This is a genomic window from Pseudomonas sp. A0308 (assembly GCF_044218815.1).
Classification (GTDB): Bacteria; Pseudomonadota; Gammaproteobacteria; order Pseudomonadales; family Pseudomonadaceae; genus Aquipseudomonas; species Aquipseudomonas iridis.
Genome location: NZ_CP162581.1, coordinates 5312492 through 5542494 on the forward strand (window position 1 = coordinate 5312492; position 230003 = coordinate 5542494).

Sequence of the window (230003 nt, forward strand, 5' to 3'; positions counted from 1 at the left end):
AAGTATCGAGGCCAGAGACGCGTATCCGGGAACTTCAATGCCTGAGATTAGGGTGCGGACTACGATAACTCCACCGTAAATAAAGGAGCAGAGCGCTACTATAAAACCTATGTAAGTCCAGATTTTAAGCGGTACAATGGAAAATGAAGTTATTCCTTCCAGCGCTAAATTCCAAAGTTTCCAGCCAGAAAACTTTGTATTTCCTAGTGTTCTTTCTGGCCTTGTATAGTCAACGCTAGTAGTGCGGAAGCCGGCCCAAGCAAAGAGGCCTTTCATAAAGCGACGATGTTCAGGAAGAGACTTCAGGACGTCTATAACTTTTCGGTCCATCAGCCTAAAGTCGCCGACGTTGTTTGGTATCTTTACGTCTGACAGTTTATTAATAACAGAATAGAAAGCACCTGCAGTCGTTCGCTTCAAAAAGCCGTCACTAGAGCGATCTACTCGCTTGGCAAGTACCACATCATAGCCTTCTTCCCATTTCTCCAACAATTGGCTGATCACTTGGGGGGGGTCTTGGAGGTCCGCGTCCAGAGGGATGATTGCGTTACCTTTTGCCTGTTCAATGCCTGCAGACAAAGCAGCTTCCTTGCCGAAGTTTCGTGATAAATCGACAATTACTAACTCGAATTTCTCCGGGACGCTGCGGTTTAATTTTTCGAGTGTTGAGTCACTGCTGCCATCGTTAATAGCAACGATTTCCCAGCGGTAGTAATTTGTGTCGATGTGACGAGAGATCTCGGCTAGTGTGGTCTCGATATTTTCTTCCTCGTTATAAAAAGGAATTACTATAGAGATTAGTTTTCTATTCTGCATATTGCTATTATGTCTCCTGTTGGCACTATGTGTTGATTTTTTATGGTGCGCTAAGGCGCAGTTTGCAGCTGAAATAATTGCTTACTTGAGGTAGGTTGTTTGTGACCCAGTCTTCGCGGTTGTTTAACAATCTGATATCGCTGGTATTGGGGAAGGTATGAATTGTAAGTCCATCCTTACATTCGTTAGAGTTTTGTTTTTCTATAATAAAATCTGTACGTAATGACACTTTTCTTGAGTAATCTAGGTATTCGAAGAAAACTTGCCCTGCTAATCCTACACTTACAATTCCAAGGAGGATGGTTGCTGTCTGAGCTATTCGTTCAGGTGATGATTGCAGTATTTTGTACGTAAGTCTGACGATCACTATTATCAATATGGCCCAAGTGAGAGTAAAAGCTCGCGGTTCAATATAGGGGGCCTTTATTACAGAGGCAATGCATAAGGCAGCGGGCAAAGATAGCAAATAGAATGCAGTGGGAAGGCGCCATGGTTTGATCTTTAAGAAAAGACTGATGAGCAAAACCGAGACTAAGGTGACTAGCAGGGGAGTTGAAACTGTTGCAAATGTATTAAGCACAGTCAATGCTTTTTGGAGCAGATAACCAATAGAGTCTTCCGGAATGTTTAATGCGTGAATGTAATATGCGGTCCGAGCATGGGTGGATGGGGCGTTCATCAGAAGCGCCCAGCCGACAAAATAGGTCAGTGCAATCAGTCCCAATTGTATTCGAAACTCAGACTTTTCCTTGAAACGGAAGATTATGGTCAGTGCCATATAGGGAAGGAGTGCTGGAGGCACATTTTCGAATGATAGCCCACAAAGTAGTCCCAGCAGCGCAAGTACGGCAGTGCTAGGCCATTTGCTCAGCATTGAACGACAAGCTCGTGACGAATAAAATGGCAATAGAAGCAGTAGAGTCGCGACCAGTGGCTGGAGATAACCGGCTGCGGTGGTCCGCCAGAAAAAAATCTCTAATCGCGGCCATATCAGAAAAAATGATGCAACTATCAACAGGCTCGAAAGCATCAGAGAGTTACGGCTCCACTTTCCCTGAGGAGTAGCGTACAGAGCCAATAAAAAGGTAAATAAGGTCATGGAAATCAGATTGGCAATAGAAAACCAAACTCTTGGCATCGCCAACCAGAAAATTGCAAGCTGCTCACCCAGTCGGGCATTCCAGTTCGTAGATTGATGTATGGATCTTTCGACCGCCCAACTTGCGCGCTCGAGAAAGCTGGTATCAATAAACGGTTTGGTCAGTGCGTAGTCCTCTCCATTCATTGGTGACACGGCGAAAATTAACACGCTGAGCAACATTAGCAAAGGCAGGAAAAAAAATGTCCACAACTCCATGTTTATCGCTATGTTTGGCTTAGTACTGCCTTGGTCCTCGTCTATGCCAGATTCTTTCATGCCAGTTCCTTTGAATCGAGTAAAAATTAATGCCATTGTCTAGTTCAACTCACGAAGCCGTATCTGGCATTCACCTTGTTAAATTGGGGGGGTACACCTAAAAATCAGCCTGAACCCCCTACCTAGCAGGCATTTTAACACTGAAATGCTGTCTTAATCCGAGGGTTCTCTCTCTGTGGTATCCGCGCTCCAGTGGCGTTTTGTTCGTCATGGTCTGACGGAGCTACCTAGCTGACCCGATCATAAGGCAATGTCTCCACTAGAATAAGCGGGACGCAATCTCCCTAGCTATCAGATTCATGCAACATCGATCGCCTTATTCCTAATCCTTTCAGGCCAAAGTCGACCGGGAATACCTGCAATCTGGCGTATCGGTGGCTATCCGGAGCCATGCGCCACGGCATCAACGCCAACCTGGTTCGTATATGGGTATCTGCCTAACATGATCGTCAGATGTCTATTCTGCCTGCTTTCGTTCCGATGAAGCTGGAATGTCCCGTTCCTAGCCTGGTCGGCAACAGTCAAGTCGGCAATCAGATCCGCCCGTGGACACTTGGCCGTTCTGTCGGGTTGTAGGCCGGATCGCTGTGTCGTGGTGGATGGCTGCGGCGATCATAAGCTTGAACCCGTCGGCGCGATTCAGTGGGAATGCTCCGTATATCTATCTAGAGGGCGTTGTGGCTCAACTGCCGACGCAGCAAGCCAGTTAGATTGTGGGGTTTCTACCGGATCAGGTCGGCACCAGTTTAACTCCGCAAGGCGTGCTCGCCGGACGCTAACAGTGAGGTTAGATAGTTGCTGTCTTCTCAGTGGGCAAACCATTTAGCAACGCAAGCCCTGTCCGTCAGACGATTATGGAGTTACGAAGCCGTGAGCGGGTAGATCAAAACGAAGCTAACTGGCCCGGGGCAGAAGAATCTCAACTCGATTGATACGGTAGGGTGCGCTCGATATTGCGCTAGATTGCGACCGATCGAATTGCCCCTGCTCTGATAGCATCAAAATCGATCAGCCCTTTACACCGCATTATGGTTAATATTCCCGCGACGGTTAACGCAAGAATGCACGCGGCCTGTGGCTTAACTGCCAGATAGATCGCATTGTTTCGAAAGAGCTCTATTTTGATCCGAGGATATTGCAATGGAAGGCTGCTTAGTGCTATGCATCGAGCAAGCGATTCGCTAGGATTGCGGGTTTTACCTAAGCTGACCGCCCCGTGCGCATCCTGGGATACACTGTTATTAATGATCGGATTCAAGAGCAGGTGAGAACGAATTTCCGTCCAAAGCTGCTGAAAAATCCTGCTTCGACTTTTTCTAATATTCCGTAAGGTCGCCAATGAACCTAAAGAAATTCTTGATTACTGGCGGCAGTGGTTTCGTTGGCTCAGCTGTGATCAACCGTTTGGCGCTGGAATCAGGATGCAGCGTGGTTGCTCCTGTTAGAAATATGTCCATAAAATTTGCGGCAGGAGTTCATACGATCCACTTGGCCAATCTCGATTCGGTATCTGACTGGAGCGATTCGCTGAAGGGCGTTGATGTGGTCATCCATGCTGCTGCTCGCGTTCATGTTATGACCGAGGTTTCCGCTGATCCTTTGACTGCGTTCCGCGAGATCAATGTTGAAGGTACTTTGAATCTAGCCCGTCAGGCAGCCGCTGCAGGTGTTCGACGATTCATTTTCATCAGTTCTGTAAAGGTGAACGGTGAGGGACTTCCGCACGACCAAGCTTATTCTGCAGATGATGCACCAGCACCAGTTGATCCTTACGCAATCTCGAAGCTGGAGGCGGAGCGGGCGTTGCAGTCACTGGCAGTTGTAACTGGTCTGGAAATAGTCATCATTCGCCCGGTGCTGGTATACGGACCTGGCGTCAAGGCCAACTTCCTTACCATGATGCACTGGCTGCGTCGCGGCATCCCGCTTCCGTTTGGTGCCGTACATAACAGTCGCAGCCTTGTAGCTATCGAAAATTTGGTCGACCTTATCGTTACTTGTGCCGATCACCCTGCCGCAGCAAATCAAATATTCCTAGCCAGTGATGGTGAGGACGTTTCGACGACGCAGTTACTGCGTAAATTGGCAAATACGCTTGGCAAACCGGTTCTATTACTACCAATACCTGTCTGTTTCATGCGTGGCGCAGCAGCATTGTTGGGGCAACAGGCACTGTCGCAGCGTCTTTTTGGATCTTTGCGGGTCGACATAAGCAAAAATCGGCAACTATTAGGTTGGGTCCCTCCAGTCACTCTTGATAAAGCCTTAAGCCAGACGGCGCAGCATTTTCTGGATTATCAAAAATCATGAATTATGGATGGTTTATCCCTTTTATTGCTTTGGTCTCTTTTGCTGTGACCTGGGGTTTGCGCCATTACGCGATATCTCGCAGGCTTATGGACATCCCCAACGCGCGCAGTTCTCATTCTGTGCCTACTCCCCGTGGTGGGGGGGTAGCCATTGTTTTGGCCTTCACTCTGGCGCTTGGGGCGTTACTGTACTTCGGTTTGATTTCATCTTCGGTTTTTCTTGCAATCACGGGTGCAGGAGCGGTAATCGCAGTCATTGGGTTTATGGACGACCATGGCCATATTGATGCGCGCTGGCGTCTTTTGGGGCATTTTGTTGCTGCAACTTGGTTGCTGGTTTGGTTGGGGGGGCTGGCTCCCGTCCATTTTTTTGGCGGACGATACGATCTTGGTTGGTTAGGTCATGTGCTGGCTGCATTTTATCTGGTGTGGTTGCTCAACCTTTACAACTTTATGGATGGTATCGACGGTATCGCCAGCATCGAAGCGATTTGTGTTTGTCTGGGGGCGTGTCTGCTGTATTGGGTCAGTGGGGCTGCGGATTTGATCTGGGCTCCGTTGTCGCTTGCGGTGGCGGTGGTTGGTTTCCTATTCTGGAATTTTCCCCCCGCCAGAATCTTCATGGGGGATGCCGGGAGCGGTTTTCTGGGGATTGTCCTTGGAGGGTTTTCGCTGCAGGCTGCTTGGATGTCCGCGGATATACTTTGGGCTTGGTTGATCTTGCTAGGTGTCTTCATTGTCGACGCCACCTTCACTCTTTTTCGCCGTTTGCTCAGGGGCGACAAGGTCTATGAAGCGCACCGAAGTCATGCCTATCAATATGCCTCTCGTCGGTTTTCCAGCCATTTAAAGGTTACAAGCGTAGTGGCATTGATCAATTTGCTTTGGTTGTTGCCTATCGCCTTGAGCGTTGTTGAATTCGGTCTTGATTCAAGTCTGGGTTTGATTTTGGCCTATGCTCCATTGGTTATTCTAGCTATCAAGTTCCATGCAGGTGAGCTCGAAGCACCCTCGGAGTAAAAACTGAGTAACTATTCAGTTATTTAGATTCCAGAGTGGATGAGAAGTGCTTGTAGGTGCCACTATGGCGATAAGGCAGTTAAGGGAGAAAACTGAGGTGTTTGAAGAGTTTATGGACAACGTCAGAGCACGCCTTGTTGCGCTCCCCAGGCGCCGCAAGCGACTGATTCAGGTGACCACAGACATCATTCTAGTCTGGGTGGCCCTGTGGTTGGCATTCATCGTCCGTTTGGGCGTCGATGACATGTATAACCCGTTCAGGGTGCATTTCTGGCTATTCGTGAGCGCTCCGCTTGTTGCTATCCCGCTATTCATCCGTTTCGGCATGTACCGTGCTGTCATGCGTTACTTCGGCAATGATGCACTTATTGCCATCATCAAAGCAGTCAGCCTTTCTTCTCTGATTCTCGCGGTCGTCGTCTACTGGTACAGCAACCATGAAGCCGTCGTGCCTCGTTCCATCATTTTCAATTATTGGTGGCTCAGCCTCGTCATCATTGGCGGTCTTCGACTGTGTATGCGCCAGTATTTCATGGGCGACTGGTTCAACGCAGCCCAACACGTGCCATTTACAAATCGCGATGACGGTCTTACCAAAGTCGCGATTTACGGTGCAGGCGTAGCGGGTAATCAACTGGTTGCTGCGTTACGCATGGGGCGCGTCATGCGTCCGGTAGCGTTTATCGACGATGACGCAAGCATCGCGGACCGGTCAATTTCAGGTTTGCAGGTGTACAAACCCAAGCACATTCAACAAATGATTGATGTGACTGGCGCGCAGGAGATCCTTTTGGCGCTTCCATCATCCACTCGCGCCAGACGACGGGAAATCCTCAACCTGTTGGAAGGTTTTCCACTGCATGTACGAAGTGTTCCGAACTTCACCGATCTGGCTAGCGGTCGCGTCAAGGTGGAAGACATTCAGGAAGTCGACATCGCTGATTTGCTTGGTCGGGATTCAGTGCCGCCGCAGAGTGACTTGCTGGAGCGCTGCATCAAGGGGAAGACGGTCATGGTGACTGGCGCGGGCGGATCCATTGGGTCAGAGCTTTGTCGGCAAATATTCTCCCTCGAGCCTAAAACACTGATTTTGTTCGAGCATAGCGAATTTAACCTTTACAGCATCTTGTCAGAACTTGAGCAGAGAGCGGTTCGCGAGTCATTATCGATCAGGCTGTTACCGATTTTGGGTTCTATCCGGCATCAACACAAGCTGCTGGATGTCATGGAAACCTGGGACGTGGAGACGGTTTACCACGCGGCTGCCTACAAGCATGTGCCCATGGTTGAGCACAACATTGCCGAAGGTGTTCTGAACAATGTGATTGGTACCCTCAATACCGCTCAAGCGGCATTACAGTGCGGCGTGGCTAACTTTGTGTTGATCTCCACTGACAAAGCCGTCCGTCCGACCAATGTCATGGGAAGCACGAAGCGCTTGGCGGAATTGACACTTCAGGCTTTAAGCCGTGAGATCGCTCCTGTTTTGTTCGGTGATAAGGCTAACGTTTCCAGAGTCAATAAAACCCGATTCACAATGGTCCGTTTCGGCAATGTGTTGGGCTCCTCTGGTTCGGTGATCCCGCTATTTCACAGCCAGATTAAAACCGGCGGACCGCTGACAGTCACCCACCCGAAAATCACTCGCTACTTCATGACCATCCCAGAAGCCGCGCAGTTGGTAATTCAGGCCGGCTCGATGGGGCAGGGCGGTGATGTATTCGTTCTCGATATGGGCGAGCCAGTAAGGATTGTCGAGTTGGCGGAAAAGATGATTCATCTGTCCGGCTTGAGCATTCGCTCCGACCGCAACCCGCAAGGCGATATTTCCATCGAGTTCACTGGCTTGCGACCGGGAGAAAAGCTCTATGAGGAGTTGCTGATAGGCGATAACGTGGCAGCTACATCGCACCCGATGATCATGACAGCCAATGAAGATCACCTCCCTTGGGAGGCATTGAAGGTCAAGCTAAACGAGTTGCTCATCGCTGTAGAAAACGATGACTACACCCGCGTCCGCCAACTCCTCCGAGAAACCGTCTCCGGCTACACCCCCGACGGCGAAATCGTCGACTGGATCTATCAACAGCGCCGTCTCGAGCCCTGATTGTTTCACATCCTGTAACGCACGCATTTTTGACTTGAGCCCGTCATGACCTACATTTGAAGAGCAGCTTCGGAAAGCTGCTTTCTCAAATGATGATGGAGCGTCACTAATGCGTACTGGTTATTTCTATTCCCTGATGTTTGCTCTGCTCACTAGCGCCTCTATTGCGGTGGTTGCGGCGCCTGTCTCCCCGCCTGTGCCGCCAGAAGCGTCGATCGTGATCGACGCTGCGGCGTCTTCGAAAAGTGCAAAAATCAATCTCAACGAGGCCGACTCGGCAACGCTGCAAAAGGAACTGTCGGGTGTAGGCGAGGCCAAAGCCAAAGCAATTGTTGCATATCGTGAAACAAACGGGCCGTTCGCATCCGTGGACGAGTTGCTGGAAGTCAAGGGTATCGGCAAGGCGATCCTGGATCGCAATCGCGACAAGCTGGAAGTGAACTAAGCTGATTGTTCAACGCCAAGGGGCCGGTCATTGACCGGCCTTTTTGTTTTTCTGGTAAGGCGTTTGACTGAGGAAACCAAGAGCACGCCCGTCGGATAGCCAAAAATTACGGCTATAATATTGTGTTGAGATTATGCCTATAATAATTTCCACGCGCTCTGTATCAACCCGATCTAGAGGGCTATCTCTCAAGCATTCCAGGAGTCCTGTCATGAATTCTGTTGCGTCCCAAGGTACCGCTCTCGTCACTGGCGCATCCTCTGGTATCGGAGCGATTTACGCAGAGCGGTTGGCATCGCGCGGTTTTGACTTGTTGTTAGTGGCCCGCGACCAAGAGCGTCTGGACAGTGCCGCAAGCAAGCTGCGTGACGCCCATGGTGTTCAGGTCGAAGTGCTTAAGGCGGACCTGACGCAAAAGGATGACGTGCTCAAACTCGAGCAGCGTCTGCGCAGTGATTCGAGCATCAGCCTGCTGGTCAACAACGCCGGCGTTGCGGCTGACGGTCTGTTGGCCAATGCAGATTTAGAGAATCTTGAGCGGCTGATCCAGCTCAACGTCACCACCGTCACCCGTCTGGCATCGGCCGCTGCAGCGAGTTTTGCCAAGGCGGGTCGCGGCACGATCATCAACATTGCCTCGGTCGTGGCGCTGTTTCCAGAGCGTTTCAACGCCACTTACAGCGCCAGCAAAGCCTATGTGCTGAGCCTTACCCAATCGCTGAACGCTGAACTCGACGGCACCGGTGTAAAAGTCCAGGCGGTGCTGCCCGGCGTTACCCGCACTGAAATCTGGGAGCGTTCCGGAATCGATGCCAGCGGCATCCCGGCCGAAATGGTCATGGAGGCTGGCGAGATGGTCGATGCCGCGCTGGCAGGTCTGGATCAGGGCGAGCTCATTACCATCCCGTCCCTTCCGGATGCGGGTGAGTGGCAAGCCTTTGTGGCTGCGCGGCTGGTGATGGCGCCTAACCTGTCCCGCAGTTCGGCTGCCAGCCGTTACAAGTAAGATTTTCTGAATCAGTTGGAGGTACATGCGGTATGGATCAGCGTCGAATAGTCGTCACGGGCATGGGCCTGGTTTCACCCTTGGGCAGCGGTGTTGAGGTTGTTTGGCAACGTTTGCTGCAGGGGCGTTCCGGGTTGCGCAATTTGCCTGAAGCAGTGGTCGCTGACTTGCCCACGAGTGTTGGCGGCCGAGTGCCGACTCTGGAAGAAGACGCCGAGGCCGGTTTTGACCCGGATCGCGCCACCGCGCCGAAAGAACAGAAGAAGATGGACCGCTTCATCATGTTTGCCATGGAGGCCGCGCGGCAGGCGCTAGAGCAGGCTGATTGGCATCCGGAAAATGCCTCTGATCAGGAGCGCACCGCGACAATCATCGGTTCCGGTGTCGGTGGGTTTGGTGCGATTGCTGATGCCGTGCGTACGACTGATAGTCGTGGCCCGCGTCGTTTGTCGCCGTTCACCATTCCGTCGTTTCTGGTCAATCTGGCAGCCGGGCACGTATCGATTCAGCACCACCTCAAAGGACCGTTGGGGGCGCCAGTGACTGCTTGCGCTGCCGGCGTTCAGGCGATTGGTGATGCGGCACGATTGATTCGATCCGGTGAAGCCGATATCGCCGTGTGCGGCGGGGCGGAAGCGTCGATCGATCGAGTCAGCCTTGCCGGTTTCGCGGCTGCGCGGGCGCTGTCCAGTGGTTACAACGACACTCCACAGCGAGCCTCACGTCCATTCGACAGTGGACGTGATGGTTTTGTCATGGGCGAGGGCGCCGGCCTGTTGGTGATCGAGTCTCTTGAACATGCCTTGGCCCGTGGCGCGCAGCCCCTGGCGGAACTGGTCGGTTACGGCACCACGGCCGATGCCTATCACCTGACCGCTGGGCCGGAAGACGGCAGTGGTGCACGGCGGGCAATGGAGCTGGCTCTGGCTCAGGGCGGTATCACGCCGGATCAGGTCCAGCATCTGAATGCTCACGCGACGTCCACGCCGGTTGGCGACCTTGGCGAGTTGGCGGCGATCAAGGCGTTGTTTGGTGCAGAGAACAAAATCGCCGTGACCTCGACCAAATCCGCCACCGGCCACTTGCTGGGTGCTGCGGGTGGACTTGAGGCGATCTTTACGTTGTTGGCAATTCGCGACCAAGTGGTGCCGCCGACGCTCAACTTTGAAAATCCGGATCCTGCCAGCGAAGGCGTGGACATCGTCCATGGCCAGGCCCGGCCGATGCCGATCGAATATGCGTTATCCAACGGGTTCGGCTTTGGCGGGGTGAATGCCAGCGTGTTGTTCAAGCGTTGGCAGGCCTAGTCTTTGGATTGTTTGAGGTGCTCGCGGGTGACATCGAGGATGCGTTGAGCGAACTCGGTATCCGAGACACTGCGTGACAGCAGTAAAGCGCCAACCAGGGTCGACATGATGACGATGGCCCGGTCGGCGCCATTGTCACCTTCGAGGGTGTCTTCGATCTGATTCAGTCGTGCGTTGAGCACGGCGTCACTGGTTGGACTGGGTTGTCCACGCAACCCCAGTTCCGCAGAGATGGTAAGGAGGGGGCAACCTTCATGTGGCGATGTCTGATGCCATTCGGACAGGTAAGTGTCGATAAACACTTGCAGCGGATGTTCTTGGGCAAAAATTTCAGCGCATAACCCATCAACCTGGTCGCCTGCCTCTTGCAGTGCCTTTTCGACCAACTCGTCCTTCGATCTGAAGTGCGAGTAAAAACCGCCGTGGGTCAGCCCCAGCGCTTTCATCAACGGCTGAAGGCCGGTCGCACCGATTCCATCCTTGCGGAATCGCGCCGAGGCTTCCTTGATTATTCGTTGATGTGTTTGGGCTTTATGGTCCTGCGAGTAACGCATCTGGATCTCTCCGCAACAATACCCGCATATTAACCATGGAAAATTAAATGGTGACTGTACTTCTACTTCTAAAAAACACGCAGAAGGGCAGATACGGATCTGAAAAACAAACCCCGCCAGTTAGGCGGGGTTTTTTCTTTAGCGGTCTTGGGCTTCTTTCGCGTCCGCCTCGGCATTGCGTGCGGCGACGCGTTTGCGTTCTTCGTCGGTCAGTTCGACCTTGTTGGCGGTGTCTCGCAACATCATCAACCCGCCCACGATCGAGCCGATTGCAACGACAAGAATCAACCAGGCATACCAAGGCATAACGGCTCTCCTTAAAGGCAGATCGGTGGGCGAGGATTTCGCCGTTAACCGCTGCATACAACTTTTGAGCGAAGTTAACTCGCAGTGGTTCCATTCTAGGCCCGTTATGCCCGGTGCACCCGATCAATCCCTCAATGACCCGTGAGCATCGCGTCGGCCGGTGCGTTGGCACGCAGTTGGCCAGTCAGCATGAAATAACCAAACCCCACCGCCATGAAACCGAGGAATATCAGCCCGATCAGTGTGTTGAACCACGCCATCGCCACCAGACACACCACCGCCAGTACCAATGCAATCATTGGGATCAGCGGATAGCACGGCGCACGGAAGGTGCGCTCAAGGTTAGGCTCGGATTTACGCAGTTTGAACAGGCTGAGCATGCTCATGATGTACATCACGATCGCGCCGAACACCGCCATGGTGATCATCGCGGCAGTGAGGGTCATGCCGCCGAGGTTGATCAGGCCATCGCTATAAATAGCCGCGATGCCGATGATGCCGCCGGCGATGATCGCCCGGTGCGGCGTCTGGAAGCGCGAGAGTTTCGCCAGCGATGCGGGCAGATAGCCGGCGCGGGCGAGGGCGAAGAACTGGCGCGAGTAGCCAAGAATGATCCCGTGAAAGCTCGCCACCAGACCGAACAGGCCGATCCATACCAGCATGTGCAGCCAGCCGGAATTATCGCCGACCACGGTTTTCATCGCTTGCGGCAGTGGGTCGTTGATGTTGGCCAAGGTGCGCCAGTCGCCGACGCCGCCGGCAAAAAACATCACGCCCATTGCCAGCAGCACCAGAGTCAGGATGCCGCTGATGTAAGCCTTGGGGATCGTGCGTTTCGGGTCCTTGGCTTCTTCGGCGGCCATGGCTGCGCCTTCGATGGCGAGGAAGAACCAGATGGCGAACGGAATCGCGGCGAACATCCCGGCAATCGCTGGCGCACCGAAAACGTCCGAACCGGCCCAGCCATTGAGCGCGAAGTTACTGAAGCTGAAGGCCGGAGCGACGACGCCCATGAACACCAGCAGTTCGGCGACGGCGAGCACGCAGACGATCAACTCGAAGGTCGCCGCCAGTTTCACCCCAAGGATGTTCAATCCCATAAAGACGATGTACGCACCGACTGCCGCGTGTTTCGGATCAAGCGCCGGAAATTGCACATTCAGATAGGCACCGATGGCCAGCGCAATCGCCGGTGGAGCGAAGACGAACTCGATCAGCGTCGCCAGCCCGGCGATCAATCCGCCTTTTTCACCAAACGCTCGACGGCTGTAGGCAAACGGCCCGCCAGCGTGAGGAATTGCGGTGGTGAGTTCGGTGAAGCTGAAGATAAAGCAGGTGTACATGGTCGCGACCATGAACGAGGTCACCAGAAAACCTAGCGTCCCGGCCACGCCCCAGCCGTAACTCCAGCCAAAGTATTCCCCGGAAATCACCAGCCCCACGGCGATACCCCACAAGTGCAGCGTGCCCAGCGTGGGTTTGAGTTGTGTGTTCATGCGTTTGCTCCCTGAACGGTTGGAAAGCTCGGGGAAGGGCGTTTGCAGTGGGCGTGCCATTTTGTATTGGCGGGTCGTAAAGAGCTGAAAGCTGTCGTATCGGGGATGTTCGGCGGTGGATGTTGGCATTTTTGTGCGCCAGTCGGGTGCGATGGAGTCTGTAATGCCGCCATCGCGGGCAAGCCCGCTCCCACAGGGTTTTGTGTAGACCGCAGAATCTGCTTTCACCGCGAAACCTGTGGGAGCCGGGCTTGCCCGCGATGAGGCCGGCCCAGCCAGCGCAAAACCTGGCTGTAACGAACGCATAAACCCACTCTTTACGCTTTCTTTATGCCCCGCGCGCACCCTCGCTCTCGTTCCTTTACAGCCTCCTTCCCGACAATCACTCCACACGCGGCAATACGCCGTAACACGGAGATCTTCCATGAGCGTTCTGGACGGGGTGTCACTGCTATTGGCAGTGGGGCTGTTCATTTATCTGTTGGTTGCGCTGTTGCGCGCGGATCGGAACTAGGAGCGGCTATGCACAGTTATGACTATTGGCTGATCCTCGCGTTCTTCGCGTTGGTCTTGCTGCCGGCGCCGTTCCTCGGGCGCTTCTACTACAAAGTGATGGAAGGCCAGCGTACCTGGTTGACGCCGATTCTCGGTCCGGTCGAGCGCGGCTGTTTTCGCGTGGCCGGGGTCAATCCGCAGGATGAACAGAGCTGGCAGAAGTACACGCTGGCGCTGCTGGCCTTCAACCTTGCCGGTTTCCTGCTGCTGTTCACGATTCTGCTGTTCCAGGATCACCTGCCGCTGAACCCGCAGAACCTGCCGGGCCAGGAATGGACTCAGGCGTTCAACACCGCGGTCAGTTTCATGACCAACACCAACTGGCAGTCCTACAGTGGTGAAGCGACCCTCAGCTACCTGAGCCAGATGGTCGGCCTCACCGTGCAGAACTTCGTCAGCGCCGCCACCGGCCTCGCCGTGTTGGTCGCTTTGTGCCGTGGCATCGGCCGCAAGTCGAGCAAGACACTGGGCAACTTCTGGGTCGACATGACCCGCGCCACCCTCTACGGCTTGCTGCCGCTGTGCCTGCTGCTGGCGCTGTATCTGGTCTGGCAGGGCGTGCCGCAAACCTTCGCGCAGTATGTGAATGCGGTGACCCTGCAGGGCGTTGATCAAGTGATCCCGCTCGGCCCGGCGGCGAGCCAGATTGCGATCAAGCAACTGGGCACCAACGGTGGTGGCTTCTTCGGCGTCAACTCGGCGCATCCGTTCGAGAACCCGACCGCGTGGAGCAACCTGTTCGAAGTTGCCTCGATCATCCTGATCCCGGCGGCGCTGGTGTTCACTTTCGGCCATTACGTGAAGGACCTGCGTCAGAGCCGCGCGATCATTGCCTGCATGTTGGCGCTGTTCCTGATCGGCGGCGCGACTTCGCTGTGGGCTGAGTACCAGCCGAATCCGACCCTGAACAACGCTGCCGTCGAACAGACCGCACCGCTGGAAGGCAAGGAGGCGCGCTTCGGCACCACCGCCACTGTGCTGTGGTCGGTGACCACCACGGCGGCGTCGAACGGCTCGGTCAACGGCATGCACGACAGCCTCAATCCACTGAGCGGCATGGTTGCGCTGGTCAACATGATGGTCGGCGAAGTGATCTTCGGCGGCGTCGGTGCTGGGCTTTACGGCATGTTGCTCAACGTGTTGATCGCGGTGTTCCTCGCCGGTCTGATGATTGGCCGTACGCCGGAATACCTGGGTAAAAAACTCCAGGCGCGAGAAGTGCAATTGCTCGTGGTCACGCTGTTGGTGATGCCGGTCGGCGTGCTGGTACTCGGCGCGATCGCCGCCACCCTGCCAGGCCCTGCGGCCACCATCAGCAACCCCGGCCCGCACGGTTTCAGCCAGTTGCTCTACGCCTACACCTCGGCCAGTGCGAACAACGGTTCGGCGTTTGGCGGCTTGAGCGCGAACACGCCGTTCCACAACCTGATGCTCGGCCTGGGCATGTTGATCGGTCGCTTCGGCTACATCCTTCCGGTTCTGGCCCTGGCCGGCAGCCTGGCAATGAAGAAAACCGCACCGATCGGCCAGAACAGCTTCCCGACCCACGGCCCGCTGTTCGTGACCCTGTTGACCGTGACCATTTTGCTGGTGGGCGGCCTGACCTTTTTGCCGACTCTGGCGTTGGGTCCAATCGCTGAACACCTGAGCCTGGGCTTCTAAGGAGTCAATGATGAATATGCCCGCAATCAAACCCGCTGCCGCCAAAGCACCGGAACAAGCGAAAACCGCGATCTCGGCCCTGTGGCGTCCGGCGCTGGTGCAAGCCTTCGTCAAACTCGACCCTCGGCAACTGAAGCGCTCGCCAGTGATGCTGGTGGTTGAACTGACCGCGATTTTCACCACAGTGCTGTGCTTCATTCCCGATGCTGATGTGCCGACGTTCGTCGCTGCGCAAATTGCCCTGTGGCTATGGTTCACCGTGTTGTTTGCCAACTTCGCCGAAGCCTTGGCCGAAGGTCGCGGCAAGGCCCGCGCCGACAGCCTCAAGGCTGGCAGCGAAGGCTTAAGCGCTCGACGCAAACAGGCTGACGGCAGCTTCCAGGTTGTGCCGGCGACAAGTCTGCGCAAGGGCGATGTGGTTCGCGTCGAAGCGGGGGAGATGATCCCCGGTGACGGCGAAGTCATCGAAGGCATTGCTGCGGTCAACGAAGCGGCGATTACCGGTGAATCGGCGCCGGTCATTCGCGAGTCCGGCGGCGACCGCTCGGCGGTCACCGGCAACACCCGACTGGTGTCTGACTGGCTGCTGGTGAAGATCACCGCCAACCCCGGTGAATCGACTCTCGACCGCATGATCGCTTTGGTCGAAGGCGCCAAACGCCAGAAGACCCCGAACGAAGTCGCGCTGGATATCCTGCTGATCGGTCTGACGCTGATCTTTCTGCTGGTGGTGGTGACCCTGCAACCCTTCGCCCACTTCGCCAACGGCAGCCTGCCGCTGGTGTTTTTGGTAGCGCTGTTGGTGACGCTGATTCCGACCACCATCGGCGGCCTGCTGTCGGCGATCGGTATCGCCGGGATGGATCGTCTGGTGCGCCTGAACGTGATTGCCAAGTCCGGTCGCGCAGTGGAAGCCGCGGGCGATGTGCATGTGCTGCTGCTCGACAAGACCGGCACCATCACCTTCGGCAACCGTCGTTGCAGTGCTGTGTATGCTGCGCCTGGCGTGACGGGCCGTGACTTGGCCGAAGGTGCGTTGCTCGCGTCGCTGGGTGACGAAACCGCCGAAGGCAAATCCATCGTCGAGTACCTGCGCGGTCTGCATCCGCAACCTGAGCCTTCGCCGCAAACCCTGACTGTTGTGCCGTTCAGCGCTGAAACCCGCTTGTCCGGTGTCGACTACCAGGGCCGCATCTATCGCAAAGGTGCGGTGGATTCGCTGCTGAGTTTCATCGGTCAACCACGCACCGATCTGGCCCCGGCCCTGTCGCGGGAAATCGACAAAATCGCCCAGAGCGGCGGCACGCCGTTGCTGGTCTGTGTCGACGGTAAACTGCTCGGCGCGATCCACCTCAAGGACGTGGTCAAGCCGGGTATCCGCGAGCGTTTTGCCGAGCTGCGCAAACTGGGGATTCGCACGGTGATGGTCACCGGCGACAACCCGCTGACCGCTGCTGCGATTGCGGCTGAAGCGGGCGTCGATGACGTCCTCGCCGAAGCCACCCCGGAAAAGAAACTGGCGCGTATTCGCCTCGAGCAGAACGACGGTCGTCTGGTCGCGATGTGCGGTGACGGCGCCAACGACGCCCCGGCGCTGGCGCAGGCCGACGTCGGCATGGCGATGAACGACGGCACGCAAGCCGCACGCGAAGCGGCGAACATGGTTGACCTCGACAGCGATCCGACCAAGCTGCTGGACGTGGTGCAGATCGGCAAGGAATTGCTGGTGACCCGTGGTGCGCTGACGACCTTTTCCATCGCCAACGACATCGCCAAGTATTTCGCGATTCTGCCGGCGTTGTTCGCCTCGATCTACCCGCAACTGGGCGTGCTGAACATCATGCACCTGAGCAGTCCGCAGAGCGCGATTCTGTCGGCCATTGTGTTCAACGCGTTGATCATCGTAGTGCTGATTCCGCTGGCTCTGCGCGGTGTGCGCGTGCAAGCGGCGAGTGCGGCGGCGTTGTTGCGACGCAATCTGCTGATCTATGGCGTGGGCGGGATTCTGGTGCCGTTCGTGGGGATCAAGGCGATCGACATGCTGCTGACGGCGCTGCATCTGGTGTGAGGCTGAAGAGCTCCTCACCCTAACCCTCTCCCGGGGTGGGAGGGGACTGATTGAGGTGTTTTGGCGAGTTACGCCGACCTGAGATACCGAGCCGAACTCAGGTCTTGAAAAACACATGGATCGGCTCCCTTTCCCCTCGCCCCCTTGGGGGAGAGGGCTGGGGTGAGGGGGAAGAAATTTCCCTGACACGCCACCAAAAGTTTGCCCAACGAATTCGAGGATTATGAAATGTCCACAATGATACGTCCGGCCCTGAGCCTGCTGGTGCTGATGACCCTGGTCACCGGCGTTGCCTATCCGCTGGTCGTCACGGGCGTCGCGCAGGTCGCGTTTCCCGAGCAGGCCAACGGTAGCCTGGTGCACGACGCCGCCGGCAAGGTCCGCGGTTCATCGCAGATCGCCCAGGATTTTGTCGGCGATGCATGGTTCCATCCGCGCCCATCGGCCGGCGCCTTTGCCACTGTTTCCAGTAGCGCAAGCAACCTGGCGCCAAGCAATCCGGCACTGGCCACCCGCGTAATCGACGACGCCAACAAGTTGCAGGTTCCAGGTCAAGGCCCGGTGCCGCTGGCGCTGCTGACTACTTCCGGCAGCGGCCTCGATCCGCACTTGCCTCCGGCGGCAATTGCCTATCAACTGGCGCGTGTCGCGCAAGCGCGTAACCTGCCGGTATCGACCGTGCAGCAACTGCTTGATGCGCACATCGAGCGGCCGCTGGTGGGACCGCCGGTGGTGAATGTGCTTGAGTTGAATATGGCACTGGAAAAACTCTGAATCGGCGGCGCGGCCATTCGCGAGCAGGCTCGCTCCCACAGGGGACTGCATACTCCTGGTGGGAGCGAGCCTGCTCGCGAAGAGGGCCACTAGAACACTGCATAACCATCAGCAAGAGAGAACTTCAAGCATGAGCGACTCCGGCCGCGCCGACGCACTGTTAGCAGACCTGCCCCGCGACGGCCGAGGCCGGCTCAAGGTTTTCCTTGGCGCCGCGCCCGGTGTCGGCAAGACCTACGCCATGCTCCAGGCCGCCCACACTCAACTGCGCCAAGGTGTGAAAGTCATCGCCGGCGTCGTTGAAACCCACGGCCGTGCCGAAACCGAAGCGTTGCTCGGCGGCTTGCCGCAGCAGCCTCTGGTGCGCTCGGAATACCGTGGCGTGATGCTCGAAGAAATGGACCTCGACGGCCTCCTCGCCGCCAAACCGAAGCTGGTCCTTGTCGATGAACTGGCCCACAGCAACGCCCCCGGCAGTCGCCATGCGAAACGCTGGCAAGACATTCAGGAACTGCTCTCCGCCGGCATCGATGTTTACACCACGGTCAACGTCCAGCACCTCGAAAGCCTCAACGATCAGGTGCGCGGCATCACCGGCGTGCAGGTGCGCGAAACCCTGCCGGACTGGGTACTGCAAGAAGCCTTTGAGTTGTTGCTGATCGACCTGCCGCCGCGCGAATTGCTCGAGCGACTGCGCGAAGGCAAGGTCTATGTGCCGGAGCAGGCGCGGGCGGCAATCGATGCATTTTTCACCCAGACCAACCTCACCGCATTGCGCGAACTGGCGATGCAAACGGCAGCGGCGCAAGTCGATAACGACCTCGCCCAAGGCTATCGCCAAATGGGTCAGGCCGCGCCGGCGGTGCGCGGACGTTTGCTGGTCGGCATTGATGGCGATGCCCAGGCGGAACGTCTCGTGCGTCACGCCAGCCGCGTTGCACAGCGCCGGCATTTGCCGTGGAGTCTGGTGCACGTCGACAACGGCAGCGTGCGCGACGAGCAATCACGTTTGCGTTTGCAAAGTGCTCAGCAACTCGCCGAACGTCTCGGTGGCGAAGTGGTGTTGCTGCGCGCCGGCGAGGTGGCGAAAACCCTGATCCAGCATGCTTCCGAGCGCCGCGCGAGTCTGGTGCTGGTGGGCCAGTCCCGGCCACGATTGCGCCGTCGTCTGTTCGGTGGAGGGCTGGCCGCGCGGTTGTTGCGTCAGGCTCATGGGCTGGAAATCAACGTCCTCGACAGCGATCAACAACAGGATCAACCGCGTACTCGAAATCCACTGACACTGGTTTGGTTCGACTACATGCTGGCGCTGGTCGCCACGGTGTTGGCCACTGCACTGGCGTGGGCAGTATCGAGTGTTTTGCCGCTGCCGAACATCTCGCTGGTATTCCTGGCGGCCGTGCTGCTGGTGGCGGTACGCAGCAGTCTCGGCCCGGCGCTGGCCTGCGCGGCGTTGTCGTTTCTGACCTACGACTTTTTGTTCATTCCGCCGAATTTTTCGTTCAGCATCCAGCGCGAAGAGGACGTGCTGACCTTGCTGTTCTTTCTGTTGATGGCGGCGCTCACAGGCAACCTGGCTGCGCGTCAGCGTCGGCAATTGCAGGCGTTGCGCGACACCCAGGAAGAAACCTCCGAGCTGCTCGACCTGTCGCGCAAACTCACCGCCGCCACCGACCGCCAGGCTGTGGTCAATGCTGCCGCGCAGCACCTCAATGGTTGGAGCGATCTGCAAATTTGCTTGCTCAATCGCGACGGGCAGGCTGGCTGGAAAGTTGAAACCGGTGGGCCGCTGCAATTCACCGAGTCCGAACGCGCTGCCGCCGATTGGGCCTGGCAGCACGATCAACCGGCCGGGGTGGGCACCGGCACGCTGCCGTTCGGTCGCTGGTGGTGGTGGCCGCTGTCGGTCGAGGACGGTCCGCTGGCGCTGCTCGGGGTGTGCGCCCAAGAGGGCCAGACCTTGAGCGGCCAGCGTCGTCGTTTGCTCACCGCGCTCAGTCAGCCACTGGCACAGGCGTTGGCTCGCGCGCAGTTGGCGGATGATCTGGAAGCGGCGCGCTTGCACGGCGAAACCGAGCAATTGCGCAGCGCGCTGCTGGCCTCGGTTTCCCATGATTTGCGCACGCCGCTGACGTCGATGCGCGGCAGCATCGACAGCTTGTTGGCCCTCGGCGAAGCGATCCCGCTGGAGGATCGCCGCGAGCTGCTCGAAGGCACCCGTGATGAAGCCGAGCGCCTCGACCGCTACATCCAGAACCTGCTCGACATGACGCGCCTGGGCCATGGCGCGCTGAAACTCGCGCGCGACTGGGTGTCGCCGGCCGATATCGTCGGCAGTTCGCTCAATCGTCTGCGCGCAGTGCTCGCGCCGTTGCAGGTCAGCACTGAGGTGCCAGCCGAGTTGCCGTTGCTGTACGTGCACGCGGCGTTGATCGAGCAGGCGCTGGTCAATGTGCTGGAAAACGCCGCGCGTTTCTCGCCACCCAACGGCCGATTGCAGTTGAATGCCGGCGCGAACGACAACGAAATTTACTTCTCGGTCAGCGACGAAGGACCGGGGATTCCCGAAGACGAGCGGGCGAAGATTTTCGATATGTTCTATACCGCCGCACGCGGTGATCGCGGCGGCCAGGGCACCGGCCTCGGCCTGGCGATTTGTCAGGGCATGGTCGGTGCGCATGGCGGACGAATCAGCGTTGCCGATGGCATTGACGGGCGCGGCACCTGCATCACCTTGCACCTGCCATTGCAGGCGCAACCGGGGATGGACGATGAAGCCTGAATCCGACTGCGCTACTCTCTTGCCAATCTTTTGTGTTGATGTGAATTCATGAGCCAGACCGCGACCATTTTGGTCATCGACGACGAACCGCAGATCCGCAAGTTCTTGCGCATCAGCCTCGTTTCACAAGGCTACAAAGTGCTCGAGGCCGGTACCGGCGCCGAGGGCCTGGCGCAAGCCGCGCTGAATAAACCGGACCTGCTGGTGCTCGACCTCGGCCTGCCGGACATGGACGGCCAGCAAGTGCTGCGTGAATTTCGCGAGTGGGCCACGGCGCCGGTGCTGGTGCTGTCGGTGCGCGCCAGCGAAGGGCAGAAGGTCGAGGCATTGGACGGTGGCGCCAACGACTACGTGACCAAACCGTTCGGCATTCAGGAGTTTCTGGCGCGGGTGCGCGCGTTGTTGCGTCAGGCGCCAGTGGGAGAAGCGCAGCAGGCCGCGCTGAATTTCGGCCCGCTGACGGTGGACCTGGCCTATCGACGGGTATTGCTTGATGGCGTCGAAGTGGCGCTGACCCGCAAGGAATATGCGGTGCTGGCACAACTGGCGCGGCATCCGGGACGGGTGATCACCCAGCAACAATTGCTCAAGGATATCTGGGGGCCGACGCACACCGAGGACAGTCATTACCTGCGGATCGTGGTTGGGCATTTGCGCCAGAAACTGGCGGATGATCCGACGCGGCCACGGTTTATCGTGACAGAGGCGGGGGTCGGGTATCGGCTGATTAGCGACAACACCCTTTGAATTTTATGTTGTCCTTTCTGGCCTAATCGCTGGCAAGCCAGCTCCCACAGGTTTCTCGGGTGTGTTTGAGCTTGTCTTTCACACTAAACACTTTGGGAGCTGGCTTGCCAGCGATGAGGGCCTGGCATTCAGCAGAGAGTTTCAGGGTTCTCTGTTTTGCTCCTCTTCATACCGATCCAGGGTATCCCGCGCAATTTCCCTTCCCAGCGCGATCAACTCCGGCGCCTTGTAAAACTCGAAAAACCGGCACACCCGCTTCGGCACGTTGATCAGGATGTCCGGCGGATACCCTGCAATCTTGTACTGCGCCAACGAGGTCTGCATCACCTCGAAACTCTGGTTGATCAAGTCCAGCAATGACGCCGGCCCCACGTTATCGATGATGAATGAACCGGTTGCGGATTTCGGTGCGCCTTCACGCTCCGGGGCGGCTGCCGGTTGCTGGTTTTCCGGTTCGGCGCCTTCAATCCAGGGATTGATTTCAGCGGCCTGCGCGCGCAGCGCTTCCTGCTCCAGTTTCAACATCTTCTCGGCCTGGGTGCGACGGAACGGCATCTTTGAACCGAGCGAATTGATCAGGCTGTCGAACCGCGAGCGGAAGGCGGGCGGGCGCTGGATCACCGGTAACTTGTAATGCCGCTGGTTGGTCGAGTTGAGATTGACCGCGATGATCAGATCGCAATGACTCGACACCACCGGCACGATCGGCAGCGGGTTGAGAATCCCGCCGTCAACCAGCATCCGGTTGCCTTGCATCACCGGGGTGAACAGGCTGGGAATCGCCGCCGAAGCGCGCATGGCCTGATGCAGACAGCCTTCCTGAAACCAGATTTCCTGTTGGTTGGTGAGGTCGGCCGCGACCGCGGTATAAGGGATACGCAGGTCTTCAATGTTGATATCGCCGACGATCTTGCGGATCTGACCGAAGACCTTTTCGCCGCGAATCGCGCCGAGGCGGAAACTCACGTCCACCAGGCGCAGCACGTCGAGGTAATCCAGGCTTTCGATCCAGTTCTTGTATTCATCGAGCTTGCCGGCGGCGTAGATCCCGCCAACCACCGCGCCCATCGAACAACCGGCAATACAGGCGATGTCATAACCGCGTCGTTCGATCTCTTCAATGACTCCGATATGGGCGTAACCCCGGGCGCCACCGGAGCCCAGCACCAGTGCGACACGCTTTTTCATCAAACTTCCTCCCGACAAGGTTGCACAATGCACCCATCGGGCAGGGGGCTCAATCGCCGAGGTCGTTCAGCGCGCCGATGACGTCGTTTTTTCGATACTGTGTGACCACTCGGCGCTATCCTCTGGCCATCGCCTATTCATGGGGCGGCAAGGCACTTTTTCGCAGCCTTATCGTCTTACCAGCACGACTGTTGACCTATCTTTGAGGTGTGAGTGATGAAAGCCTGGATCTGTGTACCGTTGTTGGCCCTGGCATTGGCCGGTTGCGCCGGTAAAACCGCTTACCGCGACAGCTGCGGCAGCCAGCTCGACACCGCGTGGCATGAGTTGGACCTGGCCAAGGCCGAAGGCTTTGCCGGCACCGTGAGTTATTCCAAAGCGCTGTCATTGCTGACGGCCGCCAAGACCCAGCAACAATTCGAAGGCTTCGAAGGCTGTGCGAACAAGGCCGAGAAGGCGCGTTTCTATATTCGCGAATCCCGCGCCGGCCGCTAAGCTGCTGACTTGGCACAAGTCGGCTGAGGCTGCGACATTGCAGACTCGGTCGACAGGCTTTTTGAATCAGGGAGCAAGTGATGTCTGCGTTGGTTGGCGGCTTGGTGGCTCATGTCCTGAGCCTGGAAGTACGATTGCTGGCCTGTCAGGCGCGCCTCACCGCGCGTACCGACCCTGAGGCGCTGCACGATCTGCGCACCACGGTGCGACGCTTGCGCAGTCTGTTGCGGCCGTTGCGCGGCTTGCCGGGTGTCGAGCAACTGGAAGACGCAGCGTCGGCGGTCGGTCAGTTGACCACTCCGTGGCGTGATCGCGAGGTGCTGGCGGCGTATCTGCTCGAACACGATCAACCCGAAGCCGCACAGCGACGCATGGCGCAGATGGCCGAAGCCTACCCGGCGCTGGCGGCGAGCCAGGAAGTGGCCTCGCTGCTGATGATCCTCGACGCTTTTCCGCGCTTCTTGCGTGCCTCGCAGCGTCAGGGCCTGCTCAAGCGTCTGGGCAAGCGCATCGAAAAACGCCTCGGCAAACAATGGGAAAAACTCGACGAAGCGCTGCACGATCCGGCCCATGACCGGCATCGTCTGCGCCTGCTGATCAAACGTGTGCGTTATGGCATCGAAGCTTATCCCGAACTGGATCGCTTGCCCGAGTCAGCGCTGGAGCGGCTGAAGTCCGCGCAAGGGGCCTTGGGTGATTGGCACGATTGCTGGCAGTGGCTGGCGCGGGCCGAGCTGGAACCGGACCTTCAGCCGTGTGTCGCGACTTGGCAGGCAACGATGATCAAGTCTGAGGCCAAGGCAGATCGGGTGCTCGAAAAACTCAGCGCAACCTGCTTCAAATAATCCCGCAATCCCCCTGTAGGAGCTGCCGAAGGCTCGGGCCGCGATCGGACGATCTTTTGATCTTGTTTTTAAAAACCAAAAATCAAAAGATCTCAGCCTTCGGCAGCTCCTACAGGGGTTTTTCATTGGGTTTGAAATCGGCGTAAGGCCTATCTGTCTGCCCATTTGACCGGAATAGACGCTGCGGCGCTTTGCGTGGCTGGTTAAGATCCTCGCATTCATTTTTCGTTTTTTGAGGTTGCCATGCGCTTTAGCGATCTGCTTGATGCGGTCCGTCGTGGTCCGGAACTGACCATTCCCGCCGAATGGGGTCAGGGCCGCGCGAGTTTCGGTGGCCTGGTGGCTGCGCTGCAATACGAGGCCATGCGCGCCAGGGTGCCGGCGGATCGCCCGGTGCGTTCGCTCGCGATCACCTTTGTCGGCCCGGTCGAGCCCGAAGTGCCGGTGCAATTCGAAGTCGATGTTCTGCGAGAAGGCAAAGCCGTCAGCCAGGTGCTGGGCCGGGCGATGCAGAACGGTCAGGTGGTGACGATCGTCCAGGGTAGCTTTGGTGCCTCACGACCATCAGAGGTAGCGGTGGAAGCTTATCCCGCGCCGCAAATGAAGCACTGGGACGAATGCCAGGAGTTGCCGTACATCAAAGGCGTGACCCCGGAGTTCATGCGACACTTGGCGATGCGCTGGACCAACGGCGGCATGCCGTTCACCGGCACCCCATCGCGGCTGATGGGCGGTTGGGTACGTCTGCGTGGGGATGTGAAAGAAGAGCCGGTCAGTGAAGCGCATCTGCTGGCGCTGGTGGATGCGTGGCCACCCGCGCTGTTGCCGTATCTGAAGAAGCCTGCACCGGGCAGCACGTTGACCTGGACCATCGAATTCGTTCAGCCGCTACGCGACTTGAGTACGCTGGACTGGTGCCAATATCTGGCAGACATCGAGTACGCCGCCGACGGTTACGGCCATGTCGCCGCCAAGCTGTGGAGCGCGCAAGGGGAACTGATCGCCATGAGTCGCCAGACTGTCACGATCTTTGCCTGACTCGATGCCGACGCTGGCGCTCACGCTTCCAGGTGGTGACCGTGGCGCTGTAAACCCAGCGCCGCGACGATGCCAATCACACCGATGGCCACGCTGACCAGGCTCAGGCTGAACACACCGGAAACGATCAACAGAAACGCCACGATGAACAACGGCACTGCGATCAAGTGCAGCACCTGATGGGTCGGATGCTGTTGATTGTCCGGGTGCGCGCGCCATTGCCACGCGGGAAGGTTGGGGTGACGTTTGCCCATGTCTGCTACTCCTCGATCCGTGTTGAACACATGGCTGAAGAATAGGCCGGGGCGTGAAGGGCGGCGAATCAAGCTTGGCTATGAACGCGATAGGCTTCATCGCAGGAATTGATATTGACCGGGCTGACGCCATCGCGGGCAAGCTCGCTCCCACAGGATTGAGCGGTGTTCACATAATTTGCGTCCGCTAAAGATCCCTGTGGGAGCGGGCTTGCCCGCGATGGGCCCTCAGAGTTTCAACTGTCCAATGGCTTTGCTCAGTTCCCCCGCCAACGTCGCCAACTCATTACTGGTCGTCGCCGAATCCACTGTCTGCTGCACGGTGTTCTCGGTCACATCGCGAATGCTCACCACCGCCCGATTCATCTCCTCGGCGACCTGACTTTGCTGCTCTGCCGCGACCGCGATCTGCGTGTTGCTCTCACGCATCTGCGCCACCGCTCCAGTGATTTCCGCCAGCGCCTCGCCCGCTTCCTGCGCCTGCTGCACACAATCGTCAGCCTTATACGAACTCTCCTGCATGAAATCTACCGCATCACGCGTGCCGGCCTGCAACGCCGACACCATGCTGGTGATCTCGTCGGTGGAGGTCTGCACGCGTTTGGCCAGGTTGCGCACTTCATCGGCGACCACCGCAAACCCACGGCCCATCTCACCAGCGCGGGCCGCCTCGATGGCGGCGTTGAGCGCGAGCAGATTGGTTTGCTCGGCGATGCTGTGAATCACGCCGACCACGCCGTTGATCTTCTGGCTGTCCTCGGCCAGCCGTTGAATCATCTGCGCGGTCTGCTGCACGCCGCTGGACAGGCCGGTAATCGAATGCTGAACCCGTGCCACCACTTGCTGGCCGCTGCCGGCGAGGGCATCGGCGGTTTGTGACAGATCGCGGGTGGCGCCGGCGTGCTGGGCGATGTGGTAAACGGTGGCGGTCATTTCGTTGATCGCCGTGGCCGCCTGATCGGTTTCACTCTGCTGGCCGAGCATGCCGTGACGCACTTCGTTCATGCTCGACGCCAGGCGCGCAGCCCCGACATCCAGTTGCCGTGCGGTATTGGCGACAGTGGTGACGACGCGCTGATAACCGGCCTGCATTGCATTGAACGCATTGGCCATCTGCCCGACTTCATCCTTGCCGGCCAGCGGCACGCGGGCGCAGAGGTCGCCGCTTTTTTCAACGTGCAGCATCACGTCTTTCAACGTGTTCAGTTGGCTGAGCAGGAAGCGGATCAGCAGTTGCGAAGCGCCAAGCATGGCAAGCATCAGGATGAACACCGCCACCGCGTAATTGGCGAAGCGCTCCCCGAACACTTGAGTCAGGCTGGGGCCATAAGCGACGACCGCGACTTGCTGACCGTCGGCGCGGCTGAAAACTTCGGCGCCGATCAGCAGGTTGTCGCCGAACAATGGCAGGTGATTGATCTCGTGCCAGCCATTGCTTTCGGTGATCTCCAGCAGCGGCTGATCGTTGAGGCGCGGTACTTCGCCGCGTTTAAACGTCAGCACTTGCTCGGCCTTGGGCAGCGGTTGCCCGGCAGGCCAGGCCTTGAGCAACTGCGCCTGAGTTTGCGCCGACGATTGGGCCGCGTGACTGCGCGCCTGCTGTTCGAGTTGAACGGCATATAGCACCAACAGCAGGGTGGTGACGAAGGCGACCGCGTTGACCGCCCAGAATTTGTATTTCAGCGAGATGTTGCTAAGCCAGGCACCCATGGAGGTCTTCTCTGATAGCGGAAACAGTTTTGGCAAGGTGCCAGCATTGTGCCGCTATGCAGGGGAGCCTATTTGATGTGGGTCAACAGATCCGGTGGTGAAAGAAAAAGATCGCAGCCTCCGGCAGCTCCTACAAGGGAATGCCGTCCATGTAGGAGCTGCCGAAGGCTGCGATCTTTTGATGTTCAGGCCAATTCAGGGAGACCAAAAAATACCCGGCTGCAAGCGGTCGTGTGCGCCGCCAGATCTTCCTCGGTCTCACCCCGATGCAAGGCCACCTCACGCAACACCTCAGTCAGATACGCCGGCTCATTGCGTCCGTTCTTCGGTTTCGGTCGCAGGGTGCGTGGCAGCAAATACGGCGCGTCACTCTCGAGCATCAGCCGCCCGCGCTTGATCTCCTTGACCAGCGGATGCAGATGCGTGCCTCGGCGCTCGTCACAGATCCAGCCGGTAATGCCGATGTGCAGATCCAGGTCGAGATAGCTGAATAACGCCTTTTGTTCGCCGGTGAAGCAATGCACCACGGCGGCGGGCAGTTGATCGCGGAAATCCTTGAGAATCTCCAGCAGGCGCTGACTGGCATCGCGCTCGTGCAAGAACACCGGCAATTGCAGTTCAACGGCCAGTGCCAGATGCTCTTCGAGGACTTTTTCCTGCTGCGGGCGCGGCGAGAAATCGCGGTTGAAATCCAGCCCGCATTCACCCACCGCGACCACATTGGATTCCTTCAGCAAACTGCGCAGGCGTCGGGCGCTGTCAGCGTTCCAGTCACTGGCCGAATGCGGGTGAATCCCGGCGGTGGCGAACAGTCGTTGACCGCTTTCATCCAGCTGCTGGCAGAGTTCCAGAGCCTGCTCGCTCCCCTCGATGCTGGTGCCGGTCAGCACCAGTTGGCAGACCCCGGCGGCATAGGCGCGGTCGAGTACGGCCTGGTGTTTGTCGGCGAAACTTGGGTTGGTCAGGTTGACGCCGATATCGATGAGTTGCATGGTTGCTACCTCGGGCCGAAGGCCGGAAAGCATACCAGAGCTGTAGATTCATAAGAAAAGCCAAGAACTACAAAGAGTTATCGCTGTCTTTTGATGCCGCGAAACAGCTTGGGTTGGCAGTAATGCCATCACTGTGCCAGTCTCTCGCACGTTGCCAGCGCTCCAGGCGCTCTGTTTTCGTCGGTGATTTCAACCGTTGCGCGGTGATTTCGCCCCGTATCCTTTCCGGAGAGTGGATGATTCGTCCCTCGGTTTTGCTGCTGTTGTGTGCATCGTTGCTACTGCCAATGACGGCGGTTGCGCGTCTGCCCGGGCCGCTACAAGCCGTGCCCGCCGCTAAAGTCCGCGATCTTTCGGAGATTCGCAGCAGCCGCGTGTTGCGGGTGCTGGTCAACCAGAGCCGTAACAGTTCCGGTGAAGTCCAGGGCCAGGCCATCGGCGTCGAATACCATCGCCTGCGTGCCTTCGAGCAATACCTCAATGGCCACTCCCGGGATGGCCAGGAAATTACCCTCAAGATCATTCCCAAAGCCAAGGATCAACTGCTCGGCGCGTTGCAGCGTGGGGAAGGTGACCTGGTGGCGCCCGGGGAATTGCTCGAACTGCAACCGGGTTATGCGGTGGCCAGCAGTGAACCGATCGCCAGCAACGTGCCGTTGGTGCTGGTGGGCATCAAAGGCCAGCGGCGCTACACCAAGGTCGAGCAACTCGCCGGTAAAACCCTGGCGTTGCCCACCGGCAGCGCAGCAGGGGAGGCGATCAGTCAGCTCAATCAAAAACTGGCGTTGCACAAACTCGCGCCGATCAAGATCGAATGGGTCGATCCGACGCTGGCCGTCGAGGATGTACTGGAGATGGTTCAGGGCGGCATTTTTCAACTGACCGTCGTTGAACTGCCGATTGCCGAGCGCTGGGGCAAGATCCTGCCCAAGCTGCGTGTTGATCGACAACTGGTGATCAGTGAGCCGGGTGAGGAAAACTGGTTCGTGCGCCGTGATGCGTCGATGTTGCGGGCCAGCGTCGACCGCTTCATCAGCGGTTACAAGAAACCGGCGAACGAAGACGCGGCGTTTCTGCGCATTTATCGCCGGCTCTATCAGGTTCACTATCCATTGGCCAAGGCCGACCGTCAGCGTCTGGAAAAACTGCGCCCGACCCTGCAAAAACATGCTGCTGCACAAAATATGGATTGGTTGAACCTGGCAGCGCTGGCGTTCAAGGAATCGGCGCTGCAGCCCAACGCCCGCAGCGGCAGTGGCCCGACCGGGCTGATGCAGATCACGCCATCCGCCGCCCAGCGCGTCGGCGTGAACAATATCCAGAATCTTGATGCAAACGTGCAGGCCGGGGCCAAGTACCTGGCGCTGATCCGCCGCAAGTTCTTCAACAGCCCCAAACTTAACGAGCGCGAACGCATGGCGTTCACGCTGGCGGCCTACAACATCGGCCCCGAGCGAGTGCAAGGCATGCGCGCCGAAGCCCGGCGCCGTGGACTCAATCCCAACCAGTGGTTCTTTCAGGTCGAGCGTATTGCCATGGAGCAGGTGGGAATGGGGGCCGTCAGCTATGTTAATAGCGTGAACAAGTATTACTTGGCGTTCGATCGGGAGCGGGAGTCGTTGGAGCCCGGTGGACAGAAAGTTGTCTCACGTAAATAATCAAATAAATCGATTGTTATGGCGAAATATTTGCGCTTTAAACATGAAAATAACTGATTAATATAGCGGCCAACCCACACACACTTTCGCAAAACAAGGAACGCAGCATGAGCTCTCTGATCAACAAGGTACTGTTCACCCGCGCTGGCTACGGCCTGACCATCCTGCGCATCGTAGTCGGGGTGATTTTCGCCGCACATGGCGCACAAAAACTCTTCGGAATGTTCGGTGGGTATGGACTTGCCGGCACTGCACAGTACATGGAGAGCCTGGGTCTGACGCCGGGTTACGCCATGGCCGTCCTGTCGGGTGGTACCGAGTTTTTTGCTGGCCTGGCGCTGATCATCGGCCTGCTGGTCCGTCCGGCAGCCTTGGGTTTGACCGTCCTGTCGCTGGTGGCGATCTTTACCGTGCACATCAGCAACGGTCTGTTCATGGCCAACAACGGTTACGAGTTCGCCTTGGCTTTGCTCGGTGGCAGCCTCGCGGTACTGATCGAGGGCGCCGGCAAGCTATCGGTGGACCGCGCCATCGCCGGTTGACCGCTCTGGCTCAAGCAAAAGGCCCGCATTGTGCGGGCCTTTTTTTGTTGTGGCTGATTCTTGACACTGATCGGTCACGTTCTCTAGGATGTTGCCCATGCGCCGATTTAAACAGCTACTTGCGGGGCGCCAGGTGACTCGATCAGTCACCGTCAGAAGCCGGAACAGGGCTTCGAAATACCGCTAAAGCGCTGGTTCGGTGTTGCCTCTCACCTGCCATGCAGACTTTTGAGGCAGAGACACGACCAATGAATGCATTACGCCCTCCAGCACGTCCCGCGCCGATCACGGCACATATCACCCAGCGCAATCCAAAAATCCTCCTTGGCGGTAAACATCAGCCGACGCTGTTGCGTTATCTCGACGGCTGGCCACGGCGCAGCGGCGGTCCTGCCGCGTTCCTGATCCAGTTCGTTGAGGACGGTGAGTCGCTGACGCGTTTTGCCAGTGACAGTTTCGATCTGGCGGTGATTCAGTCACCGAGTCAGGAAGAGGCCTCTGAAATGATCAAGCAACTGGTGCGTGTCGCGCGGCAGGGGCTGATTACCCGTCGCTGATTACGGGTAATCGATCGCCACGATGTAAACGCATTGTTCGCCGGTCGGGGTTTGCACGCGCACTTCGGCATCCAGCGCCTTGCCAATCAAGGCGCGGGCCAACGGCGAATCAATGCTGATCAGGCCCAGCTTCAGATCCAGTTCATCAGGGCCAACGATGCGGTAGCGCGATTGCTTGCCGTCTTCGTCCTCGATGGTGACCCAGGCGCCGAAGTAGACCTTGTTCGGATCGCTGGGTTTTTCGCTGACAACCTTGAGTGCTTCCAGACGTTTGGTGAGGAAGCGCACACGACTGTCGATTTCGCGCAGCATCTTCTTGCCGTAGGTGTATTCAGCGTTTTCCGAGCGATCCCCCTGAGCCGCCGCCTCACTGACCGATTGCGTCACTTGTGGGCGGCGCACGTGCCACAACTCATGGAATTCGGCACGCATCCGCGCTTCACCTTCAGGGGTGATCAGCGCGGTGCCGGCGGTGCGGGGAGGGCGATAACGGCTCATGGCAACTTCTTGTGGTGACGAGCGCTTGAGTCTATCAACCCTCGCGCAACACTGTCAGCGGACTTGCGTTGAGTGCCCGGCGCGTGCCGAACACGCCAGCGCCGCCAATCAGCACTGCGCCAATCAGCGGTAGCACCAGCAGCCACGGATGCGGATGCCACGGCAGATCGAACGCGTAGCGATACAACACCAGACTCACCACATCCGAGCCAATCGCCGCGAGCAAACCGCTGACCGCGCCGAGCAGGCCGAACTCGATGCGCCGGGCCTTGATCAGCAATTGCCGCTCCGCACCCAATGCACGCAGGAGCGCGCCTTGTCGGATGCGTTCATCCAGCGTCGCTTGCAACCCGGAAAACAGCACGGCCATGCCCGCCGCCAGGACAAACAACAGCACGTATTCCACCGCCAGGGTGACCTGGGCGAGGATGCTGCGCAGCTGTTCAAGCAAGGCTTCGACCTGAAGAATGGTCACTGCCGGGAAGGCGCGCGAGAGTTCGACGATCTGCTGGTCGTGACCCGCGGCCAGATAGAAACTGGTCAGGTAGGTCGCTGCCAGATCCTTCAATGTGCCGGGCTGGAAGATCATGAAGAAGTTCGGCTGGAAGTTGTCCCAGTTGATATCGCGCAGGCTGGTGACTTTCGCTTCGCGATTGACCCCGCCAACACTGAACACCATGTGGTCGCCCAGCTTGAGCTTGAGGCTCTCGGCAACTTTGCCTTCCACTGACACACCCGGTACATCACCGGTTGGCTGGTCGGTCCACCACGATCCGGCGGTCAGTTTGTTGCCGGCGGGCATATCCGCGGCCCAGGTCAGGCTGAGGTCACGTTGTACCGCGCGGTCGCCGGCAGAATCCTTGCTGACGATTTGCCGCACCGGCTCACCGTTGATGCTGATCAGCCGCCCCGGCACGACCGGGTACAGCGGCGCCGCTTGCGCAGACACCTTGATCAGGTGATCGGTGAAAGCCTGCTTGTCCGCCGGCAAAATATTCAGGGCAAAGTAGTTTGGCGCGTTTTTTGGCAACTGGTTTTGCCAGGTGTCGAGCAGTTCGCCACGCAACAGCGCGATCAGCGCCATGGACAACAAAATCAAACCGAAGGCCAGCGATTGACCCGCTGCGGCCAGCGGATGGCGCAACAGTTGGCCGAGGCCAAGACGCCACGGCAACGATGCACGGGCGAGCATCCGCCGCAGGCTTTGCAGCAACAGCAGCAACAGGCCACCCAGCACCAGCGCAGCGACGACGCCACCGCCGAGCAGTGCGAACGTCAGCAGCAGATCAAGGCTCAGGCGCCACATGATCAGACCTAGAGCGCCCAAAGCGGCACCGTAAACCATCCAGGTACTCGATGGGATCGGCAGCATGTCGCGGCGTAGCACGCGCAATGGCGGTACGCGACCCAGCGCGGCGAGCGGCGGCAGGGCGAAACCTGCCAGCGCCACCAACCCGGTGCCGATCCCGGCGATGGCCGGAAACAGGCCGCCCGGTGGCACATCACTCGGCAACAGATCATGCAACAGCGCAAACAAACCCAACTGTGCCAACCAGCCAAGCAAAGCGCCGCTGAGGCTGGCGAGCAGACCAAGTACCGTCAGTTGCAGGCTGAACAACACCATGGTTTCGCGGCGTGACAAACCGAGGCAACGCAGCAACGCACTGGCATCGAAACGACGGCTGGCGAAGCGATTTGCCGACAGAGCGACGGCCACCCCGGCCAGCAACACCGCGACCAGGCTGGCCATGTTCAGATAGCGTTCGGCTTTGCCCAGCGCGCCACCAATCTGTCGGTTGCCGTCGCGGGCATCCTGAATCCGCTGGTTCGCCGCGAGCCCCGGTTTGATCAACTGTCGATAGGTTTCCAGCGCTTGCGGCTCGCCGCGCCACAGTTCGCGGTAGCTCACCCGACTGCCGGGCTGCACCACTGCGGTGGCGGCAAGATCGTCGAGATTGATCAGCACCCGCGGCGTCAGGCTGTAGAAGTTGCCGGCGCGATCCGGTTCGTAGGTCAGCACCCGGGTCAGCTTCAATGTCTTTGAGCCGACATCAATGCTGTCGCCGATCTTCAGATCCAGCGCAGTCAGCAGACGTGCCTCGACCCAGGCTTCGCCCGGTTGTGGTTCGCCACCGGTCTCTTCAGTGGCGAAGGGCGCCGGCGCGCTTTTCAGTTCGCCGCGCAATGGATAAGCGCGATCAACCGCTTTGATGCTCGACAACTGAATGCCGTTGTCGGTGGCGATGACGCTGGAGAACTCCACCACTTGCGCATGGTTCAGACGCAGTTCGGTGCCGCTCCTGATCTGCTCCTCACGGGCCGGCGAGCTGCCTTCAAGCACCAGGTCTGCGCCCAGAAACTCGGTGGCACGCAACATCATGGCGCCGTTGAGGCGAGCGCCGAAATACCCGATGGCGGTACTCGCCGCCACCGCCACGACAAGGGCGAAGAACAATACCCGCAATTCTCCGGCGCGGGCATCGCGCAGCAGTTGGCGGATGGCGAGGCTGAACAGACGCAACAGCGGCAGACGTGCCATCAAGCCTCCAGGGGGGCGACCAACAGCCCGGCTTCAAGACGGATCAGACGCCGGCAGCGATGGGCCAGGCGTTCGTCGTGGGTCACCAGCACCAGAGTGGTGCCGCGTTCCTTGTTCAATTCGAACAGCAAGTCGCTGATGCGTTCGCCGGTGTGGCTATCGAGGTTGCCGGTGGGTTCATCGGCGAACAACACGTCAGGTTCGGCAGCAAACGCCCGGGCAATCGCCACACGTTGTTGCTCGCCACCGGACAATTGGCGCGGAGAGTGCGTCAGGCGCTGGCCGAGGCCGACCCGTTGCAGCAATTGGGTGGCGCGCTCACGGGCGTCTTTGCGGCCATCAAGCTCCAGCGGCAACATGACGTTTTCCAGGGCATTGAGGCTGTCGAGCAATTGGAATGACTGAAAGACGAAACCAACGTGCTCGGCACGAATGCGCGCGCGCTGGTCTTCGTCGAGACCGCTCAGGTCCTGGCCGGCCAGCGTGACTTCGCCGCTGCTGGGCAGGTCGAGTCCGGCGAGCAGGCCCAGGAGGGTGGATTTGCCGGAACCGGACGCGCCAACGATGGCCAGGCTGTCGCCCTTGTTCAGTTCCAGGCTGAGTTCGTGCAGGATAGTCAGTTCACCTTCCGCGCTGGAAACCACTTTGCTGAGGTTCTTCGCGGTGAGAATGCTTGCGCCCATGGAGAATCCGATGCGAGTGTGGTTTTTGAGTGCTGGCCTGGCCTTGATGTGCATGGCCCAGAACGCAGCGGCGGGTACTGTCCTGATCGTTGGCGATAGTATCAGCGCCGGTTTCGGCCTGGATACCCGTTTGGGGTGGGTGTCGTTGCTTGAGCAACGGCTTGAACAGGAGGGTTTCGACGATAAAGTGGTCAATGCCTCCATCAGCGGCGACACCAGTGCCGGAGGTCAGGCGCGGCTGCCAGCGCTGCTTGCAGAGCATAAGCCTGATCTGGTCATCCTCGAACTGGGCGGCAATGACGGCCTGCGCGGAATGCCGCCAACGCAATTGCAACAAAACCTTGCGGCGATGATCGACAGTTCGCGACAAAGCGGCGCGAAGGTGCTGCTGCTGGGCATGCAGTTGCCGCCAAACTATGGCAAGCGCTACACCGATGCTTTCGCCGAGGTTTACGGCAAACTCGCCGACGACAAGAAAATCCCGCTGGTGCCGTTTTTCCTCGACGGCGTGGGCGGTCATCCGGACCTGATGCAGGCCGATGGTCTGCACCCGGCGGCCGGGGCTCAAGGCAAGTTGCTGGAAAATGTCTGGCCGACGCTGAAACCGCTGCTTTGAGGCTTTTCTAGCGGCAGGCTTTCGGCTAATGTGGCGCCCCCTTAATCGGAGGCCCCGATGTCGCGTTCTGCCTGGTCCCTTTTTGCCTATCAACTGATCGAGCCTGACGAGCAGCTGGATCTGTTCGCCTGCCAGGAAGTGCGGGTGCATCTGGTGACACGTCAACTCGAACTCGGTGGCTCGGCCGATCGCACCTTGTGCGGCAGCCTGCTGCCGGCGCAACCGCGCTGGTCGAGCGTGGATCGCCGGGTCTTTCAGGACCAGCGGCTGTGCTCGCTGTGCCGGGCGATCCTTGAGTCGCAGAAGCGCGGCACTTCGCCGATCTGGCCCGAGTTGCGTTTCGAGCTCTAAGATAAAAAGAGCGCAGGCACGGTCTATCGGCCTGTCTCCCCGAATATTCCAAGTGCGGTGTACAATCGCGCTCTTATACCCTTGTTGATCACGCGAAGGATTTTCCGGATGTTGCCGCGCTTTCCTGCCGTCACCCGCTGCCTGTCACTTGCCGCCCTGTGTGTGGCCGGTCCCGTTGCTGCATTGGAGCTTCCCTTGCCACCACCCGGTGAAGACATCGTCGGCCAGGTGCAAGTGATCAAAGCCAAGTACGAAGACACCTTCGCCGATCTGGGCACCACCTACGATCTGGGCTATTCGGAAATGGTCGCAGCCAACCCGGGCGTCGATGCCTGGCTGCCAGGTGCCGGTACCGAGATCGTTCTGCCGACGCGTTTCATTCTGCCGCCGGGCCCGCGTGAAGGTATCGTCATCAACCTTGCCGAATACCGCCTCTATTACTACCCCAAAGGCCGGAACGTGGTGTACACCTTCCCGCTGGGTATCGGGCGTGAAGGTTGGGGTTCGCCGATCGCGCACACCACCATCACCGCCAAAACCCCTAATCCGACCTGGACGCCTCCAGCGTCGATCAAGGCTGAACACGCCGCTGATGGTGATCCGCTGCCAAACGTGGTGCCGGCCGGTCCTGACAACCCGCTGGGCCCGTTCAAGTTCACCTTGGGCACGCCGGGTTACCTGATCCACGGTTCGAACAAGAAGTTCGGCATTGGCATGCGCACCAGCCACGGTTGCTTCCGCATGTTCAACAACAACGTGCTGGAAATGGCTGGCATGGTGCCGGTCGGGACTTCGGTGCGCATCCTCAATGATGCGTACAAGTTCGGTCGCAGTGGCGGCAAGGTCTATCTGGAAGCGCACACGCCGATCGACGACAAAGGTAATCCGTCGGTGGTCGACAAGCACACGGCGGTGATCAACGCGATGCTCAAGCGTGAAGACATCACCAACAACCTGCGCATGAATTGGGATGTGGTGCGCGATGTAGTCGCAGCCGAAGATGGCCTGCCAACCGAAATCGGTACGCCTGGCACTTCGGCGCCGATGGTCTCCAGCGCCCCGATCGATCTGCAGCAGTAAGCTCAAACAAAGAACCCGCCGATGCGTGAGCGTCGGCGGGTTTTTTATTGTCCGGACAAAAGCATCCGGCACAAAAAAGCCGACCCAAAATATGGGTCGGCTTGATAATAATCCCGAAGGACTATTACTTGCGGCTAGCTTTTTCCAGCATGCGCAGAGCACGCTCGTTAGCTTCGTCAGCAGTCTGTTGTGCTTTTTGAGCAGCAGCCAGAGCTTCATCAGCTTTACGGTAAGCTTCGTCTGCACGAGCCTGGGAGCGAGCAGCTGCGTCTTCAGTAGCGGTCAGACGTGCTTCGGTTTCTTTCGATGCGCTGCTGCAACCGGTAGCCAGAACTGCGGCCAGAGCCAGAGCAGAGAATTTCAGAACGTTGTTCATCGTGTTCCCCTTCAAGGACTTTCAATTAAGTGGCTGTCTCCTCCGATTGAGGAAATAGCCGGCGTACATACTACCCATTACTTGTAGTAAGTAAACTGACGTAAGGCAAGAAGCAAAAAAAATTGTAGGCGCTGATTCTTTTTCGAGCAACTTTTAACTGGCCTGTTTAAAAAACAGCCAGTCGCAAGCCCCGCGCTGAGCGAGTCAAACAGAAAAAGTTCCCGTCATGGCGTGTTGTTTTTGCAGTGTTGGCTAAAGTCTTTCTAGATGAATTCGTCCACACTTTTGTTCCGATTTTGCGTGCTGCTTCGCTTATCTTTGTCCATGTTGAGGTGACTTTAAAAAAGGTTGCACGTCTTAAGTCTCAACATCCGGCAATGTTCAGGTAAGCGGCCCGGGAAGATCTTCTCCCAAACCGTCCCTGCGTCCATCGGAGCAACCCGCGTCAACCCGCTTGATGACGAGCGTATCTTGAGCAATTTTGCCAATGGTGCCTACTATTTATCAGGTGCTCGGTTGTACGAGATCGGTGTGTCTCTTCTCGGTGTCGATCAGGCACGGGGTGGCGTAGATGTTCCTTCGCCGGAAAAACATCGGTAAGGTAGGGGTCAAAATCCAAGACCCGCGAGGAGTAGTGATGAGCGAGGCGTTGTCCATCCACCATGACCAGGCTGGTCATCAGTTCGAGACCAATGTGGACGGTCATCGTGCCTACCTGACCTATATGGATCTGGGGAAACAGACCCTGGATATCTATCGTACGTTCGTGCCCAACGCCTTGCGCGGTCGTGGCATCGCGGCGGCGCTGACGGAAAGCGCGCTGCAATATGCCGAAGAAATGGGCTACACGGTGATTCCATCCTGCTCCTACGTCGAGCGTTACATGGAGCGTCACCAGCGCCGCGCCGCAAAGATCTGAATCGCACACACAAAAACGCCGGGCAATGCCCGGCGTTTTTTTATGCCTGTAAAACGCGTATCAGCTGCGCTGGCGTTTTGGCAGAACATCCTTGAGCTTGGCGTGCATGCTGCGCAGGGTGTTTTCGGTAGCGGACCAATCGATGCAGGCATCGGTGATCGACACGCCGTATTGCAGATCGGCGAGGTCTTTCGGAATCGCCTGGCAGCCCCAGTTCAAGTGACTCTCGACCATCAGGCCGATGATCGACTGGTTGCCTTCGAGGATCTGGTTGGCGACGTTTTCCATCACCAGCGGTTGCAGGGCCGGATCCTTGTTGGAGTTGGCGTGGCTGCAGTCGACCATGATGTTCGGCTTGATCTTCGCCTTGTTCAACGCCTGCTCGCACAGCGCAACGCTGACCGAGTCGTAGTTCGGCTTGCCATTGCCGCCACGCAGCACCACGTGACCGTAAGCGTTGCCTTTGGTGGTGACGATCGACACGCCACCTTCCTGATTGATCCCCAGGAAACGGTGCGGGCTGGAGACTGACTGCAAGGCGTTGATCGCCACGGTCAGGCCGCCATCGGTGCCGTTCTTGAAACCGACTGCCGAGGACAGGCCGGAAGCCATTTCACGGTGAGTCTGGGACTCGGTGGTACGCGCGCCGATGGCCGACCAGCTGATCAGGTCCTGCAGATACTGCGGGGAGATCGGGTCGAGGGCTTCGGTCGCGGTCGGCAGGCCTTTTTCAGCCAGGTCCAGCAGCAACTGACGACCGATGTGCAGACCGTCCTGGATCTTGAACGAGTCGTCCAGATACGGATCGTTGATCAGGCCTTTCCAGCCGACGGTGGTCCGCGGCTTTTCGAAATACACGCGCATGACCAGATACAAGGTGTCGGAGACTTCCGCGGCCAGCACCTTCAGGCGCTCGGCGTATTCGTGGGCAGCCTTGATGTCGTGGATCGAGCACGGGCCGATCACTACGAACAGACGGTGGTCGGTGCCATCAAGAATGTTGCGAATGACTTCGCGGCCCTTGGTGACGGTGCGCAGGGCGGCGTCGCTCAGAGGGATATCACGCTTGAGCTGATCAGGTGTGATCAGGGTCTCGTTAGAGGCGACGTTTAGGTCGTTGATCGGTAAATCAGCCATCGTTTACTCGTCAGGTCACGGGTGCCGGCCGCCAGCGATCCCCGCGCGGCGGAGCACAGCGGATTTAAGCGCGTCGGGGAGCGGAACCTTAGCGCGTCAGGCGCTGCTCGACAATGGGCAAACGCCGCTTTAATCCAGCACTGGCAGGGTAAAAGCCTTGCTCACGCTGTCGTGGGAGAACTCGTCGGCGTGTTGTTCGACCCATTGCAGGGCCGCCGCTTGAATATTCTGCAGGCCATCGTGGGCGTCGTTGATGCGGCAGTAGCGTTCAATCTGACACACCTGCTCACCCATTCGTGCACTGAACAGCGTTTGTTCGTCAGTGAAGGCGATGCCCACCAGATAACCTTTTTTGCGGCGCAGACACCAAGCCACATAGCCCGGAAAACACATGTCGGCGTTGAGTGTCGGCAGGCGTACTTGCAGCGCCGTGCCATGGCGCCAGGCACGGTGGTAATTGCAAGCGATGCCGCCGAGGCTGATAGTGTGCAGCTGTTGCCTGGAAATACATTCGGGCGTGAGCAACGTCAGTTCAACCGGCACTTCGTCCGGATGAGGAATGAAACGTCCCATGAGCACAGACTCCCTGTGTCAGCCATTTGACATTGTTTCCCCCAGTATAGTGGTCGAATCCGAACTGACCGATTTCGACGCCGACCAAAGGCTGTTGGCGATGAGCGGCGTTTCGCTGGTGATGTTCACCAGCGTCGGCTGCGCCAGTTGCCGCTTCGCCCGCGAAGTGTTACCGGGATTCGCACTGGCGGTGGATCGTTTGTGCTGGATCGATGCGGGCAACAACGGCGGTCTGGTCGAGCGTTATCAGGTCTTTCATTTGCCGGCGCTGTTTGTAGTGCGCGACGGCGAGTTCTTTGGTGCATTGCACACGCGCCTGACAGCTGACGCACTCAACACGGCATTGGCGCAGGCACTGGGTCGAATTGCAGAGGAGTTGCCATAAATGGGGACAATCAACAAACCGGTGGTGGGGATTATCGGCACCGGTGCGATCGGCGGGTTCTACGGGTTGATGCTGGCGCGGGCGGGGTTCGATGTGCACTTTCTGTTGCGCAGCGAATTTTCTGCCGTGGCCGAACGTGGCTTGCAGGTGGACAGTGCGGTACATGGCCCGCTCAAGCTCGATCCGGTGCAGGCCTATTCGGCAGCTGAAGACATGCCAAAATGCGACTGGCTGCTGGTCGGCGCCAAGACCACCAGCAATGCCGGGCTGGCGCCATCGATCATTGCGGCGGCCAAGCCAGGCGCGAAAGTGCTGGTGCTGCAAAACGGTCTGGACGTCGAAGACAGCCTGCGTGAATTGTTGCCTGACTCCCTGCATCTGCTCGGCGGTCTGTGCCTGATTTGCGTGCATCGCAACGGCCCGGGTCTGATCACCCATCAGGCGCTCGGCGCAGTCAACGTCGGTTATCACAGCGGTCCTGCTACTGATGATGTGGCGCGCATGGCCATCGTCGAAGTGGGTTCCGAGTTGTTCCGTGCCGCCGGCATTGATTCTCAGGCGATGCCCAATCTGCATCAGGCGCGTTGGCAGAAGCTGATCTGGAACATTCCCTACAACGGTCTCTCGGTGCTGCTCGGCGCGGACACCACGGCGCTGATGGCCGATGCTGACAGTCGCGCGCTGATCCAGGCGTTGATGGCCGAGGTTGTGCAGGGCGCCAAGGCGTGCGGCCAGGACGTGGCGCCCGGTTACGCCGACTTCCTGTTAACGATGACCGAGAAACTGCCCGACTATTGGCCGAGCATGTACCACGACTTTGTGCACAAGCGACCGCTGGAACTGGAGGCCATCTACGCCCGGCCCCTGGCGGCGGCGAAAGCGGCAGGGTGTGAACTGCCGCGCATCGAAGCGTTGTATCGAACATTGAGTTTTATTGACCGACGCAACACGTGAGTCGGTTTTTTGCGCAGGGTGGGGGAAGGCATGGCGAAAAACATTGATGACAAACTGGTGCTGGCGATTTCGTCGCGTGCCTTGTTCGACCTGAGCGAGAGCCACAAGGTTTACCTGTCGAGCGGCGTCGAAGCCTACCGGCAATATCAGATCGAACACGAAGACGAGATCCTCGCGCCGGGTGATGCGTTCCCGCTGGTGGAAAAACTCCTGAACCTGAACAGTCGTCTCGGCCGTGCACGGGTAGAAGTGATTCTGGTGTCGCGCAACAGCGCCGACACCGGATTGCGCGTCTTCAATTCGATTCACCATTATGGTCTGGCCATTTCCCGCGCGGCGTTCGTCGGTGGGCGCAGTCCTTATCCCTACCTCAAAGCGTTTGGTTGCGACCTGTTTCTCTCCACGCATGCCGAAGACGTGCGCGCTGCGCTGGATGCCGGTTTTGCGGCGGCGACGATTTTGTCCGGAGGCGCCAGTCGCGCGGCCAGCGATGAATTGCGCATCGCCTTCGACGGTGACGCCGTGATTTTTTCCGACGAGTCGGAGCGGGTTTATCAGTCCGGTGGGCTCGAAGCATTCCAGGCCAAGGAACGAGAGTCGGCGCGTGAGCCATTGCGTGGCGGGCCGTTCAAAGGCTTTCTGGCGGCGCTCAATCTGTTGCAGCGCGAGTTCCCTGACGACGACTGCCCGATCCGCACGGCGCTGGTCACCGCGCGCTCGGCGCCGGCCCATGAGCGGGTGATTCGCACGTTGCGTGAATGGGACATCCGCCTCGATGAATCCCTGTTTCTCGGTGGCCTGACCAAATCGGCGTTTCTCGAAGCGTTTGCTGCCGACGTGTTCTTCGACGATCAGGCCGGTCATTGCGAACTGGCCCGTGAAGTGGTCGCCACCGGCCATGTGCCACATGGCATCAGCAACGAGCCGTCGATCTAAAGCCTCGTGCTTCAAGACGTTGCGTCTCCCGTCGTACTCGTCAAGGCACTGCTAAGCTGAATCAAATCTCCGCCATGTTGGCTAGCGAGGAGGTCATATGATTCATTCGATGCTGTATGCCACTGACCTCGGTCTGTACGCACCGTTAGTGATGCAGCATGCCTTGGCGTTGGCTAGGACATTCGATGCCGATCTGTATGTGGTTCACGCGGTGGAGCCGATGGGGCTGTTCGCCGAATCGGTGTTGCAGAGTTATCTCGACGAGCAGGCGTTGAACGAATTCCATAGCCAGGGTCTGAAAACAGTCATCGCCAATATCGAGCAGCGCGTACTGGAGAGTTTTCGCGAAGAGCTTGGGGAAGAGGGCGAGCAGGACTTGCAGCGGATTCGTGCCGTGCGCGTGGTGCAGGGTGATCCGTCACAGGTGATTCTCGACCAGGTGCAGAAACTCTCTGTCGATCTGCTGATCGTAGGAAGTCACAGCCACGGGGTAGGCGCGGAAACACCATTGGGGCGCACGGCGGCGCGGGTCCTGCAATTGGCCAAGGTCCCGGTTTATCTGGTGCCGTTGGTGGAGCGGCGGCGGCGCGAAGATCGCTGAGGCAGGAATAGTGGCGCTTTGACAAAAAAGTTCTAGATTTATTATTTAAACCATTAATATAGTTATATATCGTCGCTGATGCCCGTGGCGTCTACCTGCTTTGAGGGATACATATGAAGCTTCAACAATTGCGCTACATCTGGGAAGTGGCGCACCACGACCTCAACGTTTCCGCTACAGCCCAAAGCCTTTACACCTCGCAACCGGGCATCAGTAAACAGATCCGACTGCTGGAAGACGAACTCGGCGTTGAAGTATTTGCCCGCAGCGGCAAGCACCTGACCCGCGTCACCCCCGCCGGTGAGCGCATCATCACCACCGCCGGTGAGATTCTGCGCAAGGTTGAAAGCATCAAGCAGATCGCCCAGGAATTCTCCAACGAGAAGAAAGGCACCCTGTCGATCGCCACTACCCACACTCAGGCACGTTATGCACTGCCGCCGGTGATCAGCAATTTCATCAAGCAATACCCGGACGTGGCGCTGCACATGCATCAGGGCTCACCGATGCAGATCGCCGAAATGGCAGCTGACGGCACCGTCGATTTCGCCATCGCCACCGAAGCGCTGGAACTGTTCGGCGATCTGGTTATGATGCCGTGCTACCGCTGGAACCGCTGCGTGGTCGTGCCACAGGGCCACCCGCTGACCAAACTGCCGAAGCTGACCCTCGAAGCGCTGGCTGAATACCCGATCGTGACTTACGTGTTCGGCTTCACCGGCCGTTCGAAACTCGACGAAGCCTTCAGCCATCGTGGTCTGACGCCGAAAGTGGTGTTCACTGCCGCCGACGCCGACGTGATCAAAACCTACGTGCGCCTGGGACTGGGCGTGGGCATCGTCGCCAAAATGGCGGTCGATACCAAACTCGACAGCGACCTGGTGGTACTGGATGCCAGCGAGTTGTTCGAATCGAGCGTCACCAAGATCGGTTTCCGCCGCGGCACCTTCCTGCGTGGTTTCATGTGCGACTTCATCGAGAAGTTTGCCCCGCACCTGACCCGCGAAGTAATGGCCAAAGCCATCGCCTGCCACAACAAGCAGGAGCTGGAAGAACTGTTCGACGGCGTCGAACTGCCGGTCCACTGATCGCCTGCCTCAGAGCACCTCGGTAACAGCAAATTGTTGCCGGGTGCCCGCCACCAGAATCTCCACCTCATCCCCCTCGAACTTGCCCAGCAGGCTTTTGCCCAGCGGCGAGCGCGGCGTGATGACGGTAATCGGTTGACCCACCACATCGATTTTCAAGCCTGCGGCGTCCGGCGCCAGGAACAGCCATTGCTCTCGACCCTTTTCGTCTTCCAGGCCGAGAAGAGCGCCGACCTCGATGCCACGGTTTTCGTCATAGGGACGCAGCGTCAGGTTCTGGCACAGCGCCAGTGACTGTCGGATTTCCTCGACGCGTTTCGCTTGCCCCGCCGCCAGATAAGACGCCTCAAGTCCAAGCGTGTCGTACTTGTTCTCGGCGATGTTCTCTTCGTGGGTCGCGGTTTCGTAAGCGGTTTGCGCGGCGCGTTCGGCTATATCGAGGTCGATGCGCAGCTTGTCGAGAATCAGTTGGTGGACGCTGTTTTTGTTCATGATCAATCGCAGAATTGCAAAACGTTGGCGCGGCTTTTTTCGCTGGGCGCGGTTTGGTCCTGTTGCAACCAGAACTGACATTTCGGGTTCGACAGATTGCGGCGGCTGTCGCGTGCCTGATCCAGACGATTCTGTTGCTCGTTCTTGCGCAGGTTTTCTTCGTACTGGTCGAACAGCGGACTCTGCGGCGCAATGTCCGGCGCCGGTTGCACAACGGGTGGAGCCGCCAGTTGCTGCACTGCTTGGGCCACCGGCGCCAGTTGTTCGTTGAACACAAAACGCGAGAGCAGCCAGCAGGTCAGCGCGATCGCGAGGAAACCCAGCCACATACCCAAGGCAATACTGCCGGTCAAATGCAGCGCGCTAAGCTGAACAGGCAAGGGGCGACGCGGGTTGGGACGATAGGGCATGGCTGCCTCCTGGCGGATGATTGCGGGCAAGAGGCGATTGTCGCACGAAGATTAATCGCCGTCGGCTCTTCTGCATCTGCTCATTAATGCGGACAATCGGTGCTTTTGCCAACGGGAGTCTTGAATGCCGTCACTGAATACCCGCTGGGATATTTTTTGCACCGTCGTCGACAACTACGGCGACATCGGCGTGACCTGGCGTCTGGCCCGACAATTGGTGGCCGAGCATTCGCTGGCCGTGCGGCTGTGGGTTGATGATCTGCGTGCGTTCGAACGTATTTGTCCAGAGATCGATATCAACGCCGCGCAACAATGGCAGCAAGGTGTAGAGGTGCGGCACTGGCCGAGCGAGTGGTTGCCCATCGACGCCGCTGACGTGGTGATCGCAGCGTTCGCCTGCCAGTTACCGAGTGCCTATATGGACGTCATGGCCGAACGGGAGAAGCCACCGCTGTGGTTGAACCTCGACTATCTCAGTGCCGAAGACTGGGTCACCGGGTGCCACGGCCTGCCATCGGTCAAATACAAGTCGGTGCAGAAAATCTTCTTCTTTCCGGGGTTCCGCCCCGGCACGGGTGGACTGCTGCGCGAACGAGGTTTGCTTGAGCAACGACGGAAGTTTCAGCTCGATGCCCAGGCGCAGCGACAATTCCTGCAAGGTCTGGGCATCGAGCGTGCGCCCGACGCACAGTTGATCTCGTTGTTTGCCTACGAGAACGCCGGGCTGGCCAGTTGGCTGGACGTGCTGGCCGCAGGCGCGACGCCCACGCATTTGCTGGTGCCGGAAGGGCGGATTCTCGGTGACGTTGCGCGATGGCTCGGGGTGGAATCCCTGGCCGTCGGAGCGATTGATGTCCGTCAGGCGTTGACCGTGCAGGTGCTGCCGTTCATCCGTCAGGATCAATACGATCACTTGCTCTGGTGCTGCGATTTCAACGCGGTGCGCGGTGAAGACTCATTTGTCCGGGCGCAGTGGGCGGGGCGGCCGATGCTGTGGCACATCTATCAGCAGGACGAAGACATCCATCTGGACAAGCTCGATGCCTTCCTTGCCCTGTATACGAAAGGCCTCTCGCCGGCAGCCGCCCATGCGATGAACGGTCTGTGGCAGGCGTGGAGTGCGGGGCAGCCGATTGGCGATCAATGGCTCAGCGCGCGTAAACACTGGCCAGAACTACAGGAAAATGCCGAAGCATGGTGTCTGGAACAAGGCTTGCAGGCCGATCTTGCCGCAGCGCTGGTACAGTTTTACCTAAATTGGATATGATACGCGGCCTAGATTTATGTAAATCCCATCCAAATTCGGATATTCGCAATGAAAACTGGTAAAGAACTCAAACCCGGTACCGTGATCCGTCTCGAAAACGATCCTTGGCTGGTTCAGAAAGCTGAATTCACCAAGTCGGGCCGTAACAGCGCGATCATGAAGACCAAGCTGAAAAACCTGCTGACCGGTTACAAGACCGAGATCGTTTACAGCGCTGACGACAAACTGGACGACGTGATCCTCGACCGCAAAGAAGCGACCCTGTCCTTCATCAGCGGCGACACCTACACGTTCATGGACACCACTGACTACACCATGTACGAGCTGAACGCTGAAGACATCGAAGCCGTTCTGCCTTTCGTTGAAGAAGGCATGACCGATGTTTGCGAAGCGATCTTCTTCGAAGAGCGTCTGGTTTCGGTAGAACTGCCGACCACCATCGTGCGCGTCGTTGACTACACCGAAGGTTCGGCTCGTGGCGACACTTCCGGCAAGGTAATGAAGCCAGCCAAACTGGCCAACGGTACCGAGCTGCAAGTTGCTGACTTCATCGAAATCGGTGACAAGATCGAAATCGACACCCGCGAAGGCGGTTCCTACAAAGGCCGTGCCAAATAAGCACTGTTTTTTGCGGAAAAAAAAAGCCCGACCATTGAGTCGGGCTTTTTTGTGCCTGCAGGTTACGTTCTTTTGCCTTGTTTACACGGTGACGTGCAGACGTACTTCGACATTGCCACGCGTAGCGTTGGAGTACGGGCAGACCTGGTGAGCAGCGTCGACCAGGCTTTGTGCGTCGGCCTGTTCAAGGCCTGGCAAGCTGATGTGCAAGTCGATGTCCAGACCGAAACCACCAGGGATCTGGCCGATACCGACATGGGCGGTGATCGAGGCGTCGTCCGGGATTTTGCGTTTGGTCTGGCTGGCGACGAATTTCAGTGCGCCGATGAAGCACGCCGAATAGCCGGCGGCGAACAGTTGTTCAGGGTTGGTCGCCGCGCCGCCAGCACCACCGAGTTCTTTCGGGGTGGCAAGTTTGACGTCGAGGACGTTGTCGCTGGAGATCGCACGACCGTCACGGCCGCCGGTGGAGGTTGCGATTGCGGTGTAGAGAGTTTGCATGGTGTGGGCCTCGTTGGGTGTGTCGAATCGCGCTAATTGTTTGCGCGCCAAGTAAGTTCGAGGTGAATGTAGCTCGCTAATGTTTAGTGCGCAAGATAAATTTTCGGAAATAGTTGGCTTCATTGGTCCGGAGGAGCGCCAAGAGCGTCAGAACCCTTGATCCAGAGCCGTTATCAGCATTGAGCGGGGAGGGGGAAATTTCACAGCGCAGGGTTCAACTGTAGGAGCTGCGGCACGCTGCGATCTTTTGATCTTTAAAAACAACATCAAAAGATCGCAGCGTGCCGCAGCTCCTACATGGATACGGTCCAGCCCGGGTTTAGTTGAGGCTCTCTTGCAGGTGACTGCGCAATGCCTGCAACTCGGCTTGCAGGCTCTGCAAACGCTCCAGGCTGAAACCGCTCGCACCGAGGATGCATTGCGGGATGCTTTGGGCTTTGTCTCGCAAAGCGCGTCCCTGCGCAGTCAACTCGACAATCACCACGCGCTCGTCTTCACGGCTGCGCGTGCGACTGAGCAAACCTTCACCTTCCAGTCGTTTGAGCAAGGGTGTTAGCGATCCCGGATCCGTCAGCAGGCGCGTGCTGATTTCTCCCACGGTCAGACCATCCTTCTCCCACAGCACCATCATCGCCAGATACTGCGGATAGGTCAGGCCGATGGCTTGCAGCATGGGCTTGTAAACTTTCGTCATCATCAGCGAAGTGGAATGCAGGGCGAAACAAGCCTGATTATTCAGCAGCAGGTCATCGCAGGTGTCGCGGTCGGTGGTCATGTCAAAGCCTTGATCAGTAATGCTCATGAATCTAGCGTTCGAATGTTTAATGCGCCAGATAATTTTCCAGACGTCAGAGTCTGCCTAAATCCCGTTGCAGCGCCAGATCCCACGGTGGCACCGGGCTGAAGCGGGTCTTGAGATATTCCAGCAACAAACGGCTGCGCGAGTTTGTCTGCTGCTCCATGCGCAGGGCGTAAATGCCGGTGCTCTCGGGTTGCGGCAGGCCGTTTTCGCAAAACAGCGGCAGAAGTTCGCCGCGCAGCAGGTATTCGCTGGCCAGCCACGTCGGCAGGTGCGCGATGCCCAGCCCGGCCAGCGCGCCGCACACCAGTGCTTCAGCGTTATTGGCGCTCATGCGGATGCGCGCCGGGCGGTGCAACTGCATCTGCCCGTCCTGCTCGAAGCGCCAGGCGAAGGGAGGGGCGAGGCCATCCCAGTCGAGGCCGTCATGTTCGCCCAACTGCGCGGGATGATTCGGTACACCGCGCCGCTTGAGATAGTCGGGGCTCGCGCAGGCGATTCGCACCATGCTCGCCAGTGGAGTGGCAACCAGTCGGGTGTCGGCCAGTTGCCCGGCGCGCAACACCAGATCGACCTTGCCCAGATTCGAGCCGTGCATGTCGACGAAACTGTCGATCAGGTGCAACTGCACATCCAGGCCCGGATACAGCACCAGAAAATCGGCAATCACCGGCGCCAGATGCCGGCGTCCGAAGGCTGCCGGTGCATCGATGCGGATCAAACCTTCCGGTGCGCTGCTCAAGGAAACGGCTTCGGCGCGGGCCAATTGCAGTTCGGCGACGATCCGCCGCGCCCGTTCGGCAAAGGCCAGACCTGCCGGCGTGGCGCGTACGGCATGGGTGCTGCGAATGAACAACTGGCTGCCCACCGCGCTTTCCAGACTGTCGATGCGTCGCGCGACAGCCGAAGGTGTCAGTGGATGGCGACGAGAAGCGGCAGAGAAACTGCCGCTTTCCAGTACGTCGAGAAACAGCCCGAGTTGATCGGTCAATTGATTGGGATTCATGTTGTTTAACGCTTGTGCGAAATCGGCACAGCCATTGTGCGTTGCTATGCGTTTCCCCGCCAGCCGTGACTGCGTAGGATGAGTCGCCTGACGTAAGAGGAATTCAGCTGTGATGGAGTTTTTGTTGTTCCTGCTATTCGGCGCCGCGCTTGGCACATTGGGCGGCATCTTCGGCATCGGGGGTGGCTTGATCGCGATCCCGCTGCTCGGCGTGTGGTTCGGGCTCGATCAACAGATCGCCCAAGGCACGGCGCTGGTGATGGTGGTGCCGAACGTGATGCTGGCGCTGTGGCGCTATCACCAGCGCAATCGCATTGAACTGCGCCACGCGTTGCCGCTGGCGGTGATGGGGTTTTGTTTTGCGTGGATCGGTTCGATCTTGGCCGTGGGCATTGACGCGCAGACCATGCGTATCGGCTTTGTCGCGTTTCTCGTGGTGCTTTCGGTTTACAACCTGCTGAAAATGTTCGGCAAGCGCCCGGCGCCGACGGCCGAGATGCGTTATTCCTGGCCATGGCTGGGCGTGCTCGGCGCAGCGTCGGGGACCATGGGCGGGTTGTTCGGTGTCGGTGGGGCGGTGGTCGCGACGCCGGTGCTGACCAGCCTGTTTGGCACCACGCAAGTGGTCGCCCAAGGCTTGTCGCTGGCGCTGGCATTGCCGAGTACCGGCGTCACCTTGGTGACGTACGCGGTACATCACGAAGTCGACTGGATGATCGGTTTGCCGCTGGCCATTGGCGGTCTGGCCAGCATCAGTTGGGGGGTGAAAGTCGCCCACGCCATGCCGGAAAAACTTCTGCGTGGGCTGTTCTGCGGTTTCCTGGTGTTGTGCGCGGTGATGCTCGCCTTTAAAGTTTGAAGCCTTCGACGATGTGTTCGGCCAGGCATTCGGTGATCGGCGATGGATTGTTCAGATTGCGGATCAGCATGATGCTGGCCTCGGGCAGCAGCGGCAGATCTTCATCGGCACCGAGAATGCGCATGTCCGGGGTGATCAGGCTTTCCAGTTGCGCGGTGATCGCCAGACCCGCGCTCACCACGGCCATCAGCGCCGAGAGGCTGGTGCTGTTGTAGGCGATACGGTAATCGCGGCCCATTGCGTCCAGCGCATTGCACGCCCACAAGCGGCAGAAACAATCACTGTTGAACATCGCCAGCGGCAACGGCGTCTGCTCGTGGGCGCTGAAGTTTTGTGCCTCGGCCCAGACGAAACGCTCCTTGCGCAGCAGTTGGCCAATCTCGTTACCCGGTTCGCGGGTGACGATCGACAAGTCAAGATCGGTGCGCTGCAACAACTGTTTGGTCGATTCGCAATGCACTTCGATCTGGATCAGCGGATAGAACTGCGCAAACCGCGACAGAATCCCCGGCAGAAAACGCATCACGTAATCGTCCGGCGTGCCGATCCGCACCGTGCCGACCATGTGTGGCTCGCGCAAGGTATTGAACACTTCACTGTGCAGTTTGAGGATGCGCCGTGCATAGCCGAGCAACACCTGGCCCTCGGCAGTCAGGCGCACCTGCCGCCCGTCACGCTCGAACAACTGGCGCTGCAACACGTCTTCTTCCAGACGCTTCATCTGCATGCTCACCGCTGATTGCGTGCGGTTGACCATTTCGCCGGCGCGGGTAAAACCGCCCTGATCGGCTATCGCGACAAAGGTGCGCAGGACATCGGTATCGATACTGGGGTAGGCCGACAATTGATGAATCTCCGTGATGCATACCATCAGAAACATTCGTTGGATTGATCTTAGCGCTGGCGCGAGACTTGAGCCATCCACAACGGAGAGCAAAACGATGAAAGGTCAAAGAGAGTATTTAGACGAAGAAAAATTTTCCGGCCATGGCCACATGGTTTCTGACTTGCTGCACAAGTTCAGCCGCTGGTACGAACTTCACCGTGAGCGTGAATTGCTCGCCAGCCTGAGCGACGAAGCGTTGAAAGACATCGGGGTCAGTCGTGCCGACGTCGAGCACGAATCAGTGCGGCCGTTCTGGGATGATCCGATGCATAAATGATGAGGCCATCGCTACACAAAACCTTCTGGACTGAGGTAGGTTGCGAGCAGACAAGGAGATGCTCATGCCCGCGACACTGTCCTTTTCCCTCAAACAGGCTCGACGTCTGGCGCTGGCTGCCCAAGGGTTCAACGGGCGCCAGCCGCCGACCGTCAAGGCGCCCCACATCAACCGGCTGATCGAACGGCTGGGGCTGCTGCAAATCGACTCCGTCAACGCTGTAGTGCGCTCGCACTATCTGCCGCTGTTTTCCCGTCTTGGTTCCTATTCTTCCGATCTGCTCGACCAGGCTGCCTGGAGTTCGGGGCGACGTCGTTCGCTGTTTGAGTATTGGGGGCATGAGGCGTCGTTGTTGCCGATGTCGATGTATCCATTGCTGGGTTGGCGCATGCAGCGGGCCAAGCGTGGCGAAGATATCTATCAACAGTTGGCGAAGTTCGGTCGTGAGCAGCAGGAAACGGTACGTCGAGTGCTGGCTTTGGTCGAAGAGCGGGGCGCACTCGGTGCTGGCAGTGTGTCGACTCGTCAGGACAAAGCCGGACCGTGGTGGGACTGGAGTGCGGAAAAGCATGCGCTGGAATGGTTGTTTGCCGCCGGGGAAGTGACCGTCGCCGGGCGACGTGGCTTCGAGCGTTTGTATGATTTACCGGAGCGGGTAATTCCCGCGGAGATCCTGCAACAACCGTTGCCTGATGAAGCGCAGGCGCAGCGTGGATTGTTGTTGCACGCGGCCGAAGCGCTGGGCGTGGCCACCGAAAAAGACCTGCGTGATTACTTTCGCTTGAACCCCGCTGATGCACGTCCGCGACTGTCCGAGTTGGTCGAGGCGGGGCAATTGCAGATGTGCGAAGTCGCCGGTTGGCGGCAAATCGCCTATTGCCTGCCGGAGCCGAAAGTCCCGCGCAAGGTCGCGGCCAGTGCACTGCTGTCGCCCTTCGATTCGTTGATCTGGGAGCGTAGCCGCACTGAGCGTCTGTTTGATTTTCGCTATCGGCTTGAAATTTACACACCGCAGGACAAGCGCGTTTACGGCTATTACGTGTTGCCGTTTTTGCACAACGAGCGGATTGCCGCGCGGGTGGATTTACGTGCCGAGCGAGCATCGGGACGACTGGCGGTGCATGCGGTACACGAGGAGGAGCCGGGGCTGAATGAAGAGGGGATGTTGGCGCTGGCGGTGAATTTGCGGCGAATGGCGGATTGGTTGGGGCTGGCGCAGGTGCAGCTTAATTGTCAGCGCGAGAGTGCGGGGCGGTTGCGGGTGGCGTTGGCGCAGATTGATGTTGTTTGAGCTGACGCTATCGCTGGCAAGCCAGCTCCCACAGTGACCGAGTCGTACTCCAATTTTGTATACGACACAGATCCCTGTGGGAGCGGGCTTGCCCTCGATGAGGCCATTTCAAACGGTACAAATCTCGGATCTCAGCGCCGAACCTGCTTCAGGGTTTCAGCAATCAAAAACGCCAACTCCAGCGACTGATCAGCATTCATCCGAGGGTCACAGTGCGTGTGATAGCGATCCGACAAGCCATCTTCAGTGATCGGTCGTGCGCCACCAATGCACTCGGTGACATTCTGCCCGGTCATTTCGATGTGAATACCACCGGCGTAAGTGCCTTCCGCTTCGTGCACCTGGAAGAACTGCTTAACCTCGCCAAGGATCTGCGCAAAATCGCGAGTCTTGTAGCCACTGCTGGCCTTGATGGTGTTGCCGTGCATCGGATCGGAGCTCCACAGCACCTGCTTGCCTTCACGCTGCACCGCGCGGATCAGCGCCGGCAGGTGATCGCCGACCTTGTTCGCACCCATCCGCGCGATCAGGTTCAGGCGCCCGGGATCGTTGTCCGGGTTGAGCACGTCGATCAGGCGGATCAGGTCGTCGGGGTTCATGCTCGGGCCGACTTTGACCCCGATCGGGTTGTTCACCCCGCGCAGGAATTCGACGTGCGCGCCATCGAGCTGACGGGTGCGGTCGCCGATCCACAACATGTGTGCGGAGCAATCGTAGTAATCGTTGGTCAGGCTGTCGCGGCGCACGAACGCTTCTTCGTAGTTCAGCAGCAGCGCTTCGTGAGCGGTGAAGAAACTGGTTTCACGCAGTTGCGGCGAGCTGTCCATGCCGCAGGCGCGCATGAATGCCAGTGTTTCATCGATGCGATCGGCGAGGTGGCTGTACTTCTCGGCCAGCGCGGAGTTGGCGATGAAATCGAGGTTCCACTTGTGTACCTGGTGCAGATCGGCAAAGCCGCCCTGGGCGAAGGCGCGCAGCAGGTTCAAAGTCGCAGTGGACTGGTGATACGACTGCAGCAGGCGTTCCGGGTCCGGCACGCGGCTCTTTTCGTCGAAGCCGATGCCGTTGACGATGTCGCCACGGTAGGCGGGCAGGGTCACGCCATCGATGGTTTCGTCGTTCGCCGAGCGCGGTTTGGCGAACTGGCCGGCCATGCGCCCGACCTTGACCACCGGGCAACCGGCCGCGAAGGTCATGACGATCGCCATTTGCAGCAACACTTTAAAGGTGTCGCGAATCTTTGCCGCGGAGAATTCGGCAAAGCTTTCGGCGCAATCGCCGCCCTGCAACAGGAACGCGCGGCCCTGAGTCACTTCGGCAAATTGACGACGCAGTTCCCGCGCCTCGCCGGCAAACACCAGTGGCGGATAACTGGCCAGGGTTTGCTCGACCTGGCGCAGGTGCGCGGCGTCCGGGTATTGGGGTTGTTGCTGGATCGGCAGGGCGCGCCAGCTATCAGGGCTCCACGGTTGGCTCATCACGGTCTCTATGGTTCTACGCACGGAAGGCCATGTTAGCAGCAATTAGTGCGTGACCTGTTCCCGCCCCTTCGTCGACAATCGCCGCTTTGCCACGGCACAACTGCGGTGCCATCGCGTCACCGCGCCCGGTGACCATCAGGAGACAAGATGACTGAGGAGCGCGTCGAGCATCTGCTCGCCGAAGTACAGGATGAGTTCGGCGTGATTCGCGTGCTGGAAGTGGCCGATTACCGCTTTCTCGAATTCGGCGATGCCATCGAGCAGAGCTGCGTGTTCACTGCCGATCCGAGCTGGCTGGAATATGACTACACCCGGGCGATGCTGATTGGCGCGTTGTGCCACGAGCACCCGGAGAGTGCGCTGTTCCTCGGGCTCGGCGCGGGTACGCTGACGCAGGCGTGCCTCAAGTTTCTGCCGCTGGAAGATGTCGAGGCAATCGAGCTGCGCCCGGACGTCCCGCGTCTGGCCATTGAATACCTTGGCCTGGATGACGATCCACGCTTGTACATCCGCGTCGGCGATGCCCTTGATTTGCTGCCGACTGCCGAGCCTGCGGACCTGATCTTCGTCGACCTCTATACCGACGTCGGCCCAGGTGTCGGGCATCTGGCCTGGAGTTTCCTCGGTGACTGTCAGAAACGCCTGAATCCGGGCGGCTGGCTGGTGATCAACCAATGGGCCACCGATGATGGCAAGCCGTTGGGCGCGGCACTGTTGCGCGGGCTTTATCACCGGCATTACTGGGAACTGCCGGTGAAGGAGGGCAACGTGATTCTGCTGGTGCCGGCGGATCTGGATCAGACGTTGGATATGGAAGCGGTCGCCGCCCGTGCTGAGGCATTGGCGCCGAGGTTGGGTTACTCGTTGCAGTCGCTGATCAAGGCGATTCGCCCGGCGACATAAATGGCGAATTGAGCCTCTGCAGGAGCTGCCGAAGGCTGCGATCTTTTGGCTTTGATTTTTCAAGATCAAAAGATCGCAGCCTGCGGCAGCTCCTACAAGGGTTGGTGCAACTGCTCAGATCCCTTTGAAGATTCCGGGTCGGCGCTCAACCAGCGACCGCACCCCCTCCTTGGCATCTTCACTGGCCAGCAACTTCTTCACCAGCGGCGGCAAGCCCTGTGCCGCCGCTGTCTCGCCCTCATACCGCGCCTGTCGCGCCGACAGCAACGTCGCCTGCACCCCCAACGGCGCCTGTCGCGCAATTCGCTCAGCCAGTTCAATCGCGCGGGGCAGCAGATCCTCGCTGGCCATCACTTCCTGAACCAATCCCAGACGCAACGCATCGTGCGCATCGAACTCGTCCCCGGTCAGCAACCAGCGCATCGCGTTGCCCCAACCGGCCACCTGATGAAAACGTAAAGTCGCGCCACCAAAGGGAAAAATCCCACGCTGTACTTCCATTTGTGCGAAGCGGGTATTGCTCGCGCAGAGGTTGATGTCGGCGGCCAGCATCAATTCGATGCCGATGGTCAGGCAGTAACCCTGTGCCGCGACAATCACCGGTTTGCTGACCCTCGGCCCGACGAAAACACCCCACGGATCGCAACCGCCGGTCGGAACCTGCCAGCCTTGGGCGAGGGCGGAGCTTGCATTCACCAGATCCAGACCGGCGGTAAAATGCTCGCCATGGCCGAACACCACCGCCACCCGCGCCTCGCTGTCAGCCTCGAATTCGCCATAAGCCAGGCTCAGCTCATTCAGCAGGTCGAGGTCGAAGGCATTGCGCTTGGCCGCTCGATCCAGGCCGATCATATGCAGGTGACCACGGCGCTCCCGGCTGACGCGACCAGGACAGGACTGATTCATGGGAATTTCCTCGAGCGGGGAGGGAGGGGGCCGCGACCACATGCCGCACATCGGTGAAGCGTTTAAGCAGTATCTTCAGCAGGGCCGGGCCCTTGGAAAATAGACCTTCGCACGATTATCCGCAAAACCCCGTTACACAACGGTGACGGACGGATTCAGGCGATAAAAAAAGCTCCCTTTTTCGGTAATTTCCGGTATAGTGCGCGCCGGCCTTTAGCCAGGCCGCGTCAAGGTAGCGCAATTCCCCGAAGTCAGCTTCGGCTGCATGTCCGCACTGCGGGCTCTTCCTGGACGTTTCTTTTTTTCTTTCATTCGTTTTCGCAAATCCCCGCCGACAAAGCTGCCAGGGCGACTCTTGAGTCTTACACGGCATGCGCAGCTTTGGAGCATGGGTCTTTGCGGATGCACTTAGAGGCAGACCCATGACCCAGGAAACCGGCGGATTCGCCGCTTTTAATCTTAATCCGAACATTCTTGCAGCCGTCATCGCGACTGGCTACGAAGAGCCTTCGGCTATTCAGCAGCAATCGATCCCGATCATCATGGCCGGCCAGGACATGATCGGTCAGGCGCAAACCGGTACGGGTAAAACCGCCGCGTTCGCTCTGCCAATTCTTCATTGCATCGATCCTGCCAAGCGCGAACCGCAAGCCCTGATCCTGGCGCCAACCCGTGAGTTGGCGCTGCAAGTTGCAACCGCTTTCGAAACCTACGCCAAGCAAATGCCGGGCGTTACCGTTGTGGCCGTTTACGGCGGCGCGCCTATGGGCCCACAACTGAAAGCAATCCGTAATGGCGCACAGATCGTTGTCGCCACTCCGGGCCGTCTGTGCGACCACCTGCGTCGTGACGAAAAAGTGCTGTCGACCGTGAACCACCTGGTTCTCGACGAAGCAGACGAAATGCTCAAACTGGGTTTCATGGACGACCTCGAAGTCATCTTCAAGGCTCTGCCAGCTACCCGTCAGACCGTTTTGTTCTCGGCGACCCTGCCGCAGTCGATCCGCGCCATTGCCGAACGCCATCTGCGCGATCCGCAACACGTGAAGATCCAGACCAAGACCCAGACTGTTACCGCGATCGAACAGGCTCACCTGTTGGTTCACGCTGACCAGAAGACTTCGGCCGTTCTCAGCTTGCTGGAAGTGGAAGATTTCGACGCTCTGATCATGTTCGTACGCACCAAGCAAGCGACCCTTGATCTGGCCAGCGCTCTCGACGCAAAAGGCTACAAAGCCGCTGCGCTGAACGGTGACATCGCCCAGAACCAGCGTGAGCGCGTAATTGACTCGCTCAAGGATGGCCGTCTGGACATCGTTGTGGCGACCGACGTTGCTGCTCGTGGTCTCGACGTTCCACGTATCACTCACGTGTTCAACGTTGACATGCCGTACGACCCAGAGTCCTACGTGCACCGTATCGGCCGTACTGGCCGTGCCGGTCGCGAAGGTCGTGCACTGCTGCTGGTGACTCCACGTGAGCGCCGCATGCTGCAAGTGATCGAGCGTGTAACCGGTCAGAAAGTTGCCGAGGTTCGCCTGCCGGACGCTCAGGCAGTTCTCGATGCGCGTATCAAGAAACTGACCAACAGCCTGGCGCCGCTGGTTGCCGATGCTGAATCGACTCACGGTGAGCTTCTGGATCGTCTGACTGCAGACATCGGTTGCACGCCGCGTGCTCTGGCTGCTGCTCTGCTGCGCAAGGCCACCAATGGTCAGGCGCTGACGCTGGCTGCGATCGAGAAGGAACGTCCACTGGTGCCTAACAACGCACCGCGTGGCGACCGTCCTGAGCGTACCGGTGACCGTCCGGACCGTGGTGATCGCGAGCGTCGCGCGCCAATTCCTTTGGGCGAAGGCCGTGCTCGTTGCCGTACCGCGCTGGGTGCGCGTGACGGTATCGCCGCTAAAAACCTGCTGGGCGCCATCCTCAACGAAGGTGGTCTGGCCCGTGAAGCGATCGGTCGCATCCAGGTGCGTGACAGCTTCAGCCTCGTTGAGCTGCCGGAAGATGGTCTGGACAAACTCCTGACCAAGCTGAAGGACACTCGCGTTGCCGGTAAGCAGCTGAAACTGCGTCGCTATCGCGAAGATTGATCCGCCCCTGGGCTGATTGATCGAACGTAAAAAATCCCCGACTGGTTCGGGGATTTTTTTTGTCTGCTTTTCAAGGGCAAAGATCAAAGATCAATAGATCGCAGGCTTCGGCAGCTCCTGCAGTGGGGTAGTGCGATCTTTTGATCTGGCTGTTTAACCGAAACGATAAATATCCATGCCCAATGCGCCCATGGTGAATCCCTTGTGCGCCACGCTGAACGCTCCCCCGGCCCCCCGCGCAAAATACAGCGGCAATAAGTGCTCATCACTCGGATGGCTGCGCACCGCGTTCGGAGCCTGCTGGCGGTAGTCATGCAGCGCTGCCTCATCACCGGCCGCCAGTTTGTCGATCACCCAGTCACGGAAGTCCTGGGCCCACGGCTCAACGCTTTCCGGGCCGGCATGCCAGTCCAGTTCGCGCAGGTTGTGGGTGATGCTGCCTGAGCCGATCAGCAGAATCCCTTGCTCGCGCAAACCCGCCAATGCTCGGCCGACGCGGGTTTGCAGCGCTGGACCGCCGCGGCTCGGTAGCGACACCTGCACCACTGGAATATCCGCCTGCGGGTACATCAGCGACAGCGGCACCCACACACCGTGGTCGAACGGTCGTTGCGGATCGAGGCGCGTCGGCAGGTCGCTGGCGGTCAGCCGATCGGCGACTTCAGCGGCCAGTTGCGGATCGCCCGGCGCCGGGTACTGCACTTCAAACAGCGCGCGGGGGAAGCCGCCGAAGTCGTGCCAGGTTTCCGGCGTTGGATGGCTGCTGACCAGTAGCTCGTGACTCTCCCAGTGTGCGGAGACAATCACGATGGCTTTTGGCCTGGGCAGTTCGGCGGCCAATCGTGTCAGCGCCGGGCCGCTGGCGCCGGGCTCCAGGGCAAGCATGGGAGAACCATGGGAAATAAACAGGCTGGGAAACATGATGGGTTCCTGAGCGTTAAGATGGCCCATCTTCAGTCAGATCATTGATCTAAATCTAATATAAGTTTTAACGCTTTTTGATCGAATTTTTGGGGGGGTATATGCAGCATGAGTTCTGGCACAAGAAGTGGGCGTCGAACCAGATCGGCTTTCATCTGCCGCAGGTGAACCCGCATTTACAACGACATTGGCCGGATCTGAACATTCCCGCATCGGCGCGGGTGCTGGTTCCGCTGTGCGGGAAAAGTCTGGATTTGCGGTGGCTGGCCGGGCGTGGTCATCAGGTGCTCGGGGTTGAGCTGTCTTCGACGGCTGTTGAAGACTTTTTCACTGAGCATCAGCTACAGCCACAGATTAGCGAGAACGGTGCGTTCAAGGTCTATCGCGCTGACGGCATCGAGCTGTGGTGCGGCGATTTCTTTGCCCTGACGGCAGACGATGTGGCGGAGTGCACGGCGCTTTACGACCGTGCAGCCTTGATTGCCTTGCCACCGCCGATGCGCGAGCGCTATGCGGCGCAACTCCAGCAGATTCTGCCGCAAGGCTTGAAAGGGCTGCTGATCACCCTGGATTACGATCAGGCGCAGATTCCCGGACCACCGTTTGCGGTGGGGGATGAAGAAGTGCAGCGGTTGTTGGGTATTGGCTGGCAGGTACAGACGCTGCAAGTGCAGGATGTGTTGCAGGAAAGCGGGAAGTTTTTGCAGGCGGGGGTGACGGCGCTGGAGGAGCGGGTTTATCGGGTTTCGCCTCGTTAGGTTGTGTTGGCTGTTCCGGCCTCATCGCTGGCAAGCCAGCTCCCACAGTGAATTGCGGTGTATCGAAGATTGGGAACACCACGGAACCCTGTGGGAGCTGGCTTGCCAGCGATGAGGCCTGCATGAACAGCCAAGTACATGGCCCCCACAAAAAAGGCCCGCATCTCTGCGGGCCTTTTTGTTTTTACCGCGGCTGGATCAACCGAGACGACGCAGGGCGTCGATACGATCTTCCAATGGCGGGTGGCTCATGAACATGCGGGCGAACCCTTGTTTGATGCCACCGTTGATGCCAAAGGCATTCAGGGTGTCGGGCATGTGCACCGGCAGGCCCTGTTCGGCGCGCAGACGTTGCAGCGCGCCGATCATTGCGCTGGTGCCGGCCAGTCGTGCACCGGCTTCGTCGGCACGGAATTCGCGTTTGCGCGAGAACCACATGACGATCGAGCTGGCGAGAATGCCCAGGACCAGTTCGGCGAAGATGGTCGCCACGTAGTAAGCAATGCCCTGACCTTCTTCGTTCTTGAAGATCACCTTGTCGACGAAGTTGCCGATGATTCGCGCGAAGAACATCACGAAGGTGTTCACAACGCCCTGGATCAATGCGAGCGTAACCATGTCACCGTTGGCGACGTGGCCGATTTCGTGGGCCAGCACGGCTTTCACTTCATCGGGCGAGAACCGCTCGAGCAGGCCCTGGCTGACCGCGACCAGTGCGTCGTTCTTGTTCCAGCCAGTGGCGAACGCGTTCGCTTCGTAGGCCGGAAAAATACCGACTTCGGGCATCTTGATCCCGGCTTCGCGGGACAGTTGCTCGACCGTTTGCAGCAGCCATTGCTCATGCCGGGTACGTGGCTGGCTGATGATCTGGGTGCCGGTGCTCATTTTCGCCATCCACTTGGAGATGAACAGCGAGAACAGTGAGCCGGCGAAACCAAAGACCGCACAGAAAACCAGCAGCTGACTGAGGTCGAGATCAACCCCGTTGGCCGCCATGAACCCGTTGAAGCCGAAAAGGCTCAGGGTGATGCTGGCTATCAGCACGACCGCCAGGTTAGTGGCCAAAAACAGCAGGATGCGCATCATGGTTGTAGAAATCTCCTCAAGCTAAAGATGTAGCGTACTGCGGGGTATATAAGGTGCTGCACCGGGCTATTCAACTGGGTGACTATTTCAAACTGTGTCCTACAGCTGATTCTTCGTCACATAACCCCATTTCCCACAGCAGACACCGACACGGATGACGAACACTCGCGACCCGTCGCCATTGCGTCAGACGCATGTGACCGGCATGAATCGCAAGTGTAGAAGGCGAGCGGAAGCAGGGATTGCAGAAGTGTTGCTGAATCAGACAGTGCGCAACGTTCGGTCGTTGCGCACTGCTGGCCAGTTACTGGCGGTAAGACTTGAGGAAGTTGCCGATGCGGCCGATGGCCATTTCCAGTTCATCGACCCGGGGCAGGGTGACGACGCGGAAGTGATCCGGCCATGGCCAGTTGAACGCCGTGCCTTGCACCACCAGCAGCTTCTCGGAAAGCAGCAGGTCGAGGACGAATTTTTCGTCATTGTGGATCGGGCAGACTTTCGGATCGATCCGCGGGAACGCGTACAGCGCGCCCATCGGCTTGACGCAGCTCACGCCCGGAATGTCGTTGAGCAACTCCCAGGTGCGGTTGCGCTGTTCCAGCAGACGACCCTGCGGCAGCACCAGATCGTTGATGCTCTGATAGCCACCCAACGCCGTCTGGATCGCATGCTGGCTCGGCACGTTGGCACACAGACGCATGTTGGCCAGCATGTCGATGCCTTCGATGTAGCTCTGGGCATTGTGTTTCGGCCCGGAAATAGCGATCCAGCCAGAACGGAAACCGGCCACGCGGTAGGATTTCGACAGACCGTTGAAGGTCAGGCACAGCAGGTCCGGGGCCAGCGATGCGGTGCAGATGTGCACGGCGTCGTCGTACAGGATCTTGTCGTAGATCTCGTCGGAGAACACCACCAGATTGTGCTGGCGGGCCAGCTCCAGCATGCCCAGCAGCACTTCTTTCGAATACACCGCGCCGGTCGGGTTGTTCGGGTTGATGATCACCATCGCCTTGGTGTTCGGCGTGATCTTGGCCTTGATGTCGGCCAGGTCAGGGAACCAGTCGGCACCTTCGTCGCACAGGTAATGCACGGCGTTACCGCCGGCCAGGCTGACGGCGGCGGTCCACAGCGGGTAATCCGGCGCCGGTACCAGCACTTCGTCACCGTTGTTGAGCAGCGCCTGCAGCGACATCACGATCAGCTCGGAGACGCCGTTGCCCAGGTAGATGTCTTCGATACCGACACCTTCGACCTGCTTCTGCTGGTAGTACTGCATTACGGCCTTGCGCGCGCTGAACAGGCCTTTGGAGTCACTGTAGCCTTGCGCGGTCGGCAGGTTGCGGATCACATCCTGAAGGATTTCGTCCGGCGCTTCGAAACCAAATGGCGCCGGGTTGCCGATGTTCAGCTTGAGGATGCGCTGGCCTTCCTCTTCCAGACGTTTGGCGTGCTTGAGCACCGGGCCGCGAATGTCGTAGCAGACGTTGGCGAGCTTGTTCGATTTGCTGAACTGCATGGCGATGTGATCCCGAAAATGAACGATCCAGGCGGCGGATGGACAACCGTACTGGGATTCCTGCGTTTACACACAGACGGACGTCTTGAGCGCGTGGCTCCAAGAATCCGTTTGAATGCGCCCGGTCTGGCTGCCAGACTGGCGCGTAACGAGGCGCAATCATACGTGCCGCCCGATCCGTGGAAAAGGTACAGATCGGGCTTTTTCAGCCGCTGAGGTGTGATGATGGAAAAGTTGGAAAAAACCCTGGAAGAATGGCAAGCCATGCTCGACCCCGAGCAATGCAACGTGTGCCGCCTCAGTGCGACCGAGCGACCGTTCTCCGGCAAATACAACGCCACCAAAACCGACGGTGTTTATCACTGTGTCTGCTGCAACGAGCCGCTGTTCGATTCCCAGACAAAATTCGATTCGGGCTGCGGCTGGCCGAGCTTCTATGCGCCGATCGGCGAAAGCGCCATGACCGAGATTCGCGATATCAGCCACGGCATGATTCGCACCGAAGTCAAATGCGCCCGCTGTGATGCGCACCTTGGACACGTTTTCCCGGATGGCCCGCCACCGACCGGTCTGCGTTATTGCATCAACTCGGTGTGCCTGGATCTGGTGCCTCGCGAGTGAGTGATCGGGCGACCTGAGGGTCGCCTTTCGGACAATTAAATTGCACACAATTTAATTGCTCGCTATGTTTGCCCTTCGACTATCTGCGGAGAACGTCCCATGAGCGACAACCTGCTGAATATCCCGTGCACCACCATCAAAGGTGAGCAGAAAACCCTGGCCGATTACGCCGGCAAAGCCGTGCTGGTCGTCAACACTGCCAGCAAGTGCGGTTTCACCCCGCAATACAAAGGCCTCGAGGCGCTGTGGCAGGCCTACAAGGATCAAGGTCTGGTGGTGTTGGGCTTTCCGTGCAATCAGTTCGGCAAGCAAGAGCCGGGCAATGAGGGCGCGATCAGCGAGTTCTGCGAACTGAATTTCGGTGTCAGTTTCCCCCTGTTCAAAAAGATCGATGTCAACGGCTCCGACGCCCACCCGCTGTTTGTGCAATTGAAGAAACGTGCCCCAGGCGTACTCGGGTCCCAAGGCATCAAGTGGAACTTCACCAAGTTTCTGATCGGCAAGGATGGCCAGTTGGTCAAGCGTTTCGCCCCGGCGACCAAGCCGCAGGATCTGAGCCGCGAGATCGAAGCCCTGCTCAAATGAACAGCCAGTCCGTTGATTCGCTGAAGCTCGACAGTCAGTTGTGCTTCAAGTTGTATGCCGCGTCTCGGGCGGTAATTCGTGGTTACAAGCCGATGCTCGATCAGCTCGGCCTCACGTATCCGCAATACCTGGCGATGCTGGTGTTGTGGGAATGGCAGCAATCCGCGCCGGAGCAGCCGACGGTCAAGGCCTTGGGTGAGCGTCTGGCGCTGGATTCCGGCACGCTGACGCCTCTGCTCAAGCGTCTGGAGCAGTTACAACTCGTGCAGCGCCAGCGCTCGGCACGCGATGAGCGGGAAGTGCATCTTAGCCTGACGCCGCAAGGACAAGCGCTGCGTGATCAGGTCGGGCCGCTCAAGGCCCGATTGCTCTGCGACAGCGGGGTGGACCTGGACCGGCTCAACGAACTGCGTAACGGTCTTGATCAACTGCTCGTGCAGATCAAGGCGCTGTCCTAGTCGGGATCCACTGATCCAGCAGCGCCGCCAATTCTTCACGACGAAACGGTTTGGCCAGATAGTCGCTCATGCCGGCAGCCCGGCAGCGCTCGCGTTCCTCGGACATGGCGTTGGCGGTCAGCGCAACGATCGGCAGGTTTGGCCAGCGTCCGCTCTGGCGAATCTGGCGGCTGGCTTCGTAGCCGTCCATCACCGGCATGTTGCAGTCCATCAACACCAGGTCGAACTCGTGGTACTCCAATTGATCCAGTGCTTCGGCGCCATGTGCGGCGACGATCACATCGCAGCCGAGTTTGCCGAGCATGCCTTTGGCCACCAGCTGATTGACCGGGTTGTCTTCGACCAGCAACACGTTCGCGCGTTTGACCAGTGTCGACGGTTCGAGCTGCGCGGAGTTGAGGGTAGCGACTTCAGGTTGCAGGGTGCGCCGCAGGTTCTGGTAGAGCGCATTTCGCGCCAGAGGCCGCGCTTGTTGTTGCAACGGAGCTAGGGCCGCCGCCTCTTCACTGGGCAGGAAACTGCCGTAGGCGGTCACCAGCAGGATTGGCGCGACCAGTGTCGGACGCAGCCCGAACAGGCACTCCGGGCAATCGGTGATCACCACATCGGGCGTAACACCCAGCAGCGAGTCGTCGATGGTGCGTTGTTCGTAGGCCAATCCCCACACCGGCAACAGACTTTTCAGCAACTCCGCCAGACCGCTGCTGGCAGCGGTGATGGCGAGAATTTTGCCATGCAGGGGCGGCTGGGCCAGCGCTCGGGTGTGGCAGGGCAAAGGCAACTCAGCGCAAAACTGGCTGCCGAAGCCAATCTCTGAGCTGATGGTCAAGCGTCCCTGCATCGCTTCGCAGAGGTTGTGAGTGAGCGCCAGTCCCAGCCCGGTGCCGCCGTATTGGCGGGTGATACCGGCGCCTGCCTGGGTGAACGGCTGGAAGATTCGCAGCTGGGCTTCCTGCGCGATGCCGATGCCGGTGTCGCAAACTTCTATTCGCACACCCTCCTTGTAAGCCGACAAACGCACATCCACCCGACCGAAGCGGGTGAATTTCAGCGCGTTGGACAGCAGATTGCTGACGATCTGCCGAACCCTTGTCGGATCGCCCAATACCAGCGCCGGAAAATGCGGATCAATCAGGCACGTCAGCTCGACGCTCGGCGCCGCGTTTTGCGACAGCAGGTTGGCGGTGTCCTCGATCAGTGAGCCGAGATCGAACGGTATGTGTTCAAGTTCGAGTTGCCCGGCATCGAACTTCGACAAATCGAGAATATCGTTGAGCAATTCCACCAGCACCTTGCCGGAGTCGTGGGCGATCGACAGCTGTTGCTGCTGTTCGGCATTCAGCGGTCCGTCGAGCGACAGGGCGATCATCCCCAGCAGGCCATTGAGCGGCGTGCGGATCTCATGGCTCATGTTGGCGAGGAACGCGGAGCGGGCTTCGGCCATTTCCAGTGCGGTGCTGCGGGCGACTTCGAGTTCTTCGTTGGACTGACTGAGCCGGGCGTTGATCGTCTTGAGCTCGACGGTGCGCGCCGAGACGATGTTTTCCAGTTGGCCGAGATAATCGGTCAGACGGTTTTCGGCATTGCGTCGCTGCTGGATTTCGGTGGCAATGTTTTCGAATTGCTGATTGGCGACTTTGACCAGCACGCCGATTTCATCGTTGGCGTGCCCGGTCGGGCATTCCAGTGTGGTGGGCTCGACACTGCGCGGATCACGCCCGCTGAGTTCTCGGATCACCCGCACCAGTGGTTTGGTCAGCATCACATAGAACAGCGCCAGGAGGATGCCGGTCAGGAGCAGGCTGCGGGCGAAGCCGTTGAGCAGAGTGACTTCGGCCCGGCGCAGAAAGCGGCTGCCGAACGCATAAGTGTCGACCTCAAGTTTCAGGGTGCCCAGCGATTCGTTGGGCAGATGATCCAGATACAGGCGATCTTCGAACCGGCGCTTGGCGCCGAACAGATAGTCACTGATGACCCGATAGCCGCTTTGCAGCTCCGGGCGTTTGACGCTGGCGAGCACCGTATTGTTGTTGTCGGTCAGTTGCGCAGAAATGATTGCCGGTGAGCGCAACAGCCCCAACGTGAGTTCCTGGGCCAGTTCGGCATCGATGTTGTAGGCGATGCGTGATGCCGGGTTGTGGCTGATTTCCAGCAAAGACAGGATTTCACGGTTGATAGAGGCGTCTTCGCTGGCATAATCGATACCGATTTGCAGCAGGCTGAGCAGCGTGCCCAGAATGAACCCGACCAGCACGGTGAGCCTGGCTTGCTTGTACGACAGCCGGTGGGTGAATTTGATATCCATGGGGTGTTGAACCACTTTCGTTTCCCTTCGCTGCTCAAGCATAGTCGATCATGCATCGATACCGAGGATCCCGAATCGCTTTGTAACAAGGCACGGAGCGGGAATTTCATCTGCGTGTCGTCGCTGGATCGCCATCATCACTGTGAACGTGCCCGAGGAAAAGACGTGGATTCCCGATTAAATGCTTTTCTTGAACGCGCCGAGTCGGTTTTGGCGCGGATCGAACCCTTGTTGCCGGCAACGCGCCCGACAATTGACTGGGGCACTTGCCTGGCGGCGCGCTGGCAGCGTGACGGACGCAGCGGGTACTTGCTGCCGCTGGACGTCAGCCTCGACATGCGCCTGTCCGATCTGATCGGCGTCGACCGTCAACTGGAACAGCTGGGGCGCAACACCCGGCAATTTCTCGATGGCATGCCGGCCAACCATGCCTTGCTCTGGGGTTCGCGTGGCACCGGCAAATCCTCGCTGGTGCGCGCATTGCTCGCGGAACACGCCGAGGCGGGCCTGCGCCTGATCGAGATCGAACGTGACCATCTGGCCGACTTGCCACGGGTGGTCGAGCAGATCGGCAAACTGCCACAACGTTTTGTGCTGTTCTGTGATGACCTCTCGTTCGAATCCGGCGAAGGCGATTACCGCGTCCTCAAAAGCGTGCTCGACGGTTCGTTGGAGCAGGCACCGGACAACGTATTGCTTTACGCCACGTCCAACCGTCGCCACCTGGTGCCGGAGAAGGAAAGTGACAACGAAAACTGGAAACGCGTTGACGGCGAACTGCACCCCAGCGAAGCGGTGGAGGACAAGATCGCGCTGTCGGACCGGTTTGGTCTGTGGCTGTCGTTTTACCCGTTTACGCAAGAACACTTCCTGAACGTCGTCGAGCACTGGATCGGCCAGTTGGCCGCCAAGGCGGGCCTGAACTGGCAACGCGACGAGGAACTGGAGATTCTCGCCGTGCGTTGGGCCACCGGCCGCGGCAATCGCAACGGACGTTGCGCGTACCAATTCGCCCGATACTGGGTGGGACTGAAATTGTTGGAGCACAAGGCATGATTGATTTGCAACAGAGCGGCCAGGGCCTCGAAGGCTATGGAATGTTGGCCGCACAACTGGAATCACTGCTGGCGGACGAACGCGACTTTATCGCCAACGCCGCGCAGTTTTCGGCGTTCCTGTTCAACCAGCTCGATGATTTGAACTGGGCCGGCTTTTACCTTAATCGCAACGAAGAGCTGGTGCTGGGGCCGTTCCAGGGGCAGATCGCTTGCGTGCGCATTCCGTTTGGTCGCGGTGTGTGCGGCGCTGCTGCGGCCACTCTGCAGACGCAGCGCGTTGAAGACGTTCATGCGTTTCCCGGTCATATCGCCTGCGACAGTGCGTCGGAGAGTGAACTGGTGGTGCCGTTGGTCAAGGACGGTCGCCTGATCGGCGTGCTCGATCTCGACAGCCCAAAGCTCGCCCGTTTTGGTGTGCACGATCAGGCCGGCATCGAGCAACTGGCGGCGATTTTCCTGCGCCTGACCGACTGCTGATCATGCGACAAGGCCAGCCTTGCGCAACAGGCTGGCCGGGTCCACGGCATCAATCTGCTGCGGGTCGAGAAAACGCACGGCGTACTGCATGTAGACGCCTTCGTTGATGAACAAGCCAAACAGCTGCGCATCAATGTGTGCCTCGCGGCTCATGGTCGCCATGATTCCTAGGGCTTCGCTTAACGACTTGGCCTTCTTGTACGGGCGATCGGCTGCGGTCAGCGCCTCGAAAATATCGGCAATTGCCATCATCCGTGCCGGCAGGCTCATTTCTTCGCGCCTTAGGCGTTTCGGGTAACCGCTGCCGTCCATTTTCTCGTGATGACCGCCGGCGATTTCGGCGATGCTGTCCAGGTGGCTGGGGAAGGGCAGGTGGCTGAGCATCATGATCGTCTGCACCATGTGGTGGTTGATGATGTAGCGCTCTTCGCGGGTCAGCGTGCCACGCGTGATGCTCAGGTTGTACAGCTCACCACGATTGAATTTGTAGCGCGGTACATCCAGTTTGAAGCCCCACGGATTGTCTTCGGGAATCAGCTCGTTTTCGTCGCGTTCAAGCAAATGCGCGGGTTTGTCCGCCAGCAGTTTTTCGCTGACCGGTAACGTCGGCGCAGGCGTGCGTGCCTGACGCTTGTTCTCTTCCCATGAAACGCCCAGACGGTCATCCAGTGTGCGCATCCAGGTGATTCGGGAAAGCTTGTCGAGGCGTTGCAGATCGGCCTCTGCCATCGCCTCACTGCCCAGATTGCAGCGAGCGATAAAGGCGAAGTCTTCGTCCAGTGCCCGCAGGTTCGTATCGCGCAGATCAGCCAGTGAGGGTTCGTCACCACCCAGGGCCAGCGCCTGCCAGTAACTGATCCAGGCATCACGCTTGAGCACTTCGAAGCGGGTGCGAATCTCGTGGATCCGGTCATTGATGGTTTCCAGTTTGGTGGCCTTGTCGACCACGTACTCCGGCGTCGTGACCTTGCCGCAATCGTGCAACCACGCGGCAATGTGCAGGGCTTCCCATTCATCCTCGGTGGGCTGGTAGGCACTGAAGGCGGGGGCTTTACTCGCCGCTGCGGCCTGGGCGAGCATCAGGGTCAGCTCTGGTACCCGCTGACAATGCCCACCGGTATAGGGACTCTTGGCGTCGATGGCGCCGGCGAGCAGTTGAATGAACGCATCAAGCAATTGCTTCTGTCTGTCTTGCAGGCGCTGACTTTCGATACTCACTGCAGCGGCGCCGGACACCGCTTGCAAGAAGGCGATGCGGTCGGGCCGCAGTTTTTCCATGTCGGCCGGCGTGCCGCTGTCGTTGACCAGCAGGATCAGCAAGCCAATGGTTTCGTTGTGGCGGTTGTGCAGGCGGATGCCGATCAGATGAACGCGGGGTGAGGCCATTGCCAGCAGGATTCGCTGCAGGTCACCCGCCTGATCGACACCGAGATTGCTCACCACATTGTTGGCGCTGACCAATTGTTGGAACCACGCCGGGCCGCTGCTTGTTTGCAGGTCGTGGCCGTGAATATCGAACGTCTCCAACAATTGCGGTGCGCCATCGATGATCAATCCGTATGGCTCCATGCGACTGCTGTCGTTATCACGCAAATAGATCAGCCCGGCCTGAGCCTGGGCGATTTGTACCGTTTCAAACAGCACCCGTTGCAGCAGCGGGGCAAAGCGCGTTTCGGCGCCCAGGGTATCGGTGATGCGGAAGAAGCTCGCCAGGGTGTCTTTCATTCGTGCCATCGACACGCTCAGTTGGTCGACTTCCAGCACCGGTGAGCGTCGGGTCAGGGGGAAATTGAAATCAAAACTGCGGATCGCATCGGCTTCCTTGACCAGCGCATGCAGCGGTTTGACCAGAATCCTCGAGATCAGCCAACCCAGTGGCAGGCACATCAGCAGCGTGGCCAGGGTGATCAATGCGCCTTGCCAGCGCATGCGATAGGCATCGACCAGCAGTTCGTCTTCCGGCACCAGCAGGGCCAGTTGCAAACCTTGCGGCCCACCTTCCTGAATGCTGCTGCGGGCGACAATCCATTGCCGGCCATCGGCTTCAAGGCGATTCGCGGTGGGGGCATCGGACAGCAGCGCGTGTAGGCTCGGGCTCAGGTCGGCGGCTTTTACCAGGTGCGCGGTACTGTCATCGACGATCAGACGGCTGCTGTCCGGGTAGGCCACGGCGTTGCCTTGCGCATCGAACAAGGCTATTTCGGTGGACGGCGTCACCACATGTTTGCTGAGGGTGGCAGACAGCGCGGCCAGCGTCATGTCGGCGCCGATTACCGCGTGTTCACCACTGCGTCGAGCCAGCGTGGTGCCGACATTGCGGGTGGAAAAAAATACGTAGGGCTCGGTGGTGATCTGTTCGGTTTGCTGGCGGGCATTGGCGAACCACGCTCGGCTGCGCGGGTCGTAGGAGTCTTCGGGATTGTCCTTGCGGCTGAGCTGAGTCAGTGTTTGATCAAAGAACAGCGATTGCGAGTGCGATGCGCCCTGCAAGTCATGCTCAATGCTCCACACCTGGTACGCCGCGGCGTCTGGGGCGTTGAGCAGCGATTTCAGGGCCGCAGTGCGTAGCGGACGGACCATGAAAAAATCGCCATTGGCATAACCCAGATAGAGCGAAGCCAAACTCGGGTTGTCCGTGAGTGACTGGCTGAACGGCTTGAGCAGCGGCAAGCGTTGTTCAAGGTTCAACGCCTGAATAGCAGGGTAGTCCCCCAGCAGGCTCAGCAGGTGCCGGATCGGCTGATAGGTGGCGGATATGTCCAGGCGCACGTCCTGTTCGATCCGGTTGAACAGCTTCTCGCTGCTCGACAGAATGATGTGCGTGGTCTGGCGATAATTGAACAACCCCAGTACCACGCCGGTGAGCAGCAGGAGAAACGTGAACATGACGCTGATGTGCACGTGCAGCGGGAACCGGCGTTGTTCCGGGCGCAGTGGGCTGGGCATTTCCGGTTCTCCATGACGTTTAACTCACTGCTCAGCGCCTAAGCATAGTTAAGGCAAGCTCATTGCGCCTTGATCGAACAAAACCAGTTGTTGCTGCAGGGCCTGCTCCAGTTCGAGGATTGCCCGGTTGCTCGCCTCGCAACGACGTTCAATCTCCTCTCTTGCCAATGCCTGCGCGCAGGCGTGTTCGAGGGCATCGCAGCATTCGATCACACGTGATGCCTGGGCAATGCGCGCGGCGCCTTTTATTTTGTGGGCAACCACCGCCAGTGCGTCCCGATCATGTTCCAGCGCCAGCGTGAGTAACTCCTGACGATCGAGGCGGCTGCTCTTGAGCAGTTCCACCAGCAGACGCCGAGCCTGCGCGGGGCTGCCGCCGGTCAACATGTTCAGACTTTGCAAACTGAATGCCGGTGTCGGTGATAAAGGGGTGATGCCGTCGACCCACTGTCCGAGCAGACTCAGGCTCAAGGGTTTGAACAGGCAGTCATCCATGCCGGCCTGTTTGCAGCGTTGTACTTCCTCGGGTTGCGCGTTGGCGGTGAAGCCCAGCACCGTACAGGGTGGGCAGCGATTCTGCAGTTCGTGCTGGCGAATGGCGCGGGTCATCTCATAGCCGTTCATCAAGGGCATGTTGCAGTCGACGATCACCAGGTCGAAGCCGCCATCCTTCCACAGCTCCAGACCGCTGCGGCCATTCTCGGCGACGCTGAAGTGATGACCGAGAAACTCCAGCTGCTGACACATCAACAAGCGATTCGCCGGGTGGTCGTCCACCACCAATACGCGCAAGGGTGTCTGTGAGATCTTGATTGAGGGTTCGGCCCTGGCGGTGCTCACCTGGGCCGGAAAAGTTTCCAGCGGCAGGGAAACGCAAACCTGTGTACCGATGCCGGGCTGGCTGCTCAGTTGCAACTGGCCGCCCATCATTTCGCAGAGGTTGCGGCTGATGACCAGCCCCAGACCTGCGCCGCTGCGGGCTAGTTGATGGCTGTTCTCCGCCTGGGCAAAGGGTTCGAACAATCGCTGCTGATCCTCCGCACTGATACCGACGCCGCTGTCCTGTACCGTCAGTTGCATCAACGCAGGGGCAGGCGCGTCCGTGCTCATGAGGTCCAGGGTAATCCTGATGTTTCCATGCTCGGTGAACTTGATGGCATTGCTGACCAGATTCGACAGCACCTGCTTGAAGCGCAGGGGGTCCAGATGCACATCGACTGCCAGATCCGGCGGGTTGAAGATCACTTGCAGGGCGAGGTTCTTTTGCCGGGCCAGGCCGTCGAAAATTCTTGCGACAGACGTCACCGTATCGACCAGATTGACCCGTTCCGGGCACAGGCTCAGACGCCCGGATTCAATCCGGGCGATGTCGAGAATGTCGCCGATCAGCCCCAGCAGATCCTTGGCCGAATGGTAGGCGGTGTCTATCGAGGCGCGATCCGGATGCTGCTGGTCCATGCGCCTGAGGGTCAGTTCGAGCATGCCGATCACGGCATTCATTGGCGTACGGATCTCATGGCTCATGGTGGCGAGGAATGTACTTTTGGCGCGGTTGGCCTCATCCGCCTGCTCTTTGGCTGCTCGCAGGTCTTCGAACAGCTGACGGCGTTCGCTGATGTCGATCCAGCCGCCAATGATGCCTTTTACGTCACCACTGGAATCGCGATAGGGAATGATCCAGTGATAGATGGTCAGACGTCGGCTGCCGATGTGCAGCGGCCGGTCGAGCAACAGCGGAATGCCTTCAGCGACGACTCGCTGGTAATCGGCGTGGAAGGCTTGAGCCTCGAAAGCGTTGCTCACGGTACCCTGCATGACGCTTTTGCCAATGACATCCTCGCGCTTGGCATTGAACGTTTCGAGGTAACTGTCATTGCAGCTTTGCAGCAACCCCTGGCGATCGCGAACGTAGATAGGGTGCGGTGTACCGTTGACCAGCGAGCGCATGAATTCGAACTGGTCGCTCAGGGCTCGCTCCGCCGCCTGGCGTTGTTTGATCTGGTGGCGCATGTAGGCGTTCCACGCCAGCAACAGCAGCAGGAGCAGGCAGGCGCCGATGACTACTTGATAGAACAGGCGCTGGTAGTTGCGCCAGATATTTTGCGAAGCCGTGGAGTATCCACGCCAGCGGCCATTGATCACGCCCAGTTCTTCGGGGGAAATGCTTAGTAATGCTTTGTTGATGATCGAGTTCAGTTCCGGGTTGTCACGCGCGGTTACCAGCGAAAACGCAGCCTGCCCGGTGCCGATGGTGGTGGTGATTTGCAGCGCTCGTTCGAAGATTTGCGAGGAGATGAAATAGTTGGCGATCACCAGTGAATTGACTGCGCCGTCGACGTGACCTTCGGCCAGCAGGGACACCGCGCTGAAGGTATCTGCCGTCTCAACCAGTTGTATGCGGGGATACTCGCTTCGCAAGTACTCGACCATCGGATTGCCTTTGGCGATCGCCAGTTGCTTGCCTTTGAGCTGGCCCAGATTGGTCGGACTGTCGGCGCTCTTGCGCGTCAGCAGGACATAGGAGTTTTCCAGATAGGGTCGACTGAAGTTCAGGGTTTTTTCCCGCTCGGCAGTCGGAAGGAGGGCGGCGATAAGGTCGGCCTGATGGCTGTCTATCTGCTGGATCATCTCCGCGTCGTTACGACTGCGCCGGATCTCGAAACGCAGGCCGGTGCGCAGGCGGATCAGTTCGAGAAGGTCGGCGCTGATCCCGCGAAAATTGCCGTCGCCGTCGAAAAAGGTCAGTGGTGCGTATGCCTCATTCACGACCACACTGACGACAGGATGCCGGTTGCGCCATGCTTCTTCGCGTTGGGTCAGTTGCAGCTTTTGGTCGGTGAGCAGCAGATCGCTGCCGGCGCTCCAGCGTTTGGCGATGTTTTCACGCTCGCTGCGCGGCACCGCTTTGAGTACGGTGTCGATAACGCCCAACAACTGCGGATTGTCGCGGCGTACGGCGAAACTGAAACCGTGGGCTTCCTGCTTGCCGAAATTGGCCATGCGCACGTTGTTGAGGTAGCCCTTGTTGATCATGTAGTGCGTGGAAATGGTGTCGCCGAGAAATACATCGGCCTGATCGAACGCGACTGCGTTGATCGCATTCTGGTAGGAGGGGTAGCAGGTAATCAGTGCTTTGGGGTACAGCGCCTTGACCTCATGCAGCGGCAGATAGTGATAAACCATGCTCAGGCGCAATCCTGCCAGGCCTTCGGTCAATGTCCGGCTTTCGTCCTCGCGGGTCACGAGCACCGGCTGATCATTGGCGTAGGGTTCGGACAGCGCAAGGTTGGCGTTGCCGGCTTCATAGCCGTTGGCCGTACCGAGCAGGTCGATTTGACCATCGATCAGCGCGCGAATCGCGGCCTCCCGGGAGGGAAAACGTTTGATCCGGATCGACATCCCGGTAGCCTCGCCGATAATCCCGGCATAGTCGGCGGTCAGACCTTCGTAGTCCTGGCCACTGACGGTCATGTCAAAAGGCGGATAGTCCGGCGCGGAAGTGCCCAATAGCAGCTCGCGGCGGGTTTGCAGCCACTGTCGTTGAGACTGTTCAAACGCGACCGGCATCGACTCGTTTGCCGACCGGCTGAGCAAGGTGTAGTCAGGTGAGCCGCCCTGCATGGCGAACACGTTGGCGCTCAGGAAAAACCCTGCACTCAACGCAATTAGATAGTCCTTTAAACGGCTGGGCATGCGGGGTCTCACACGAGTGCGTTGCGTTTGGCCATCTCGATAAGTTCTACAAGGGATTTGGCTTTGAGTTTTTGCATCAAACGTTTTTTGTAAGTGCTGACGGTTTTGTTGCTGAGAAACATCCCCTTGGCTATTTCCTTGTTGGTGCGACCTTGGGCAAACAATTGCAGGACCATCAATTCGCGATCATTGACGGACTTGAAGAGTTCCAGTTCCGTATAACGAACATCGTCACTGCGAACCGGATTCAACGCCTGACTGGGGAAATAGTTGTAGCCGGAGAGTACGGCTTTTATCGCGCTGACCAGTTCGCTCAAATCCTCCTGTTTGCATACATAACCGGAGGCGCCCGATTGCATGCAGCGAACACCGAACAAGGTCGGACACTGGGCGGTCAGCACCAGGGTTTTCAAAGGTGAACTCATGGCGTTGAACCGGGCCAGCACCTCCAGTCCGTCGAGTTTTGGAATACTGATGTCGAGAATGATCAGATCAGGCATGCACTCGCGCACCATCTGCATGGCATCAACCCCGTTATCGGTCTCACCGACGACCTTATAACCTTCATGTTCCAGCAGCATGCGTACGGCGAGACGAATGACCGGGTGATCGTCGACAATAAAAACGGAGTTCATAATCAAATCCCATACAAGCACGAATAAAGCGCGCACCTTAGCTCAGATGAATGAGCGCTCGCATGAGCTGACATGGCTCCAGTCGTGTTATCGGATAATTCCTACATTTAACAAGGAAAAAGACTACAGCTGAACTAGGTCGAGCGTAAGTAAGTGCAGGAATTGTATTGGCTTATAGTTCGCCTTTTTCTTTTTGCAAATGCTGGTTGTAATTGGCTTTTTCAATAGTGTTTAAGTTTGGTGAGATCTGGCGAGTTGGCGGGTTGTCTTTAGCGGTTACATTGCGTCATAAATCGACAAGAGTTTGCCGTTGTTAATGGCATCGTGCAGATAAGTGAGCCCCTTGCATTCAGCTGGCCGGGGTTTGCGGCCAGCTGAACGAGGCGAAGTCAGTGACTGGAGCGACCGGTCATTTCCAGCGCCATGTCGCTGGCGTAGCCGTCGGTCATGCCCGCGATGAAATCGATCATGCGCAAAAATGACGTGTGCAGCGAACCTTGCGGGTCAGGCGCGTTGTTGCCCAGCAGATCGAGGATGCGCCGGCTCTTGAACGACGGGGTGCGTCCATTGTGTTGTTCCAGTGCGGCGCCGCAAAAGGAATTGAGCAGGATCTCCAGCGTCGTGTAGGCGCCGATTTCGTGCAGGGTCTTGCGTTTGTCCTGGAAAATCTTCTTGCGGGCAATGTCCTTGGCGTTCAATACACAGCGCTTGGCCGGGCCATGCATGTGCTCGACCAGATCGCCGTGCAGCGTGCCGGCCAGCAACGCGTCCTGTTGCTCGACAAAGGCTCGCGCCGCTGCATTGGTCAGATGTTCGATGGCCTTGCCGCGCAGGATCGCGAGTTTGCGCCGCCGCGAATCCTGCGGGCCAAGCTGGCGGTAGGTTTCCGGCAGGTCATCGCCCACCAGTCCGAGCAGCAGCGATTCGACTTCGGCGTACTCCAGCAACTCCATCTCAAGGCCGTCTTCGAGATCGATCAGCGCATAGCAGATGTCATCGGCGGCTTCCATCAGGTACACCAACGGATGACGCGCCCAGCGCTGATCTTCGAGTTGTGGCAGGCCAAGCTTGTGAGCAATCTGCTCCAGCAGCGGCAGTTCGCTCTGATAGCAGCCGAACTTGTGTTTCTTGTAGCCGAGGGAGTCCGCGTGACGGGCCGTCCACGGGTATTTCAGATAAGTGCCGAGGGTGGCATAAGTCAGGCGCGTACCGCCGTCGAACTGATGGTACTCAAGCTGAGTGAGCACGCGGAAACCCTGGGCATTACCTTCGAAATTGAGGAAGTCACCGCGCTCGGCTTCGCTCATGCCATCCAGCCAGCCGCGCCCGGCCGCCTGCTGAAACCAATGGCGAATCGCGTCTTCACCGGAATGGCCGAATGGCGGGTTGCCGATGTCATGAGCGAGGCAGGCCGATTGCACTACCATGCCCAGGTCACTCGGATCGCACCATTGCGGCAGCGCACTGCGCAGTGTTTCGCCGACGCGCATACCCAGCGAGCGGCCCACACAACTGACTTCCAGCGAGTGGGTCAGGCGGGTGTGAATGTGATCGTTGCTGGTAACCGGATGCACCTGGGTTTTACGACCCAGGCGGCGGAAGGCGCCTGAAAAAATGATGCGGTCATGATCTTTGTGAAAAGGGCTGCGGCCAAGTTCCTGCGGGCTGTGCAGCGGCTTTCCTAGACGTTCGCGGTTGAGCAGGGTTTGCCAATCCAAGGCTGATTCTCTCCGTCTGATGGATGAATTGTCCTAGCTTCCCGGTTCAGGTCTGCGCCTGCAAGTGGAACTACAGTCCCGCCGCATCAATGTCGATCAACAGCAACCGCTCACCGTTGTCGAAAAATTGCCCGGCCGTCAGGCAATACTGGTTGCTGGTGGCATCACGGTAGGTGTTGGACAGGGTCAGGCGCCGCTCCTCCCAGCCCTCGGCGAGCAAATGGTAGAAGTACGGACGCCACGACCAGTTGTGCCCCAGATAGCGGTCATCGGATACCCAGCCGTCGTGGCGCCATTCCAGATTGGGGGTCAGTTGCGTGCCATGGCGATCGCATTGGTAAAACCGCAGCAGCCATGGGAAAGCGTCCAGTTGCGGTAATGCGCTGAGTGGCGCACGAGCGTGTGCCCAGTTTTGCAGGATCGCCATCAATTCACTGAGTTGATGGCGCATCTGCATCAATCGTCCTCGCTCGGTGAGCTTTTGCTGAACGTAACGCTGGCGCAGTTCGGCAAAACGTCGCACAAACGCGTCGGTGGCAAAGAACTCCTCTTGCGCCCGCGCGAACAGAAAACCCTGCACATAACGCGATCCGCATTCCAGGGCAAAATTCAGTTGTGCTTCGGTCTCGACGCCCTCGGCGATGATCCAGCACCCCGTCTTCTCGGCCATCTGCGCCAGGGCCTTGACCACGTCGCTGCTTGGCCCGCCTCTAGCTGCGGCCTGAAACAGGCGCATGTCGAGTTTGAGAATGTCCGGTTGCAGGGCCAGCACCCGATCGAGCTGCGAGTGACCGGCGCCAAAATCGTCGATAGCGATTCGCGCCCCCGCCTTGCGATAGCGGCCAACCACTTCGGCCAGACGTTGGCTGTTACCGCCAAGTTCGGTGATCTCGAACACGATGCGTTGCGGATCGACATTGTGTCGCGCCATTTGTTTGAGGCTGGGCAGCGCCTGGTCGGGGCGCAGACGGCTGATCCAGTGGGGCGACATATTCAGGCTGAGAAACCAGTCTGCCGGGGCTTCGTGCAGACGGCTCAAGGCGTTGTCGCGGATCTGTCGGTCGAGGCGGCGTAGGGCAATGGCCGGCGTACGCGGATCGGCGAACAACGGCCCGACCGATGTCAGTTGTCCATCAGCCTGGCGCAGACGGCCAAGTGCTTCGACGCCTGCAATACGTCCTGTGGCGGTATCGATGAAGGGTTGATAGCAGGCGAGCGGTTGCCCGTCGATCACGAGGCCTCCTTAGTCGTTGTTGTTCTGAGTGAACCCGCCGACCGGGTAGGCACGCGGGATTGAACCTCCAGGTAAAGAGGTCAATCCCGCCGACATTGCAAGAATGTAGCCAGATACGTCAGTTCAGCGCTTGCCAGGACTCTGCATGACCAGTCTGATCAGTGGCCCAAGGCTGGTTCCCAGGCGAATCAGTCGAGTCAGACCACCGACACCGCCGCTTTTCGCGCCTTTGCCGGTGATAAAACCCAACAGCGTGACCGCGGCAACACCCCACAACGGCGCGTGTTTGATCCCGAATCCGCCTTGCAGGTTTTGCGACATGTCACGCATGCGCTGCAGAGGTTGCAGCACTTGCCCGGCTTCGTGGCGGATTTCCTGCCGATGCATTTCCATGCGCAGGCGAATCAGTGCCTTGCGCATTTCCCGTCGTGAGCTGTTGTGTGGAAGTTCAGGCAGACTCATGGCAGCAGGCGCTCCCGGTCGTTGGCCAGCTCTTCGAGCGTGCCATGGAAGGGTGAGGATTCATCGAACACCGCAGCCTTGAGGCGCAATCCGCAGAACGCAGCCGCAAGGGTATAGAACACGCACAGGCCGATGATCGCAGGTAAGCGATAGGTGTCCCAGAATACGATCAACACCAGCGTCGACAAGCCGACAAGCAACAGCAGGGCAAACACCAAAGCCAGACCTGCGAACAACAACAGGCTGACCGTGCGTGCTTTCTGTTCCTGCAGTTCGATGCCGAACAACTCGACATGACTGTGCAACAAGCCGAGGACAGCGGCGCCCAGACGCCGCGTGGAGGATGAGGTGCCCGCAGCCGGGCCGGATTCACCGATCGACATAATCAGCGCCGAGTAGCTAGCAGGCCGATCAAAAAGCCCACACCGGCAGCGATGCCCACGGACTGCCAAGGATTGGCCGACACGTAGTCTTCGGTGGCGGTGACTGCGGCCTGACCGCGTTCGCGCAAGGTGTCTTCGGTCAGCTTCAGGGTTTCGCGTGCACGCAGCAGGCTGTCGTGGATCTGTGCACGCAGCTCATCTGCCTGATCACCGGCCAGAGTGGCGGTGTGCTCGAGCAACCGCTCGGTGTCGGCGACCAGGGTCTGGAAGTCGTTCATCAGGATGTCTTGAGCAGTCTTTGCCTTGATGCTGGCCATGGGTGGATCTCCGTATATGTGGCTTCTGAATCGTTCGAGTATGAGCCTTGCGTGAAGGTTCAGTACAAATGACTGGTACAACTTTTGCTGTGTCGTGGTGCGTCGGTGGTCAGTCGTGCGCTGTTGCCGGGCGTACAGGCCGCAAAAGCCTGACGCAAATTATGCCGGTTCGTGCCAGCACCTCGATCTCGTGCGCCAAAGCGGTTCATCGGACCTTCCGGTTCATGACTGCGCTGGCGCAACTTGGTGCATGAAATGTGTGCATGAACAGCTTTGGTGCCTTTTTATCTTTCAGGTCTGCCTCTTTATGGAAAATCTGCAAAGCGCTGTGGAAACACTGGTTCACAGCTCCAATACGTTGTTCATCCTGATCGGTGCGGTGATGGTGCTGGCGATGCATGCCGGTTTCGCCTTTCTGGAAGTCGGTACGGTACGCCAGAAAAACCAGGTTAACGCGCTGTCGAAGATTCTCAGCGATTTCGCTGTCTCGACCTTGGCCTATTTCTTTATAGGTTACTGGATCTCTTATGGTGTGACCTTCATGCAGCCGGCGGCAGTGTTGAGCGCCGATCATGGTTATGGGCTGGTGAAGTTTTTTTTCCTGCTGACCTTCGCAGCGGCGATCCCGGCAATTATCTCCGGAGGCATTGCCGAACGCGCGCGCTTCGTTCCGCAGTTGTGCGCCACGGCGCTGATCGTTGCGTTCATCTATCCGTTTTTCGAAGGGATGATCTGGAACGGCAACTATGGTCTGCAGGCCTGGCTGACGGCTCGGTTCGGCGCCGCGTTTCATGATTTTGCAGGTTCCGTAGTGGTGCATGCCATGGGCGGCTGGCTGGCGCTGGCGGCGGTACTGTTGCTGGGGCCGCGCAACGGGCGTTATCGCGACGGACGACTGGTGGCCTTCGCGCCATCGAGCATTCCATTTCTGGCATTGGGCTCGTGGATTCTGATTGTCGGCTGGTTCGGCTTTAACGTGATGAGCGCACAGACCTTGCAAGGCGTCAGCGGCCTGGTGGCGGTCAACTCGCTGATGGCGATGGTCGGCGGCACCATGGCGGCATTGGTCGTCGGGCGCAATGACCCAGGCTTTCTGCATAACGGCCCGCTGGCCGGATTGGTGGCGATCTGCGCAGGTTCCGATCTGATGCATCCGGTCGGTGCTCTGGTGACCGGGGCCATCGCTGGCGCGCTGTTTGTCTGGTGCTTTACGGCGGCGCAGGTCAAGTGGCGCATCGACGATGTGCTGGGCGTGTGGCCGTTGCACGGTTTGTGCGGCGTGTGGGGCGGGATTGCCTGCGGGATTTTCGGCCAGACCGCGCTCGGCGGGCTTGGCGGCGTCAGCCTGATCAGCCAGATGATCGGCACGGCGCTCGGCGTGGCGGTGGCGTTGATCGGTGGTTTTGTGGTGTACGGCGCGATCAAGGCGCTGCATGGGCTGCGCCTGAGTCAGGAACAAGAGTATTACGGCGCCGACCTGTCGGTGCACAAGATCGGCGCGGTGAGCCAGGATTAGGTTTCTTCATCATTGGCTCCGGAATAAAAACCGTGCAGCAGGCGATATCGGTCTCTTCGCACTTGATCGGCTTTCTCTTGTACTTGTCGCGCCGACAAGCCGAGCATGATCAAGGCGTGAGAGCCGAGCATCAGGCTCGATTCCAACAGCTCCGGCACCACTTCACTGGCGCCGGCAGCTTTGAGTTCGGCCAATTCGCTGTCGTCGCGGGTGCGTACCAGGATCGGTATTTGATTATTGAGGCGACGTGCCTCCTTGAGAATGCGCATCGCAACGTCGGTTTGATCCACCGCAATCACTAGCAGTTTTGCGCGTAGCAGGCCGACGGCGGTGAGCAAGTCACCGCGTGATGAGTCGCCGTAATGCACGTCACTTTCTTCGGTGGCGGCTTCCTGTACCCGCACCGGGTCATTGTCCAAAGCGATGTAAGGCTGCTTTGCGTTACGCATGAAGCGGCCGATGGATTGACCGACCCGTCCGTATCCGCAAATCACCACATGCTGGTCGAGGTCGGCGTTGAGCGCGCTGATGTGCTCGATCTGTGCTTCCTCATTGGGTTTGCGGTGCAGGGCCGTGGCGATGCGTGGGGCTGCGCGTAACAGGATGGGGGTCAGCAGCATCGAGCAGAACGTCGCTGCAAGCAGCAAGGCGCCAAGCTTTTCGGGCAGCATGCTGTTCTGTTGCATCTGCGCCATCAGCGCGAAGCAGAATTCGCCTCCCTGGGCCAGCGCCAGACCACTGCGCCATGCGGTTTCACTGTCACTGCCGCGCCACTTCACCAGCAACGCCACCACGACGCCTTTGATGATCATCAAGCCGACAGTCAGTCCAAGGATCAACAGGCCGTCGCTGACGAACAATTGCAGGTCGATCAGCATGCCGATGCTGACAAAAAACACCCCGAGCAGAATGTCGCGGAAGGGCCGGATATCGGCTTCGATCTGATGCCGGTAATGGCTTTCACCCAGCAACATGCCGGCCAGAAAAGCACCCAGGGCGGGAGACAGGCCGAGCAAGTGAGTCAGCCACGCGGTAAGCAGCACAATCACCAGCGCCAACAGCACGAATAATTCTGCCGAGCGTGAGGCCGCGACTTCGTGGAACAGCCGGGGCAGCAACCAACGACTGGCCAGCAACAGACCGACAAACAACACCACGGTTTTCGCCAGCGTCAGCGGCAATGCCCAGTACCAGGCCTGATCGCTGCTGCCGGCGAAAACGGGCACCAGGGTCAGCAGCAACACCGCGACCACATCCTGAAACAGCAAGACGCCGACCGCATTCTGGCCGTGGCTGCTGAACACCTCACCGAGGCTGCCCAATTCCTTGGTCACGATCGCCGTGGAGGACAACGCGAGCCCGGCGCCGAGCAGAAACGCTGGCGTTATCGGCATGCCCAGGAGCATCAATAACAGGCCCAGCACTGCCGCGCTGACCAATACTTGCTGACTGCCAAGACGAAACACCAATTGGCGCAAGGCGATCATCTTTGAAAGGGAAAACTCCAGGCCGAGGGAAAAAAGCAGGAACACCACGCCCAGCTCCGCCACGTCGGGCAGATGTTCACTCTCATTGACCCAATCGAATGCATTGGGGCCGACCAGCAATCCCACGCACAGATAGCCCAATACTGGTGGCAGCCGCAGGCGGCGAAACAGTGCAATCACCACTAGGGATGAGGCAAGGATGATCAACAGGTTGGCAAACACTAGACACTCCGAGGTCAGGCTCTAGCTTCTCAAGCGTAGAAGCAAAAAAACCGTAAGCATCGCGTAATCGTCTTTTGCGTGCGCTGATTTGCATCAGGGTTTTGCGCGCCAGCTGCTGCACATGCGCTCAAGCCTTTGGGCGGCGGTGGCTCGACGGGTTTTCAGTGGCGGCCTAGAATAGGCGGATTAATTTGTGGTTGAGCAATCATGCCTCCTGAATGTCAGCTGTTCGGCACCCTGGGGTGTCATCTGTGTGAAGTCGCTGAAGCTGAGCTGATGCCTCTCGTCGAACACGGCCTGCTGGTTGAACTGGTGGATATCGCCGAAGACGAATCCTGGTATGAGGCTTACAGCCTGCGGATTCCGGTGCTGCGGCGAGTCGACACCGGAGCGGAACTGGACTGGCCATTCAGCGCCGACGAGGTTGTGAATTTCCTGAGCTAGCCTGTTCCCTTGCAGCGCCCGCTGGTCGCCAGCACAAATCCATCCCTTGGCACTTCCCGGCTTATTCGGTTACTGTATGTTCATACAGTAATTGGGTCAGAGGGACGAACCGTGGTCAATGTCGAACAGTTGAAGAACAGCGTGAACCGGATGTCGGTTGACGTGGTGCGCGAGGCCGTTCTGGAATTGCGCCTGGACGGGTTGGTCACGGAAGGCAAGACGCCATTCAACAAGCTGCATTTCAATACGTGTTTTGCAGAGATCGAAGCCTTGTTTCAGCGCGCCGGTTATCACAAGCAACTGGACGTGGTCGGGTATCAGGGTCTGATGTACGCCTTGTATGACCCGGGTCGTTGGGAGGCTGTCGACGTGTTGCGCTGGCTCAAGGAGTTCACCGACGCTGCGGCGCTCAAATCGATTCCGGCCTGAGGATTCTGCGCTAGGTTCGTTTCCCTCAGTGCTGGATAATGCCGGCCTGCATTGAGGGTTCGAATTTTCATATGTCCACATCAACGTTTTCCGCTGCACAGAATCAGGCCAGCACGCTTTATCTGCCGCCCGGCGCCTGGCTGACCGTACTCGATTGCTTGTGCGAGCATTTCAGCGCCATTGGACGCGAGCAGTGGCTGGACCGGATCGCTCGGGGCCGGGTGCTGGATGCTCACGGTCAGCCGATAGCGCAGGATTTGCCCTACAAGGAAGGCCTGCGCATTCACTACTTTCGCGAAGTGCCGGACGAAAAACCGATCCCTGTGGTCGAGTCGATTCTCTATGCCGATGAGCACCTGGTGGTGGCTGACAAGCCGCATTTTCTACCAGTGACGCCGGCCGGCGAGTACGTAGAGCAGACCTTGCTGCGCAGGCTGATCCGGCGTCTGGACAATCCCCATCTGGTGCCCCTGCACAGGATCGACCGGCATACCGCGGGGCTGGTGATTTTCTCGGCCAACCCGCTAACCCGTTCCGCCTATCAGTCGATGTTTCCAACGCGACAGATCGACAAGCGCTACGAAGCCATTGCCCCGGCATTGCCTGGACTCGATTTTCCCTTGGTGCACAAAAGCCGTCTGGTCGATGGCGAACCGTTTTTCCGAATGCAAGAGGGGCCCGGTGTCAGCAACACCGAAACGGCGGTAGAGGTTCGGGAAAAGAACGGCGACCTTTGGCGTTATGGCCTGTACCCGGTGACCGGCAAAAAACATCAGCTTCGGGTACACATGACCGCGCTAGGCGCGAGTATCTGCAATGACCCGTTTTACCCCGACGCACTGAAAGACGTTGAGGATGACTACACTAATCCATTGAAGCTTCTGGCGCAGGGCTTGCGTTTTATCGACCCGGTCACTGGTGAGGAGCGCGAGTTCGAAAGTCGTATCACTTTGCAGTGGTGACGTCGTAGCAACTTTTCGAGCGCCCATGAAAAAGCCCGCAATCAATGCGGGCTTTTCTGTGTCCGGCGTCGCCGTTGAGCTTACAGCTCTTTAACGGTACGAACCTGATCCTTGTTGATGCGTGTTTCTTTGCCGTCCAGTTGCTGGAACTCGTAGAAGCCCGAATCGTCATCGTATTTCGGGGTGTCGACGGCCTGGATTTCGCGACCATCATTCAAGGTGATCACTGTAGGCGAGGAGCAACCTGCGAGGGTAGCAAGGCCCAGTGCGAGCATGAAAGTGGCGAGGGTCCGTTGAGTCATGAGTGTGTCTCCGAATGGGAATTCTTTTGGTTACTGAGCTTGAGACGTATACAAGGCGTGAGAGTTCCTTGAATAGTGTCAGTCTGACACAGTGTTGTGAGCATTTAACAGTTCGGGAGTGTTGAGGTTGGCCAGTCGCGGGTCGTTCTCGGGACATTTCAGCGCCATGGCACCCAGCTCGCGCATGACCCGACCGGGGCTGCGTTCGCCAGCGTTCCAGGCGTTTTCGAATGCCGGTGAAAGGGCTGCCGGAATCACACACAACAGCGGTTCCCAATGTTCGTCATGCCACAACATTAAAGGTTTTTCAGGATTCTGATTGGCGGACTCGCGCATGCTTTGCAGCAATGCATGGTCGATCAGCGGGACATCGCAAGGCAGTACCAGCAAGTGCGAATGTCGCGCGGCTTTGAGGCCTGCGCGAATACCGGCCAACGGCCCTGGAAAGTCGCCTTCGTCATCCTCCACCAATTGATCGGCAAGCGGCGCGTAACGCTCGCGATTGCGGTTGCAGGAAATGATCAGGTCATCGGTCAGCGGACGGGTCTTGCGCTGCAAATGCGCAATCAACGGTTCGCCCTGCCATTGCACCAGACCTTTGTCCTGGCCGCCCATGCGTTGGCCGCGCCCGCCCGCCAGGAGCAGAATTGAGCAGGGCGGCAGTTGCGTATCAAAGGTCATGGCAGCTCTCCACAGGGGCGGCGAAAAAACAGGCCGCTGTGATATAACACCGCACCGTTTCTCCTACAACTGGACGAGCCTATGAAAGCCAAGGCTGATGTACCTTTCGTGCCGCTCAATATCGCGGTGCTGACTGTCAGTGATACCCGTACTCTGGAAACCGACACCTCAGGCCAGGTCTTTGTCGACCGCCTGGCAGCGGCCGGCCACAATCTGGCGGCGCGGGTCCTGCTTAAAGATGACCTCTACAAAATTCGCGCGCAAGTCGCCAACTGGATCGCCGACGATGTGGTGCAGGTTGTGCTGATTACCGGTGGCACCGGGTTCACTGGCCGCGACAGTACGCCGGAAGCTGTGGCGTGCCTGCTCGACAAGCAAGTGGATGGGTTTGGCGAGTTGTTCCGACAGATATCGGTGGCCGATATCGGCACTTCTACCGTGCAGTCCCGTGCGCTGGCCGGTCTGGCCAACGGTACGCTGGTTTGCTGTCTGCCAGGCTCGACCAACGCCGTGCGCACGGGTTGGGATGGCATTCTCGGTGAGCAACTGGACGCTCGTCACCGTCCATGCAATTTCGTCACTCATCTGAAGCAGGCCGCGCCTTGTGAATCCCGTGGGTAAGCCGGGCAAGACGGGCTCGCTGATGCCCGTCGAAGTTGCGCTGGCGCGTCTGCTGGAAATGGCTGAAGCGTCACCGATTGCCGAGCAGGAATATTTGCCGCTGGCGCAGGTCGAGGGCCGAGTGCTGGCCGAAGACCTCGTTTCGACCCTGGATTTGCCACCCTGGCCGAACAGCGCAATGGACGGTTATGCCCTGAACCTGGTCGACTGGACGGGCGAAGCCATGACGGTCAGTCAAAAGGTGTTCGCCGGACAATCTCCGCAAGCCCTGAAACCCGGCACGTGCGCGCGGATTTTCACCGGGGCACCGGTACCGCCGGGCGCCGATTGCGTAGAAATGCAGGAAAACGCTGAGGTTCAGGCTGATGGAAGCGTGCGCTTCATCCAGCCGATGAAGATTGGCCAGAACATTCGCCCGCAAGGCCAGGAAACCACGGTCGGCGAGTTGATCTTGGCGGCCGGAACCCGGCTTGGCCCGATAGAGCAGGGTTTGGTTGCCTCGCTGGGCTGTGCCGGCGTTAAGGTTGTGCGCAAGGTTCGCGTGGCGGTGATTTCCACCGGTGACGAATTGGTCGAGCCGGGGCAGCCGCTGGGGCCGGGTCAGATCTACAACAGCAATCGGGTGTTGCTGTGCAGCTGGTTGGAACGCCTGGGCTGCGAAGTGATCGACGCCGGTATTTTGCCGGATGATCTCGCCACCACCCGTGTCCGTTTGGGTGAGTTGCAGGATGTTGATTTGATTCTTTCCACCGGTGGTGTCTCGGTGGGGGAAGCTGATTTTCTCGGTATCGCCTTGCGAGAAGAAGGGGAGTTGGCCCTCTGGAAGCTAGCGATCAAGCCCGGTAAACCGCTGACATTCGGCCATTTCCGCAATGTGCCGGTTATCGGGTTGCCTGGCAATCCGGCTTCGACGTTGGTGACGTTTGCATTACTGGCCCGACCTTATTTGTTGCGACGTCAGGGGGGGCAGGACGTCGAGCCGTTGAAGTTCCCGGTACCAGCAGGCTTTGTCTGGCCTGTTGCCGGTAATCGGCGTGAATATCTGCGGGGCCGTCTTGAGCAGGGGCGGGCGACTATTTACCGTAACCAGAGCTCGGGTGTGCTGCGCAGCGCCGCGTGGGCAGACGGATTGGTGGAAGTGCTGGAGGGGCGCACACTGCTCGAAGGAGACGAGGTCGTCTTCATCCCGCTAAGTGAACTCCTGGGCTGAATCCTGTCCCGCAATTGCAGGCATGGGCTGATCCAGCCGGTGCCTGCAAAGTTTCATTCGTTCAATGGCTTAGCAGGGTAACCAACTGGTCGAATCGGCTGTTGGCCACCCAACCCAGCAGACCCATCACTACGGCGGTTGCACCCGCCGAGTAGGCCAGACGATGTTTGATCGTTCTGACGTCACTGCGGACTTCGTCCATGTCCCGTCGAATATATTTGAGGTGGGTTTCCAGTTCGGTCACACGAGGTTCCATATCAACTTCTCCAGTGGTCTTCTTGAAATCGGACGAGTGATTCGCGCGACATTCGGTGAGGGGTGCAATCGGATTCACTGGCATTCTGGCTTCACGACCTGGCATGGAGATATCCATCTGCTGCTTCAAACCCCTGCCTGCAATATTTGCCCTCTTTACAATTGCTAAAACCCTTGGAGTAACCTCTCATTACATGCACGTCCTTGTGTAGTCGGATTGATGATTGATACCGCTCGCACACGGTGAACCAACTGTCCTACCGGGTCAATTAAGCCGATTCCTCATGTTTTGTAAGAAAAAATACCGCTGTGTAGGACGCCTCAGCCAGACGAAAGATTTATTTGCCAATCTCAGGGCTTTTTTGCGCGCCACGGTGGTCAAGATGTTTCAACCGATTCAATTCAGGGAGTGACGCTATGAGTGAACGCCGGGCACTGTTGATTCTGCATGGCAAGCAGGCACTCAACGAGGCGGTTCGCACCGCGGTCGAGGACAAACGCGAGCAAGGCTGGGAATTGGCAGTGCGCCTGACCTGGGAGGCGGGGGATGCCCAGCGCTGGGTCGAGCAAGCATTGGCGGACGGGTACACGAAAATTATCGCCGGCGGCGGAGACGGTACGTTGCGCGACATCGCCGAGGCCCTTGCGGCCCACCCGGGGAAAGCCAGTCTTGTCCTTTTGCCTTTGGGTACCGCTAACGATTTTTCCCGCGCAGCGGGGATTCCGCTGGAGCCGGCCGAGGCGCTTGAACTCCTCGATGTACCGCCGCGTGACATTGATCTGGGTGAAGTGGGCGGGCAAATTTTCCTCAACATGGCCACCGGCGGTTTTGGCAGTCAGGTCACGGCCAACACTTCAGAGGATCTGAAAAAGGTACTCGGCGGGGCAGCCTATCTGTTCACTGGTTTGACCCGGTTCAGCGAACTGCACGCCGCTTATGGCGAGCTGCAGGGGCCGGATTTCCACTGGAGTGGCGAGCTGCTGGCGTTGGGCATCGGCAATGGTCGCCAGGCTGGCGGCGGGCATGTTTTATGCCCGCAGGCGCTGGCTGACGACGGGTTGCTGGATATCAGCATCCTGCCAGCGCCACAGGAATTGGTGGGGACATTGAAAAACCTGCTCAGCGATGGATTCGGCATCGACAGTATGTTTGTCCGAACTCGCTTGCCTTGGGTTGAAATCAAGGTAGCCGAGGGGCTTTACATCAATCTTGACGGTGAGCCTCTGGAGGGCGACAGCATGCGCTTCGAGGCGCGCCCGGCGGCGTTGCAGATACACCTGCCGAAGGACTCGCCGCTATTGAGCGAAAATCTGGCGCTCAATCGTCCAGACTGATGATCTGTTCGCGTACCGCGAAAAGCACCAGGCCCGCCACATCGTAGATTTGCAGGCGCTTCATGATCTGCGAGCGGTGGGTCTCGACAGTCTTGATGCTCAAGCCCAGGCCATTGGCAATTTCCCGGGTGGATTTCCCACGCACGATCAGCCGCAGGATTTCCAGTTGTCGAGCCGTGAGGTTGTGCGATTCGGCGATTTCCGGCTGCTTCTGATTGCGAGTCAGTGCCTGATTGATCACGGTGTGGGCGATGGCCGGACTCAGGTAACGCTCGTTATTGCGCAAGGCTTCCAGGGCATGTTCGAGCTCGGTGGCCGTGGTGTCTTTAAGAAGATAGCCGTGCGCGCCGGACTCCAATGCCTGCATGATCAATGCAGGATCGGTGTGCATCGACAAAATCAGCACTTTGCTCTGGGGCCGCACACGTTTGAGTCGTTGCAGGGCTTCCAGGCCGCCGGTTTGCTTCATGGAAATATCCAACAGCACGATGTCGGGGCTGAGCTGCTCGACCATTTCGAGCAGTTGCGAGCCATCATTGGCTTCGCCAATAACCGCGTAACCTGGAATATCCAGCACCAGAGCGCGAACGCCGGCCCTGATCAGCGAGTGGTCATCCACCAGAAGTAAGTTGCAAGTCAACGCATAACCTTATTCGTACTGGCCCGCTCGAGTGCCCGCGGCGCCCAGGGGAGAAGTGCTTCGATTTGAGTGCCCTTGCCAGGCTCGCTGGTAACGCTCAGGGTGCCACCCAATTGCTCGATCCGTTCGGCCATCCCGGCCATGCCCCGCTGTCCTTCACGACCTGGATTGGCGGCTGGGGCGAACCCCAGACCGTCATCACTGATCAGCAGCGTCAAGCCTTTCGGCAGGCGCTGCACGCGTATCAGCAGGTTTTTCGCCTGTGCATGACGCAAAATATTGGTGACGGCTTCCTGGGTGATGCGGAAAGCGGCGACCGCCATTTCTTCCGGAATACCATTGAGGCGCTGCTGGCAATCTAGACTCCAGTGCACGCTGGTATTGGTCATTGTCTTGAGCAGATGCGCTCGCAGGCTGGCCTCAAGACCGAGGCTGGTCAACTGGCGGGGATTGAGAATGGCCGATACATCGCGCACTTTGTTCAGCGTCTCTTCGAGGGTTTCGCAAAGTGTGGTGCAGTGTTCCTGCAAATCTTCCGGCATGCGTCGTTTGAGCCATTCGCCTTGCAGCTTGGCGGCGGTCAGCAATTGGCCGATATCATCGTGCAATTCGCGGCTGAGCCGGTGACGCTCGTTTTCCTGGACTTCCAGCAGACGGTCAGCAAGTTCCTGTGGCTGGAATTTTATCGATTTGCGTGACAGCCGATACTGCACCCAGACACAGGCAGTGGCGGCAATATTCAGTAACAGAACGCCCAGGTAAAGTTGCGCGGAAAACCCGTAGGTCAGCAGGCTGCCAAGGGCTGCAGCGACGCACAGAATGAGTGTGAACCGACGCGCATTTTCCCGGGAGGGAGGCCATGTAGTGATTGACTTGAGGCTGGCGTACATAACGGATGGAGCCAATGGATGTTCGCTGCGGGTAGACCGGCCGGTGGCTGGCGGGTCTCTGTCTGTAAAGGGTGCCAATAATGCTAAGGATTTCAACGTGGTTCAGTGAATGTACAGGATCACCAACTTCGGGTGGATGCCTTTCTATGGAGTCACTGTGCCATTAACTTGGAAGCAATTAGTGGGCGGCATAATACCACTTAAGATACCGTTGGTCGCGTTTGCTATATATGTCCAATGGGTCAGGAAATACGGCATGTTGGACGCGAGTTCCATAATGGAAATATCGATATATTGAGTTGGATTAGTATCTGCATTGCCAGAAGTTGGAACTCTTCAGACACAGGCAAACCCCTAGCCCGGCAGGAGATACACGCTGTTGTCCGGTGTGAATATTTATTTGATTTGTCGCTGGCAGATACGATTTATGCAATTACGACAATGAGGGTGTGGTCCGGCAACCTCGACGATCACCGTCATGCCGAATCAGGCCTGTCGTTCCGAATAGTTCAGCAATGGCAAGCGGTTGGTTTTCAGTATTGGTTGAAACTGAGTTTGTCCGACGTGAGCGGCAAACGCTTCGAGCAGTGATGTCTGTTCGGTTTTATCGAGACTCAGTTGCCCGGTTTTATGATCGACCAGTTCAAGCTGCCAGGCCATCAGTGTGAAGCATTCCTTAAGCGCATCCAGGGCCTGTTCGTGCAGATCCACGTGATCCTGTGCCAGATCGAGCAGGCCGTAGATGTGCAGGGAAAACTCGGAAATCGCCTCAAGCGCCAGAGCTTCAGCCCTGCTTGCGAGTTTGAGAAGGGTGCTGAGCATGCAGTCGATAGCGTCCTTGTCGTTGCTGATCATCTGCAGATGGCTGAGGCATTCTTCGGACTTGGCCAGGAGCGTTTCAGCCTCGACAAGAAATTCCGGGAAGCGTTGCGCCCACTCTTTACGGTCGATCGGCATGCTTATCTCCACAACATCATGGCTACTGAGGGGATGCCGTGTGTGACGACGATCGTGGATCGTCGGGAGATCGCGCCCAGACGTGCAGGAGCACAGACTGAGACGTTCCAGAGGGGTTGTTTCCGCTGAACTGCGATCGCACACAATAGCCTGACTCCGTTCATGCAATGAGAATGGCGTCACATTAATGGCTATTGGATATTGCGAATATCAGGTTGGGCCTGATTGTTACTAGGGGAATCCCTTAGGCGCGGGAACATACAGTGCAAACCGTGGTCGCGCCGCAAAGACATTAGCAGATGAAAAACTCAGCGCCAGTAAAGCATGATGTTAATGTGACATCAATGCCCCGATATGGCATTTTGAAAGCGATTTCCATGGGGATCAAGATTCGGCATTCGTAGCCGATAACCCCTCTTAGTGAATTCATCAGAACAAGCCCAGGAGTCATTGATGGCCGGCATTCTCGACACGGTAGACCAACGCACGCAACTGGTGGGTGAGAATCGCCTGGAAATTCTCATGTTTCGACTGGCCGGGCGCCAGTTGTTTGCGATCAACGTGTTCAAGGTTCAGGAAGTGCTGCAACTGCCGAAGCTGACCCTGATTCCTCAGCGTCACCCGTTTGTCTGCGGTGTGGTCAACCTGCGCGGGCAGACGTTGCCGGTGATCGATCTTTCGCAAGCGATCGGTATGCGTCCATTGGTGCCGAGCCCGACGAGCACCATCATCGTCACCGAATACAACCGCTCGGTGCAGGCCTTCCTCGTTGGTGGTGTAGATCGCATCGTCAACATGAACTGGGAAGCCATTCTGCCGCCACCGGCCAGCGCCGGCCGTCAGCACTACCTGACGGCGATCAGCAAGGTCGACGATCAACTGGTGGAAATCATCGACGTCGAGAAAGTGCTCGCCGAGATCGTTCCGTACAACGCCAAGGTCTCGCGCGAAAAACTCGATGATCCGGTCCTGGAGCGCGCCCGTGGCCGCGAAGTGCTGCTGGTGGACGACTCCAATGTGGCGCTCTCGCAGTTGCGTGACACCCTTGGACAGCTCGGCGTGAAAATGCACATTGCCAGCGACGGCTTGAAGGCGCTGAACATGCTCAAAGCCTGGGCCGACACCGGCGTGAACATGACCGACAAACTGCTGATGGTGTTCACCGACGCGGAAATGCCGGAAATGGACGGCTATCGCCTGACTACCGAAATACGCAATGACCCACGCCTGCGCGGCCTGTACGTGGTGCTGCACACCTCCCTGTCCGGCAGTTTCAACGAATCCATGGTGAAGAAGGTCGGCTGCGATAACTTCCTCTCCAAGTTCCAGCCGGACAAACTGGTCGATGTGGTGCGCCAACGCCTGATGCTTGATGAAGTACCGGCCTGATCACAACACCCTTTGAAACTGTAGGAGTTAGCCTGCTCGCGATGCCGATAGTCCGGCCAATAGTTTGTCGGATGTGAGTCCGTCATCGCGAGCAGGCTCGCTCCAACAGTTTGCTCTTTGATTCCCTGAGCAGCTCGTATAGGGTGGCTTTTTTTGCCTACCAGGGAGCTGGCCATGCTGCGTCTGAGCGCGCTTTATCGTTATCCGTTGAAATCCGGCAAGGGCGAGGTTCTGCAAGGGATCGACCTGGACAAGCTGGGGCTTGATGGCGATCGACGCTGGATGCTGGTGGACGAAGCCAGCGGCCGTTTCCTGACTCAGCGCGCCGAAGCGAAAATGAGCCAGCTGTCAGCGCTGTGGAATGCCCACGGCGGCCTGACCCTGAGTGCGCCAGAACGTGCTTCGATCGAAATCGACTTGCCCGGTAACGACGCCGAACTTCGCGGCGTGACCATTTGGCGAGACACCTTGCGGGTGCCGGATGCAGGTGATGAGGCGGCGCGATGGGTCAGTGATTTTATTGGTAAGCCGACTCGTCTGGTGCAAATGCCTCTGGATCGTGCACGTATGACTCAAGCGGGTTTTGGCAAGGATGACGATCAGGTCGCGTTAGCCGACGGTTTTCCGTTGTTGCTGATCGGTGAGGCATCGCTGCAGCATTTGTCGCAGGAGGTCGGACGACCGCTGGAAATGCTGCGTTTTCGGCCGAATCTGGTGATAGAAGGCAGTCATGCGTATGCCGAGGATGGATGGAAGCGGATTCGCATTGGCGACGTCGAGTTCCGCGTGGTCAAGCCGTGCTCACGCTGCATCCTCACCACCATCGACCCGCAAACCGGTGAGCGCAGTGCTGACCGCGAACCGCTGGCGACGTTGCAAAAGACCCGCGCGCAGGCTGACGGTGCGATGTTCGGGCAGAACCTGGTGAATGACAGCAACGGTCGTCTTGAGGTCGGAATGGCGGTCGAGATTCTCGACTAACCCGTCACTGAAACAAAAAATGCCCGTGTCCTTGGACACGGGCATTTTCATTGGCGCTTCGAAACCAGCGGTTTAGCCGCGGTATTCGCACAGGTAAGCCGTGTCGACGGCGACTTTCAGCTGGAACTTGCTGTTGGCCGGTACGTTGAACTGGCTGCCGGCGGCGAAGGTTTCCCAGTCGGTGCTGTCTGGCAGTTTGACCGTCAGTGCGCCGGACACCACGTGCATGATTTCACGCTGGGCAGTGCCGAATTCGTATTCGCCCGGGGCCATGACGCCGATGGTCGCCGGACCTTCGGCGGTGCCAAAGGCGATCGACTTGACGGTGCCGTCGAAGTACTCGTTGACTTTAAACATGGGCGATTCCTCGAAAAGGGCTAAAAAGTGGGGCGGCCAGTATGCACAAGGCTTTCAACGCCGTCACCTGCCCGGCGCCAGTCCGGCAAGTCGAGAGTTGACCCTAGAGTGGCAATACCAAAGGCAACAGCCGCGCCGTATTGCGCGCGTCTTCCAGCGCTCGATGTTGCTGGCCGCTGAACTGCATGCCAGCGAGTGCAAGCGCACCATTGAGCCCCAGCGGCCGCTCCAGACGCCGGGCTTTGGCAAAGCGTTGCTTGAGGTTCATGTGCGGCACTTTGCTCAACCCACTGTCGATTTGCAGGCGCTGCCATTCCTGCAACAACTGCTTGCGGTCGTAATCACCCCAACTGGCCCAGCCTTCCAGGCGTGACTGATGCTGAGCAAGCCAGCGTTCGAACGCCGGCCAAACTTCGTTCAAGGTCTGTGCCGCGTCGATATTGGCCTGGGTGATGTGCGTGAGCTGGCGACAGAAGGGCGTCAACAAGGGGCGCCGTGTCGGTTTGACGAAGCGCTGAAAGTGATCTTGCTCGCGCCCGGCACGATCGACCAGCGTGGCGCCGATCTCGATGATTTCCATTTCCGTGACCGGCCAGCCGCCCTCGTCGGTGGTAGCTTCCAAATCAATGACCAGCCAGTGTGGCATCGCAGGGTTCCTGATTTCCGCGTTCTGATAATTCAGAGCGTAGTCAAACCCCGCGGATGCGCTCGGGCGACTACTCGACCTGCAACAGAACCTGACGATTTTTTACCTGATCGCCGACCTTGACCTGCACCCGCTTGAGCACGCCGTCGATGCCGGCCGTGAGCGGATGCTCCATTTTCATTGCCTCCAGCACCACCAGCAATTGACCCTTGCTGACCGCACTGCCTTCGCTGACGAGTACGTCGACAATGGCACCGTCCATCGGCGCCTTCAAGGTGCCGGAACTGACGCTGGTCTGACTGCCGATCACCGCGTGAGTTCGATCCTCCAGGTGCAGACTGCCGGGATGGGTGAACAGCCAGAGTTGCCCGTCATCTAGGCGATAGGCGTGGCGTTGGCGCAGGCCAGCGATTTCAAGTGTCACCGAGCATGTGCTGTGATCGATGAGTTTCAGTTCGAGGGCGCGTTCAGCGACCTGCACCTCAATCACATCCCCTGCGCACCTGAGCAGTTGTGCGGTCCAGTTCTGTTCATCAAGACCCAGCCGATAATGCAGCGGCACGCTGGCGTTGTTGCGCCAGCCGCTCAATGGCGCGCGGTGTTGTTGCGCCGATGCCAGATAAAACAGCACGGCTGCGATGGCCAGTTCTTCGGCACTCGGCGTGTGTGTATGCAGGCTTTGGTGATCGCTGAAATGCTGGGGAATGAAGCCGGTGCTGAATTCACCGCTGATGAATTGTGGATGTTGCAACATACTTTCGAGCAAGCGCTGATTGCTTTGCACGCCCAGCAACACCGTGTCCTGCACCGCGCGCAGCAGTTTGCGCCGGGCCTCTTCACGGGTGGCACCGTGAGCGATCAGTTTGCCGAGCATCGGGTCATAGAACGGGCTGACCGTTTGTCCTTCATGCAAACCATGGTCAATCCGCGCGCCGTGCTGCAACGCGGGTTCCCATCCTTGGATGCGCCCGGTTTGCGGCAGAAAATCTTGCGCGGGGTCTTCAGCATAAAGCCGCACTTCCATGGCATGGCCATTGAGCTGGACTTGCGCTTGCGTCAACGGCAGAGGCCGCCCCTCGGCCACTGACAATTGCCAGGCGACCAGATCGAGTCCGGTGATCAACTCGGTCACCGGGTGCTCGACCTGCAGGCGGGTGTTCATCTCAAGGAAGTAGAACTGCCCGCGCGCGTCGAGCAAAAACTCCACGGTGCCGGCGCCGACATAATTCACTGTGCGGCCGGCCTTCAGTGCGGCTTCGCCCATGGCTTGGCGCAACTCGGCGGTCATCACCGGGCAGGGTGCTTCTTCGATGACTTTTTGGTGGCGACGCTGGATCGAACAGTCGCGTTCGCCGAGATAAATCAGGTTGCCGTGGTGATCGCCAAACAGTTGCACTTCGACGTGCCGCGGGTCGATCAGCGCTTGTTCGAGAATCAATTCGGCGCTGCCAAATGCATTCAGGGCTTCAGAGCGTGCCGTGCGCAGTTGCGCCGGCAAATGCGCAGCGTTGTGCACCAGCCGCATACCGCGACCGCCACCACCGGCACTGGCCTTGATCATCAACGGGTAGCCGATGCGTTCGGCTTCGCTCAGCAAGGTGGCGTCGTCCTGCGCTGCACCTTGATAGCCGGCGATGCACGGCACGCCGGCGTCGAGCATGGCGAGTTTCGACAGGCGTTTGCTGCCCATCAATTCGATGGCGTCGGCACTTGGGCCGATGAAAATCAGGCCGGCCTGTTCGCAGGCGCGGGCGAACCCGGCGTTTTCCGAGAGAAAACCATAGCCAGGGTGGATTGCATCGGCGCCGCTGCGGCGAGCGGCGTCGAGAATGGCCGGTACGTTCAGATAGGACTGCAGCACAGGTGCCGGGCCGATCGGCACGGCTTGATCAGCCATTTGTACGTGCAGCGCATCGGTGTCGGCGTCGCTGAAGACGGCGACGGTGCGGTAGCCCAGGGCCTGTGCGGTGCGCTGGATACGGCAGGCGATTTCACCGCGGTTGGCGATCAGGATTTTGTGGATGGCGGGCATGGGCTGTTCCCTCGAAAGTTGCGGTGTATGTGCTGGCCTCTTCGCGAGCAGGCTCGCTCCCACATTTGGAATGCTTTCACCTGTGGTAGCGAGCCTGCTCGCGAAGCTTTTAGGTGGCCCAGCCCGGTTTGCGTTTTTGCATGAACGCCATGGTGCCCTCGATGCCTTCAGCACCCGTCACCGCTTCGCTGAACCACTGCGCCGCCTCATCCAGCAACTCAGTCGATGGTTGCCCGGCACTGGCCAGCAGAAGTTGTTTGGTCACGGCATTCGCCTCCGGCGCGCAACACAAGACATGCTGCAACACCTCATCCAGCCGCTCGGCCAGTGCTTGCGCATCCTGCTCGACAAAATGCACGACCCCCAAACGCCGCGCCTGATGACCATCGAAACGCGCGGCGGTCAACGCCAGTCTGCGTGTTTCAGTCAATCCAATGCGTTGCACCACAAATGGCGCGATCTGCGCCGGCAGCAGGCCGAGGCTGGTTTCCGGCAGACCGAATTGGGCCTTGTGATCAGCCATCGCCACGTCGCTGACACAGGCCAGTCCAAACCCGCCGCCCATCACCGCGCCTTGCAGCACGCAGATCAACACTTGCGGCGCGTGCTGGGCTTCCTCCAGCAGCGCGCCGAACGCCCGGTTCAAATCTCGGTAAGCCTCGGCACCCTCGGCGCGGGCATTGGCCATGTCCTTGATGTCGCCGCCGGCACAGAAATGTCCGCCGCTACCGCTGAGCACCAAGGCCCGAACAGCACGGTCATCGCGAACGGCCGCCAACACCGCGCGCAATTCGCTGACCATTTGCAGGCTCATCGCATTGCGGCTGTCCGGGCGATTGAGGGTGATGTGCAGCACACCGCCATGCAGTTCCAAAAGCAGCGTCTGGCATTCGGGCAGGCCACTCATTTCTTTTTCCCCGGCAGGATGCCCATCAGTTTGCAGATGATCCCCAGCATGATTTCGTCGGCGCCGCCGCCAATCGATACCAGCCGCACATCGCGATAGGCGCGGGCCACCGGGTTGTCCCACATGAAGCCCATGCCGCCCCAGTATTGCAGGCAACTGTCGCTGACTTCACGGCCGAGCCGGCCGGCCTTGAGCTTGGCCATCGATGCCAGTCGAGTAACGTCCTGACCGCGAACGTATTGCTCGGTAGCCTGATAGACCAGCGCGCGCAGGCATTCGATTTCGGTCTGCAATTCGGCGAGGCGGAAATGGATGACCTGATTGTCGATCAGCGCATTGCCGAAGGTTTTGCGTTCCTTGCAATACTCGATGGTGCTGTCGACGCAGTATTCCAGGCCCTTGATCATGTTCGCCGCGCCGAACAGGCGTTCTTCCTGAAACTGCAACATCTGCATCATGAAGCCGGCGCCTTCATGACCGATGCGGTTGCGTTGCGGCACGCGGACATCGTCGAAAAACACCTGCGCGGTTTCCGAGCTGCGCATGCCGAGCTTGTCCAGGTGCGAGCTGAGGCTGATGCCCGGCGTGGTCATCGGCACCATGATCAGCGACTTGTTGATGTGCGGCTTGTCGTCCGAAGTGTTGGCCAGCAGGCAGATGAAGTCAGCGCTCGGCGAGTTGGTGATCCACATCTTGCTGCCGTTGATCACGTAGTCGTCACCGTCCTTGCGCGCCGTGGTTTTCAACCCGGCAACGTCCGAACCGGCACCGACTTCCGACACGCCGATGCAGCCAACCTGCTCGCCGGTGATTGCCGGGCGAAGGAACTCTTCGCGCAGTTCATCGGAGCCGAACCGCGCCAGCGCCGGGGTGCACATGTCGGTCTGTACACCAATCGACATCGGGATGCCGCCGCAGTGAATGGTGCCGAACTCTTCGGCCGCGACAATCGAGTAGCTGTAATCAAGGCCCATGCCGCCGAATTTTTCCGGTTTGGAAATGCCCAGCAGGCCGAGGTCGCCGGCCTTGCGGAAAATCTCGTGGATCGGAAAACGTCCGGCCTTTTCCCATTCATCGACGTGCGGGTTGATCTCGTGTTCGACAAACTGGCGGACGGTGCGGCGCAGTGCTTCGTGTTCCGGGGTGAAGATCATTTTTATTGTTCTCCGTAAGATCCGTGGCCGTCAGAAGCGGCTGACGCCGAAGCTGTTGGGTTGCAGTGCGCGAATGTCGGCTTCGTGGCAAATATCCAGCAAGTACCCGAGCAGGGTGCGAGTGTCGCGCGGGTCGATCAAGCCGTCGTCCCACAGGTTGGCACTGCCATACAGCGCGGTGGACTGGCTGTCGAGTTTCTGCGCGGTGACCTGTTCGAGCATGTCGAGCATTTTCGGGTCTGGCACCAGACCATCCTTGTGCTGTTTGGCTTCGGTGACGATGCGCAACACTTTGCCAGCCTGCGCGCCGCCCATTACCGCCGTGCGGCTGTTGGGCCAGGCGAAAATGAACCGTGGATCGAGGCCGCGCCCACACATCGCATAGTTGCCGGCACCGTAGGAGCCGCCGACGACCATTGTCAGTTTAGGCACCCGTGCGTTGGCCACCGCCTGAATCAGTTTCGAACCGTGTTTGATCACCCCTTGCTGCTCGGACTCGGTGCCGACCATGAACCCCGTGGTGTTATGGAAGAACAGCAGCGGCGTCTGGCTCTGATCGCACAGTTGAATGAACTGCGCAGCTTTGCTCGCACCCTTTGGCGTGATCGGGCCGTTGTTGCCGATGAAGCCGCAGGCGCGACCCTGGATTTTCAATTGGCCGCAAATGGTTTGCTGGTCGAACTCGCCCTTGAACTCGAGGAAGTTCGATTCGTCAGCGATGCGCGCAATGATTTCGCGCACGTCGTAAGGTTTTTTCGGATCGTCCGGGATCAAGCCGAGCAGTTCTTCGATGGGGTAAAGCGGCTCTTTGTATTGTGGCTCCGGTAGCCACGGCAGTTGCTCGTTCCATGGCAGCATCCGCAGAATCTCGCGCACTTGTCGCACGCCATCGGCATCGTTCTCGGCCAGATACTCGGCCGTGCCGGCGACCTGCGCGTGCATCTCGGCACCGCCCAGTTCTTCATCGGTCGCCACTTCGCCGGTCGCGGCTTTGAGCAGCGGGGGGCCGGCGAGAAACAGCTTGGCCTTGCCGCGCACCACCACCACGTAATCCGACAAACCCGGTTGATAGGCGCCGCCCGCCGTAGCCGAGCCATGCACCACGGTGATCTGCGGCAAACCCATCGCTGACATCCGTGCCTGATTGGCAAAGCTGCGCGCACCTTCGACGAAAATCTCCGCTGCGTAGTTGAGGTTTGCACCGCCGCTTTCGGCGAGGGTGATGACCGGCAGTTTGTTTTCCTGGGCGATCTGTTGCAGGCGCAGGGATTTTTTCAGGCCGCTGGGCGAAATCGTGCCGCCCTTGATTGCGCTGTTATTAGCGACGACCATCGCGCGGATGCCTGACACGTAGCCAATGCCGGCGATCAAGCCGCCACCGGCAGCGCTGCCGTCCTTGTCGTCATGCAGTTTGTAACCGGCGAGGCTGGCCAGTTCGAGAAAAGGTGCGCCGGGGTCGAGCAGCAGATTGAGGCGTTCGCGGGGCAGCAGTTGTCCGCGTTTGTCGAATTTCGCCTTGGCTTCGGCAGCCTTGTTCAGCAGGTTCTGTTCGAGTTGTCGCACTTGCTCTATGGCGGTAAGCATCGCCGCACGGTTGCGGGCGAACGCCTCGCTGTGCGGGTCGAGTCGGGACTGGATCTGCGCCATGGCTTACTCCTTGTCCTTGAGCACATCGGGAAGGTAGGCCCGGTGAAAACCATTGAACGACTCACTATGAGACGCCTTGTGTAGCGGCCAGGCGCGACTGCCGAGGCTGGCCGCACCATCGATTTTCAAGGTACTGCCACTGATGAACGCCGCCGCCGGACTGAGCAGAAACACGATCGCCGCGCTGACTTCCGATTCGGTGCCGATGCGCTTGAGCGGCACATGTTCGCGCAGGGTCGGAATCACCGCTTTGAACGCGCCTTCATAGGTGTCCATGCCGCTGGAGGCAATCCAGCCCGGCGCCACCGCGTTGACCCGAACCCCGGCGTAACCCCACTCGAACGCGGCGGTTTTGGTGAAATTGTCCATGCCCGCACGCGCCGCGCCCGAATGGCCCATGCCGGGCATACCCCCCCACATGTCGGCGAGCATGTTGACGATGTTGCCGCCGTGCTTGCTCATCGACTGGTTGAACACTTCCCGCGCCATCAGAAAACCGCCGACCAGGTTGGTGCGCAGTACGGTTTCGAAACCTTTCTGATTGATCGAAGCCAGCGGCGCCGGGTATTGGCCGCCGGCATTATTGACCAATCCATGGATCGGCCCGTGTTCAGCGATCAATTCGCTGACCAGCTGTCTGACCGCTTCCTCATCGCGAATATCGCAAGCCTGCCAATGCGCGCAACCACCGTCCTCGGCAATTTCGGCGGCGACTTTTTGCAGCTTTTCAGGTTTGCGCCCGACCAGCAGCACATGGGCGCCGAGTGCTGCCAGTTCATGGGCGGTGCAGCGCCCGATGCCGCTGCCACCGCCGGTGACGATGATGGTCTGGCCGCGGAACAAATCGGTATTGAAAATCGACGCGTAAGCCATGCAAACCACCCTCTAGTCGAACTGTTCGGCGATGCTTTGTGGCACCGGGATCTGGATTTCCAATAGTTGCTGGGCGAAGGCTTTACCTTGCGGGTCGATGCGCAGACTGGCCACACCACCGCCGCCGAGGGCGTTTTCCAATAAAAAGTTCAGGCTGTGGGTGCCGGGCAGATACCAGCGTTCGACCCGGCCGTGAATCGGGTCCAGAACGTGGCTCATCCAGTCGACGATCACCGCCGGCGTTAACGCTTCGGCGATCCACGGCAGGTATTCGGGCTTGCGCGGCATGACGCCGATATTGCTGTGATTGCCCTTGTCACCGGAGCGCGCTACGGCCAGTTTCACCAACGGTACGCTGGCGTCGGCGCGACCTTGAGGTTTGGGTGGTTGCTCGGCGATTGGCAAGTCCTGGCTGTCGAGTGCGGCCAGCGCGGGTAGGGCACACGGGTGATTTTCACCGGTCATGTTGATGTGCAGGTTGCAGGCGCTTTTGTCGATCAGGAACGAGAACAGACGGATGACCGGATAGACCGTCGGCCGTCCGCCAACGATGCCGGTCAGCCCCGGTGCCATGCCGGTTGCAGCTTGGGCGATCTCCCGGGAGAACAGAATCAGCGCCTGCTTGTTCGGATGGCGCACGGCAAGTTTGATCACCACTTCGCGGCTGTCGTGGCGCTGCCCGTGAGGGCCGTAGGTGGCTTCGCTGCCGAGCAATTCAATGTGGGTTTCGCTGTAAGGTGCCCAGCCGCGCTGGCTGAACATTTCCGACGTCTTGTCGATGATCGCCTGGCTCACGCGACGGCCCTTGTCCACCGCATCGATGCCGGCGATCAGGCAACTGGCGGTACAGCGAAAGCCGTCCGGATACGTGGCACTGACCTTGTATTTATCGCTGGGCGGCAGGCCTTTGGCACCATGCACCTGCACCGAGTTCTTGCCTCGCTGCTGAAGTTTGACCTGAGTGAAATCGCAGATTACATCGGGCAGCAAATAGGCCTGCGGATCGCCGATTTCGTAAAGCATCTGTTCGCCGACGGTCAGTGGCGTGATCAGCCCGCCGGAGCCCTCGGGCTTGCTGACGATGAACTGGCTGTCGGCGCTGACTTCAACGATTGGAAAGCCGATGTGCTCGTAGTCCGGCACCTCGCGCCAGTCGGTGAAGTTGCCGCCGGTACACTGCGCGCCGCATTCGATGATGTGCCCGGCCAATGCGGCCTGGGCGAGTTTTCCGTAGTCGTGCCACGACCAGCCGAACTCATGCACCAACGCGGCACTGACTACAGCGCTGTCGACCACGCGCCCGGTGATAACGATATCGGCGCCCAGGCGCAACGCTTCGACAATGCCCGGCGCGCCGAGGTAGGCGTTGGTCGAGACGCACATCGCAGGCAATGGCGCACCGGTGAACATCTCGCTAATGCCCTGAGAGGCGAGTTGCTTGAATTGCGGTTGCAGGTCATCGCCCAGCAGCACCGCGATTTTCAGCTTGATGCCGGCTGTATCGCAAACGGCTTGCAGTGCGGCGGCGCAGGCCTGGGGATTGACGCCGCCGGCGTTACTGATGACGCGGATATTCTGCTCGGCCAGTTGCGGCAGCAGCGGGGTAAGGACTTCGATGAAGTCGCTGGCGAATCCGCCTTGCGGATCCTTCATGCGCGCGCCGGCCATGATCGACATCGTGATCTCGGCCAGGTAATCGAACACCAGGTAATCCAGGCGTCCACCGTCCACCAGTTGGGCGGCGGCGGTAGAGGTGTCACCCCAGAAAGCACTGGCGCATCCGATGCGGACGGTGGTTGGCATTTTTTATCTCCGACTCAGGGACCTGCGACAGAAGTGTCTGGAGGCTACCAAGCAAGCGCTTGGTTTGTAAACAGTTGAAATATCTTCTGCCCGAGCGCTTGCTTGGTTATCGTTGGCGGCTTAAATTGCGCGCAACCCTGCGGTTTCAGGGGGCAACAGAACGGGCGACTGTAGGAGAGAGCGGGTGGACGAGCAAAAAGCCCTGAGGGTCATGCGCGAATTGGTCGACCAAGGCCAACTGACCGACCCGGACAGCGCCCGCGGCAAACTGCTGCAAGTGGCGGCTCACCTGTTCCGCAACAAAGGCTATGAGCGCACCACGGTGCGCGATCTGGCCGGTGCGGTGGGCATTCAGTCGGGGAGCATTTTTCATCACTTCAAAAGCAAGGACGAAATCCTGCGTGCGGTGATGGAGGAAACCATCCGCTACAACACCGCTTTGATGCGCGCGGCGCTCGCCGATGCGACCAATGTGCGCGAGCGCGTGTTGGCGCTGATTCGCTGTGAATTGCAGTCGATCATGGGCGGCAGCGGCGAAGCCATGGCGGTGCTGGTCTACGAATGGCGCTCGTTGTCTGAGGATGGCCAGGCCAAAGTCCTCGCCTTGCGCGATGTTTATGAAGATCTTTGGCTACAGGTGCTCGGGGAGGCCAAGGAAGCCGGGTTTATTCGCGGCGACGTATTTGTCACTCGGCGTTTCCTCACCGGCGCCCTGTCCTGGACCACCACCTGGTTCCGTGCCGGCGGCAGTCTGAGCCTTGATCAGTTGGCTGATGAGGCCCTGATTCTGGTGCTTGAAGAGCGTTGAAGCGCTTTCTATCGGGCCGGGAAACTGGCTAACTGGGCGAAACCGCCTAGCTTGAATGCATTGATCGGTATTTTTTCGGGGAGTGGGGTGTTTTGAAGTCTTTGCCAAGTCGGACCGCCGCGAGGTTATTGCTCGCAGCGCTGGCTGCATTATGGGTATTGCCCGCTCAGGCTGCGCAATTGGTTCGGGTCGGTGCCGCGCACTTTCCGCCTTATACCGTTCGCCCCGAAAACGGTGCCGACACCGGTCTGTTGCCGCAGATGGTCGAGGCATTGAACCGGCTGCAAAGCGACTATAAGTTCGTTCTCGTACCGACGTCGATTCCGCGCCGTTTCGGTGATTTCAAGCAGGGCCGGATCGACATGGCGATCTTCGAGAACCCTGATTGGGGCTGGAAGGAAATCCCTCACAACGACGTCGATATGGGGCTTGAGGACGCCGAGATTTTTGTCGCCCAACGTGAAGACGGTCGACAACAGAACTATTTTGCCGACCTCAGCGGCAAGCGTCTGGCGCTGTTCAGTGGCTATCACTACGAGTTCGCCAGCTTCAATGCCGACCCGAAATTCCTCGCGCAAAACTTCAAGGCCACGCTGACCTATTCCCACGACAGCAATCTGTTGATGGTGCTGCGCGGGCGCGCGGATATCGCGCTGGTGACCCGTTCTTATCTGAGTGATTACCTGCTGCGCAACGAAAAGGTGCGCGATGAATTGCTGGTGTCCCAGCGCATCGATCAGGTCTACCACCACTACGCCATCCTGCGTCCGACCGCGCCGATTACCGGCGAAGAGTTCAGCAAGTTGCTACAACGCCTGCGCGACAGCGGCGAGATGCTGAAGATCTTCGATCCTTACCGGATTGCCGTGGTGCCAGTGCGCGATCAATGACCGAGATGCTGTTGGAGTCTGAACACGTCAGACTACCACCCGGCAATAGTTAATTAACCTGTCAGAACTGACAGTGGTGGAGCCTGAGTATTCCTGTTTGAATCGTGATCGTACTGATATTCGATGTACGAACCTATCTTGCAGGAGCCTGAGTAATGACACATGCCATGGAAATGGATTTACCAGTCCCCGTAATAAAAGAAGCGCTCACTAACAATACGCTGTATCCAATGCACGCTCTTGGCGGAGCAACAGCAGTCGTTGAATATGAAATGGACACTGCTGACAGCATTATTCTTTATTGCGCCGGGCCGGCAGGTATACCGAATCCAACTTTCGAAAAAAAGCAAGGTGATGAAAGTGGGTGCGTGGAATTTGATATTCCTGCCAGCACGATCGGTGCCTGCATCGGTAAAACTCTATTTATCTGGTATAAGGTTTTTCGAGGCAATGCCTCATGGGAATCACAGAGGCTTGAACTCCAGGTGCAATATCTGGATAGGTCTGATCTACCTGGCCCGGTTCTTCCAGATGTAACTGTTGTCGATGGGTTTGAACGGCTGTATCTGCCAGGTTTCCCTCATGACCCCGAAGTCACATTAGCCCGCCCACCTTTTTTTGCCGTGGGTCAGAAGATCTGGGTTCGTGCTGTGGGCCAACGTGATTACCCATCCCAGACATTGCTTTGGCTTTTGGAGGCGGCAGTGATTGAGGAATGCCACCTCAATGGTATCAAACTGACTATTCCACGCGGATGGCTGTTCTCCCTGGATGATTATTCAGCTTTGACGATCGAATGCTATCTCGCGTATGACGGTCAATCAGATATTAAAGCTGCCCAGGAACTTCCGCGTACGACTCATAATATTCGTAACCTTCCGTATCAGTTACTCAATGACTACACAGATTTCGGCGAGACGGGATGGAACAGGTGGAAGAAAGGACCTGCCGCAGCGAATCCGTTGGATCTCATTGTGAAGAGTGATGCAACTGGGGACTATCTATGGAATTGGGGGTATACGAGTCCAAACAACGGCATCCATCTGATCAAGGAATATGAGTATCTGGTGCCGGGCCGTCGTTATGAATTTACTCTGGACCTTCGGAGAAACAGTCCGGCCAATCCGGCACCCACACTCTCGCTGGAAAGTAATGATTCGATCATTGTGGAGCCGATGCGCCTTCTGTCGCGAACATGGATAACCGTGGGTAACACCTTCATTGCCAACTCCAGCAATGTGCAACTGCGACTGGTAAGTCATGTTAATTCTGTCGGCGGAAATGATTACGACGTGACCCGTATCCGCTTGAAGGAAATATCCTCAAAGAAGGAAGCTTAAGTATTTTTTGCAAATGAGCTTAATTTTTTACCCTCGAGTCACGTCACATCGTTGAACTGTCGACGATTATCGTGAGCCCGACCCATGTCCAACCTGAATGACCTGACTGCCCTGGCCCTGCCTTCGGGCAGCCAGTTGGTAGCCGATGCAACCGAAAGCCGTTTGAGCCTGAGCCTGGACGGGCAACCGCTGATTCGCCTGCGCCTTGATCGCGAGGCCACAGGGCCGATCCAGATCGACGAGCGTTTCGCCTTGCCGCCCGGGCAAGCCCTGTGGGCAGCCTGTTATTGGTTATTTGCTCGAGACCCGGCGTGCCAGCAATTGACCTGGCAACTCGACCAGCCGCCAACCGCAGCCTTGCTCAGTGGTCTGTTGGTGAGCACTGAAGTGGCCGGCGAATACCGCTGCGAGCGCACGCTATTCTGGCAACTGCCGCAACCGTGGCTCGGCACATCGCTGACTGGCTGTTATCCGCAACAAATGATGATCAGCCAGGGCAAGCGCCACCCGCTGCGGCCGGTGAAGCCTCGCGGTGAAGTCTATCGGCGTTTTGATGCGCGCCTTGGTGCCTGGATTTCTCTGCGCACGGTCGAGATCGAAGCAGACCTGCCGCGCTTCAATCGCTGGCAGAACAACCCGCGAGTCGCCAGTTTCTGGGAAGAGCAAGGCAGTCTCGATCAGCATCGCGAATACCTGAGCAAACTCGACGCCGATCCGCACACGCTGACCCTGATCGGCTGTTTCGACGATCAGCCATTTGCCTATTTCGAAGCCTATTGGGCCAAGGAAGATCGCATCGCGCCGTTCTACGATGCCGACAATTACGACCGTGGCATTCACATGCTGGTGGGGGAGGAGGAGCACCGTGGCCCGCACAAAGTGGCGAGTTGGTTGTCGGCACTGGTGCATTACCTGTTTCTCGACGAACCACGGACTCAACGGGTCGTCGCCGAGCCGCGTGCCGACAACGCGAAGATGATCGGCTACATGCAAAACCAATGCTTTCACTGCGAAAAACAATTCGACTTCCCGCACAAACGTGCAGCGCTGATGATGTTGGGGCGTGAGCGGTTTTTTGATCGGTGCACGTTGGCTTGATATTGCCGTAAAGCAAAAGATCGCAGCCTTGGGCAGCGCCTACACGGGTTTCGCGTTAACCGTGTGGGAGCTGCCCAAGGCTGCGATCTTTTTTGTGCGGACGACGCGGTCTTAACGACGACCCACAGCCATCGAATCACGGCGATTGCCCGACACCTTGCGGCAGTGCACCAGCGCATCACGAATCATGAAGTTGACCAGGGTCGGCGATACGCCGAGCTCCTTGGCGATGTCCTTCTGCGGCACACCGTGCAGGCGATACATCTCGAACGCATAGCGCGTACGACTCGGCAGCTCGGTCAGCGCATCGGCGATGTTTTCCAGGGTCGAGAAGTTGATGTGCGAGATTTCCGGCGAAGCACCTTGAATGACCACGTTCAACCCTTCCTCTTCAGGGCCGGAGTACTTCTGCTCCAGCGCCTGTTTGCGGTAGTGATCGATCGCAAGGTTGCGCACGATCTGGAACAGATAACTCAATTGCGCCTTGATCGACGAGGTGATCGGCGGTGCCGACTGCAGTCGGAAAAACGCATCCTGGACCACGTCTTCGGCGCGCGAACGACAGCCGGTAATGCGTGCTGCAATCTTGACCAGAATCAGTCGATTGTCGACGAATGCCTGAAGTAGCGGTGAATCGCACCTGCTTGTGGATACTTGTTCCGTCATGGAAATCACCTTACTGCCAATAGGTTAGTGGGGCGCCCGGGGGCGGGGCCGCCCTACACATCGAGCGACAAATTATGTTGAATGATAATGATTGTCAAATGAGAAAGAGAAACAATCCATTGAATTATTGTGATCTGAGAACTGCGACACGCCGCCGCACCCCGCCCCCATTAGCGATCCCGTCTGCCGACTAATTATTTCCAGACGTCATCCGTTCTCATTGGTGAATGGTTCCGGATAAAGACTCCCGGCCAGACAGCATTCCCATGCCTTGCGCGGTCGGCGTAGACCGTGCCCTGCATGCCCTGGAAGGGCGTGTCGCAGCAACTCGATTCCACTAGCAAGCCGAATTCAGGCAGGAAACCTCATGACCGACGCGTTCGAACTCCCCAGCACCCTGGTCCAAGCCCTCCAGCGCCGCGCGGCCCTGACGCCGGATCGGCTGGCCTTGCGTTTTCTTGCCGAAAACGAAGAGCAGGCTGTGGTACTCAGCTATCGCGAACTGGACCAACGCGCGCGCACCATTGCCGCTGCGTTGCAGGCCGAGACCGAGTTTGCTGATCGTGCGGTGCTGCTGTTTCCTAGCGGCCCGGATTACGTTGCGGCGTTCTTTGGTTGTCTGTATGCCGGAGTGATCGCGGTGCCGGCCTATCCACCGGAATCGGCCCGCCGTCATCATCAAGAGCGCCTGCTGTCGATCATTGGCGACGCCGAACCGCGCCTGCTGCTGACCAGCGCGGACTTGCGCGATGCCTTGCAACAGATCGAAGGCGCACCGCCGCTGTTGTGCGTCGATACCCTCGACAGCGCTTTGGCCGAGCGCTGGGTTGAACCGACGCTGCCGGCCGATCACATCGCTTTCCTGCAATACACCTCCGGCTCGACCGCGCTGCCCAAAGGCGTGCAGGTCAGCCACGGCAATCTGGTCGCCAACGAGCTGCTGATTCGCCACGGTTTCGGCATCGACGTGAACCCCGATGACGTCATCGTCAGCTGGCTGCCGCTGTACCACGACATGGGTTTGATCGGCGGTCTGTTGCAGCCGATTTTCAGTGGCGTGCCGTGCATCCTCATGTCGCCGGCGTACTTCCTCGCTCGGCCATTGCGCTGGCTCGAAGCGATCAGCCAATACGGCGGCACCATCAGCGGCGGACCGGATTTCGCCTATCGCTTGTGCAGCGAGCGGGTCAGTGAATCGGCGCTGGATCGTTTGGACCTCAGTCGCTGGCGCGTGGCCTATTCCGGCTCGGAGCCGATCCGTCTCGACACCAACGAACGCTTCGCCGAAAAATTCGCGGCGTGTGGTTTCAGTGCCGACAGTTTCATGGCTTCGTACGGTCTGGCAGAGGCCACGCTGTTCGTCGCCGGCACGCCGCGGGGCAAGGGTATTCCTGCGCTGCGCGTGGACGATCAGGCGTTGGCGCAAAACCGTGCAGAGCCGGGCGATGGCAGCGCAATCATGAGTTGCGGCATCAGCCAGCCAGAGCACGCGGTGCTGATCGTCGAGCCAACCCGTCTTGAAGAACTCGCCGACAATGCCGTCGGCGAAGTCTGGGCGGCCGGCCCGAGCATCGCGCACGGTTACTGGCGCAACCCCGAGGCCAGCGCCAGGACTTTCGTCCAGTACGCCGGCCGCACCTGGCTGCGCACCGGTGACCTGGGTTTCATGCGTGACGGCGAACTGTTCATCACCGGTCGCCTGAAAGACATGTTGATCGTGCGTGGCCATAACCTTTATCCGCAGGACATCGAGAAGACGGTCGAGAGCGAAGTGGAAGTGGTGCGCAAGGGCCGGGTCGCCGCGTTCGCGGTGACTCAGGACGGCGACGAAGGCATCGGGATCGCAGCGGAAATCAGCCGCAGCGTGCAGAAAATTCTGCCGCCAGAAGCGCTGATCAAAGCTATCCGCCAAGCGGTGGCCGAGGCTTGTCAGCAAGCACCGAGCGTGGTGGTGCTGCTCAATCCGGGCGCATTGCCGAAAACCTCCAGCGGCAAATTGCAGCGTTCGGCTTGCCGCAGTCGTCTGGCCGATGGCAGCCTCGACAGCTATGCGGTGTTCCCGTCAGATGAAGCGCAAGGTGCCGAATCGACCCTGCAAGCTTCCGAGCTCGAAGCACTGATCGGCAAGATCTGGGCTGCGCAACTGAACGTCAAACAGGTCAATGCCGACGATCACTTTTTCCTGCTCGGCGGCAACTCGATTGCTGCCACGCAAGTGATCGCCCGAGTGCGCGAAGAGCTCGGTCTGGCGCTGAGCCTGCGTGTGCTTTTCGAAGCACCGACCTTGTCCGCGTTCGCCGCTGCCGTGGCCCGGCAACAAAAGGATGGCGGTAGCGTTCAAGGCGAAATCACTTCCCTGTCGCGCACGGAGCCAATGCCACAATCGCTGGCGCAAAATCGCTTGTGGATCACCTGGCAACTCGATCCGCAAAGCAGCGCTTACAACATTCCGGGGGCGCTGCGGCTACGCGGCGAACTCGATGAAGACGCCCTGCGCGCAAGCTTCCAGCAACTGATCGAACGCCACGAATCCCTGCGCACGCGCTTCTTCGAACGCGACGGCGTGGCGCTGCAACAAGTCGATGCTGCGGCTGAATTCAACCTGCAACTGATCGACATCAGCGACTTGCCGCTCAATGAACGTGAAGCACGCGCTGAGCAAATCCGCGAGGACGAAGCGCGTAGCCAGTTCGATCTGGAAAAAGGCCCGCTACTCTGGGTGACGCTGATTCGCCTTGATGATGAAGATCACCAGTTGCTGGTGACGTTGCACCACATCATCGCTGACGGCTGGTCGCTGAACGTGTTGATTGATGAATTCTCGCGCCTGTACGCCGCCGGTTCCCAAGGCCAGCGCACCGAGCTCGCGCCATTGCCAACCCAGTACGCCGACTACGGCAGCTGGCAGCGCCAATGGCTGGCGCACGGCGAGGGCGAGCGGCAACTGGCCTACTGGAAAGCGCAGTTGGGCGATGAGCACCCGACGCTGGAACTGGCCACCGATCATCCGCGTTCGGCGCAGCGCATTCGCAGTGCCGCGCGCCACAGCGTACGTCTGAGCGTCAGCCTGAGCGAAGCCATTCGGCAGACTGCCCAAGCGCACGATGCCACACCGTTCATGCTCTTGCTCGCGGCGTTCCAGAGCTTGCTGCACCGTTACAGCGGTCAACGCGATATTCGCATTGGCGTGCCCAATGCCAACCGTCCACGTCTGGAAACCCAAGGCCTGATCGGCTTCTTCATCAACACTCAGGTGCTGCGCGCCGACGTTGAATCACGCCAGTCGTTCACTGACTTGCTGGAGCAAACCCGCGAGGCTGCACTCGGCGCACAAGCCCATCAGGACCTGCCGTTCGAACAACTGCTCGAAGCCTTCCCGCAGGCCCGCGAACAAGGTTTGTTCCAGGTCATGTTCAACCATCAGCAACGTGACCTCAGCGCACTCAAACGCCTGCCCGGTCTGCTCGCCGAAGAGTTGCCGTGGCACAGCCGCGAAGCCAAGTTCGATCTGCAATTGCACAGTGAAGAAGACCGCAACGGTCGCCTGACCTTGTCCTTCGACTATGCCGATGAGCTGTTCGACGCCGCGACCATCGAGCGTCTGGCTGAGCATTTCAGCAATCTTCTGCGCGATGTCTGCGAACGTCCGCACCACACCATCGGCGATCTGCAACTGTTGACCGAAAGCGAAATCGATCAGCAAAAAGACTGGAGCAGCGCCCCGTGCGCCAAGGCTGAGCAATGGCTGCCGGAGTTGCTCAACGAACAACTGCGCCTGACTCCGCAACGCACCGCGCTGGTGTGGGAGGGCGGCAGTCTCGATTTCGCCGAGCTACATGCTCAATCCAATCGACTGGCGCATTACCTGCGCGACAAAGGTGTCGGCCCGGATGTCTGCGTGGCCATCGCGGCCGAGCGTTCGCCGCAGCTGCTGATCGGCCTGCTGGCGATCATCAAGGCGGGCGGCGCTTATGTGCCGCTCGATCCGGATTACCCGGCCGAGCGTCTGGCCTACATGCTCAGCGACAGCGGCGTCGATTTGCTGCTGACGCGGACCGAATTGCTCGATCGCTTGCCGGCCCGCGAAGGCGTCAGCGTCATCGCCATGGATGCCCTGCATCTGGAAAACTGGCCAAGCCAGGCCCCGGGTCTGCACCTGCACGGCGACAACCTCGCCTACGTGATTTATACCTCCGGTTCCACCGGTCAACCGAAAGGCGTCGGCAACACCCACGCGGCACTGGCTGAACGTCTGCAATGGATGCAGAACACTTATCGCCTCAACGAAACCGACGTGCTGATGCAAAAAGCACCGATCAGTTTTGACGTGTCGGTGTGGGAATGCTTCTGGCCGCTGATCACGGGTGCGCGCCTGCTGATTACTGCACCGGGTGAGCACCGTGATCCGCATCGCATCGCCCGGCTTGTGCAGGAATATGGCGTGACCACGCTGCACTTCGTGCCGCCGCTGCTTTCGCTGTTCATCGACGAGCCGCTCAGCGCCGAATGCACCAGCCTGCGCCGGGTGTTCTCCGGAGGCGAAGCGTTGCCAGCCGAGTTGCGCAACCGCGTGCTGGCGCAACTGCCGGCAGTGCAACTGCACAACCGCTATGGCCCGACTGAAACCGCGATCAACGTCACCCACTGGCATTGCACCGCCGCTGATGGCGAGCGCTCGCCCATTGGCCGACCGCTGGGCAACGTGATTTGTCGCGTGCTCGACGCTGACCTCAATCCTGTACCTGCGGGCGTTCCCGGTGAGCTGTGCATCAGCGGTATCGGTCTGGCGCGTGGTTATCTTGGTCGCCCGGCGCTGACCGCCGAACGTTTTGTGGTCGATCCATTGGGCGAGCAGGGTGCTCGCTTGTACCGCACCGGTGACCGTGCACGCTGGACTGACGATGGCGTGATCGAATACCTCGGCCGTCTCGATCAACAGGTCAAACTGCGTGGTTTTCGCGTCGAACCGGAAGAAATCCAAGCACGTCTTCTCGCCCAGGACGGTGTCGCCCAAGCCGTGGTGCTGGTGCGTGAAACCGCTGCTGGCGCGCAGCTGATCGGCTACTTCACGGCGACCGATGCCAGCGCAGACGAGGACGCGCAAATCGCCCGACTGAAAACCGCACTGGCCACCGAACTCCCTGAGTACATGGTCCCGGCGCAACTGATGCGCCTCGACGCAATGCCGCTGAGCCCGAGCGGCAAACTCGACCGCCGCGCCTTGCCCGAGCCGCAATGGCAAGTGCGTGAGCATGTCGAACCGGTCACTGAACTGGAGCAACAGATCGCCGCGATCTGGCGCGAAGTGCTGGGCCTGGCGCAAATCGGCCTGCGCGACGATTTCTTTGCCCTCGGCGGTCATTCGCTGCTGGCCACGCAAATCATCTCCCGCTCCCGCCAGGCCTGCGACGTCGAATTGCCGTTGCGCGCCTTGTTTGAACACAGTGAGCTCGGTGATTTCGCCGAACAGATTCGCCAGATCCAGGTCAGCGGTCGCACCAACCAACAGCCGCCGATCGAAAAAGTCGACCGCACCCAGCCAGTGCCGTTGTCCTACTCCCAGCAGCGCATGTGGTTCCTCTGGCAGATGGAGCCGGACAGCCCGGCGTACAACGTTGGCGGCATGGCGCGCCTGCGTGGCGTGTTGCATGTCGAACATTTCGAGGCGGCGTTGCAAGCGCTGATCCTGCGTCACGAAACCCTGCGCACGACGTTCCCGAGTGTCGACGGCGTGGCCCGTCAGCAGGTGCATGCCGAGACTGGCGTGCGGATGGGCTGGAAAGATTTCTCGAAACTCGCGGCTGACCTGAGTGAGCAAAAAGTCCAGCAACTGGCCGACGCAGAAGCGCATCTGCCGTTTGATCTGGAAACCGGTCCGCTGCTGCGCGCCTGTCTGGTCAAGACTGCCGAGCATGAGCATTACTTCGTCCTGACCTTGCACCACATCGTCACCGAAGGCTGGGCAATGGACATTTTTGCCCGTGAACTCAGCGCGTTGTACGAAGCGTTCGTCGATGATCGCGATTCGCCGCTGGAGCCTTTGCCGGTGCAGTACCTCGACTATAGCGTCTGGCAGCGCAACTGGCTGGAGTCCGGCGAGCGCCAGCGTCAACTCGACTACTGGACCGCGCAACTGGGCCGCGAACATCCGCTGCTGGAGTTGCCGGGTGATCGTCCGCGTCCACCGGTGCAGAGCCATCAGGGTGAACTGTTCCGTTTCGATCTCAGTGATGACCTCGCTGCGCGGGTCCGGGCGTTCAATGCGCAAAACGGCCTGACCCTGTTCATGACCATGACCGCCGCACTCGCCACGCTGCTTTACCGCTATAGCGGCCAGACCGATCTGCGCATCGGCGCGCCGGTGGCCAACCGTATCCGCCCGGAAAGCGAAGGGCTGATCGGCGCGTTCCTCAACACTCAGGTGCTGCGTTGCCAGCTCGACGGGCAGATGTCGGTCGGCGAATTGTTCGAGCAGGTGCGCCACACCGTCATCGAAGGGCAGTCCCATCAGGATCTGCCGTTCGATCATCTGGTTGAAGCCTTGCAGCCACCGCGCAGCGCCGCTTACAACCCGCTGTTTCAGGTGATGTGCAACGTGCAGCGCTGGGAATTCCAGCAGAGCCGTATGCTCGCCGGCATGACCGTCGAGTACCTGGCCAACGATGCGCGGGCGACCAAGTTCGATCTCAACCTGGAGGTCACCGACCTTGACCATCGCCTGGGCTGCTGCCTGACGTACAGCACTGATCTGTTCGATGAGCCGACCATTGCGCGCATGGCCGGACATTGGCGCAACCTGCTGCAAGCGCTGATCGCCGACCCGCAACAACGTATCAGCGAACTGCCGCTGCTGGACGCACCGGAGCAACAGCGACTGCTCGACAGCCTCGGCGTCGAGCCGGGAGAGCATCGTCTCGATCAGTGCATTCATCACCTGTTTGCCGAGCAAGCGCTGCTGCGCAAAAATGCGCCAGCCCTGACCTTTGCCGGCCAGACCTTGAGCTACGCCGAACTCGACGCTCGCGCCAATCGTCTGGCCTGGGCCCTGCGTGAGCGTGGTGTTGGCCCGCAAGTGCGCGTTGGTCTGGCGCTTGAACGTTCGCTGGAGATGGTCATCGGCCTGCTGGCGATCCTCAAGGCCGGCGGTGCCTATGTGCCGCTCGATCCGGAATATCCGCTCGATCGTCTGCATTACATGATTGAAGACAGCCGCATCGGTCTGCTGCTCAGTGACCGCGCGATGTTCAACGCGCTCGGCGAGCTACCGTCGAGCGTGGCGAGTTGGTGCCTGGAAGAGGACAGCGCCGCACTGGCCGAGTATCCGTCCACCGAGCTGCCATTTATCAGCCTGCCGCAGCATCAGGCCTACCTGATTTACACCTCGGGCTCGACCGGTAAACCGAAAGGCGTGGTGGTGTCCCACGGCGAAATCGCCATGCATTGCCAAGCCGTCATCGAGCGTTTCGGCATGCGCCCTGACGACTGCGAGTTGCACTTCTATTCGATCAACTTCGACGCTGCGACCGAGCGCTTGCTGGTGCCGCTGCTCAGCGGCGCGCAGGTTGTGTTGCGGGCGCAAGGTCAGTGGGATGCCGAAGAAATCTGCGGGCTGATCCGCACCCATCGCATCAACGTCCTGGGTTTCACCCCGAGCTACGGCAGCCAGTTGGCGCAGTTCCTCGCCACGCAAAACGACATTCTGCCGGTGCGGATGATCATCACCGGTGGCGAAGCGCTGACCGGCGAACACCTGCAACGGATTCGTGCGGCGTTCAAACCGAGCCTGTTTTTCAACGCCTATGGCCCGACCGAAACCGTGGTCATGCCGCTGGCCAGCCTGGCCCCGGACGTGCTCGAAGAGGGCGCCGGCAGTGTGCCGATCGGCAGCGTGATCGGCGCTCGCGTGGCGTACATTCTCGATGCCGATCTGGCGCTGGTGCCGCAAGGCGCGACCGGTGAATTGTTTGTCGGCGGCGCCGGTCTGGCGCAGGCTTATCACGACCGTCCGGGTATCACGGCCGAACGGTTTGTCGCTGACCCGTTTGCCGCTGATGGTGGACGCATGTATCGCACTGGCGACCTGGTGCGCCAGCGTGCCGACGGTCTGGTCGAGTACCTGGGACGGATCGACCATCAGGTGAAAATCCGTGGGTTCCGTATCGAACTCGGCGAAATCGAAGCGCGCTTGCTTGATCACGATGCGATCCGCGAAGCGGTGGTGTTGGCGCTGGATGCGCCGAGCGGCAAGCAACTGGTTGGCTACCTTGTCACCGAGCTTGCCGAGCACAGCGAGGCTGAACAAGCTCAACTGCGCGAAGCACTGAAGGCGCACCTCAAGGCGCAACTGCCGGACTACATGGTGCCGACCCACCTGATTTTGCTGGCGAACATGCCGCTGACCGCCAACGGCAAACTGGATCGTCGCGCACTGCCGGCGCCGGACCCCGAACTTAACCGTCAGGACTACGTGGCGCCGAGCAACGAGCTCGAACAAACCCTGGCGCAGATCTGGTGCGAAGTGCTTAACGTCGAACAGGTTGGCCTCAACGACAACTTCTTCGAGCTGGGTGGCGATTCGATTCTGTCGATTCAAGTGGTCAGCCGCGCGCGTCAGCAGGGCATTCCTTTCAGTCCGCGTGACCTGTTCCAGCATCAGACCGTGCAAACTCTCGCCGCAGTGGCCAGCCGCACCGAGTTGGTGACGGCCGAGCAAGGTCTGGTGGCTGGTGAGTCGCGACTGACGCCGATTCAGCACTGGTTCTTCGACACCGATATTCCTGAGCGTCAGCACTGGAACCAGGCGTTGTTGCTGGAACCCACTGTGGCATTGGCGCCGCAGCTTTTGGAGCAAGCGCTACTGGCGGTGATCGAGCAGCACGACGCCCTGCGTCTGCGCTTCACCGAGGTGGGCGGTCAGTGGCAAGCGGCACATCAACCGATCGCGGATGCCGTTGTTTTGTCACCCGTACGCGTCGCCTCGATGGACACGTGCGAGGCGCTGTTCGCCGATGCTCAGCGCAGCCTTGATCTGGAACACGGTCCGCTGCTGCGTGCCCTGTTGGTCGATGGCCCGCACGGTCAGCAACGCCTGTTCATTGCGATTCATCACTTGGTGATCGACGGCGTGTCGTGGCGCGTTTTGCTCGACGATCTGCAAACCGTGTATCGCCAGCTCGACGCCGGGCAGTCGGTGAAACTGCCGGCGAAAACCAGTGCCTTCAAGGACTGGACGGCACGGCTGCAGGCTTACGCCGGTAGCGAATCACTGCGCGAAGAACTGAACTGGTGGCAGACCCAACTGGCCGGCCCGAGCGCCGATCTGCCGTGTGAAAATCCGCAGGGTGGCCAGCAGAATCGCCATGCGCAAACCGTCAGCGTGCGTCTCGATGCCGAGCGCACCCAACAATTGTTGCAACAGGCGCCGAGTGCTTATCGCACGCAGGTCAACGACCTGCTGCTGACCGCATTGGCCCGTGTGCTGTGCCGCTGGAGCGGCCAACCGTCGGCGCTGATTCAACTCGAAGGCCACGGCCGCGAAACCCTGTTCGACGAGATCGACCTGACCCGTACCGTCGGCTGGTTCACCAGCGCCTATCCATTGCGCCTGACCCCGCACAACATCGAAGAGGCCGCCGGGCAGGGCGCTTCGATCAAGGCGATCAAGGATCAGTTGCGCGCCGTGCCGCACAAAGGCCTGGGTTATGGCGTGCTGCGTTATCTGGCTGATGACCTCAGCCAACGCAGCATGGCCGCGCTGCCGAATGCGCCGATCACCTTCAACTACCTCGGCCAGTTCGACCAGAGTTTCGGCAGCGAAGCGCTGTTCCGTCCGTTGGACGAGCCGGTCGGCGCGGCCCACGATCCGCAGGCGCCGTTGCCGAACGAGTTGAGCGTCGACAGTCAGGTCTACGGCGGTGAGTTGCTGCTGCGCTGGACCTTCAGCGCCGAGCGTTATGAAGCGCAGACCATCAATGATCTGGCCGACGCCTACCTGGGCGAATTGCAAAGCCTGATCGAGCATTGCCTGCAAGACGAGGCCGGTGGCCTGACGCCGTCGGACTTCCCGCTGGCGAAACTGACCCAGGCGCAACTCGATGCGTTGCCAGTGCCGGCCGCGCACATCGAAGACGTCTATCCGCTGACGCCGATGCAGGAAGGCATGTTGCTGCACACGCTGCTCGAACCTGGCACCGGTCTGTACTACATGCAGGATCGCTATCGCATCAACAGCGAACTCGACCCCGAGCGTTTCGCTCAAGCGTGGCAAGCCGTGGTCGGTCGTCACGAAGCGTTGCGTGCCTCGTTCTGCTGGAACGTTGGCGAAGATATGCTGCAAGTGATTCACACGCCGGGTCGCACGCCAATCGAGTATCTGGATTGGAGCGCCATCAGCGACGCCGAGCAGGAACCCAAGCTGCAAGCGCTGCTCAAAAGCGAGCGCGAGGCCGGGTTCGATCTGCTCAGCCAGGCACCGTTCCACCTGCGTCTGATCAAGGTCGGCGCGGCGCGCTACTGGTTCATGATGAGCAACCACCACATCCTCATCGATGCCTGGTGCCGTTCGCTGCTGATGAACGATTTCTTCGAGATCTACACCGCGCTTGGCGAAGGTCGCGAAGCTCAACTGAGCGTGCCGCCGCGTTATCGCGATTACATCGGCTGGCTGCAACGTCAGAGCCTGGCGGAGGCGCGCCAGTGGTGGAAGCAGAACCTGCAAGGGTTTGAACGCACCACGCCGATCCCGAGCGACCGCCCGTTCCTGCGTGAACATGCCGGCGAAAGCGGCGGCATGGTCGTCGGTGACCACTACACCCGCCTCAATGTTGCGGATGGCGCTCGACTGCGTGAACTGGCCCAGGCTCATCAACTGACTATCAATACCTTCGCCCAAGCGGCATGGGCGCTGGTGTTGCGGCGCATGAGTGGTGATCGCGACGTGCTGTTCGGTGTGACCGTTGCCGGGCGTCCGGTGGACATGCCGGAAATGCAACGCACCGTTGGCCTGTTCATCAACAGTATCGCGCTGCGGGTGCAGATGCCGGCGGACGATCAGCGCACCAGCGTGCGGCAATGGCTGAGCGGGTTGCTCGACAGCAACATGCAACTGCGCGAGTACGAATACCTGCCGCTGGTGAGCATTCAGGAACAGAGCGAATTGCCGAAAGGTCAGCCGCTGTTCGACAGCCTGTTTGTGTTCGAAAACGCGCCGGTAGAAGTCTCGGTACTGGACCGCGCGCAGAGCCTCAACGCGACCTCGGATTCGGGCCGGACCCACACCAACTTCCCGCTGACGGCGGTGTGCTACCCGGGCGATGACCTTGGGCTGCACCTGTCGTATGACCAGCGTTACTTCGACGAGTCGACGGTCGAACGCATGCTCGGCGAGTTCAAGCGTCTGCTGCTGGCGCTGGTCGACGGTTTCCATGGCGACATGGCCGATCTGCCGATACTGGGCAGTGAGGAGCAGGACTTTGTGCTCCACGGATGCAACCAGAGCGCCCACGACTATCCGTTGGAGCAGAGCTACGTTTCGCTGTTCGAAGCGCAAGTTGCGGCGCATCCGGAGCGCATTGCCGCCAGTTGCCTCGATCAGCAATTGAACTATGCGCAGCTGAACCGCAATGCCAACCGTCTCGGCCATGCTTTGGTCGCAGCCGGGGTGCAAATGGATCAACCGGTGGCGTTGCTGGCTGAGCGTAATCTCGATCTGCTCGGCATGATCATCGGCAGCTTCAAGGCTGGCGCGGGTTACCTGCCGCTGGATCCGGGTCTGCCGAGTCAGCGCCTGCAACGGATCATTGAGCTGAGCCGCACGCCCGTAATGGTGTGCAGCGAGGCGTGCCGTGAACAGGCGCAGACTTTGCTCGACGAGTTTAGCTGTGCCAATCGTCCACGCTTGCTGGTGTGGGAAGAGGTGCAAGCGCTGGCGACATCGGTGCAAAACCCCGGCATTCACAGTGGTCCGGACAACCTCGCTTATGTGATCTACACCTCGGGCTCCACCGGCCTGCCGAAAGGCGTGATGGTCGAGCAGCGCGGCATGCTCAATAACCAGTTGAGCAAGGTGCCGTACCTGAATCTGACGGCGACTGATGTCATCGCGCAAACCGCTTCGCAGAGCTTCGACATTTCGGTCTGGCAGTTCCTAGCCGCGCCGCTGTTCGGCGCGCGGGTCGACATCGTGCCGAATACCATTGCTCACGATCCGCAAGGTTTGCTGGTGCATGTGCAGGCCCAGTGCATTACCGTGCTGGAGAGTGTGCCGTCGCTGATTCAGGGCATGCTCGCCTCGGATCGTCTGAGCCTCGACGGTCTGCGCTGGATGCTGCCGACCGGTGAAGCAATGCCGCCGGAACTGGCGCACCAGTGGCTGCTGCGTTACCCGGACATTGGTCTGGTCAATGCTTACGGCCCGGCGGAATGCTCGGATGACGTGGCGTTCTACCGCGTGGACATGGCGTCGACACGCGGCAGTTATTTGCCGATCGGTACGCCGACCGACAACAACGTGTTGTACCTGCTGGATGGCGCGCTGGAGTTGGTGCCGGTGGGCGCAGTGGGCGAGTTGTGCGTGGCAGGCACGGGTGTCGGTCGCGGCTATGTCAGCGATCCGCTGCGCACCGCGCCGGTGTTTGTGCCGAACCCCTTCGGCGCTCCGGGCGAACGCTTGTATCGCACCGGTGACCTAGCGCGACGCCGTAGCGATGGCGTGCTGGAATACGTCGGTCGCGTCGACCATCAGGTGAAAATTCGCGGTTACCGGATCGAATTGGGTGAAATCGAAGCGCGTCTGCACGAACAACCGGAAGTCCGCGATGCGGCGGTCGGTGTGCAGGAAGGCATCAATGGCAAGCATCTGGTCGGCTATCTCGTGGCCGCGGATTCTGCGCTAAACCCGAGCGAACGCCTGGAGCGCATCAAGCAACGCCTGCGCAGTGAACTGCCGGAATACATGGTGCCGCTGCACTGGCTGTGGCTCGCGCAACTGCCGCTCAACGCCAACGGCAAGCTTGATCGCAAGGCCTTGCCGGCACTGGAAATCGGTCAGTTGCAGAGCCAGGATTACCTGGCGCCGCGCAACGAGCTGGAGCAAACCCTGGCAGATATCTGGGCCGAGGTGCTGAAGATCGAGCAGGTTGGTGTGCGCGACAACTTCTTCGAACTCGGCGGTCACTCGTTGCTCGCCACGCAGATCGCCTCGCGCGTACAGAAAGCCCTGCAACGCGATGTGCCGCTGCGGGCGATGTTCGAATGCAGTACGGTGGAGGAACTGGCCGAGTACATCGATGGGCTGGCGGCCAGTGAAATCACAGAGGAGAAGGTGGATCGGTTGAATGATCTGATGGCGGAGCTGGAGGGTCTTTAACAGCAAAAGATCGCAGCCTGCGGCAGCTCCTACAGAGAAATATGCGTTTCCCTGTAGGAGCTGCCGCAGGCTGCGACCTTTTTGCTTTCAGACATTTGACTGTCGAGCAGTGCCAGCTCAGTCTGCCGGTTCTCTTTTTGCAAACGAGGGGTTAGTCGATGCCTTTTTTCACGGTTGATGGACAGGCACTTCACTACATTGATCAAGGCACAGGCCCGGCCGTGTTACTGGCGGGCAGCTATCTGTGGGATCAGGCCATGTGGGCGCCGCAGATCGCCGCGCTGGCGCCGCACTATCGGGTGATTGCGCTGGACCTCTGGGGCCACGGCGAGTCTGGGCGATTGCCGGAAAACACCACATCGCTGGATGACATCGCGCGTCAGGCGCAGGCGTTGCTCGATCATCTGGATATCGACCAGATCACCTTGGTCGGCCTGTCGGTCGGCGGCATGTGGGGTGTACGTCTTGCGCTGTCGGCACCGAATCGGCTTAACGGTCTGGTGCTGATGGACACTTACGTCGGCGTCGAACCCGAGCCAACCCGTCAGTACTACTTCTCGCTGTTCAAGCAGATTGAGGAAAGCGGCGAAATTTCCGACGCGTTACTCGACATCGTCGTACCGATTTTCTTCCGCCCGGGTATCGATCCACAATCGGCGCTGTATCAGGACTTCCGCGCCAAACTCGCGGGGTATTCATCCGAACGTCTGCGCGAAAGCGTCGTACCCATGGGCCGCATCACCTTCGGTCGCGATGATTTGTTGCCACGTATGGGCGAGCTGAACGCCGCGACCACCCTGGTGCTGTGCGGTGATCAGGACAAGCCACGGCCGCCGACGGAAGCGCAGGAAATGGCCGAGCTGATCGGTTGTCCGTGCGTGTTGGTGCCGGAGGCGGGGCATATCTCCAATCTGGAGAATCCGCAGTTTGTGAATGACGCGTTGCTGAAGTTTTTGGCTGAGCGCGATTTGCGGCGCTGATGAGAAAAAGATCGCAGCGTGCCGCAGCTCCTATAAGGATGTGCGGCACGCTGCGATCTTTGATCTTGCTTATTTAGGTCCGAGAATCTTCGCCAACTTGTCCGGCGTCGGCGCGCCTTGTTGCTGTTGCAATTCACCCTTGTCATCCATGTAGAAAATCGCCGGAGTGGCCTGCAATTCAAGGTCGTCCATCAACTGCATGTTCGCCGCCAATTTTGTTTGCACGGCTACCGGGATGTCTTTCAAGGCCTTGAGCGAACTGCTCTTGCCGGCCTTTTCGTGATCTTCCAGCGCTTTGGCCGGGTCTTTGGCGGCGAGCAACGCGGCGGATTTCCCCGGGCTGTCTTCGCGGATGATCCCGACCATGATGTGGCGCAATTGCACTTTGCCGGACTTGACCCACGGGCGGGCCTGTTCCCAGAACACGTTGCAATACGGGCAGTTCGGATCGCTGAACAGGTACACCGTGCGCGGCGCATCCTTGTTGCCGTCCTGAATCCAGTTGCTCGCCTCGAACTTGGCCCAGACTTCCTTGGCCATTGGCGCGTACACCAGCTTCTGCAACGGTTCGCTGCTCAGGTCTTTGCCGTCGGCGTCGTACAGGTTGCCCAGCAGAACGTGCTTACCGTCCGGGGTCAGGTACAACGCCATGCCGCGGTTCTGGTATTGCGCCGCGTAACCGCGCAAACCGTCGGGAGCATCGAACTGGCCGACGATTTTCGCGCCTTTGGCTTCGATCTGCTTGATCGCGGCAGGCAATTCTTCAGCGGCCTGAACCGACGGCAGTTGCAACAGGGCAGTGCCCAGAGTCAGCGTCAGCAGGTGGCGGAGGCGGGGCATGGCAGTTTCCTTGACGAAGTGGCCGGTGCGGAGGCCGGGTTCGGGTTTGAATTCGGGGTGTCGAAGTTTTCCATTGCGCGAGCCAGACTGGCGTTCGACAACTCGCCCAGGTGACTGGCCAACAGGCGACCATCAGGGCTATAGAACAGGGTAGTCGGCAATGCCATGGAACCCACGGCCTGACCCAAACGACCGCTGCGGTCGAACAACACGTTGGTCAGGCTCAGGCCCTGGGTTTCGAGAAACGTCGCAACGCTTTGCATGCTTTCGGCCTGATTGACGAACAGGAACGTCAGGTCAGGGCGTTGCTGCTGGGCGTTTTCCAGTACCGGCATCTCGCGTCGGCACGGTGGACACCAGGTGGCCCACAGGTTGATCACCAGCGGCCCACCTTTATAGTCGCTGAGCTGGATGGTTTCCCCGGCGGCGTTACGCAAGGAGATGTCTGGCAGCCGCGTGCCTTGTTCGTAGATGTTCAACGACAGTGTCGCCATCACCCAGAACAGCAAACCACTGGCCACGCCAAAACCCAGTGGCCGACGCAGCCCCGGGCGACGCCAGCCGCGATACAGTGCGACGAGCAGCAACACGATGACTCCCGGCCAGGCGAGAAAACCGCCATCGCGCAGGTCGACGATCTGCCACAGATCATCGCGGTAATGGCTCCAGTACATCGCGACAAACGCGATGCGGGCCGCGAGCATGCCAATCAGGAACAGACTGAACAGCGCCGACTCGGGATTATCGCCACCGCGTTTGGCCACTCGCCAACCGACGAAGGTCGCCAGTGCCAATGCACTGATCAGCAGCAAATGGTTAAGCGCGATGGCAAAGGTGCCGAGGGTGAAAGTCAGCATTAGTTGGCGTCTCGGGTGATGGTCCAGCGTTGCAGGAACGTATCGGCATCGACTTCACCGGTGATGCGCTGGCTGCGGCGCTCTTCGCCGTCAGCGCCGATCCAGACAAAAGTCGGTGGCCCCGGCACTTTATAGCGGCTGAGTAATTCGCGGCTGGCGGCATTGTCGGTGGTCACATCCAGGCGCAGCAGGCGTACGTCGCTCAACGCCTGCATCACCTTGTCCTTGCCGAACACCTGCTTTTCCATGACTTTGCAGGAAACGCACCAGTCGGCGTAGTAATCAAGCAGCACCCACTGGCCCTGGGCCTTGGCGGCATCCAGTTCGCGCTGCAGTGCTGCCGGTTCCTTGATGGTAGTGAACGCATCATGACCATTCGGCGCCGCACTGGCGACACGGTCGCCACTGTAAACCTGCAGCGGTTGATACGGATCGTCACTGCCGCCGGCTGCACCGATCATCAGCAAACTGCCCCATAACCCAAGCAGCAATGCAGTGGCGCCGAACAACTGAGCGACACGGCCGAAGCCTTCGGACTGCTTCCACGCGCAGTAGGCGGCGATCAACAACAAGGCGCCGCACAGACCGAGCCATAACGACGGGTCCAGCACCGGGCGCAACATCAGCAACGCCGTGGCGAGGAACAGGAAACCAAACACGCCCTTGAGCAGGTTCATCCAGTCGCCGGGTTTGGGCAGGAAGCGATTACCTACGGTCACCAGCAACATCAACGGCACACCGATGCCGATCCCCAGCGAGAACAGAATCAGCCCGCCGTGAAGGGCGTTGCCGCTTTGCGCGATGTACAGCAACGCACCGGCGAGTGGCGCGGTCATGCACGGGCCGACCAGCAGACCGGACAGTGCGCCGAGCACGCCGGCGCCAACCAGGCTGCCGCCGCTGCGACTGCGCGAGGCGTGTTCCAGTCGGTCACGCAAGGCCACTGGCAATTGCAGTTCAAAGAAGCCGAACATCGGCAATGCCAGCACCACAAACACTGCGGCAAACGCACCCAGCAACCACGGGTTTTGCAACCAGGCTTGCAGGTTCGCCCCGAGCAGCGCAGCGATCACACCCATCGCCGCATACACCAGCGCCATGCAGATCACATAACTGCCGGCCAGCGCGAAACCTCGGCGTGGCGTTGCGCCGCTGCCGACAATCATCCCCGCCAGAATCGGCAACATCGGCAATGTGCAAGGGGTGAAGGCGAGCAGCAGGCCGAGGCCGAAAAATACCAGCAGGCTCCAGCCCAGTGCTCGTTGCTGAAGGCTGTTGGCCAGGGCTTCATCCGGTGCTTGCGCACTGGCCGGCGTGACCGCTTTACCGCCCAGATCAATGACCCGGGTTTGCGGCGGGTAACACAGACCCGCATCGGCGCAGCCCTGATAGCTGACCTTGATTTGACCGGTCGCCGTCGCCGGGATCTTTACCTCCAGCCCTTGGCGATAAACCGGTTGTTCTCCGAAGAACTCGTCGCTGTGGGATTCACCCTCTGGCAGCGTCGGCTGTTGTGCAGCACTCAAACCGTCGAACTTCAGGCGTTTCTGATACAGGTAGTAGCCGTCGGTGATTTGCCAGAACAGCTGGGTTTCACCGGATTCCAGGCGCTCGGAGGTGAGAACGAACGCTTTATCGACCGGCAGAAAATCCGGTTTTGTCTCGAAAGGATTGTTTCCCGCCTGGGCCAGGCCTGAGATCAGAAGCGCAAACAGTAGAAAAATATGACGCATGGAGAGGAGCCTTGTCCCTGTGCAAGTGGGGGCACAATGGGCGGTAGCGATTAACCGATGATTAACCGCGCCCTGTGATGCCGCTGCCGGCCCGGTCAGTTGCGTAACAACCCTGGCCAGTTGCTTTCGTTGATGGTGTGCGGGCCGGATGCGAGCTTGTCGGCCTGTATGTTGTAAACAAGATACTGGTTATGGGTGAGGAAAATATACCAATAGCTGTCGGCGAAAGTTCGATCGTTTTGGGCCGCCGTGATGATCCGGTCCTTGTAAGGGGCCAGGGCGCCCAGGCGGTTCTGACCAAAGGCATTGCGGGTGAGTGTTTTTGCCTTGTAGTTGAAGCTCAGGTAATGACCGTCATTCAGAATGAATTTGAACAGGAAAGGGTGGCCGGAAACCTCTGTCCAGGTGCCGGCAATGATTTTGTCAAAGTAGGGAAGTATCGGTTTCCAGAGTGTGTCGGCTAACGCGTAGATGCCTGAAACCTTGTCTGTATCCTGGTCGTATTTGCACACGGCCGGGGTATCGCCGTAGTAAAAGAACAGCCAGGCGATATCTTCGTCGCTGCGCGTGTTGAAACCCAGGGAAGTCGTGGTGAAGCCGAAGCGCAGGTTCTGGATGTAAGGCGTGAAAGTGTCCCATCTGCCGTCGGTAGAGGCGGGATAGCCGTTCGGAACATCGCCGCCGATATTGAACCGGGAATAGGTGTCGGTATCCTTGAAAAAAAAGTAAATGCGATCTGCGCCAGAGCGCCAGTCGACCGCGACAAAGTTATTCAATGCAGGCATGTTTATTAAAGTCCTTTTAAAGAAGCCGTAGTTTTTAGTGCCTGCTCAGGCTATCTCGGGTAGTTATTAAAATGTAGCGGCTATATGTCGGGATTTATTTCATGGGCTGTTTATAGGGGCGGGAGTTGCGCGCTGTTTACCTGTTTCAAACAGTCGATGCAGCCGTGCAGGCACGACCTGTTCTTGACTCGGCTTCCCGTAACCCCCGGTGACAGCCATAATTGCCGCTTAATCCTCACCTGCTTCACTCGCGTTTTTGCTCAGGGAGCTCCCATGCACGTATTGGTTTGCGAAGACGATGAGCTGATCGCCAGCGGCATCGTTGCCGGCCTCACGGCTCAAGGCTTGACCGTCGAGCATGTCAATACGGCGTCCAAGGCCCGGGCGATGCTCAAGGTTGCCGAGTTTGATGTGATGGTGCTTGATCTCGGTTTGCCCGACGAAGATGGCCTGAAATTGTTGCAGCAGTTACGCCAGCACGGCCTGGAAATTCCGGTGCTGATCCTGACGGCGCGCGACTCGGTCACCGATCGCGTAGACGGCTTGCAGGCCGGTGCTGATGACTACTTGCTCAAGCCATTCGATCTGCGTGAGTTGTTTGCGCGTCTGCAAACCTTGCTGCGGCGGGTGGCCGGGCGCAGCGTCAACCTGATCGAGCACGGTGCGCTGACCTACGACCCGAGCAGCCGCGAAACCCGGCTGGCCGGGCAATCGGTGGACCTTTCGCGGCGCGAGCAATCGCTGTTGCAGGCACTGCTGCACAATCGCGGGCGGGTCCTGTCCACCGAGCAGTTGAAGGACAGCGTCTACGGCTTCAACGATGAGCTGGAAAGCAACGCGCTGAACGTCCATATCCATCACCTGCGCAGCAAACTCGGTAAAGGTATCGTCGAAACCGTGCGCGGTCTGGGCTATCGCCTGGGGCCGGCCGATGGTGGAGATCAAGGCAAGTGATGAGCCTGCGCCTGCGCTTGAGCCTGACCCTTGGCGCCGCGTTCGCGCTGATCTGGGCGCTGGCAGCGGCCTGGATGCTCAGCGATCTGCGCAACCAGATGATGTTTTCCCTCGACCAGCGTCTGGTGGCTTCGGCGCGCATGGTTGCCGGGTTGCTGGAGCAATTGCCAACATTGCCGAGCAAAGGCGAGGGCACGCATTTCAGTGCCGAGCAACTGAACATTCCCGGCGGCATGGCCTGTCAGGTCAGCTCGTTGCGCGGGGAAATTCTCGCGCGCAGTCATAACAATCCCGAACAAGCGCTGGAGGCCGAGAAAATGGGCTTCCACGATCAGATGATCGACGGCGCACCGTGGCGCAGCTTCACCCTCGCCCGGGGCGATGTACGGATTACCACGGCGGATCGGCAGATCGAGCGCGAAGCCCTGAACATGTCGATCCTGCTGGCGGCGTCGGTGCCGGTAGGCGTGGCGTTGCTCGGCTGTCTGTGCCTGTTGTGGCTGGGAATCGGGCAAGGCCTGGCACCGCTCAATCGCCTGCGCGAAGCCTTGATGCGACGTAATGCCGACTCGCTCGAACCACTGCAATTGCAATCGTTTCCCAGCGAATTGAAGCCGCTGCTCGATACCCAGAATCAGCTGTTCCAGCGCATCGGCAAGACCATCGAGCGCGAACGTCGGTTGACCGGTGACGCCGCGCATGAACTGCGCAGCCCGCTGACGGCGATCAAGACGCACCTGCAAGTGGCGCGCATGACCGAGGGCAGCGCCCGCGATCAATCGCTGGCGCGGGCCGAGGAGGGCGCCGACCGTTTGCACCGCACGCTTGAGCAACTGCTGTTGCTGGCACGGGTCGAGGGCAGTCTGTCCTTCGACGACGGCACGCAGTACAGCGCCGAGCAAGTGGCCAGGTTGGCGATTGCCGACGCTACGGGTGGCGAGCGTCTGCGGATCAAACTGCATCTGCCCGCCGAACTCTCGTCTGCACCGTTGCAAATGCCTGCGGTGCTGTCGATCGCCGCGTTGCGCAATCTGCTCGACAACGCCCTGCGCCATACCTCCGAAGATTGTGCGGTCGAGCTGCGTCTGGAAACCATCGGCAACCGCGTGCGTTTTGTCGTACGCGACCATGGCCCGGGCATTGCGCCGGATGATTTGCAGCACCTGACCCAGCGCTTCTGGCGCAACGGTCAGAGCACCGGTTGCGGCCTCGGCCTGGCGATTGTCCAGGCGATCGTCCAGCGTTGCGACTGCGCCCTGCATTTCGACAGCCGCCCGGATGGTTTGCGCGTTGAGCTGACGATGCCGTTGCAGTCCCTCTGACGTCTGCACATCAAATGTAACTTCTCTGCATTGGTTAATCGGCGGCGCTGACGTTAAGGTCGGCGCCAGCCTTGACTCAATGGATTGAGGGAACAGCGCCATGCAAGCACCTGTCTGCATTCGTCCGGCCATTCTGGCCGACGTCGGAATCATCAGCCGTATCATCGAACGCTCGATCCGTTTTGGTTGTGCGCTCGATCACCGCAACGACCCGTTGATCGTCAGTGACTGGACCCGGCAGCAGTCTGCCGATTTCATCAGTGCCTGGCTCGCGAATCCGCACTTCTATCTGAGTATTGCCTTGCTGGCGGACAAACCGGTCGGTATCGGCATGGCCCGTCTGGATGGCGACGTTGTGCTTTGCCACGTACAACCGGAATCATTTCGCCGTGGCGTCGGGAGGGCGCTGATGAACGATCTGGAAGGCTGGCTGCGGGTTCGCGGTGTGCGCACCGTTCATCTCAACAGCACGCGCACCGGCGAAGCGTTCTATCGCCATTTGGGTTACCGCGAATCTGCACCTTCCCTCGCGCACAAAGGCTTGCAGATCCTGCCTATGGCCAAGCCGCTGGCAATGTCCGGATGAACAGTCACTCCAAGGGCTAAATCCTTGCCTCGCTTAAGCGTTTCCAGAACAGGAAAACCTGCAAGTGCGCCCCGTGACTGGAACGCGCACCTGTCCGGTGTGCTGTTTTGGTCACTATCCATAGCGAATCGAGGGGTCGACAGATGTCAGTTGCCACCAGCCTTATCAGAGAGTCATCGGCCCGGGTCACCTCGGCGCCAGCGGAAACGTTGTATGAGTTCAACGAATCGCCATTGCTGGCTCGTCAGGCACAGCAGGAGTCCAATGCCCGCAGCTATCCGCGACGTATTCCCCTGGCACTCAAACGCGCCAAGGGCCTTTATGTCGAAGATGTTGAAGGGCGTACGTTCATCGACTGTCTGGCCGGTGCCGGCACGCTGGCACTGGGGCATAACCATCCGGTGGTGATCGCAGCGATCCAGCAGGTGCTGGCCGATGAACTGCCGCTGCACACGCTGGACCTGACCACCCCGGTCAAGGATCAGTTTGTCCAGGATCTGTTTGGCTTGCTGCCGGCACAACTGGCGTCGCAAGCGAAAATCCAGTTCTGCGGCCCGACCGGCACTGACGCAGTGGAAGCGGCTTTGAAACTGGTACGCACGGCCACCGGTCGCAGCACCGTGTTGTCGTTCTCCGGTGGTTATCACGGCATGAGCCAGGGCGCTCTGAGCCTGATGGGTAACCTGGGGCCGAAGAAGCCGCTGGGTGCGTTACTCAGCAACGGCGTGCAGTTCATGCCGTTTCCGTATGACTACCGCTGCCCGTTCGGCATCGGCGGCGGTGGCGGGGTGAAGGCCAATCTGAGCTATCTGGATAATTTGCTCAACGATCCCGAGGCCGGCGTGCAATTGCCAGCGGCCGTGATCGTCGAAGCGGTGCAGGGTGAGGGCGGAGTGATTCCGGCCGACATCGAATGGCTGCGCGGCTTGCGTCGGATCACCGAGAAGGCCGGCGTAGCGCTGATTGTCGACGAGATTCAGAGCGGGTTTGCCCGCACCGGCAAGATGTTCGCCTTCGAACATGCCGGTATCACCCCGGACGTGGTCGTGCTGTCCAAAGCCATCGGCGGCAGCCTGCCGCTGGCGGTCGTGGTCTACCGCGACTGGCTCGACACCTGGCAACCGGGCGCACACGCTGGCACGTTCCGTGGCAATCAGATGGCGATGGCTGCCGGTTCTGCGGTGATGCGTTATCTGCTTGAACACAAAGTGTGCGAACACGCGGCCGCCATGGGCGAGCGCCTGAGCGAGCACCTGCACATCCTGCAGCGTGATTTCCCGCAGATGGGCGATATCCGTGGTCGTGGCCTGATGTTGGGCGTCGAGCTGGTGGACCCGACGGGCACCCCGGATGCGCTCGGCCATCCGCCAGCGTTTGCGCGTCTGGCGCCATTGGTGCAGCGCGAATGCCTCAAGCGCGGCTTGATTCTGGAACTGGGCGGTCGGCATGGCGCCGTCGTGCGTTTCCTGCCACCACTGGTGATCACCGCTGTCGAAATCGACCGCGTTGCCGAGATCTTCGGTCGTGCATTGGCTGCCGCTATTGCCGCTGTGTAAATTTTTCAGCGCGCCGAACGTTCTTTCTACATACCCGGCTGCACCCGACGTGCAGACCACCCTTACAACGATGGAGAACCAGCATGACGTCAGTATTCGACCGTGAGGACATCCTCTTTCAGGTCGTGGTCAACCACGAAGAGCAGTACTCGATCTGGCCGGATTACAAGGCCGTGCCAGAAGGCTGGCGCACCGTGGGCAAGAGCGGCCTGAAAAAGGAATGCCTGGCCTACATCGAAGAAGTCTGGACCGACATGCGCCCACTCAGCCTGCGCCAGAAGATGGAAGGGCTGGCTGCGGCTCAATAAGCAGACGGGCAAAAAGAAACCCGCTGGACTGGTAGCAGTCAGCGGGTTTTTTCATGCCCGGAATACGGGGTTTCTGTCAGGACCTCATCGCTGGCAAGCCAGCTCCCACAGGGTTTTGATGTGCTCCACAAAATGCTGTGCACACCTCGGATCATTGTGGGAGCTGGCTTGTCAGCGATGAACGATAACGCGGTACAACTGAAGTTACGCCCCGCTCAGCCCCTTGAGCAGTAAATCCACATTGCCCTCAAGCTCCGCCACCGGATCTTCGGCATCAATACTCAGCACCAGCAATCGGCTACCCGACTGGGCAATCGCCGCTTTCACTGCTTCCGATGGCTGACGGTGATGCAACACCACCGCCACATCATTTTCCTTGAGTGTCGCCGTGAGTTTTTTCAGATCCTCTGGCGTCCAGTCTGCATCAGGACGTGGATCCTGCCCGATCAACTCAAGGTTCAGGCTGCCGATCAGATAGCCGAAGTGATCGCTCAAGCTCATCACACTCAGGTTATCGGCATTGGCCAGACGCGCCTCACTGGCAGCGCTGAGTTTGAGCAGGCGTTGTTTCAACAGCGCCAGATTCGCTTCGATCTTCGGCTTGGCGTTGGGGGCCAGACGCACCAGATCTGCGGCCATCACGTCTGCCATGCGCCCCATGTTGTTGCTCGCCAGCCACGGCTGGCTGTTCAAACCGTCGACTTTCAAATCCGGTTGCACGGCGATACCGGGCAACGCGCCGTCGACCGGGCGTGCGGCATCGACTTCAACGATGCGAATGTTGCTGCGACGGGCGAAGGGATACAGCGGGTCATCGGCCCACAGCGAGCGCACGCCGATCACCGCATCGGCGCCGGTGGCCAGTTTATTGAGTGCCGGAGCGCCGCGCCCGGTGAAGTACGCGGTCTGGCGGCTGCCCGGCAGGTTCGCCGGTGCCGCGCGTTCGAGGCTGACGTCGGTGCCTTTGAGCAGCACGTCGCCCAGGCCATAGGTGATCGGAAGAGAGGCCAGCACTCGCAAGGGCTTGGCGCTTTCGGCGGCTATTAAAGGTGTGGAGACCACGCCGCACAGGGCCATGGCCAACGTCAGGTTGCGCAATGAAAAAAGCATTTATCCAAGATTCCCTTTCAGACTCGGGACAACCCCGCGCGCGATGGCGGCGAGGGCGAAGGCAATACCGGCGACCAGAATGATCGCGGCGCCGGACGGGATCGGCAGATCGAAAACAATTGGCGCGAGAATCCCGCACAACGTGCTGACCGTGGCAATCAGCACCGAACACCAGAAAAAGCCCTTGAGCGACTGGCTGAGCAAGCGCGCCGCCGCCGCCGGAATCACCAGCAGGGCGCCCACCAGAATCGCGCCGATGACTTTCACGGCGGCCACGGTGATCAGTGTCACCAGAATCACGAAGAGGTAATCCAGAGTCTTCACAGCCACGCCGCGAACGGCCGCCAGTTGCGGGTTGAAACTGGCCAGCATGATGCGGTTGTACAACGGCAACGCCAGGGCCATCACCAGCGAGCCGACGATGGCCAATACCGCCAGATCATTGCCGTTGACCGTCAGCACCGAGCCGAACAGTACGTTTTCCAGAATGTGCACATTGATCTTGCCCGCGAGAATAAGCAGCAGGCTCGCGCCCAGGGCCAGGGACACCGACAGAAAAACACCGATCAATGTGTCCGGCGCCAGGCCGGTGCGGTTGCGCAGGTAGTTGAGCAAAATGCCGAACAGCAGGCAGTAGCCGAACAGGCTGCCATAAGGCCCGGTGTAGGGTTCGCCCAGCAGGATGCCAATGGCCACACCGGTCAGCGCTGCGTGGCCGACCGCTTCGGAGAAAAACGCAAAGCGCTTGACCACCACCAGCGTGCCGAGCCCGCCCAGCACCGGGCCGATCAGCAGGCCGGCGAGCAGCGCGTTGACCACAAAACCGTAAGCCAGCGCCTCCGGCAGATAACCGGAAGAGGCCCAACCCTGGACCATCAAACGAAAGGCTTCGTAACTCATCAGGCAGCGCTCCGTGGATGGGTCGAGAACAGGGTCAGCAGTCGTTCCGGTGTTAGCGCCTGTTGTGGCGTGGCGTCGAACAGCACGCGACGGTTGAGGCCGGTGACCCGATCAGCCAGACGGCCAACCGCTTCAAGATCGTGTTCGATCCACAGCACGGTGATGCCCGCCGCGCGCCAGTCGCCGAGCAGGCGTTCGAAGACCCGGATCCCTGCCTCATCGAGAGCAGACATGGGCTCATCCAGCACCAGCAGTTGTGGCGCCGGGATCAAGCCCTGGGCGAGCAACACCCGTTGACGTTCACCTCCGGACAGTGCGCCCATGCGGCGTTTGCGTTTGTCCTGCATGCCGACCCGTTCCAGCGCTTCACCGATGGCGCCGGCGTAGTGCTTGCTCAAACCGAGAAAGGCCGGGCGGCGCTGGCACATGGCAGCCATGAAATCATCGACCGTCATCGGCAAGCCGCGATCGAATTCAAGCGCCTGTGGCACATAACCGATGGTGCCGGGCTCGCCGGGCCATTGCAGACTCAACTGACCCTGATGCGGCATCTGCCCCAGCAACGTCTTGATCAGCGAACTCTTGCCACCGCCGTTGGGGCCGACCAGTGCATGCACGGTGCCGGGCTGCACCTGGAAGGAGACGTTGTCGAGAATCGTCGTGCGGCCCAATGTCAGGCAGACCTCTGCAAATGCCAAGGTCGGCCCCGTGACCTGTGAGCGCGAGTCTGCACGCGAAAGCGGTGTTGCATTTGGCAATGATGGCGGCTGACCGGGCGACTTCGCGAGCAAGTTCGCTTCCACAAGTTGCTCGCCGTCCTGGGCGATCAGGGTTTCTTTGGATGTCATGCGCCAGACTCCTGAATCGCCCGAACCACGGTGTTGAGGTTGCCGGTCATTTCCTTTTCGTACTTGTCGGCGGTGTATTCGCCGTAGGAAATGTGCGACAGCGGGTACAGCTTCACGCCCGATTCACGCTGAATGGTTTCGACATAACTAGACGGAAAGTCCATTTCCGAGAAGATCACCTTCACATCCAGTTCGCGCAGTTGGTCAATGGTCTTCTTCAACTGACTCGGGCTCGGCTCGATACCGTGGGCCGGCTCAACCACTGCCGTCACTTCCAGCCCGAACTCGCGCAACAGATAGTCGTAAGCCGCGTGAACAGTGGCCACACGCAACTCGGCGTTCGGCGCCTGGGTCAGCTTGGCTAACGCGTCGGCGCGCATCTGCCGCAGGCGTTTGCCGTAGGCGCGGGCGTTCTGGGTGTAGGTCTTGGCATTGTCCGGGTCGAGCTTGCCCAACTCCCGAGCGATGTTGTTGACCTGCGCGATAGAGGCGCTGATCGACAGGAAGGTATGCGGGTTCACCACTTTGCCGGCACCCCGCGCAGCCACACCGGTGGCGGCCAGCAGCGGCACGTTTTCATTGGCCTCGATGGTCTTGATGTTCGGCGTTTCGCTGGCGGCGATCATGCGGTCGGCGAAGTCATCATGGCCGACGCCATTGAGCACGATCACGTCGAGGCCGCTGATGCGCTTGATGTCCTCGGCCCGTGGTTCGTAGGCGTGCGGATTGAAGCCGGCCGGAATCAGTGGGACCACCTCGGCCTTGTCGCCGACGATGTTCGCTACATAACTGTAATAAGGGTGCAGGGTGATGCCGATGCGCAGGCGTTTCGCCGGATCGGCGCTGACCAGCGGGCTCAGCAGGCAGGCGCAAATGCTCAGCAGAAACAGACGCAACAAGGGACGGCGTGTAGATGAAATAGACATGGGCAAGCGGTCTTCTCTCGGGTTAGGGCGAGGAATCAATGGCGATGTTCGCGGGTAACCCCGGCATCGTATTGCGCGACGATCTGTTTCCAGCCAGCGGCGGCCAGGGCGGCGTCAGTCAGCTCCCGAGGCGCCGTGAGTGCGGCGTCACGGTTGAGCCAGATATCCGGCGCTGCCTGGTCATCAGCGCTGACACGCATCAGAAACGAACCGGCGATGGAGGGTGTCTGGCTATGACCGAAGTAGGCGGCATCGCTCGGCATCTGCCATGCATGACCACCTCGAGCGACGGAACTCGCGTCCTGGGCGAACGGGGCAAAACCTTCGTCCGCCAGATTTTGCGGCGTCGGCAAGGTTTTCTGCTCTTCGCGCAGCAAGCGGATTTCGTCCAGCGTCACGCGCAGGTCGGCATAGATGCCTTGCTCGGCGGCGCTGAGGTCGCGGCGCGCGTCCAGTTGATTGCTGGCGACAGGTTCCGGTTCATGGGACACCCCGCGCCATGCCACCACGGAGCCTGCCAGCGCCAGGATCAGCAGGCACAGCAGCAACACGTTGAGGGTTTCATGGCCGGCACCGGCCGGGCGCACGATTTGTGTGGTGGGCGTACTCATGGCGCTTCGATATCCGCTTGGTCGATTTCCACCACATGGCCTGGGCCCGCGTCGAACAGCACGTAAAACTCGGCGCCGGGTTTCTTGAAGGTTACTGTCGAGTCGGGGCCGAGCTTGCCCGGCACCAGAATCGTTTCGTCGTAACCGATCACATCCAGGGTCACTCCGGGTGCGCCGCTGCCATCGGAGAAGCCACCGGTACATTTGATCTGTTCGTCATCGACGGCTTTGCATTCGCACATCGGGTTGTGCGCCAGTGCGCCTGCACTGAAGCCGGCGCACAGCACCAACAACGCGGCGCTGATTCGCAGACGGAAAGGGCGTTGCGAGCAGGTCATGGTTTGGCTCCTTGTTTGTTCAGCCAGGCGATGGTGGCGGGGGAGGCCTGGCTCAGGGGAATCGAGGCCTGATTCATGCTGCCGTCCCAGCCTTCCATGGTGATCCACAGTTCGGCGTCGGGTTTGGTCTTGTCCGGAATTGGCACTTGTGTGCCCATGTTGTAGGGCGTGCCGAAGAAGATTGAACCGGCGGCACGCAGGCTGCGGGGTTTGCCGATGCGCAGGTAGGTGGCCTTGACCCCTTCGACACAGGTGGTGCACAGCGCAGCGCTGAAGCCTTTGAGATAACCGGCTGTACCGTCGGAACGTGGCGCCTCATTGCGAAACTCGGCCAGGCGCAGGCTCCACGGCCCAACCGGGATTTCACCTATCTCGCGCTCGCCGAGGCCTGCGTCACCGCGGAAAAGTGCTTGTTCGGCGAAGTAGTTGGGCATGAAACCCAACGGGATCAGCAGCAACAAGATGTTTATGTGAAAGCGCCATTTATGCCAGAACAGACTCAGTCGCGACGGTTGCGGGGCAGTGGTGATCTTGCTCACGAGTTGACCTCCGACGGTTCACGGCTGACGACGGCTTGCGCCTTCACGCGATTTTTTTTGTCTTCGCGCTTGAGCGCATTGACGGTCGCCAGCGCCGTGCGTTTGGTCCAGATCAACAAGCCGCTCAGGACCATCATGCTCAACACGAGGCCGAAGAAGAACCAGATGAGCTTGATCCACAGCCCGCCGAAATCACCGGTGTGCAGCGGTCGCATTGATTCGGTGACGAATTCCAGGGCCGTTCGATCGGACAGCAACCGCGAGGCAGCGACCTCACCACTGTATGGATTGAGGGTGGCGCTCTGGAACATCAGTGGATACCAGCCGCGCCCCTGGATATCGAGGTGGCTGTAGGCGTTGCCCGGGAGAAAAATACTGCTGGCTTCCAGCCCGGGAATCTTTTGCCGGGCGATTTCGACGGCCTGGTCCAGGCTCACTTGTGGTGGTGGCAAACCGTTGGCCGACAGCGGCACGCTCTCTCGGGACATGGACGCGATGACCGGCTCGCTGGAGATCGAAATCTGGTAGTCGGACAGGAATGCCTCGATCAGGAACCAGACGGCCGTGATGGAAATGACCGCGATGAACCAGATCGACCAGATGCCGCTCAGACGATGAAAGTCGCCCCAGAAGATCCGTGCGCCGTGGCGAAAACGCAAGGTCGGACTGAAAAAGCCTTTCCAGAAGCGTTTGTAGACCACCAGCCCCGTAACCAGTGACGCCAGCATTGGCAAGGCCAGGAACGACACCAGATACCAGCCCCAACTGTAGCCATTGGTGAACGGCACCAGCCACCAGCCATGCAATGCGCGGGTGAATCCACGAAAGTTGAAATCAGGTGCCTTGCCCTGGATCACCCCGGTGTACGGGTTTACGTACAGTATTTGCGAATGACCATCCGGTTTGCTGACGCTCACATCCAGGGCGAAATGCGATTCGTCCGGACGATTGATGCGCTTGACCAGCAACTCCGGCTCGGCCTTTTTGATGGCGGCCATGATCTCGTCATAACCCAGCAGCGGTGCGTCGTCAGACGGTTGATTGGCGTGCATCTGTGGATTGGCCAGCCAGACGATTTCCTGGCTGACCACCGCCAGCGTTCCGGTCACACAAACGATCAGGACGAAAAACCAGATCGGTAATGCGAGCCAGCTATGTACCAGGAACCACAGTTTGGAACGGGATTTTTTCGACATGATTACGCGTCTAGAGAGCGGTGAAAGGGCGCGTGGTTGCGGGCTTCACAGCACGGGTATCCCCGAAAGGCGCCCGTGGCTTTTGCCTACGCGAGCGGCCTGCATCTCTATAGGACGGATGAGCGAGATTAATCCCGATAAGGAATGTGAAAGTAAATGTTTCGCGTTCTGTTCGGCATCGCAACGTATTGTGGGAGGGGCGGGCTGGTGGAGTGTGTCAGTCCGCTTCAATGCCGGATTTGTAAGAGCTTTCGCGAGCAGGCTCGCTCCCACATTTGAAATGCATTCCAAGGTGGGAGCGAGCCTGCTCGCGCGCGAGTCAGTTCGGACACTGATGTAATCAGCCTTGGCTGAACATCTCCATCGCTCGCTGCTTGATCTGCTCTTCAGTCAGATCTTCCTTGTGGGTCGCGAGAAACCACAAATGCCCGTAGGGGTCCTTCAACGTTCCACTGCGATCACCGTAAAACTGATCCTTGACCTCAGACACCACGGTTGCCCCGGCATCCAGCGCCCTTTGGAATGACTTGTCGACATCAGTCACATACAGATGCAAACCGACGGAGACGGTTTGCTCCGGACTGCTCAATGGCCCTTGATCGCACGGCGAGCCGAGCATGATTGCGCTGTCACCAATACGCAGCTCCGCGTGACCGATGCTGCCGTCAGGCATGGCCAGGCGCATGACCTCGGTGGCGCCGAACGCTTTCTTGTAGAAGTCGATGGCCTCGACGGCCTTTTGGATGCCGAGATACGGGGTAATGCTGTGATACCCCTCGGGGATGGGTTTGACGCTCATGACGTTCTCCCTGTTTTTATTTTCCGAAATGTTGCTTCACCGGATTCCCGGAAAAATCACTATAGAACTGTCTTCCCGGCCAGGAATTTCGCCCGACGAGCAGCAGCTCACATTACGTATCCAAAAAGTGCGCCCCCGGCCCTTGCTCACCCAGCACATCGCCCTGATTGCGCAACGGACACGCCTCCATCGACAGGCAGCCACAACCAATGCAGCCGTTGAGCCGGTCGCGCAGCAGCGTAAGTTGATTGATCCGTTCATCCAGTTCCCGTCGCCACTGCTCCGAAAGAAACTTCCAGTCCGCCGCCGTCGGTGCGCGATCGTCCGGGAGGACTTTCAGTGCTTCACCGATCTGCGCAAGCGGAATCCCCAGACGCTGCGCAACTTTGATCAATGCCACTCGGCGCAGCACGGCGCGTGCATAGCGTCGCTGATTGCCGGCATTGCGCTGGCTCCTGATCAAACCCTTGGACTCATAAAAATGCAGGGCAGTGACCGCAACACCGCTGCGCGCCGCGACTTCGCCGACGGTGAGGGGCTTGTGCAGGTTTTCGTTGGTGATCATGGTGAAATTGCTCTTGACCTTGACTTAACTAGAGGTTTTACCCTGCGCTTCTTCGAGTCGCAAGATTCGCCTTACAGATAAGTGGGGAATTTCATGCAAGCATCAGCGAAAAACAGCAGCTTCACCCAATTGATCGAGTTCGAGATCGAGCCTCGCCAGCAGCCGGGGCTGGTCTCGGCGCTGTCGATGCAGACTGAACGCCTGGCTCAGCGCTATCAGGGTTTCGTCAGCGCTAGCGTGCAGGCCAGCGATGATGGCCGGCGGGTATTGAGCTTGCTGCAATGGCAAACCCGCGAGGCGGGGGAAGCGGCGTTCCGCAGTTTCGAAAGCGGTGAACAGGATTTCTGGCAGTTGATCCGCGCCCATCAGGCGAAAACAGTGACCTTCAATTCATTTCAGGTATTGAGCAGCATCGCTCGCAGTCACGACGATGCGTTGCACTGCAACCTGGTCGGTTAGATCGACAGCTTTGTCAGGCGCTCACTTTGGGGAGATATGCGGTTTGGTGACGATTTGCTGATAGCCACTATTGAGAGCGTTGATTTCTGCGCATGCGTGTCGGGGCGTAGCCTTTCTCCATCGACCCCACATTGCTCGCCAGGACGCTCTCATGAATCATTTACTGAGTGTCTCGCTGTTGCTCGCCGTCTCCGTACTCGCCGGATGTGCCAGCCATGTTTCTCCGGAGTTGCGGCCCTACTCGGCAGAAGAATCCCGGGAACTGGCCATGGAGGCACTGAACCGCAGCGGTTTGTCGTTTTACGAATACCATGCAAAAAAAGCCCGATTACTTGGTCAGCCACAGAAGGCCTTCGGTTTTGACAAGCAGGGCGAGATGAGCGCTGAACGTGCCGTACAGCTGCATGGGCGCCCTAGCTGAAAACAAACTGTACTGCTTGAAGTATTAGCCAACTGTCCGTGGGTTTGCCGGGCCGCCTGGGGTAGGGTCTACACCTGAATGACCCTGACGGACTGCACCATGAACCTCTCGCTTGATTTACTAATGGGCTTTGCCCTGTTTGCCCTTGTCACCTCGATTACGCCGGGGCCGAACAACACCATGTTGCTGGCATCGGGCGTCAACTTCGGATTTAACCGCACCATCCCGCATATGCTCGGCATCACCTGTGGATTCTTCGTCCTTGTGGTCGCCGTGGGATTTGGTCTGGGCGCAGTGTTTCAGTCCTATCCGATTCTCTATACGGTCCTGCGCTACGTCGGCGCGGCGTATCTGTTGTATCTGGCATGGAAGATCGCCCATTCGGGGCCGGTCGGTGACAACGTCCAGGGCGACGCCAAACCGATCAGCTACCTGGGCGCCGCGGCGTTCCAGTGGGTCAATCCCAAGGCGTGGATCATGGCCATTGGTGCCATCAGCACGTACACGCCGATGCAGGGATACTTCACCAACGTCGTGGTGATCGCCGCGGTGTTCGCGATCATCAATTTGCCGAGCGTCGGCGTCTGGGCAGCGTGTGGCACGCTGCTGCGCAATGTGCTGAAGGAACCGCGCTGGTTGCGCGTATTCAACTGGGGCATGGCGGCATTGCTGGTGATTTCGTTGTATCCGTTACTTCTTGAAAGCTTTAGCTGACGCGTTGCTTCAACCGCCGACCCGATGCCTGTTAAGCTCGGCTTCAGGAGCGTTCCTACGCACTTTTAAATGAAGTTGTTCTTCTTTAACGGCATCCGATCAGGTATTGATGACGCTCTCGAACCGACGCGCAGCCCACAAGGCTGCGCAGTGCCGTTTGCAGACACGAGCCTCCTGATCCCGGAACACGCTCTGCGAGTCTTTTATGAACACACGTCCGTTGTATTTCGATTACGCCGCCACCACTCCGGTGGACGAGCGGGTCATCCAGGTGATGATCGAATGTCTGGGGTTTCACGGTAACTTCGGCAACCCGGCCTCCAGCTCCCACGCGTTTGGCCAGCAGGCTCGGCAGACGGTCGAGCAGGCCCGCCGGCAAGTCGCCGAACTGGTCGGGGCGCAAGCCGAACAGATCGTCTGGACCTCCGGTGCCACCGAGTCCAATAACCTCGCGCTGAAAGGCGTTGCCCAGGCGCGCGGTGTCTGCGGCGGCCACATCATTACCAGCCAGATCGAACACAAAGCCATCCTCGATACCGCCCGCCAGTTGCAGGACGCCGGCGTTGCCGTGACCTATCTGGTCCCGGACGCTGATGGCTTGATCACGCCGCAGGCGGTCAGCGAGGCGATGCGCGATGACACCTTTCTGGTCTCGCTGATGCTGGTCAACAACGAACTCGGCACTGTCAACGACATCCCGGCCATCGGTGAAATCGTCCGCGGTCGCGAGGCGCTCTTCCATGTCGATGCGGCTCAGGGCGCCGGCAAAGTGGCGATCGACCTGGCGCAGTGGCCAGTGGATCTGATGTCGTTCTCGGCGCACAAACTCTATGGCCCCAAAGGCATTGGCGCGTTGTACGTCGGCCCACGGGCGCAGCAACGCGTGCAGGCACAGATTCATGGTGGCGGACACGAAAGCGGTTTGCGCTCCGGGACGCTGGCGACTCATCAGATTGCCGGAATGGGCGCTGCATTCGCTTTGGCCGCAGGCGTTTTCGATGAAGAGAAAAAATCCATCGTCGCGTTGCGCGAACGCTTGCTCGAACAATTGCTGAGTCTGCCCGGCGTACGTCTTAATGGCAGTGCCAGGCAGCGCATTGCGCACACCTTGAGCCTGACGTTCAGCGAGGGCGATTTCAACAGCGCGGCGCTGAGCCATTCGATCGCGTTTTCCGCGACCTCAGCCTGTAACTCCGCAAGCAACGCGCCATCCCACGTGCTGTTGGCGCTGGGGCATGATGCGCGTCTGGCGGGGCGTACCATTCGTCTGAGCCTCGGCCGTTTCACCACCGCAGAAGATGTCGACAAGGCTTGCGAATTGATCAAGACCGCCTGCGCCAGTGCTCCGGCATTCTGGGCGACAGGGCTTTAACCAGCCGAACCATGGCTACGAACAATAACGAATAAGTGATTAGCAGGAGACATGATGAGTACCCAGACCTTGACCGAAGGATCGGTGCCCCAGCGCCTGGCGCGCACCCGTGAACTGATGCGCCGTGAAGGCATTCATGCGTTGTTGGTGCCTTCTGCCGACCCGCATCTGTCGGAATATTTGCCGGGTTACTGGCAGGGACGGCAGTGGCTGTCGGGCTTTCATGGTTCGGTCGGGACACTGATTGTCACCCTCGATTTCGCCGGTGTCTGGGCCGACAGTCGTTACTGGGAGCAGGCGACCAAGGAACTCAATGGCAGCGGTATCGAACTGGTCAAGCTGCAACCAGGGCAGCCGAGTCCGCTGGACTGGCTGGCTGAACAGACTCCGGAAGGTGGCGTGGTTGCAGTAGACGGGGCTGTGATGGCCGTGGCTTCGGCGCGTACGTTGAGCGGCAAGCTCGAAGCACGTGGCGCGAGTCTGCGTACCGATATCGATCTGCTTAAGGAAGTCTGGAGCGACCGGCCAACTCTGCCAAACGCGCCGATCTATCAGCATCTGCCACCGCAAGCGACCGTAAGCCGCGGCGAAAAACTCGCCAAACTGCGTGAAACCCTGCAGGAGCGCAGCGCCGACTGGCACTTCATCGCCACCCTCGACGACATCGCATGGCTGTTCAACCTGCGCGGCGGCGATGTGTCGTTCAACCCGGTGTTCGTCTCATTCGCCCTGATCAATCAGCAACAAGCGACGCTGTTCGTTGCGTTGAGCAAAGTTGATGCGCCGTTGCGTGCAGTGCTGGAACAGGACGGCGTGACACTGCGCGACTACAGCGAAGTGTCCGATGCCTTGCGCGCCGTGCCGAGCGGCGCGAGCCTTCTGGTGGACCCGGCGCGTGTCACCAGCGGTCTGTTGGATAACCTCGACAATGGCGTAACTCTGGTCGAAGGCTTGAACCCGACCACGTTGGCCAAATCGCAAAAAAGTGAAGCCGACGCCGCGCACATTCGTAAAGCGATGGAGCAGGACGGCGCGGCACTCTGCGAGTTCTTCGCCTGGCTGGAATCGGTCTGGGGTCGTGAGCGCATTACCGAGCTGACCATCGACGAGAAACTCACCGCTGCTCGCGAGCGTCGTCCGGATTATGTGTCGCTGAGTTTCAATACCATCGCTGCCTTCAATGCCAATGGCGCGATGCCGCATTATCACGCTACTGAAGAAGAGCACGCGGTGATCGAGGGGGACGGTCTGTTGCTGATCGACTCCGGTGGTCAATATCTCGGCGGCACGACCGACATCACGCGCATGGTGCCGGTCGGTACGCCGACTGAAGAACAGAAGCGCGATTGCACACGCGTGTTGAAAGGCGTGATTGCGCTGTCGCGGGCACAGTTCCCGAAAGGCATTCTGTCTCCACTGCTCGACGCCATCGCGCGCGCGCCGATCTGGGCTGAAAGTGTGGATTACGGCCACGGCACCGGTCACGGCGTGGGCTACTTCCTCAATGTGCACGAAGGCCCGCAAGTGATTGCCTATCAGGCAGCGCCGTCACCACAGACCGCGATGCAACCGGGGATGATTACTTCGATCGAACCGGGCACTTATCGTCCGGGCCGTTGGGGCGTGCGCATCGAAAACCTGGCGATGAACCGTGAGGCAGGCAGCAGCGAGTTCGGCGACTTCCTCAAGTTTGAAACCTTGACCCTGTGCCCGATCGACACGCGTTGTCTGCTGCCAGACTTGCTGAGTCAGGAAGAAAAACAGTGGTTCAACGCCTACCACGCCGAGGTTCGTGAGCGCTTGAGCCCGTTGCTCGGCGGTGCTGCGCTGGAGTGGCTGAATACGCGTACTGTTGCAATCTGATCGGCATGTGCGGGCGCTGAAATCAGCGCCCGCGTGGTTCTTTCAATTTAGACCTGACGCAATGCTTCCTCGACGAAGTCGAGACGATCCTGACCGAAGAACATCTGATTGCCGATAAACAGGGTCGGAGCACCGAAAACGCCTCGTTTGATGGCGGTTTCGGTGTTGTCCTTCAGCGCCGCCTTGACTGTTTCGTCGTTGGTCAGCGCCAGGACGTCATCGGGCGCAAATCCATGTCCGTTCAACACGGCAGCCACAGTCGCCGGGTCGCTCAGGTTTTTGCCCTCCACCCACAACGCCGTGAACAAGCAATCGACAAACGCCTGAAAGCGTTCCGGTTGGCGCAGTTGTATGCCGGTGACGGCGCGCATCAACAGCAGCGTATTGATCGGAAAGTGTGGATTGAAATTGAGAGCTACACCATAGCGTTTGGCGTAGCGGTCCAGATCCTGAAACATGTAGCGGCCCTTGGCCGGGATCATTGCCGGTGAAGCGTTGCCGGTAGCTTTGAACACACCGCCCAGCAGCATCGGAATGTAGGTCAGCTGACTATTGGTTTCTGCGCAGATCCTGGGTAGTTGGGTGTAGGCCAGATAAGTGGCAGGGCTGCCGAGGTCGAAATAGAACTCCACGGTTTTGGTCATTTTCGCTGCTCTCTATTTATTGTTATGGGCGGTGGGTTTACCAGCGTTCGTTCCAGGGGCGCAGATCCAGCTCGAACGTCCATGCATCGCGTGGCTGGTTGTGCAGATACCAGTAATTTTCGGCGATGTGCTCGGGATCGAGGATGCCGTCCTGATCCTTGGTGGCGTATTTCTCGGGGAAACTGTTGCGGATGAAATCCGTATCAATGGCACCATCGACCACGATGTGGGCAACATGAATGTTCATCGGGCCCAATTCGCGAGCCATGCTTTGTGCGAGCGCGCGGATGCCGTGCTTGGCGCCGGCGAATGCGGCGAAACCCGATGAGCCGCGCAGTCCGGCAGTTGCACCGGTAAACAGAATGGTTCCACGTTTACGCGTGACCATGCGTTTGGCCACTTCGCGGGCATTGAGAAAACCTGAGAAACAAGCCATCTCCCAGATCTTGAAGTATTTGCGAGCGGTTTCTTCAAGGATGCTGCACGGCACGTTGGCACCGATGTTGAAGACAAAAGCCTCAATCGGGCCGAGGCGGGCTTCGATGTCTTCGATCAGCGCGATGACTTCTTCTTCCTTGCGCGCATCGCAAGCAAAGCCGTGAGCTTCGCCGCCTTCGGCCTGAATCGCGTCCACCAGCGGCTGCAATTTATCGGCACTGCGCCGCGTGACGCACGCAACGAATCCTTCTTTGGCAAAGCGCTTGGCAATCGCGCCACCCGTGGCATCACCCGCACCGACAACCAATACGACCTTCTTGTTATTCATGGGTGAACCCCTTTGGTAAACGATCGTTAAGTGAACGAACGTTATGCTAGGATTCGACCAGCGTCAAGGTGGTCAATTCGAGGGCAAACAACATGCGTTACTCCGCCAATCACAAGCTGGAAACCCAAGAAAAACTATTGCAGAGCAGTGCGCTGTCGGCCAAGCGATCCGGGTTTTCCACGGTCGGCGTCGATGGTTTGATGAAGGCTATAGGGCTCAGCGGTGCAGCGTTCTATAGTCATTTCTCATCCAAGGATGCGTTGTTCACTGCCATCGTCGAGCGTGAGTTGGGGCAAAGTCTTGAGCGACTGGGCGGGCAGGAGGGGCAGGATCGTGAGCGGCTGGAGCGTTGCCTCAAACACTATTTGAGCATGGCTCACGTAGAGCAGCCTGAATCCGGCTGTGCTTTGCCGGCGTTAGGCGCGGAAATCGCCCGTTCGGATATTCAGGTGCGTGAGCAGGCCCAGATGTGGATCTGCAAGCTTCAGGACAGTTGGGCGCAGATCCTTGGGAGCGACAGCCTGGCATGGTCGATTCTGTCGCAGTGCGTTGGTGCGTTGGTAGTGGCGCGAATGCTGGCCACGCCGGACGTTCAGCGCAAGGTGCTGGAGTCCAGCCGCGACGAAATTGGGCGTCAGATCTCCCGGCAGCCGTGATCTATTTACAGATGACGATCATGCTGCGGCTAGTGTAGCCAGCGGGATTGAGGCCGAATGGATAGTCGCCGGGCTCCTCTACGGAATCCCCTGACTTGGCGATGACCTTGTAGCCTTTCGGGGCGCAGGAGTTGGCTGCGCTGGTATAGCACTTGTCCCAAGAGGACGAGAGTCCCGAACAGTTGATGTGCAGCCCTTTCTTGCCGTGCTTCACCTGGGTTTTCGAGGTCGCCGCACAGCCCGCAACTGCGAGTACGGCAATCAATATCAAAATTCGTTTCATTACCGTCCTTATAGCTGCCGCGAGTCTGATGCTCCGGTCTGCCTGTATTCGCTTGCGCTCTCAGCGTTTCGAAATCCCTGTCGGAAAAAATCCATATCTGGCATTGGGTTGCGAGCCTAAACATGGCCTAAATGAACGCCAATTGCCAGACCTTCGTCAAATCCTGTTTCAATCTGCCGCAATGGCAGGCTTGGCGGCGCTACCCATGGTCATGGTCGCGCCAACGGAAGCCAGAATAATGCACATGATCGCCATCCATTGTGACAGCGTGAGGTATTCCTGCAAAAACAGCAGACCCGACAGCGCGCCGAATGCCGGTTCGATACTCATCAATGTACCGAAGGTCCTCGCGGGCATTCGGGTGAGAGCAACCATTTCCAGGGTGTAGGGCAGGGCGGTGGACAGGATGGCGACGCCGATCGCAATCGGGATCAGCGAGGGTGTGAGTAGCGCTGCGCCGGCATGCACGATGCCGATGGGAGCCACGAACAGCGCCGCGATCATCACCCCTAGCGCTGCAGTCGTGACGCCGTTATCAGCACCGGCCCTCTGACCAAACAGAATGTATAGCGCCCAGCAGATCCCGGCACCCAATGCATACCCGGCCCCAACCAGGTCGATTCCCGCAGTTGTCGCCCCCGTCGGTATCAATAGCACCAGGCCGGCTATGGCCAGGCCGATCCACAGAAAATCGATGGCGCGCCGGGATGCATATATAGCTACGGCCAATGGGCCGGTAAATTCGAGAGCAACGGCGATGCCCAGCGGCACTGTGCGCAATGACATATAGAAGAGGAAGTTCATGCCTCCCAACGCCATGCCGTAGACGATTACCGTACGCAGCGACTTGGCTGTCAGCTTTGCTCGCCAGGGGCGCAGCAATAGAAGCATGATCACACTTGCGAAAATCAGGCGCAGGGTTGTCGTCCCCTGAGCGCCCACCACTGGAAACATGCTTTTGGCCAGTGATGCACCGGACTGGATGGATGCCATGGCTATCAATAGCAGGCCAACCGGGAACAGCATTGAGGCAAGAGAGCGGGGTTGGTCATTCATTGCGCGGCATCGTCCAAGGTAAGAGCGGGGTATTGTTGTAGATAGTGGGCAATATATTGCGCATTCATGCCTCTGACGTCTATATATAAGCAGGATTTTCGGAAGTTTCGATAAAATCGAAATTAGCGGTTGACGGCAGATTCCAGACGTCTATAATTCGCCCCACTTCCGGCGCAGTCGAAACGGAAAACTCCTTGAGATTCAATGAGTTAAGTAGGTTTCGAGAGTGGGTCGCTTCAGTTCATCGAAGCCTGGAAGGAGTTGGAAGAGCGGTGATGTTTGGCTCTTTTAACGGTTCGATCTTCTCGGTCGAAAGCGGAGAAAAAGAGGTGTTGACAACAGCGAGTAACGCTGTAGAATTCGCCTCCCGCTAACGAGAGATCGGAAGCGCAAGTGGTTGAAGTTGTTGAAGAATTCTTCGAAAACTTCTGAAAATAATCACTTGACAGCAAATGAGGCTGCTGTAGAATGCGCGCCTCGGTTGAGACGAAAGATCTTAACCAACCGCTCTTTAACAACTGAATCAAGCAATTCGTGTGGGTGCTTGTGGAGTCAGACTGATAGTCAACAAGATTATCAGCATCACAAGTTACTCCGCGAGAAATCAAAGATGTAACCAACGATTGCTGAGCCAAGTTTAGGGTTTCTTAAAAACCCAAAGATGTTTGAACTGAAGAGTTTGATCATGGCTCAGATTGAACGCTGGCGGCAGGCCTAACACATGCAAGTCGAGCGGATGACAGGAGCTTGCTCCTGAATTCAGCGGCGGACGGGTGAGTAATGCCTAGGAATCTGCCTGGTAGTGGGGGACAACGTTTCGAAAGGAACGCTAATACCGCATACGTCCTACGGGAGAAAGCAGGGGACCTTCGGGCCTTGCGCTATCAGATGAGCCTAGGTCGGATTAGCTAGTTGGTGAGGTAATGGCTCACCAAGGCGACGATCCGTAACTGGTCTGAGAGGATGATCAGTCACACTGGAACTGAGACACGGTCCAGACTCCTACGGGAGGCAGCAGTGGGGAATATTGGACAATGGGCGAAAGCCTGATCCAGCCATGCCGCGTGTGTGAAGAAGGTCTTCGGATTGTAAAGCACTTTAAGTTGGGAGGAAGGGCATTAACCTAATACGTTAGTGTTTTGACGTTACCGACAGAATAAGCACCGGCTAACTCTGTGCCAGCAGCCGCGGTAATACAGAGGGTGCAAGCGTTAATCGGAATTACTGGGCGTAAAGCGCGCGTAGGTGGTTTGTTAAGTTGGATGTGAAATCCCCGGGCTCAACCTGGGAACTGCATTCAAAACTGACAAGCTAGAGTATGGTAGAGGGTGGTGGAATTTCCTGTGTAGCGGTGAAATGCGTAGATATAGGAAGGAACACCAGTGGCGAAGGCGACCACCTGGACTGATACTGACACTGAGGTGCGAAAGCGTGGGGAGCAAACAGGATTAGATACCCTGGTAGTCCACGCCGTAAACGATGTCAACTAGCCGTTGGGAGCCTTGAGCTCTTAGTGGCGCAGCTAACGCATTAAGTTGACCGCCTGGGGAGTACGGCCGCAAGGTTAAAACTCAAATGAATTGACGGGGGCCCGCACAAGCGGTGGAGCATGTGGTTTAATTCGAAGCAACGCGAAGAACCTTACCAGGCCTTGACATCCAATGAACTTTCCAGAGATGGATTGGTGCCTTCGGGAACATTGAGACAGGTGCTGCATGGCTGTCGTCAGCTCGTGTCGTGAGATGTTGGGTTAAGTCCCGTAACGAGCGCAACCCTTGTCCTTAGTTACCAGCACGTAATGGTGGGCACTCTAAGGAGACTGCCGGTGACAAACCGGAGGAAGGTGGGGATGACGTCAAGTCATCATGGCCCTTACGGCCTGGGCTACACACGTGCTACAATGGTCGGTACAAAGGGTTGCCAAGCCGCGAGGTGGAGCTAATCCCATAAAACCGATCGTAGTCCGGATCGCAGTCTGCAACTCGACTGCGTGAAGTCGGAATCGCTAGTAATCGTGAATCAGAATGTCACGGTGAATACGTTCCCGGGCCTTGTACACACCGCCCGTCACACCATGGGAGTGGGTTGCACCAGAAGTAGCTAGTCTAACCTTCGGGGGGACGGTTACCACGGTGTGATTCATGACTGGGGTGAAGTCGTAACAAGGTAGCCGTAGGGGAACCTGCGGCTGGATCACCTCCTTAATCGACGACATCAGCTGCTCCATGAGCTCCCACACGAATTGCTTGATTCATTGAAGAAGACGATAGAAGCAGCTTTAAGCTCCAAGCTGATAGCTCTGAGCTAACAGTTACAAGCTCGAAATTGGGTCTGTAGCTCAGTTGGTTAGAGCGCACCCCTGATAAGGGTGAGGTCGGCAGTTCGAATCTGCCCAGACCCACCAATTTTGTTATGGGGCCATAGCTCAGCTGGGAGAGCGCCTGCCTTGCACGCAGGAGGTCAGCGGTTCGATCCCGCTTGGCTCCACCATAAACTGCTTCGAAAGTTTGAGAGTTTAGAAATGAATATTCGCACTGAATATTGATTTCTAGTCTTTTGATTAGATCGTTCTTTAAAAATTTGGGTATGTGATAGAAAGATAGACTGAACGTTACTTTCACTGGTAACGGATCAGGCTAAGGTAAAATTTGTGAGTTACTCTGAATTGAGTATTATCGAATTTTCGGCGAATGTCGTCTTCACAGTATAACCAGATTGCTTGGGGTTATATGGTCAAGTGAAGAAGCGCATACGGTGGATGCCTTGGCAGTCAGAGGCGATGAAAGACGTGGTAGCCTGCGAAAAGCTTCGGGGAGTCGGCAAACAGACTTTGATCCGGAGATGTCTGAATGGGGGAACCCAGCCATCATAAGATGGTTATCTTGTACTGAATACATAGGTGCAAGAGGCGAACCAGGGGAACTGAAACATCTAAGTACCCTGAGGAAAAGAAATCAACCGAGATTCCCTTAGTAGTGGCGAGCGAACGGGGACTAGCCCTTAAGTGGCTTTGAGATTAGCGGAACGCTCTGGAAAGTGCGGCCATAGTGGGTGATAGCCCTGTACGCGAAAATCTCTTAGTCATGAAATCGAGTAGGACGGAGCACGAGAAACTTTGTCTGAATATGGGGGGACCATCCTCCAAGGCTAAATACTACTGACTGACCGATAGTGAACTAGTACCGTGAGGGAAAGGCGAAAAGAACCCCGGAGAGGGGAGTGAAATAGATCCTGAAACCGTATGCGTACAAGCAGTGGGAGCAGACTTTGTTCTGTGACTGCGTACCTTTTGTATAATGGGTCAGCGACTTATTTTCAGTGGCGAGCTTAACCGAATAGGGGAGGCGTAGCGAAAGCGAGTCTTAATAGGGCGTCTAGTCGCTGGGAATAGACCCGAAACCGGGCGATCTATCCATGGGCAGGTTGAAGGTTGGGTAACACTAACTGGAGGACCGAACCGACTACCGTTGAAAAGTTAGCGGATGACCTGTGGATCGGAGTGAAAGGCTAATCAAGCTCGGAGATAGCTGGTTCTCCTCGAAAGCTATTTAGGTAGCGCCTCATGTATCACTGTAGGGGGTAGAGCACTGTTTCGGCTAGGGGGTCATCCCGACTTACCAAACCGATGCAAACTCCGAATACCTACAAGTGCCGAGCATGGGAGACACACGGCGGGTGCTAACGTCCGTCGTGAAAAGGGAAACAACCCAGACCGTCAGCTAAGGTCCCAAAGTTATGGTTAAGTGGGAAACGATGTGGGAAGGCTTAGACAGCTAGGAGGTTGGCTTAGAAGCAGCCACCCTTTAAAGAAAGCGTAATAGCTCACTAGTCGAGTCGGCCTGCGCGGAAGATGTAACGGGGCTCAAACCATACACCGAAGCTACGGGTATCATCTTAGGATGATGCGGTAGAGGAGCGTTCTGTAAGCCTGTGAAGGTGAGTTGAGAAGCTTGCTGGAGGTATCAGAAGTGCGAATGCTGACATGAGTAACGACAATGGGTGTGAAAAACACCCACGCCGAAAGACCAAGGTTTCCTGCGCAACGTTAATCGACGCAGGGTTAGTCGGTCCCTAAGGCGAGGCTGAAAAGCGTAGTCGATGGAAAACAGGTTAATATTCCTGTACTTCTGGTTATTGCGATGGAGGGACGGAGAAGGCTAGGCCAGCTTGGCGTTGGTTGTCCAAGTTTAAGGTGGTAGGCTGGAATCTTAGGTAAATCCGGGATTCTAAGGCCGAGAGCTGATGACGAGTCATCTTTTAGATGACGAAGTGGTTGATGCCATGCTTCCAAGAAAAGCTTCTAAGCTTCAGGTAACCAGGAACCGTACCCCAAACCGACACAGGTGGTTGGGTAGAGAATACCAAGGCGCTTGAGAGAACTCGGGTGAAGGAACTAGGCAAAATGGCACCGTAACTTCGGGAGAAGGTGCGCCGGTGAGGGTGAAGGACTTGCTCCGTAAGCTCATGCCGGTCGAAGATACCAGGCCGCTGCGACTGTTTATTAAAAACACAGCACTCTGCAAACACGAAAGTGGACGTATAGGGTGTGACGCCTGCCCGGTGCCGGAAGGTTAATTGATGGGGTTAGCTAACGCGAAGCTCTTGATCGAAGCCCCGGTAAACGGCGGCCGTAACTATAACGGTCCTAAGGTAGCGAAATTCCTTGTCGGGTAAGTTCCGACCTGCACGAATGGCGTAACGATGGCGGCGCTGTCTCCACCCGAGACTCAGTGAAATTGAAATCGCTGTGAAGATGCAGTGTATCCGCGGCTAGACGGAAAGACCCCGTGAACCTTTACTATAGCTTTGCACTGGACTTTGAATTTGCTTGTGTAGGATAGGTGGGAGGCTTTGAAGCGTGGACGCCAGTTCGCGTGGAGCCAACCTTGAAATACCACCCTGGCAACTTTGAGGTTCTAACTCAGGTCCGTTATCCGGATCGAGGACAGTGTATGGTGGGTAGTTTGACTGGGGCGGTCTCCTCCTAAAGAGTAACGGAGGAGTACGAAGGTGCGCTCAGACCGGTCGGAAATCGGTCGTAGAGTATAAAGGCAAAAGCGCGCTTGACTGCGAGACAGACACGTCGAGCAGGTACGAAAGTAGGTCTTAGTGATCCGGTGGTTCTGTATGGAAGGGCCATCGCTCAACGGATAAAAGGTACTCCGGGGATAACAGGCTGATACCGCCCAAGAGTTCATATCGACGGCGGTGTTTGGCACCTCGATGTCGGCTCATCACATCCTGGGGCTGAAGCCGGTCCCAAGGGTATGGCTGTTCGCCATTTAAAGTGGTACGCGAGCTGGGTTTAGAACGTCGTGAGACAGTTCGGTCCCTATCTGCCGTGGACGTTTGAGATTTGAGAGGGGCTGCTCCTAGTACGAGAGGACCGGAGTGGACGAACCTCTGGTGTTCCGGTTGTCACGCCAGTGGCATTGCCGGGTAGCTATGTTCGGGAAAGATAACCGCTGAAAGCATCTAAGCGGGAAACTTGCCTCAAGATGAGATCTCACTGGAACCTTGAGTTCCCTGAAGGGCCGTCGAAGACTACGACGTTGATAGGTTGGGTGTGTAAGCGCTGTGAGGCGTTGAGCTAACCAATACTAATTGCCCGTGAGGCTTGACCATATAACACCCAAGCAATTTGACTACTCGAAAGAGCATCAGATTGCGGTGTGTGAAGACGAAACGAACCGAAAGTTCGATGTTCACAAACACCGAAAGCTGTCACATACCCAATTTGCTGAAGCGAGGCCATCTGGTCGCGACTCAGTACCCGAATTTCTTGACGACCATAGAGCGTTGGAACCACCTGATCCCATCCCGAACTCAGCAGTGAAACGATGCATCGCCGATGGTAGTGTGGGGTTTCCCCATGTGAGAGTAGGTCATCGTCAAGATTAAATTCCGAAACCCCAATTGCGAAAGCAGTTGGGGTTTTGTTTTGCCCGCGAAAAAGTTCTCGGGTGAGTCGAACCCTGGCTTTCACAAGCGTTGCCATTGGGAAAAACCTTCTTAAGTGGCCGGGCAGTTTTTGTTATGGTGCAACTCGCTTTTTTCATGGACTGATTTTTCGCCAAAGGATAGGCACTCACTTATGCCAAAGAGTTGCTGTAGAAATGCCTGAACCCATCCCGATCAAGGATCACGAAAAAGAGACGCGTCTGGTCAACAAGCGGTTGATCGCCTGCGCCCTTTTTGTCTTCGCAGTCAGCTGCGCCCTGGTAGCGCGTCTGTACATCCTGCAAGTCGTGGAGTTCGACTACCACTCGACCATTTCCGAAAACAACCGTGTCCATGTCCTGCCGATCCCGCCAACACGCGGACTGATCTACGACCGAAACGGCGTGCTCCTGGCAGATAACCGTCCCAGCTACAATCTGACCATCACTCGCGAGCGCGCTATCGACGTCAATCAGGAGCTTGACGAGGTTATTGATCTCCTGCACCTCCCCGTCGAAGACCGCGCGGTGTTCGACAAAGCCATGAAACAGTCCCGTCATCCATTCACGCCGGTGACGCTGTTTTATGAACTGACCGAAGAACAGATTGCCGTTTTGGCAGTCAACGAGTTCCGTCTGCCTGGGCTTGATGTCGAGCCACAGTTCGTTCGACATTACCCGCTCGGCATGCACTTCGCTCACTCGATAGGCTATGTCGGCCGGATTAACGAAAAAGAATCCAAAACCCTCGACTCGGTGGAATACCGTGGCACTCAGTCCGTCGGCAAGACTGGCATCGAACGTTTCTACGAAGCCCAGTTACACGGGCACGTCGGTTATGAGGAGGTTGAAACCAATGCCCAGGGCAGGGTGTTACGTGTGCTCAAACACACTGACCCTGTACCCGGCAAAAACATCGTCCTGAGCCTTGACGTGAAACTGCAAGAAGCCGCCGAAGCCGCCTTGGGTGGTCGTCGTGGTTCGGTCGTGGCGCTGGATCCGTCCACCGGGGAAGTGCTGGCCATGGTCAGCAACCCGAGTTTCGACCCCAACCTGTTCGTCACTGGTATCAGCTCCAAAGAGTATTCGGCGCTGCGTGATTCTATTGACCGGCCACTGTTCAACCGCGTGTTGCGCGGCTTGTACGCACCGGGCTCGACCATCAAGCCAGAAGTAGCGATCGCGGGGCTCGATGCAGGCGTTGTCACACCGCAGACCCGAGTCTTCGATCCGGGTTACTACCAACTTCCGGACTTCGATCACAAGTACCGTAACTGGAACCACAGCGGCGACGGCTGGGTGGACATGGACGCTGCGATCATGCGTTCCAATGACACCTACTTCTATGACCTGGCGCACAAGCTTGGCATTGATCGCCTGCACGACTACATGGCCATGTTCGGTCTCGGCGAAAAAGTCTCGCTGGACATGTTTGAAGAGTCTCCTGGTCTGATGCCATCCCAAGCCTGGAAACGCACTACACGTCGACAAGCATGGTTCCCGGGAGAAACGGTGATTCTCGGCATTGGTCAGGGTTATATGCAGGTCACGCCGCTACAACTGGCACAGGCCACTGCACTGATCGCCAACAAAGGCGTGTGGAACCGCCCACACCTGGCCAAGACTGTCGATGGTGTGGCGCCGGTCGATCAGAATCCGATGCCGAACATTCTGCTTAAGGATCCGCGCGATTGGGAGCAGGTCAACCACGGCATGCAGATGGTAATGCACGATGCCCGGGGCATTGCCCGTGCGGCGGCGGCGGGTGCGCAATATCGTATCGCTGGTAAAAGTGGTACGGCACAAGTGGTAGCGATCAAGCAGGGTGAGCGCTACAACCGCGCGAAGACGCTCGAGCGCCACCGCGATAATGCCTTGTTCGTCGGCTTCGCCCCGGCGGAGCACCCGAAGATCGCGATTTCGGTAATGATAGAAAACGGTGAGGCCGGTGGTCGTGTCGCCGGGCCGGTGGTACGGCAAATCATGGATGCCTGGTTACTTGATCAGGACGGCCATCTCAAGCCGCAGTACGCGGCGCCGTCCAAAGCGCCGGGTGATCCGCACGTGTAACCGGCAACAGCATCACAGCACATGCTCACGCAGGCTGGGGCTGTGCTGGAAGTTGTCGAGGTCTACGCCTGCATGCAAAGGACTAGTTGCCGCAACCGTACCGACGCTATCGCTGGCTTGCCAGCGATAGCGTCTTGTAGTCACTACAACAATCAGGCCCCTGGCACCGGGCAACTCATGTCACCTTCTTCACACTTCAAGTACTGCTTCAACGCTTCAACCCGCACCTTGGTCACAGCGGTCATGCAATTGCTATAAATCAGCGGATACACACTTCCGCCCGTCACGCCCGAAGACGAAAACTTGCACTCGGCATCACGAAAACCGATCCATGCGCGTTGCGCACTGACCAGCAGCTTCTTGCCGTCAGGGTTGTCCTTCAAACGCCCGGTGATCTGCTGATACACAGCGTTCAATTCTTTGTCGGCAGCTTTGTAATCCTGCCCGGCGCACTGATTCATCGTCGCCTGATCACTGGCGTTGGCGCAGTCAACGGCGGCGTGGGTGAGGGTGGTGAATAGCAAAGGCGTCAGGGCCAGGAGCTGACGTGGGGACATGGAGATTCTCGCTGTGTCGAATGTAAGTGCAGAACAGTGTAGTGATTGCACAGGATCTATTCAGGTACTTGTTGTCTTGAGGCTTCCAGCAAGCGGTCCGCTGTAGCCGCAATCTCTTCACCGTCATGCAGCAGGTCCAGCCAATTGGCGGGAATGGCTCGAACGCCGTAGTGGGCGCCGGCCAGCTGGCCAACGATCGCTGCCGTGGTATCGGCGTCATCTCCCAGATTGGCGGCTTGCAGGATTGCTGCCGCAAAACTGTCGGTGTGCTGAAAACACCAAAGCGCTGCTTCCAGCGACCGGACGCAGTAGCCGCTACCGCAGATTTCGTCTATTGATTTCGTGAAATAGTTACCTCGAGCAATCTCCGCGACTTTCGGTTGGCTGAAGGTTGAGGCCGGCAAATAGCGCAGTTCTGTTTTGGACGCTCCAAGCAGAGCTTTGTTGATCAGCTCAGCCAACAGTTGGCAGCTTTCGATTGCCTCGGGTGCTGCGTGGGTGGTTTGCGAACTTTCGCTGGAGAATTTTCTGACCTTCCGGTCATCCGGGAAGTAAAACAGCACCACCGGTGCCAGTCGCATCAGAGAGCCGTTGCCAGCACTATCGGGCTCGGTCGACCCCGCAAAGGGCTCACCTGTTTGCTGGTATTGTGACAGCGCCTGACTGACGGTCATGCCGATATCAAAGCATTCGCCGGTCGAACTCAGGTAACCCCATTTCCACCAATTGAGATAGCGCCCCATTTGATCAGTGGCGTCGAAGCCGTTCTTGATCAACAGGCTTTCCGCCAGGCAGAGCGCCATCGAGGTGTCATCGGTCCACTGTCCAGGTTTGAGGTGGAAAGGACCGCCGCCGACCATGTCAGTCAATGGTTGGAATGAATGGCGTGGCTTGAACTCTACCGTGGTGCCGACCGCGTCGCCGCAAGCCAGACCTAGCAAGGCGCCACGATAACGTTCGGGGAGGGATGGCTGCATGATTCGTCCTTGTTCGGTTCAGCATCGATGGAAAAGGTATCAGCTTCACCCGCTGGGTTGTGGTGAAAATTGTTCGATTCACCAGTGGAAAATGCAGCCGGATGTTTCCTGTCTTTTGCACAGCTGAACCGCTTTGATACAACTTCACCTTGGACATGTGGTCATACAAGCCTACTGTTCAGAACAGGAGGTGACGTATGAAACCAGTACCCAATAGTTTCGAACGCAAAATCACGCTCAAGGCGTCGCGTTCACATGTCTGGCGTGCATTGGTTGATGCCGAGGCGTTTGGCCAGTGGTTTGGTGTGGCGCTGGAGGGCAGGCGTTTTATTGCCGGAGAATGGACGCAAGGGCAGGTCACGTATCCGGGTTATGAACATGTGTTGTGGAACGTATTGATCGAACGGGTCGAGCCCCAGCAATTGTTCTCGTTCCGATGGCATCCGTATGCGGTCAATCCGAAGATCGACTATTCCCAGGAACCGACAACGCTGGTCAGGTTCGAGCTGGAAGACTTCGAGGGTGGCACGTTGCTCAAGGTGTCTGAGTCCGGTTTCGCGCACATTCCCGACATCCGCCAGAAAGAGGCCTATTACATGGACAGCCGTGGCTGGGAAGAACAGTTGAGCAGGCTTGAACAGTTTCTCGCGGAAAGCGCCCGGGCACGTGAGCGTGACGGTGGTTGAGAGCGCGATCTTCGACCCTTGGCTCAAACGCTGGTCACTGGTGCCGGACGGGGCACCGATCATCACCCCCGGCAGCCGTTTGTTGCCGGTGCGCCTGGGTGATGCGCCCGCCATGCTGAAATTGGTCGATGATACGGATGAGAAGTACGGCAACCTGCTGATGATTTGGTGGGATGGCGACGGTGCCGCACGGGTGTTGGCTCATCATGAGGATGGCTTGCTGATGGAGCGGGCCACGGGCGGGCGTTCGTTGATGCACATGGCGATGAACGGCGAGGACGACGAAGCCAGCCGTATTCTGTGCAAAGCGTTGGCACGATTGCATACACCACGCGCGATGCCGGCACCGCCGCTGTTGGAGTTGACGCCGTGGTTTGCTTCTCTGCGAGTGGCGGCCGCACAAGAGGGCGGGCTCTACGCCTTGAGTCTGCAAACCGCCGAAGCCTTGCTTGCCGACCCGCAGGAGGAGGTGGTACTGCACGGTGACATGCACCACGACAACGTTCTCGATTTCGGTGCGCACGGCTGGCTGGCGATTGATCCGAAACGGGTGAGGGGAGAGCGCGGTTTCGACTACGCCAATCTGATCTGTAACCCGAATCTACCGAGCGCCAGCGACCCTGAGCGTCTCCAGCGACAAGTTGAAGTGATCGCCGAGGCCGCAGGGCTTGATCGTCGCCGACTGCTGCAATGGGTGCTGGCGTTTGCCGGATTGTCCGCTGCCTGGTTTCTGGAGGATGGCCTGCAGCATAGGGCCTCTGGGCAGTTGAAAGTCGCGCAAATCGCGGCGGGCATGCTCAATGCCTGACCCTTCTAAGGGTTTTCGGAAGTGCTTCTATGGCGAATGTCTTACACGCGATGGTAGCTATTACGACTATTGTCGATTGGATCCACCACGTAATCTACACCCATCAACTGAAGCACAGGGAGTACTTCAGGATCAAGGATGATCGACCATTGCAAGGATCGCTGCCGACAGGGAGTCGATAATGGTCTTGGGAAAAACCCGCTTCGGCGGGTTTTTTTTCGCCCCAAGAAAAGTACGGAACCTGTAGGAGCTGCCGAGCTCACGGCAGTTCCTACAGGGGGCACGCGTTTATGAAGCGATTAGCTGCCGCAGCACATAATGCAGAATCCCCCCTGACTTGAAGTACTCCACTTCATTCAGGGTATCGATGCGGCACAGCACTTCGATTTTCTCCTGTCGCCCGTCTTCACGAGTGATCACCAGAGGCAGGTTCATGCGTGGTGTCAGGGATACGCCGGTCAGGCCTTGAATCTCGAAGGTTTCCTTGCCCGTCAGGTTCAGACTCTTGCGATTCTGATCGAGTTTGAATTGCAGCGGCAAGACGCCCATGCCCACCAGGTTGGAACGGTGTATGCGCTCGAAGCTCTCGGCGATCACGGCTTTGACGCCCAGCAAATTGGTTCCTTTGGCCGCCCAGTCGCGGCTGGAGCCGGTGCCGTATTCTTGCCCGGCAATCACCACCAGCGGTGTTCCGGACGCCTGATAGCGCATGGCGGCATCGTAGATCGGCAGTTTCTCACCGGTCGGAATGTAGATCGTGTTGCCACCTTCTTCGCCGCTGAGCATCTCATTGCGTATACGAATGTTGGCGAAGGTACCGCGCATCATCACTTCGTGGTTGCCGCGACGTGAACCGTAAGAGTTGAAGTCCCGCGGCTCGACGCCTTTTTCGCGCAGATAACGCCCGGCCGGGCTGTCAGCCTTGATGTTGCCGGCAGGGGAAATGTGGTCGGTGGTCACCGAGTCGCCGAGCAGCGCCAACATCCGCGCCCCTTTCACATCCTTGATCTCTGGCAACGGGCCGGAAATGTCGTCGAAAAACGGTGGATGCTGGATGTAAGTCGAATCGTCCTGCCACACATAGGTGGCGGCCTGTGGCACCTCGATGGCTTGCCACTGTTCGTCACCGGCAAACACTTCGGCGTATTCCTTGTGGAACATGGCAGTGCTGACCTGACTCACCGCGTCGGCGACTTCCCGGCTGCTTGGCCAGATGTCACGCAGGTAAACCGGATTGCCCTGTTGGTCATTGCCCAGCGGTTCGCTACTGATGTCGGTACGAACCGTGCCAGCCAAGGCATAAGCCACCACCAGCGGTGGCGAGGCCAGCCAGTTGGTTTTCACCAGTGGGTGCACGCGACCTTCAAAGTTGCGGTTGCCGGACAGCACCGAAGCGACGGCGAGGTCAGCTTTCTGGATGGCTTTTTCGATCGGTTCCGGCAATGGCCCGGAGTTACCGATGCAGGTGGTGCACCCATAGCCGACCAGCGAAAAACCAAGCTGGTCGAGGTATTGCGTCAGCCCCGCCGCCTTGTAGTAATCAGTGACCACTTTCGAACCTGGCGCCAGCGAACTCTTTACCCACGGTTTGCGCGTCAGGCCTTTCTCCACGGCTTTTTTCGCCAAGAGCCCAGCAGCCATCATCACACTCGGGTTGGAAGTGTTGGTACACGACGTGATCGCAGCGATGACCACCGCGCCGTTTTTCAGGCGATAGGTGTGGCCGTCGTGTTCATACTCCGTTTCGCCGACCAGATCGGCATTGCCCACCGCGACGCCGCCACCGCCCTCGCTTTCCAGGCGTCCTTCTTCCTTGCTCGTCGGTTTGAATTGCAGGTCAAGGAAGTCACTGAAGGCTTGTGCGACATTTGGCAGCGAGACGCGGTCTTGCGGGCGTTTCGGCCCTGCCAGGCTGGCCTCGACGCTGCCCATGTCCAGCGCCAGACTGTCGGTGAACACCGGCTCCTGACCGGGCAGACGCCACAACCCCTGGGCCTTGGTATACGCCTCCACCAGTTTCACCACTTCCGTTGGCCGTCCGGACAGACGCAGGTACTCCAGCGTTACGTCATCGACCGGGAAGAAGCCGCATGTCGCACCGTATTCCGGGGCCATGTTGGCGATGGTCGCACGGTCGGCCAGCGGCAGGTCGGCGAGGCCATCACCATAAAACTCGACAAATTTGCCGACCACGCCTTTCTTGCGCAGCATCTGCGTAACGGTCAGCACCAGGTCGGTGGCGGTGATGCCTTCCTTGAGTTTGCCGGTGAGTTTGAAGCCAATCACTTCCGGAATCAGCATCGACACCGGTTGCCCGAGCATCGCCGCTTCCGCTTCGATCCCGCCGACACCCCAGCCGAGCACGCCGAGGCCGTTGATCATGGTGGTGTGGGAGTCGGTGCCAACCAGCGTGTCGGGAAAGGCGTAGGTGCGGCCGTCTTCATCCTTGGTCCACACGGTGCGGCCGAGGTATTCGAGGTTGACCTGGTGGCAGATCCCGGTGCCCGGCGGCACTACGCTGAAGTTGTCAAAGGCACTTTGCCCCCAGCGCAGGAAGGCATAGCGTTCGCCGTTGCGCTGCATTTCGATGTCGACGTTCTGCTCAAATGCGCTGGGCGTGGCGAACTTGTCGACCATCACCGAGTGGTCGATCACCAGATCCACCGGGGATAGCGGATTGATTCGCTGCGGATCGCCGCCGGCCTTGGCCATGGCCGCGCGCATCGCCGCGAGGTCGACCACGGCAGGGACGCCGGTAAAATCCTGCATCAATACGCGGGCAGGGCGGTACTGGATTTCCCGGTCGGAGCGACGCTCCTTGAGCCACGCAGCAATTGCCTTGAGGTCGGCGCCGGTGACAGTTTTTTCATCTTCCCAGCGCAGCAGGTTTTCCAGCAGGACTTTCAGCGACATTGGCAGTTTGTCGATATTACCCAAGCTTTTGGCAGCATCCGGCAAACTGAAATAGTGGTAGGTTTTGTCGTCAATTTTTAGTGTTTTAAGGGTCTTCAGGCTATCTAGGGACGGCATTGCAATCACTCCTTTGAATCCGCACTGCTACGGATTGAGGGGACGGGCAGAGCTATCAACGTAGCCCTGTTTTCATTAGCTGGCTAATAACTGGACTCTATGAAGAGAACCAAGGTTCCGACATCGGCTATCATGCGCCGGTTTTCGTGACAGGCTTTGCTTCAACGCAAGGCCTGAGCATCGCGCAGGGGCCGAATGTTCGCCCGCTGCTCAGGAGTAAGAATGAACACCCTATTCATGCATTGCCGGCCAGGTTTCGAAGGCGAAGTCTGCTCGGAGATTTCCGACCTTGCTGCCCAGTTGAACGTGTCCGGTTACGCCAAGGCGAAAACCGCCACTGCGTACGCGGAGTTTGTCTGCACCGAAGAAGACGGCGCCGAGCGTCTGATGCGCGGTCAGCGTTTCGCCGAGCTGATCTTCCCGCGCCAATGGGCGCGCGGCGTTTTCATTGATCTGCCGGAAACCGACCGCATCAGCGTGATCCTCGCGCACATGGCCGAATTCCCGGTGTGCGGCAGTCTGTGGCTGGAGGTCGTCGATACCAACGATGGCAAAGAGCTGTCGAACTTCTGCAAGAAATTCGAAGGCCCGCTGCGCAAGGCGCTGACGGGTGCCGGCAAACTGGTTGAAGACGCAAACAAGCCGCGTCTGTTGCTGACATTCAAAAGCGGCCGTGAAGTATTTCTGGGTATGGCTGATGCCGGTAACTCGGCGATGTGGCCAATGGGCATTCCCCGCCTGAAGTTTCCGCGTGAGGCTCCAAGCCGTTCGACGTTGAAGCTGGAAGAAGCCTGGCACCATTTCATCCCGCGTGATCAGTGGGAAGATCGTTTGCACAGTGACATGACCGGCGTTGACCTTGGTGCAGCGCCCGGTGGCTGGACCTGGCAACTGGTCAACCGCGGCATGCTGGTGACCGCTATCGACAACGGCCCCATGGCCGAAAGCCTGATGGAGACCGGCCTGGTGCAACACTTGATGGCGGACGGTTTCACCTTCAAGCCCAAGCAGCCGGTGGACTGGATGGTCTGTGACATCGTCGAGAAACCGGCGCGTAATGCGGCAATGCTCGAAGAATGGATCGGCGAAGGGCATTGCCGCGAGGCGGTGGTCAACTTGAAACTGCCGATGAAGCAGCGTTATGCCGAAGTGAAGCGTTTGCTTGAGCGCATTGCCGATGGTTTCAAGGCGCGCGGGATCAAGGTCGATATCGGCTGCAAGCAGCTGTATCACGATCGTGAGGAAGTGACCTGCCATCTGCGCCGGCATGACGTGAAGAAAACCAAATCCCGCTAAATGCACACGCCCTCCCGGTAGGAGATGCCGCAGGCTGCGATATTTTGATCTTTCAAAAAGCAAAGATCGCAGCCTGCGGCAGCTCCTACAGGGGATTAGTGCGAAGCCACAGGTGACCGAGCACCCGGCAATGCGCGACAATGCCGGCCAGTTTCAGGAGTTAATCATGAGTGAAATGATCGATACGCCGGTCGACGGCACCCTCGACGCTACCGGCCTCAATTGCCCGGAGCCGGTAATGATGTTGCACCAGCACATCCGTGATCTGGTACCCGGTGGCCTGCTCAAGGTGATCGCTACGGATCCCTCGACCCGCCGCGACATTCCCAAGTTTTGCGTGTTTCTCGACCATGAACTGGTCGGCCAGCACGAAGACGCCGGGACTTATCTGTACTGGATCCGCAAAAAACAAGCCGGAGCCTCAGGCCAACGCTAAACCAAATGTGGGAGCCAGCCTGCTGGCGATGTGGTAGTCAATTCAACGTCTATGTTGACCGACTCTCCATCATCGCCAGCAGGCTGGCTCCCACATTTTTTGTCTCGCGTAAAAGGACTCAGCCCAGCGAGCGACTGATCCGAATGCGCTTGCGCGCGCTGCGAGTCAAGCGGATCGACAGCATCAGCGCGGCGCAGCTCAGGCCGACGATAAGACCCTGCCACAACCCGCTCGGGCCACGCGGCTCGCCGAGCCAGTCGGTCAGGCCGAGGGCGTAACCCACTGGCAGGCCGATGCCCCAATAGGCGAACAGCGTCAGGATCATCGTTACTCGCGTGTCCTGATAACCGCGCAGCGCGCCGGCAGCGGTGACCTGGATCGCGTCGGAGAACTGGAACAGCGCCGAATACACAATCAGCATCGCCGCGATATGAATCACTGTCGGGTCAGCCGTGTAAATCGCCGCAATCGGCTCACGCAGCAACAACATCATGCTCGCCGAGAGACACGCATAGGCCAGTGCAGTCCCCATGCCGACGCCGGCGGCGAAACGCGCCTCGCGTGGTTCCTCACGGCCCAGGGCCTGACCGACGCGCACGGTCACGGCCATGCCCAGCGAATAAGGAATCATGAACACCAGTGAGCTGACGTTCAGCGCAATCTGGTGCCCGGCGACCACGGTAGCGCCGAGGCTGCCGATCAACAGCGCGATCACCGCGAAGATGCTCGACTCGGCAAACACCGCGATGCCGATTGGCAAACCGATGGCCAGCAGACGCTTGATCACCGCCCACTGCGGCCAATCGAAACGGCTGAACAATTCACTCGAACGATACGCCGGGGCCCAGCGCTCATAACCTGCCAGACCCAGCGCCATCACCCACATCACGATCGCCGTGGCCCAGCCGCAACCGACGCCGCCCATGGCCGGCACGCCAAAGTGGCCATAGATGAAGATGTAGTTCAGGGGAATATTCAGCGCCAGCCCGCATAAACCCAGCACCATCGCCGGGCGAGTACGACCGAGGCCGTCACTGAAGCAGCGCAGCACATGATAGAACGCCACCGCCGGCAAACCGCTGGCTATGCCATGCAAGTACTGCATGCACGGGCCGATCAGCTCGGGATCGACATTCATCAAATGCAGAATCGGCTCTGCGGCAACCAGCATCGCGGTAGCGATCAAGCCCACTACCAGCGCCAGCCACAATGCCTGGCGCACGATCGGACCGATCTCGCCGTGGGTACCGGCGCCGTAGCGCTGGGCGACTTTGGGAGTGGTGGCCAGCAGGGTGCCGGTCATCAACAGAAATACCGGCACCCAGATCGAGTTGCCCAGTGCTACCGCCGCCAGGTCCTTGGGACCGACGCGCCCGGCCATCACCGCATCGACAAAGCCCATGGCCGTAGTTGCCAGTTGCGCGATGATGATCGGCACCGCCAGGGCAAGCAGAGTCTTGAACTCCAGGCGAATCCGCGCGGGGCGGGAGAGGGAGAGGGCGACAGGTTGGTCAGTTACAGGATTCACAGGCAAAGCGTCCACAGATGTTGATGCGCAAGGCGGCGCATTCTACGCCGCTGACGTGTTGGTCAGGAAAAATCCTGTGTTGCGGATTTGTAATCACTCATGGCTTTGCGCCGTCCTCGCCACAGGGCGCATGTCGTTGTCGTGATTGGAATCAAACCCCGCTGGCCCAACCGCGTATCTGCACCTAAACTGCCGATCCGCCCAAGGAGCCCGCCATGCTGATTGTTGCTGACGAAAATATCCCGCTGCTCGATGCCTTTTTTGCCGGTTTTGGCGAGATCCGCCGAGTGCCCGGCCGTTCCATTGACCGTGCGACGGTCGAGCAGGCCGACGTGTTATTGGTGCGTTCGGTGACCAACGTCAACCGCGCGCTGCTCGTGGGCAGCAAGGTTCGCTTCGTTGGCACCTGCACCATCGGCACCGATCACCTGGATCTCGAATATTTCAACGAGGCGGGCATCACCTGGTCGAGCGCGCCCGGTTGCAATGCCCGAGGCGTGGTCGACTATGTGCTCGGCAGCCTGATGACGCTTGCCGAAATCGAGGGCGTTGATCTGACTCAGCGTACTTATGGTGTCGTCGGCGCCGGTGAGGTCGGGGGGCGCCTGATCAACGTCTTGAAGGGCCTGGGCTGGAACGTGAAAGTCTGTGATCCGCCACGTCAGGCTGCCGAGGGGGGGGATTACGTCAGCCTGGAGCAGATCATCGAACAGTGCGACGTGATCAGCCTGCACACACCGCTGACCCGCAGCGGTAACAGTGCGACTTGGCACCTGTTCGATCAACAACGTTTGCAGCAACTCAAACCTGGCACCTGGTTGATCAACGCAGCGCGAGGGCCGGTCGTGGATAACGCTGCGCTACGCGAAGTGCTACTGGAGCGCGAAGACCTGCAAGCGGTGCTCGATGTCTGGGAGGCCGAACCCGAGGTCGATGTGGCTCTTGCCGAACTCTGTGTGCTGGCCACGCCGCACATTGCCGGTTACAGCCTCGACGGCAAGCAGCGCGGCACGGCGCAGATTTATCAAGCGTACTGCGAGTTCATTGATCAGCCTGCGAGCATCCAGCTCAATGACCTGCTGCCGGCGCCGTGGTTGTCGCAAGTAACCTTGCATGCCGACAGTGATCCGGCCTGGGCGTTGGCGATGTTGTGCCGTGGCGTGTACGACCCACGCCGGGATGACGCGGATTTTCGCCGCAGTCTTGTAGGCAATGTCGCCGAGCAACGTGCGGCGTTCGATGTTTTGCGCAAGCAGTATCCGGTTCGGCGCGAGATTGAAGGGTTGAAAGTACGGATCGAGGGGCATTCGCCAACGTTGCGCCAGATCGTGACAGCGCTCGGAGCAGTAGCTCTCTAGCCCATTCCCCTGTAGGGCGGAAGAAGGCATAAAAAACCCGGCCAGATGGGCCGGGTCAGGAAGACGGTGGCTATATCACTCTTGTTCGGCAGGCTTGACCAATCGCTTCTCCAGTTCGCGGCAAGCGTCCTGGATCATGTCTTCAGTGATCGGTACTTCGCGGCCTTTTTCATCAATAATCGAGCAACCCAGAGTCTGGCCGGGTTTGGTACGGATCACTTGAATCTTGTCTTCGCTGCTTTGTTGCAAGGACATGGCCTGTCTCCTCATCAGGTTGTGCGCCTAGGTTAAAACCCCCACGTGACCGGGCTGTGACAGCTCCCTGCGATCCGTCGGCGGCGGCATCTCTACTCAACCAGAAATGACCGCTTGCCTCAATCGGGACTTTAGACCAATAGCAACTATGGCCTAGTCTTTGGGGGCATATTTAAACTGACTCATTGTGATTTACAGAGTTCCACCCCATTTGAGTGTGTAGGCTGGCCCTATCCATAAGCACACGTGTGAACCCGAATGATCTCGATGCTTTCCTCGCGGCACCGGCGCGCCTTGCGCCTGACCAGTCATTTCCTCGTGCCTTATCGCTGGCAGGCCTTCGGTGCGCTGCTCGCATTGATCGTCACCGCCGGCATCACCTTATCCATGGGGCAGGGCATCAAGTTGTTGGTTGATCAGGGTTTCATGACCCAATCGGCGGATTTGCTCAACCAATCCATTGGACTGTTCATGCTGTTGGTCCTGGGCCTCGCGGTCGGCACCTTCGCCCGGTTTTATCTGGTCTCCTGGATCGGCGAACGTGTCGTCGCCGACATCCGTCGACAGGTGTTCAACCACCTGGTGTACCTGCATCCCGGTTTTTACGAAGACAATCGCAGCTCGGAAATCCAGTCACGCCTGACAGCAGATACGACATTGCTGCAATCGGTGATCGGCTCGTCGCTTTCGCTGTTTCTACGCAATCTGTTGATGGTGATCGGCGGCATCGTTCTGCTGTTCATCACCAATCCCAAACTCACCAGCATCGTGGTGATCGCGCTACCGCTGGTGATTGCACCGATCCTGATTTTTGGTCGACGTGTGCGCAATCTGTCGCGACAGAGCCAGGACCGGATCGCCGACATTGGCAGCTATGTGTCCGAAACCCTCGGCCAGATCAAAACCGTGCAGGCGTACAACCATCAAATACAGGACGAGCAACGTTTTGCCTCAACGGTCGAGCAGGCTTTCGAGACCGCACGCAAACGGATCTTCCAGCGTGCCTGGCTGATTACATTGGTGATCGTGCTGGTGCTTGGCGCTGTCGCGGTGATGTTGTGGGTCGGTGGTATGGACGTGATCGCCGGGCGGATTTCTGCCGGTGAACTGGCGGCGTTTGTGTTCTACAGCCTGATCGTCGGCAGCGCGTTTGGTACGTTGAGTGAGGTGATCGGCGAGCTTCAGCGCGCTGCGGGTGCCGCCGAGCGGATTGCTGAATTGCTGCGTTCGGAAAATATCATCCAGCCACCGAAGACTGGATTGGTGACATTGCCCGCGCGCGTGCGCGGTGAGCTGGAATTGCAGGATGTGTGCTTTGCCTACCCCTCGCGTCCAGAAAGCTTCGCAGTCGATGGCTTGAATCTCACGGTCAGGGCCGGCGAAACCCTGGCGCTGGTAGGACCGTCCGGCGCGGGTAAATCCACGGTGTATGACTTGCTGCTGCGCTTTTACGATCCTCGTGAGGGGCGGATTCTGCTGGACGGCGTGCCGCTGACCAGCCTCGACCCGCTGGATCTGCGCCGTTGTTTTGCCCTGGTTTCACAAACGCCAGCACTGTTTTTCGGCAGCGTGGAGGAGAATATCCGCTATGGCTGCCCAACGGCCACGCTTGAGCAGGTCAAGGAAGCGGCGAGAATCGCCCACGCCCACGACTTCATCGAGCAAATGCCTGACGGCTACCAGACACATTTGGGCGACGGCGGGCTTGGACTTTCCGGCGGCCAACGCCAGCGTCTGGCCATCGCTCGGGCGTTGCTGGTCGACGCGCCGATTCTGTTGCTGGACGAAGCCACCAGCGCCCTTGATGCGCAAAGCGAACACCTGATCCAGCAAGCCTTGCCGAACCTGATGCAAAACCGCACCACGCTGGTCATTGCCCATCGCTTGGCCACCGTAAAAAATGCCGACCGGATCGCGGTGATGGATCAAGGCAAACTGGTTGCGGTGGGTACACATCAGGAATTGATTGCGAGCAATCCGTTGTATGCGCGGTTGGCGGCGTTGCAGTTCAACGATGGACAGGCGGCCGTCGTGTAGGCGCGGCCCCAGGTTGCGACCTTTTGATCTTTGCAAGTTACAAAAAATGCCCGTATCTCGCGATACGGGCATTTTTTATTACTCGGCGTTAGCCTGCTGATCACTGATCACTGATCACTGATCACTGATCATCGAAATAGCGTTCATGCCAATCCACCAGCGGTTGTGGCGAGTTGAGTTTCTGGCCGTAGATCACCGAATAGGACAGCACGTTCTGTACGTACTGGCGCGTTTCGTCGAACGGGATGCTTTCCACCCACACGTCGAAGCTCAGGTGATCGGCGCCGCGCAGCCATTGACGCACGCGTCCCGGGCCGGCGTTATAGGCGGCGGAGGCGAGGACACGGTTGCCATTGAACTGGCTGTGCACCTGGCTCAGGTAAGCGGCGCCGAGCTGGATGTTCTTGTCCGGGTTCAGCACTTGCTGCGGCGAGGCCAGGGGGATGTTGAACTTGCGCGAAGTTTCCTTGGCGGTGCCGGGCATCAGTTGCATCAGGCCGCTGGCGCCAACGCCGGAGCGGGCGTCGTCCATGAACGCACTTTCCTGACGGGTGATGGCGAACACCCAGCTCGAATGCAGACCACGAACCTTGGCCTCACGCACCAGGGTATCGCGGTGGGCCATCGGGAAACGGATGTCCAGATCGTCCCAGTATTGCGCCTGACTGATGGTGCGGATCGCCGGGAAATACCACTTCAGGTCGTAGGCCAGTTTGGCCTGGGCAACCATTTCGTCGCGGTTGAAGTGACGGCTGACGTGGTACCACTCGCGGCGTCCGTCGACGATCTGCCCGCGTGCATGGAACTCAAGTGCGCGGCGCACGCCGGGCGTGTTGCGTACCTTGTTGATCAGCGCCTGGCTAAGCACCAGCGGTTTATTGTTCAGCGAGTAAGGAGATTGCGAACGGTCAGCGGCGAGGAAGCCGTAGAAATCACGCTCGCGCGAAAGATTTTTGTACAGGGTCTGCGCTTCCGGGTTCTGCGGTTGCGCCAGCTCAAGACTGCGCGCCTGCCAGTAACGCCAGCGGTTGGTGGTGGCCAGATCCTGCGGCAGACGGCGGGTCAATTGATAAGCATCGTCCCAGCGCGCCAGACGAAGAAGCAGGCGCAGGCGCCATTCGGAGACGGTGTTGTCACGCAGTTCCGGGTCGTATTTGGTCATCACGTCCAGTGCGCGGCTGTCGAAGCGGCGGGCCAGCGTCAGGCCGATTTCCCGGGCGATCGCGACTTTCTCATCACGGGAGAAATGCATGCTGCTGGCGTATCCGTCGAGCAGCGCCATGGCTTTGTCCGGATCCTGACGGGCGAGGCGGCGCAGGCCGAGGCTGACCACATCGGACATCGGCTCATCGGCCGGAGTAAAACGCGACGGCTGGTTGAGCAGTTCGGGTTTCTGCGCCACATCCACCAACAGGCGACCACGGGGGGCGAGGGTGGTCAGGCCGTTGATCAGACTGTTGGCCAGCGGATAGTTGCGCGCCTGGGCGGCAAGCTTGGTGCGCTCCCAGCGCTTCTGTTCGGTCAGTTGACCCTCGGCGGCCCACATGCCGAACAGTGCATCGCACGCGGCGGGTTGCGACTTGCCGGTCAGCCAGAGCTTTTCGGTAGCGGCGTAACCCTCGGTCTTTTTGTTGTGGCTGATCTGATACTGCGCGTTCAGGCAGTCCAGTTCGGTGAAATTGAGCTTGGGATCGTAATACTTGACGAAGGTCGCCCAGTCACCGCGATCGGCCAGCCAGCGCAACCAGCGCAGCTTCATCCAGTTGGCCTGGGGCAGGTCACCGTGCTCGGCGAGGAATTTCTCTATTTCCGCATTGCTGGCGCTTTTCAGGCGTGCGGTCAGCTCGTCGTAAGCAAGATACGGCTCGAGGGGGTAATCGGCCAGCGCCTGGCTATAGCGCATATACGGGCCGGTATCGCCCTTGGCCAACGCGCGTTTGGCTTCATCGTAATACTGACGCTGGGTGGACAGGTCCACCGCCTGGGCGGATTGAACGGCAGCGGCGGAGAGTAGCAAACAGGACAAAACACTGAAGAGGCGACTGCGCATGAGACATCCGGGCAGAGAAATCATGACAAGTGCCGACATCAATCAGCACTGAATTATCTGTAGCTTAGCCTTTTGCCGGCGAGCGGCGAAAGCTTTGCGGGCCTTGCAGCACAAGTTCGCAACAAATGTTGTGCAGAGTGCTTCGACAGACAAATTGCCGGCCTGCTGAAGCCTCAAGTCAGGTAGAATGCGCCCCCGGTTTTTGGAGAAGCTCATGACCCTGCTCAAATTCAGCGATGTGTCCCTTGCGTTCGGCGCTATGCCGTTGTTGGACAAGGTGTCCTGGCAGATCGCCCGTGGTGAGCGGGTGTGCATCATCGGCCGCAACGGCACTGGCAAGTCCAGCATGATGAAACTGGTCAAGGGCGACCAGAAGCCTGATGACGGCTCGGTGTGGCGTGCCCCCGGTCTGAAAATCGGCGAACTGCCGCAAGAATTGCCTGTGGCCGACGAGCGGACAGTATTCGACGTGGTGGCTGAAGGCCTCGACGGCGTTGGCGCATTGCTCGCCGAATACCATCACTTGAGCCAGAACATCGTTACCGATGCTGATCTGGACAAGCTCATGCACGTTCAGCACGACCTCGAAGCCCGTGATGGCTGGCGCTTGCAGACCCTGGTCGACAGCACCCTCAGCCGCCTGCAACTGCCGGCCGACAAGACCCTCGCCGAGTTGTCCGGTGGCTGGCGTCGTCGCGTGCTGCTGGCGCAGGCGCTGGTGTCCGAGCCGGATCTGCTGCTGCTCGACGAGCCAACCAACCACCTGGACATCGGTGCGATTGCCTGGCTTGAAGAAGCGCTGAAAGATTTCCAGGGCGCCGTGTTGTTCATCACGCACGACCGTTCCTTCTTGCAAAACCTCGCCACGCGCATCCTGGAACTGGATCGCGGCGGCCTGATCGACTGGAACGGCGACTACGCCAGCTTCCTCGTGCACAAAGAAGCCGAGCTCGCTGCCGAAGCCACTGCCAACGCGCTGTTCGACAAGCGTCTGGCCCAGGAAGAAGTGTGGATCCGTCAGGGCATCAAGGCCCGTCGTACCCGTAACGAAGGTCGCGTGCGCGCCCTGAAAGCCCTGCGCGTTGAGCGCAGCGAGCGTCGTGAGCGTACCGGCAAGGCCAACATTCAGCTGGACACCGCCGACAAGTCCGGCAAGCAGGTGATGGTGCTCGAGAACGTGAGCTTTGCTCATCCGGGCGGCCCGTTCCTGATCAAGGATTTCTCGATGGTTCTGCAGCGCGGCGACCGTATCGGTCTGCTTGGCGCCAACGGTACCGGCAAGACTACCCTGTTGAAGCTGATGCTCAACGGCTTGCAGCCAACCAGCGGCAAAGTGGAAGAGGGGACGCGGATCGACGTGGCGTACTTCGACCAGTTGCGCCATCAGCTGGATCTGGAAAAAACCGTAATCGACAACGTCGCCGAAGGTCGTGACTTTATCGATATCGACGGTCAGAGCCGTCACGTACTGAGCTACCTCGGTGACTTCCTGTTCAGCCCGCAGCGTGCTCGCACGCCGGTCAAGGCGCTGTCGGGTGGTGAGCGTGCGCGTCTGTTGCTGGCCAAGCTGTTCAGCAAGCCAGCGAACCTGCTGGTACTCGACGAACCGACCAACGACCTGGACGTGGAAACCCTCGAGCTGCTTGAAGAAGTGCTGCTGACGTTCAACGGCACTGTGCTGATGGTCAGCCACGACCGGGCATTCCTCGACAACGTGGTCACCAGCACCCTGGTCTTCGAAGGTGAAGGCAAGGTGCGGGAATACGTCGGCGGTTATCAGGACTGGATCCGTCAGGGCGGCTCGCCGCGTCTGTTAGGCGTGACCGAGAGCAAATCGGGCAAAGCTGACCTGAACTCGGCAGTGGTTACTGCTGAGCCGGCCGCTGCTGCGCCAGTTGCTGCTCCGGCCGCCAAGAAGAAGCTGAGCTACAAGCTGCAGCGCGAGCTGGAAGCGTTGCCGGGCGATATCGATGCCAAGGAGCAGCAGATCGCTGCCGTTGAGGCTGAAATGGCCTACAGCGGTTTCTATCAGCGTCCTGCGGCAGAGACTGCCAAGGTCATTGCCTCGCTTGAGCAATTGCAGGCGGAACTGGAAGCGTTGGTAGAGCGTTGGGCCGAGCTGGATGCCTGATTGCTTCAGCCATTAAAAAGCCCGGCCTCATTCGCGTGAGGCCGGGCTTTTTGCAGGAGCTGCCGAAGGCTGTGATCTTTTGATCTGCAAGACCGCAGCCTTCGGCCGCTCCTGCAGGATTTAGCGTTTGACCAGATGCACCGCCAGCACATCGCAAGGCGCGCCGTGCAGCACATCATTGGCTGTCGAGCCCAGCAATAGCGCCAGACCATGACGGCCATGGCTGCCGACCACGATCAGATCGCATTGCTGTTCCTTGGCGAAGTGATGGATTTCCTGGCGCGGCTGGCCGTAGGTCAAGTGGCAATTGGCGCCTTCAAGCTCGGTGTACTTGAGCTTAAGGCGCTCAAGGCGTTCCTTGGCCTGATCGAACTGCTGCTGTTGCAGTTGTGACAGGTCCATCGGTACGTCGCCGCCAAAAGCCATGGCCATCGGTTCGACGATATGCACCAGCGACAGCTTGGCGCCGTTGCTCACCGACAGCTCGCGGGCGCGGTGGATGACGGGGTCGCACTCTTCAGTCAGATCTACGGCGACCAGGATGTGGTGGTAGGGCATGAGGCGCTCCTCGTGAGGGTTCAATATTGGTAAGTATGGCTGGTTTCAAGCGCATTGGTTCCGAAGTGAAGCAATGGGCTCATCAGAAAACGGGAGTACAGATATGACGGTCTGGATAGTGGTGTCAATCCTGTTGGTGGTATTGAGCCCACTGGCATGGTTGCGCCCATCGCGCGCGCAGAGCGGTCGAATCGCTCTGCGCATGGAGGCGCGTCGTATTGGCCTGGCCATGCAACTGGCGCCTCAGGAGTGGCCGCACTGGCTGTCGCAAGAGCCGCCGGATCCGTGCGCGCAATACCATCGACCGCGTCGCGGTAATCAGCCGGCATGCTGGACCTACTGGCAAAAATCGCCAGGCGTGTGGGTCAATCAGTGGCAGGAAGTCTGCGAAGATCGGGTGCTGCTCAATCATTTCGAAAAGTTGCCAGGCAACGTCTTCAAGATCGAAGCGGATAAGCAGATGATCGCCTTGTACTGGGGCGAGAAGGGCGAAGCCACGGTTTTGCTGGATATCGACGCCACTCTGAAAGCGCTGGCGTGACTCGCGGATTTTTCGCACTGCAACGGTGCGAAACGTCCGGCAGACGAGCAATAAAAAGCCCGACATGATTCATCGGGCGGGTTGGCCAGGCAGGCCGGAAACTTTATGACCGCTGACCCAGGCTTCAAACGGGCAGCGCATTTATCTATCGTCCCGTGAGCGTAGACTTTTAAACCGGGCTCGCTACGAATTAGGGCGACTTTTCTAACTATTGATCCTATGAATGGCTTCACATGCAGACGCGTGTTGTGGATCTGCGTGGTACGGAAATGACCGCAAAGTCGCATTCCAACCCGCATTTTGGGCGATTGACAATTGTTGGAAATTCCGTGAAGGTGACGTACCCAAATCAAACGGGCGTATGAATTGAGCGTTTGTCTTACAGACTGCTCCTACAGAATCCCGACTATCGCGTTGGCGGGTGTGCCGGGTGGATTGGTGTCAGCATCGACGAAAAAGCGTCCTGCCTAGCCATTCGCCTGCGTCCGACGTGTACTGTTCAGCTTCCATATCGTGGAGATCAGTTGATGATTTACGAAGGTAAAGCCATCACGGTTAAAGCTCTTGAAAGTGGCATCGTCGAATTGAAATTCGACCTCAAGGGTGAGTCCGTCAACAAGTTCAACCGTCTAACCCTGAACGAACTGCGTCAGGCCGTAGACACCATCAAGGCAGATGCTTCGATCAAGGGCGTGATCGTCAGCAGTGGCAAAGACGTGTTCATCGTCGGCGCCGACATCACCGAATTTGTCGAGAACTTCAAGCTGCCGGATGCGGAGCTCGTTGCTGGCAATCTCGAAGCCAACAAGATCTTCAGCGATTTCGAAGACCTCAACGTTCCGACTGTCGCCGCGATCAATGGCATCGCCCTGGGTGGCGGTCTGGAAATGTGCCTGGCGGCTGACTATCGAGTCATGTCCACCAATGCCAAGATCGGTCTGCCGGAAGTCAAACTGGGCATCTACCCAGGCTTCGGCGGCACCGTACGTCTGCCGCGCCTGATCGGTGCCGACAACGCCATCGAGTGGATTGCCTCCGGCAAGGAAAACCGTCCGGAAGACGCGCTGAAAGTTAGCGCAGTCGATGCCGTGGTTGCTCCAGAGAAACTGCAGGAAGCTGCCCTTGAACTGATCAAGCGCGCCATTTCCGGCGAGTTCGACTACAAGGCCAAGCGTCAGCCGAAGCTGGAAAAGCTCAAGCTGAACGCTATCGAACAAATGATGGCTTTCGAAACCGCCAAAGGTTTCGTCGCCGGTCAGGCTGGCCCGAACTATCCGGCGCCGGTTGAAGCGATCAAGACCATCCAGAAAGCTGCAAACTTCGGTCGCGACAAGGCGCTGGAAGTTGAAGCCGCCGGTTTCGTCAAACTGGCCAAGACCTCTGCCGCGCAGAGCTTGATTGGTTTGTTCCTGAACGATCAGGAACTGAAGAAAAAGGCCAAGGCCTACGACGAAATCGCCAAAGACGTGAAGCAGGCCGCTGTATTGGGCGCCGGCATCATGGGTGGCGGTATCGCTTATCAGTCGGCCTCCAAAGGCACGCCGATCCTGATGAAGGACATCAACGAGCACGGTATCGAGCAGGGTCTGGCCGAAGCCGCCAAGCTGCTGGTTGGCCGCGTTGATAAAGGTCGCATGACCCCTGCGAAAATGGCTGAAGTGCTCAACGGCATTCGTCCGACCCTGTCCTACGGTGATTTCGGTCACGTCGATCTGGTCGTTGAAGCTGTGGTCGAGAACCCGAAGGTCAAGCAAGCCGTATTGGCCGAAGTTGAAGACAAGGTCAAAGAGGACACCATCCTCGCGTCCAACACTTCGACCATTTCCATCAGCCTGTTGGCCAAGGCCCTCAAGCGTCCGGAAAACTTCGTCGGCATGCACTTCTTCAACCCGGTGCACATGATGCCGCTGGTGGAAGTGATCCGTGGCGAGAAGTCCAGCGAGCTGGCTGTTGCCACCACCGTTGCCTACGCCAAGAAAATGGGCAAGAACCCGATCGTCGTCAACGACTGCCCGGGCTTCCTGGTCAACCGCGTACTGTTCCCGTACTTCGGCGGTTTCGCCAAACTGGTCAGCGCCGGTGTGGACTTCGTCCGTATCGACAAGGTCATGGAAAAATTCGGCTGGCCGATGGGCCCGGCATACCTGATGGACGTGGTCGGCATCGACACCGGTCACCACGGTCGTGACGTCATGGCGGAAGGCTTCCCGGATCGCATGAAAGATGACCGCCGCTCGGCCATTGACGTGCTTTACGAAGCCAAGCGTCTGGGTCAGAAAAACGGCAAGGGCTTCTACGCCTACGAGACCGACAAGAAGGGCAAGCAGAAGAAAGTTGCCGATCCGTCGGTACTGGAAGTGCTCAAGCCGATCGTTTACGAGCAGCGCGAAGTCACTGACGAAGACATCATCAACTGGATGATGATCCCGCTCTGCCTGGAAACCGTGCGTTGCCTGGAAGACGGCATCGTTGAAACCGCCGCTGAAGCCGACATGGGTCTGGTCTACGGTATCGGTTTCCCTCCATTCCGTGGCGGTGCGCTGCGCTACATCGATTCGATCGGTGTTGCCGAGTTCGTTGCCCTGGCTGACCAGTACGCTGATTTGGGCGCGCTGTACCACCCGACCGCGAAACTGCGTGAAATGGCCAAAACCGGCCAACGGTTCTTCGGTTAAGCGTCCCAACTTTTGAGCGAGAGTGAAATTTTATGAGCTTGAATCCAAGAGACGTCGTGATTGTCGACTTCGGTCGTACTCCGATGGGCCGCTCCAAGGGCGGCATGCACCGCAACACCCGCGCCGAAGACATGTCGGCGCACCTGATCAGCAAATTGCTGGAACGCAACGTCAAGGTTGATCCGAACGAAGTCGAAGACGTGATCTGGGGCTGCGTCAACCAGACCCTGGAGCAGGGCTGGAACATCGCGCGCATGGCGTCGCTGATGACCCAGATCCCGCACACGGCTGCCGGTCAGACTGTCAGCCGCCTGTGTGGCTCGTCGATGAGCGCGCTGCACACGGCTGCGCAAGCGATCATGACCGGTAACGGTGACGTGTTCGTCGTTGGCGGCGTCGAGCATATGGGGCACGTGAGCATGATGCACGGTGTCGATCCGAACCCGCACATGTCGCTGTACGCGGCGAAAGCCTCGGGCATGATGGGCCTGACCGCTGAAATGCTCGGCAAAATGCACGGCATCACTCGCGAACAGCAGGACGCCTTTGGCGTGCGCTCCCACCAGCTCGCCCACAAGGCGACTCTGGAAGGCAAGTTCAAAGACGAAATCATCCCGATGCAGGGTTATGACGAGAACGGTTTCCTGAAACTGTTCGACTACGACGAAACCATTCGTCCGGAAACCACCCTGGAAAGTCTGGCGGCCCTCAAGCCGGCGTTCAATCCGAAGGGCGGCACCGTGACGGCCGGTACTTCGTCGCAGATCACCGATGGTGCCTCGTGCATGATCGTGATGTCGGCTCAGCGTGCGCAGGACCTGGGTATCCAGCCGATGGCGGTGATCCGTTCGATGGCAGTGGCGGGTGTGGATCCGGCAATCATGGGCTATGGTCCAGTTCCGGCAACACAAAAAGCCCTGAAGCGTGCGGGCCTTGGCATCAACGATATCGACTTCTTCGAGCTCAACGAAGCTTTCGCCGCACAGGCTCTGCCAGTGCTGAAAGATCTGAAAGTGCTCGACAAGATGAACGAGAAGGTTAACCTGCACGGCGGCGCGATCGCCCTGGGTCACCCGTTCGGTTGCTCCGGTGCTCGGATTTCCGGCACTTTGCTGAACGTGATGAAGCAGAATAGCGGCACCTTCGGGGTGGCCACTATGTGCATTGGTCTCGGCCAAGGCATCTCCACCGTCTTCGAACGCGTTTAAGCGTCTCGTCGATGGAAGCCGGGGCCAAGTGCCCCGGTTTTTGTTTTTGTGGATTTATTTTGTTTTTATTTTGAAAAAAATTGAGGGAGGGCCAAACCATGCCGATACAACCTGGGCTCTACCAGCATTACAAAGGTCCGCAGTACCGCGTTTTCAATGTCGCGCGGCATTCCGAGACGGAAGAAGAAGTGGTGTTTTACCAAGCCCTGTATGGCGATTACGGCTTTTGGGTGCGTCCCCTGAGCATGTTTCTGGAATCCGTCGAGGTTGACGGCGAGCAGGTCCCACGCTTTGCTTTGGTGCAAGCCGAACCGAGCCTGTTTTCCAAGGCATAAGGGGAGTGCGCGCAATACCCTGCGCTTGACCTCACCTTGTATCAACTATATATAGCGGTGCCGCGTCAGGCGCCAACCGCCTTTCACTTCTAGAATTCAGGAATTTTCTGATCCATGGGCAAATCGCTGGTCATTGTGGAATCCCCGGCTAAGGCCAAGACCATCAACAAGTATCTGGGCAACCAATACGTGGTGAAGTCGAGTATCGGCCATATCCGAGACCTGCCCACCAGCGGTTCGGCTAGCGCCAGCAAAGAGCCAGCCGCCAAGCGCGGCAAGGCTGCCGCAGGCGAAGGTCCGGTGCTCACGCCGAAAGAGAAAGCGCGCAAGCAGCTGGTCTCGCGTATGGGTGTCGATCCCGATCATGGCTGGAAGGCCAAGTACGAGATCCTCCCGGGCAAAGAGAAGGTCATCGAAGAGCTGCGCCGGCTCGCCAAGGATGCTGACACCATCTATCTCGCAACCGACTTGGATCGCGAGGGGGAAGCCATTGCATGGCACCTGCGCGAAGCCATCGGTGGTGACGACAGCCGCTACAAGCGCGTGGTGTTCAACGAAATCACCAAAAAGGCGATTCAGGAAGCCTTCTCCAAGCCAGGCGAGCTGGACATCGATCGTGTCAACGCTCAGCAGGCGCGTCGTTTCCTCGACCGCGTTGTGGGCTACATGGTCTCGCCGCTGCTGTGGGCCAAGATCGCCCGCGGCCTGTCCGCTGGTCGTGTGCAATCGGTCGCCGTGAAACTGGTGGTTGAGCGTGAGCGTGAAATTCGCGCGTTCAACCCGGAAGAGTACTGGGAAGTGCATGCCGATCTCGGCAGCGCCAAAGGCTCGACCGTACGTTTCGAAGTAGCGCGTGAAAAGGGCGAAGCCTTCAAGCCGCTCAACGAAGCCCAGGCCATGGCCGCGCTGGAGAAACTCAAGTCCTCCAGCTACAGCATCGTCAAGCGCGAAGACAAACCGACCAGCAGCAAGCCGTCGGCGCCGTTCATCACGTCCACCCTGCAGCAGGCGGCGAGTAACCGTCTGGGCTTCGGCGTGAAGAAAACCATGATGATGGCCCAGCGTCTGTACGAAGCCGGCTACATCACTTATATGCGTACCGACTCGACCAACCTCTCGGCAGACGCCGTGACGATGGCACGTGCTTACATCGAAGATGAGTTCGGCAAGAAGTATCTGCCGGAAACGCCGAACGTCTATAGCAGCAAGGAAGGCGCACAAGAGGCTCACGAAGCCATTCGTCCCTCCGACGCCAACACCATTCCAAGCAAGCTGGCGGGTATGGAGCGCGATGCTGAGCGTCTCTATGAGCTGATCTGGCGTCAGTTCCTGGCTTGCCAGATGCTACCGGCGCAATACCTGTCGACGACTGTCAGCGTCGGTGCTGGTGATTTCGAGCTGCGCGCCAAGGGTCGTATCCTGAAGTTTGACGGTTACACCCGCGTAATGCCGCAGATTGCCAAACCTGGCGATGACGACGTTCTGCCCGATATGGCGCAGGGCGACGTGATGAAGCTGATCAAGCTTGATCCGACCCAGCACTTCACCAAGCCGCCGGCGCGTTACTCGGAAGCCAGCCTGGTTAAAGAAATGGAAAAACGCGGTATCGGTCGTCCTTCGACTTACGCTGCGATCATTTCGACTATCCAGGATCGCGGTTACGTGACCCTGCACAACCGTCGTTTCTATTCGGAAAAGATGGGCGACATCGTTACCGAACGTCTGTCGGAGAGCTTCTCGAACCTCATGGACTACGGCTTCACTGCCGGCATGGAAGAGAACCTCGATGACGTGGCTCAGGGCGAGCGCGACTGGAAGAACGTGCTGGATGAGTTCTACGGCGACTTCAAAAAGAAACTCGAAGTAGCCGAGAACCCGGAAAGCGGCATGCGTGCCAACCAGCCGGTCATGACCGACATTCCGTGCACCACTTGCGGCCGTCCGATGCAGATCCGTACCGCATCGACCGGCGTGTTCCTCGGTTGCTCGGGCTACAGCCTGCCGCCGAAAGAACGCTGCAAGGCCACCGTCAACCTGGTGCCGGGCGACGAAATCGCTGCGGACGACGAAGGTGAGTCGGAGTCGCTGGTGTTGCGTGGCAAGCATCGCTGCCCGATCTGCAGCACGGCGATGGACGCTTACCTGCTCGACGAGAAGCGCAAGCTGCACATCTGCGGTAACAACCCGGATTGCGCCGGCTACGAAATCGAAGAGGGCAGTTATCGCATCAAGGGCTACGAAGGTCCGAGCCTGGAATGCGACAAGTGCGGCAGCGAGATGCAGCTCAAGACCGGCCGTTTCGGCAAGTTCTTTGGCTGCACCAATCCGACCTGCAAAAACACCCGCAAACTGCTGAAGAGCGGTGACGCGGCGCCGCCGAAGATGGATCCGGTGAAGATGCCTGAGCTGAAATGCGAAAAGGTCAACGACACCTACATCCTGCGCGATGGTGCGTCCGGCCTGTTCCTGGCGGCCAGTCAGTTCCCGAAAAACCGCGAGACCCGTGCTCCGCTGGTGATCGAGATTCTTCCGCACAAGGATGAAATCGATCCGAAGTATCACTTCCTGTGCGAAGCACCGCAGAAGGATCCTGATGGCCTGCCAGCGGTGATCCGCTACAGCCGCAAGACCAAGGAGCAATACGTGCAGACCGAAGTCGACGGCAAGCCAACTGGCTGGAAGGCGTACTTCGACGGTGGCAAGTGGACTGTTGAAGACAAGCGCTCGAAGGCCAAGGCTGAGTAAGCGTTAATCTGATACTGAAAGGCCGCATGAGAACCCTCGGGTTTTCATGCGGCCTTTTTGTTTTGTGCTTGCGGTGTGATCAGTTGATCCACGACACTGTCCGGTCTGTGTGAAGCAATTATTTCGTTGTGGAGGCTGCCATCATGGCCCACGAACTCTATACCCGCACCAATCAGAAAATCTATTTCGCCGGCCTGTCGCTGGAAGCCTTGGCTCGAGCTGAAGAAGGGCGGGCGATGAATTCTCTGGCGCTGATTCAGGCTGGACGTGAATCGGCGTTGTTCCACCTCTATGGCGCGCTATTGGGACTGTGTCATGAAATTGCCGGGTTCTATCGCCTGCCTCAGGCGAGTGCACCACGGGCCGAGATGCTGTTGACACGTGAAGTGCTCGAGTCGATCGCGATTCCGGAACTGGCGGAAATGGTTGAACTGGCAACCAATCCGGAGACCTGGCTGGCAGAATTGCTGGCCGCGCATTCGGCATTGTTCCAGCCGCCTCGCGTGCCACACAAGCCCAAGGGCGATGTGACACAGCCGTTGATTCAGGCTGTTAATCTGGATGAAGAAGAGGCTCCGCAAGAGTTGAGCCGTGAAGAACTTGAGAGTTGGCGGCAGAACCTCAAGAGCCTGGCTATTCGTTTTCGCGAAGGTTTGAACGAATGCTGACGATGATTGACACGGTGGCAATCTGAAACATGCTGCTGGTCAAGATCACGAGCGAAGCCTGAATGATGTCTATATAATGCCTGCCTTTCGTGGAGAACAGACCTATATGCCAACGTCCTTTCTAGAAATTGTCGAGTTACCCGACGGCCGAATCGAACTGCGCAGGGCTGAGGACGAGGGTTCTCTGGTGACTCTGGATTTCTCCGAGGACGCCAAGACATTCCTGCAGGGTCAGCACGTGGAAATCGCAAAAGCGATGTTGAGCGTTGGCGTGCAGATGGCAGGCCGAATGATCGAAGGTGAGTTTGAAAAAGATGAGGGGTCTCGGGTTCTTCATTGATTCCCGACGGCTTTTTGATTTTGTCACTACCGCTTCAGATCGGCTTCTCTATCCCTGGAGAAGCCCTGCGCTTCACACAGCGCTTTTAGCTTGTCAATCAACCCAATCGAATGTTCAAACTCTGAGCGTCGCCCGTGCGTGCAGCGCTGATCAACAGTTGCCGTGAACTTGTGTTCAGCGGGTTGAGCCAGGTGACGACTGTGTGGCTGCGGCCCAGACGCAAGGCTTCGCAAGCGAGTTGTTGAGCACTTTGAGTGCCTCTCGGTTGCAACAGCAGGATGCGCTCTCGATTCAGGCCAGCATCGCGCAGCCATGTTTGGGTAAGGCTGGCAGGTGGCGCAATCAGCGTCAGCCAGCGTGCGTCCAGATCGTCGCTGAGCTCACGAAGGATCGGCGCCAGCAGATTCAGGCAGTTCCCGGCGGCACCACGCAGTGACAGCTCACTGAATACTTCGGGTTCAGTATTCCAGGGGCGCTCGACCACGTCTTTCAGGATCGGCGCCATCGGTTGCGCCATGAACGCTTCGAATAACGGCAGTTGTGTTTGCTGAGGTGTGTGTGGGAACTGCATAAAGCCTCCTTTAGCGGCGGATTACGCCGACACTCAAGCCTTCGATCACCAGTTCCTGATCTTTCAGGTCAACTTCGATAGGGGCGAACTCGGGGTTTTCGGCCATCAGCCAGACCTTGCTGCCTTCGCGCTTGAAGCGTTTTACGGTCACTTCATCGCCGATGCGGGCAACGACGACCTGGCCATTACGCGCTTCGCGGGTGGTGTGAACCGCCAGAAGGTCGCCGTCGAAAATACCGATGTCCTTCATGCTCATGCCGTGCACCCGCAGCAGATAGTCCGCACGAGGGTGGAAGAACGCTGGATTGATATTGCAAGACTCTTCGATGTGCTGCTGGGCAAGGATTGGCGCGCCGGCAGCCACCCGGCCGATGATTGGCAGGGTAGAGTCGTCGGCCTTGGCTTCGAAGCCAGGGATGCGAATGCCGCGAGAGGCGCCGGGCGTCATCTCGATGGCACCCTTGCGGGCTAGTGCCTTGAGGTGTTCTTCCGCCGCGTTGGGCGACTTGAACCCTAATTCCTGAGCGATTTCCGCGCGGGTTGGCGGATAGCCATTGTCTTCGAGGCAACGTTTGATGAAGGCCAGAATCTCGGCTTGGCGTGGCGTCAGCTTTAGCATATTGATCGCTCTGTTTTTTTATACAGTGACTGGGATTATATACAGTGAAGCGGTCTTGGCAATGCCCGTTTTTTTGCAAGCCGCCAGACGGTCAGTGGACGTGCTTATTAATGCGTCGTCCTTGTGTGGTTAAATAGCTGACTGACCATTCCCAAAACGAACCGACAGGCTTGACAAGACACAGGCTGAAACGTATGTTTCAAACAAGTGTTTGTCAGGCGGAGTAGCCATGGCCCAGTCGGAAACCGTTGAACGCATTCTTGATGCTGCCGAGCAGTTGTTCGCGGAGAAAGGTTTCGCTGAAACCTCATTGCGTTTGATCACCAGCAAGGCTTGCGTCAACCTGGCTGCGGTCAACTATCATTTCGGCTCCAAGAAAGCGCTGATTCAGGCGGTGTTCTCGCGCTTCCTCGGGCCTTTCTGCGCCAGTCTCGATAAAGAGCTGGAGCGCCGTCAGGCCAAACCTGAAAACAAGCCGACCCTCGAAGAGCTGCTGGAAATTCTCGTCGAACAAGCCCTCGTGGTTCAGCCTCGCAGCGGTAACGACCTGTCGATCTTCATGCGTCTGCTCGGCCTCGCGTTCAGCCAAAGCCAGGGTCACCTGCGCCGTTACCTGGAAGACATGTACGGCAAGGTGTTCCGTCGCTACATGCTGCTGGTCAACGAGGCGGCACCTAACATTCCCCCGATTGAATTGTTCTGGCGCGTGCACTTCATGCTCGGTGCCGCCGCGTTCAGCATGTCCGGCATCAAGGCGTTGCGCGCGATTGCCGAGACGGATTTCGGCGTCAATACCTCCATCGAGCAGGTCATGCGCCTGATGGTGCCGTTCCTCGCTGCGGGTATGCGCGCTGATACCGGCGTAACCGACGCTGCCATGGCCACTGCGCAATTGCGCCCGCGCAGCAAATCAACGCCGGTGGCCGCCAAGGTTTAACCGCGCACGGGTGGGCGCGGCAGCTTGTATCCGCTAAGCTAGCCGCCCATGCCGACTCTCGTTCTGAATCCGTTCTCTATCGATATCGCCGACCTGCCGGGCACTGCCCTCGGTGGCGATTTCATGCGGATCGGGTTTTTCGTTTTCAAGGAATCTCTATGACTGCTGGCCTGCAAGGCTCGTTGATGGTGGACGTCGCCGGTACCTGGCTGACGGCTGAAGATCGCCAATTGTTGCGTCAGCCAGAAGTGGGTGGCCTGATCATTTTTGCCCGCAATATCGAACATCCGCGCCAGGTGCGTGAGCTCAGCGCGGCGATCCGTGCGATTCGCCCGGACTTGCTGCTGGCGGTGGATCAGGAGGGCGGTCGCGTGCAACGTTTGCGTCAAGGCTTCGTGCGTCTGCCGGCCATGCGCGCCATCGCAGACAATCCGAATGCCGAATACCTGGCTGAGCAATGTGGCTGGATCATGGCGACCGAAGTGCTGGCCGTCGGCCTCGACCTGAGCTTCGCCCCAGTGCTTGATCTCGATTACCAGCGCAGCGCCGTGGTTGGTACTCGTTCGTTTGAGGGTGATCCCGAGCGTGCCGCGTTGCTCGCTGGCGCCTTCATCCGGGGCATGAACAGCGCCGGAATGGCCGCCACGGGCAAGCATTTCCCCGGTCACGGCTGGGCCGAGGCCGATTCCCATGTTGCGATCCCCAACGACGAGCGCAGCCTTGACGAGATCCGCGCGAACGACCTCGTGCCTTTTGCCAAACTGAGCAAACAACTGGCCGCGGTCATGCCGGCACACGTCATCTATCCGCAAGTCGATTCGCAGCCTGCTGGCTTCTCTCGGCGCTGGTTGCAAGACATCCTGCGAGGCGAGTTGCAGTTCGACGGCGTGATTTTCAGCGACGATCTGTCGATGGCCGGCGCCCACGTGGTTGGCGACGCCGCCAGTCGCATCGAAGCCGCACTCTCTGCTGGGTGCGACATGGGCCTGGTCTGCAATGACCGCGCCGCTGCCGAATTGGCATTGAGTGCTGCGCAACGCATGAAGGTCAAACCGTCTGCGCGTATCGCACGTATGCGCGGTCAGGCGTTTGCCAGCACTGACTACCGCCAGGATCCACGCTGGCTGCAAGCCATCGGCGCACTCAAAGACGCTCAACTGATCGACTAAGGATTTTTCGTTATGACGGTTTACGCAATCATCGGTGGCACCGGCCTGACCCAGCTCGAAGGCTTGAGTATTCGCCAGTCGCTGGCAGTGGACACGCCATATGGTGCGCCTTCGGCCGACGTGCAGATTGGCGAATATGCCGGCAAGGAAGTGCTGTTCCTCGCGCGTCACGGGCACCCGCATCGCTTTCCACCGCACAAGGTCAACTACCGCGCCAACCTTTGGGCGCTGAAGCAGGCCGGTGCCGAGGCGATCATCGCGGTCAACGCCGTGGGTGGTATTCATCCTGCGATGGGTACGGGGCATTTCTGCGTGCCGCATCAAATCGTCGACTACACCAGCGGGCGCGAACACACCTATTTCGCCGATGACCTGGAACAGGTCACTCACATCGATTTCAGCTTTCCCTACAGCGAGCCGTTGCGTCAGCAATTGATTGCGGCTGTGGCTGCCGAAGGTTGCGATTACAGCGATCAGGGTGTTTATGCCTGCACGCAGGGACCACGTCTGGAAACCGTGGCCGAGATCGTGCGTCTGGAGCGTGATGGTTGCGACATCGTTGGCATGACCGGTATGCCGGAAGCGGCGTTGGCGCGTGAGCTGGATCTGGATTACGCGTGTCTGGCGCTGGTGGTGAACCCGGCGGCGGGCAAGACCACGCAAGTGATCACCATGGCCGAGATCGAGCAGGCGTTGCATGCCGGCATGGGCAAGGTGAAATCGACTTTGGCGCGGGTGCTTAAGGGCTGATCAGGCCTGCACGGAGTTGGCTCCATCGCTGGCAAGCCAGCTCCCACAGGTTTTTGTATTGTTCACAAAATAGTGTTCAATCCCAAATCACTGTGGGAGCTGGCTTGCCAGCGATAGCTATCTAACAGACGACAAAGATCTCAACGTTTGTCGAGCTTGTCCGGCAACGGCGCAAACAACGCTTCAATATCGTCATTCTGCAACTTCCAGTCCCCAGCCTTGCGCCCATCCAGCACGCCCGCTGCCAGGTCAGACTTCTCTTTCTGCAAGTGCTGAATCTTCTCTTCCACCGTGCCTCGGGCAATCATCTTGTAGACGAACACCGGTTTCTCCTGGCCGATCCGATAGGCGCGGTCGGTCGCCTGATTTTCGGTCGCGGGGTTCCACCACGGATCGTAGTGAATCACCGTATCCGCTTCGGTCAGGTTCAGGCCAACGCCACCCGCCTTCAGGCTGATCAGAAAGATCTGACGATTGCCGCTCTGGAATTCCTTCACCGGTGTGCGCCGATCGCGGGTTTGACCGGTCAGAAGTGCATAGGAGATTTTACGTTTCTTCAGTTCTTCCTCGATCAGTGACAGCATCGAGGTGAACTGCGAAAACAGCAGAATTCGCCGACCTTCTTCGAACAGCTCTTCGAGCATTTCCATCAGGCTGTCGAGCTTGCCGGAAGTGCTGCCGCGGGCGGGCAGGGTGGCGCCATTGACCAGGCGCAAATCACAGCAGACCTGACGCAGCTTGAGCAACGCTTCAAGAATGATGATCTGGCTGCGCGCCACGCCTTTGCGGGTGATCTCGTCGCGGACTTTTTTGTCCATGGCCAAGCGCATGGTTTCGTACACGTCGCGCTGCGCCTCGTTGAGATCGACCCAGTGAATGATTTCAGTTTTGGGCGGCAGCTCGGTGGCAACCTGTTCCTTGGTGCGGCGCAACAGAAACGGTTTTATCCGACCATTGAGGTGCTGAAGTCTGACCTCGCTGCCGCGTTTTTCGATCGGCACGCGGTAGTCGGCGTTGAAGCTTTTGACGTCGCCAAGCCAGCCCGGCAGCAGGAAATGGAACAGCGACCAAAGCTCGCCCAAGTGATTTTCCAGCGGTGTACCGCTCAGGCACAGGCGTTGACGAGCATTCAGCTCGCGCGCCGCTTGCGCCGCTTTGCTGTTGGGGTTCTTGATGTACTGCGCCTCGTCCAGCACCAAGACATGCAAAGGCTGTTGCACCAGACGTTCGATGTCCTTGGGCAGCAGCGCGTAGGTAGTGAGGATCAGGTCGAAGTCAGCCAGATTGTCGAAGTGCTTTTTGCGACTGGCGCCATAAAGCGCGAGCACTTTCAGTTGCGGCGTGAAATGCGCCGCCTCATCGAGCCAGTTCGGGATCAGGCTGGTAGGCATCACCACCATGCACGGACGATCCAGGCGTCCGGCGATTTTCTCGCTGAGAATATGCGCCAGCGTCTGTAGGGTTTTACCCAAACCCATGTCATCCGCGAGTATCCCGCCGACTTCCAGCTGGCGCAGCGACTGCATCCAGCTCAAGCCTTCGAATTGGTACGGACGCAATGTTGCGTTCAGGCCTTCGGGGGCCTCGATGCTGAAGTCACGAATGTCGCGCAGGCGTTGAGCAAACGTGCGGATCTGCTCGCCGCCCTCCCATAGCAGCGGCAGCCCCTCCAGCGAATTAAGGCGCGTGGCGTCAGCCTTGCTCAGGCGCAGGGTGGTTTCGCCAGGTTCCTGCAAATAAAACTCGCCGAGCGTGGCCAGCACCGGTTTCAACCGGCCGAGCGGCAACGCCACCTGCAACGGCCCATGCTCGAGGTTGCGCTGTGGAATGTTGACCAGAATCAGCTCGTCGTCACGGCGCCGCGCGAGGCGCTCCGGATTGAGGATTTCCGCGTGCGAGCGCATCAGGTTGAGCAGGATTGGCAGCAAACTGAGGCGCTCGCCATTGACGATGATCCCCAGCTCCAGATCAAACCAGTCGCGCTCCGGCGCCTGTTCAACCGTGGCGTACCAGTCATCCACGGCGGTCAGGTCGAAGCCGAACTCTTCGTCGATCTGCAATTCCCAGCCTTGGGTGCGCAGCTTTGGCAGTTCGTTGAGGGTGAAGGTCAGCCAGGCGCTGTCATTGACCATTTCATACAGTTCGCCAGCGCTTTCCGGCAAGGCTTTGCTCTGCCGGGTGGCGATACGAAAGCCGAGGATTCTTAACTGTTCGCGGTAGGACTGTTCCACTTCCGGGTGGCGTTTTATCCGCAAAGTCTGGTTTTCCTGGCGGATCAGGATGTCGCTGTTTTTCTGCCCGCTGACGTATTCGTCCAGATAGCTGAACGACAACGCCGCGCGATGCTGAATGTAGCGCTGCATCTTGCCGTTACGCGGTTCAAATGCACTGAACTCGACGCTGGCCAGCCACAGGCGAGGCATTGGTTGAACGTTGTCGACCAGCACTTGCGGTGGTGCCTTCGGGCCACGGTTTTCCAGCACGGCCTGGAGTTTTTCCAGCAGCTCGGCGTCTTTTGCGGCAGCGGGGTACTCCAGGGTTTCCTGGATTTTCAGCAGCACCGCTGCACAATGCTTGCAGTTGCTGCGAACCGGGCAGGTGCACGTGGCGTCGACCAGCAGCAAAGTGCCTTTGGCTGACTCGCGCAGGTGAATGGTCTGACGGTAGACGTTACCGCCAGAGCCTTCGCAACTGGCGGTAATGGTCGCATCGCCGACCTGGGCGATGCGTACCCGGTTTTCCAGGGCGTAGCGGCGACCACGCTCCAGGCTCTGTTCCTTGAATCGGCTGACCCAGGAGGGTGCCAACGGTTTACTCAGGGGCGGGGACATAAGGACTTCGATCAGTCCGGAACGACTTCAGGCGCTTCCCGTGGCGCAGGCGCGGTCAGGGAAGTGATCTTGATCAGCAGGGCCAGATGGCCGTTATCGAGATAATTGAGCTGGCCGTTTTTGGTGTGGCTGTCCTGTTTCAGGCGCTCACTGGCAGTGACCAGGCCATTGGCGTCGATCTGATTGACCCAGAAATCCGCAGCCACGTCGGTGAAGCGCCCGAGTTTCATCTCAAGCGTACCCTCGATCGGGAACTGACCGAATTGCTCGTTGCCTTCGCTGATCGCGACTTTTGCCGGCGTTTCACCGAGGGTTTGCTGCCAGGCCTTGTGCATCAACACGCTGTACTCGCCGCTGGCGGTGAGTTTGGTGACGACGTCATTCAGCGCCGGCGTACGTTTGCTTTCGTCGCCCAAACGCTGGGCGCCCGCGGCCCAGTCTTCCGGCGCGGCGCGGCTGACAATCGCCGGCACTGCGTTCTGGCGCACCAGAATCATTTCGACCTGATACAGGTCATCGGCAAACGCCGAAGGTGCTACCAAGGTGAGTAGCAAAGTCAGTGAGCGAAACAGGCGCATGCGGCGTCCTTCAAGCAGTTTTCGGGATGAGGCGCTCAAACAGCGCCTCTACAGTATTAAAGCGCTCTTCCGGGCGCTCCATCGGCACCTGGAACTTGAACATCGTGGCGCCTTCGAATTTGTAGCGTTTTGGCTGGCTCTGAATCAGTTTGATCAGGGTCATCGGGTCGACTGGAGTCTGCGCTTCAAACTCAATGCGTCCACCCTGCGGGCCACCGTCGACTTTCTTGATGCCCAGCTTTTCGGCCTGCAGCTTCAACGCCGTGATGCGCACCAGATTCTTGGTCGGCTCCGGAAGCAGGCCGAAACGATCGATCATCTCGACTTGCAGATCCTTCAAGCCTTCCTCGTCGGTGGCCGACGCGATGCGCTTGTACAGGATCAGGCGGGCGTGGACGTCCGGCAAATAGTCTTCCGGAATCAGCGCCGGTACCCGCAGATTGACTTCCGGGCCACCGCCAAGCGGTTGATCGAGGTTCGGTTGCTCGCCCTTGCGGATCGATTTCACCGCGCGCTCAAGCATTTCCATATACAGCGTGAAACCCACGGCTTGAATCTGGCCACTCTGGCCATCGCCGAGCAGTTCGCCGGCGCCACGGATTTCCAGGTCGTTGGTGGCCAGCACGAAACCGGCACCGAGGTCCTGGGTGTTGGCAATCGCCTCCAGACGCTTTTCCGCGTCTGAAGTGATCTGCTGGCGCGGCGGCGTCAGCAGATAAGCATAAGCCTGGTGGTGACTGCGACCGACACGGCCGCGCAGCTGGTGCAGTTGCGCCAGACCGAACTTGTCGGCGCGCTCGATGATGATGGTGTTGGCGCTCGGTACGTCGATACCGGTCTCGATGATGGTCGAGGCAATCAGCACGTTGAAACGCTTGTGATAGAAGTCGCTCATCACCTGTTCAAGTTCGCGCTCGCGCATCTGTCCGTGGCCGATGGCGATCCGTGCTTCCGGAACCAGTTCGGCCAGATCGGCGGCGCACTTCTCGATGGTTTTCACATCGTTGTGCAGGTAATAAACCTGACCGCCACGCAGCAGTTCGCGGAGCAGGGCTTCTTTGACCGTGCTCTTGTTCTGCTCCATGACGAAGGTGCGCACCGACAGGCGTCGCGCCGGCGGCGTGGCAATGATCGACAGGTCGCGCATGCCCGACACCGCCATGTTCAGCGTGCGCGGAATCGGTGTGGCCGTCAGGGTCAGAATGTCGACTTCGCTGCGCAAGGCCTTGAGCTGTTCTTTCTGACGCACACCAAAACGGTGCTCTTCGTCGATGATCACCAGCCCGAGGTTTTTGATTTTCACGTCGTCGGACAGCAATTTGTGCGTGCCGATGACGATGTCGATCTTGCCTTCCGCCAGATCGGCAATCGCCGCGTTGACTTCCTTGGCGGACTTGAAGCGGCTCATCACTTCCACGCTTACTGGCCAGTCGGCGAAGCGGTCGCGGAAGCTGTTGTAATGCTGCTGGGCGAGCAGGGTGGTCGGCACCAGAATCGCAACCTGGCGGCCGCCGTGTACAGCGATGAACGCTGCGCGCATGGCCACTTCGGTCTTGCCGAAACCCACGTCACCGCAGACCAGACGATCCATCGGTTTCGGCGCGAGCATGTCGGCGCGCACTGCTTCGATGGTGGTTTGCTGGTCGGGCGTTTCTTCGAACGGGAAACCGGCGCTGAATGTCGCGTAATCGGCTTTCGGATCGGCGAACGCATAACCTTCGCGAGCGGCGCGACGGGCATAGATGTCGAGCAATTCGGCGGCAACGTCGCGCACCTGTTCGGCCGCTTTGCGTTTGGCTTTCTGCCAGGTCTCGGAGCCGAGGCGGTGCAGCGGGGCCAGTGCATCGTCGCTGCCGGTGTAGCGGGCGATCAAGTGCAGGTTGGCCACCGGAACATAGAGCTTGGCGTTCTCGGCGTATTCGAGGGTGAGAAATTCGGCAGCCTGATCGTCGATTTCCAGAATCGTCAGGCCCAGGTAGCGGCCGACACCGTGATCGATGTGCACCACCGGCGCGCCTTCGCGCAGTTCGGTGAGGTTCTTGATCACCGCGTCGTGGTTGCCGTCGGCGCGCTTCTCGCGACGGCGACGCTGCATGACTCGCTGACCGAACAGCGGGCTTTCGGCGACCAATGCCAGCGCCGGGTCGTCGAGCAGCAGGCCTTCGTCGAGCGGCGCAATGGTGATCGCCAGGCGATCCTTGCTCGCGACGAAATCCGGCCAGCTGTCGACCGTTTTCGGTCGCAGTTTCAGGCGTTCGAGCAACTCCAGCAGGACTTCGCGACGGCCCGCCGATTCGGCCGTGAACAGCACGCGTCCGGGGAATTCATCGAGGAAACCTGCCAGTGCTGCCAGCGGTTGCGTGGCCTTGGCTTCGATCGCCAGATTCGGCAGCGCTTGCGCCGGGAAGCGCTCGCGACCTGCACCGACTTCTACGTCCTGTTGGCTGGCGACCACGCGCGGCCAGCTCTTGAGCCTGGCAAAGCAATCTTCCACCGGCAGGAACAATTCCGCCGGTGGCAATAAAGGACGAGCAGGATCGACGCGGCGTTCTTCATAACGATTGCGTACGTCGTTCCAGAAATTCTCCGCCGCTTGCTCGATGCCCGGCAGCGAGAACACTTGCGTGTCCTGGGGCAGGTAATCGAACAGGGTCGAGGTTTCGTCAAAGAACAGCGGCAAGTAGTACTCGATACCGGCCGGTGTGATACCGCTGCTCAAATCCTGAAAGATCGGGCAGCGACGGAAATCAACGTCAAAGCGTTCGCGGAAACGCGCCTTGAAGCGGGTGACTGCATCTTTCTGCAGCGGGAACTCACGGGCCGGCAGCAGCTTGACCGAATCGACCTTGTCGATGGAGCGCTGGTTTTCCGGATCGAAGGTGCGCAGGGTTTCGATTTCGTCGTCGAACAGGTCGATGCGATAGGGCAGCTTGCTGCCCATCGGGAACAAATCGATCAATGCGCCGCGCACGGTGAACTCGCCGTGCTCGTAGACGGTGTCTACATAGCGATAGCCGCTGGCTTCGAGTCGCGAGCGCATTTGCTCGACGTCGAGCTTCTGGCCGACATCCAGCACCAGGCTGCTGCCGAGCAGGAACTTGGTCGGCGCCAGACGATGCAGTGCTGTCGTGATCGGCACCACCAGCACGCCATGCGCCAGCTCCGGCAACCTATATAAGGCGGCAATGCGCTGGGAAATGATGTCCTGATGCGGCGAGAACAGGTCGTAGGGCAGGGTTTCCCAGTCGGGAAAATGCAGGACGGGCAAATCCGGGGCGAAGAAACTCAGCTCCTGTTCCAGCCGTTCGGCACTTTGGCTGTCGGCGGTCAGGAGCAGGGTGAAGCGCTTGGCAGCGCTGGCAGCCTCGGCAATCGCCAGGCTGAGGGCGGCACCGGGCAAATTGCCCCAATGCTGTTTACCTGCCGCAGCAGGGAGAAGCGGTAGACGCAGAACAGGCACGGAAGGTTGAGCTCCAGGCGTTGCGACAAAGTCGGTAATTGTAGCGGCGTCCGATGCTGCCTGTCAGTTGCAGACTGTGTCTATCTTCGATGTTTGGGTGAAATGTAGTGGTAACCATAAAAACCAGCACTTTTTTAGCGGTTATGTAGTGCCGAAACCGAGTGGTGTTTCGGAGGGTTACAGACATCGTCTAACAGTCGTCGAAAAATTGACTGTGCTGGAGGCCGCGTATTTACTGGCCTGGAGAAGGGCGCAATTTTTTTGAACGGAAATTTGTTAGCGTTTGCGCGACAGGCGCGCATTGCTACGTGCGGTTCTGAGCGGCATAATGTAGCCCCTTTTTTCTGCCCCTACATGTGGAAGGTTACCGTGACTCAGAAGCCCGACCAGTGTCTTGGTGAATGGATCGACCGTGAAGCACTCGCAGAAGCGATGATCCCGCTTATCGGTCAGCTCTACCGCAATAACAACGTGGTGAGCTCGATCTATGGCCGCAGCCTGATCAACCAGTCTGTCATCGCGATTCTCAAAGCTCACCGCTTTGCGCGCCACCGTTCTTCCGACGACAGCGAACTCTCCGTCCACGAAACATTCCCCCTGCTCAAAGCCATGAGCGAGCTCAAGCTCGGCGCGGCTTCGGTAGACCTGGGCAAGTTGGCGTTCAAATTCCGCAACGAAGGCAACGGCCGCAGCGCCGAGCAGTTCGTTCGTGAAGAAATGGCTGATGTGGTTGGCCAGCAAAACGCCTCGGCCCGCAAAGGCACTGACGTTGTGCTGTACGGCTTCGGTCGAATCGGCCGTCTGCTGGCGCGCATCCTGATCGAAAAAACCGGTGGTGGCGACGGTCTGCGTCTGCGTGCCATCGTCGTGCGTAAAGGCGCCGACAACGACCTGACCAAACGCGCCAGCCTGCTGCGTCGCGATTCGGTCCATGGTTCGTTCAACGGCACCATCACCATCGACGAAGAAAACAACACCATCACCGCCAACGGTAACCTGATCCAGGTGATCTACGCGAAGAACCCGACTGAAGTGGATTACACCCAGTACGGCATCAAAGACGCACTGCTGGTGGACAACACCGGTGTATGGCGTGACGCTGATGGCCTGGGTCAACACCTGGCGTGCCCGGGTATCGACCGCGTTGTTCTGACCGCGCCTGGCAAAGGCAAGCTGAAGAACATCGTTCACGGCATCAACCACGGTGAAATTACCGCTGACGACAAGATCGTGTCTGCCGCTTCCTGCACCACCAACGCCATTGTGCCGGTGCTCAAAGCTGTTAATGACAAGTTCGGCATCATCAACGGTCACGTCGAAACCGTTCACTCGTACACCAACGACCAGAACCTGATCGACAACTTCCACAAGGGCGATCGCCGTGGCCGTAGCGCCGCGCTGAACATGGTTATCACCGAGACCGGTGCTGCCACCGCTGCTGCCAAGGCCCTGCCTGAGCTGGCCGGCAAGCTGACCGGTAACGCGATCCGTGTTCCAACGCCGAACGTGTCGATGGCCATTCTCAACCTCAACCTTGAGAAAGCCGCCACCCGTGAAGAGATGAACGAGTACCTGCGCTACATGGCGCTGCACTCCGATCTGCATAAGCAAATCGACTTCGTCAACTCGCAGGAAGTGGTTTCGACCGACTTCGTTGGCTCGCGCCACGCCGGTGTGGTCGACGCTGAAGCGACCATCACTCAGGATAACCGCGTTGTTCTGTACGTCTGGTACGACAACGAGTTCGGTTACAGCTGCCAGGTGGTTCGCGTGATGGAAGACATGGCCGGTGTAAACCCGCCTGCGTTCCCGCGCTAAGCCTTGGCTGCACATGAAAACGCCCCGACTTAGGTCGGGGCGTTTTTTTATGCCTTGTAAATCTCTGTTACCTGTACCGGCCTCATCGCTGGCAAGCCAGCTCCCACAGGTTTCTTGAGGGCTTGCACAATCGCATTCACACCCGAAACCCTTGTGGGAGCTGGCTTGCCAGCGATGGCGTCCTGTCAGGCGCGACCAACCACAGCCGCTTGCGCAGTACGCAGTTCATGCCTGTTGCCACGAAACAGCACCAGCGTCGCAATCAACCCCAGCACCGCTGCACCTGTGAGCCAGATGCCCGGCGCAGCCTTGTTACCCAGCACATGAATCAGATAAGTGCACGCTGCCGGTGTAAAACCACCAAACGTCGCCGTCGCCAGGCTGTAGGCCAACGAGAATCCGGTCGTACGAACTTCCACCGGCATGATCTCCGTGAGCGCCACCACCATCGCGCCGTTATAAGAGCCGTACAGGAACGACAGCCACAGCTCGACGATCAGCAGATGGCTGAAACTCGGGTTCGCCACCAGCCACGACAGTGCCGGATAAGCCGTCAGAATCGCCAGAATTGTCGCCGCGAGCAATAGGGGTTTACGTCCGACCTTGTCGGACACCGCACCCATCACCGGCAACCAGAAGAAGTTCGACAGACCAATGCAGACGGTCACCAGCAAGGCGTCCAGGTCCGACAGATGCAGTTCGGATTTGCCGAAAGTCGGGGTGTAGGCGGTGATCAGGTAGAACGACACTGTGGTCATCACAACCAGCGCCATGCCGGCGATGACAATGCCAAAGTTCTGACCGATTGAACGGACGATTTCGCGCAGGGTAGGGCGATGTTTACGCGCCTGGAATTCCGGGGTTTCTTCCAGCGAACGACGGATGACGAAGATCACCGGTACGATCATGCAGCCGATCAGAAACGGCACGCGCCAGCCCCATTCGCCCATTTCCTCCGGGCTTAGCCAGTGATTGAGACCGACACCGAGCAGGCCGGCGAATACCACGGCCGCCTGTTGGCTGGCGGACTGCCAACTGACGAAAAAGCCCTTGCGGCCGGGGGTGGAGATTTCCGCCAGATACACAGACACGCCGCCCAGTTCCACGCCGGCCGAGAAGCCTTGCAGCAGGCGTCCGAACAGCACCAGCAACGGTGCTGCCACGCCAAGCGTTGCATAGCCGGGGACGCAGGCGATCAGCACGGTGCCGGCGGCCATCATTGCCAAGGTAATGATCAGGCCTTTGCGCCGGCCATGACGGTCGATGTAAGCGCCGAGGAAAATCGCCCCCAATGGACGCATCAGGAAGCCGGCGCCGAACGTGGCCAGCGACAGCATCAGGGATGCAAAGGCGCTGTCGGCGGGGAAGAAAGTTTTCGCGATGGCCGTGGCGTAGAAGCCGTAGACCATGAAGTCGAACATTTCGAGGAAATTGCCGCTGACAACGCGAAAAATCGCTTTGCCGTTGCCCGTGGTCGAGGACATTTGCAGATTCTCACTATTGAATTTGTATGAAGGCGTTGCATCCGTTTCGGAGCGAGCGCGCTCTGTAGTCCATAATGGCCGCCGCGGTTTTGCAGGGAGATGAAGATTTGTTAACTGGACGGTGCAGAGGGCTTGTGGTCCTGGCCGCTGTTTTGTCGGGCTGCGGCAACGGCGACAGCCTGGAAAGCTTTGGCGGCGCGACCATGGGCAGCACGTATTCGATCAAGTACGTGCGTCATGCAGGTCAGGTGGATGCTGCGCGCGTGCGCGTGCGCAGCGAAGTGGAGGGCATCCTCGCCGAAATCGAGCGGCAAATGTCCACGTATCGCAGTGACTCGGATATCGAGCGCTTCAACGCATTGCCCGCCAATACTTGTCAGAGAATGCCCGCGCCTGTCCTCGAGTTGGTCCGCGTAGGCGAGCAGCTGTCAGAGCAAAGCGAAGGTTCCTACGACCTGACCGTGGAGCCGCTGCTGAATCTGTGGGGTTTCGGCCCGCAAGGTCGCGAAGAAAAGGTCCCGAGCGCCGCTGCGTTGGCGGAGGTGTTGCAGAGGGTCGGTCACAAGCATTTGCGCATTGATGGCGAGCAGTTGTGCAAGGACGCCGCCGTCGAAGTCGACTTCAACAGTATCGCCGCCGGTTATGCCGTCGACACGATTGCCGCCAGGCTCGACGCCATGGGCATCCACGATTACCTCGCCGAGGCCACTGGCGAGCTCAAGGCTAAAGGCAAAAAACCTGACGGTTCGCCATGGCGCATTGCGTTGGAAGCGCCTCGCGACGATCAGCAGGTCGCCGAGCGCATCATCAACGTCGACGGCTACGGCGTTTCCACCTCGGGTGACTACCGCAACTATTTCCTGCAGGACGGTCGGCGTTATTCCCACACCTTCGATGCCCGCAGTGGCGCGCCCGTCCTACACGATCTGGCGTCGGTCACGGTAATTCATCCTTCAGCACTGATGGCCGATGGACTATCGACGCTGTTGCTGATTCTCGGGCCTGAAAGGGCGTGGGCCTATGCCGAAAAACATGACATTGGTGCATTCTTTGTCATTCGTGCCGATACAGGTTTTGTCATACGCACCAGCAAGGCTTTCGATCGGCTCTCGGGCGCAAAGAATTGACTGGGAACAATACGAAAGCTGGCGTTGTAGTGCAGGCAAAAGTAGCCTACGACGCGACCAAGGGTTAATGTGCGCGGCGTTGACGCTTCTATAGACTGTGTCCGGGTTCTTTACTGACCCCCAATTGTTCCTTCACGCCGCCGTTCGGCGTGATTTAGCCGCCGGTGCTGCTGGCACCGCGGCCTGTTCTGAGGAGTACGCATGGCTGTCTACAACTACGACGTGGTGGTGCTGGGTTCCGGCCCGGCGGGAGAAGGCGCGGCAATGAACGCCGCCAAAGCAGGGCGCAAGGTCGCGATGGTCGACAGCCGTCGCCAGGTCGGCGGCAACTGCACCCACCTCGGCACCATCCCGTCCAAGGCACTGCGTCACTCGGTGCGGCAGATCATGCAGTTCAACACCAACCCTATGTTCCGGGCCATCGGCGAGCCGCGCTGGTTCTCCTTCCCGGACGTGTTGAAAAGCGCCGAGAAAGTCATTTCCAAACAAGTCGCCTCGCGCACTGGCTACTATGCCCGTAACCGTGTCGACGTGTTTTTCGGCACCGGCAGCTTCGCCGACGAGCAAACCATCGAAGTGGTCTGCGCCAATGGCGTGGTCGAAAAACTGGTAGCCAAGCACATCATCATCGCCACCGGTTCGCGCCCGTATCGCCCGGCGGACATCGATTTTCATCACCCGCGTATCTACGATAGCGACACCATCCTCAGCCTCGGCCACACCCCGCGCAAACTGATCGTTTACGGCGCCGGCGTGATCGGCTGCGAATACGCGTCGATCTTCAGTGGTCTGGGCGTGCTGGTAGAGCTGGTGGACAACCGCGGTCAGTTGCTGAGCTTCCTCGACTCGGAAATCTCCCAGGCGTTGAGCTACCACTTCAGCAACAACAACATCACCGTGCGCCACAACGAAGATTACGATCGCGTTGAAGGCGTCGACAACGGCGTGATCCTGCACCTGAAGTCCGGCAAGAAGATCAAGGCCGACGCCTTGCTCTGGTGCAACGGGCGTACCGGCAACACCGATCAGTTGGGTCTGGAAAACATCGGCGTCAAGGTCAACAGCCGTGGCCAGATCGAAGTCGACGAGGCTTATCGCACCTGCGTGCCGAACATCTACGGCGCGGGCGACGTGATCGGCTGGCCGAGCCTGGCCAGCGCTGCTCACGACCAGGGCCGTTCGGCCGCTGGCAGCATCGTGGATAACGCTAGCTGGCGCTTCGTCAATGACGTGCCGACCGGGATCTACACCATTCCGGAGATCAGCTCGATCGGCAAGAACGAGCAGGAACTGACCCAGGCCAAAGTGCCGTACGAAGTTGGCAAGGCGTTCTTCAAGAGCATGGCGCGGGCGCAGATTGCCGGCGAGCCGCAAGGCATGCTGAAGATCCTGTTCCACCGTGAAACCCTGGAAGTGCTGGGCGTTCACTGCTTCGGTTATCAGGCGTCGGAGATCGTTCACATCGGTCAGGCGATCATGAACCAGCCGGGCGAGCTGAACACGCTGAAGTACTTCGTCAACACCACGTTCAACTACCCGACCATGGCTGAAGCCTATCGGGTAGCGGCGTACGACGGCCTCAACCGGCTTTTTTGACGGGCTCCGGCCGGTGGCCTGAGCCGGCCGGGGAGACCGATTTCAGCAATTCTCGAGCGTGGCAGTGGCCAAACCGGGAAAGTCTGTAATCAGGCTGTCAACGCCGAAGTCGGCGAGTCTGCGCATCAGCGCAGGCTCGTTGACGGTCCACACCGACACATGCAGGCCCTGACGCTGCGCTTTTTGCAGGCGCTCAGGCGTACACAGCGTCCAGTTCAACGCCAGAATCTCGCAGCCGTAGCTTTGCGCGACCTTCAACGGGTCGAGCCAGGCGTACTCGGCGACCAGACCGCGCGACACATCCGGCACCAGATCCAGTGCAGCCTTCAACACTTCCCGCGAGCTCGAGGTGATGGTCACCTTGTCGAGCAAGCCGTGGCGTTGCGCCATTTCCCGAATCGCCAACACGGTGGTGGCAGCACGGGTGCGTGAAGCGCTTTTGACTTCAAGCTGCCAGTGCTCGAAATCGCACTTCTCGAACAACTCTTCCAGCGTCGGAATCGGGCACGGCTTGATCCAGCCAGGGCCGCCCTTACGCGCATCAAATGTCACCAGATCGGCGGCAGTCTGCTCGACGACCTTGCCGCGACGGTCGGTGGTGCGCTTGAGCGTCGGGTCGTGGATGACCATCAGCTCGCCGTCCTTTGACAGGTGCAGATCCAGTTCGCAGCGGCGCACGCCGTGCTTGAGACATTCCTGAAAACTGGTCAGGGTGTTTTCCGGTGCTTCGCCCTTGGCGCCGCGGTGGCCGTAGATGAGGGTCACGGTTCTTCCTTAATTTAAATGCCTGATTCGTTCTGTTCGCGGGCCAGACGCCGTTCCTGAGCCTGCTTCTGCAAGATATAGCGGGCAAGTAGCTGGCGCTGGGCATCGGTCAGGTGTTCGAACTCGGTCCCGACGTCATAACCCTCACCCTTGCGCTCGCAATGGGTGACACGGGCGCGCAGCAACAGGCCGAGCGCCTGGGGCATCAGCACCAGTTTGATCGACAGATGCGCACCGGCTGCGATGGGCGTCGGGTGCTGGAAGTCGATCCCGCCCTCGGAGATGATCACCGGTTGCGGCTCGCCGATGTGGCCGAGCACGGTGAGGGCGACCACCTGGCTGAGCAGGTCGATGCGTTTGTTCTGGGATTTCAGGAACGCGGCGATGGCCCGATCGCGCTCGCTGATCTGGCGCAACAGGTGCTGCGACTCGAATTCGCTCAGGTGCAGCTCGCTGAGCAGGTTGAATAGAGGGGAAGCATCCTGCAACACTTCCTGGCCTGCGGCTTCGGGAGCGGACAGGGGCCGAATTTCCAGTGCGATCGTGTCCTCGATACGGTAGTATTCGCGGCGATCTTCTTCATCTAATGTCGACATGGCGAACCCATGGTAGCGGCGGTGGTCTGAGTGTAAAGCTGGTTATCGACCCCCGCCACAAGGACGTTCCTTTTCCCTCCGAACAAGCCCCGACATGTTCAGACCTCTCTTCGTATTTATCGGCACGCGTTATACCCGTGCAAAACGTCGCAATCATTTTGTGTCATTCATTTCCCTGACTTCGATGATCGGGCTCGCCCTTGGCGTGGTCGTGATGATCGTGGTGCTCTCGGTGATGAATGGCTTCGATCATGAGATGCGCACCCGCGTGCTGGGCATGGTGCCCCACGCGACCATTGAATCCACTGATCCGATCAACGATTGGCAAAGCCTGGCCACCAAGGTCAAACAGAACCCGCAGGTGGCGGCCGTCGCGCCGTTCACCCAGATGCAGGGCCTGCTGACCAATAACGGTCAGGTCTCCAAGGTGTTGCTCAACGCCATCGACCCTGCGCTCGAGCGCAATGTGTCGATCATCGACAACTTCATGAAGCAGGGCAAACTCGACGACCTGACGCCGGGCAGCTTCGGCATCGTCATCGGCGACAAGGCCGCGACCAAGCTCGGCGTGGGTCTGGGGGACAAGGTCACCTTCGTCGCCCCGGAGGTCAGCGTGACCCCGGCCGGGATGTTCCCGCGCATGAAGCGCTTCACCGTGGTCGGCATTTTCCATGTCGGCGCCGGCGAGCTCGACGGTTATCTGGGCGTCACCAACCTGCAGGATCTGGCGAAAATGCATCGCTGGAAGCCTGATCAGGTGCAGGGCCTGCGTCTGAAGTTCGACGACCTGTTTCAGGCACCGCGTGCGGCATGGAGCATCGCCCAGCAACTTGGCGATGACCGTTTCTACGCCCGTGACTGGACTCGCACCCACGGCAATCTGTATCAGGCGATCCGTATGGAAAAAGCCATGATCGGGCTGCTGTTGTTGCTGATCGTTGCGGTGGCGGCGTTCAACATCATTTCCACGCTGGTGATGGTGGTGAACGACAAGAAGGGCGACATCGCCATTCTGCGGACCCTCGGCGCTACGCCGGGGACGATCATGCGCACGTTCATGGTGCAAGGCACGGTCATTGGTGTGGTCGGCACAGCCATTGGCGCGGTGCTCGGGATTCTCGCAGCGCTCAACGTCAGCGCTGCGATTTCGGCCCTTGAAGGGCTGCTCGGGCACAAGTTCCTTAATGCTGACGTGTATTTCATTGATTATCTTCCGTCGCAGGTGCAGAGCCAGGATGTGATCATGGTCTGCGCCGCTGCATTGGTTTTGAGTTTCCTCGCCACCCTGTATCCCGCCTGGCGTGCCGCGCGCACCCAGCCGGCGGAGGCGTTACGTTATGAGTGAGTCGGGCATGAGTGAAAAAGCAATCTTGAGCTGCCGCAACCTGGGCAAATCCTACGAGGAAGGTCCGGAGTCGGTAGAAGTGCTGGCCGGTCTGCAACTGGAGTTGAACCCGGGCGAGCGTGTGGCGATTGTCGGCACCTCGGGCTCGGGCAAAAGTACTTTGCTCAACCTGCTGGGCGGCCTCGACACGCCGACCCAGGGCAGTGTCTGGCTCGATGGTGAAGAATTGTCGGCGCTGAGCGAGAAGAAGCGCGGTCTGCTGCGTAACCGTTCGCTGGGCTTCGTCTACCAGTTCCACCACTTGCTGCCGGAATTCACCGCGCTGGAAAACGTCTGCATGCCGCTGCTGATCGGCAAGACGTCGATCCCTGAGGCACGTCAGCGCGCCACCGCGCTGCTGGAGCGAGTGGGGCTGGGCCATCGCCTGGAACACAAACCCTCCGAGCTGTCCGGCGGTGAACGCCAGCGTGTAGCGATTGCCCGCGCACTGGTGAACAAGCCGGGGCTGGTAATGCTCGACGAGCCGACCGGCAACCTCGACTCCCACACCGCCCAAGGCATTCAGGATTTGATGCTGGAACTCAGCACCTCGATGCGCACGGCGTTCCTGGTGGTGACCCACGACATGAACCTGGCTCGCCAGATGGATCGCGTCCTGCACCTGCAAAACGGTTGCCTGACGCCCATCTGATGAGTTGAAACCCGGCGTCTGAAAAGGCGTCGGGTCTTTTATTTTTATACGGTGCCCCAGCGAATGTTCAGACCGTTATCGATCTTTATCGGCACGCGCTATACCCGCGCCAAGCGCCGCAATCGCTTTGTTTCGTTCATTTCGATGACCTCGATGATCGGCCTCGCCCTCGGCGTGCTGGCGATGATCGTGGTGTTGTCGGTGATGAACGGCTTCCAGCGCGAAATGAGCTCGCGCATCCTCGGCATGGTGCCGCACGCAACCATCGTTGGCGTCAAACCGATTGACGATTGGCAGCCCGTAGCCGCCGCGGCCATGAAAAATCCCGAAGTGACTGCCGCCGTGCCGTTCACCGAAATGGAAGGCATGCTCTCCTACAAGGGTTTGATGCAGCCGATCCAGATCAGCGGCGTCGATCCGGCGCAGGAAGGCAAGGTGTCGATCGTCGCCCAGCACATTGTGCAGGGGCGTCTCGACGCGCTGAAACCAGGTGAGTTTGGTGTGGTCATTGGTGAAATTACCGCTCGCCGTTTCCGCCTGAATGTCGGCGACAAGATCACCCTGATCGTGCCGGAAGTCAGCACCGCGCCGGGCGGGATTACCCCGCGAATGCAGCGGCTCAACGTGGTCGGCGTGTTCAAGGTGGGGGCCGAGCTGGACGGTTCGATGGGCCTGATTCATGTAGCCGATGCCGCGACCATGCAGCGCTGGGAGCCGAATCAGGTGCAGAGCGTGCGTCTGGCAGTCAAAGACTTGTACGCCGCGCCGAAAGTGTCTTCAGACATCGCCGCCGGTCTTGGCGCCGAGTTCAAGGCGGACGACTGGACCCACACTCAGGGCAGTCTGTTCAGTGCGATGAAGATGGAAAAAACCATGATCGGCCTGTTGCTGCTGATGATTGTCGCGGTGGCGGCGTTCAACATCATCGCCACATTGATCATGGTGGTTAACGACAAGGGCGCGGACATTGCGATCCTGCGCACCATCGGCGCCACGCCCCGGCAGATCATGGCGATCTTCATGGTGCAGGGCACGGTGATCGGCATTGTCGGCACGCTGATTGGTGGTGTGCTGGGCGTGATCGCGGCGCTGAATGTCAGTGAACTGGTCGGCTGGTTCGAGCGAGTGAGCGGGCAGCACATCTTCAGCTCCGATGTGTATTTCGTCAGCAATCTGCCGTCTGAATTGCAGGGTGGTGATGTGTTGCTGATCTGCTCCGCCGGGTTTGTCTTGAGCTTCCTCGCGACGCTGTATCCGGCGTGGCGGGCGGCGAAGATCGAGCCGGCTCACGCCCTGAGATATTCGTAAGCACTGACGCGAAATACTGTAGAAGCTGCGGCACGCTGCGATCTTTTGATCTTGATCTTTAAGATCAAAAGATCGCAGCGTGCCGCAGCTCCTACAGTTTCAATCTTCTTTGGGCAACTCAATCACAAACCGCGTCCAGCCCCGATCCGATTCGCAATGAATCTGCCCACCATGGGCCCGAACGATCGATTGAGTAATGGCCAATCCCAATCCCGCATGTTCGCTGCTACCTTCCTGTCGCGCCGGATCGGCCCGATAGAAACGGTCAAACAATCGCGGCAACAGCTGCGCTGAAATCTCACCGCCGGTGTTCTCGACCGATACACGCACAGTATTCGGCAGATCCTGGATCGCCAAGCGAACCTCCCCCGAGGCGGGCGTAAATCGCAGCGCGTTATCCAGCAGATTCGACAACGCTCGGCGCAACATACTGCGGTCACCTTCGATTCGTGCAGTGCCTTCACGGCTCAACGTCACTGCGGCGTCCTCGGCCAACGGCGCAAAAAACTCCAACAGCGCATCCGCCTCATCCGCCAACGTTAGTGGTTCACGCTTGGGTATCAGCAAGCCGTGATCAGCCTTGGCCAGATACAACATGTCATTGACCAGTTGCGCCATCCATTGCAGTTCTTCCAGGTTGCTGTGTAGCGCTTCGCGGTAATCCTCGATCGGCCGCGGGCGGGTGAGGGTGACCTGGGTGTGGGTCAGCAGGTTCGACAGTGGCGTGCGCAGCTCATGGGCGATGTCGGCCGAAAATGCCGAGAGCCGCTGAAACGAGTCGTCGAGGCGTGCGAGCATGGCGTTGAAACTGTGGGCCATTTCCGCAAGCTCTGGAGGCATTTGCGCTTCCGACAGTCGGGCATTGAGCGATTGCGCCGAAATCCCACGCGCCACCGCACTCATGCGCCGCAATGGGCGCAAGCCGCTGCGCGCGGCCCAGGCACCGAGCAACGCGGTAGCCAGCGCCGAAAGCCCGACGGTCAGCCAGATCAGATGCTGCATGCGTTGCAGAAAGTGCTGGTGATGGGTGATGTCCAGCAACAGCGTCAATTTTGGCGAGTCGGGTTTACCCGGGTAGAGCGGGGCATTCAGCACGCGGTACTCGGTGTCGCTATTGCTCACGGTCGACAGGCCGGATTGTTGCGGCAAGACATCTGGCACCTTGATCGAGCTGTCATACCAGCGTTGCCCGTCACCGCCAGTGATGCGCAACGACAGATCGGCTTGTCGGCTCAGTTCGTCCGCCAGCCGTGCCTCAGCCTCACTGGCCTGGACATCCTGCAAGGCGCGGCGCAGGCCGATCAGTTTGCCGTCGAGCAATTGCTGGTCGAGCTCAATGAAATGCGCCTCACTGGCGCGGTTGAACAGCACCCCGGCGAACAGTGAAACCACAGCGGTGCAGGCAGCAAACAACAAGGCCAGGCGTGAACTCAACGACAACCGGCGCATCAGGCTGGGCGCTCTTCAAGCACATAACCCATGCCGCGCACGGTGTGGATCAGCTTGTTGGGGAATTCGTCGTCGACCTTCAGGCGCAGGCGCCGAATCGCCACTTCGATGACGTTGGTGTCGCTGTCGAAATTCATGTCCCAGACCTGCGAGGCGATCAGCGATTTAGGCAGCACTTCCCCCTGACGGCGCAGAAGCATTTCCAGCAGGGCGAATTCCTTGGCGGTCAGGTCGATGCGCTGGCCCTGGCGTTCGACTCGGCGACGGATCAGGTCCAGACGCAGATCGGCCAATTGCAGACTGGTTTCCTGCGGTGTGGCACTGCCCCGACGCAACAGGCTACGCACCCTGGCCAGCAGTTCGGAGAAGGCGAACGGTTTGACCAGGTAATCGTCGGCGCCGAGCTCCAGTCCGTGAACCCTGTCCTCCACCGCGTCTTTTGCTGTCAGAAAAAGCACCGGCGTATCCAGGCCAGCACTGCGCACTGTTTGCAGAATCTGCCAGCCATTGCGCCCGGGCAGCATCACGTCGAGGATCAGCAATGCGTAATCACCGCTCAAGGCCAGTTGCTGGCCGCTGTCGCCGTCGGCCACCAGTTCGGTGTTGAAGCCGGCCTCGGTCAGGCCCTGACGCAGGTATTGGCCGGTTTTCGCTTGGTCTTCGACGATCAACAGTTTCATGGGCGACTCGGGTTGATTCAATGTGTAGGAACGGATGCTTTATACCGCGAGAGCAGGCGGCAACCGTCAACCTGACAAAGTTGTAATCTGCCTGTCAGGTAGATGCCAGCGCCGGCCAGCTAGAGTTTCCCACAGGCTGAACCTTATCTTGTTGGAGTACGACCATGTTTTCGCGCAAATCCCTGATGTTGACCGCTTGTTTGTTGGTATTGAGCGCGTCAGTGTCGGCCGGTGCAGGGCACACCTACGAATTCGGTCAACCGGCCACCGCAAGCAAAGCCACCCGAAGTATTGAAGTGGTGATGGGTGATATGTCGTTCGAGCCAAAGGCTATCAAGGTCGAGGCCGGTGAGACCGTTCGCTTTGTGCTGGTGAATAAAGGCCAGTTACTGCATGAATTCAACCTCGGTGACGCGGCGATGCATGCCAGTCATCAGAAGGAAATGTTGCAGATGCAGCAGAGCGGCATGCTCACGCCTACTGGTATGAAGGAAATGTCCCACGACATGGCGGGCATGGATCACGCGGCGATGGGCCATGGCATGAAGCATGACGATCCGAACAGTGTGTTGGTCGAACCGGGTAAAACCGCTGAGTTGACCTGGACCTTCAGCAAGGCTACGGGCCTGGAGTTTGCCTGCAACATCCCTGGCCATTATCAGGCCGGTATGGTCGGCAAACTGACTGTCAGTCAGTAAGCACTCAAAGGTGCGGGCAAAGACTGGTAGAATCCGCTGATTCTTCAGTCAGGTTTCCGCCATGCATCCCGCAGCCGAACACTCGCCGCTGGGCAAATCCAGCGAATACATCGCCACCTACACACCGTCCTTGCTGTTCCCCATTCCGCGCACCGCGAAATGGGCGGAGCTGGGCCTGACCGCCGAAACCCTGCCGTATAAAGGCGTGGATTTCTGGAACTGCTTCGAACTGTCGTGGCTACTGCCGTCAGGCAAACCGGTGGTGGCCATCGGCGAATTCAGCATTCCGGCGGATTCGCCGAATATCATCGAATCCAAGTCCTTCAAGCTGTATTTGAACTCGCTGAACCAGACGCCGTTTGCCGATAGCGCCACGCTGGAAGCGACGTTGGTCAAGGATCTGTCGGCAGCGGCCGGCAAACCGGTCGGCGTGCGGGTTCGCAGCCTGAAAGAAGTCGAAGCCGAAGGCGTTGTAGCGTTGCCGGGTGTGTGCATTGATGACCTGGAAATCAGCGTCAGCAACTATGAGCACCCGCGTCCGGAACTGCTGCGTTGCGATGATTCGCGCGTCGTCGAGGAGAGCGTGCACAGCCACCTGCTCAAGTCCAATTGCCCGGTGACCAGTCAGCCGGACTGGGGCAGTGTAGTGGTGGAATATCGCGGCGCGGCGCTGGATCACGCCAGTCTGCTGGAATACATCGTCAGCTTCCGTCAGCACTCAGACTTCCATGAGCAGTGTGTGGAGCGGATTTTCCTGGATCTGCAGCGTTTGTTGAAACCAGAAAAACTGACGGTATTTGCACGTTACGTGCGTCGTGGTGGATTGGACATTAACCCGTACCGCAGCACCGAAAGCGCACAACTGCCGAACCACCGGCTCGTGCGTCAATAAAGATCGAGAATGTGCGATATCCAATGTGGGAGCGAGCCTGCTCGCGAATGCGGTGTGTCATTTAAGGATGATGTCGACTGACGCGACGCCTTCGCGAGCAGGCTCGCTCCCACAGGGCGCTGTGTTTCAAGTCCGGAAATGAAAAAGCCCTGCCAGTGATGGCAGGGCTTTTTGCATTTCGGAGGGAATTAGATCCCCATGCTGCCCAGTGTATTGATGATGTTGCGCAGGGTACCGGCAATGGCTGGGTGTTCGACTTCAAAACGTTCGACAGCTAGGTTCACGCCATCAGCGAGGCTGGCATCCTGGGTCTTTGTTTCGAGTTCAAGCTCCAGCTGAATCTGCTGCATCAGCGTACGCAGATCTTCCCGTTCGGCTTCAGTCAGCGGCGGATTCTGATCCAGCTGCTCGCGCAGGGTATCGAGCTGTTTTTGAAGTTCTTGAGCGGGCATGGTGTTTTCCTTTTTATCGAGAGGCACTGGCATTGACCGCAGCCACGCGCCAAAGGTCTATTGCTGACCTTTAGATTAATCCACTCTCGAGCACCCTGCATGATCCCGATCAGGGCTTTTCGCCTTTGAGGCGGCGCAGGCTGATGTCCGCCAGGCAGGTTTCCAGCTCGCCCAAATGATCAATCACCGAGTGCACGCCAAGGCCGAACAGCTGCATCGTCGCTTTGCCGCGCAACTGCTCCCGTTCCTTTTGGCTCAAGGCTTGCCATTCGCCCGGCGCCAGACCGCAGAGTGAACCGCAGGATGCCAGGCCGATTGTCCATAAGCCGGCATTGAGCCCCGATTGCAGCAGTCGAGGCTCGCCGCTGACCAGTACGCAACCGTCCAGGCTGCCAACGTTCAAGTCCATCAGCGCTTGCCAGCAGGCGTTGGGAGCGGGCCAGGGATTGATTGTTGCCGAATGTTGCGCAGGCTTGATCCACGCCGGTAAGGCAGCCGATAGCGGTTGCGCAAGGGCTGCGGGCAGGTCGTCGATCCACGCGCAAGGAATGTGCTGGCGCTGCAGGCTCTGCAGAATTTCGAGCGCGCCCGGTGTGGTCTCGGCATGTTCGGGCAGGGCGGCACTGTGTTGTCGGGCGCGGGCACCGAAATCCACCAGGCAACCACTGAGTCCGAACAGTATGGCGTTCAGGCCGGGCACGGCGACGGGCAAGGTTTCGGCGTGTGACATGGCAACATCCCTGAAATATCCATGAGGCTAGAACGTGTCGATGACAGTTGCATGACGGCGGTGTGAATGGAGGTCTCGAGAAACGTCCTGCAAGTCACTGCATTCCCGGACTGCTCAAAAGGACTTTTGCGCTTATACTAGCGGCCTTACCGCCCAGGTCGAGATGCCTGTGCCAGTACAAATCCAAGGAGTTTCTCTATGCGCTTGAGCCCTTCGCTCGCTCAGCTTTGTGTATATGCCGGCCTGGTGCTGGCGCCGTTCGCCACTCAAGCGGCAACGGAAGAAGACCCTTGGGAAAGCGTCAACCGTCCGATCTTCCAGTTCAACGACTTCGTCGACACCTACGCGCTGAAGCCTTTGGCGCAGGGCTATGAGTTCGTGACGCCGCAATTTGTCGAAGACGGCATCCACAACATGTTCCGCAACGTTGGTGATGTCACCAACTTGGCGAACAACATTCTGCAGGCCAAACCCGCTGCGGCTGGCGTCGACACCGCACGCTTGATCTTCAACACCACATTCGGCCTGCTCGGCTTCTTCGACGTCGGCACCCACATGGGCCTGACCCGCAGCGACGAAGACTTCGGTCAGACCCTCGGTTACTGGGGCGTGGGCAGTGGCCCGTACGTGATGCTGCCGCTGATGGGCCCGAGCACCCTGCGTGATGCGCCGTCCAAGTATGTCGACGGCTTCACCGGCATGTACCGCTACATCAACGATGTGCCCGTGCGTAACTCGATATTCGGCCTGAACATCGTCGACACCCGCGCCAGCCTGCTGTCCAGCGAGAAGCTGATCAGCGGCGACAAGTACACCTTCATTCGTAACGCCTACTTGCAAAACCGCGAGTTCAAGGTGAAGGACGGCCAGGTCGAAGACGATTTTTGATCTCGACCGGTGAAAAAAGAAGGCGACCCTCGGGTCGCCTTTTTTGTGTGCGCTTATTTCATCTTCAGGATGCTCAGGCCAAGCTTTTGGCTGTCGCCCTCCTGAGCCTTGACCCAAACCACTTCGGTCTCGGCTTCAAGGCCGCTGAGTGCCGAGTGCTCGGAGTCAATGCTCACGTACAAACGATCACCCACCTTGAAGCTGCGCGGTGCCTCAACCTGCATGCCGCTGCTGGAGAGGTCGATGCACACGGCCGAGACCTGATCCCCTTCATGAATCAGCACGACATCGGCATCGACACGCATGCGGATGAAATCGCGCTTTTCGCTGTAGTCCCGACCGGTTTGACTCATGGTTCTGACCTTCCATTGGGTTACGGTTTGAGCAGTTCTTATAACTCTCGGTGATTTGACAAGTAAAGTCGTCAAGCGACCATCGGCGCATGCTTGAAACGCCCAGCGGATGGGAGTACCGTCTGCGCCTTAGAAGGGCACCTCTGGTGCAACCGTGTACGCAGCTAACGCGCGAAAGCGGTGCAGCAGAGAGGCTAGAAAGCGAATCCAGTAGTCTGCGCAGGGCCGTTGCCCCGCCAACTACGCCAACCTAATTCTGGCGCCGTTTGCCCACATGCCAAAAACCAGTGCCACGCTGCTGATAATCGATGATGACGAAGTAGTGCGCGCGAGCCTCGCGGCCTATTTGGAAGACAGTGGTTTCAGCGTCCTGCAGGCCAGCAACGGCCAACAGGGTCTTCAGGTATTCGAGCAAGACAAGCCCGACTTGGTCATCTGCGATCTGCGCATGCCGCAGATGGGCGGTCTCGAACTCATCCGTCAGGTCACCGAGCTGTCACCGCAAACGCCGGTGATCGTGGTTTCGGGTGCCGGCGTGATGAACGACGCGGTCGAGGCGCTGCGCCTGGGCGCGGCGGATTACCTGATCAAGCCTCTCGAAGATCTGGCTGTGCTCGAGCACTCTGTGCGCCGGGCCCTGGATCGTGCGCGCCTGCTGCTGGAAAACCAGCGCTACCGCGAGAAGCTCGAAAAGGCCAACCGCGAGCTCGAAGCCAGCCTGAACCTGCTCCAGGAAGACCAGAACGCCGGTCGCCAGGTGCAGATGAACATGCTGCCGGAAAGCCCGTGGAGCATCGACGAGTTCAAGTTTGCCCACCAGATCATCCCGTCGTTGTACCTGTCGGGTGATTTTGTCGACTATTTCCGTGTCGACGAGCGCCGGGTTGCGTTTTATCTGGCGGACGTATCGGGTCATGGCGCCTCTTCAGCCTTCGTCACCGTGCTGCTGAAGTTCATGACCACGCGCTTGCTGTTCGAATCCAAGCGCAACGGCACTTTGCCTGAATTCAAGCCTTCGGAAGTCCTTGGTCATATCAACCGGGGGCTGATCAGTTGTAAGCTGGGTAAACACGTCACAATGGTCGGTGGAGTCATCGACGAGGAGACCGGTTTGTTGACCTATAGCATCGGCGGCCATCTGCCGTTGCCTGTGTTGTACACGCCTGACAGTGTTCGATATCTCGAAGGACGCGGTCTGCCGGTGGGCCTCTTCAATGAAGCCACCTACGAAGATCACGTGCTTGAGCTGCCGCCGACGTTCAGCCTGACGCTGATGTCTGACGGCATTCTGGATCTATTGCCAGAACCTACGCTCAAAGAAAAAGAAGCCGCTTTGCCTCAACGGGTGAAGTCGGCGGGCGGCAGCCTGGATGGTCTGCGGCAAGTTTTTGGATTGGCCACGCTGGGGGAGATGCCGGATGATATCGCCCTGTTGGTGTTGAGCAGGAATCTTTAATGAGTACCGGTAGAATCCAGTTCGCCGAGCAGGATGGCACCTTCGTCCTGAAGTTCGTTGGTGAAGTTCGCCTGACCCTGTGTTCGGCGTTGGATGCGACTATTGAGAAAATCTTCACTGCGCTGAATTTTAACGCGATCGTGATTGATTTGACCGAAACCCGCAGCATCGACAGCACGACATTGGGCCTGTTGGCCAAGCTGTCGATCCTGTCGCGGCAGAAGGTTGGTTTGCTGCCGACCGTGGTCACCACCCACGATGACATCACCCGTCTGCTGCAATCGATGGGCTTCGAGCAGGTGTTCAACATCGTCAATCACCCCGTGCCGTGCCCGGAGTGCCTCGATGACTTGCCGGATCAGGATCAGTCGGAAGAAGTGGTGCGGATCAAGGTGCTGGAAGCGCACAAGATCCTCATGGGCCTGAATGATTCCAATCGTGAAGCGTTTCACGATCTGGTGAATGCGCTCGAACGGCACTGATTACCTGAAGTGATGTTTGCCGGGCTGGCCTCTTCGCGGGCAGGCTCGCTCCCACAGGGTTACGGGGAGACCACAGCATTTCCATACACCCGCATATCCTGTGGGCGCGAGCTTGCTCGCGAAGGCGTCAGCTCAGACGCTACATTTCCTAGTATCTAGCCAATAAAAAAGGGCGAACCCACCAGGGTTCGCCCTTTTTGCATTTGCCGAACTAGATCACAGCTTGGCCTGCAGCAACGCCTCGAGCTTTTCCTGGTCACGGGCGAACTGACGAATGCCTTCAGCCAGTTTCTCGGTGGCCATCGCGTCTTCGTTGGACAACCAGCGGAACTGCGCTTCATTGAGGCTCAGGCGCGCTTCACCCGCGTGCCCTGGCGCCAGTTTGCGCTCCAGCTTGCCAGTGTCGGCCGCCAGTTTGTCGATCAGGTCCGGGCTGATGGTCAGGCGGTCGCAGCCGGCCAGTTGCTCGATCTGGTTGAGGTTACGGAAGCTCGCACCCATGACCACGGTCTTGTAGTCATTGGCCTTGTAATAGTTGTAGATGCGCGTTACGGACTGCACACCCGGATCGTCGGCGCCGGTGTAGTCGTTGCCGTTGGCCTTCTTGTACCAGTCGTAGATCCGGCCTACGAACGGCGAGATCAGGAACACACCGGCATCGGCGCAAGCTGCCGCTTGGGCGAAGGAGAACAGCAAGGTCAGGTTGGTCTGAATGCCTTCCTTCTCCAGTACTTCGGCGGCGCGGATGCCTTCCCAGGTCGAAGCAATCTTGATCAGCACGCGGTCACGGCCAATGCCGGCCTTGTCGTAAAGCTCGATCAGGCGATGCGCGCGTTTCAGCACGGCGTCCTTGTCGAACGACAGACGCGCGTCCACTTCGGTGGAGATACGGCCCGGGATTACTTTGAGGATTTCCTGACCCACCGCAACGCCGAAACGGTCGCTGGCCAGGCCAACATCGCCCTTGCAGTCGCTGACGCAAGCATTCAGCAGTTCGGCATAACCAGGAATGGCCGAAGCTTTGAGCAGCAGGGAAGGGTTGGTGGTGGCGTCGACCGGTTTGACTCGGGAGATCGCTTCGAGGTCGCCGGTGTCGGCCACCACGGTGGTGAATTGTTTAAGTTGTTCCAGCTTGGAAGTCATGGGTGTGCTCTGTCCTGTGGGTCTGACGACATTACCCGAGCGCTGACAGCCACTCAAGGGCGCGTGCGTGGATCGATGGCCCCTGAGGCAACAACCTGAAAACGATTGTTTGAAAGGCGGGGCACGGTGTCGATGAATACGACGTCAAAACCCCTGACAGGTTCAAAGCAACTGACCTGCGTACAGATCAGTCGCACAGTATCTACTGCATGTTCAGCTGAGTGGCGGCGGCCATTTTCGCCGGTTTCGGTTGCCCGTCTGTGGTCAGCAGGCCGAAGTTCTTCTCGCGTTCGTTACTGCCCGATGCGCTGTCGCGCCATTCGTAGATCGACGTCAGCGCAATGTTGAGTTTTTTCACATCGGCGATAAACGCGCTGACCTTGCTGGCCTGCCCGTCGATGCCGCCATTGGAGCTGAGCGCCGATACGCCCCATTCACTGATGACCCCAGGCAGATGAAAGTTTTGCTGGATAAACGACTGTGCATTGCTGATTTGCGTGGCCGACATGCCGTACGGGTGATAGGAAATCGCGTCGAGGCATTTCGGGTACTCACTGACGATCCTGTTAAGCGCCACCGTTGACGCAGAGCCTGCGGTCGGTGCCCGGGCAAAACCGAAGCCGACCACTGGCGTGGTTTGCGCTGTGGCCTGCAACGACTTGCACACGGCGCTCATGAACGGCACGAACGTCGTAGCGAAATTGCGCGTTGGCCAGTAGGTTTCAAGGTCGGGCTCGTTCCAGATCTCGATCGCCACCAGTTGTGAACTGTAGGTTTTCTCCAGGCCTGTCAGTGCGGTGGCGAACGATTCGCCAGCCTTTGTCAGTTCACCGACGTTGTCGGGTGTCGGGGTCAACGGCTTGATCGCGCGCACGGTCAGCAACACCGGCAGGCCAGCGGATTGCGCGGCTGCAAAGGCATCGCTGACCTGCTTCTGATAAGCCTTGGCGGTGAGACTGTCGCTCCATACGCCGAAGCGCACAAAACTGAAGCCTGAGGCTTTGATATGGGCAGCATCCTCGGCGGAGAAGTTCTGGATCTTGACCTGGATTCCGATGGTCTTGGCGGGGAGGTTGGGAAACAGTTCACTGGCATGAACTTGAGGTGCGGCACTGAGCGCCAACACCAGCGAGGCACTGAGGCGTTTGAGATGGGCTGATTGCATGTCTGCTCTCCAATGAGAATGACAACGGCGAATAGTTCTCTGGGCGTCTGTTGTTTGAAACTAACAATCGCGCGAAGTGCGCGAATGTTATTTTTTGTCGGAAATCATTCGCGTGAAAATCACAGTTATTTTTAGTCCGCTAATTCTGGTTGGGGGGCTTTTAAGCGCTGTGGTACTTAGTGTTCCGGTACTAACAGGGTGAATCTATTTTCTGAGTGCAGGAAGATCTAGTGGGTTCATTAAAGTTCGCTCTAGATGTTGGCAGTTTGATATTACACAGGAAAGTAAACCTTGTTCAAAAAGATCCTTGTCGTCTGCGTTGGCAATATATGCCGAAGTCCTACCGCAGAACTGTTGCTGCGTAACGCGCTGGCACCCGGAGCAATCTCGGTGACCTCCGCCGGCCTCGCGGCACGTGTCGGAGAAGGCGTTGAAGCTTCGGCGCGGCAGGTTCTGGAAGACCACGGGCATAGCGCCGAAGGCTTCAGGGCGCGGCAACTGACCTCAGACATCGTCAATGAATCAGATCTAATTCTGGTCATGGAAAAACAACACGTTAACCAAGTATTGAATATTGCCTCCCATGCGCGGGGCAAAGTCTTTCTGCTCGGCAAGTGGCAGAGCGAACGAGAGATACAAGATCCATACCGTCAAGGCAAGGCCGCTTTTATTCATGCCCATGCATTGATTGAAGATGCTGTCAGCGCATGGGCGCAACGTCTTGTACGTTGATCAATATTCTTCAGATCAGTGAATGGTAAGAACAGACTTATGCAGTTACCGTCAGTAATCGCCAACCGTGACAACGATCAAGACAGTATTGATCTACTCGGCATATTCGGCAGTTTGATAGACCAGAAATGGTTGATCGGCGCACTCACCGGTGCCTTTATGGCTGCCGGCGTTGCCTATGCGGTGTTGGCCACGCCTGTGTACCTGGCGAACGCACTGGTGCAGGTCGAACCGAAAAAGAACGACATGCTCGGTTTCTCCGACCTCAACAGCATGCTCGGTGGGCAATCGCCGTCGGTGACCGAAATTGGCATCATCAAGTCGCGCGCGGTGATCGGCAAAACCGTCGATGACCTGCGGTTGGATATCGATGTCACGCCTAATACCTTTCCGCTGATTGGTGGTTTTCTCGCTCGCCGTTATCGCGGCGAAACCGAGTTCAGCGTCGCGCCGCCAAAGTTCGGCATGAACAGCTATGCGTGGGGCGGCGAGCGTGTCGAGATCGCCCGGCTGGACCTGCCAAAAGAACTGCTGGGCAAGAAGCTCACGCTGATTGCTGGCGAACAACATCACTTCAAGCTGTTCGATGAAAACGACAACGTGCTGGTAGACGGTGTTGTCGGTGAAGCCTTCGCACAAGATGACGTAAAGGGGCTGATCGCCCAGCTGTCGGCCAATCCTGGCACGCAGTTCCAGGTGGTGCGCAATCCACGGATCGTGACCATCCAGAGCTATCAGGATGCGCTGGATATTTCCGAGCAGGGCAAAGAGTCGGGCATCATCCGCCTCGCGCTGGCCAGCGCCGACGCGCCTGAGGCGGTGAAGATCCTCAACAAGATCGCGGCGCTGTACGTCGAGCAGAATGTGCGCCGCACGTCTGCCGAAGCGGCGCAGAGCCTGGCTTTCCTGCAGAGCCAGCTACCGCAGGTCAAACGTGATCTGGCCAAGGCCAGTGATGCGCTCAACGCCTACCAGACGCACGGCAAGACCGTAAACATCTCCCTGGAAACCCAGTCGGTGCTCGGTCAGTCCGTGGCGCTCGAAACGCGGATTTCCGAGCTGAAAATGCAGCAGGCGGAGATGGATCGCAAGTTCACCAAACAGCATCCGGCCTATCGCGCCTTGATGAGCCAGATCGGCGAATTGACGCAACAGCAGAGGTCGCTTGAAGGCAAGGTTCAGGATTTGCCGGCCACGCAACAGGAGCTGTTGAACCTGACCCGCGATGTTGAAGTGGCCTCGCAGATCTACACGCAATTGCTGAACAAATCCCAGGAACTGGACATCGTCCGTGCCGGCGCAGTCGGCAACGTGCGCTTGATCGACACGGCGGATGTCGACCTGACCAGCCCGGTCAAACCGAAAAAAGCCCTGATCGTGCTTATCGCAACCTTCCTCGGCGCCTTCGTCGGCGTCGCCCTGGTGTTGCTGCGCAAATCCCTCAGTCGTGGCCTGGAAGGGCCGGAGGCCATCGAGCAACTTGGCTTGCCGGTGTACGCGTCGATTCCTTACAGCGCGCTGCAGCAGGAAGAGGACGGCAAAAAGGGTCGCGCCCGCGATGGCGTGGACAAACCGGCGTACCTGTTGGCGTTGCGCAACCCGACGGATCTGTCCATCGAGTCGATCCGCAGCCTGCGTACCTGCCTGCACTTCGCCGGGCTGGACTCGACCAACAACCGCATCATGATTTCCGGGCCGAGTCCGCAGGTCGGCAAGACGTTCGTCTCTTCCAACCTTGCCGCCGTCATGGCGCAAAGCGGTCAGCGTGTGGTGCTGATCGACGCCGACATGCGCAAAGGGCATCTGCACAAAACCCTCAACGTACCGATCGCCAATGGTTTGTCGGATCTGCTGGTCAAGCGCTGCAGCCTCGAGCAGTCGATCAAAAAAATCGAAGGCGCCGACTTGCATTTCATCAGTCGCGGGCAGGTGCCGCCCAATCCTTCCGAGCTGTTGATGCACGCCAATTTCCGCGAGCTGCTGGCAGAACTCAGCGAGCTGTACGACGTGGTGATCATCGACACGCCGCCGCTGCTGGCGGTGACCGATGCGGCCATTGTTGGCCGTGAGGCGGGCATCAGCCTGATCGTCACGCGCTTCGGGGTGAACCCGGCCAAGGAAATCGAATTGACCATTCGCCGCTTCGCGCAGAACGGCATCGAGTTGAAAGGTGCGGTGTTCAACGGCGTCGAGAAGCGCGCGGCCAGTTACTACGGCAACGGCGGCTACGGCTATTACAACTACGAATACGCCTCCGACAAATCCTGATTTGCCGCGATTTTTCTAAATTTGGAGTGGGTGGTTGTGAAAAAAATACTGCACGTGGCTGAGACGATAAAAGGTGGCGTTGCGACGGTCATTCGCACGATTTCGACGTCGCCCGAAGACGATGCTGCCAATTACGAGCTGGTTTATCTGGTCCCGCAGGATCAGGAAAAAGAGCTGCACGGCATTGCAGCGCAGCAGATTCGCACCTTCGCCCGAACCGGGCGCAACGTGCCGTCGCTGCTGCGTTTCGCCTGGCGCCTGGCGCAGGTGATGATCAAGGAAAAACCCGATGTGGTGCATCTGCACAGCACCTTTTCCGGGGTGATCGGCCGTTGCGTTTGCGTGCTGTTGCGACCTTGGCGCAAGCCGAAAATCGTCTACTGCCCGCATGCGTTTTCGTTCCTGATGGAAAGCTCGCCGATCAAGCAGAAAGTCTATGCGTGGATCGAGCGTGTCTTGCAGAAGGTCACCGACGTGATCATCTGCGTCAGCCAGTACGAACTCGATAAAGCCGCGAGTTTTGGCATCGAGCGCAAGCGCATGCGCCTGATCTATAACGGCATTCATCGCCGGGACGAGGCGGCAAAAATCGCCAACCCCGAGCCGATTCATCTGTTGTTTGTCGGCCGCCTCGACTACCAGAAAGGTTTTGACGTGTTGCTCAAGGCCTACGCCAAGGTGCAGCGCAACGATCTGAAACTGACGGTGGTTGGCAGTGCGGTCAACGAGGACGTGGTCGAGTGCCCGCCCATGGATGGCGTTGAATATCTGCCGTGGGTCACACCGAGTGAAGTGCACGCGCTGTATCAACAAGCCGATGCCTTGATCGTCCCGAGTCGCTGGGAAGGTTTTGCCATGGTGCCGCTGGAAGGCATGGCCATGGGGCTGCCGGTGATCGCCAGTGACTGCACGTCGCTGCCCGAGCTGGTCAGCAACGAGGTGTCCGGTTACGTCTTCCCGACCGGTGATCACCAGGCGCTGGCGGACGTGCTGGCGAAAATCCAGAAGCCGCGGTTGCTTGACCTCGGCAACGAGGGCCGCAGCATTGTCCGCGAGCGTTTCAGCGCCGCGTTGATGATCCGCCAGACCTACGACCTGTATCGCGCTCCCACTTATTAAGTAGAACTCAAGCTTATGAACGTAACGATTTTGCATGGCTACAGTGCGTCCAACTCCGGTGACGGTCTTCTTGTCGATCTGGCCATTGCCCTGGTGCAGCGTAACTTTGGTGACGACACCGCGATCAGCGTTGTGGCGTCCGATCCGCAATCCTTCAGCTACCTGCCGCACCCACGTTTTGACGCGCCGGTGATGGCGGCCAAAGGACTGGGGCGGGTCAAGCAAGCGGTGTTTCTCAATCAGTCCTACGCAGGGCTCGCCGATCTGTTGCGCAAAACCGACCTGATCGTCGGCGTCGGCGGCGGTTACATGCGCTCGAAAAGTGCGTTCGAACACATCAAGTTGAAACTCGGCCACGCCAAGCAACTGGAAACCGCGATCCTCAGCAAAGTGCCGTCGGTGTACCTGCCGCAAAGCATCGGCCCGTTCCATGGCGAGAGCAGCAAAATCGTCGAGCATTACGCCAGCGCCGACGCGGTGTTCGTGCGCGACAATCGTTCGTCGGCGATCTTCGATGCCTGTGACAACGTCTATCGTGCGCCGGATCTGGCCGTGCAATCGTTGGCCAGCAAAATCCTGCAGCAACCCAAGTTCACCCGTTGCGCCGCGTCCCCGGCCACGGTGTGCGTCGTGCTGCGCAAGCCTCCTGAGTGGAGCAAGGAAAAGAAGGTCGCCTACGTCGCCAATCTGAAGCTGCTGCTGCAACGTCTGAAGAACAAAAGCAAAGTGGTCTGCGCCGTGCAAAGCGCTGTGCGTGGCAACGATGACGGCGCGTTCTATCGCGAACTGGGCATCAGCGAAGACTTGCTGTCGCTGAAGGCGACAATTGCCAAGTATCAGCCGGATCTGGTGATTTCCGTGCGCTTGCACGGCGCGATCGAATCGCTGCTCTCGGGCGTTCCGGCGTACCACATCAGCTACGAACGCAAAGGCTTCGGCGCCTATCAGGACATGGGGGTCGAGGACTGGGTGATCAACGGCGGCGACATCAATGTCGACACCATCATCAACACGGTTTACGCGCCGAACGCGCTGTCGAATTTCGGCAAACGCCTGACCGACACCTGCCGCGAGATCGAGGCAAAAACCGTGGCCATGGACGAGATCATCAAAGGGATCGTTCGATGATATTTCGGCTACTGCTTCGCGGCGGAGCCTTGGGCGCGAAGTTTTTGCTGGTGCTGGCGATCACTCATTACCTCGGTTATGAGGCGTTGGGCTTTTACGGCGTGGTGGTCGCGGCGTCGTTGATTGCCTCGAAGTTCTACAGCGTCGGCTTCAGTTCGGAAATCAATCGGCTGATCAGTGTCGGCGGCAGTTCGCGCCGGGTCGTCGACAAGGTTTTGCTGCTGTATCTGGCGGTGGGGCTGGTGTTGTCGGTGGTGACAGTGCTGATTTATTCACTGTTCCAGGCTGTCGAGGCGCCGATGGCGCTGATCCTCTGCGTGACCCTGGTGTTGCTCAGCGAACACCTGTCGTTCGAAATCAACTCGTTCGTGTTTTCCGCGCAGAAAGCCACGGCGGGCGCGCTGCTGTTTTTCATCAAGACCGGCCTGTGGGCGCTGTTGGCGGTGGGCGGGATGATGCTCGGCTGGGTGTCGGGCATTACCAGTGTGTTGTGGTTGTGGGTGGTCGCCAACGTGCTGGTGATCATCGCCGGCTACCTGATCGTGGTGAACGTGCATCGCGGGCGAGAAGCCGGAACGCTGGCCACCGCGACTGTGTGGAAGGCCGGGTTGCCGTTCTACCTCGGCACCGGTTTGATCGCGTTGAGTCAGTACGCCGAGCGCTTTCTGATCATCGACCTCGAACCCTACGCCAGCCTCGGTAAATACGTGTACGCGTGGTCGGCGGCCAACACTTTGCAAGCGTTGTCCTACGCGGTGGTGGCGGTGGTCGGCATTCCGGTGTTGGCCAAACGTTTTCAGGCCGATCAGCAAGCGTTCACGGTCAGGCAATTGTTCGTCAACAAATGGGTCATGCGCTCACTGGCGGTGTCCGCTGTAGTAGCGGTGGCGATTTATCTGTTCTTCAACGTGGTGCTCGATTACGTCGCGACCAGCGTGCCACGTCCGGATAACGCGATCCTCGCTGTGCTGATCTTTTCCTTCGCCTTGCGCGCGATTGGCGACATCGTCTGGGGCGGTTTGATTGCCTCGAAAAACAGTCGCGTGTCACTCGCCAGCGCGGCGATCTGCCTGTTGGTTTCGGTGCCGGTCAGCTACCTGCTGATCAAGCACTATTCGATCTATGGCGCGGCGTGGGGCAACGTCTTTGCGGTCATCGTTCAGCTTGGCGTAATTGCCGTGTTGACCCGTGTGACTGGCGTGAAGAAGGCCGCTGTGTCATGGGCCTGAAGCTGCCGTGCATCGAGTTTCGTGGCAAGAAACTCGATTCGTACGTGTCGTTCCTGATCCTCTTCACTGGCCTGTTTCTGTCGGTGGCCATGCCGCTGCTGGTCCCTCGCGCGCCCGGGCCGGATGCCATGACGTTATGGTCGTCCTATGCACGCGCCGACAACTGCAATTTCTGGAACCCGTTCTCGCCGGATCGCTCCTCCTACGAGTGTTCGGCGTTCCTGCTGCGGCCCACCGGGATCAACCTGACCAATGCCTGGGCCTATGGCATGTTCTGCAACTTCTTCCTCACGGCGATTCCGGTGGTGGTGTTTCGGCGCATGCCCCTGGCGATCTTCGGCACCCTGTGTCTGTGGGGCATCGTCCGCTCGTTTTTTCTGGAAAACCTGACCAAGGAAATCATCGTCTCGGTGGCGGTGCTGAGCATTTTGCTCAGCTCGTTGACGCGTAAATATCGCGGCGGGTTTTTCCTGTCGGCGGTGATCTACGGCGTATTGATCCGGCCTTACTGGATACTGTTTTCGCTGTCCTGGGTCGGCGTCTGTGTGATGAAGAAGTATGTGTCGCGCATGACCTTTTTCCTGATGCTGTTCATTTTCTATCTGGCAGTCGCCATGGCGATTCAGTTGGCGCTCGGGTTTCCGGTGTCGTCGATTCGCGCGAGTAACAACGAATTGCGCACGGCGGGGGAGGAGGGCTCGAAATCGTTGATCGTGTCGTGGCTCAGCGGCAGTGACTTCGTCTCGCAAGCGCTGGACTCGATGATCATCTTCTTCCGGTTGTCGTTCCCCGTGGAGCTGATTCTGCTGTCCGGGCCGGGTCAGGCGATCTTCGTTGCCTTGATGATCATGACCGCGCTGCTGCTGTTCAAAGTCATCACCTCCACCGATTACAAGGGCACACCGATCCAGACCAAACCCAAGGAGCTGATCGCGATTCCGCTGGCGTTTTTGCTGGTGCAGGGTTTGTTCGAGCCGGACTTCGGCTCCTTCGCCCGGCACTTCTCGATGGTCGTGCCAGTGCTGTTTGTGGGCCTGGGATTGATGCTGCGCGCGAACAAACCGGTGCAGGTTGAATCAAGAATTCTGAATTGAGGCAGGTGCTTTATGTCGAGCAAGAAAAAGTCCCTGGAGATCGAAACCCTGCGCGGCCTGGCGTGCCTGCTGCTGGTGCTGTATCACGTCATCGGCCCGTTGGGCGGCGGCTTGAAGATCGACCTGGGCTCACCGTTTCGAGTGCTCGCCGACTCGATGGTGTACGTGCGCATGCCGCTGTTCACCTTCATTTCCGGTTACATCTACTCGATTTACAAAATCCGCGGGAATGACTTTTACACGTTCTTCACCGGCAAGGTTCGGCGGCTGATCGTGCCGCTGTTTTGCGTGGGCGTGCCGTTCTCGGTGCTGCAAGCGGTCGGCCCGGGGGTGAACAAGGATGTCGGTGTGATCGACGCGTTGTTGTCGTTCTGGGTGCCGATCAACCACTTCTGGTTCTTGCAGGCGGTGTTCATCATTTTCATTTTCGTCGGCTTGCTGGAGTGGCGTGGTCTGCTGCGTTCGCCCACGCGCCTGTATCTGCTGTTTGCCTTTGCCGCAGCGATATTTCTGCTGCCACCGTTCACGTTCGACGCGTTCGGCATCAACGGCGCAATCTACCTGCTGCCGTTTTTCGTGGCGGGGATGATCGGCCAAGAGAACGTCGACGCGTTGAGGCAGCGGTTCAAGATGATCGGGCCGTTGGTGTTTGTGCTGATCTCGCTGACGCTGTTGTATGTCGCGGCGGTGGATCGCGAACTGATTGTTGATCGCCGTAGTGTGATTGGTCTGACGGTGGGTTGCGTGTCCTGTTTCGCGCTGCTGTCGAGCGATATGCGCTCGAAGTGGCTGACCTGGCTGGGCGGTTATTCCTATGCGATTTTCCTCTTCCATGTTCTGTTTGCCGCCACTTCGCGGTTTGTCCTGGGACGTTTGGGCGTGAAGGATGAGAGCTTGCTGGTGTTCGGCGGCGTGGCGTGCGGGTTGCTTGGACCTGTGGTGTTGTCGATGGTTTTCAGTCGGTTCAACGTGACCTCGGTGCTGTTTCTGGGGGAGCGGGCGGCAAGCAAAAAACCACTGGTACCCATCACCCCGGTGGTGCCAACCCAATCATCCCTGTAAGTCACACCATTCCTGTGGGAGCTGGCTTGCCAGCGATGGCGGTGGATCAGGTAATGAATCTGTGCCTGACTCGGCCCCATCGCTGGCAAGCCAGCTCCCACAGGTTTATTGGTATGCACAGATTTAATGGATGACCACAAACCCTGTGGGAGCGAGCTTGCTCGCGAAGGGGCCGTCACTGAATGAAGGAATTTATGCATGTTGGCAGTTGATGACGCTCAGCCGGTTGCGGCCGCGGTGGTTGAGGTAGGTGATGCGCGCGAGCGCTTTGCCCAGTGGCGTGAAGGCAAGGCCGGCAAGGTGCTGGCAGTCTCGGTGATCGGCGACAGCTACAGCGCCGGACAGGATTTCTATCTGAACAAACTGGTGCAGCGGGTGGCCGGGGAGGTGGGTTTTGCCGGGCCTGGCTACGTCGGTTTCAACCACGGCGCGGCGCTGGGCGGCACACACTTCAAATACACCCGCAGCAGCGAGAAGTATTTTGGCGGCGACTGGAAGGTCTCCGGGCTTGGCCAGGCCAGCCCTGATAGCCGAACGGTGACAGGGCGGCCCGGTGCATGGTTGCAGGTCGATGCCAGCCCGACACCGGCGATCAACACAGTCGTCACTCAAGCGAAATTACTTTATCTGGGCAACGGTGAGTCCAGTGAGATCCGCTATCGCTGGACGCCATCGCAAGACTGGAAACCCTTGAAGCTCGCCGGTTCCGGCGTACAAGAGGTGCCATTGCCTGACACGCCGACAACAGCGGATTGGGCGTTCCGGCTCGAAGTGGTGAACGGCGCGCCAACCCTGTTCGGCTTGTGGATGAGCAACGATCAGGGCGGCGTGCGGGTGTCCAAACTGGCGGCTTCCGGCGCGGCATCCGCTGACTTCTATCACAGCGATCCGAAGTGGCAGACACAATGGAAAGCGGCCGTGTCGAAGATTCCTGCCGACGTTTATCTGATCATGCTCGGTGGCAACGATCAGGGATTTGGCGTGAAGCCGCAGACGTATTTGCACAATGTGCAGGGGCTGGTGGCAATGATCCGCGAGATTCAGCCAGCGGCGAGCATCAACCTGATCATGCGTCAGGACACCACGCGCTCCAGTGCCTATCCGATGTCGGCTTATGCGCAGGTTTTGCAGCCTTGGGCTCAGTCCCAGCATCTGGGGTACGCCAATCTGCAATGCGCGTTCGGCAGCGACGTCAAACGCTACGCGGCGGCGATGATCGGCCCGGACAAGATTCATCCGGTGCCGGCCACGGGCGGCAAGGTGATTGCCGATTATTTCTATGGCTGGATCACTGGTGCCAAGGACGGTTGCGCCGCTTCCCCTCTGTGATCGTTCCCCTGTCCTGCGTGTGAAGGCATGAAAACGCATACCCCTGTAGGAGCTGCCGAAGGCTGCGATCTTTTGACTTTGTTTTCAAAGATCAAAAGATCGCAGCCTTCGGCAGCTCCTACAGGGATAACCGGGATTTACGATCCACAGGTGAACGTTGGGGCTTACGCTTTTTCGAAGCCGTCCAGTTGATTCAACAACTCCGCAAGCTTCTGCGGCATCAACCGCGTATCACAACGCGTCTCCACGTTGATGATGATCGCCGGGTCGTTGCAGCAGATGCGCACCCGGAAGCGCCAGTCGCTGAAAATCACTTTCAGGCCGTCGTGGTCATCGATTTCCAGCGCCTGCTCGCCATAGAGCTTTTTCAGGTGAGCGAGCAGGGGATAGGGATCGGCCAGCGGCCGGCGAATGTCGCCGGAGGACGGAAACATGCCGATGCGCTCCACCAGCAAAATGGTGCCCAGCCAGGACTCGTTGGCGCTGGGCAACGGCTGCTGACGCGACAACCAACCGACCACCCCGAGGTTGCCCACCTCACGTTCAATGTCTGCCGAATGTTGTGCAATGTTCATAGAGGCCTGCCTGAAATGATAAGTGGGCGGTGGGTGCGTGGGCCGTCTCAGCGGCCCTTGAGGTAGACGTTTTCGTAGCAGAAGTTGGTCGCTTGCAGGTAACCCTCGGCGTCGCCGCAGTCAAAGCGCAAGCCTTTGAACTTGTAGGCCAGTACGCAACCGTTTTGCGCCTGTTTCATCAGGGCGTCGGTGATCTGGATCTCGCCGCCCTTGCCCGGCTGGGTGTCGGCGATCAGGTCGAAAATGTCGGGCGTCAGGATGTAGCGACCGATGATCGCCAGGTTCGAAGGCGCATCCTGCGGCGCCGGTTTTTCGACCATGTTGTTGACCCGATAAATGCCATCGGAAATCAGCTCGCCGGCAATCACGCCGTACTTGTGCGTCTGATCGGCCGGGACTTCCTGGATCGCTACGATCGAGCAGCGGAATTTCTTGTAGAGCTGGATCATCTGCGTGAGCACGCCATCACCTTCCAGGTTCAGGCACAGGTCATCGGCCAGGACCACGGCGAATGGCTCGTCGCCGATCAACGGACGACCGCTGAGAATCGCGTGGCCCAGGCCTTTCATTTCTACCTGGCGCGTGTAGGAGAAGGTGCAGGTGTCGATCAGCTCGCGGGTGCCGGCAAGGAACTTCTCTTTCTCGGTGCCGCGGATCTGGTGTTCAAGTTCGTAGCTGATATCGAAATGATCTTCCAGCGCACGCTTGCCCCGGCCGGTGACGATGGCCATGTGTTGCAAGCCGGCGTCTCGCGCTTCTTCAACGGCGTACTCGATCAACGGCTTGTTGACGATCGGCAGCATCTCTTTCGGCATGGCTTTGGTGGCTGGCAAGAAACGCGTGCCATATCCGGCAGCGGGAAACAAACATTTACGAATCATAAAAGTATCCTGGACAGTCATGGAACACAGCCAACGGGTGCGCGCACTAACGAAGGAGTGCAAGTTTCAATAGTTATTGAACGACTGCTTTAATACCTGAGTCAGGTTATTAATAGCAATTGAATGCGCCGGTAAATCGCGACAATGTTATGAGATGTCGGATGGCGCGTTATTAGTTATTTTTAGTCGGTATCTGTTGATAGTGATGAGTGCACTTGCAGTGCTAATAAGTACCGGGCAATACAGTGTGACCTGCAAAAATATTTATTGCCAGTCATTGAACTAGTTTTGTTTTCGGTTGTTGTCGCCTGGTTTGTGTGGATTGCGACACATCTCCACAACAACAGGCTTGACACGCTACTTGTTACTTATCCAATCACGGACCGCGCTATGAAGATTCTGGTAACCGGTGGCGCCGGCTATATCGGCTCGCACACCACACTTGCGCTGCTTGAAGCAGGTTATGAAGTTGTCGTGCTGGATAATCTTTGCAACAGCAGCGATGCGGCACTGCATGCGGTGGAAGCCATCTGCGGCAAAAGTGCGCAGATGATTCGCGGTGATGTTTGCGATCGGGCGCTGCTTGACCGGATATTCAACGAGCATGCCATCGACGGCGTGCTGCATTTCGCCGGTCTCAAAGCGGTCGGCGAGAGCGTGCGCAAGCCGCTTGAGTATTACGAGACCAACGTCAGCGGCAGCATCACGTTGTGTCAGGCGATGGCGGCGGCTGGGGTGTTTCGCCTGGTGTTCAGCTCATCGGCCACGGTCTACGGCGAGCCAGCGCAGATGCCGATCCGCGAAGACTTTCCGACCGGTACTCCGACCAATCCCTACGGGCAATCCAAGCTGATCGTCGAAAACGTCCTGCGTGATCTGTGCCAGTCCGAGCCGCGCTGGAGCATCGCCTTGCTGCGTTACTTCAACCCGATCGGCGCGCACCACAGCGGCCATATGGGTGAAGACCCGAACGGCATTCCCAACAACCTGCTGCCTTATATCAGCCAGGTCGCGGTGGGCAGCCTGCAAGAGTTATCGATTTTTGGCGACGATTACCCCACGGTCGATGGCACCGGTGTGCGTGACTACATCCACGTGGTCGACCTGGCCGACGGGCATTTGAAAGCCTTGCAGTCGATTTCCGGACGCAGCGGCATTCATACCTGGAACCTCGGCACCGGCGATGGCTACAGCGTGCTGCAAGTGTTACGTGCTTTTGAGCAGGCCTGCGGACAACCCGTGCCTTATCGGGTGATGCCGCGACGTTCGGGGGATATCGCCGAGAGTTGGGCCGACGCGTCCAAAGCTGCGCAAGAGCTGGGCTGGAAAGCCAGGCGTAACTTGCAGGACATGGTCACCGACACGTGGCGCTGGCAATCGAACCATCCGAAGGGCTATCTCCGATAATGTCGTTTTGATGCCCAATGTTAGTTTCGGTCAGGTGTTAGATATCGTCGGGAAAATACGCTGGAAATGCCTTTTGCAAGTCCGTAGATATAAACCTGCCGTTCGACTTTTATCAGTTGCGTAAGACTGTGAAAGAACAACGGATCTTGTTCGCATTTTTCGCGGACTTGAACTCTACCACCTCTAGCACCGGCCGGTTTTTAACAGGTCGAATGTTAGAAAGGAGTTGATATGAAGAAAGTGATGGCAGTTGCCCTGTTGACGATGTTGAGCAACTGGGCTGTCGCAGCTGAAGCGCCGCTTACTGCGGTGACCAATGTGGGCGGTAGTGTAGCGGCTTCGCAAGCCCCTGCAGCCAGTACTGCAATGGTCGCCAGTGCAGTAGCGGCGTCCAACAGCGGTGGCAGTGCCAACGGCGGTACCACCGGTACGACGGGTACCACCGGTACAACCGGCACGCATAACTAACAGCGTTTTTTGTTAGTGCAGTACAGGGTCGCCCGACGCAAGTCGGGTGACTTCTTTTTTTAGATCCGCCCTTGAATAGCGTAGTGCCATTATGACTCGTAGTTTTTCTCTTTTAATGTTGGCAAGTCTCGCTTTACAAGGTTGCATGTTTTCCCCCGGCCAGTACCTGAGCACCAGCGACATCACCCGCCAGGGTGCCAGTGAGAGCAGCCGGGTCGAGCTGATTCCGATCACGCCCAAGCTGATCTCCACCACCCGCGCCACGCAAAAGCGCACGTCGCTGCCGCCGGAGTTATTGACGACCCCGGCCGAGTACCGCATCGGCAATAACGATGTCTTGTACATCACGGTCTGGGATCACCCCGAGCTGACAGCGCCGTCCGGTGCGCAACAACAGATCGATGCCAACGGCCGTCTGGTGCGTTCCGATGGCACGCTGTATTACCCGTTCATCAAGGAAGTCCAGGCCACTGGCCGGACCATCCAGCAACTGCGCGCAGACATCGAACAACGGCTGTCGGCGTTCATCGCCGAGCCGCAGGTGGACGTCGCCGTGTTGCGTTTCGCCAGTCAGAAAGTGGTGGTCACCGGCGCGGTTACGAAGGCCGGCCCGCAGGCGATTTCGACCAATCCGCTGAGCGTGGTCGAAGCGCTGGGTTCGGCCGGCATCGATACCAGCAACGCGGACTTGTCCGGCCTGCTGCTGACGCGTAACGGGCGGGTGTATCCGCTCAATCTCGACTCGCTCAACCAGCATGATTCCGAGTTGCAAGGCGTGTACCTCAAGGGCGGCGATCAGTTGTACCTGCCATACAACGACAACAAGCGAATTTACGTCATGGGTGAGGTCAACCAGCCGCGCGCATTGAGCTTCAAGACGGCGACGATGAACCTCTCCGATGTGCTCGGTTCGGTCGGCGGCTTGAGCCAGACCACCTCCAACGGCAACGCGGTTTACGTCATTCGCGGCGTAGAGAACCTCGACGTCGAGCCGGCGAAAATCTACCAGTTGAATGCCCAGTCGCCGACCGCCATGGCGCTCGCCACGCATTTCGAAGTGCGCCCGCAGGATGTCGTTTATGTCGGCCCTGCGAACGTGACGCGCTGGAACCGCTTCATCAGCCAATTGGTGCCGTCGGCGTCGATTGTCGGATCCGGGGCTTCCGCTGCGAAGAACTGGAGCGAATTCAGTAACAACAGCAAATAAGGCCGCCGACTGTGAACACGTTGAAAGTGGGTATCTGCCTGATGGCGGCCCTGTTGTTGTGCGGCTGTAACCCACTGATGAGCGCGTCGCTGAACAACCTCAAATCGGCGGTGATCGGCCCTGACGAAGTGGACGTGACGCCGGCCCAGGTGGCCGAGGTCAGCTACCCGCAACTCAAGTTGACCACGCCGTCCGGCTCCGGGGTGCTGGCGTTGGTGCGCGAGCGCGAAGACCTGCAGTTCTGGGTCGCCTCCGGCAAGCAAGTGCTGCTGCTGCGCGATGGCCTGGCCGTGCGCAGCATTGGTCTGGGCCTTGAGGGCGATCTCGACGGCACGCGTCTGGCGGATGACTCGCCGTTCAAATCAGGCCTGCATCAAGTCGCCGATGGCTTTACCACTCGGCGCTGGATCGACCTCTACAAGGGCCAGGAAGTGGGGGTGATCGTTAACAGTCGCTTCACCCGCCGCTCGACGGAAACCCTCGACATTCTTGACAAGGAATACACCGTGCTACGTGTCGATGAGCAGATTGACGCTCCGGCCATCGGCCTGAGTGCGACCAATCGTTATTGGGTTGATCCGCGTGACGGTTTCATCTTCAAGAGTGAGCAGCAACTGACCTCGCAACTGCGCGTCAGAATCGTGCAACTGACACCTGATCGCAGGCATCTGCCGTGAAGCGTCCTGGCTTTTTTTCAGCGTGTCTGATGGTGATTGCCGGTGTGAGCCAGGCCGCTGTCACGGTGACGGGCGATGTCGCCAATCCCGGGCCGGTCGAACTTCCGGCGGGCGGGCGCTTGCTCGATGTGATCAACGAAGCGGTGCCCAATGCCGAAGGTTATTGGTTGGCGGGGGTGTTGCTGCGCCAGTCATTGCTGGAGGAGCAGACGCGACTCAAGGCTGGCGTGCTGTTTGATCTGGATGTCTTGCAGCGCATGGCGTTGCTCTTTGACATGCCGAGCCGTGTGGCGCTGGCGCAACGGTTGACCGAGCAAGTCCGGCAGATGCCGGTGACTGGCCGGCAGATCGCCGATCTCGATCCGGTCGCGGTGGAAGTCGGCTTCGCGCGCAACATCCGTCTGGACGATGGCGATCGTCTGATCTACCCCAAGCGCATCGACGAAGTGGAAGTGCTCGGTGCTGTCGCCGAGCCTTGCCACTTGCCGTATCAACCGTTGCAGGAGGCTCGCGAATACCTGCAAGGCTGTTCGATCCTGAGCGATGCCGAGGCCGATTACCTGTGGCTGATCCAGCCCAACGGTGTTACGCGGCGCGTCGGTATTGCGCATTGGAATCGCGAGAGCGGGCACATTCCCGTCGCCGGCAGCAAGATTCTGGTGCCGGTCAAAAATGATGATCTTGATCCGCCTCTTCCTGAACTGAATCAGCAGTTGGCCGAATTGATTGCCACGCAATTGGCTGAGGTGGTTCGTTGAATTTTCGTTTTGCAGCTGTTTTTTTATTGCCCGTTGGTCTGGCCCATGCCGAGCCGCGTATTACTCAAAGTGACTTCGGTGGCACGGGCCTGTTGCAGACGCCGACGGCGCGCATGGCCCCGGCCGGCGAGTTGAGCGTCAACGCCAACCGCACCGAGCCTTACAGCCGTTACAGCGTTTCGTTGCAGCCTCTGGATTGGCTCGAAGGCTCGTTTCGCTACACCGCGATCACCAACCGGGCGTACGGCTCCGAGGCCCTCAGCGGCAGCCAAAGCTATAAGGATAAGGCGGTCGACGCCAAAGTCCGGCTGTGGCAGGAAAGCCATTGGCTGCCCGATGTGGCGCTGGGCTTCCGAGATATCGGCGGTACGGGTTTGTTCTCCAGTGAATATTTCGTCGCCAATAAGCGCTACGACAATTTCGATTTCAGCGCCGGCATTGCCTGGGGTTACCTGGGCAATCGCGGCGACATCGACAACCCGCTGGGCTATGTCAGTGATCGCTTCGATACCCGGCCCGCGCTCGAAGGCACCGGTGACGTCAACTCAGGTTCGTACTTTCGCGGTAAACCTTCGTTTTTCGGCGGCGTGAGTTATCAGACGCCATGGGATCGCCTGAGCCTGAAACTCGAATACGAAGGCAACGACTACAAGCACGAGCCGAAGGACAACGTGATCAAGCAGGACTCGCCGATCAACTTCGGCGCGGTGTTCAAGGTCGCGGATTCGGTCGACATCAGTGCGGCGTGGGAGCGCGGCAACACGGCGATGTTCGGCGTGACATTTCACACCAATTTCGTCAGCCGCAAGGCGCCGGCCAAGACCTACGACCCAACCCCCGAACCGCTGCCGGCGAAGATGCCGACCACGTCGATGGAGCAGGTCGACTGGGCTAACGTCTCGCAACGGTTGCAGCAAAATGCCGGGTACAAAGTCGAGCGCATCACTCAGCGCGATTCCGAGCTGATCGTGTATGGCGAGCAGCAGCGTTATTTTCATTCGTCCAAAGCGGTCGGTCGTGCGAGCCGGGTTCTCGACAACAGCGTCAACGACGACATCAACTGGTTCACCGTGGTCAACAAGCGTTACGACCTGCCACTGGAAGAAACCAGCGTGCCGCGCGAGACCTTTCGTGAAGTGATCAACAACGAGGAGCCGCTGCTGTCGTTGCACCGCACCACCGAGATCAATCCGGCGATGCCGCGCAACGAGAAAACTCTCTACAGCGAAGCGCCGCAGCACTTCAGTTATGGCGTGGGTCTGGGCTTCAAGCAAAACGTCGGCGGCCCTGACGGTTTGCTCTATCAGTTCAGTGCCGACGCGGACGCCGAGTACCGCTTCAACCGCAACACATGGTGGAGCGGTTTGCTCAGTGCCAACCTGATCAACAACTTCGACAAATTCACCTACGACGCACCCAGCGGGTTGCCGCGCGTGCGCACGGATTTGCGTCGGTACCTGACCGAGTCGGAAGTGACCATGCCGATGTTCCAGCTGAGCCACACCGAACAGTTGGATAAAGACTTGTACGGCATGGTTTACGGCGGTTATCTGGAGTCGATG

General features: G+C 58.7%; 202 protein-coding genes, 2 tRNA genes, 3 rRNA genes and 3 pseudogenes (2 of these 210 running past the window's edge). 115 read left to right on the top strand and 95 right to left on the bottom strand.

Features of this window, described 5'->3' with window-relative positions:
- Positions 1–816 carry the 5' portion of a glycosyltransferase family 2 protein gene (locus AB4P92_RS24635; RefSeq protein WP_395598302.1) on the bottom strand. It extends 138 nt beyond the left edge of the window, so the window shows 816 of its 954 coding nt (coding positions 1–816); the start codon lies at positions 814–816; its stop codon lies off the left edge, out of view.
- Between the two features lie 40 nt (positions 817–856).
- Positions 857–2233 (bottom strand): DUF6056 family protein, encoded by a 1377-nt coding sequence (locus AB4P92_RS24640; protein ID WP_395598303.1) that lies wholly within the window; start codon positions 2231–2233, stop codon positions 857–859.
- A gap of 510 nt (positions 2234–2743) precedes the next feature.
- Here AB4P92_RS24640 and AB4P92_RS24645 point away from each other — a divergent pair.
- The 7 genes and pseudogenes from AB4P92_RS24645 to fabF form a co-directional block, all read left to right on the top strand.
- Positions 2744–2943: pseudogene (locus AB4P92_RS24645) on the top strand (IS66 family transposase); the annotation flags it as partial.
- 628 nt (positions 2944–3571) lie between these two features.
- On the top strand, positions 3572–4543 hold the full coding sequence (locus tag AB4P92_RS24650; protein ID WP_395598304.1) for a UDP-glucose 4-epimerase family protein: 972 nt from the start codon (positions 3572–3574) through the stop codon (positions 4541–4543).
- Entirely contained in the window at positions 4540–5562 is a 1023-nt protein-coding gene (locus tag AB4P92_RS24655) for a glycosyltransferase family 4 protein (protein WP_395598305.1), read from the top strand. Before AB4P92_RS24650 ends, AB4P92_RS24655 begins: the two co-directional genes overlap by 4 nt.
- A 112-nt stretch (positions 5563–5674) precedes the next feature.
- Positions 5675–7669: a polysaccharide biosynthesis protein gene (locus AB4P92_RS24660; protein ID WP_395599701.1), complete on the top strand. Its 1995-nt coding sequence runs from the start codon at positions 5675–5677 to the stop codon at positions 7667–7669.
- 109 nt (positions 7670–7778) lie between these two features.
- Positions 7779–8114, top strand: coding sequence for a helix-hairpin-helix domain-containing protein (locus AB4P92_RS24665; RefSeq protein WP_042560336.1), 336 nt, complete (start codon positions 7779–7781; stop codon positions 8112–8114).
- Positions 8115–8325: 211 nt separating this feature from the next.
- Positions 8326–9120, top strand: coding sequence for an SDR family oxidoreductase (locus tag AB4P92_RS24670; RefSeq protein ID WP_042560335.1), 795 nt, complete (start codon positions 8326–8328; stop codon positions 9118–9120).
- A 32-nt stretch (positions 9121–9152) separates the two neighbouring features.
- A complete protein-coding gene (fabF, locus tag AB4P92_RS24675) occupies positions 9153–10427 on the top strand; it encodes a beta-ketoacyl-ACP synthase II (RefSeq protein ID WP_042560334.1) in 1275 nt (424 codons plus the stop codon).
- On the opposite strand, the gene AB4P92_RS24680 is transcribed toward fabF, so the two are convergent.
- The 3 genes from AB4P92_RS24680 to eat form a co-directional block, all read right to left on the bottom strand.
- Positions 10424–10981 carry a TetR/AcrR family transcriptional regulator gene (locus tag AB4P92_RS24680; RefSeq protein WP_261736398.1) on the bottom strand — a complete coding sequence of 186 codons (558 nt, stop codon included), beginning with the start codon at positions 10979–10981 and terminating at the stop codon, positions 10424–10426. The genes fabF and AB4P92_RS24680 overlap by 4 nt on opposite strands.
- 138 nt (positions 10982–11119) lie before the next feature.
- Positions 11120–11287 (bottom strand): DUF2897 family protein, encoded by a 168-nt coding sequence (locus AB4P92_RS24685; protein ID WP_080896048.1) that lies wholly within the window; start codon positions 11285–11287, stop codon positions 11120–11122.
- Positions 11288–11418: 131 nt separating this feature from the next.
- Positions 11419–12783: an ethanolamine permease gene (gene eat / locus AB4P92_RS24690; RefSeq protein WP_047302406.1), complete on the bottom strand. Its 1365-nt coding sequence runs from the start codon at positions 12781–12783 to the stop codon at positions 11419–11421.
- A gap of 424 nt (positions 12784–13207) precedes the next feature.
- Between eat and kdpF the strand changes: the two genes are divergently transcribed.
- The 6 genes from kdpF (at position 13208) to AB4P92_RS24720 (ending at position 21371) form a co-directional block, all read left to right on the top strand.
- Positions 13208–13297, top strand: a complete 90-nt coding sequence (kdpF, locus tag AB4P92_RS24695) for a K(+)-transporting ATPase subunit F (RefSeq protein ID WP_007899818.1) — start codon at positions 13208–13210, stop codon at positions 13295–13297.
- A gap of 8 nt (positions 13298–13305) precedes the next feature.
- Entirely contained in the window at positions 13306–15000 is a 1695-nt protein-coding gene (gene kdpA / locus AB4P92_RS24700; RefSeq protein WP_047302405.1) for a potassium-transporting ATPase subunit KdpA, read from the top strand.
- Between the two features lie 10 nt (positions 15001–15010).
- The gene (gene kdpB, locus AB4P92_RS24705) at positions 15011–17068 is read left to right on the top strand and encodes a potassium-transporting ATPase subunit KdpB (protein ID WP_395598306.1); all 2058 of its coding nucleotides are present in this window, start codon (positions 15011–15013) and stop codon (positions 17066–17068) included.
- 228 nt (positions 17069–17296) lie between these two features.
- Complete coding sequence (gene kdpC, locus AB4P92_RS24710) at positions 17297–17842, top strand: potassium-transporting ATPase subunit KdpC (RefSeq protein ID WP_042560329.1); 546 nt, start codon at positions 17297–17299, stop codon at positions 17840–17842.
- A 130-nt stretch (positions 17843–17972) separates the two neighbouring features.
- Entirely contained in the window at positions 17973–20624 is a 2652-nt protein-coding gene (locus tag AB4P92_RS24715; RefSeq protein WP_042560328.1) for a sensor histidine kinase KdpD, read from the top strand.
- A 48-nt stretch (positions 20625–20672) separates the two neighbouring features.
- Positions 20673–21371, top strand: a complete 699-nt coding sequence (locus tag AB4P92_RS24720; protein WP_042560327.1) for a response regulator — start codon at positions 20673–20675, stop codon at positions 21369–21371.
- A 141-nt stretch (positions 21372–21512) separates the two neighbouring features.
- Here the strand turns inward: AB4P92_RS24720 and AB4P92_RS24725 are convergent, their stop codons facing one another.
- A complete protein-coding gene (locus tag AB4P92_RS24725; RefSeq protein WP_042560326.1) occupies positions 21513–22559 on the bottom strand; it encodes a patatin-like phospholipase family protein in 1047 nt (348 codons plus the stop codon).
- 216 nt (positions 22560–22775) lie between these two features.
- Here AB4P92_RS24725 and AB4P92_RS24730 point away from each other — a divergent pair, with 216 nt between their 5' ends.
- The 3 genes from AB4P92_RS24730 (at position 22776) to AB4P92_RS24740 (ending at position 24937) form a co-directional block, all read left to right on the top strand.
- Complete coding sequence (locus AB4P92_RS24730; protein WP_042560325.1) at positions 22776–23054, top strand: hypothetical protein; 279 nt, start codon at positions 22776–22778, stop codon at positions 23052–23054.
- 80 nt (positions 23055–23134) lie between these two features.
- Positions 23135–23899, top strand: coding sequence for a CHAD domain-containing protein (locus tag AB4P92_RS24735; RefSeq protein WP_395598307.1), 765 nt, complete (start codon positions 23135–23137; stop codon positions 23897–23899).
- Between the two features lie 243 nt (positions 23900–24142).
- Entirely contained in the window at positions 24143–24937 is a 795-nt protein-coding gene (locus AB4P92_RS24740) for an acyl-CoA thioesterase II (protein ID WP_261736393.1), read from the top strand.
- 23 nt (positions 24938–24960) lie between these two features.
- Here AB4P92_RS24740 and AB4P92_RS24745 read toward each other — a convergent pair.
- The 3 genes and pseudogenes from AB4P92_RS24745 to AB4P92_RS24755 all read right to left on the bottom strand — a co-directional run.
- A pseudogene (locus AB4P92_RS24745) lies at positions 24961–25191 on the bottom strand (terminase); the annotation flags it as partial.
- Between the two features lie 228 nt (positions 25192–25419).
- Positions 25420–26901 (bottom strand): methyl-accepting chemotaxis protein, encoded by a 1482-nt coding sequence (locus tag AB4P92_RS24750; RefSeq protein WP_200616731.1) that lies wholly within the window; start codon positions 26899–26901, stop codon positions 25420–25422.
- A gap of 185 nt (positions 26902–27086) precedes the next feature.
- The gene (locus AB4P92_RS24755; protein ID WP_261736392.1) at positions 27087–27893 is read right to left on the bottom strand and encodes a TatD family hydrolase; all 807 of its coding nucleotides are present in this window, start codon (positions 27891–27893) and stop codon (positions 27087–27089) included.
- Positions 27894–28129: 236 nt separating this feature from the next.
- On the opposite strand from AB4P92_RS24755, the gene AB4P92_RS24760 reads away from it, so the two are divergent.
- The 3 genes from AB4P92_RS24760 (at position 28130) to AB4P92_RS24770 (ending at position 30650) form a co-directional block, all read left to right on the top strand.
- Positions 28130–29551 carry a transglycosylase SLT domain-containing protein gene (locus AB4P92_RS24760; protein WP_047302392.1) on the top strand — a complete coding sequence of 474 codons (1422 nt, stop codon included), beginning with the start codon at positions 28130–28132 and terminating at the stop codon, positions 29549–29551.
- 107 nt (positions 29552–29658) lie between these two features.
- The gene (locus AB4P92_RS24765) at positions 29659–30093 is read left to right on the top strand and encodes a DoxX family protein (protein WP_047302390.1); all 435 of its coding nucleotides are present in this window, start codon (positions 29659–29661) and stop codon (positions 30091–30093) included.
- A gap of 248 nt (positions 30094–30341) precedes the next feature.
- Complete coding sequence (locus tag AB4P92_RS24770) at positions 30342–30650, top strand: hypothetical protein (protein ID WP_042560318.1); 309 nt, start codon at positions 30342–30344, stop codon at positions 30648–30650.
- Here AB4P92_RS24770 and greB read toward each other — a convergent pair whose 3' ends face one another.
- From greB to AB4P92_RS24785, 3 genes are read right to left on the bottom strand one after another with little or no spacing between them, the layout of a single operon-like run.
- Complete coding sequence (gene greB, locus AB4P92_RS24775) at positions 30651–31148, bottom strand: transcription elongation factor GreB (RefSeq protein ID WP_025113125.1); 498 nt, start codon at positions 31146–31148, stop codon at positions 30651–30653.
- 34 nt (positions 31149–31182) lie between these two features.
- Positions 31183–33687, bottom strand: a complete 2505-nt coding sequence (locus AB4P92_RS24780; RefSeq protein ID WP_395598308.1) for an ABC transporter permease — start codon at positions 33685–33687, stop codon at positions 31183–31185.
- Positions 33687–34370 (bottom strand): ABC transporter ATP-binding protein, encoded by a 684-nt coding sequence (locus AB4P92_RS24785; protein ID WP_395598309.1) that lies wholly within the window; start codon positions 34368–34370, stop codon positions 33687–33689. The genes AB4P92_RS24780 and AB4P92_RS24785 overlap by 1 nt, the downstream gene beginning before the upstream one ends.
- A gap of 10 nt (positions 34371–34380) precedes the next feature.
- On the opposite strand from AB4P92_RS24785, the gene AB4P92_RS24790 reads away from it, so the two are divergent.
- The 3 genes from AB4P92_RS24790 to AB4P92_RS24800 all read left to right on the top strand — a co-directional run bounded on the left by AB4P92_RS24790 (position 34381) and on the right by AB4P92_RS24800 (position 36417).
- The gene (locus AB4P92_RS24790) at positions 34381–34986 is read left to right on the top strand and encodes an arylesterase (protein ID WP_042560281.1); all 606 of its coding nucleotides are present in this window, start codon (positions 34381–34383) and stop codon (positions 34984–34986) included.
- Between the two features lie 57 nt (positions 34987–35043).
- Positions 35044–35337, top strand: a complete 294-nt coding sequence (locus tag AB4P92_RS24795) for a hypothetical protein (RefSeq protein WP_007908575.1) — start codon at positions 35044–35046, stop codon at positions 35335–35337.
- Positions 35338–35445: 108 nt separating this feature from the next.
- Positions 35446–36417 carry a L,D-transpeptidase family protein gene (locus AB4P92_RS24800; RefSeq protein WP_042560280.1) on the top strand — a complete coding sequence of 324 codons (972 nt, stop codon included), beginning with the start codon at positions 35446–35448 and terminating at the stop codon, positions 36415–36417.
- A 124-nt stretch (positions 36418–36541) separates the two neighbouring features.
- On the opposite strand, the gene oprI is transcribed toward AB4P92_RS24800, so the two are convergent.
- The gene (oprI, locus tag AB4P92_RS24805) at positions 36542–36793 is read right to left on the bottom strand and encodes an outer membrane lipoprotei OprI (RefSeq protein WP_003183784.1); all 252 of its coding nucleotides are present in this window, start codon (positions 36791–36793) and stop codon (positions 36542–36544) included.
- A gap of 637 nt (positions 36794–37430) precedes the next feature.
- Here oprI and AB4P92_RS24810 point away from each other — a divergent pair.
- Positions 37431–37712 (top strand): GNAT family N-acetyltransferase, encoded by a 282-nt coding sequence (locus tag AB4P92_RS24810; protein ID WP_003226804.1) that lies wholly within the window; start codon positions 37431–37433, stop codon positions 37710–37712.
- Positions 37713–37772: 60 nt separating this feature from the next.
- On the opposite strand, the gene AB4P92_RS24815 is transcribed toward AB4P92_RS24810, so the two are convergent.
- Entirely contained in the window at positions 37773–38849 is a 1077-nt protein-coding gene (locus AB4P92_RS24815; protein ID WP_042560279.1) for a 3-deoxy-7-phosphoheptulonate synthase, read from the bottom strand.
- Between the two features lie 129 nt (positions 38850–38978).
- Positions 38979–39422 (bottom strand): PilZ domain-containing protein, encoded by a 444-nt coding sequence (locus tag AB4P92_RS24820; RefSeq protein WP_200616728.1) that lies wholly within the window; start codon positions 39420–39422, stop codon positions 38979–38981.
- On the opposite strand from AB4P92_RS24820, the gene AB4P92_RS24825 reads away from it, so the two are divergent.
- The 5 genes from AB4P92_RS24825 (at position 39421) to cysB (ending at position 43386) form a co-directional block, all read left to right on the top strand.
- The gene (locus AB4P92_RS24825) at positions 39421–39807 is read left to right on the top strand and encodes a thioredoxin family protein (RefSeq protein WP_395598310.1); all 387 of its coding nucleotides are present in this window, start codon (positions 39421–39423) and stop codon (positions 39805–39807) included. The two genes, AB4P92_RS24820 and AB4P92_RS24825, sit on opposite strands and share 2 nt — an antisense overlap.
- Positions 39808–40761: a putative 2-dehydropantoate 2-reductase gene (locus AB4P92_RS24830; protein ID WP_395598311.1), complete on the top strand. Its 954-nt coding sequence runs from the start codon at positions 39808–39810 to the stop codon at positions 40759–40761.
- Between the two features lie 30 nt (positions 40762–40791).
- On the top strand, positions 40792–41697 hold the full coding sequence (locus AB4P92_RS24835; protein WP_042560275.1) for a 5'-nucleotidase: 906 nt from the start codon (positions 40792–40794) through the stop codon (positions 41695–41697).
- A gap of 97 nt (positions 41698–41794) precedes the next feature.
- Complete coding sequence (locus AB4P92_RS24840; protein WP_042560274.1) at positions 41795–42298, top strand: universal stress protein; 504 nt, start codon at positions 41795–41797, stop codon at positions 42296–42298.
- A 113-nt stretch (positions 42299–42411) separates the two neighbouring features.
- Entirely contained in the window at positions 42412–43386 is a 975-nt protein-coding gene (gene cysB / locus AB4P92_RS24845; RefSeq protein ID WP_042560273.1) for an HTH-type transcriptional regulator CysB, read from the top strand.
- Between the two features lie 9 nt (positions 43387–43395).
- Here cysB and AB4P92_RS24850 read toward each other — a convergent pair whose 3' ends face one another.
- The gene (locus AB4P92_RS24850) at positions 43396–43878 is read right to left on the bottom strand and encodes a transcription elongation factor GreAB (protein WP_395598312.1); all 483 of its coding nucleotides are present in this window, start codon (positions 43876–43878) and stop codon (positions 43396–43398) included.
- A gap of 2 nt (positions 43879–43880) precedes the next feature.
- Complete coding sequence (locus AB4P92_RS24855; protein WP_047302375.1) at positions 43881–44288, bottom strand: hypothetical protein; 408 nt, start codon at positions 44286–44288, stop codon at positions 43881–43883.
- A 124-nt stretch (positions 44289–44412) separates the two neighbouring features.
- Between AB4P92_RS24855 and earP the strand changes: the two genes are divergently transcribed.
- A complete protein-coding gene (gene earP, locus AB4P92_RS24860; RefSeq protein ID WP_395598313.1) occupies positions 44413–45555 on the top strand; it encodes an elongation factor P maturation arginine rhamnosyltransferase EarP in 1143 nt (380 codons plus the stop codon).
- Positions 45556–45603: 48 nt separating this feature from the next.
- On the top strand, positions 45604–46173 hold the full coding sequence (locus AB4P92_RS24865) for an elongation factor P (RefSeq protein ID WP_007908599.1): 570 nt from the start codon (positions 45604–45606) through the stop codon (positions 46171–46173).
- 81 nt (positions 46174–46254) lie between these two features.
- Here AB4P92_RS24865 and AB4P92_RS24870 read toward each other — a convergent pair whose 3' ends face one another.
- From AB4P92_RS24870 to AB4P92_RS24880, 3 genes are all read right to left on the bottom strand, one after another.
- Positions 46255–46674, bottom strand: coding sequence for an organic hydroperoxide resistance protein (locus AB4P92_RS24870; protein WP_042560269.1), 420 nt, complete (start codon positions 46672–46674; stop codon positions 46255–46257).
- Between the two features lie 319 nt (positions 46675–46993).
- Complete coding sequence (locus tag AB4P92_RS24875) at positions 46994–47449, bottom strand: MarR family winged helix-turn-helix transcriptional regulator (protein ID WP_181818515.1); 456 nt, start codon at positions 47447–47449, stop codon at positions 46994–46996.
- A 73-nt stretch (positions 47450–47522) separates the two neighbouring features.
- A complete protein-coding gene (locus AB4P92_RS24880; RefSeq protein WP_150593151.1) occupies positions 47523–48479 on the bottom strand; it encodes a LysR family transcriptional regulator in 957 nt (318 codons plus the stop codon).
- Positions 48480–48588: 109 nt separating this feature from the next.
- On the opposite strand from AB4P92_RS24880, the gene AB4P92_RS24885 reads away from it, so the two are divergent.
- Complete coding sequence (locus tag AB4P92_RS24885) at positions 48589–49338, top strand: sulfite exporter TauE/SafE family protein (protein ID WP_181818510.1); 750 nt, start codon at positions 48589–48591, stop codon at positions 49336–49338.
- Here AB4P92_RS24885 and AB4P92_RS24890 read toward each other — a convergent pair.
- Entirely contained in the window at positions 49328–50182 is an 855-nt protein-coding gene (locus AB4P92_RS24890) for a LysR substrate-binding domain-containing protein (protein WP_174823975.1), read from the bottom strand. The genes AB4P92_RS24885 and AB4P92_RS24890 overlap by 11 nt on opposite strands.
- Before the next feature lie 97 nt (positions 50183–50279).
- On the opposite strand from AB4P92_RS24890, the gene AB4P92_RS24895 reads away from it, so the two are divergent.
- Positions 50280–50501, top strand: a complete 222-nt coding sequence (locus tag AB4P92_RS24895; RefSeq protein WP_047302364.1) for a DUF1127 domain-containing protein — start codon at positions 50280–50282, stop codon at positions 50499–50501.
- 64 nt (positions 50502–50565) lie between these two features.
- Complete coding sequence (locus AB4P92_RS24900; protein WP_395598314.1) at positions 50566–51792, top strand: winged helix-turn-helix domain-containing protein; 1227 nt, start codon at positions 50566–50568, stop codon at positions 51790–51792.
- Positions 51793–51923: 131 nt separating this feature from the next.
- On the opposite strand, the gene AB4P92_RS24905 is transcribed toward AB4P92_RS24900, so the two are convergent.
- On the bottom strand, positions 51924–53270 hold the full coding sequence (locus AB4P92_RS24905; protein ID WP_007964815.1) for a class II 3-deoxy-7-phosphoheptulonate synthase: 1347 nt from the start codon (positions 53268–53270) through the stop codon (positions 51924–51926).
- A 150-nt stretch (positions 53271–53420) separates the two neighbouring features.
- Here AB4P92_RS24905 and AB4P92_RS24910 point away from each other — a divergent pair, with 150 nt between their 5' ends.
- Positions 53421–54176 (top strand): spermidine synthase, encoded by a 756-nt coding sequence (locus AB4P92_RS24910; RefSeq protein ID WP_042560263.1) that lies wholly within the window; start codon positions 53421–53423, stop codon positions 54174–54176.
- 114 nt (positions 54177–54290) lie between these two features.
- On the opposite strand, the gene AB4P92_RS24915 is transcribed toward AB4P92_RS24910, so the two are convergent.
- Positions 54291–55082, bottom strand: coding sequence for a crotonase/enoyl-CoA hydratase family protein (locus AB4P92_RS24915; protein WP_042560262.1), 792 nt, complete (start codon positions 55080–55082; stop codon positions 54291–54293).
- Between the two features lie 422 nt (positions 55083–55504).
- Between AB4P92_RS24915 and AB4P92_RS24920 the strand changes: the two genes are divergently transcribed.
- Positions 55505–57178, top strand: coding sequence for a DEAD/DEAH box helicase (locus AB4P92_RS24920; RefSeq protein WP_042560261.1), 1674 nt, complete (start codon positions 55505–55507; stop codon positions 57176–57178).
- 153 nt (positions 57179–57331) lie between these two features.
- Here the strand turns inward: AB4P92_RS24920 and AB4P92_RS24925 are convergent, their stop codons facing one another.
- Positions 57332–58099 carry a class III extradiol ring-cleavage dioxygenase gene (locus AB4P92_RS24925; RefSeq protein ID WP_042560260.1) on the bottom strand — a complete coding sequence of 256 codons (768 nt, stop codon included), beginning with the start codon at positions 58097–58099 and terminating at the stop codon, positions 57332–57334.
- A 101-nt stretch (positions 58100–58200) separates the two neighbouring features.
- Here AB4P92_RS24925 and AB4P92_RS24930 point away from each other — a divergent pair, with 101 nt between their 5' ends.
- Positions 58201–58857 (top strand): thiopurine S-methyltransferase, encoded by a 657-nt coding sequence (locus AB4P92_RS24930; RefSeq protein WP_261736383.1) that lies wholly within the window; start codon positions 58201–58203, stop codon positions 58855–58857.
- 198 nt (positions 58858–59055) lie between these two features.
- On the opposite strand, the gene htpX is transcribed toward AB4P92_RS24930, so the two are convergent.
- Together htpX and AB4P92_RS24940 are read right to left on the bottom strand one after the other, a co-directional pair.
- A complete protein-coding gene (htpX, locus tag AB4P92_RS24935; RefSeq protein WP_042560258.1) occupies positions 59056–59943 on the bottom strand; it encodes a protease HtpX in 888 nt (295 codons plus the stop codon).
- Between the two features lie 304 nt (positions 59944–60247).
- Positions 60248–61459, bottom strand: a complete 1212-nt coding sequence (locus AB4P92_RS24940; RefSeq protein ID WP_042560257.1) for a pyridoxal phosphate-dependent aminotransferase — start codon at positions 61457–61459, stop codon at positions 60248–60250.
- 225 nt (positions 61460–61684) lie between these two features.
- On the opposite strand from AB4P92_RS24940, the gene msrB reads away from it, so the two are divergent.
- From msrB to AB4P92_RS24955, 3 genes are all read left to right on the top strand, one after another.
- Entirely contained in the window at positions 61685–62080 is a 396-nt protein-coding gene (msrB, locus tag AB4P92_RS24945; RefSeq protein ID WP_395598315.1) for a peptide-methionine (R)-S-oxide reductase MsrB, read from the top strand.
- A gap of 99 nt (positions 62081–62179) precedes the next feature.
- On the top strand, positions 62180–62665 hold the full coding sequence (locus AB4P92_RS24950; protein ID WP_395598316.1) for a glutathione peroxidase: 486 nt from the start codon (positions 62180–62182) through the stop codon (positions 62663–62665).
- Entirely contained in the window at positions 62662–63123 is a 462-nt protein-coding gene (locus tag AB4P92_RS24955) for a MarR family winged helix-turn-helix transcriptional regulator (protein WP_200616719.1), read from the top strand. Before AB4P92_RS24950 ends, AB4P92_RS24955 begins: the two co-directional genes overlap by 4 nt.
- On the opposite strand, the gene AB4P92_RS24960 is transcribed toward AB4P92_RS24955, so the two are convergent.
- Entirely contained in the window at positions 63107–65428 is a 2322-nt protein-coding gene (locus AB4P92_RS24960) for a response regulator (RefSeq protein ID WP_395598317.1), read from the bottom strand. The two genes, AB4P92_RS24955 and AB4P92_RS24960, sit on opposite strands and share 17 nt — an antisense overlap.
- Before the next feature lie 165 nt (positions 65429–65593).
- Between AB4P92_RS24960 and AB4P92_RS24965 the strand changes: the two genes are divergently transcribed.
- Together AB4P92_RS24965 and AB4P92_RS24970 are read left to right on the top strand one after the other, a co-directional pair.
- Positions 65594–66484 (top strand): ATP-binding protein, encoded by an 891-nt coding sequence (locus AB4P92_RS24965; protein ID WP_395598318.1) that lies wholly within the window; start codon positions 65594–65596, stop codon positions 66482–66484.
- Positions 66481–66963: a GAF domain-containing protein gene (locus AB4P92_RS24970; protein ID WP_042560251.1), complete on the top strand. Its 483-nt coding sequence runs from the start codon at positions 66481–66483 to the stop codon at positions 66961–66963. The genes AB4P92_RS24965 and AB4P92_RS24970 overlap by 4 nt, the downstream gene beginning before the upstream one ends.
- Here the strand turns inward: AB4P92_RS24970 and AB4P92_RS24975 are convergent, their stop codons facing one another.
- The 8 genes from AB4P92_RS24975 to AB4P92_RS25010 form a co-directional block, all read right to left on the bottom strand.
- Positions 66964–69909 (bottom strand): HD domain-containing phosphohydrolase, encoded by a 2946-nt coding sequence (locus tag AB4P92_RS24975; protein WP_395598319.1) that lies wholly within the window; start codon positions 69907–69909, stop codon positions 66964–66966.
- A 48-nt stretch (positions 69910–69957) separates the two neighbouring features.
- Entirely contained in the window at positions 69958–73602 is a 3645-nt protein-coding gene (locus tag AB4P92_RS24980; RefSeq protein ID WP_395598320.1) for a transporter substrate-binding domain-containing protein, read from the bottom strand.
- A gap of 8 nt (positions 73603–73610) precedes the next feature.
- Positions 73611–74237: a response regulator transcription factor gene (locus AB4P92_RS24985; RefSeq protein WP_047302336.1), complete on the bottom strand. Its 627-nt coding sequence runs from the start codon at positions 74235–74237 to the stop codon at positions 73611–73613.
- A gap of 389 nt (positions 74238–74626) precedes the next feature.
- A complete protein-coding gene (locus tag AB4P92_RS24990) occupies positions 74627–75955 on the bottom strand; it encodes a deoxyguanosinetriphosphate triphosphohydrolase (protein WP_042560247.1) in 1329 nt (442 codons plus the stop codon).
- A 70-nt stretch (positions 75956–76025) separates the two neighbouring features.
- On the bottom strand, positions 76026–77189 hold the full coding sequence (locus tag AB4P92_RS24995; RefSeq protein WP_395598321.1) for an EAL domain-containing protein: 1164 nt from the start codon (positions 77187–77189) through the stop codon (positions 76026–76028).
- A 123-nt stretch (positions 77190–77312) separates the two neighbouring features.
- Positions 77313–77651, bottom strand: a complete 339-nt coding sequence (locus AB4P92_RS25000) for a hypothetical protein (RefSeq protein WP_395598322.1) — start codon at positions 77649–77651, stop codon at positions 77313–77315.
- On the bottom strand, positions 77648–78034 hold the full coding sequence (locus AB4P92_RS25005; protein WP_042560244.1) for a phage holin family protein: 387 nt from the start codon (positions 78032–78034) through the stop codon (positions 77648–77650). The genes AB4P92_RS25000 and AB4P92_RS25005 overlap by 4 nt, the downstream gene beginning before the upstream one ends.
- 2 nt (positions 78035–78036) lie before the next feature.
- Positions 78037–78351 carry a YqjD family protein gene (locus AB4P92_RS25010; protein ID WP_042560243.1) on the bottom strand — a complete coding sequence of 105 codons (315 nt, stop codon included), beginning with the start codon at positions 78349–78351 and terminating at the stop codon, positions 78037–78039.
- 307 nt (positions 78352–78658) lie between these two features.
- On the opposite strand from AB4P92_RS25010, the gene AB4P92_RS25015 reads away from it, so the two are divergent.
- A complete protein-coding gene (locus AB4P92_RS25015; RefSeq protein ID WP_047302331.1) occupies positions 78659–79867 on the top strand; it encodes an ammonium transporter in 1209 nt (402 codons plus the stop codon).
- Here the strand turns inward: AB4P92_RS25015 and AB4P92_RS25020 are convergent.
- Positions 79864–81576 (bottom strand): cation:proton antiporter, encoded by a 1713-nt coding sequence (locus AB4P92_RS25020; protein WP_395598323.1) that lies wholly within the window; start codon positions 81574–81576, stop codon positions 79864–79866. The genes AB4P92_RS25015 and AB4P92_RS25020 overlap by 4 nt on opposite strands.
- A gap of 207 nt (positions 81577–81783) precedes the next feature.
- On the opposite strand from AB4P92_RS25020, the gene AB4P92_RS25025 reads away from it, so the two are divergent.
- The 3 genes from AB4P92_RS25025 to AB4P92_RS25035 all read left to right on the top strand — a co-directional run bounded on the left by AB4P92_RS25025 (position 81784) and on the right by AB4P92_RS25035 (position 83411).
- On the top strand, positions 81784–82020 hold the full coding sequence (locus AB4P92_RS25025; protein ID WP_042560240.1) for a glutaredoxin family protein: 237 nt from the start codon (positions 81784–81786) through the stop codon (positions 82018–82020).
- Between the two features lie 111 nt (positions 82021–82131).
- Positions 82132–82449 carry a transcriptional regulator gene (locus tag AB4P92_RS25030; protein ID WP_042560239.1) on the top strand — a complete coding sequence of 106 codons (318 nt, stop codon included), beginning with the start codon at positions 82132–82134 and terminating at the stop codon, positions 82447–82449.
- 71 nt (positions 82450–82520) lie between these two features.
- Entirely contained in the window at positions 82521–83411 is an 891-nt protein-coding gene (locus AB4P92_RS25035) for a pseudouridine synthase (protein ID WP_395598324.1), read from the top strand.
- Between the two features lie 80 nt (positions 83412–83491).
- On the opposite strand, the gene AB4P92_RS25040 is transcribed toward AB4P92_RS25035, so the two are convergent.
- Positions 83492–83713 (bottom strand): YgdI/YgdR family lipoprotein, encoded by a 222-nt coding sequence (locus AB4P92_RS25040; protein ID WP_016770600.1) that lies wholly within the window; start codon positions 83711–83713, stop codon positions 83492–83494.
- A gap of 78 nt (positions 83714–83791) precedes the next feature.
- The gene (gene mobA, locus AB4P92_RS25045; RefSeq protein ID WP_395598325.1) at positions 83792–84394 is read right to left on the bottom strand and encodes a molybdenum cofactor guanylyltransferase MobA; all 603 of its coding nucleotides are present in this window, start codon (positions 84392–84394) and stop codon (positions 83792–83794) included.
- Between the two features lie 81 nt (positions 84395–84475).
- Here mobA and moaB point away from each other — a divergent pair, with 81 nt between their 5' ends.
- On the top strand, positions 84476–85015 hold the full coding sequence (moaB, locus tag AB4P92_RS25050) for a molybdenum cofactor biosynthesis protein B (protein WP_042560237.1): 540 nt from the start codon (positions 84476–84478) through the stop codon (positions 85013–85015).
- Positions 84999–86225 (top strand): gephyrin-like molybdotransferase Glp, encoded by a 1227-nt coding sequence (gene glp, locus AB4P92_RS25055; protein WP_395598326.1) that lies wholly within the window; start codon positions 84999–85001, stop codon positions 86223–86225. The genes moaB and glp overlap by 17 nt, the downstream gene beginning before the upstream one ends.
- Before the next feature lie 61 nt (positions 86226–86286).
- Here the strand turns inward: glp and AB4P92_RS25060 are convergent, their stop codons facing one another.
- Entirely contained in the window at positions 86287–86586 is a 300-nt protein-coding gene (locus AB4P92_RS25060; RefSeq protein ID WP_200616711.1) for a hypothetical protein, read from the bottom strand.
- 311 nt (positions 86587–86897) lie between these two features.
- Here AB4P92_RS25060 and yegS point away from each other — a divergent pair, with 311 nt between their 5' ends.
- The gene (gene yegS, locus AB4P92_RS25065) at positions 86898–87815 is read left to right on the top strand and encodes a lipid kinase YegS (protein ID WP_042560234.1); all 918 of its coding nucleotides are present in this window, start codon (positions 86898–86900) and stop codon (positions 87813–87815) included.
- Here the strand turns inward: yegS and AB4P92_RS25070 are convergent.
- The 3 genes from AB4P92_RS25070 to AB4P92_RS25080 all read right to left on the bottom strand — a co-directional run bounded on the left by AB4P92_RS25070 (position 87799) and on the right by AB4P92_RS25080 (position 90302).
- Entirely contained in the window at positions 87799–88455 is a 657-nt protein-coding gene (locus tag AB4P92_RS25070; protein WP_042560233.1) for a response regulator transcription factor, read from the bottom strand. The two genes, yegS and AB4P92_RS25070, sit on opposite strands and share 17 nt — an antisense overlap.
- Complete coding sequence (locus tag AB4P92_RS25075; protein WP_042560232.1) at positions 88452–89345, bottom strand: sensor histidine kinase; 894 nt, start codon at positions 89343–89345, stop codon at positions 88452–88454. Before AB4P92_RS25075 ends, AB4P92_RS25070 begins: the two co-directional genes overlap by 4 nt.
- Before the next feature lie 486 nt (positions 89346–89831).
- The gene (locus AB4P92_RS25080; RefSeq protein ID WP_047302316.1) at positions 89832–90302 is read right to left on the bottom strand and encodes a hypothetical protein; all 471 of its coding nucleotides are present in this window, start codon (positions 90300–90302) and stop codon (positions 89832–89834) included.
- A gap of 453 nt (positions 90303–90755) precedes the next feature.
- On the opposite strand from AB4P92_RS25080, the gene AB4P92_RS25085 reads away from it, so the two are divergent.
- The gene (locus tag AB4P92_RS25085; RefSeq protein ID WP_395598327.1) at positions 90756–91691 is read left to right on the top strand and encodes a chemotaxis protein CheV; all 936 of its coding nucleotides are present in this window, start codon (positions 90756–90758) and stop codon (positions 91689–91691) included.
- A gap of 174 nt (positions 91692–91865) precedes the next feature.
- Positions 91866–92672, top strand: a complete 807-nt coding sequence (locus AB4P92_RS25090) for an MOSC domain-containing protein (RefSeq protein WP_395598328.1) — start codon at positions 91866–91868, stop codon at positions 92670–92672.
- Between the two features lie 72 nt (positions 92673–92744).
- On the opposite strand, the gene AB4P92_RS25095 is transcribed toward AB4P92_RS25090, so the two are convergent.
- From AB4P92_RS25095 to AB4P92_RS25130, 8 genes are all read right to left on the bottom strand, one after another.
- Entirely contained in the window at positions 92745–93029 is a 285-nt protein-coding gene (locus tag AB4P92_RS25095; RefSeq protein ID WP_003183665.1) for a pyrimidine/purine nucleoside phosphorylase, read from the bottom strand.
- 103 nt (positions 93030–93132) lie between these two features.
- A complete protein-coding gene (locus tag AB4P92_RS25100) occupies positions 93133–93675 on the bottom strand; it encodes an exonuclease domain-containing protein (RefSeq protein ID WP_042560227.1) in 543 nt (180 codons plus the stop codon).
- Positions 93676–93745: 70 nt separating this feature from the next.
- On the bottom strand, positions 93746–95707 hold the full coding sequence (locus AB4P92_RS25105; protein WP_261736373.1) for an acetyl/propionyl/methylcrotonyl-CoA carboxylase subunit alpha: 1962 nt from the start codon (positions 95705–95707) through the stop codon (positions 93746–93748).
- Between the two features lie 109 nt (positions 95708–95816).
- A complete protein-coding gene (locus tag AB4P92_RS25110; protein WP_042560225.1) occupies positions 95817–96614 on the bottom strand; it encodes an enoyl-CoA hydratase/isomerase family protein in 798 nt (265 codons plus the stop codon).
- Entirely contained in the window at positions 96611–97768 is a 1158-nt protein-coding gene (atuD, locus tag AB4P92_RS25115) for a citronellyl-CoA dehydrogenase (protein ID WP_042560224.1), read from the bottom strand. The genes AB4P92_RS25110 and atuD overlap by 4 nt, the downstream gene beginning before the upstream one ends.
- 30 nt (positions 97769–97798) lie before the next feature.
- Positions 97799–99415: a geranyl-CoA carboxylase subunit beta gene (atuC, locus tag AB4P92_RS25120; RefSeq protein ID WP_042560223.1), complete on the bottom strand. Its 1617-nt coding sequence runs from the start codon at positions 99413–99415 to the stop codon at positions 97799–97801.
- A 3-nt stretch (positions 99416–99418) separates the two neighbouring features.
- A complete protein-coding gene (locus AB4P92_RS25125) occupies positions 99419–100288 on the bottom strand; it encodes an SDR family oxidoreductase (RefSeq protein ID WP_047302307.1) in 870 nt (289 codons plus the stop codon).
- A 12-nt stretch (positions 100289–100300) separates the two neighbouring features.
- The gene (locus AB4P92_RS25130) at positions 100301–102091 is read right to left on the bottom strand and encodes an acyclic terpene utilization AtuA family protein (RefSeq protein ID WP_395598329.1); all 1791 of its coding nucleotides are present in this window, start codon (positions 102089–102091) and stop codon (positions 100301–100303) included.
- 184 nt (positions 102092–102275) lie between these two features.
- On the opposite strand from AB4P92_RS25130, the gene AB4P92_RS25135 reads away from it, so the two are divergent.
- From AB4P92_RS25135 to AB4P92_RS25150, 4 genes are all read left to right on the top strand, one after another.
- Positions 102276–102899 (top strand): TetR/AcrR family transcriptional regulator, encoded by a 624-nt coding sequence (locus tag AB4P92_RS25135; protein ID WP_042560220.1) that lies wholly within the window; start codon positions 102276–102278, stop codon positions 102897–102899.
- A 92-nt stretch (positions 102900–102991) separates the two neighbouring features.
- The gene (locus tag AB4P92_RS25140) at positions 102992–103789 is read left to right on the top strand and encodes an ABC transporter substrate-binding protein (protein ID WP_115147545.1); all 798 of its coding nucleotides are present in this window, start codon (positions 102992–102994) and stop codon (positions 103787–103789) included.
- 155 nt (positions 103790–103944) lie between these two features.
- Positions 103945–105129 carry a hypothetical protein gene (locus tag AB4P92_RS25145; protein ID WP_395598330.1) on the top strand — a complete coding sequence of 395 codons (1185 nt, stop codon included), beginning with the start codon at positions 103945–103947 and terminating at the stop codon, positions 105127–105129.
- Between the two features lie 84 nt (positions 105130–105213).
- On the top strand, positions 105214–106227 hold the full coding sequence (locus tag AB4P92_RS25150) for a GNAT family N-acetyltransferase (protein WP_395598331.1): 1014 nt from the start codon (positions 105214–105216) through the stop codon (positions 106225–106227).
- Positions 106228–106338: 111 nt separating this feature from the next.
- On the opposite strand, the gene AB4P92_RS25155 is transcribed toward AB4P92_RS25150, so the two are convergent.
- Positions 106339–106893 (bottom strand): RNA polymerase factor sigma-70, encoded by a 555-nt coding sequence (locus AB4P92_RS25155; RefSeq protein ID WP_395598332.1) that lies wholly within the window; start codon positions 106891–106893, stop codon positions 106339–106341.
- A 367-nt stretch (positions 106894–107260) separates the two neighbouring features.
- Here AB4P92_RS25155 and AB4P92_RS25160 point away from each other — a divergent pair, with 367 nt between their 5' ends.
- On the top strand, positions 107261–120259 hold the full coding sequence (locus tag AB4P92_RS25160; RefSeq protein WP_395598333.1) for a non-ribosomal peptide synthetase: 12999 nt from the start codon (positions 107261–107263) through the stop codon (positions 120257–120259).
- A gap of 158 nt (positions 120260–120417) precedes the next feature.
- On the top strand, positions 120418–121239 hold the full coding sequence (locus AB4P92_RS25165) for an alpha/beta fold hydrolase (RefSeq protein ID WP_395598334.1): 822 nt from the start codon (positions 120418–120420) through the stop codon (positions 121237–121239).
- 69 nt (positions 121240–121308) lie between these two features.
- Here AB4P92_RS25165 and dsbG read toward each other — a convergent pair whose 3' ends face one another.
- The 4 genes from dsbG to AB4P92_RS25185 all read right to left on the bottom strand — a co-directional run bounded on the left by dsbG (position 121309) and on the right by AB4P92_RS25185 (position 125454).
- Positions 121309–122079: a thiol:disulfide interchange protein DsbG gene (gene dsbG / locus AB4P92_RS25170; protein ID WP_047302297.1), complete on the bottom strand. Its 771-nt coding sequence runs from the start codon at positions 122077–122079 to the stop codon at positions 121309–121311.
- On the bottom strand, positions 122055–122936 hold the full coding sequence (locus AB4P92_RS25175) for a TlpA disulfide reductase family protein (protein ID WP_042560212.1): 882 nt from the start codon (positions 122934–122936) through the stop codon (positions 122055–122057). The genes dsbG and AB4P92_RS25175 overlap by 25 nt, the downstream gene beginning before the upstream one ends.
- On the bottom strand, positions 122936–124669 hold the full coding sequence (gene dsbD, locus AB4P92_RS25180) for a protein-disulfide reductase DsbD (RefSeq protein ID WP_395598335.1): 1734 nt from the start codon (positions 124667–124669) through the stop codon (positions 122936–122938). Before dsbD ends, AB4P92_RS25175 begins: the two co-directional genes overlap by 1 nt.
- Positions 124670–124764: 95 nt before the next feature.
- The gene (locus AB4P92_RS25185; protein WP_261736366.1) at positions 124765–125454 is read right to left on the bottom strand and encodes a hypothetical protein; all 690 of its coding nucleotides are present in this window, start codon (positions 125452–125454) and stop codon (positions 124765–124767) included.
- A gap of 273 nt (positions 125455–125727) precedes the next feature.
- Between AB4P92_RS25185 and AB4P92_RS25190 the strand changes: the two genes are divergently transcribed.
- From AB4P92_RS25190 to AB4P92_RS25210, 5 genes are all read left to right on the top strand, one after another.
- Entirely contained in the window at positions 125728–126408 is a 681-nt protein-coding gene (locus AB4P92_RS25190) for a response regulator (protein ID WP_042560210.1), read from the top strand.
- On the top strand, positions 126408–127730 hold the full coding sequence (locus AB4P92_RS25195; protein ID WP_150596170.1) for an ATP-binding protein: 1323 nt from the start codon (positions 126408–126410) through the stop codon (positions 127728–127730). The genes AB4P92_RS25190 and AB4P92_RS25195 overlap by 1 nt, the downstream gene beginning before the upstream one ends.
- Positions 127731–127830: 100 nt before the next feature.
- Entirely contained in the window at positions 127831–128316 is a 486-nt protein-coding gene (locus tag AB4P92_RS25200; RefSeq protein ID WP_395598336.1) for a GNAT family N-acetyltransferase, read from the top strand.
- Between the two features lie 143 nt (positions 128317–128459).
- The gene (locus tag AB4P92_RS25205) at positions 128460–129872 is read left to right on the top strand and encodes an aspartate aminotransferase family protein (RefSeq protein WP_395598337.1); all 1413 of its coding nucleotides are present in this window, start codon (positions 128460–128462) and stop codon (positions 129870–129872) included.
- An 83-nt stretch (positions 129873–129955) separates the two neighbouring features.
- Positions 129956–130180, top strand: a complete 225-nt coding sequence (locus tag AB4P92_RS25210) for an MbtH family protein (protein WP_042560205.1) — start codon at positions 129956–129958, stop codon at positions 130178–130180.
- Positions 130181–130384: 204 nt separating this feature from the next.
- Here AB4P92_RS25210 and AB4P92_RS25215 read toward each other — a convergent pair whose 3' ends face one another.
- The 10 genes from AB4P92_RS25215 to soxR all read right to left on the bottom strand — a co-directional run bounded on the left by AB4P92_RS25215 (position 130385) and on the right by soxR (position 138012).
- On the bottom strand, positions 130385–131290 hold the full coding sequence (locus tag AB4P92_RS25215) for a metal ABC transporter solute-binding protein, Zn/Mn family (protein ID WP_273878100.1): 906 nt from the start codon (positions 131288–131290) through the stop codon (positions 130385–130387).
- The gene (locus tag AB4P92_RS25220) at positions 131291–132190 is read right to left on the bottom strand and encodes a metal ABC transporter permease (protein ID WP_007917717.1); all 900 of its coding nucleotides are present in this window, start codon (positions 132188–132190) and stop codon (positions 131291–131293) included.
- Positions 132190–133038: a metal ABC transporter ATP-binding protein gene (locus tag AB4P92_RS25225; protein ID WP_047302290.1), complete on the bottom strand. Its 849-nt coding sequence runs from the start codon at positions 133036–133038 to the stop codon at positions 132190–132192. The genes AB4P92_RS25220 and AB4P92_RS25225 overlap by 1 nt, the downstream gene beginning before the upstream one ends.
- Entirely contained in the window at positions 133035–133964 is a 930-nt protein-coding gene (locus AB4P92_RS25230) for a metal ABC transporter substrate-binding protein (protein WP_047302289.1), read from the bottom strand. Before AB4P92_RS25230 ends, AB4P92_RS25225 begins: the two co-directional genes overlap by 4 nt.
- A 35-nt stretch (positions 133965–133999) precedes the next feature.
- Positions 134000–134575 carry a DUF6162 family protein gene (locus AB4P92_RS25235; RefSeq protein WP_047302287.1) on the bottom strand — a complete coding sequence of 192 codons (576 nt, stop codon included), beginning with the start codon at positions 134573–134575 and terminating at the stop codon, positions 134000–134002.
- A complete protein-coding gene (locus AB4P92_RS25240) occupies positions 134572–134913 on the bottom strand; it encodes a hypothetical protein (protein ID WP_261736359.1) in 342 nt (113 codons plus the stop codon). The genes AB4P92_RS25235 and AB4P92_RS25240 overlap by 4 nt, the downstream gene beginning before the upstream one ends.
- A complete protein-coding gene (locus AB4P92_RS25245) occupies positions 134910–135452 on the bottom strand; it encodes a thiamine pyrophosphate-binding protein (RefSeq protein WP_395598338.1) in 543 nt (180 codons plus the stop codon). Before AB4P92_RS25245 ends, AB4P92_RS25240 begins: the two co-directional genes overlap by 4 nt.
- Positions 135449–136648: a PepSY domain-containing protein gene (locus AB4P92_RS25250; protein WP_261736357.1), complete on the bottom strand. Its 1200-nt coding sequence runs from the start codon at positions 136646–136648 to the stop codon at positions 135449–135451. Before AB4P92_RS25250 ends, AB4P92_RS25245 begins: the two co-directional genes overlap by 4 nt.
- A 340-nt stretch (positions 136649–136988) precedes the next feature.
- On the bottom strand, positions 136989–137447 hold the full coding sequence (locus AB4P92_RS25255; RefSeq protein WP_210622938.1) for a VOC family protein: 459 nt from the start codon (positions 137445–137447) through the stop codon (positions 136989–136991).
- Positions 137448–137559: 112 nt separating this feature from the next.
- Positions 137560–138012, bottom strand: a complete 453-nt coding sequence (gene soxR, locus AB4P92_RS25260; protein ID WP_042560196.1) for a redox-sensitive transcriptional activator SoxR — start codon at positions 138010–138012, stop codon at positions 137560–137562.
- 93 nt (positions 138013–138105) lie between these two features.
- Between soxR and AB4P92_RS25265 the strand changes: the two genes are divergently transcribed.
- The 5 genes from AB4P92_RS25265 (at position 138106) to AB4P92_RS25285 (ending at position 142841) form a co-directional block, all read left to right on the top strand.
- Entirely contained in the window at positions 138106–138471 is a 366-nt protein-coding gene (locus AB4P92_RS25265; RefSeq protein ID WP_047302280.1) for an antibiotic biosynthesis monooxygenase, read from the top strand.
- A 151-nt stretch (positions 138472–138622) separates the two neighbouring features.
- Complete coding sequence (locus tag AB4P92_RS25270) at positions 138623–138892, top strand: hypothetical protein (RefSeq protein WP_395598339.1); 270 nt, start codon at positions 138623–138625, stop codon at positions 138890–138892.
- A gap of 99 nt (positions 138893–138991) precedes the next feature.
- On the top strand, positions 138992–139606 hold the full coding sequence (locus AB4P92_RS25275) for a LysE family translocator (protein ID WP_261736356.1): 615 nt from the start codon (positions 138992–138994) through the stop codon (positions 139604–139606).
- A 205-nt stretch (positions 139607–139811) separates the two neighbouring features.
- Positions 139812–140978 (top strand): aminotransferase class V-fold PLP-dependent enzyme, encoded by a 1167-nt coding sequence (locus AB4P92_RS25280; protein WP_261736355.1) that lies wholly within the window; start codon positions 139812–139814, stop codon positions 140976–140978.
- 54 nt (positions 140979–141032) lie between these two features.
- Entirely contained in the window at positions 141033–142841 is a 1809-nt protein-coding gene (locus tag AB4P92_RS25285) for an aminopeptidase P family protein (protein WP_395598340.1), read from the top strand.
- Between the two features lie 47 nt (positions 142842–142888).
- Here AB4P92_RS25285 and AB4P92_RS25290 read toward each other — a convergent pair whose 3' ends face one another.
- Complete coding sequence (locus AB4P92_RS25290) at positions 142889–143485, bottom strand: 2-hydroxychromene-2-carboxylate isomerase (protein WP_395598341.1); 597 nt, start codon at positions 143483–143485, stop codon at positions 142889–142891.
- Positions 143486–143522: 37 nt separating this feature from the next.
- On the bottom strand, positions 143523–144251 hold the full coding sequence (locus AB4P92_RS25295; protein WP_047302269.1) for an SDR family oxidoreductase: 729 nt from the start codon (positions 144249–144251) through the stop codon (positions 143523–143525).
- A gap of 92 nt (positions 144252–144343) precedes the next feature.
- On the opposite strand from AB4P92_RS25295, the gene AB4P92_RS25300 reads away from it, so the two are divergent.
- Entirely contained in the window at positions 144344–144907 is a 564-nt protein-coding gene (locus AB4P92_RS25300) for a TetR/AcrR family transcriptional regulator (protein ID WP_395598342.1), read from the top strand.
- A gap of 1 nt (position 144908) precedes the next feature.
- Here AB4P92_RS25300 and AB4P92_RS25305 read toward each other — a convergent pair whose 3' ends face one another.
- Both AB4P92_RS25305 and rhtA read right to left on the bottom strand, forming a co-directional pair.
- Positions 144909–145190 (bottom strand): hypothetical protein, encoded by a 282-nt coding sequence (locus tag AB4P92_RS25305; protein WP_042560187.1) that lies wholly within the window; start codon positions 145188–145190, stop codon positions 144909–144911.
- A 168-nt stretch (positions 145191–145358) separates the two neighbouring features.
- Positions 145359–146246, bottom strand: a complete 888-nt coding sequence (rhtA, locus tag AB4P92_RS25310; RefSeq protein WP_042560186.1) for a threonine/homoserine exporter RhtA — start codon at positions 146244–146246, stop codon at positions 145359–145361.
- A gap of 667 nt (positions 146247–146913) precedes the next feature.
- Here rhtA and AB4P92_RS25315 point away from each other — a divergent pair.
- The 6 genes from AB4P92_RS25315 (at position 146914) to mrdA (ending at position 154255) form a co-directional block, all read left to right on the top strand.
- A 16S ribosomal RNA gene (locus tag AB4P92_RS25315) occupies positions 146914–148450 on the top strand.
- Positions 148451–148573: 123 nt separating this feature from the next.
- Positions 148574–148650, top strand: a tRNA-Ile gene (locus AB4P92_RS25320).
- Between the two features lie 10 nt (positions 148651–148660).
- Positions 148661–148736 (top strand) — tRNA-Ala (locus tag AB4P92_RS25325).
- A gap of 241 nt (positions 148737–148977) precedes the next feature.
- Positions 148978–151871 (top strand): 23S ribosomal RNA (locus AB4P92_RS25330).
- Positions 151872–152027: 156 nt separating this feature from the next.
- A 5S ribosomal RNA gene (rrf, locus tag AB4P92_RS25335) occupies positions 152028–152143 on the top strand.
- The 16S, 23S and 5S rRNA genes sit together here with 2 tRNA genes alongside, the layout of an rRNA operon.
- 219 nt (positions 152144–152362) lie before the next feature.
- On the top strand, positions 152363–154255 hold the full coding sequence (gene mrdA / locus AB4P92_RS25340) for a penicillin-binding protein 2 (protein ID WP_115147203.1): 1893 nt from the start codon (positions 152363–152365) through the stop codon (positions 154253–154255).
- A gap of 12 nt (positions 154256–154267) precedes the next feature.
- Here the strand turns inward: mrdA and AB4P92_RS25345 are convergent, their stop codons facing one another.
- From AB4P92_RS25345 to AB4P92_RS25355, 3 genes are read right to left on the bottom strand one after another with little or no spacing between them, the layout of a single operon-like run.
- Positions 154268–154399, bottom strand: a complete 132-nt coding sequence (locus tag AB4P92_RS25345) for a hypothetical protein (protein ID WP_258558318.1) — start codon at positions 154397–154399, stop codon at positions 154268–154270.
- 8 nt (positions 154400–154407) lie between these two features.
- A complete protein-coding gene (locus AB4P92_RS25350) occupies positions 154408–154812 on the bottom strand; it encodes a lysozyme inhibitor LprI family protein (RefSeq protein WP_042560184.1) in 405 nt (134 codons plus the stop codon).
- Between the two features lie 56 nt (positions 154813–154868).
- Positions 154869–155789 carry an ADP-ribosylglycohydrolase family protein gene (locus tag AB4P92_RS25355; protein ID WP_395598343.1) on the bottom strand — a complete coding sequence of 307 codons (921 nt, stop codon included), beginning with the start codon at positions 155787–155789 and terminating at the stop codon, positions 154869–154871.
- Between the two features lie 197 nt (positions 155790–155986).
- On the opposite strand from AB4P92_RS25355, the gene AB4P92_RS25360 reads away from it, so the two are divergent.
- Together AB4P92_RS25360 and AB4P92_RS25365 are read left to right on the top strand one after the other, a co-directional pair.
- Positions 155987–156475: an SRPBCC family protein gene (locus AB4P92_RS25360; RefSeq protein ID WP_042560182.1), complete on the top strand. Its 489-nt coding sequence runs from the start codon at positions 155987–155989 to the stop codon at positions 156473–156475.
- A 7-nt stretch (positions 156476–156482) separates the two neighbouring features.
- On the top strand, positions 156483–157283 hold the full coding sequence (locus tag AB4P92_RS25365) for an aminoglycoside phosphotransferase family protein (RefSeq protein ID WP_395599702.1): 801 nt from the start codon (positions 156483–156485) through the stop codon (positions 157281–157283).
- Between the two features lie 288 nt (positions 157284–157571).
- Here AB4P92_RS25365 and acnA read toward each other — a convergent pair whose 3' ends face one another.
- A complete protein-coding gene (acnA, locus tag AB4P92_RS25370; RefSeq protein ID WP_232392388.1) occupies positions 157572–160313 on the bottom strand; it encodes an aconitate hydratase AcnA in 2742 nt (913 codons plus the stop codon).
- Positions 160314–160535: 222 nt separating this feature from the next.
- Between acnA and rlmM the strand changes: the two genes are divergently transcribed.
- On the top strand, positions 160536–161609 hold the full coding sequence (rlmM, locus tag AB4P92_RS25375) for a 23S rRNA (cytidine(2498)-2'-O)-methyltransferase RlmM (protein WP_042560180.1): 1074 nt from the start codon (positions 160536–160538) through the stop codon (positions 161607–161609).
- Between the two features lie 166 nt (positions 161610–161775).
- Complete coding sequence (gene tusA, locus AB4P92_RS25380; protein WP_261736044.1) at positions 161776–162045, top strand: sulfurtransferase TusA; 270 nt, start codon at positions 161776–161778, stop codon at positions 162043–162045.
- 118 nt (positions 162046–162163) lie between these two features.
- On the opposite strand, the gene AB4P92_RS25385 is transcribed toward tusA, so the two are convergent.
- Positions 162164–163573, bottom strand: a complete 1410-nt coding sequence (locus tag AB4P92_RS25385) for an MATE family efflux transporter (protein WP_042560179.1) — start codon at positions 163571–163573, stop codon at positions 162164–162166.
- A gap of 215 nt (positions 163574–163788) precedes the next feature.
- Here AB4P92_RS25385 and pdxB point away from each other — a divergent pair, with 215 nt between their 5' ends.
- Positions 163789–164931 carry a 4-phosphoerythronate dehydrogenase PdxB gene (gene pdxB, locus AB4P92_RS25390; protein WP_261736045.1) on the top strand — a complete coding sequence of 381 codons (1143 nt, stop codon included), beginning with the start codon at positions 163789–163791 and terminating at the stop codon, positions 164929–164931.
- A gap of 75 nt (positions 164932–165006) precedes the next feature.
- On the opposite strand, the gene AB4P92_RS25395 is transcribed toward pdxB, so the two are convergent.
- Entirely contained in the window at positions 165007–165186 is a 180-nt protein-coding gene (locus AB4P92_RS25395; RefSeq protein WP_042560177.1) for a PA1571 family protein, read from the bottom strand.
- A 258-nt stretch (positions 165187–165444) separates the two neighbouring features.
- Here AB4P92_RS25395 and AB4P92_RS25400 point away from each other — a divergent pair, with 258 nt between their 5' ends.
- A complete protein-coding gene (locus AB4P92_RS25400; protein WP_162184586.1) occupies positions 165445–167223 on the top strand; it encodes an ABC transporter transmembrane domain-containing protein in 1779 nt (592 codons plus the stop codon).
- Between the two features lie 121 nt (positions 167224–167344).
- On the opposite strand, the gene AB4P92_RS25405 is transcribed toward AB4P92_RS25400, so the two are convergent.
- The gene (locus AB4P92_RS25405; protein WP_047302248.1) at positions 167345–169273 is read right to left on the bottom strand and encodes a transglycosylase SLT domain-containing protein; all 1929 of its coding nucleotides are present in this window, start codon (positions 169271–169273) and stop codon (positions 167345–167347) included.
- A 214-nt stretch (positions 169274–169487) separates the two neighbouring features.
- On the opposite strand from AB4P92_RS25405, the gene AB4P92_RS25410 reads away from it, so the two are divergent.
- Positions 169488–171404, top strand: a complete 1917-nt coding sequence (locus AB4P92_RS25410; protein WP_395598344.1) for an ATP-binding cassette domain-containing protein — start codon at positions 169488–169490, stop codon at positions 171402–171404.
- A 120-nt stretch (positions 171405–171524) separates the two neighbouring features.
- On the opposite strand, the gene AB4P92_RS25415 is transcribed toward AB4P92_RS25410, so the two are convergent.
- On the bottom strand, positions 171525–171962 hold the full coding sequence (locus tag AB4P92_RS25415; protein ID WP_042560173.1) for a universal stress protein: 438 nt from the start codon (positions 171960–171962) through the stop codon (positions 171525–171527).
- A 103-nt stretch (positions 171963–172065) separates the two neighbouring features.
- On the opposite strand from AB4P92_RS25415, the gene AB4P92_RS25420 reads away from it, so the two are divergent.
- From AB4P92_RS25420 to AB4P92_RS25450, 7 genes are all read left to right on the top strand, one after another.
- Positions 172066–172503, top strand: coding sequence for a hypothetical protein (locus tag AB4P92_RS25420; protein WP_395598345.1), 438 nt, complete (start codon positions 172066–172068; stop codon positions 172501–172503).
- 527 nt (positions 172504–173030) lie between these two features.
- Entirely contained in the window at positions 173031–175178 is a 2148-nt protein-coding gene (gene fadB / locus AB4P92_RS25425; protein WP_042560171.1) for a fatty acid oxidation complex subunit alpha FadB, read from the top strand.
- A 32-nt stretch (positions 175179–175210) separates the two neighbouring features.
- Positions 175211–176386, top strand: a complete 1176-nt coding sequence (fadA, locus tag AB4P92_RS25430) for an acetyl-CoA C-acyltransferase FadA (RefSeq protein WP_042560170.1) — start codon at positions 175211–175213, stop codon at positions 176384–176386.
- A gap of 98 nt (positions 176387–176484) precedes the next feature.
- Positions 176485–176721 carry a DUF1653 domain-containing protein gene (locus AB4P92_RS25435; protein ID WP_042560169.1) on the top strand — a complete coding sequence of 79 codons (237 nt, stop codon included), beginning with the start codon at positions 176485–176487 and terminating at the stop codon, positions 176719–176721.
- A gap of 114 nt (positions 176722–176835) precedes the next feature.
- Complete coding sequence (topA, locus tag AB4P92_RS25440) at positions 176836–179466, top strand: type I DNA topoisomerase (protein ID WP_042560168.1); 2631 nt, start codon at positions 176836–176838, stop codon at positions 179464–179466.
- A 143-nt stretch (positions 179467–179609) separates the two neighbouring features.
- Complete coding sequence (locus tag AB4P92_RS25445; protein ID WP_042560167.1) at positions 179610–180134, top strand: DUF6586 family protein; 525 nt, start codon at positions 179610–179612, stop codon at positions 180132–180134.
- A gap of 106 nt (positions 180135–180240) precedes the next feature.
- A complete protein-coding gene (locus tag AB4P92_RS25450; RefSeq protein WP_042562149.1) occupies positions 180241–180474 on the top strand; it encodes a hypothetical protein in 234 nt (77 codons plus the stop codon).
- Positions 180475–180571: 97 nt separating this feature from the next.
- Here AB4P92_RS25450 and sulA read toward each other — a convergent pair whose 3' ends face one another.
- Positions 180572–181045, bottom strand: a complete 474-nt coding sequence (gene sulA / locus AB4P92_RS25455) for an SOS-induced cell division inhibitor SulA (protein ID WP_042560166.1) — start codon at positions 181043–181045, stop codon at positions 180572–180574.
- Between the two features lie 10 nt (positions 181046–181055).
- Positions 181056–181664 (bottom strand): transcriptional repressor LexA, encoded by a 609-nt coding sequence (gene lexA / locus AB4P92_RS25460; protein WP_042560165.1) that lies wholly within the window; start codon positions 181662–181664, stop codon positions 181056–181058.
- Positions 181665–181893: 229 nt separating this feature from the next.
- On the opposite strand from lexA, the gene AB4P92_RS25465 reads away from it, so the two are divergent.
- The 3 genes from AB4P92_RS25465 to AB4P92_RS25475 all read left to right on the top strand — a co-directional run bounded on the left by AB4P92_RS25465 (position 181894) and on the right by AB4P92_RS25475 (position 184520).
- Entirely contained in the window at positions 181894–182601 is a 708-nt protein-coding gene (locus AB4P92_RS25465; RefSeq protein ID WP_042560164.1) for a TetR/AcrR family transcriptional regulator, read from the top strand.
- A 158-nt stretch (positions 182602–182759) separates the two neighbouring features.
- On the top strand, positions 182760–183770 hold the full coding sequence (gene nagZ, locus AB4P92_RS25470) for a beta-N-acetylhexosaminidase (RefSeq protein ID WP_042560163.1): 1011 nt from the start codon (positions 182760–182762) through the stop codon (positions 183768–183770).
- Between the two features lie 12 nt (positions 183771–183782).
- A complete protein-coding gene (locus tag AB4P92_RS25475) occupies positions 183783–184520 on the top strand; it encodes an S-methyl-5'-thioinosine phosphorylase (RefSeq protein WP_200616767.1) in 738 nt (245 codons plus the stop codon).
- A gap of 140 nt (positions 184521–184660) precedes the next feature.
- Here AB4P92_RS25475 and AB4P92_RS25480 read toward each other — a convergent pair whose 3' ends face one another.
- Genes AB4P92_RS25480 through mfd form a run of 3 tightly spaced genes read right to left on the bottom strand, consistent with a single transcriptional unit; the run spans position 184661 to position 191389 of the window.
- Complete coding sequence (locus AB4P92_RS25480; RefSeq protein WP_395598346.1) at positions 184661–187351, bottom strand: DEAD/DEAH box helicase; 2691 nt, start codon at positions 187349–187351, stop codon at positions 184661–184663.
- Positions 187352–187362: 11 nt separating this feature from the next.
- Positions 187363–187929, bottom strand: a complete 567-nt coding sequence (locus AB4P92_RS25485; RefSeq protein WP_395598347.1) for a CsiV family protein — start codon at positions 187927–187929, stop codon at positions 187363–187365.
- 10 nt (positions 187930–187939) lie between these two features.
- Complete coding sequence (gene mfd / locus AB4P92_RS25490; protein WP_042560159.1) at positions 187940–191389, bottom strand: transcription-repair coupling factor; 3450 nt, start codon at positions 191387–191389, stop codon at positions 187940–187942.
- A gap of 354 nt (positions 191390–191743) precedes the next feature.
- On the opposite strand from mfd, the gene AB4P92_RS25495 reads away from it, so the two are divergent.
- A complete protein-coding gene (locus AB4P92_RS25495) occupies positions 191744–193207 on the top strand; it encodes a glyceraldehyde-3-phosphate dehydrogenase (protein WP_042560158.1) in 1464 nt (487 codons plus the stop codon).
- A gap of 185 nt (positions 193208–193392) precedes the next feature.
- Here the strand turns inward: AB4P92_RS25495 and AB4P92_RS25500 are convergent, their stop codons facing one another.
- Positions 193393–194691, bottom strand: coding sequence for an MFS transporter (locus tag AB4P92_RS25500; protein ID WP_042560157.1), 1299 nt, complete (start codon positions 194689–194691; stop codon positions 193393–193395).
- A 74-nt stretch (positions 194692–194765) separates the two neighbouring features.
- On the opposite strand from AB4P92_RS25500, the gene AB4P92_RS25505 reads away from it, so the two are divergent.
- Positions 194766–195818 carry an FAD:protein FMN transferase gene (locus tag AB4P92_RS25505; RefSeq protein WP_395598348.1) on the top strand — a complete coding sequence of 351 codons (1053 nt, stop codon included), beginning with the start codon at positions 194766–194768 and terminating at the stop codon, positions 195816–195818.
- Positions 195819–196019: 201 nt separating this feature from the next.
- Complete coding sequence (gene sthA / locus AB4P92_RS25510) at positions 196020–197414, top strand: Si-specific NAD(P)(+) transhydrogenase (protein WP_042560156.1); 1395 nt, start codon at positions 196020–196022, stop codon at positions 197412–197414.
- A gap of 42 nt (positions 197415–197456) precedes the next feature.
- On the opposite strand, the gene AB4P92_RS25515 is transcribed toward sthA, so the two are convergent.
- Together AB4P92_RS25515 and AB4P92_RS25520 are read right to left on the bottom strand one after the other, a co-directional pair.
- Positions 197457–198179 (bottom strand): glycerophosphodiester phosphodiesterase, encoded by a 723-nt coding sequence (locus AB4P92_RS25515; protein ID WP_042560155.1) that lies wholly within the window; start codon positions 198177–198179, stop codon positions 197457–197459.
- A gap of 14 nt (positions 198180–198193) precedes the next feature.
- On the bottom strand, positions 198194–198775 hold the full coding sequence (locus tag AB4P92_RS25520; protein WP_047302229.1) for a PilZ domain-containing protein: 582 nt from the start codon (positions 198773–198775) through the stop codon (positions 198194–198196).
- 94 nt (positions 198776–198869) lie between these two features.
- On the opposite strand from AB4P92_RS25520, the gene AB4P92_RS25525 reads away from it, so the two are divergent.
- The 3 genes from AB4P92_RS25525 to AB4P92_RS25535 all read left to right on the top strand — a co-directional run bounded on the left by AB4P92_RS25525 (position 198870) and on the right by AB4P92_RS25535 (position 202119).
- Positions 198870–200120, top strand: coding sequence for a lipoprotein-releasing ABC transporter permease subunit (locus AB4P92_RS25525; RefSeq protein ID WP_200616764.1), 1251 nt, complete (start codon positions 198870–198872; stop codon positions 200118–200120).
- Between the two features lie 7 nt (positions 200121–200127).
- On the top strand, positions 200128–200811 hold the full coding sequence (lolD, locus tag AB4P92_RS25530) for a lipoprotein-releasing ABC transporter ATP-binding protein LolD (RefSeq protein WP_164488114.1): 684 nt from the start codon (positions 200128–200130) through the stop codon (positions 200809–200811).
- A gap of 63 nt (positions 200812–200874) precedes the next feature.
- Positions 200875–202119, top strand: a complete 1245-nt coding sequence (locus AB4P92_RS25535; RefSeq protein WP_042560151.1) for a lipoprotein-releasing ABC transporter permease subunit — start codon at positions 200875–200877, stop codon at positions 202117–202119.
- A 99-nt stretch (positions 202120–202218) separates the two neighbouring features.
- On the opposite strand, the gene AB4P92_RS25540 is transcribed toward AB4P92_RS25535, so the two are convergent.
- Together AB4P92_RS25540 and AB4P92_RS25545 are read right to left on the bottom strand one after the other, a co-directional pair.
- A complete protein-coding gene (locus AB4P92_RS25540) occupies positions 202219–203568 on the bottom strand; it encodes a heavy metal sensor histidine kinase (RefSeq protein ID WP_395598349.1) in 1350 nt (449 codons plus the stop codon).
- Positions 203568–204248, bottom strand: coding sequence for a heavy metal response regulator transcription factor (locus AB4P92_RS25545; protein WP_042560148.1), 681 nt, complete (start codon positions 204246–204248; stop codon positions 203568–203570). Before AB4P92_RS25545 ends, AB4P92_RS25540 begins: the two co-directional genes overlap by 1 nt.
- 164 nt (positions 204249–204412) lie before the next feature.
- Here AB4P92_RS25545 and AB4P92_RS25550 point away from each other — a divergent pair, with 164 nt between their 5' ends.
- Both AB4P92_RS25550 and queF read left to right on the top strand, forming a co-directional pair.
- Positions 204413–204946, top strand: a complete 534-nt coding sequence (locus tag AB4P92_RS25550) for a plastocyanin/azurin family copper-binding protein (RefSeq protein ID WP_042560147.1) — start codon at positions 204413–204415, stop codon at positions 204944–204946.
- Positions 204947–205007: 61 nt separating this feature from the next.
- The gene (queF, locus tag AB4P92_RS25555) at positions 205008–205838 is read left to right on the top strand and encodes an NADPH-dependent 7-cyano-7-deazaguanine reductase QueF (protein WP_042560146.1); all 831 of its coding nucleotides are present in this window, start codon (positions 205008–205010) and stop codon (positions 205836–205838) included.
- A 26-nt stretch (positions 205839–205864) separates the two neighbouring features.
- Here queF and AB4P92_RS25560 read toward each other — a convergent pair.
- The 3 genes and pseudogenes from AB4P92_RS25560 to AB4P92_RS25570 form a co-directional block, all read right to left on the bottom strand.
- Positions 205865–205978 (bottom strand): annotated as a pseudogene (locus AB4P92_RS25560) (metal ABC transporter ATP-binding protein); the annotation flags it as partial.
- A 48-nt stretch (positions 205979–206026) separates the two neighbouring features.
- Positions 206027–206290, bottom strand: a complete 264-nt coding sequence (locus AB4P92_RS25565) for a DUF4404 family protein (RefSeq protein WP_042560145.1) — start codon at positions 206288–206290, stop codon at positions 206027–206029.
- Between the two features lie 109 nt (positions 206291–206399).
- Complete coding sequence (locus tag AB4P92_RS25570) at positions 206400–207020, bottom strand: HAD family phosphatase (protein ID WP_395598350.1); 621 nt, start codon at positions 207018–207020, stop codon at positions 206400–206402.
- A gap of 198 nt (positions 207021–207218) precedes the next feature.
- On the opposite strand from AB4P92_RS25570, the gene AB4P92_RS25575 reads away from it, so the two are divergent.
- The gene (locus AB4P92_RS25575) at positions 207219–207908 is read left to right on the top strand and encodes a VacJ family lipoprotein (protein ID WP_042560143.1); all 690 of its coding nucleotides are present in this window, start codon (positions 207219–207221) and stop codon (positions 207906–207908) included.
- A gap of 53 nt (positions 207909–207961) precedes the next feature.
- Here AB4P92_RS25575 and AB4P92_RS25580 read toward each other — a convergent pair whose 3' ends face one another.
- On the bottom strand, positions 207962–208261 hold the full coding sequence (locus tag AB4P92_RS25580; protein ID WP_042560142.1) for a PilZ domain-containing protein: 300 nt from the start codon (positions 208259–208261) through the stop codon (positions 207962–207964).
- Positions 208262–208535: 274 nt separating this feature from the next.
- Here AB4P92_RS25580 and rssB point away from each other — a divergent pair, with 274 nt between their 5' ends.
- Together rssB and rssC are read left to right on the top strand one after the other, a co-directional pair.
- A complete protein-coding gene (gene rssB / locus AB4P92_RS25585) occupies positions 208536–209717 on the top strand; it encodes a two-component system response regulator RssB (RefSeq protein ID WP_047302218.1) in 1182 nt (393 codons plus the stop codon).
- The gene (rssC, locus tag AB4P92_RS25590; protein WP_042560140.1) at positions 209717–210199 is read left to right on the top strand and encodes an anti-sigma factor antagonist RssC; all 483 of its coding nucleotides are present in this window, start codon (positions 209717–209719) and stop codon (positions 210197–210199) included. The genes rssB and rssC overlap by 1 nt, the downstream gene beginning before the upstream one ends.
- Before the next feature lie 216 nt (positions 210200–210415).
- Here the strand turns inward: rssC and tal are convergent, their stop codons facing one another.
- Complete coding sequence (tal, locus tag AB4P92_RS25595) at positions 210416–211342, bottom strand: transaldolase (RefSeq protein WP_200616759.1); 927 nt, start codon at positions 211340–211342, stop codon at positions 210416–210418.
- A 202-nt stretch (positions 211343–211544) separates the two neighbouring features.
- Positions 211545–212507 (bottom strand): cellulase family glycosylhydrolase, encoded by a 963-nt coding sequence (locus AB4P92_RS25600; RefSeq protein WP_395598351.1) that lies wholly within the window; start codon positions 212505–212507, stop codon positions 211545–211547.
- 291 nt (positions 212508–212798) lie between these two features.
- On the opposite strand from AB4P92_RS25600, the gene AB4P92_RS25605 reads away from it, so the two are divergent.
- The 8 genes from AB4P92_RS25605 to AB4P92_RS25640 all read left to right on the top strand — a co-directional run bounded on the left by AB4P92_RS25605 (position 212799) and on the right by AB4P92_RS25640 (position 222468).
- The gene (locus tag AB4P92_RS25605; RefSeq protein WP_042560138.1) at positions 212799–213239 is read left to right on the top strand and encodes a low molecular weight protein-tyrosine-phosphatase; all 441 of its coding nucleotides are present in this window, start codon (positions 212799–212801) and stop codon (positions 213237–213239) included.
- Between the two features lie 39 nt (positions 213240–213278).
- Complete coding sequence (locus tag AB4P92_RS25610) at positions 213279–215507, top strand: polysaccharide biosynthesis tyrosine autokinase (protein WP_395598352.1); 2229 nt, start codon at positions 213279–213281, stop codon at positions 215505–215507.
- A gap of 36 nt (positions 215508–215543) precedes the next feature.
- Positions 215544–216626 (top strand): glycosyltransferase, encoded by a 1083-nt coding sequence (locus AB4P92_RS25615; RefSeq protein WP_200616757.1) that lies wholly within the window; start codon positions 215544–215546, stop codon positions 216624–216626.
- A gap of 15 nt (positions 216627–216641) precedes the next feature.
- Entirely contained in the window at positions 216642–217754 is a 1113-nt protein-coding gene (locus tag AB4P92_RS25620; RefSeq protein ID WP_047302206.1) for a polysaccharide pyruvyl transferase family protein, read from the top strand.
- Positions 217751–218983 (top strand): polysaccharide biosynthesis C-terminal domain-containing protein, encoded by a 1233-nt coding sequence (locus AB4P92_RS25625; protein WP_261736062.1) that lies wholly within the window; start codon positions 217751–217753, stop codon positions 218981–218983. Before AB4P92_RS25620 ends, AB4P92_RS25625 begins: the two co-directional genes overlap by 4 nt.
- The gene (locus AB4P92_RS25630) at positions 218974–220077 is read left to right on the top strand and encodes a hypothetical protein (protein ID WP_261736063.1); all 1104 of its coding nucleotides are present in this window, start codon (positions 218974–218976) and stop codon (positions 220075–220077) included. The genes AB4P92_RS25625 and AB4P92_RS25630 overlap by 10 nt, the downstream gene beginning before the upstream one ends.
- 12 nt (positions 220078–220089) lie before the next feature.
- A complete protein-coding gene (locus AB4P92_RS25635) occupies positions 220090–221139 on the top strand; it encodes an acyltransferase family protein (RefSeq protein WP_395598353.1) in 1050 nt (349 codons plus the stop codon).
- 198 nt (positions 221140–221337) lie between these two features.
- Positions 221338–222468 (top strand): SGNH/GDSL hydrolase family protein, encoded by a 1131-nt coding sequence (locus tag AB4P92_RS25640; protein ID WP_395598354.1) that lies wholly within the window; start codon positions 221338–221340, stop codon positions 222466–222468.
- Between the two features lie 164 nt (positions 222469–222632).
- Here the strand turns inward: AB4P92_RS25640 and AB4P92_RS25645 are convergent, their stop codons facing one another.
- The gene (locus AB4P92_RS25645; protein WP_395598355.1) at positions 222633–223043 is read right to left on the bottom strand and encodes a mannose-1-phosphate guanylyltransferase; all 411 of its coding nucleotides are present in this window, start codon (positions 223041–223043) and stop codon (positions 222633–222635) included.
- Positions 223044–223090: 47 nt separating this feature from the next.
- Complete coding sequence (galU, locus tag AB4P92_RS25650) at positions 223091–223924, bottom strand: UTP--glucose-1-phosphate uridylyltransferase GalU (RefSeq protein WP_042560129.1); 834 nt, start codon at positions 223922–223924, stop codon at positions 223091–223093.
- A gap of 390 nt (positions 223925–224314) precedes the next feature.
- Here galU and galE point away from each other — a divergent pair, with 390 nt between their 5' ends.
- The 6 genes from galE to AB4P92_RS25680 form a co-directional block, all read left to right on the top strand.
- Positions 224315–225331 carry a UDP-glucose 4-epimerase GalE gene (gene galE, locus AB4P92_RS25655; RefSeq protein ID WP_210703275.1) on the top strand — a complete coding sequence of 339 codons (1017 nt, stop codon included), beginning with the start codon at positions 224315–224317 and terminating at the stop codon, positions 225329–225331.
- Between the two features lie 231 nt (positions 225332–225562).
- On the top strand, positions 225563–225799 hold the full coding sequence (locus AB4P92_RS25660; protein ID WP_210623891.1) for a hypothetical protein: 237 nt from the start codon (positions 225563–225565) through the stop codon (positions 225797–225799).
- A 145-nt stretch (positions 225800–225944) separates the two neighbouring features.
- Positions 225945–227006: a polysaccharide biosynthesis/export family protein gene (locus AB4P92_RS25665; RefSeq protein WP_047302187.1), complete on the top strand. Its 1062-nt coding sequence runs from the start codon at positions 225945–225947 to the stop codon at positions 227004–227006.
- Positions 227007–227017: 11 nt separating this feature from the next.
- Positions 227018–227683: a YjbF family lipoprotein gene (locus tag AB4P92_RS25670; protein ID WP_395598356.1), complete on the top strand. Its 666-nt coding sequence runs from the start codon at positions 227018–227020 to the stop codon at positions 227681–227683.
- 29 nt (positions 227684–227712) lie between these two features.
- Positions 227713–228441, top strand: coding sequence for a capsule biosynthesis GfcC family protein (locus AB4P92_RS25675; RefSeq protein ID WP_200616779.1), 729 nt, complete (start codon positions 227713–227715; stop codon positions 228439–228441).
- On the top strand, positions 228438–230003 hold the 5' portion of the coding sequence (locus AB4P92_RS25680) for a YjbH domain-containing protein (protein ID WP_395598357.1). 513 nt of this gene lie beyond the right edge of the window; 1566 of the gene's 2079 nt are visible here — the first part of the coding sequence; the start codon lies at positions 228438–228440; the stop codon falls past the right edge of the window. Before AB4P92_RS25675 ends, AB4P92_RS25680 begins: the two co-directional genes overlap by 4 nt.

Bases quoted from the DNA above. Each gene is read 5' to 3' on its own strand.
- AB4P92_RS24640 (WP_395598303.1), bottom strand. From the start codon at position 2,233: ATGAAAGAATCTGGCATAGACGAGGACCAAGGCAGTACTAAGCCAAAC.
- AB4P92_RS24650 (WP_395598304.1), top strand. From the start codon at position 3,572: ATGAACCTAAAGAAATTCTTGATTACTGGCGGCAGTGGTTTCGTTGGC.
- AB4P92_RS24655 (WP_395598305.1), top strand. From the start codon at position 4,540: ATGAATTATGGATGGTTTATCCCTTTTATTGCTTTGGTCTCTTTTGCT.
- AB4P92_RS24660 (WP_395599701.1), top strand. From the start codon at position 5,675: ATGGACAACGTCAGAGCACGCCTTGTTGCGCTCCCCAGGCGCCGCAAG.
- AB4P92_RS24665 (WP_042560336.1), top strand. From the start codon at position 7,779: ATGCGTACTGGTTATTTCTATTCCCTGATGTTTGCTCTGCTCACTAGC.
- AB4P92_RS24670 (WP_042560335.1), top strand. From the start codon at position 8,326: ATGAATTCTGTTGCGTCCCAAGGTACCGCTCTCGTCACTGGCGCATCC.
- fabF (WP_042560334.1), top strand. From the start codon at position 9,153: ATGGATCAGCGTCGAATAGTCGTCACGGGCATGGGCCTGGTTTCACCC.
- AB4P92_RS24680 (WP_261736398.1), bottom strand. From the start codon at position 10,981: ATGCGTTACTCGCAGGACCATAAAGCCCAAACACATCAACGAATAATC.
- AB4P92_RS24685 (WP_080896048.1), bottom strand. From the start codon at position 11,287: ATGCCTTGGTATGCCTGGTTGATTCTTGTCGTTGCAATCGGCTCGATC.
- eat (WP_047302406.1), bottom strand. From the start codon at position 12,783: ATGAACACACAACTCAAACCCACGCTGGGCACGCTGCACTTGTGGGGT.
- kdpF (WP_007899818.1), top strand. From the start codon at position 13,208: ATGAGCGTTCTGGACGGGGTGTCACTGCTATTGGCAGTGGGGCTGTTC.
- kdpA (WP_047302405.1), top strand. From the start codon at position 13,306: ATGCACAGTTATGACTATTGGCTGATCCTCGCGTTCTTCGCGTTGGTC.
- kdpB (WP_395598306.1), top strand. From the start codon at position 15,011: ATGAATATGCCCGCAATCAAACCCGCTGCCGCCAAAGCACCGGAACAA.
- kdpC (WP_042560329.1), top strand. From the start codon at position 17,297: ATGTCCACAATGATACGTCCGGCCCTGAGCCTGCTGGTGCTGATGACC.
- AB4P92_RS24715 (WP_042560328.1), top strand. From the start codon at position 17,973: ATGAGCGACTCCGGCCGCGCCGACGCACTGTTAGCAGACCTGCCCCGC.
- AB4P92_RS24720 (WP_042560327.1), top strand. From the start codon at position 20,673: ATGAGCCAGACCGCGACCATTTTGGTCATCGACGACGAACCGCAGATC.
- AB4P92_RS24725 (WP_042560326.1), bottom strand. From the start codon at position 22,559: ATGAAAAAGCGTGTCGCACTGGTGCTGGGCTCCGGTGGCGCCCGGGGT.
- AB4P92_RS24730 (WP_042560325.1), top strand. From the start codon at position 22,776: ATGAAAGCCTGGATCTGTGTACCGTTGTTGGCCCTGGCATTGGCCGGT.
- AB4P92_RS24735 (WP_395598307.1), top strand. From the start codon at position 23,135: ATGTCTGCGTTGGTTGGCGGCTTGGTGGCTCATGTCCTGAGCCTGGAA.
- AB4P92_RS24740 (WP_261736393.1), top strand. From the start codon at position 24,143: ATGCGCTTTAGCGATCTGCTTGATGCGGTCCGTCGTGGTCCGGAACTG.
- AB4P92_RS24750 (WP_200616731.1), bottom strand. From the start codon at position 26,901: ATGGGTGCCTGGCTTAGCAACATCTCGCTGAAATACAAATTCTGGGCG.
- AB4P92_RS24755 (WP_261736392.1), bottom strand. From the start codon at position 27,893: ATGCAACTCATCGATATCGGCGTCAACCTGACCAACCCAAGTTTCGCC.
- AB4P92_RS24760 (WP_047302392.1), top strand. From the start codon at position 28,130: ATGATTCGTCCCTCGGTTTTGCTGCTGTTGTGTGCATCGTTGCTACTG.
- AB4P92_RS24765 (WP_047302390.1), top strand. From the start codon at position 29,659: ATGAGCTCTCTGATCAACAAGGTACTGTTCACCCGCGCTGGCTACGGC.
- AB4P92_RS24770 (WP_042560318.1), top strand. From the start codon at position 30,342: ATGAATGCATTACGCCCTCCAGCACGTCCCGCGCCGATCACGGCACAT.
- greB (WP_025113125.1), bottom strand. From the start codon at position 31,148: ATGAGCCGTTATCGCCCTCCCCGCACCGCCGGCACCGCGCTGATCACC.
- AB4P92_RS24780 (WP_395598308.1), bottom strand. From the start codon at position 33,687: ATGGCACGTCTGCCGCTGTTGCGTCTGTTCAGCCTCGCCATCCGCCAA.
- AB4P92_RS24785 (WP_395598309.1), bottom strand. From the start codon at position 34,370: ATGGGCGCAAGCATTCTCACCGCGAAGAACCTCAGCAAAGTGGTTTCC.
- AB4P92_RS24790 (WP_042560281.1), top strand. From the start codon at position 34,381: ATGCGAGTGTGGTTTTTGAGTGCTGGCCTGGCCTTGATGTGCATGGCC.
- AB4P92_RS24795 (WP_007908575.1), top strand. From the start codon at position 35,044: ATGTCGCGTTCTGCCTGGTCCCTTTTTGCCTATCAACTGATCGAGCCT.
- AB4P92_RS24800 (WP_042560280.1), top strand. From the start codon at position 35,446: ATGTTGCCGCGCTTTCCTGCCGTCACCCGCTGCCTGTCACTTGCCGCC.
- oprI (WP_003183784.1), bottom strand. From the start codon at position 36,793: ATGAACAACGTTCTGAAATTCTCTGCTCTGGCTCTGGCCGCAGTTCTG.
- AB4P92_RS24810 (WP_003226804.1), top strand. From the start codon at position 37,431: ATGAGCGAGGCGTTGTCCATCCACCATGACCAGGCTGGTCATCAGTTC.
- AB4P92_RS24815 (WP_042560279.1), bottom strand. From the start codon at position 38,849: ATGGCTGATTTACCGATCAACGACCTAAACGTCGCCTCTAACGAGACC.
- AB4P92_RS24825 (WP_395598310.1), top strand. From the start codon at position 39,421: ATGAGCACAGACTCCCTGTGTCAGCCATTTGACATTGTTTCCCCCAGT.
- AB4P92_RS24820 (WP_200616728.1), bottom strand. From the start codon at position 39,422: ATGGGACGTTTCATTCCTCATCCGGACGAAGTGCCGGTTGAACTGACG.
- AB4P92_RS24830 (WP_395598311.1), top strand. From the start codon at position 39,808: ATGGGGACAATCAACAAACCGGTGGTGGGGATTATCGGCACCGGTGCG.
- AB4P92_RS24835 (WP_042560275.1), top strand. From the start codon at position 40,792: ATGGCGAAAAACATTGATGACAAACTGGTGCTGGCGATTTCGTCGCGT.
- AB4P92_RS24840 (WP_042560274.1), top strand. From the start codon at position 41,795: ATGATTCATTCGATGCTGTATGCCACTGACCTCGGTCTGTACGCACCG.
- cysB (WP_042560273.1), top strand. From the start codon at position 42,412: ATGAAGCTTCAACAATTGCGCTACATCTGGGAAGTGGCGCACCACGAC.
- AB4P92_RS24850 (WP_395598312.1), bottom strand. From the start codon at position 43,878: ATGAACAAAAACAGCGTCCACCAACTGATTCTCGACAAGCTGCGCATC.
- AB4P92_RS24855 (WP_047302375.1), bottom strand. From the start codon at position 44,288: ATGCCCTATCGTCCCAACCCGCGTCGCCCCTTGCCTGTTCAGCTTAGC.
- earP (WP_395598313.1), top strand. From the start codon at position 44,413: ATGCCGTCACTGAATACCCGCTGGGATATTTTTTGCACCGTCGTCGAC.
- AB4P92_RS24865 (WP_007908599.1), top strand. From the start codon at position 45,604: ATGAAAACTGGTAAAGAACTCAAACCCGGTACCGTGATCCGTCTCGAA.
- AB4P92_RS24870 (WP_042560269.1), bottom strand. From the start codon at position 46,674: ATGCAAACTCTCTACACCGCAATCGCAACCTCCACCGGCGGCCGTGAC.
- AB4P92_RS24875 (WP_181818515.1), bottom strand. From the start codon at position 47,449: ATGACCACCGACCGCGACACCTGCGATGACCTGCTGCTGAATAATCAG.
- AB4P92_RS24880 (WP_150593151.1), bottom strand. From the start codon at position 48,479: ATGAATCCCAATCAATTGACCGATCAACTCGGGCTGTTTCTCGACGTA.
- AB4P92_RS24895 (WP_047302364.1), top strand. From the start codon at position 50,280: ATGAAAGGTCAAAGAGAGTATTTAGACGAAGAAAAATTTTCCGGCCAT.
- AB4P92_RS24900 (WP_395598314.1), top strand. From the start codon at position 50,566: ATGCCCGCGACACTGTCCTTTTCCCTCAAACAGGCTCGACGTCTGGCG.
- AB4P92_RS24905 (WP_007964815.1), bottom strand. From the start codon at position 53,270: ATGAGCCAACCGTGGAGCCCTGATAGCTGGCGCGCCCTGCCGATCCAG.
- AB4P92_RS24910 (WP_042560263.1), top strand. From the start codon at position 53,421: ATGACTGAGGAGCGCGTCGAGCATCTGCTCGCCGAAGTACAGGATGAG.
- AB4P92_RS24915 (WP_042560262.1), bottom strand. From the start codon at position 55,082: ATGAATCAGTCCTGTCCTGGTCGCGTCAGCCGGGAGCGCCGTGGTCAC.
- AB4P92_RS24920 (WP_042560261.1), top strand. From the start codon at position 55,505: ATGACCCAGGAAACCGGCGGATTCGCCGCTTTTAATCTTAATCCGAAC.
- AB4P92_RS24925 (WP_042560260.1), bottom strand. From the start codon at position 58,099: ATGTTTCCCAGCCTGTTTATTTCCCATGGTTCTCCCATGCTTGCCCTG.
- AB4P92_RS24930 (WP_261736383.1), top strand. From the start codon at position 58,201: ATGCAGCATGAGTTCTGGCACAAGAAGTGGGCGTCGAACCAGATCGGC.
- htpX (WP_042560258.1), bottom strand. From the start codon at position 59,943: ATGATGCGCATCCTGCTGTTTTTGGCCACTAACCTGGCGGTCGTGCTG.
- AB4P92_RS24940 (WP_042560257.1), bottom strand. From the start codon at position 61,459: ATGCAGTTCAGCAAATCGAACAAGCTCGCCAACGTCTGCTACGACATT.
- msrB (WP_395598315.1), top strand. From the start codon at position 61,685: ATGGAAAAGTTGGAAAAAACCCTGGAAGAATGGCAAGCCATGCTCGAC.
- AB4P92_RS24950 (WP_395598316.1), top strand. From the start codon at position 62,180: ATGAGCGACAACCTGCTGAATATCCCGTGCACCACCATCAAAGGTGAG.
- AB4P92_RS24955 (WP_200616719.1), top strand. From the start codon at position 62,662: ATGAACAGCCAGTCCGTTGATTCGCTGAAGCTCGACAGTCAGTTGTGC.
- AB4P92_RS24960 (WP_395598317.1), bottom strand. From the start codon at position 65,428: ATGGATATCAAATTCACCCACCGGCTGTCGTACAAGCAAGCCAGGCTC.
- AB4P92_RS24970 (WP_042560251.1), top strand. From the start codon at position 66,481: ATGATTGATTTGCAACAGAGCGGCCAGGGCCTCGAAGGCTATGGAATG.
- AB4P92_RS24975 (WP_395598319.1), bottom strand. From the start codon at position 69,909: ATGCCCAGCCCACTGCGCCCGGAACAACGCCGGTTCCCGCTGCACGTG.
- AB4P92_RS24980 (WP_395598320.1), bottom strand. From the start codon at position 73,602: ATGCCCAGCCGTTTAAAGGACTATCTAATTGCGTTGAGTGCAGGGTTT.
- AB4P92_RS24985 (WP_047302336.1), bottom strand. From the start codon at position 74,237: ATGAACTCCGTTTTTATTGTCGACGATCACCCGGTCATTCGTCTCGCC.
- AB4P92_RS25000 (WP_395598322.1), bottom strand. From the start codon at position 77,651: ATGAGTCTGCCTGAACTTCCACACAACAGCTCACGACGGGAAATGCGC.
- AB4P92_RS25005 (WP_042560244.1), bottom strand. From the start codon at position 78,034: ATGTCGATCGGTGAATCCGGCCCGGCTGCGGGCACCTCATCCTCCACG.
- AB4P92_RS25010 (WP_042560243.1), bottom strand. From the start codon at position 78,351: ATGGCCAGCATCAAGGCAAAGACTGCTCAAGACATCCTGATGAACGAC.
- AB4P92_RS25015 (WP_047302331.1), top strand. From the start codon at position 78,659: ATGGAAAATCTGCAAAGCGCTGTGGAAACACTGGTTCACAGCTCCAAT.
- AB4P92_RS25025 (WP_042560240.1), top strand. From the start codon at position 81,784: ATGCCTCCTGAATGTCAGCTGTTCGGCACCCTGGGGTGTCATCTGTGT.
- AB4P92_RS25035 (WP_395598324.1), top strand. From the start codon at position 82,521: ATGTCCACATCAACGTTTTCCGCTGCACAGAATCAGGCCAGCACGCTT.
- AB4P92_RS25040 (WP_016770600.1), bottom strand. From the start codon at position 83,713: ATGACTCAACGGACCCTCGCCACTTTCATGCTCGCACTGGGCCTTGCT.
- mobA (WP_395598325.1), bottom strand. From the start codon at position 84,394: ATGACCTTTGATACGCAACTGCCGCCCTGCTCAATTCTGCTCCTGGCG.
- moaB (WP_042560237.1), top strand. From the start codon at position 84,476: ATGAAAGCCAAGGCTGATGTACCTTTCGTGCCGCTCAATATCGCGGTG.
- AB4P92_RS25060 (WP_200616711.1), bottom strand. From the start codon at position 86,586: ATGCCAGGTCGTGAAGCCAGAATGCCAGTGAATCCGATTGCACCCCTC.
- yegS (WP_042560234.1), top strand. From the start codon at position 86,898: ATGAGTGAACGCCGGGCACTGTTGATTCTGCATGGCAAGCAGGCACTC.
- AB4P92_RS25075 (WP_042560232.1), bottom strand. From the start codon at position 89,345: ATGTACGCCAGCCTCAAGTCAATCACTACATGGCCTCCCTCCCGGGAA.
- AB4P92_RS25080 (WP_047302316.1), bottom strand. From the start codon at position 90,302: ATGCCGATCGACCGTAAAGAGTGGGCGCAACGCTTCCCGGAATTTCTT.
- AB4P92_RS25085 (WP_395598327.1), top strand. From the start codon at position 90,756: ATGGCCGGCATTCTCGACACGGTAGACCAACGCACGCAACTGGTGGGT.
- AB4P92_RS25090 (WP_395598328.1), top strand. From the start codon at position 91,866: ATGCTGCGTCTGAGCGCGCTTTATCGTTATCCGTTGAAATCCGGCAAG.
- AB4P92_RS25095 (WP_003183665.1), bottom strand. From the start codon at position 93,029: ATGTTTAAAGTCAACGAGTACTTCGACGGCACCGTCAAGTCGATCGCC.
- AB4P92_RS25100 (WP_042560227.1), bottom strand. From the start codon at position 93,675: ATGCCACACTGGCTGGTCATTGATTTGGAAGCTACCACCGACGAGGGC.
- AB4P92_RS25105 (WP_261736373.1), bottom strand. From the start codon at position 95,707: ATGCCCGCCATCCACAAAATCCTGATCGCCAACCGCGGTGAAATCGCC.
- AB4P92_RS25110 (WP_042560225.1), bottom strand. From the start codon at position 96,614: ATGAGTGGCCTGCCCGAATGCCAGACGCTGCTTTTGGAACTGCATGGC.
- atuD (WP_042560224.1), bottom strand. From the start codon at position 97,768: ATGATCTTCACCCCGGAACACGAAGCACTGCGCCGCACCGTCCGCCAG.
- atuC (WP_042560223.1), bottom strand. From the start codon at position 99,415: ATGGCGCAGATCCAGTCCCGACTCGACCCGCACAGCGAGGCGTTCGCC.
- AB4P92_RS25125 (WP_047302307.1), bottom strand. From the start codon at position 100,288: ATGGCTTACGCGTCGATTTTCAATACCGATTTGTTCCGCGGCCAGACC.
- AB4P92_RS25130 (WP_395598329.1), bottom strand. From the start codon at position 102,091: ATGCCAACCACCGTCCGCATCGGATGCGCCAGTGCTTTCTGGGGTGAC.
- AB4P92_RS25145 (WP_395598330.1), top strand. From the start codon at position 103,945: ATGACACATGCCATGGAAATGGATTTACCAGTCCCCGTAATAAAAGAA.
- AB4P92_RS25150 (WP_395598331.1), top strand. From the start codon at position 105,214: ATGTCCAACCTGAATGACCTGACTGCCCTGGCCCTGCCTTCGGGCAGC.
- AB4P92_RS25155 (WP_395598332.1), bottom strand. From the start codon at position 106,893: ATGACGGAACAAGTATCCACAAGCAGGTGCGATTCACCGCTACTTCAG.
- AB4P92_RS25160 (WP_395598333.1), top strand. From the start codon at position 107,261: ATGACCGACGCGTTCGAACTCCCCAGCACCCTGGTCCAAGCCCTCCAG.
- AB4P92_RS25165 (WP_395598334.1), top strand. From the start codon at position 120,418: ATGCCTTTTTTCACGGTTGATGGACAGGCACTTCACTACATTGATCAA.
- dsbG (WP_047302297.1), bottom strand. From the start codon at position 122,079: ATGCCCCGCCTCCGCCACCTGCTGACGCTGACTCTGGGCACTGCCCTG.
- AB4P92_RS25175 (WP_042560212.1), bottom strand. From the start codon at position 122,936: ATGCTGACTTTCACCCTCGGCACCTTTGCCATCGCGCTTAACCATTTG.
- dsbD (WP_395598335.1), bottom strand. From the start codon at position 124,669: ATGCGTCATATTTTTCTACTGTTTGCGCTTCTGATCTCAGGCCTGGCC.
- AB4P92_RS25185 (WP_261736366.1), bottom strand. From the start codon at position 125,454: ATGCCTGCATTGAATAACTTTGTCGCGGTCGACTGGCGCTCTGGCGCA.
- AB4P92_RS25190 (WP_042560210.1), top strand. From the start codon at position 125,728: ATGCACGTATTGGTTTGCGAAGACGATGAGCTGATCGCCAGCGGCATC.
- AB4P92_RS25195 (WP_150596170.1), top strand. From the start codon at position 126,408: ATGAGCCTGCGCCTGCGCTTGAGCCTGACCCTTGGCGCCGCGTTCGCG.
- AB4P92_RS25200 (WP_395598336.1), top strand. From the start codon at position 127,831: ATGCAAGCACCTGTCTGCATTCGTCCGGCCATTCTGGCCGACGTCGGA.
- AB4P92_RS25205 (WP_395598337.1), top strand. From the start codon at position 128,460: ATGTCAGTTGCCACCAGCCTTATCAGAGAGTCATCGGCCCGGGTCACC.
- AB4P92_RS25210 (WP_042560205.1), top strand. From the start codon at position 129,956: ATGACGTCAGTATTCGACCGTGAGGACATCCTCTTTCAGGTCGTGGTC.
- AB4P92_RS25215 (WP_273878100.1), bottom strand. From the start codon at position 131,290: ATGCTTTTTTCATTGCGCAACCTGACGTTGGCCATGGCCCTGTGCGGC.
- AB4P92_RS25220 (WP_007917717.1), bottom strand. From the start codon at position 132,190: ATGAGTTACGAAGCCTTTCGTTTGATGGTCCAGGGTTGGGCCTCTTCC.
- AB4P92_RS25225 (WP_047302290.1), bottom strand. From the start codon at position 133,038: ATGACATCCAAAGAAACCCTGATCGCCCAGGACGGCGAGCAACTTGTG.
- AB4P92_RS25230 (WP_047302289.1), bottom strand. From the start codon at position 133,964: ATGTCTATTTCATCTACACGCCGTCCCTTGTTGCGTCTGTTTCTGCTG.
- AB4P92_RS25235 (WP_047302287.1), bottom strand. From the start codon at position 134,575: ATGAGTACGCCCACCACACAAATCGTGCGCCCGGCCGGTGCCGGCCAT.
- AB4P92_RS25240 (WP_261736359.1), bottom strand. From the start codon at position 134,913: ATGACCTGCTCGCAACGCCCTTTCCGTCTGCGAATCAGCGCCGCGTTG.
- AB4P92_RS25250 (WP_261736357.1), bottom strand. From the start codon at position 136,648: ATGTCGAAAAAATCCCGTTCCAAACTGTGGTTCCTGGTACATAGCTGG.
- AB4P92_RS25255 (WP_210622938.1), bottom strand. From the start codon at position 137,447: ATGAGCGTCAAACCCATCCCCGAGGGGTATCACAGCATTACCCCGTAT.
- soxR (WP_042560196.1), bottom strand. From the start codon at position 138,012: ATGATCACCAACGAAAACCTGCACAAGCCCCTCACCGTCGGCGAAGTC.
- AB4P92_RS25265 (WP_047302280.1), top strand. From the start codon at position 138,106: ATGCAAGCATCAGCGAAAAACAGCAGCTTCACCCAATTGATCGAGTTC.
- AB4P92_RS25270 (WP_395598339.1), top strand. From the start codon at position 138,623: ATGAATCATTTACTGAGTGTCTCGCTGTTGCTCGCCGTCTCCGTACTC.
- AB4P92_RS25275 (WP_261736356.1), top strand. From the start codon at position 138,992: ATGAACCTCTCGCTTGATTTACTAATGGGCTTTGCCCTGTTTGCCCTT.
- AB4P92_RS25280 (WP_261736355.1), top strand. From the start codon at position 139,812: ATGAACACACGTCCGTTGTATTTCGATTACGCCGCCACCACTCCGGTG.
- AB4P92_RS25285 (WP_395598340.1), top strand. From the start codon at position 141,033: ATGAGTACCCAGACCTTGACCGAAGGATCGGTGCCCCAGCGCCTGGCG.
- AB4P92_RS25290 (WP_395598341.1), bottom strand. From the start codon at position 143,485: ATGACCAAAACCGTGGAGTTCTATTTCGACCTCGGCAGCCCTGCCACT.
- AB4P92_RS25295 (WP_047302269.1), bottom strand. From the start codon at position 144,251: ATGAATAACAAGAAGGTCGTATTGGTTGTCGGTGCGGGTGATGCCACG.
- AB4P92_RS25300 (WP_395598342.1), top strand. From the start codon at position 144,344: ATGCGTTACTCCGCCAATCACAAGCTGGAAACCCAAGAAAAACTATTG.
- AB4P92_RS25305 (WP_042560187.1), bottom strand. From the start codon at position 145,190: ATGAAACGAATTTTGATATTGATTGCCGTACTCGCAGTTGCGGGCTGT.
- rhtA (WP_042560186.1), bottom strand. From the start codon at position 146,246: ATGAATGACCAACCCCGCTCTCTTGCCTCAATGCTGTTCCCGGTTGGC.
- mrdA (WP_115147203.1), top strand. From the start codon at position 152,363: ATGCCTGAACCCATCCCGATCAAGGATCACGAAAAAGAGACGCGTCTG.
- AB4P92_RS25350 (WP_042560184.1), bottom strand. From the start codon at position 154,812: ATGTCCCCACGTCAGCTCCTGGCCCTGACGCCTTTGCTATTCACCACC.
- AB4P92_RS25355 (WP_395598343.1), bottom strand. From the start codon at position 155,789: ATGCAGCCATCCCTCCCCGAACGTTATCGTGGCGCCTTGCTAGGTCTG.
- AB4P92_RS25360 (WP_042560182.1), top strand. From the start codon at position 155,987: ATGAAACCAGTACCCAATAGTTTCGAACGCAAAATCACGCTCAAGGCG.
- acnA (WP_232392388.1), bottom strand. From the start codon at position 160,313: ATGCCGTCCCTAGATAGCCTGAAGACCCTTAAAACACTAAAAATTGAC.
- rlmM (WP_042560180.1), top strand. From the start codon at position 160,536: ATGAACACCCTATTCATGCATTGCCGGCCAGGTTTCGAAGGCGAAGTC.
- tusA (WP_261736044.1), top strand. From the start codon at position 161,776: ATGAGTGAAATGATCGATACGCCGGTCGACGGCACCCTCGACGCTACC.
- pdxB (WP_261736045.1), top strand. From the start codon at position 163,789: ATGCTGATTGTTGCTGACGAAAATATCCCGCTGCTCGATGCCTTTTTT.
- AB4P92_RS25395 (WP_042560177.1), bottom strand. From the start codon at position 165,186: ATGTCCTTGCAACAAAGCAGCGAAGACAAGATTCAAGTGATCCGTACC.
- AB4P92_RS25400 (WP_162184586.1), top strand. From the start codon at position 165,445: ATGATCTCGATGCTTTCCTCGCGGCACCGGCGCGCCTTGCGCCTGACC.
- AB4P92_RS25405 (WP_047302248.1), bottom strand. From the start codon at position 169,273: ATGCGCAGTCGCCTCTTCAGTGTTTTGTCCTGTTTGCTACTCTCCGCC.
- AB4P92_RS25410 (WP_395598344.1), top strand. From the start codon at position 169,488: ATGACCCTGCTCAAATTCAGCGATGTGTCCCTTGCGTTCGGCGCTATG.
- AB4P92_RS25415 (WP_042560173.1), bottom strand. From the start codon at position 171,962: ATGCCCTACCACCACATCCTGGTCGCCGTAGATCTGACTGAAGAGTGC.
- AB4P92_RS25420 (WP_395598345.1), top strand. From the start codon at position 172,066: ATGACGGTCTGGATAGTGGTGTCAATCCTGTTGGTGGTATTGAGCCCA.
- fadB (WP_042560171.1), top strand. From the start codon at position 173,031: ATGATTTACGAAGGTAAAGCCATCACGGTTAAAGCTCTTGAAAGTGGC.
- fadA (WP_042560170.1), top strand. From the start codon at position 175,211: ATGAGCTTGAATCCAAGAGACGTCGTGATTGTCGACTTCGGTCGTACT.
- AB4P92_RS25435 (WP_042560169.1), top strand. From the start codon at position 176,485: ATGCCGATACAACCTGGGCTCTACCAGCATTACAAAGGTCCGCAGTAC.
- topA (WP_042560168.1), top strand. From the start codon at position 176,836: ATGGGCAAATCGCTGGTCATTGTGGAATCCCCGGCTAAGGCCAAGACC.
- AB4P92_RS25445 (WP_042560167.1), top strand. From the start codon at position 179,610: ATGGCCCACGAACTCTATACCCGCACCAATCAGAAAATCTATTTCGCC.
- AB4P92_RS25450 (WP_042562149.1), top strand. From the start codon at position 180,241: ATGCCAACGTCCTTTCTAGAAATTGTCGAGTTACCCGACGGCCGAATC.
- sulA (WP_042560166.1), bottom strand. From the start codon at position 181,045: ATGCAGTTCCCACACACACCTCAGCAAACACAACTGCCGTTATTCGAA.
- lexA (WP_042560165.1), bottom strand. From the start codon at position 181,664: ATGCTAAAGCTGACGCCACGCCAAGCCGAGATTCTGGCCTTCATCAAA.
- AB4P92_RS25465 (WP_042560164.1), top strand. From the start codon at position 181,894: ATGGCCCAGTCGGAAACCGTTGAACGCATTCTTGATGCTGCCGAGCAG.
- nagZ (WP_042560163.1), top strand. From the start codon at position 182,760: ATGACTGCTGGCCTGCAAGGCTCGTTGATGGTGGACGTCGCCGGTACC.
- AB4P92_RS25475 (WP_200616767.1), top strand. From the start codon at position 183,783: ATGACGGTTTACGCAATCATCGGTGGCACCGGCCTGACCCAGCTCGAA.
- AB4P92_RS25480 (WP_395598346.1), bottom strand. From the start codon at position 187,351: ATGTCCCCGCCCCTGAGTAAACCGTTGGCACCCTCCTGGGTCAGCCGA.
- AB4P92_RS25485 (WP_395598347.1), bottom strand. From the start codon at position 187,929: ATGCGCCTGTTTCGCTCACTGACTTTGCTACTCACCTTGGTAGCACCT.
- AB4P92_RS25495 (WP_042560158.1), top strand. From the start codon at position 191,744: ATGTGGAAGGTTACCGTGACTCAGAAGCCCGACCAGTGTCTTGGTGAA.
- AB4P92_RS25500 (WP_042560157.1), bottom strand. From the start codon at position 194,691: ATGTCCTCGACCACGGGCAACGGCAAAGCGATTTTTCGCGTTGTCAGC.
- AB4P92_RS25505 (WP_395598348.1), top strand. From the start codon at position 194,766: ATGGCCGCCGCGGTTTTGCAGGGAGATGAAGATTTGTTAACTGGACGG.
- sthA (WP_042560156.1), top strand. From the start codon at position 196,020: ATGGCTGTCTACAACTACGACGTGGTGGTGCTGGGTTCCGGCCCGGCG.
- AB4P92_RS25520 (WP_047302229.1), bottom strand. From the start codon at position 198,775: ATGTCGACATTAGATGAAGAAGATCGCCGCGAATACTACCGTATCGAG.
- AB4P92_RS25525 (WP_200616764.1), top strand. From the start codon at position 198,870: ATGTTCAGACCTCTCTTCGTATTTATCGGCACGCGTTATACCCGTGCA.
- lolD (WP_164488114.1), top strand. From the start codon at position 200,128: ATGAGTGAAAAAGCAATCTTGAGCTGCCGCAACCTGGGCAAATCCTAC.
- AB4P92_RS25535 (WP_042560151.1), top strand. From the start codon at position 200,875: ATGTTCAGACCGTTATCGATCTTTATCGGCACGCGCTATACCCGCGCC.
- AB4P92_RS25540 (WP_395598349.1), bottom strand. From the start codon at position 203,568: ATGCGCCGGTTGTCGTTGAGTTCACGCCTGGCCTTGTTGTTTGCTGCC.
- AB4P92_RS25545 (WP_042560148.1), bottom strand. From the start codon at position 204,248: ATGAAACTGTTGATCGTCGAAGACCAAGCGAAAACCGGCCAATACCTG.
- AB4P92_RS25550 (WP_042560147.1), top strand. From the start codon at position 204,413: ATGTTTTCGCGCAAATCCCTGATGTTGACCGCTTGTTTGTTGGTATTG.
- queF (WP_042560146.1), top strand. From the start codon at position 205,008: ATGCATCCCGCAGCCGAACACTCGCCGCTGGGCAAATCCAGCGAATAC.
- AB4P92_RS25565 (WP_042560145.1), bottom strand. From the start codon at position 206,290: ATGCCCGCTCAAGAACTTCAAAAACAGCTCGATACCCTGCGCGAGCAG.
- AB4P92_RS25570 (WP_395598350.1), bottom strand. From the start codon at position 207,020: ATGTCACACGCCGAAACCTTGCCCGTCGCCGTGCCCGGCCTGAACGCC.
- AB4P92_RS25575 (WP_042560143.1), top strand. From the start codon at position 207,219: ATGCGCTTGAGCCCTTCGCTCGCTCAGCTTTGTGTATATGCCGGCCTG.
- AB4P92_RS25580 (WP_042560142.1), bottom strand. From the start codon at position 208,261: ATGAGTCAAACCGGTCGGGACTACAGCGAAAAGCGCGATTTCATCCGC.
- rssB (WP_047302218.1), top strand. From the start codon at position 208,536: ATGCCAAAAACCAGTGCCACGCTGCTGATAATCGATGATGACGAAGTA.
- rssC (WP_042560140.1), top strand. From the start codon at position 209,717: ATGAGTACCGGTAGAATCCAGTTCGCCGAGCAGGATGGCACCTTCGTC.
- tal (WP_200616759.1), bottom strand. From the start codon at position 211,342: ATGACTTCCAAGCTGGAACAACTTAAACAATTCACCACCGTGGTGGCC.
- AB4P92_RS25600 (WP_395598351.1), bottom strand. From the start codon at position 212,507: ATGCAATCAGCCCATCTCAAACGCCTCAGTGCCTCGCTGGTGTTGGCG.
- AB4P92_RS25610 (WP_395598352.1), top strand. From the start codon at position 213,279: ATGCAGTTACCGTCAGTAATCGCCAACCGTGACAACGATCAAGACAGT.
- AB4P92_RS25620 (WP_047302206.1), top strand. From the start codon at position 216,642: ATGAACGTAACGATTTTGCATGGCTACAGTGCGTCCAACTCCGGTGAC.
- AB4P92_RS25625 (WP_261736062.1), top strand. From the start codon at position 217,751: ATGATATTTCGGCTACTGCTTCGCGGCGGAGCCTTGGGCGCGAAGTTT.
- AB4P92_RS25630 (WP_261736063.1), top strand. From the start codon at position 218,974: ATGGGCCTGAAGCTGCCGTGCATCGAGTTTCGTGGCAAGAAACTCGAT.
- AB4P92_RS25635 (WP_395598353.1), top strand. From the start codon at position 220,090: ATGTCGAGCAAGAAAAAGTCCCTGGAGATCGAAACCCTGCGCGGCCTG.
- AB4P92_RS25640 (WP_395598354.1), top strand. From the start codon at position 221,338: ATGTTGGCAGTTGATGACGCTCAGCCGGTTGCGGCCGCGGTGGTTGAG.
- AB4P92_RS25645 (WP_395598355.1), bottom strand. From the start codon at position 223,043: ATGAACATTGCACAACATTCGGCAGACATTGAACGTGAGGTGGGCAAC.
- galU (WP_042560129.1), bottom strand. From the start codon at position 223,924: ATGATTCGTAAATGTTTGTTTCCCGCTGCCGGATATGGCACGCGTTTC.
- galE (WP_210703275.1), top strand. From the start codon at position 224,315: ATGAAGATTCTGGTAACCGGTGGCGCCGGCTATATCGGCTCGCACACC.
- AB4P92_RS25660 (WP_210623891.1), top strand. From the start codon at position 225,563: ATGAAGAAAGTGATGGCAGTTGCCCTGTTGACGATGTTGAGCAACTGG.
- AB4P92_RS25665 (WP_047302187.1), top strand. From the start codon at position 225,945: ATGTTTTCCCCCGGCCAGTACCTGAGCACCAGCGACATCACCCGCCAG.
- AB4P92_RS25675 (WP_200616779.1), top strand. From the start codon at position 227,713: ATGGTGATTGCCGGTGTGAGCCAGGCCGCTGTCACGGTGACGGGCGAT.